The sequence below is a fragment of the Marinifilum breve genome (genome assembly GCF_003202155.1).
In the GTDB taxonomy this organism is placed as follows: Bacteria; Bacteroidota; Bacteroidia; order Bacteroidales; family Marinifilaceae; genus Marinifilum; species Marinifilum breve.
On sequence record NZ_QFLI01000006.1, the window covers coordinates 57672 to 288357 of the forward strand.

Below are 230686 nucleotides of genomic sequence, written 5' to 3' on the forward strand. Positions count from 1 at the left end.
ATGAAGTAAGTAAACAGTTATCAGTATTTGTAGGATTGATTATTACAAACTGTATTATCATGGGACGTTTAGAGGCCTTTGCTCTTGGTAACAGACCTTGGCCGGCATTTCTTGATGGAGTAGGAAATGCTGCAGGTTACGGCCTTATTCTTATTGTTGTAGCTTTTTTCCGTGAATTGTTTGGATCAGGAACTCTTGCTGGCTTTAAGGTAATTCCACAAGCAGTTTATGATATGGGATACGAAAACAACGGTTTAATGATCCTTCCTCCAATGGCATTGGTAGTTGTAGGTATCATTATCTGGGTACAAAGATCTAAGGATAAATCCTTAATTGAGTCGAACTAATCAAAGAAAAATCGAAACATGGAAAATCTGATTAATATATTTATCAAGTCGATCTTTATCGACAACATGGTATTCGCATATTTCTTTGGAATGTGTTCGTACCTTGCGGTATCAAAAACCGTAAAAACTTCTATGGGATTAGGTTTGGCAGTAATTTTTGTATTGGGAATTACGGTTCCTGTTAATTACTTGCTAGACAAATACATTTTGGCAGAAGGAGCCTTAGTTTGGTTAGACCCTTCTATGGCAGACGTTGATTTAAGCTTCTTAAGCTTTATCATGTTTATTGCTGTAATTGCTTCTATGGTACAGTTGGTGGAAATGATTGTTGAAAAATTTGCACCTACACTTTATTCTTCATTAGGTATTTTCTTGCCATTGATTGCTGTAAACTGTGCAATTTTAGGTGGATCCCTATTTATGCAGGAGAGAGGATACAACTCAATTGCTGAAGTAACATCTTTCGGTCTGGGATCGGGAATTGGATGGTTACTTGCGATTGTAGGTATTGCAGCAATTCGTGAAAAAATTCGTTACTCAAATGTACCAGCTCCACTTAGAGGATTGGGTATTACATTTATTGTAACTGGATTAATGGGAATTGCTTTTATGAGCTTCATGGGTATCAAACTCTAAGCTGATAACAGAATAAAGTAAATTGAATTTTCAAAAAATTTAATCGGAATAGAGATGATATTATTAACAACACAGGGAACAGTAATTGCCACAAGTATAGCAGTATTCTTGCTTGTGATACTGGTACTGGTTTCTATCCTATTGTACGCAAAGAAGAAACTTACTCCATCGGGAGAAGTTACAATTGATATTAACGAGGGAGACTTAAAATTGGTTGTTGAACCAGGAAATACCCTTTTGGGTACCTTAGGAGAAGAGAAAATCTTCTTACCATCAGCTTGTGGTGGAGGTGGTACTTGTGCAATGTGTAAGTGTCAGGTACACGATGGAGCTGGATCAATTTTACCAACCGAAACAGGATATTTTACCCGTAAAGAAGCGCAAAATGATTGGCGTTTGGCTTGTCAGGTAAAAGTAAAAGAGGACATGACAATGTCTATTCCTCAGGAAATTATGGGAATTAAGAAATGGGAGTGTGAAGTGGTTTCAAATCACAATGTTGCTACTTTCATTAAAGAGTTCGTTGTAAAACTTCCTGAAGGAGAAATTCTTGACTTTAAATCAGGTGGATACATTCAAATTGATGTACCTAAGATTAATGTTGATTTCAAGGATATGGATATTGAAGAGGAGTACAGAGGTGACTGGGATCAATTTAAGATGTTCGATCTTACAATGAAGAACCCAGAGCCAACTTATCGTGCTTACTCAATGGCTAACCACCCTGCAGAGGGTAACATCGTGATGTTGAACATCCGTATTGCTACTCCACCTTGGGATAGAGTGAACAACACTTGGATGAATGTAAATCCAGGTATTTGTTCTTCTTTCATCTTCTCGCGTAAGCCAGGTGATAAGGTAACTGTATCTGGTCCTTATGGTGAATTCTTCATCAAGGAAACCAACAACGAGATGATGTTTATTGGTGGTGGTGCTGGTATGGCTCCAATGCGTTCTCACATCTTCCACTTGTTCCACACAGTGAAAACTGGTCGTAAGGCTACTTTCTGGTATGGAGCTCGTTCATTGAAAGAGGTGTTCTACGCAGATCAATTTGATGCGATCGCTAAAGATTTCCCTAACTTCGAATGGCATTTGGCACTTTCTGAGCCACTACCAGAAGATAACTGGGAAGGACCAACTGGATTTATTCACCAGGTAATTTACGATAACTACCTAAGCAAACATGATGAGCCGGAAGATATCGAATACTACTTGTGTGGACCTCCAATGATGAACTCAGCTGTTACCAACATGCTGTATGAATTAGGAGTACCAGACGAAATGGTTGAATTTGACGATTTCGGATCGTAACAATATAAAGCAAGCCTCGATTTATCGGGGCTTGTTTGTTTTAAGGACTCTGTGTAATTTCGTGTTTTAGAATGGTAAATTCATATCATTCATCAATTATAATTTAATATCATGAACAAGTTAAAGTATATAAGTCTTTTCGCGCTACTTATTGTTTTTACAGCATGCAAACAGGATTCAAAATATCATTTTAATGAGGGAAAAGTGTTTGGGACCTTTTATCACATGGTATATCAATATCCTAATGAAGAAGGCTTAAAAACCGAAATTCTTCAAAAGTTAAAAGAGTTTGATTACTCCTTATCTACCTATAATCCTGAGTCGGTAATTTCGAAAGTGAACGAGAATGATTCAACGGTTGTTTTAGATGATTACTTTTTAACTTGTTTTAAAACCAGTGAGCAAATTGCACAGGTTACAGATGGAGCTTTTGATTGGACGGTTGCACCTTTGGTTAATGCTTGGGGATTTGGTTTTAAAAATAAGCTAGAACCAGAGGATATTCCAGTAGATAGTTTGTTACAAGTGGTAGGATATCAAAAAGTGAGATTAGAGGCAGGAAAAGTGATAAAAGAAGATCCTAGAATCATGTTTGATGCCAGTGCTATTGCTAAAGGTTACGGAGTTGATGTTGTGGCAGATTTTTTGGAATCAAAAGGAATTACCAATTATATGGTTGAAATTGGTGGAGAAATTAGAGTCAAAGGAAACAGCAACAAAAATAGACCTTGGCGTGTAGGAATTGATAAACCTATTGATGATCCTACAAGTTTATCGCGACAAATTCAGGATGTATTGGAGTTGAAGAATGGAGCAATGGCTACTTCTGGAAATTATCGTCAATTCTATGTGAAGGATGGCAAGAAATATGCGCATACAATTGATCCACGATTGGGCTACCCGGTACAACACAGTTTGCTTTCTGCATCGGTGATTGCGCCAACCTGTATGAAAGCCGATGCTTACGCAACTGCATTTATGGTATTGGGTTTGGAAAAGAGTGTTGAAATCGTTCAAAATGATCCTGAATTGGATGCCTATTTTATCTATACTGATGAGGAAGGTGATTTAACCACTTTTGCTACAGAAAACTTGAAGGCACAAATTCTGAAATAATGGTGCTGATACGTAGGATTTTCAATTGATCCAGATCTTATAATATAAGTTATCGGTTTTCTGATTAAAATGTTTGAAAGTAGTTGTTATGAAATAATACAAACAGAATAAAACGGAAAACCGATAACCAATTAATTAGTTTCACAGGTTTCTGCTTCGTCATCAGTGCAAGCACAAGAGCTGCATCCTCCACCCGTAAATTTAGCATTTTTATCAAACAGGAGTTTTATACCAAACCCAATAAATGCCAAAACAAGTAAAAAAACTGCGAGTAATAATATCTTTAGAAACATAGCCATTTTAATCTTTACGTTTTATTAAAGATACGTTTAATGGAATCGGCTTGTTCTGCTAAAATTAGAATTTTAGTTTTTTTTAACTTTTTGGAATGTAACTGAAAATTCAATTAAAGGCTTTCTAATTCTTTATCAAGAAGAGTTAATTTCTTATAAACTTTCGCATTTTTAGCCTTTTCCTGCTCCATTTTGTGTTGTGATGTCGCACAACTAATTCCTCTCTTCTTCAGCTCTTCATTCCTTCCGATATGCAATTCAGGGAATCTACCATTCTTTTTAATCAAGATTGAAATGGCAAACCCAACAAAACCAATTGCCAGAATAGCAGCAGTTATAAGTATAACTTTTATAATCATTTCGATAATTCTTAATAAATTAAAGGCAAAGATATCATTTCAGGATATCTCGACCAAATTAATCAAGATTAAAAGGTCTGAAATACTTGGAGTAATTCTTCTTATTTAGAATAATTCTTGCTAAATTTGATTTTAGAAAAATCAGAAAAATTCTGTTAAATAAACACACTAACATACTTTGGATTCTGAAATAAGGGGGAAATTATTTCGAATTCAGAAAATTGAAATAATATGTCAGAAACATTAAAAGAGAATATGGAAGCCAAAGATGATAATTTATCATACGAAGATTTTACTTCCGAAGTTCTTGAAGATTATCGCATAGCAAATATAAGCCGTCAGTTAAGTATTTTAGGTCGTAAGGAAGTTTTAACCGGTAAGGCCAAGTTTGGAATATTTGGCGATGGAAAAGAGATTGCCCAGATTGCAATGGCAAAATCATTTAAAAAAGGTGATTGGCGATCTGGATATTATCGAGATCAAACTTTTATGCTGGCATCAGGAATGCTTACTGCAGAGGAGTTTTTTGCCCAATTGTTTGGGGAAACTCAATTGGATAAAAATCCGGCCAACGGAGGGCGTCTAATGAATAATCATTATGCCTCGAGAAGTTTGAATGAAGATGGTTCCTGGAAGAATCTAACAGAGCAAAAAAATTCATCAGCAGATATTTCACCAACAGCAGGGCAAATGCCTAGATTACTTGGATTAGCTTATGCTTCAAAGTTATTTAGAGAGAATAAAGAGCTGCATCAGTTTACCAACTTTTCATTGAAAGGTAATGAAGTGGCTTTTGGAACAATTGGAGATTCCAGTACATCTGAGGGACATTTTTGGGAAACCATCAATGCTGCAGGTGTACTAAAAGTGCCAATGGCAATGAGTGTTTGGGATGATGGTTGGGGAATTTCAGTTCCCAATAAATATCAAACTACCAAGCAAAATATATCGGAAGTATTAAAGGGGTTTGAACAAGATGAGAACGGCGATGGATATTTGATATACAAAGCCAAAGGTTGGGATTACCCTGCTTTGTGTAAGATGTATGCTGAAGGCGTTGAGCTTTGTCGCCGCGATCATGTGCCTGTATTGTTTCATGTTACAGAGATGACGCAACCTCTGGGGCATTCTACATCTGGTTCACACGAAAGATATAAAACAAAGGAACGTTTGGAATGGGAAGCTAATTTTGATCCAATTAAAAAAATGCGTGAGTGGATTATCTCCATGGAATTGATCGAAATAGAAAAGTTGGATGAAATTGAGGCTGAAGCAGAAGAAATCGTAAAGAAAGCTCGTCAGGCAGCATGGAAATCGTTTACCGATCCGATAAAAAAGGAGCGCGATCAGTTAATTAAATTAGTAGAGGAAGCCGGTTGTAATTGTAAAAAGACTGATAGAATTAACAGTATCACATCAGGATTGAAAAAAGTGATTCATCCTGTTAGAAAAGATAACGTTAGTGCAGCAAAGAAAATTTTAAGACACATTTGCTCGAGATGCGAGAGTTTTAAACCACTAAAATCGCAGTTGCAGGTGTGGTTAAAAAATACCATAGAAGAAAATGAGGAAAGATATAGCAGCCATTTGTATAGCGAAACAGGATTGAAAATTAGCAATATTAAACCTGTAGCTCCTGTTTATGGCGAGAAGTCGAAAACGGTGAATGGGAGAGAAGTTCTGCGCGATAACTTTGAGAAACTATTTACAAAATATCCTTTACTACTAACATTTGGAGAAGATACCGGATTTATTGGCGGTGTGAACCAAAGTTTGGAAGGAATGCAAGAGAAGTTTGGGGAACTTCGTGTTACCGACACAGGAATTCGTGAAGCCACTATTCTTGGACAAGGAATTGGGCTTGCTTTACGTGGATTAAGACCAATTGCTGAAATTCAGTATTTCGATTATTTATTGTATGCATTGCAAACCATGAGCGATGATTTGGCAACCATGCAATACAGAACCAAAGGCGGACAGAAATCTCCAGTCATCATTCGTACTAGAGGTCATAGGCTGGAAGGAATTTGGCATTCAGGTTCTCCTTTGAGTATGGTGATTAACTCAATTCGCGGCGTTCATGTTTGCGTACCTAGAAATATGACTGTAGCTGCAGGATTGTATAATTCACTTCTAGAATCGGATGAACCTGCATTGGTGATTGAGCCTTTAAATGGATACCGATTAAAAGAAAAAATGCCTGAGAATTTGGGCGAATTTAAAACTGCATTAGGAGTTCCTGAGGTTTTAAATGAAGGTAGTGATATTACTTTGGTAACCTATGGTTCATGTGTTAGAATTGCAGAAGATGCAGTGAAGCAATTAAAAGATTTTGATATTTCTGTGGAGCTGATCGATGTACAAACACTATTGCCTTTTGATGTGAATCAAAGAATTTTAGAATCGGTAAAGAAAACCAATCGAATTGTATTTTTCGATGAGGATGTTCCAGGTGGAGCGACAGCATTTATGATGCAGAAAGTATTGGAAGATCAGAAAGCTTATTTCTATTTAGATTCAGAACCCAAAACAATTACTGCCAAAGATCATCGACCTGCATATGGAACCGATGGAGATTATTTCTCGAACCCCAATGCAGAAGATGTTTTTGAAGTAATTTATGATATCATGAGAGAATCAAATCCGAATAAATTTCCTTCGATTTACACAGAATAGTAATTTTATTATATTGATAATGAATCCACAAACAGAAAAGTTTGTGGATTTTTTTGCATTCTTTTTCACCCTATTCGAATATTTATTTGTCTTATTAGTGATTGAGAGATTTTCTTAGTGGGTTATTTCTCAATTAAGCTTTTAGTTAGTAATAGTTGGATGCAATGTGGTAATTCTTTCCAACCGTACAAACATTTAAGCAAAATATACTTGCATAAGCAATCACTTTCTTTCAGAGTGATTGCTTTTTTTTTAGGGTTAATCGTGAAAAATTGAATATTCCCGATTTTTAAATCAAATGTAATGAAGAGCATACAGTTGATTTTACTATACTCCTTGCTTCATCATTACTTAATGCAATCGGTCAAATCATTACTATTTAGAAATCAATAAAAAAGAAAAGTAGGTTATAGTATATATTTGTTTCATAATTTAAATACTTATGAATGACTAGTAATTCCTGATGAAAAACTTTAAAAACGGTTTTAAAATTAAATAGTGTAGTTTATTTATTTCTTCATATGTATTTGTTAATTAAAAATAATTCATAAATTTATTATGTGATCATAAATTGTAATCTGTGAGATAGACTTTGAAGCAGTTGGTATGATTACCGAAAGAAAGATATTTGAGGTGTTGGATTGATCGGCGTTTAAAATTGAGTTTTAGATTCACTCACCAAGGTGAACAGCAATGTATAATTAAAACCAATTAGTAATGGCTAGACAATTAAATGATTCAATGTCATCCGAAGTGCAAATGAATATGGCGCTTCGTCATGCTCGTAGTTGCCGACAAACAAAAGGTGCGGCAGAATTTGCAGATAAAATCGATCCTTTCATTGGTGTATTGGACGAAAAGCATCTTGAAACCAAAAAGATGAAGTTGTTGCAGGACAATGCCTACGACGATTTGGTGTTTAACGAAGGCGGTTTAGATGATCGTATCCGTACCATATCCGACTTAACAAAGCAACACGATAGAGAGAATCCCGCTAATGCAATCTCTAAACTTTTATTTCCAAATGGTGGATTTTCCACAATTCTTCGTTACTCTTTCTCCAAAAAGGCCGATGCTGCCCAGGAAATCAAAGAAAGAGTAAAATCATTGGGCGAAGAGCACAGCATGGCAGCTCAAATTCCTTTATTGGAAGCAGACATTGCCAAAGTACGAACATCAATAGGAAAATTGCAAGAAGCCAAAACCAATGTGCGAACTGCAGTTGCCAACGAAGAAGTTGCACAGGCAAACTTGCGAAAGCAATACCAACACAATTATTTAGATGCTACCAAAATGTTTGGCAAAACTTTCGCCAATCGCCTGTTCCCGCAAACTGCAACAAAGAAAAAAATTGAAGAGGTGGTAGAGGAAACAACTGATGCATAGTGTTAAAAAAGCGTAAAGTATGCTGTGCAAGCTTGCACAGCATACTTTACGAAAGAAAAATACCTTGTGTAAGCTTACACAGCACATTTTAAAACGGTAGAGTATGTCATGTAAGCTTACACAGCATACTTTTCAAATGTAAAATGGTAATTGCAAGTTTACACAGCATACTTTACCAAATAAAAATACCTCATGTAAGCTTACACAATACATTTTAAAACGGTAGAGTATGTCATGTAAGCTTACACAGCATACTTTTCAAACGTAAAATGGCACTTGCAAGCTTACACAGCATACTTTACCAAATAAAAATACCTCATGTAAGCTTACACAGTATATTTTAAAAAGGTAGAGCATAGCATGTAAGCTTGCACGGCTAGTAACACAAAAGTAAAATGCACTTTGTAAGCTTGTAGGGCATATTTTACGAAATACAAGCAACCAATGTGAGTATTGAACATCAGTTATTTAAAAGATTATTAAAAAACAATAAAAAATCATGAAAGCTTTAAAATTAAAACAGTTATTAATACCATTAATTGCATGTATATCCTTCGGATCAGGTTGTGATAAGAATAATAATTTAATTCTTGAGCTAGAAATAAACGACGATTCTACAGAAATTAGAGAAGTTGTTGATGGGATAGAGTTTAAATTTTGCCTTGTGAATGAGAATGGAGAATCTACTACTTTATTTCAGAAGGAAGAAGATTTAATATTTCATTTTTCATGCAAGAATTTAAGTGGTGAAAACTTATATTTTGATAATACTATACTTTCGAACGATTCATTCTGTGAGGTGCGTAATGCAAATCAATCTTTTGGTAAACCTTTTATCTATCTAGGTAAAGATAAAATAGGTGTAGGAGCGTTCCCATTTCCTATCGGAAAAGAATATGTGATTGAATTTCCATGGGTTAATGAAAAAGATGAATGGGAGTTATTAAGTAATTACTTCAAGAACTCTAAGAAGGAAAGACTATCGGCAGGGAAATATTATACAGAATTTAGTCAAGCATTTATATTCTCTAATGTTATTGATGAAAAGACATTAAAAATAGATTCAATATCATTTCGAATTAATTTTGAAATTAAATAATGGATATGATAAGAGCATATATATTATTAGCATGTGTAGTTGCTTTTGTAACTCTAAAAAGTCAAGCTCAAATACTAACTAGATATAATACTTTAACGGAGAGATTACAAGTTAATTCTACAGAGCGGTATAGTAATAATATCCCTATAATTATAATGCCGAATTTTGATATTGAAAAGTTAGTGGAAGAAGATGAACTAGTAAAAGGTGCGGATATTCCCTATAGATTTGGAAAAGCTTTTAATACTAATATTAATACTCAAGATGGGTATTGGGAGGAGAATAAAGATCAAAGATATTATAGAATCAAAGTGAAATCTCCAGAAGCATTTTCATTAAATTTTATTTTTAAAGAAATAAAGTTAATTACAGATGCTGAACTTTATATTTATAATAAGGACAGAACAGTTATGTATGGTCCTATAACTTCTCTTCAAAATACTAAAAATGGCAGTTTTTTATCAGATTTGATACCAGGAGAAGAAGTACTTATAGAATTAATAGAACCTAGTGCTTCCCAAAATCGGTCAACTTTTAAAATTGAAAAAGTTATTCATGGGTATAAAAATGTATTATCTAAAAATGGAGAGAAAAGTTTGGGGAGTGCAGGAAATTGTAATCTTGATGTGAATTGTTATCCTGATTGGGAAAATGAATCGAATGCAGTGGCATTGGTTTTACTTTCAAGTGGAATTGAATTGTGCACAGGTTCATTATTAAATAATACTGCAGAAGATTTAAAACCTTACTTTTTATCTGCTTTTCATTGTATTGATTTGGATAAAAATAAGTTTCTTTCAGAAACTGAAAAAGGAAATACTGAAAATTGGATGTTTAGATTTCACTTTAAAACATCTTCTTGTAATTCATCATCTTTAGCAACGACCATAACTTACAACAAGGCCGATTTCAAGGCTGCATGGGAAGAAAGTGATTTTGCGTTAGTGGAACTGAGAAATTCACTTGAAAATGAAATTGATTTTATCTGGTTAGGATGGGATAGAAGTGGAAATACCCCATCAGAAGGAGTTTGTATTCATCATCCATCCGGTGATTTGATGAAGATCGCATTTGATAATGATATTTTAAGGGAAACAGAATATTATGGGAATAGTGGTAATAGTCATTGGAAAGTAAATTGGAATGATGGTGTTACTGAAGGAGGATCATCAGGCTCACCATTATTTAATCAAAGTAAGCGAGTTGTTGGGCAATTACATGGCGGACAGGCTTCTTGTAGTAGCTCTGATTTAAGGGATTGGTATGGTTGCTTTCATGTTTCATGGAGTGGAGGAAATACAAATTCTACTCGACTTAGTAATTGGTTAGATCCAATAAATTCAGGAGTTATGGTTTTAGATTCAAGAGGTGTGTCAAAGGTTGAAGGAAGTAATCTAATTTGTGTCTCGGGAGGATTATTCTCATTAGATAATTTACCTACTAATACCTCAGTAACTTGGACATCAAGCTCCAACATCACCTTCCCATCAGGTAATACAGGAGCAAGTGTAACAGCAAAAGCAAGTTCTTCAACAGTTAGTGGTACTGGTTGGATAGAAGCTACTCTGAACAATAGTAGTGGAGATGTTACTTTACCACGTAAGGAGGTTTGGGTAGGTAGACCTTCCTTTTCTTTAACGGGAACAACCAATTTAGATGTTGGTGCGCCAGGAATTGTATTTGTAGGCTATTCAAGTGGAGATCATTTTTCACAAGGGATTCAAAATTCAAATTGGTCTTTTACTGGTCCACTGGATTATATAAATGGAGACGAAACAAAAGCACAGTTTAGGGCTAGTAGAAGAGAAGGTGGTATAGGTTTCATTTATTCCACACAAACTAATCAGTGTGGGTCAATAGAAAATAGGCTGTTTTATGAGGTTGAAGAGCCATTCTTCATGCTAGCTTCTCCTAATCCGGCTAATGAATACACCGAATTGAATTTTTATACTGGAGATGAAATTTCTGAATATCAAAAATCTTCGCCTGTAATGGTAAGCATACCTTCTAATAAAAAAAGCAATGAATTAGGTGAATATGAAATTCAAATCTGGCACGAACGAAAAGGTTTGGTAAAACAGATGAAATCGAAAAGCAAAAAGCTACAAATACCAACCAATAAATTAGATGAGGGAATTTATTTCTTGCACTTAATTGTAAACGGCAAAGTGCACAAACAACAGTTGAAAATTCAGAGATAGAAATAACTGTATTGATATAGGCTGTCGTATAATTGGCAGCCTATTTTCAAAGCTTCAAGTGAATTGTTATTTATCTTGAAAGATGAACAAAATTCTGGAATGTTGCACATTAAGAAAATGTAATTTGCATTGCATTCATTTCTTGTAAGAAATATTAATTTTTTCTAATCTTTTGTCACCCCTTTTTACATTTTGCCTGTTTTAGTAATGTTCATGACAAGAAATAGGGGTCTTGTTACGAATAACTTTTTAGTTCGTATGTGCCTTAAGTAAAGTAATGGTAATGATATGAATGGGCACAATTCTAAAGGGCTATATTATATAGCATTTAAACGATCATTCTTAGGGGGAATGATCGTTTTTTTTATTTGATATATAGATGAATAGGCCGAAAAATACAAAAAATCTTTCCGCAAACGTTAAAGTTTGTTAAAAAAGCAAAGAAACACTGTTGAAAAGTAACCCTTTTTGATGTTTTACTCGTCTATATAAATGAAAACTTTTAGTTAGTGTTGATTTGATTCATTGTGGTTAGTGGTTAATTGTCGATAAGATAATTTGCAAATCAACATAGGATTTTTGCCCGGCATTGTACCCCTTTATATGCCGGGTTTTCTTTTATCTCTTTCCTACTAATTTTACAATCAAGAAAAGGGTGATAAATCCTAAAGGAATTAGTATCCATGAACTGACTCCATATGCTGCAGGTAATAATCCTAAAATAATTGCTATTGATCCAACAGTTAAAGCATAAGGTAACTGAGTCCTAACGTGCTCGATATGATTACATGAACTTGCCAAAGAGCTTAAAATGGTAGTATCTGATATTGGAGAGCAGTGATCACCTAAGACCGAACCAGCCAAAATAGCGGAAACTGTAATGTAAAAAATATTCATACTTTCAGCATCAAGCATTCCAGCCGAATGGCAAAGAGCCCAGGAAGCAGGAAGAATCAAAGGATAAAGAATAGCCATTGTTCCCCATGATGAACCTGTTGAAAAAGCAATTAAGGCAGATAAAATAAAAGTAAATGTTGGCAAAAATTCAGGTGGAACTTCTGTTGCAATTAGGATTTTCGATATAAAATCTGCTGTGTGTAAATCTTTTGTAATATCCGCTAGTGCCCATGCCAATATCAGAATAAGAATTGCCGTTAGCATGGTTTTAAAACCTTTTACCAAGGCATCAACCGTTTTCTTTAGGCTTAGGATTTTTTGTCCCATACTTAGGGCTGCAGCTACCAAAACGGCCGAAATAGATGACCAAAGTAAAGCCAGGTAAGAATCAGAAGCTCCTATAATATGTGATAATTTTGTACCAAATGAGATGGAAGAATCCTCCCAAACATTCCCGTTCCAACCAGTATAAATTAAGCCTGCAAAAGTTCCAAATATTACTACCATTACAGGAATTCCTGCATTGTACCACCTTGTAGGTATTTCAGGTGATATTTCAATGTTTTCGATTTCATCATTATTTTGCTTATCGACCTCTGAAAGATTTCCTTCGGATTTGGCTCTTTGTTCAGCCTTATACATTGGTCCGAAATCTTTCTTCATGATCACAATCATTAAAATAAAAAATAGGGTGAAGAAAGGGTAAAAGCGTGTTGGCAATGAATTTAAAAATATACTGTATGGACTTTCATCAATGTTGATTTGTGCCGTTGCGGACTGAATGTAACTTAACTCTATCCCAATCCATGTTGTAATCATTGCAATTGATGCCACTGGAGCGGCTGTTGAATCTACAATATAGGCTAGTTTTTCTCTCGATACTTTTAATTTATCCGTTACCGGTCGCATGGTATTCCCAACCACCAAAGTGTTGGCATAATCATCGAAGAATATCAATACACCCAAAATCCATGTAACGAATTGTCCGGACCGAGAACTGTTTGCAAAACGAGAAAGTTTATTCACCACACCTTGCATGCCACCATTTTGAGTTATCAGGTTGACCATAGCTCCAATTAGCATAGAAAAAACAATAATGGAAATGTGACCTGTGTCAGCAAGCGATTGTATGATATAAGTATCTGAAATCGCAAAAATAGCTTTAAAAATAGCCGTGAAAAATGAGACATCCTGATATCCAAAAATGATAAGTGTACCGGTGAATAGACCTACAAAAAGAGCCGAAAATACTTCTTTAAACACTAAAGCCATCAATATGGCTATAAGTGGAGGCAGTATCGACATCCAAAGTGGAATGGCATTGTAATTTATCTTTTGTGTTTGTTGCGAAATTATAACTTGAACAGCATCATTTCCTTTAAATACAAAAGGAATTTTTATTTGATTTTGTTTTGGTTGAATCCAAACTTCGCTTTCATTTATTTGTACCAATATTGAATCATTTTTCAGATGACTTTCATTTTTAAAATGAAGAGTAATCTCTGAAGGAATATCGGCAATAATTATTTTTGGAAGCTCGATCGTAAAATCTTCATGAATAGTTTTCTTGTCAGTATCAGAAGCAAGAGCAGTTTGAAATGATAGCAATAGTAGAAGAAAAAGAATTGAGAGGGTAGAGTTTTTTATCATTGTTGGTAATTTGGTTAGGCAGTGTTAAATATAATTATTTTACCTGCTTTGAGCTAATGAAATGGAAGTAAGTATTAAGATTTTCATAAGTGCTTATTCTTTTTTTCTTTGGTAAAATTGGTTAATTTGTATTTGGAAACTTAAAATTAATAGTGTGGACGGGACTTCGGATTTATTTAGAATGGAAAACAATAATATTAATCCTGAAAAAGGGAAGGTGTTAATTGCCGAACCTTTTTTGGAGGGGAGATATTTTAAACGCTCAATTGTATTGTTGGCCGAATTTAATGAAGAAGGTGCAGTCGGATTTGTTTTGAATAAACCTATTAATTTATCGGTTGATGAGGTTTTGGTTAGCATTGCTCATTTTGACGGAGATGTTTTTGTTGGAGGACCTGTAGATACCAATAGAATCTATTACATACATACACTGCCTCACCTAATTCCAAACAGCATTCATATTTTTGATAATTTGTATTGGGGAGGAGATTTTAGTGTTTTAAAGGATCTAATTGAGCAGAAGAAAGTTCTTCCTCACCAGGTAAGGTTTTTTGCAGGCTATTCGGGTTGGAGTGCAGGTCAGCTGAATGAGGAAATTAAGGAAAATTCATGGTTGGTTAGCCAAATTGATGTTAGAAGCATAATGAGCCTGAATAATGATAATTTGTGGGAACAATCATTACGCAAGCTTGGTGGCAGATACCGTATGTGGTCTAATTTTCCAGAAAATCCTAGTATGAATTAATATTTGAAAGTATTTTTATTTAATTCCTCAAGTAAGAGTTTCGAGGTTTTATTAAAATATCTGCGATCTTTAAAAGCCACTACCCATCTAATACCACTGATTGCATTACTTAAGAAGATTTCATCAGCTTCAACTAAATCTTCAATGCTAATCATGCAATCATCGTAAACGGTCATGTTTAATTTTAGGGCAGTTTGGATTAATTGTTCTCTCATAATTCCACTAACAGCTCCACTTTCAATGGAAGGTGTCATTAGAATATCATTTTTTACAATGAATAAGTTCGAGCTGATACTTTCAATAGGATTACCTCTCTCGTTAAGAATTAGGCAGTCGTCCAAATGCATTCTGTTTTTATAGTTGCCAGCCATAATAAACAAAAGCGAGTTCCCGGTTTTGAATTGAGAAATAATATCGGATGATTTTTTACAATCCTTATAAATATCAATTTTAAGCCCTTTTTTATTGATTACATACTGATCCTCCTCAAGTCGTGAAGTTTCAATTAAATAAGATACCGTATTATCAGTTGGAGTGTATAATCCACCATCATTTCTAAATACGCTCAAGCGGATTCTTGTTCCTGCAAAAGACTTGTTTTTATTAATCAAATAGGTGATGTTGATTTTCAGTTTATCTCTGAAATTCTCAGGCACAATCATCCCAATGTTTTTCATTCCCATGATCAATCGATCCAAATGTTGATCGAAGAATTGAATTTCAGTTCCATTTGAATGGATGGTTTCAAAAAGAGAATCACCATATCGGAAAGCACGGTTTGCAGCTCCAAAAACAGGACTATCTTTTGGAAATAATTCGCCGTTTAAATTGATATATTCGCTATGACTCATATTATAATTCTCCTTTTAATATTTTATCGCAATAAGCTTCGATATTTTCATTTGCTTCTACCTTTATTCCTCTAACTCCAGCGGCTTCGGCTGACTGTTTATCTCGCAAGCTATCTCCAATCATATAGGATTGCTCTGGATCAATTTTATAATCCTGAATTGCTTTTTTGATAAAATAAGGACTAGGTTTCCTGCATTCACAAGTTGCTACACTTTCGTGATGAGGACAGAAGTAGATTTTCTCTATTGTAATGTTCTCTTTTTTTAGAATGCCAAGCAGATGATCATGAACTTTATTTACATCATTTTCGGTATAAATGCCTTTAGAAACTCCTCCTTGATTGGTAACAATGAACAATTTGTATCCAGCTTCAGTGAATTTTATCAGTGAGGGAATAATACCATCATTAATCACAAAATCTTCAACACGGTAAATGTAATAATGCCCAACATCGGAATTGATTACTCCATCGCGATCAAGAAAAATAGCTTTTTGCATGCTTTAAAAATTGAGAATCTGCTGCAAAAATAATGAGAATAATTTGGGTTTAATGATTAATGGAAACAGAAATCCAAACAAAGCTCCCGAGAAATGTGCACTATGACCAATATTATCGATATTTTTCTTTCCCATATAGTAGGAATAATAAAGGTATCCTGCTGCAAAAATAATTCCTGGAATCGGTATCACGAAGAACAAATAAATAGGCTGTAGTGGAGCAAAAAATATGGTTGCAAACACTACTGCAGATGTAGCCCCAGAAGCACCAACCGCATTATAATGGTAGTGTTCTTTGTGTTTCTTTAAATCATATAAAGTAGATAAAACAATTGCTCCTAGATATAAGGCAATGAAATAAATTACACCTGCAGCACCAAAGTTATAGCTAAAGTAATATTCAAGTGCATCGCCAAAAAAATACAGCACAATCATATTAACCAGCAAATGGTCCCAATTAGCGTGTAAAAATCCGTACGTAATGATTCTGTACCACTGATTTCTTTTTGTGATTTGATATGCATTAAACTGATATTTGTAAAGCAAATCGTTGTTCTGAAATGCAGCAAGTGAGATCAGTACTGTTATGGCAATTATTATAATGGTCATGTTGTGTTTTTCTAAAATGCTTCTAACAATTTAACTGTTAAAGCTGGTTTGCCAGGATCGTATCCTTCGGCTTTGTATTCAACTCTATTTTTTGTAATTCCCTTCGAAATTACATATTCTGCAGCTTGAGAAGCTCTTTCTAAGCTAACAATTTTATTATCTCTTTTGCCATTGTCAAAGTTTGTGTAACCTATAATTTGAATGGCAATATTTGGGTTTACAATCAATAAGTTTGCTAAATTATCCAGTTCAAGTATGGTGTTTTTACTTAGTTCTGCCGAGTTTTTTTCATATTCAACACCAAAGAGTTGCATGTTTTCATTTTTATTGAACTTTTGCAATTCTATTTGCTCAAATTGATCCGATTGATATCGATAATTTGTAATCACTTTTGTGAAATAACCATCTTTTCGGATGATAACATCATATGATTTTGAAGGATCGATATCTTGTGTAAATTCCCCGTAGTCATCTGTTTCGCATAAACTATTAATCTTATAACTACGATTAATCAGTTCTATGTTGGCTTGCTCCAATGCACGTCCAGAAAATTCATCAACAACACTTCCTTTAAACTTTACCCAGGGAGTTGTTTCCATGGATATATTTAGTTGTTTAGGAGTAGCCCCATTCTGAGCAAAATAAAGAATTCTCTTCGTTTTATAGCCTGGTTTACTAACTATTAAGCTGTAGTTTTTATGATCGAAAATATCTATTTTAAACATTCCATTTTCACTACTTTGTGTTGATTTTTCTCTGGATAAATTATCCATTAGAACAATATCAACATCAGGAATGGGTTTCTTGGAATATCTATCAACCATTCTTCCGTGTATGGCTGTTATGGTTTCTGGATTTTGGATAAATGAGAAGATATCATCGTTTCCTCTACGGTTCGATGAAAAATAACCACTTTCTTTCGATCCTTTAAAAATGAATCCAAAATCATCTTTTTCAGAATTGAAAGGAAGACCAATGTTTACAGGATAAGTCCAACTATTCTGTTCAAATGTTGTTTTAAAAATATCCAAACCTCCAAAACCAATGTGCCCATCAGAGGCAAAATACAAGAAATTATCATCGCCAATGAAAGGAAACATTTCGTTACCAGATGAATTAACAGTTGGTCCAAGATTAATTGGTTTACTCCATGCAAATCCAAGTTTTCGACAAACGTAAATGTCAGTTCCTCCATATCCACCTTTCATATTAGATATGAAATACAAGTACCTTCCATCAGAAGATATGCTAGGATGACCAATGGAATAGGCGCGACCTGAAAAAAGGAACAATTCAGGTTTATCCCATGATTTTCCATTAAAGCGTGAAGTATAAATATTTAACTCCGATTTGCCCTCAAGGTTTACATGACCTTTGTTGCGAGTAAAAAAAATGAATCGCTCGTTTGGTGTAAAGCAAGCTGGACCTTCGTGATATTTAGAATTAAAAGTTTCACTAAATGGAATTGGATCTACAAAACTATCTCCTATTTGTTCTGTGTAGTACAAATCAAGATAATGTTCCCCTGTTCTGCCATCAATTTCTTTTGAGGTTTTGTTATGACGCCCCGAAACAAAGATCAAACCATCCTTGTAAAGAGCAGATGCAAAATCGGACTGAGGAGAATTTATACCAATAGGTTTTACAATAAACTGTTGATTGTCCTCTAATTCGTTGATAAGGTTACAGGACAGAATTAAATTTTGAATGTTTTTATCTCGAGGATTAAGCTTGGCGTATTTTTCAAACCAAACTTTTGCTTCTGTATAATTTCTACTTCTTTTTAAAAGATGAGCATAGCTAAGAAAATCCTTTGAATTGGCTCTAGGGTCAACAACTAACTTTTCCAATAAATAAAGAGCCTCAGTATCTTTATTGATGTTTACATAGCATTCCGCTAATTTTCTTTTTACGTCAATATCATTTGAACTTTCCAGATATTTTTCAAAGTAATTGATTGCATGGGCAAACTCACTATTCTTAAAATATCGATTGCCTTTTTCAACCAATTGAGATTGTGCAAATGAAGAGATACTTCCTAAATTGATTAGAAAAAATACTAATATGATATTTATTCCAGCTTTACTGTTCATGATACTTAGAAATATCGTGGTGATGTAATTTTGCTCTTTTTTAAAGATAAATTGTAATTTAATATTATTTCGTGATTTGTAAAGCCTTTTGATCTATATTTTCCAAAATATTTTTCATAAGAATATGAAAATCTTAGTTTCTGGCTCAATTGATATCCAATAATACCAGCCCAGGAATCATCCGTTCTGTATCCCATACCAATAGAAACACCACTTTTGTGAACGATATCAAAATTTGCCATAGCAGTTGTTGCACCTGAATAGGAGCTAACGATTAAAACAGATGGTTTAAACTCAAACTCTGGACTTAAAGGAAAGGTAGCTCCTGCTCCCAAATAACACACTGTGTTTTTGAATTTAAATTTCATGTTCTCCGAAAATCCTTCTGTGTCAGGTTGATCGTTCGATAGTAATCTTGGTGCTGAAAAACCTAAATAATATTTAGGAGTGTAATAATAAAAACCAATTCCAAAATTAGGGACCCATGTTGAAATATCCTGATCAGGAAAAGCAGGATCATTGGGAGATGGAAAGTTAGGATCGTAAGTTCTTAATTCTGTCCAATTAATTTGCTTGTTGATAAATCCAGCCTGAATTCCCATAGATAAAGTTCCTTCGAGGCTAACTTGCAAGTGGTAGGCATAATTGAAAAATACGGCATTATCTTTTTGTATACCAAACCTGTTGTTGTATACAACTGCACCCAAACCAAAATTGGTATAATTTACAGGAGCTTGTATCGATAAAACAGCTGTTTCAGGCGATCCTTCTACATCTACCCATTGGTTACGATAGGCAAGTACCGCTTCCATAAAGCGACTACTACCAGCATAAGCAGGATTGTAGAATAATCGGTTATAAGAAAAATTTGAAAATCGGATGTCTTCTTGTGCCCACGATCTAAGAATGGGTAATAAAAGTAGTCCAATTGATATTGTAATTTTGTAAAGTTGATTCATTCTCAATATTTAACCACAATATAACCACTTTTTACATATTCCTTATCCTTAATAATTAGCTTAAAGAAATAAGTTCCTTTAGGCAATTTATCTCCAGGACCAAGTTTTACTCCTGCATTATTGTAACTACCATCCCAGGCTTCCTGGTTATTGTAGTTTTTCTTTTCGTAAACTTTGGTTCCCCAACGAGAGAATACGATAAACTCGTTTTCCGGATAATTTTCAATTCCTTTAATGTAAAATTTGTCGTTAATATTGTCGTTGTTCGGTGAGAATGCCGAAGGTATTAATAGTTCAACCTGATTGGGATCAAGAACACTAACCACAATAAGAGCCTTACTACAGCGTTTTCCCTGATCACATATTTCGTAATAAATCGTGTCAGTTCCGAAACTCATCTCGTATGGATAATATACCATTAAGGTATTGTCTTCTATTAAATAAGCTTTCCCGAACTGATCAGTTTGTCGTACTATAGATTTTTCGATCTCTTCCTTAGATGTAAAACTGTCATTTTTTAGGAAGTCGATTTCAATATAAACCACCTCGCTAGCCGAACTTTGGTTTGTAATGGAAACCGTATCGTTTTTGGCAACTGGTGGTTCACCTGTTTGTCCCATACACAATATACTTGTGCAGAGAGAAAGTCCTAGTAATAGTAGTCTAATGGGTAGATTTATTCTCATATTAGGGTGTTGCGTAAAATTAAGTTTTAACGCTGCTGCTAATGGAGAATTTTAAAAATTAACTCTTTTAAAAGATCTCCTTGTTTCGTTCCTGCATCACCAAATCCTTTCGATCTTAAATCATATTCTCGCAACATCTCGATAATCGAAACCAATTTTTTTGGATTGTAATTTCTCGATGCAAGTTTATAATCTTTTACGAAATACGGATTGATTCGCAAGCTCGAAGCAACAACTTTTTCGTTTGTTTTATTTTTTAAGAAATAATACTTTAAAACTTTGGAGAAATACGAGTGTAGTAGGGCAATGGTTACAACGAGTGGATGATTTTTTTCGTTGGTAGAAAAATAGTTTATGATTTGATTGGCCTTTAATACATCTTTTTTACCTAATGCATTTTGAAGTTCAAAGTTGTTGTAATCTTTTGATATTCCGATGTTTTTCTCAATATCAATCGGTGTGATTGTATTGCTGTTGGTAATATTTATGGTTAGCTTTTCTATGGCATTGGTAATTTTACCTAAATCGTTGCCTAGGAATTCAGCCAATAGGAATGCGGCCTTATTATCAACTTTATATTTTAAGTTTGCTGCATACTTTTTAATCCAATCGGGAATCTGATTATCGTATATTTTTTTTGATTCGAAAAGAATCCCATTTTGATCCACATCTTTGGTGAAAGCTTTTCTCTTATCCAGTGATTTGTACTTGTAATTAATCACCAAAATGGTTGATTGCAATGGATTTTTAACATACGAAGAAAGTTGATCTATATTCTTGATGTTTTGTGCTTCGCGCACAACTACAACTTGTTTTTCGGCCATCATAGGAAATCTTCTGGCAGTAGTAACAATGGTACCTATGTCAGTATCTTTCCCATAAAGAATGGTTTGATTAAAATCTCTTTCATGCTCAGGTAAAGCATTATCAATAATATAATCGGTAATCTTATCAATAAAGAAACTTTCTTCTCCCATTAAAAAGTAAACAGGAGCAAATTCTTTTTTCTTAAGGCCTTTAAATATCTCTTCGTATGTCATTGTTCAAACTTAAAATCTAAGGTGTTTTACAGATTGGCGATTGTGCATGATCTCCTTTAAAGCTTCAATTCCAACTTCTAAATGTTCATTCACGTAGCTATCGGTTACCAATGCATCACTTTTATCTGTTTTAACACCTTCCGAAATCATTGGTTGATCTGATACCAAAAGCAATGCGCCAACTGGAATTTCATTATAGAAACCAACCGTAAAAATGGTAGCTGTTTCCATATCTATTGCCATAGCGCGAGTTTTGGTTAAGTATTTTTTGAAACGTTCGTCGTATTCCCAAACACGTTTGTTGGTGGTAAAAACCGTTCCTGTATAATATTCTTTATTTCGATCAGATATTACCTGAGAAACTGCCATTTGTAATGAATATGCTGGTAAAGCAGGGACTTCTGGAGGAAGGTAGTCGTTTGATGTACCTTCACTTCGAATTGCAGCAATTGGTAGAATTAAATCGCCTAATTTGTTTTTTCTTTTCAATCCACCGCATTTTCCAAGGAAAAGAACGCCTTTAGGCTTAATTGCACTAAGCAAATCCAAAATTGTTGCCGCATTCGGACTTCCCATTCCAAAATTGATAATGGTAATACCATCGGCCGATGCATTCGGCATTGCTTTGTCTTCGCCTAAAATTTCACAATTGTGCCATTCGGCAAAAAGTTCCACATAATGGTTGAAGTTTGTAAGCAAAATATATGGAGTGAAATCTGAAAGTTCTCGACCTGTATATCTTGTAAGCCAGTTTTTTACAATTTCTTCTTTGGTCTTCATGAATGTGTAGCGGTTTTTATAAGGAATAATCTTGTAACTTTAGCCGATCAACAGCTTTTTTATGGAAAATTTAAATTTACCAACTTATTCTTTCAAAATAAAATCTGATCTGCAAAGAAAACTAATTTTCGACAGTATCCGAAAGAAGTATGTAGTATTAACTCCGGAAGAATGGGTGAGGCAAAATTTTATTCGATTTTTGGTTGAAGAAAAAGATTATCCAGCGTCATTAATAGCGGTTGAAAAAAAAGTTGATGTTAACCTGCTGCCACAGCGTAGCGATATTGTTTTATACAACAGCAATGCCAATCCGATTATGATTGTGGAATGTAAAGCGAGCAAAATAAAGATTACTCAGGATGTGTTCAATCAGATTGCTCGTTACAATATGAAACTAAGAGTTCCATTTTTGGTTGTAACCAATGGGCTAAGACATTTTTGTTGTTATATGGATTACGAAAAGAAAAGCTTTAAATTTTTGGGAGATATCCCCAATTATCAAACAATTAAAGACTTGTAGTATTTATTTTTTGAAGTAAATACTCATCCAACCATCCATTTTGAGTTTTTATCCAATCCTTTTTTAAGCCTACTATTTCGAACCCTTGGTTTTGGAAAAGTTTTAAACTGGCCTCGTTTTTAGATGTGATGTTACAGTATAGCTGATGAATTTGCAGAACGGAAAAGGCATAATCGCATAAAGTTTCTAAAGCTTCGGTTGCATAACCTTTTTTCTGGTGTTCCCTGTTGTTAATAGAGATTCCAATTCCGGCATGTTGATGAAACGGATCAAAATCAAAAAGATCTATTAATCCAATAGGTTCATGATCTGCTTTTCTTTCAATGACCAAACGTAGTTGCTTACTTTCAAAAATATCCAGGTGGCTTGTTTCCAGGTATTGCTTTAAAACAAATAAAGAGAATGGTTTAAGAGTATGACTAACTTCCCAAATTGAGGAATCATTTTCCCAACTGTAAAGCAATTTTAAATCGGTTGGTTCAAGAGCTCTTAAACGAATGTTATTATTCTCTAAAATTTGCATTTTATAGTACTTTATGGACTTATTTATACGAGTTGTAGATTAATGCTTGTTATACCATTTAATCTCTCTGGTAAAGGCATCAAGGTATCCTTTTTTAACTACAGTAGAAAGACGACTTTTTGCTTTTGCCTGCGACGAGAATTTTTGAAAAGTATACCTGGACAATCCATCTTTACCATTAAACAATTGCACGTTGCCTGTTCCTAAATTATCGAAATAGTTTAAAGGACGAGCATTCTTTAAGGCCATTACCTGAATGGTATAATAGTTCTCAGTTTCTAGTGAATTATTGGCTGGTAAACGTTCTCCTCGCAATGATTTTCTTACAAAGGCATCCCAATAGCCATTTTTTAACACTGTACCCAAATCAAGAATTGCATCTCGTTTTGAATTGTATGAGCCATAAGTGTATCGATACAACCCGCTCTTATCAACAAACACACTCACATTTCCTAAATCTTTAAAATAGCTTAAAGGCTTAGGATAACGCAATGCCATAACTTGAATGGTATAAGTTGAAGATCCAGTATATTGTACGCCAGAGTAAAGTAATTCATCGTTTATGACAGTTCTAATAAAGGCATCCCAATAACCCATTCTTATTAGTCGATTCATAACCTTAACCGCTTTGTCGTATGATTTGAATTTGCGGTAAGTGAATCGAGTTAAACCATCTTCACCAACATATACTTTTACATTATCCAGATTCTCAAAAAACTCAGCTTCGATAGGAATCTTAAGTGCCATAATCTGAATGGTGTAATAAATTTCACCACCTTTTTCTTCTTTGGCTAATTTATCGTTGGTTAAAATTTTAATAGTAGGTGATTTGAATCCTTTTTTGGCAATTACTTTTTGTACTTTACTAGCCTCTTTGTAATCTTTAAACTTGCCATAGGTGTAATGATATTTATTATCAGGGCCTTTGGTTTCAATCACTCCATCCAATTTCTCGAATAATTCAGGACGTGGAGAGTTAAAGTTTCCTAAATCCAAAGTAAATGCAAGAGCACCCGAGTCAATAGCTTTGATATCGGACTGCTTAGAATCAATTGTAGATTCTTTTTGTATTGACTTTTCTTTCTTGATTATCGGTTTATCCTTTATTTCTTTTTGAATTGCTTCATCAACTTTTGCCAGTTCTGTTACTTTATCAGGTACGCTAACTTTAGTTGGTGTACTTACTTTATCAGGAGTACTAACATTTGGCAATACTTTAGGTGTTACAACACCATTAGAAGGTATCGAAATATTCGAATCCGTTTTGGATTTGGTAACAGGTGTCTCTTTTCGAACCGTATTACTTTCCTTTAGCTTTTCAGTATTCTTACTTTGATCTATTCCACTAGTATCTATTGATTTTTGACTGTTGATGATGCTATCCTTCTTAATTTCTTTTCTTGCTTCAACAACAGGTTCAACTTTAGCAACACTATCTTGTTTTACTTCAGGAGTAGCGAATTGTTTATTCTCAGGAATTGAATCTTTGCTGCTTTCCAAAGCACCAACCTGATTTAGTTTACTCTCTTCAAAATCGATTAATTGAATCGTCTGAGGATAATCCGCTTCATCTTTAGTACGCAGAGTTAATGGCAAAAGAGTAATAACACTATGGTTTTCTTTGTTGGCATATTCGAGAGGAATATTCAGAACTGTTCTTAAAGTTCTGTAACCTTCCGCAACAATTTCGATTTCATATCTTTTTCCAGCATCAATGATGAACAAAAATTTACCAGTAGCAGTGTTTGGTGTATAAATACCAATTGTTTTTCCATTTTTGCTTACTGTAACTTTAGCTCCTCCAACAGCTTTGCCATTGGTGTTTACGATCTTTCCTTTCAGCACAAAAAGACCAGCTTGATCAGCATCAGGAGTTTTGATTAAGAAGATGTCAGTTCTACCTAAACTACCAGTACGATATGAAGCAAAGTAAGCTCTTTTTCCGTCCGGAGTAGGAGTGTAGTAGATGTCATCATCAGTTGAGTTGATTGGATATCCAACATTTACAGGCGTAGTCCAACGTCCTTTAATGTTGACACTCTTAAAAATATCGAGGCCGCCCATTGTTTTATGTCCAGCTGAACTGAAGTATAAAGTTTTTCCATCAGGATGGATAAAAGGAGCATCGTCGTTGTATTCTGTATTGATGGCAGGTCCCAAATTTTTTGCTTTACCCCACTTGCCATTTGGAAGCTTGGTTACTGTGTAAATATCCATTCCTCCATATCCTCCGGGTCTATCACTAGAGAAAAATATGGTTCGGCCATCTGCGGAAATAGAGATATGACTTTCCTTGCTCTTGGAATTAATGTTTGGTCCTAATTTTTTGGCTTCCGACCATTCATTTCCTTTTAACCTACTCACATAGATATCTCCACCTTCTGATTCTTTTCGACTCAAGTATCCTGCTTTATAAATATAAAGCTCTTGGCCATCAGCCGAAATTGAAATTGACGCATCGTGGTCTATGGTGTTAAGTTTTGGAATTCCCATTGGTTCACTCCATATTCCATTTTCTTTATGCGCGATGTATATATCCTCAAAGTACTGACCATCGATATCAAGTTTACTACCTGTACCATTTCTACGAGAGGTGAAAATCATTGTACTTTCATCAGCTGTAACACCAGGACTGTGCTCAGCAAATTCGGTATTGATTTTATTCCCTAAGTTGACAATGGAGATATTTACTGGATTTTTCACCAATTCTAAACCATTTTTACACATCTTAATTTCGCGTTGTATTTCGTTGCGAAACTCTGTGTTTTGTGGTGAAATAATTTGTTGTAAGTCTTTGTAGACTTTTAGTGCTTCCCTGAATTGATAATTGGTGTGATAGGCTTTTGCCAGATTATAATACACATCAATAGCAACATTGTTTTTTGAGCTGGTGTATTGAATAGATTTTTCAATTAAATCGACTGATTTAGATTTTTCGGAAACAATATTTAGATAGCACAATCCAAGTTTAAAATTCAAATCAGCATTGCGCGAAGCTTGATCTAACAACTCTTTGTAAATGCTGGCAGCCTTAGAATAATTTCCATTTGCCAGAAATTTTTCGGCAATTTGGTACTTTCTACGATCTTTTATTTTTTGCTTTTTAGGGCTAGCATTTAGAGAGTACGGACTACAAATCCCTATATAAATAGAGAAAATGACCATTAAAATTGTCTTTGTGGAAGAAGACAATTGCAGTTTTAGCTTAGGGCCTGTAATGGGTTTTATATGTTTTAAACTAATTAACAATAACTAAATATAACTTTTATAAGTTAATAACGCCAGAGAATCTGATAAAAAAGATGTAATTGTTAATAAAAACTTCCTTTATATCAGGTTTATTTACCTTTTTATAAATGTAATTATATAATTCTGCAATAAATAGACAAAATAAATAAAAATGTAACATTATTTAGGCATACCTATTTATAAAACACAAAAAAAAGCCGAAGAATAAGATTCAACGGCTTAATTTTATACTAAAAATACAATTATATATTTCTATCAGTGTCAAAATTCTCAAGGTATTCAGCAACTCGTTTTAGGAACATTCCACCAAGTGCACCATCAACAACTCTGTGGTCGTAAGATAGGGAAAGAACCATAATGTTTCTGATTCCAATGGTGTCTCCTTGAGGAGTTTCAATAACCGCTGGCTTCTTTTTAATTGCACCAACTGCAAGAATAGCAACTTCAGGCTGGTTGATAATTGGCGTACCTGTAGTACTACCAAATGCTCCCAAGTTGGTAATGGTGAAAGTGCTTCCCTGAATTTCATCTGGTTGCAATTTGTTCGCTCTGGCGCGATCAGCCAAATCGTTTACCTGCTTGGTAATTCCTACAAGGTTTTTCTCATCAGCCGATTTGATTACAGGCACAATTAAATTTCCACTAGGCAAAGCTGTTGCCATACCAATGTTTATGAATTTCTTGCGAATAATCTTGTCTCCATCAACAGAAACATTAACCATTGGGTAATCTTTCAAAGCTTTTGTAACGGCTTCCACAAAAATAGGAGTGAAGGTTAATTTCTGCCCTTGTTTTTGAAGGAATTCGTTCTTTACTTTGTTTCTCCATTGCACAAGGCCAGTAACGTCAACATCAATAAACGAGGTTACGTGAGGCGAAACCTGTTTCGATTGAACCATGTATTGTGCGATAAGTTTTCGCATGCGATCCATTTCAATGATTTCAACATTTTCGCCATTGTAGGATTGATGTGAAACCGGAGAAGGCGCAGAACTTACTGGAGCAACGATTGGTTCCGAAACTACAGTTTGTGATTCTTTATTTTCAATGAATTGAAGAATGTCTTTTTTGGTGATGCGTTTGTTTTCACCCGAACCTTCAATTTGATTTAATTCTTGTAAACTTACATTTTCTTCCTGGGCAATTTTGCGAACCAAAGGAGAGATGAATGAACCATTTTCAGTTTTACTTGCTAGTTTTGGTTCAGCTTCAACAGTAGCTTCTTCTTTCGGCAATTCAAAAACGATTTCTTCTTCCACCGTTGCAGGTTCAGAGCTCTTAATTTCTTCATTACCTAATTCTTCGCCATCAGGAACTATTATGGCTACCACATCACCTACTTGGGCAACATCACCTTCTGCGAATAAGAATTTTGCAATTTTCCCCGATTGAGGAGCTGGAATTTCCGAGTCAACTTTATCGGTAGCGATTTCGATAATCGATTCTTCTTCTTCAACCAGGTCTCCTTCTTTTTTTAGAAATTGTGTAATGGTTGCTTCTGTGATTCCTTCCCCCATTGCTGGAATCAATATTTCAATTTTAGCCATGTGTGATTGTTTTTTTGATACCCATTAAGTTAGGCAATCCCGATGAATATTTACATAGAAATCGGGCATAGTGTTTAATTGATTGTGTTTATTTAGTCTAAATACTATGCGAATTTAATAAAATTGAAGAAAAAGACAAACGTATCCGAAGATACAATTTATCGATAAGGAGATAGATAGAATTTAAAGCTTCAAGTATAAAGTATAAAGTATAAAGTATAAAGTATAAAGTATAAAGTGGGCCAGATGTTTGTGTGCATTGCATCTTCTCCTGAACTTTGCACTAACTGCTAACTGCTAACTGCTAACTGCTAACTGCTAACTGCTAACTGCTAACTGCTAACTGCTACAAGTTCTGATTGAAAGGAGTACGGTGTAGAATCGATCTTCCTAGCGTAATTTCATCGGTGTATTCCAATTCATCACCAATGGATACACCACGTGCAATGGTTGTTATTTTTACATCAAACTTATTCAGTTTTTTATACAGATAGAAGTTTGTTGTATCGCCTTCCATGGTGGTACTTAAGGCAAGAATAACCTCTTTCATTAATCCTTCATCGGCTTTTGCAATTAAAGGAGCAATTTGCAAATCGCTTGGGCCAATTCCATCCATGGGAGAGATGATTCCGCCCAACACATGATAGATTCCATTGTATTGCTGCGTGCGTTCTATCGACATTACATCACGAATACTTTCAACCACACAAATGGTTTCATGGTCGCGCTTTGGGTTTGCACAGATATCACATACATCGGTATCGGAAATATTATAGCAAGATTTGCAGTGCTTTATTTCATCGCGAAGTTGAGTAATTGAGGAGCCAAAACGGTGCACATCTTCCTTTGGCTGATTTAGCAAATGCAAAACCAGGCGCAATGCAGTTTTCCTTCCAATGCCAGGAAGTTTAGAAAATTCGGCAACTGCATTTTCCAATAATTTAGATGGGAAGTTGGTGTAGCTCATCTTGTCTTCAATTCTAAGTTTAGCTCAAAAGTAATAAAAAACCTTTCAGGTTTCTGAAAGCTGATCGCTTTGATTATTTTTGATCTTCATTCTTAAAAAGATTAACTGTGACTCCAATTACCATACTATCTGTTGTTGTTGGGTATTTTGCCCTTCTTTTATTGATATCCTATTTTACAGGTCGCAAGGCCGATAACAAAGGCTTTTTTGTAGGAAACAAGCAATCGCCATGGTATGTTGTTGCCTTTGGTATGGTCGGAGCATCCTTATCGGGCGTTACTTTTATATCGGTGCCAGGTTGGGTAAAATCCATAGACTTTACCTACATGCAAATGGTGTTGGGCTATATGTTGGGCTACATTGTTGTGGCCAATATTCTTTTGCCACTGTATTACAAATTAAATCTGACCTCGATTTACACCTATTTGGATGGCCGATTTGGCAAGGCTTCCTATAAAACGGGAGCATCATTTTTCCTGTTATCGAGAACCATTGGCGCATCATTCCGATTGTTTTTAATGGCCAATGTTTTACAGATAACCGTGTTCGATGCTTGGGGCGTTCCTTTTGCAGTTACAGTATTAATTACCATTCTGTTGATTTGGCTATATACCTTTAAAGGAGGAATTAAAACCATTGTATGGACCGATACCTTACAAACCTTATTCATGCTGCTCGCTGTTGGAGTTAGTATCTTCCTGATCATGGACAAATTGAATCTGAACATTTCGGGATTAACAAACATGATCAGCGAAAGCGAATATTCACAGGTATTTGTATTTGATGATTGGCAGAGCAAACAAAATTTCTTCAAACAATTTTTTACCGGAGCATTTATTACCATTGTAATGACTGGCTTGGATCAGGATATGATGCAAAAGAACTTGAGTTGTAAAAACCTGGCGGAAGCCAAGAAAAACATTTACTGGTATGGATTTGCTTTTATTCCTGCCAATTTGTTGTTCCTTGTTTTAGGTGCTTTGTTATTGATTTTCGCTCAACACGAAGGAATTGCAATTCCCGAACGCGGTGATGACTTGTTCCCATTGTTGGCAACACAGTATTTGGGTCCGGTGGTGAGTCTTTTCTTTTTGGTGGGATTAATGGCTGCAGCCTACTCAAGTGCCGACTCAGCATTAACCTCGCTTACCACATCGTTTACCGTTGATATTTTAGATGCCGATGAGAGCGACGAGGCAAGAACCAGAAAATTACGCCGCCAGTCGCACCTGCTGTTTTCTGCATTATTGCTGGTTGTAATCATGATATTCAGGGCAATAAACGATGATTCGGTAATTGCTGCCATTTTTACTGTGGCAGGTTATACTTACGGTCCACTTTTGGGACTTTATGCCTTCGGATTATTCACCAAACTGCAAGTAAAAGACAAATTGGTGCCGGTAATAGCCATTCTTTCTCCAATCATTTGCTACATCCTTAAATACAATTCTATGGATTGGTTCGGAATTACCATTGGATTTGAATTGTTGATGATTAATGGAGCGTTAACCTATATTGGATTGTTTTTTATTAAGAAATAATTTTAACCACAAAGGAAAGTAAAGGATATCACGAAGTAACACAAAGGCTTTTTCATGTTTATTGTCTGATTTTCAATCTGAATTGTCCTGAGTTTTAACTCTGGTAACTCAATGAAGTTTTCTTATCTTAGATAGTAATTCAAAAATCACACTCATGAAAAAACTCATTTTTCTAGCCTTTATTCTAATGGCCTTTAGCAATGGAAATCCAACCTACCGATTATTCAAAGAGAATGGCAAGCCAATAAAATATCAGAAAATGGTGAAACAAATAGCCGATGCCGATATCGTTCTGTTTGGCGAGTTGCACAATAATCCCATTTCGCATTGGCTGGAATTGCAGGTAACCAAAGATATGTATACACTTCATGGTAATAACTTGGTTTTGGGAGCCGAAATGTTCGAAGCCGATAACCAGAAATTTGTTAGCATGTATGTAAAAGGGGAGATGGATGAGGAGAGCTTTATGGATACCACGCGCTTGTGGGAGAATTACAAAACCGATTACAAGCCATTGCTTGATTTTGCCAAAAACAACAATCTACATTTTGTAGCCAGTAACATTCCGCGCCGTTATGCATCGAAGGTTTTTAAAGGAGGTTTTGAGGCATTGGAAGAATTAAATGATCAGGAAAAAAGCTGGGTTGCGCCTCTACCTGTACAGTACGATGCCGAATTGCCAGGCTACAAAGCCATGAAAAAAATGGGCATGCACATGAGTGCCGATAAGTTGGATAATTTCCCAAAGGCACAAGCCATAAAAGACGCTACCATGGCATACTTTATATTGGAAAACTGGAGCAGAGGACAACAGTTTATCCACTACAATGGGGCTTATCATTCGAACAATTACGAAGGAATAATCTGGTATTTAAAACAAGCCAATCCTGATTTAAAGATTGTAAGCATTTATACCGCAACAGCCGATGATATTCGCAACATGGATCCAAAATTGAAAGGGAAGAATACTTATTGTATAGTTGTTCGTGAGGATATGACCAAAACCTATTAAGTAGGTAAAAAAATATGAATTGTTAGTAAGTTCCATGTAATCAGTTGTGGTGTGTGGGGTAGTATATCCCTTTTGTTGAATCTGTTCAGAACCGAAAAACCAGTTGTTTTACATTTTATTTGTAGATATATATCTGTAAATATGAATATTATGCCTAAAAGATGCCTTAAAAACTAATTTTTATTATTATATTAATAATACGATAAAGATTAGCTACCGATCTATACCCTTCTATTTATAGTGATTCAACACGTTTGTGTTGATAATCTTTTTGGAAACAAAATTTATAGTAACTGGCACTATACTTAAGGATATGTTTGCAAAAGCAGATAAAAAGCAAGTAAGAATACAAGACCCTGAATTAATAGATGCATATAAAAGATTAGAGGAGAGTGAAGAAAGATTTCAACTCGCTATGAAAGCCTCTAATGATGGGTTGTTTGACTGGAATCTTAAAACAAATTCGATTTATTACTCTCCGGGGTGGAAAAAAATGTTGGGATATGAAGACTGTGAGCTCCCAAATGACTTCTCCGTTTGGGAAAAATTAACGGATACTGAGGATGCAGAGAGAGCCTGGGAGTTGCAAAAGAAATTGATTGCAAAAGAAATTGATCGTTTTGTTATCGAGTTTAAAATGAAACACAAGGATGGACATTGGATCGATATTCTTTCGCGAGCCGAAGCAGTTTTTGATAAGCATGGAGAGGCGCTTAGAATTGTAGGTACACATGTTGACGTAACAGAGCGAAATAAAGCCAAAGCGAAATTAAAAGACAGTAAGAATTATTTGTCTGCAGTATTTAATAATACTCAGGATATTCAAATTTTATCGGAGTATGTAAGTCACAGAAAATTTAAAGTTGTTGCGGTAAACAAATCATTCCTCACAAAATTGAATCAATTTGAAATTCATTTATCAGAAGAAGATATTCTAGGTAAGGATTTAAAAGATCTGGTGATTGATATGCTTGCTCTTGATGAAAGAATTTGCAATTACACATTGAACAACTATCAGAAAGTAATTGAAACAGACAAAAAAATATCCCATACCGAAAAGGTTGTTCTTAATAGCGCTCCATATTATTCGGAAACAACATACATTCCTATTCATAGTTCGGAAGATGGAACAAAGTTGGTTTTGTACAATTCCAGTGATATTACAAAAGAAAAAGTATCATTAAAAAAACTGAAATATAGTGAGGAGCGTTTTGCCCTTGCGGTAAAAGGATCTAATGATGCCATTTGGGATTGGAGTGATTTGGATAGCGATTTATATTGGTGGTCTGATAGAATGTATGAAATTCTAGGATACAAACCAGGTGAAGTTGAGGCTAGAATTTCGAACTGGATAAAGTGGATGCATCCCAAGGATTCTGGGAAGGTATTGAAAGTACTTACCAATCACCTTGAAAAGAATGATGCTTACCAAGTGGAGTTTAGAATGAAGAAAAAGAATGGGGAGTATGTATGGTTGTTTGCCCGTGGTGAATCGGTGCGAGATGAAAAAGGTAAACCAGTGCGTATGGCAGGATCGGTTTCTGATATCACCGATAGGAAAAGAACGGAAGCTGAATTAATAAAAGCCAAAAATAAGGCGGAAGAGAGTGACCGATTGAAATCAGCTTTTTTGGCCAATATGAGTCATGAAATACGAACACCCATGAACGGGATTTTAGGATTTGCAGAATTACTTAAAACCCCTAAAATAAGGAGTGTGAAGAAGGAGAAATACATCGATATTATCGGAAAAAGTGGCACACGAATGCTAAATATCATTAATGATATTATCGATATTTCTAAAATAGAATCGGGTTCGATGGAATTGGAATTGAGCGATTCGAATGTGAATGAACAAGTAGAATATATCTATGCTTTTTTTAAACGCGAAGTGGAAGAGAAGGGATTGATGCTGCAGTATCATAATGGATTGCCTAGCGAAGAAGCTTTGATTACAACCGACCGAGAAAAGCTATTTGCCATTTTAACCAACCTGGTTAAAAATGCAATTAAATGTACTAAAAAGGGCATTATTGAATTTGGGTATTTGAAAAAGAATAAGGATCTGGAATTTTTTGTAAGAGACACTGGGCATGGTGTGCCAAAACATCGAATTGGGGTAATTTTCGATCGTTTTGTTCAAGCAGAAAATATTGAAGAAATCGATAGGCAAGGAGTTGGATTGGGCTTATCTATTACCAAATCGTATATTGATATGCTTGGCGGTAAAATCTGGCTTGAAAGCGAAGAGGGTTTTGGTTCTACCTTTTATTTTACCATACCATATCAAATTCTATCGGAAGAAGAAAAGCTGGTTAAAAATGGTAAGGATGGTGAAGATTATAACGAACTGTTGAAATTGGAATTGAATGTTCTGATAGCCGAAGATGATGCTGTATCGAGTGCTTTGCTTGCAAATTTTATGGAAAAATACAGTAATAAAGTCCAGCAAGTAAGCTCAGGAATAAAAGTTGTTGAAGCCTGCAGAAATTCTTCAGATTTTGATTTGATATTAATGGATATGAGAATGCCTGAACTTAACGGTTACGAGGCTACCCGAAATATCAGAAAGTTCAATAAAGATGTGGTGATTATTGCTCAAACTGCCTATGGCTTGTCAGGCGATAGAGAAAAAGCCATTGATTCAGGATGCAACGATTACCTTTCCAAACCAATTCGTAAAAAAGCATTGGTTTCATTGCTAGATAAGTATTTTGGTAACGGACGAGCTAAGAAAAGCTAATTCCTGTATAGAAAAGAGAGAGCAAACCCGAAGGTTTGCTCGTGCATTAATTGTTAATTAACTACTACTAATGGGGTATTGTAGTTTCTTTATAATCTTAAATAGGCTTGCCTACATAAGACCCTATATTTTTTATTTTTCTTTAAATTTAATTATGGCGCTAAGTTATGAAATAAAAACTGAACAATAACAAAAAAATAACGAAGAAATTTATGATTCGTATAAAAATATAAGTTGGCAAATTTGACAAGCCTTTGTATGAAAAATATTACTTACCTTACTAGATTCTATATTATTTGTAATGCTAAATGAATTTAATATCATTAGCAAAGTCAATAATAATGAGAAATCCTTTTTCTTGAGCCAATTTGCCTGCAAAGCTGCAATTAATATACTTTAATGCTACTATTTATTGAAAAATAGGTATCGCAAATGATGAAGCCACTGTATTGCTACAAAAATGACCATTGAAACTCTGGAAAAAGGCATATTCGTACAAATATGGCCTTTGCAAGGCTTGAAAAGGCCACATTGATGACAAAAACAAGTAATTCAATAGAATAAATGTTAGTATTTGTGCAAAAACGGCCATTTATTTACTTTCAAAGCTTCTATTTGTACAAAAACGAGCATTGCCAAAGAAGAAAAGCTCATTTTTGCGCAAAAACGACAATTTCTTTAAGTTTTTCGTTCGTATTTGTACAATTATGACGATTACAGGACTTGCAAAGCCAAATGTGTTGGCAATATCTTCATTGCAACACTTTCAATGCAGGATTTAACGCTAATATCACAGATTGTGTATTTATATGTTAATAATAGTACTTGAATAAATGTTTTGAATCAAAATATTTATAATAGGAACAAAAAACAACGGAATAATTGATTATAATTTTGTAGGTTTAGTGTGGTGTATTAAAAAATATTCAACTTATGAAATTACAATTTATATTAAAACAATTACTTGCCATTTTATTTGTAGCATCTAGCTTAAGCTCTTTTGCACAGGATAAAGTTTATCGAGATGTTGATGGAAATTGGATCACTCAGGAAGAGTTCGATTCCTATATTTATTGGGGTGAATGCCTTAGTCCGATACCGGATTATCATGATAATAAAAAGGCATTTAAAAAGTTTTTTCGAAACTATAAGAAAAACAAATCAGAGGGCATACAACTCCTAAAAGCTGATAAAGATGTGCTTCAGCGTAAGATGGAAGTAACGTTAAAGCGCATAAAAGTAGAAAATAACCTGGGTAAAGAACTGCCAAATTTTGTTGCTACCGATCTCGAAGGAAATGTATATAATATTTCAGAATTGAAAGGAAAGGTTCTGGTGTTTAATTATTGGTATACTGGTTGTATACCTTGTCTTACTGAGGTGCAAGCTTTAAACAGACTGGTCAAAAAATATCAGGATAATAAGGATGTTGTGTTCATTTCATTTGCCCCTGATGCTTTGGAAGAGCTTAAGGAACATTTAAAAGAGTATTCATTTTTGTATCCTACAGTGCAATTTTCTAAAGAATTGCGTTCGCTAATGAAATTAAATTCTTACCCTACAAATGTTGTTATAGGTAGAGATGGTAAATATCTATTTCAGAGTAATGGAGTAGGTTTTGGTTGTGTTCGTTTTATCGACAAAGCGATTCAAAAAGCCCTGTAGATTATTCTAGGATATTATAATAATAGCTCTTTGTAATTAGATCCGGATAGTCTTGATTTTCAATTCATTTGAAATACTCTCAATGTCGCATAATTTCTTTCGCGTGGTAGCGAGATTATAATTGTTGAATTAATGGAATATAAGAATACACCAAAAAAGCTTTCATTCATTTCTGGAGTTGTAATATTGATTTGGTTGTTGATATTAACCTATGATGAAATTCAAAGGTTTTTATTTCTGTATAAATGGACTCGTATCAACCCACTATTGCCAGATAAATTAGAAGGGTATTATTTAATACATACAATAATGTTGTTGGCAATATTAATTGTTGTTGGCATTTTTAATCTTAAGAACTTCAAATGGATGAACTGGTATGTACCAATTGGCTCAATTATCCTTTTGTTTATGGTGCCATATATTTCTGATTTTACGAGAGAATTACTTTACAGATTATACTTTTAAAAGTAATAATGCTTCTGCTAGCCCTGATTTGCAATTAGGGCTCATGGAGCCATAGGATTTAAAATCCATTTAGTAGAATACGATTTGAGGTGTAAAAATTAAAAATATCGACCTGTCAGGTTTTCAAAACCCGACAGGTCTTTTTTTACCTTCAGAATTGTATCATATCGCAAAGCCGACCTTCCTTTTCTTGACTTGCTTCGCCATATTCCTTAATTTTATTCTTACTCAAAAAATAACCTCTCTTTGGCTTTATCGAAGCATTAAATTTCCGATGAAGTTTATACCGCAATAAGAATTTTAAAGCTTTAAAAAAGAAAAAATGAAACGGAAAAATTTGCTGGTAGCCATGTTTTTTAGCGCATTGCTTGTGCTGGCTTGTTATCAGCCATTATCGGCAGGATGGATTATTAAATCGAAAACTACCAGCGAGTATGAGAGCAGTTGGAGCGAAATGTATTTGCAGAACAATGTATTTAAAATGGTTGATAAGGATCACATTTTCATTCTGAATGGGAATACACGCGATCTTACTTTTGTAAATGTGCAAGAGAATACTTACTGGAAAGGAAATCTTGATGATTTCAAGAACCGTATGAAAGAGTTTTTTGGCAAAGCAATGGATCAGTATTCTGCTCAAATGGAGGAGGCAATGAAAAACCTTACACCCGAACAGCGTGAAATGATGAAGCAAATGGGGGCGAATAATCCGATGCTTAATAAAATGCAAGGCACAAAAACAAAACCACCAGTGGTAGAAGTTGTGCGAACTGGTGAAGTAATGACTATTGTAAAAAGATCTGCCAGAAAGTACATCGTAAAATCGGATGGCAAGAAGATGGAAGAGGTTTGGTTGGCTGAAAATATGATTTCGAAGAAGGATTGGGATCCTAAAATATTCAGGGAGTTGGCCGAAAGCATGCGTATGGGAATTGCCTCGACCGAATATGAAGATAGCGAGCAATATTGGAAGCTTGGGGATAAGGGAATTCCTCTAAAAACGGTTTATTTTCAGGATGACTATAAATCTGTTGATGAGGTGGTGGAATTGACAGAGAAAAACCTTCCTGCATCTACTTTTGTGCCACCTTCGAATTGTAAGGAGGTGAGCTTGGATCATATTTTCCAGAATATGGAAGAGTAGGGTATTGGCAAGGAGTTAATTTTACAGCTGAATAGTTCTTCGTTTTTTTAATGGCTCAAAAGAGCTTTTTTCTAATTTGTAAGTGCTGTATTTCATTATATTTGTTGTCCTAACACAAAATCAACAAAAATGAAGTACAACTTACTGGCCTTGGTATTGGCATTTGTGGCAAGTTCATGTTCAAGTTCGAGCGATGGAAACAAAGACTACCGAGAAGAAAATGAAGCAGAGATTGCTGCTTATGTAGCAGAAAACAATCTTCTTGCAACAAAATCGACATCGGGTTTATATTACGTAATTGAGGATGAGGGTGAAGGTAAAAATATCAGCTTGATATCGGATGTGACATTAACTTACAAAGGTTACACGACTAATGGAGAAGTATTTGACACCACTCGAGATGATTTGGTTTCATTCAACCTACAAGGTGTAATTGCTGGGTTTGCAGAAGGTTTGTCTTATCTTAACGAAGGAGGTAAGGCTACTTTAATAATTCCTGCACATTTGGGCTATGGCAGTAAGGATCATGGTAACATATTGGCAGGATCGGTTCTTATTTTCGAAGTAGAGGTATATTCACCTTCAATGATTGCTGAGAAAAATGATGCGGATATTCAGGCCTATATCGAAAAGGAAGGATTGGATGCCACAAAAACAGCATCGGGTTTATACTACACCATGGATGAAGCAGGAACAGGAGCTCAACCAACGTCTGAATCGAAAGTGAAAATTGCTTATGAAGGCAGCTTTTTAAATGGAAAGAAGTTTGATGAGAGTGGTACACTGGGAGTTGAACTTGAGCTAAGCAAAGTAATTGATGGTTGGAAGGAAGGTATTCCGTTATTTAAAGAAGGAGGAAGCGGAAAGTTGATTATTCCGGCACATCTGGCATATGGCAGCTACAATTACAGTGCAATACCTGGTGGTTCGGTATTGGTTTTCGATATTGATTTGTTATCGGTAATTGAATAAGATTTATAACCTTAGTTCGGTTTAAAATATTGTCACAGTTTACACTGGTTTTGAGTAGAAATATTCTCAAATTTCCGAAGGAATATCGGGATATTTCGAGGTGATTTGAGGATATTTATGCCAAAAGCAGGTAAATTCTTTGAAAAAATCATCTTCATCCAATCTTTACTTTAAAAGCTCTTCAAAATATCCCGATATTCTTTCAGATTTTTAAAACAAATCTTGAATAAATCTGATTTTCTGTGTCGGATATTTTAAATCGAACTCAGGTTTATAGAATAAAGGCAGTATTAATGCTGGGCTTTATGGCGAAATAAAAGAAAATCCAAGGTTCTGCCTTGGATTTTTTTGTGCCTTGTGGTTTATTGATTCAGGGGAATAATCAAACTAAAGCAACTTCCAACCCCAACTTCACTGTTTACCTCTATTTTTGCTCCAATTCGTTCAGTCAATACTTTAACAATGTAAAGCCCCAAGCCGGTCGACGATTCATCGTTGGTTGGTCTGGTACTTAGTTTGGTAAACTTCCTAAATAGTTTCGACATATCTTTAGCAGGGATGCCTTTTCCTTCATCAACAAAGTGTAAGGCTATTTCTCTATCCCTTTTCTCGATTTGTATATTTACACCTTTATCGAAAGGGGAGTATTTTATTGCATTCGATAACAGATTGTCTACAATTCTATTCAACTCGTTCAATCCGGTAGTTAACCAAATGGATTCCTCCTTGCAAATGCAATCCAGTTTTATGTTTTTTTTGTTTGCCTGTGGTTCAAAGTTTTCTCTTTTCTTCTCAATAAATTGTACCAAATCGAAAGCTTCCTTCTGAAAGTCGCTAGTATCATTTTCAAGCTTGTTCATTTCCAAAACATCATCAATCAGGTTTCGCGCCGATTTTACCTGCTGATCGAGCAAAGAAAAATACTCTTCTTGTTCTTCGTTCAATTCTCCTGCTTTTTCAACCAAATCAACTACACTTTCCATTCCGCCAAGCGGATTTTTCAAATCGTGAGCCATTATACCAAGCAATCCATCTTTTTCGTTGGCCAGCTCTTCCAATTGTTCGTTCTTCTTTCTCAATACATTGTTTTTCTCTTTTATCTCGATATTGATTTGTGTAAGTGCAAGGTTTTGATCGTAAATTTTTAATTGATAGGTTTTAACCTGTTTGTTGATGATGTAATAGGCCATTATAGATAATACCAAAGCAAAACCTAAACCTACCCAAAATAGTGGCATCGATTTGTCTTTGGCCTGCTGTTTAATCATGTTGGCATTCTGATGAACCAGTAATTTATACCCGGTGTATTGATGTTTCATTCCAACAATGATATCCGAATAGTCCAGCTCTTCGTACTCGTAGTATCCGTTAAACGGATCTCTCTCGTAAAACTCATCGAAATCTAATTTGGTACTTCTGTCCGATGGGCTAAATGATGCAGCGGTAAGGCTAATCTCTTTTTTGCCATTAAATCCTGGAGCTGCTAATAGGTTGCCAGTAGAATCAACCAGGCAAATGTAGCCTTCGTTAGGCAACTTCATTACATCGCTGGTTTCTTGTACCGTTCTGATAAAGATTTGTGGTTCGGTAGTGCTTACACCGGCTTTTTCAAGCATACCAAATACCGATTCACCAATGGTAAGGTTATCCTCAAGAGCTTGTTTCTTTAGGTTATTGTATACGATTTTTTCCACCCACACCGAGTAGGAAAAAAATCCGATTAATAGTAATGATAGAACACTGAAGGATACTAGTAGTTGGAAACGATTTTTCATGTATGGATGAATTAATGGTCATTCTAAAATAAGCATAATCACGTAAAAGATTAAAAATGTTGACCATTATTTTCAGAGGTGCTAATGTATGAGAATAAAAAAGAGACACCTGAACGGTGTCTCTTTCTCTATTGATGATGTTGTTTTTAATTGTATTCAGTCTTGTAAACAGATCTGTATCTCTTATAATTGAAGTAAGTGAATAAGCTTAGTGCCAATAAAAGAAGTATCGAATAGATCGCCCAAGTTGGAAACGGAACCGGATCCCCCTTAGCATATGAGTGTAATCCAGAAAGGTAATAGTTCACACCAAAGTATGTCATAAGAATGGCGCCATATGACCAAACTGATACAATATTAAAAGCATAAATTGATTTTAAACCTGGAATAAAACGCATGTGCAATACAAAGCTGTATATCAAGATACTAAACAATGCCCAGGTTTCTTTCGGATCCCAGCCCCAGTATCGTCCCCACGATTCGTTGGCCCAAATTCCACCAAGGAAAGTACCAATGGTAAGAAAATACAAACCTATGGTCATAGTCATTTCACTAATACGACTAAGGTCTAATATAATTGTTGTAATTCTATCTTTATTATCATTGTTTTGAAAATTGAATAATATTAGGTTTAGTATACCAAGTATTGCTGCCAAAGCCAAAAATGCATAGCTCGAAGTAATAATAGCAACATGAATGGTTAACCAATACGATTTTAGCACTGGAACCAGGTTGGTTACTTCCGGATTCATCCAACTTAAGTGAGCTACAAATAAGAACAAACCTGCTAATACTGCTGTTGCAGCCAAAGCCAACTTCGATTTTTTGGCAAAGATAAAACCGGCAAGCAAACATCCCCATGCAATAAAAGTCATGGTTTCGAATCCATTACTCCAAGGAGCACGTCCGGCAATGTACCAACGAGCAGCCAGACCTCCTGTGTGCAATAAGAATCCAACTCCTAAAATTACCATAGCAATTCCCACCACCCATTTAATTGGGAAATTAGGACGCAGAATATGTGTAACCAGGAATATAATCAAGAAGAATCCAATGATTAAATAATATGGGAACAAGCGCTTAAATATATTCACGTTGTTGTAAAGGATTTCTACTTTTTGTTTCGATTCAGATGGCAACACTTCACTTCCGAACTTCTTCTGAAATTTTTTGATGCCATCAATATATGTATCGGCTGTTTTGGTATTACCCGAAATTAAAGCCTGACTCATAAGAACCACTGATTTTTTAATGAACAGTGAATCTTCAGTGGCTGCAGTAACAGTTGAGGTTGGATTGTACCATGCACCCATTTTATCTTTAGGGTTAGGGAAAATCTTCAAAAATTCCCCTGTGAACACCATATAGGTAATGTTGATGCGCTCGTCAACTGCCATAATCTCTTTGTCATACGAAGAACGATGAGCTGGTTTTTTAGAGTAGGCATCCTGAACTTTTTTGCTAAGTTTGTATTGGCCCATTTCATTTACGAAATCTTTAAAAGCACCATATTTACCATTAATACCAAGCTCTCTAGCCAAATCTGAATTACCAACCTTAATCATGTTAACTGTTTGCCACTCTTGTGGATTAACAACCATACTTAAGAAGATCTGTTCGGCAGGATAGCCTTTAAATTTTCCTTTTTTGGTTACCTTTCGAATCACTTCGCTGGCAAGAGTGTTAACAGGTTCAAATCTTCCGCCATTATCCTGAATCATGACTTCACCAAAGCTCTTTGCCTGTTCCAATGGAACAACATTTAGGTCTTGTGCATTTGCACTTAGGCTACTTCCACCTATAACAAAAGCTAAAATGGCCATAGTTTTGACCTTTCGTGATTGGCGACCTAAAATTTTGAATCTACTGTATGGGTTAATCAATGACCAAGCCATTCCCAGCATAAGCAGGAAGTAACCAAAGTAAGTAATTGACATTCCCCAGCGGTCGTGATTTACCGAAAGAACAGTTCCTAGCTCATCGGTGTCATAAGAAGCCTGAAAGAATCTGTATCCTTCGTGATTGAGTATGTTATTCATATAAATTCGGTAATCTTTTTTAATACCTTTTGCTTCGTCGATAAGAGTAACTTCACTGGCAAAAGAAGAAGGACTGTTAGAGCCAGGATATCTTTCCAATTGGAAATCGTTAAGTTTTAAGGAGAATGGCAATTCTATTATTTTTGAACCGTAGGCTATGGAAATATTCACATCTCCAACCGAGGTTAGTTCTGGTTTGCCGATATAATCTTTTTGACCTTTTACAATAAGTTCTTTCTGAGAATTTCCATTTTTAATATCGAATACCAATAGAGTAGGGGCATTCTTATCTTGTCCTTGAACGTACTTGAATTTGGCTGCAGGATAGAAGTTCTTAATTACAAGTTTGGTTCCACCAATATCATATAATTTGCGAGGCGAAACAACATGCCATTGTTTGGCTGCCATTGGTATGGCATCACCACCCATCATACTCAACTCTTTTAGTGGCATCGGACTCATCATTCGTAAACTATCTGTGAAATCAAACACAATTGCATTAGGATGAGGATTGCTACCAAAAGCCAATAGATTGTTCTCAACCATCTTATGTGAGTTGTACTCCAAGGTAAAGTTTTGCATACCATTCATGCCCGCACTACCCACAGCAACCATTTCCATAACTGGAGCACCACTCATATCTTGAACCAAAGTAGTTTGAGCGTTAGGGATAAATGTTTTCAGTTGAATATCAATTTCATTGCCATCAATCGAAATACGCTCTTTAAAATCATCCGATTTAACTGAAGACAGGGTAAACTTTTCGCTTAGTTCAGATATTTTTCCATTCTTTTCCAATTTCACATCAATGTATGAATCCATTGTGGTAATTTGGTTGGTGGCTTGTCCTTCCCGAATGTGCATGTTTCCTTCATATCCTACATAGCGAGTAAATGCAGAACCTATAATTATAACAATGAAAGAAGCATGGAAAATGAAAATGGACCATTTTTCACGCTTGTATAACTTGTATCTAAAAATATTAGCGATCAAATTAAACGTAAGCAACAACAGTAAAAGTTCGAACCAGCGAGCGTCATAAACCATTGCTCGAGCTGCCGGAGTTCCAAAATCATTTTCTATGAATGTTGCTGTTCCAATCGAAAATGCAAACAAGATGATGAGCACACCCATCATCTGCATAGAGAATAGAAAATTCAAAAGTTTCTTCATCTGATTCAATATATTTTAAAGAAGTACACTAGTACTACCAGTTAGTTTAGAATGTTAGTGTATGTAAATTGGATTTCAAGATACGCTTTTCTTTATAAATTAAAAATCACTCAGGTGCTTCTGAATTCAGAATGATTCTATCTTGTTATGTCAAAAGATTAGCGTAACTTATTGCTTGTTAGATATAATTGAATTGTTTGTTAAAGTATAAGTATATTTTAGTTTCGGAATGAGTTATCCCAATTGTATTCTTATTCAGATTAAAAATAAATTAAGATGCGAAAGTGTTTTGTTTTTCGTGTCAAAATCATCTGGAAACCAAGAGTAGAAAAGGATAAAAAGGTATTAAAATTTAAATATAATAAATTTAAATAATCCATTAATCTTGAAATGAATTAATAATTCGCTTAGTATTGTAGCAATATCACTAAATTATTGAATTGAATAAGAGATTTTTAATTTAAAATCTAACCAAACTATGAAAAAACTATTTCGCCTATTACTAGTCCTTTTTCTAGGACTGGTGCCATCTTTAGTAATGGCTCAGCTTACTTTTACCGGAGAAATCAGACCACGTACAGAGTATCGTCACGGTTTAAAGTCTCTTTTTAACTCTTCCGATGATGCTGCATTTGCAACATCGCAGCGTACACGTTTAAATTTAGGATACGCAGAAGAAACATTTCGAGTAGGTTTGTCGGTACAAGACGTTCGTACTTGGGGTGATGTTAAGCAATTAAACCTTTCAGATAAGAATCAACTTATGCTTCATGAAGCATGGGGTGAAATCATTTTCAATGAAAATTTCTCCTTAAAGGTTGGTCGTCAGGAATTGGTATATGATGACTCACGAATTTTGGGTAATGTAGGTTGGGCGCAACAAGCCAGAAGTCATGACTTGGCATTGTTAAAGTTTAAAACCGACGAGAAAGGCAAATTTCATGTGGGGTTTGCAGTGAATAACGATGCAGAATTCTTATCGAGACAATTGTACACAACCAATTACAAGAGCATGCAATTTGCTTGGTACAACAGAAAATCAGACCAGTTCGATTTTAGCTTGTTGTTCATGAATGTGGGGCAGGAAAGAGATGCTGATTCTTCAGAAGCTATTGATAGAGATACTCGTTATAGTCAAACTTTTGGTGCTCACATGAACTATCGTCCTGGTAAGATTTCATTTACAGGTTCATTGTACGCGCAAACAGGAAAAGATCCATCAAATACTGATTTGAGCGCTTACATGTTCAATTTAGGAATGAAATTCCCTGTTGCTGATAACTGGAAAGGTAATGTAGGTATCGAAATGTTATCAGGTTCTGATTATGATTCAAGTGTTGGAAGCAGATTGGATTCAGATAATAAATCATTTACTCCTTTATTTGGTACAAACCATAAATTCAATGGTCATATGGACTACTTCTATGTAGGTAACCATACTGGCAATGTTGGTCTGACTGATATTTATGGCGGGCTGAATCATTCAAAGGGACAGTGGTCTTTTGCTACTGCAATTCACATATTCTCAACGGCTGCTGATCTTTATTTAGGTCCTGAAAAGCAAGATAAATACTTAGGAACTGAAGTTGATTTATCAGTAGGGTACAAGTATTCAAAGAGTGTTTTGATTAAAGCTGGTTACTCACACATGTTCGCATCTGATTCGATGGAAGCATTGAAAGGTGGAGACAAAGATGAAACTCAAAATTGGGGATGGGTAATGCTTGTATTCAAACCAAATTTCTTGAAAAAATAAGGCAAACTCCATACATCTAAACTTTTGCTAATGGTAAGATTATTAAAATTTTTAACACCACCTCCAAAATGGAAACTTCCGGTTTATGTCTTGCTTGGGATATTTTTTGGGCTAGGGTGCTATGTGCTTTATCTTTCTAAAGCAGCATCTTATTTGTCCGACTCGCCTGAGACTTGCGTAAACTGCCATGTTATGGCTCCACAGTATGCTACTTGGAACCATAGTTCGCATCGTGAAGTTGCCACGTGTAATGATTGCCACGTTCCACACAACAATGTTTTTAATAAGTACTTTTTTAAAGCCAAAGACGGCTTGCGTCATGCAAGTATGTTCGCGTTGAGAATGGAACCAGAGGTAATTTTTATACTCGATGAGGGTAAGGAAGTAGTTCATAACAACTGCGTCCGTTGTCACAGTCAACAACTGACTGATCCGAAACTGGCAGCTAAAGTGCCGAACCATGCCCACAATACTCAGGATAGAGTTTGTTGGGAATGTCACAGAGAAGTACCACATGGAAGAGTGAATAGTTTATCTAGTGTTCCAAACGCCAGAGTTCCACTTCCTGAAAGTCCGGTACCTGACTGGTTAAAAGAATACATGAAAGAAACTGAATTAGAAAACGAATAAAACTTAAACTAAATATACTATGAAACCAATACAAGAATCTGTAGGCAAAAAACCAATGTTGGGATGGTTGATCTTCCTGGTTACTTTGGTTGTTGTATTCCTACTTGGATTGTTAGCTTCATCTATCATGGAAAGAAGGGCAGAATCTGTTTATGCCTATACTCCTCAAGTTGAGCACGGTCAGTGGGAACCAAGAAATGAAGTTTGGGGTGAAAATTTCCCAAGAGAATTTGAATCATATTACAACACGGCTGATACTACTTTCCGTAGTAAGTACAATGGTGGTGCTATGATTGATATGTTAGAGGTTGATCCTCGTTTAGTTGTACTTTGGGCTGGTTACGGTTTTGCGAAAGACTATAACCAAGGTCGTGGTCACTACTATGCAGTAGAAGATTTAAGAAATACATTAAGAACAGGGGGTCCTGTTGATGATAAAACTGGTCCTATGCCTTCTACTTGTTGGACATGTAAATCTCCGGATGTACCTCGTTTGATGAATGAAATAGGAGTTGCTGAATACTACGCAGGAAAATGGTCTTCGAAAGGACATGAAGTAGTTAACCCTATCGGTTGTGCAGACTGTCATGATTCAGAGACTATGAATTTAAGAATTTCTCGTCCTTATTTGATCGAAGCATTCGAGCGTATGGGTAAGGATATTAATGATGCTACTCACCAGGAAATGCGTTCTTTGGTATGTGCTCAGTGTCACGTTGAGTATTACTTTAATAAGAAACGTGTTAAAGGATCTGCATTTGTTCAATTACCATGGGATAAAGGTATGGGCGTTGAAGAAATGGAAGAGTATTACGACGAAATGGAATTTAAAGATTGGACTCATGCATTGAGTAAGGCTCCAATGTTGAAAGCTCAGCATCCAGGATACGAAGTTTACTTGAAAGGTATTCATGCCGATCGTGGTGTTTCTTGTGCTGACTGTCATATGCCATACAAATCAGAAGGTGGACAGAAATTTACTGATCACCATATCCAATCTCCATTGAACAATGTAGCTAACTCATGTCAGGTTTGTCACCGTGAAGAAACTGATAAGTTGATTCAGAATGTTTACACACGTCAAGATCAGATTATTCACAATAGAGACAAACTGGAAGAATTGTTGGTACGTGCTCATGTAGAAGCTAAGAAAGCTTGGGATTTAGGTGCAACTGAAGAAGAAATGAAGCCTATTTTAATGGGTATTCGTCATGCACAATGGCGTTGGGATTATGCAGCTGCTTCTCATGGTGGTTCATTCCATGCTCCAACTGAAACAGGTCGTATTATTACAACTGGTGTAGAGCGTGTACAAGAAGCTCGTATCGCCTTGGTTAGAGTTTTCCATAAGTATGGTTTCACAGGTGAAGTGCCTTATCCAGATATTACTACTAAAGCGAAAGCCCAGGAGTTTATTGGTTTACCAATGGATAAATTGAATAAAGAGAAAGAAACATTCAAGAAGAACTTGGTTCCTGAGTGGGATAAGAAAGCGAAAGAACGCGAAGCCACTTATCAGGTAAAAATGTAATAATTTACAGTTCCAATAATAGGTTCTATGCCGTCCTTAATGGGCGGCATATTTTTTAGAATAATATTTTCCCAATTGGGAAATGTAGATTCTATATAAGCACTTAAGAGCTTATTTGTTGTGAAAATTGATATGAATTTCTAAAAATGTTACGATCTTAACGAATCTTGTTTAAATATTGAGATATGAGTAAGACTACTAAACCACTATGGCAAAAACCTTGGGGGTATGCTGAAAGTTTTCTGATTGCATTTGGATTGTTATTTATTGGATTCCTTCTGGAGTTATCCATTCAAACTTCTTCAGGTGCTTCAATACGCTATCCGATGAATTTAATTTTAGGAGCTGTTTTTCTAGTTCTGATTTTGGTTTTTTATCGTTTGATACGCAAATCGAATTTATATCTTTTTTTATCAGGGATACCAGCATCTATTGGTGCAATAAGTGTTTTAACGCTGCTTGTGATTATAATGGGAATTACACCACAAGTTCCCATGCAAGAAGATAATTTCATTACTACATTAAGCTTAAACCAGCTTACTACATCCTGGCCATTTTTGTTTATCAACTTTTACTTGCTGGTTATATTGGCATTGGTAATTATTCGAAAAGGTTTACCATTTAAATGGAAGAACTGGGGCTTTGTTTGCAGTCATTTGGGATTGTGGATTACCATATTTGCAGCAGGATTGGGTTCTGGCGATCTGATGCGCTTAAAGATGGATTTGCATGAGAATAAAACAGAATGGAAAGCTTACGATGATAAAGGGAATTATTACGAATTGCCACTTGCCATTAAACTAAACGATTTTATTATCGACGAATTTAATCCGAAGTTGGCAGTTGTTGAAAACGAAACGGGAAAACTTTATGAACCCACCAAACCATCTATGATCATGATTGAAAAAGATTTGACTGCTCAACTGCACGATTGGTCGGTTACAATAGATGAGTTTTTGCCATTATCGGGAAGGGCAGGAGATAGGTATCATCCATTACATGATTTTGGTGCTGCTCCTGCAGCTAAAGTAAGCATTAGTACAAACTCCTCAGAAAATCTCACAGGCTGGATTTCTTGTGGTAGTTTTAATCGACCACATGAATCGCTTAAGCTGAATGATAACTACTCATTATTAATGACTGTACCTGAACCAAAGAAGTTTTCATCTGAGGTTACCATATATACTCCTGATGGCAAAAAGGAAGATAAAGTTCTTGAAGTAAACAAACCTCAAACTGTAAATGGATGGAAAATCTACCAGCTAAGTTACGATGAGAAAATGGGTAAATACTCAACTTTAAGCGTGGTGGAAGTAGTAAAAGATCCTTGGCAAATTTACGTGTATATCGGCATTTTTATGATGATGATAGGAGCCGTTTATATGTTTTGGAGAGGAAATAAAGTAACAATTAACAGTGAGCAGTAATATTACTGATAACTGTTTACTGATAACTGTAAATTGAATAAGATGATTTGGAACTATTTTTTAATGGCAGCGGGTGTAAGTTCTGCAAGTTGGATATTATCGGCATTCATTCCTAAAAAAGATGTGATCAGGAATTTACTGGTGCTGATAGGAATTCTTAGCATGGCTGTTTATATTGGATTTTTATGGACCAGTTTGGAACGTCCTCCATTAAGAACTTTAGGAGAAACACGATTGTGGTATTCTTTGTTTATTTCGATAATTGGATTGATTACCTACTTCCGTTGGAGATATCTTTGGATGCTTTACTATTGCCTGTTTATGTCGCTTCTGTTTTTGTTTATTAATTACCTGCATCCCGAGAATTTCTCGAAGACATTAATGCCAGCTTTGCAAAGTCCGTGGTTTGTGCCACATGTGGTAGTTTATATTATTTCCTATGCATTTTTAGCGGCATCTACATTGGTTGCAGTTTATGGATTGTATCAAGTGAAAAGAGAAAAGTTCGAGGCTAAATACATGCAGGTGGCCGATAATTTAGTGTACCTTGGGTTTGCATTCCTAACCTTTGGGCTTTTGTTTGGAGCCTTGTGGGCCAAAGAAGCTTGGGGGCATTATTGGACCTGGGACCCAAAAGAAACCTGGGCATTCATTACTTGGATGGGATATTTGGTTTACATCCATCGTCGATATCAGAAACTAGCCAAGTATGTTTCAGCCTTATGGATTTTGGCCTTGGCATTTGTAATTCTTCTGGTATGTTGGTTCGGCGTCAACTATTTGCCTTCGGCTCAATTTAGCGTACATACCTATAGCATGCAACCGTAGATTTATAACGCGCATATAATGGTATTAATTATTAGTTGTCATTGGTGGGGGACCACCATAGCTACCAGTGGGACATCGCCACAAGCACTAGTGGGAGATCACCACAAGTATTAATGGGAGGGTGCCACGAAAAAGATACTGAAAGTGAAATGATATAAGAGAGGGTAAAGATATAAAAACGCCAGTTCGAAAGAGCTGGCGTTCTGTATTATAAATAGTTTGATTCTTCTTGCTTAAGACCTGCTGGACCTTGGTAAGTTGCGTCACCTAAGCCTAGAATTGGATAGAAAATAAAGGGTAAGAAAATCAAACCAAAGGTAAAGCCTGTACCTTTTCCAAAACTTTTAGATAAAAGATGGATCATTCTAATGGCAATTATAATGTTTACAATTGGAATAAAAAATAATAGCAATAACCACCACCATGGTTTTCCAATGATTCTTAGCCACACAATTGTACTGTAAATTGGAATAATGCAAGCCCAACCAGGTTGGTTTGCCTTTTCATAGGTTTTCCATGCAGATACAATCATTAATACAATCAACCCCAAATAAAAAAGTAATCCTATTGTCATTCTTTTAATCCTATAATTCTCCTACTCGTTTGGCTTTTCGGATTCGCCCCGTTTATGGTTTCTGGACTCCATTAAAAAATTAGCAGGCGCGAAAGTAACAAATTAAATTATTATGCTTGTTTACTTATTACTTGTTTTTAGAGGAAGTATTGTACTTATTGATTTCTAATTGTAAACAAAAACGCCGATTCAAATGAACCGACGTTTCTTATGCTGATAGCTGCAAGCTAATTGTTGACAGCTTATTATCCTTCAATTTTATGAAGTACCATTTTCTTGGCAACTTCAATGGCTTGTTCCAAACCTTTAGGATCTTTACCTCCAGCCGATGCAAAGAATGGTTGTCCACCACCACCACCTTTGATTTCTTTGGCAGCCTCACGAACAATATTTCCTGCATGCAGATCGTATTCTTTCACAAGGTTATCAGAGAACATGATGGTTAGGTTCGCTTTTCCACCCAAATCGGCACCTGTGATGAATACCAAATTATCAATTTCACCTTTTAATTGGAAAGCGATGTCTTTTAAATCAGCAGCACTTCCAACAGTTAATGGCTCAGTAATGAAATTTACATCTTTGGTTACAAAAATATTTCCTTTAAGATCATTCTTCATCACCTTTAAGCGATCCTTCATAAAGCCATCCAAATCCTTTTTCAAACCTGAATTTTCAGACATCAGGTCTTCAATGTTCTTAAGTAGGTTTTGGCTCGATTTAAATATTTTTTCAATATTTCGTAGAGTATTCAATTTGTCATTGATATATTGTTCCGCTTTATCAGCAGTGATGGCTTCAATTCTTCGAACACCAGCAGAAATAGCACCTTCAGAGATGATTTTGAACAAACCAATCTGACCTGTTGCTTCAACGTGAGTACCTCCACACAACTCTACAGAGTCATTGAATTTTACAACACGAACTAAATCGCCATATTTCTCACCAAACAATGCCATTGCACCCATGTTGGTAGCCTCATTCATTGGAATATTGTTCTTGATTTCAACATCAATATTCTCTCTGATTTTCTTGTTTACAATTGCTTCAACTTTAGCAATTTCTTCTTCACTTACTTTTTGGAAGTGTGAGAAGTCGAAACGCAAGTGATCAGGATTTACCAAAGAGCCTTTCTGTTCAACGTGATCGCCTAAAACTTCGCGTAATGCATGATGCATCAAGTGAGTTGCGGTGTGGTTGTTTGCAGTAAGATTTCTTTTGCTTCCACTTACAACTGCTTTAAAAGTTGCAGTTGGATCAGTTGGCAATTCCTTAGCAAAATGAACAATCAAACCATGTTCTTTCTTGGTATCGATAATGGAAATTTTCTGACCATTTGCTTCAATGTAACCAGTATCTCCAACCTGTCCACCACTTTCACCATAGAAAGGAGTGATGTTGAATACCATTTGGAAAGAATCTTTTCCTTTGCTAGTGATTTTTCTGTAGCGAGTAATTCTTACATCTGTGCTTAGGTAATCGTAACCAACGAATTCCTCAACATCATCTTTTAAAAGCTCAACCCAGTCGCCAGTATCAACCGAAGTTGCCGAACGAGATCTGTTTTTCTGAGCTTCCATTTCAATATTAAACTCCTTGCGATTTACAACCAAATCTTGCTCTTTCAGAATCAATTCGGTCAAATCCAATGGGAATCCGTAAGTATCATATAATTCAAAAGCTAACTTACCAGGAACAACCTTAAAATCGTCAGCTTTGGTTTTTTCAATAATTTGATCTAGCAATTTAATACCATTCTCAAGAGTTCTTAAGAATGAGTTTTCTTCTTCCTTAACTACTTTTTCAATCAAAGTTTGTTGTTTTATCAACTCAGGGAAGTGTTGTCCCATTACTTCAATCAAAACAGGAATCAATCGATACATGAATGGATCCTTGAATCCAAGGAAGGTATATCCGTAACGAACTGCTCTACGAAGAATACGACGAATTACATATCCAGCCTTGTTGTTTGATGGTAATTGTCCATCAGTAATCGCAAATGCGATTGTTCTGATATGGTCGGCAATCACGCGAAGAGCAATGTCAATTTCTTCATCTTTTCCATATTCTTTACCACCCATTTTAGCAATGGTCTGAATAATTGGTTGGAAAACATCGGTATCGTAATTCGAAGTTTTTCCCTGCATTGCCATACACAAACGCTCAAACCCCATTCCTGTATCAACATGCTGATGAGGAAGAGACTCTAGAGAACCATCCGCCTTACGGTTGAATTGCATAAATACAAGGTTCCAAATCTCAATTACTTGTGGGTGATCCATATTTACAAGATCTCTACCTGAAGTAATTTTTCTTTCTTCATCACTTCTTAAGTCGATGTGAATTTCAGAACAAGGGCCACAAGGACCTTGATCACCCATTTCCCAGAAGTTATCTTTTTTATTACCGTTAATAATATGATCTTCCGGAAGATATTTCATCCAATATCCAGCAGCTTCATCATCACGATCCAATTTATCGTCGGCGCTACCTTCAAATACAGACGCGTATAAACGATCTGTTGGCAATTTATAAACTTCAGTTAAAAGTTCCCAAGCCCAGTCAATGGCTTCTTTTTTAAAGTAATCACCAAACGACCAGTTTCCTAACATCTCAAACATAGTGTGATGATAGGTGTCGTGTCCTACTTCTTCAAGATCGTTGTGTTTTCCTGAAACACGAAGACATTTCTGAGAGTTGGCAATTCTGTTATATTTTACTGGTGAGTTACCAAGAAAGATATCCTTAAATTGGTTCATACCTGCATTGGTAAACATCAATGTAGGATCATCTTTAATTACCATCGGTGCCGATGAAACGATTTTATGTTGCTTTGAATTAAAAAAATCCAAAAATGCTTGTCTGATTTCGCTTGAATTCATGAGTCTATTATGTTTTAAATAGATGAGATTTCGTTACTTAGCTTGCAAAGTTAGATTAATTCCTTAATTTTGTTGACTTAAATGAGCAAAAATTTAGACTTTTTCTGCAAAAATTAACCTAAAAGTATTAGATGGCGAAAACAAAGTATCAGTTTAACCCTGAGTCTGTTAGCTACGAAAAGGTAGAAATTAATTTTAAGACACGCTTAGTCAATGTTCTTAAGCATATGGCTTCCAGTTCAGTACTCGCTATTTTTATGGTTGTGGTATTGTTCTATTTCTTCGGTTCACCCAAGGAAAGATCATTGGAAAGAGAAAATCAGAGATTAATAAATCAATACAGTTTATTAAATACGAAACTTCAACAGGTTCAAACCGTTCTGAGTGATTTAGAGCAAAGAGATGATAATATCTACCGTGTTATTTTCGAAGCAGAACCGATTCATTCAAATATCCGTAGAGCAGGTTTTGGTGGGGTAAATCGTTACAAGCATCTAGAGAGTATGGATAATGCTGAGCTTGTAATTTCAACCACAAAAAAACTAGATCAGGTTGCAAAATCATTGTATGTTCAAACCAAATCATATGATGATGTTGAGGAAATGGTAAAGAATAAGTTTAAAATGCTTTCGGCAATTCCTGCAATAATGCCACTAGCAATAAAGGATTTTGGACGTATCTCAGCAGGTTATGGTTGGAGAATTCATCCAATTTATAAAACCCGTAAATTTCATGATGGTATGGACTTTACAGGAAAGATTGGAACTCCGATTTATGCAACTGGCGATGGAGTTGTTAAAACTGTGAGAAAAGAGAGGGGATATGGTAAGAAAATTGTGATTGATCATGGTTATGGATATACAACCATTTATGCTCACTTGGATAGTTACAGGGTAAGAAGAGGACAAAAGGTAAAACGTGGAGAAATTATAGGAGAACTTGGAAATACAGGTATTTCAACGGGACCTCACCTACATTATGAAGTACGAAAGGGAAGAAAAACATTAAATCCAATTAACTACTATTTTAATGACATTACAGCAGAGGAGTACGACCAAATGGTTGCATATGCTGAAAACACTGGTCAAACAATGGATTAATTCTACCGACAAAAATAATGAGAACATAAAAAGTGGCACGGAAAAATTTATTCCGTGCCATTTTATTTATTACTTTAGTTAATAATTTATTCCCATTTACTTAGCTTTCCCTAATTAAATGAAAGCGTAAGATTTAAAATTAATCGACGTGCCTTACAAAGAGAAGAAAATAGAAAAGCTTTATTATTCAATTGGTGAAGTTGCTGATATGTTTAAGGTAAATACTTCCTTAATCAGATATTGGGAAAAGGAATTTGATATCATTAAGCCAAAGAAAAATAAGAAGGGAAATCGATTTTTCACTCAGGGCGATATTGAAAATTTTCATTTGATTTTCCATTTGGTAAAAGAACGGGGAATGACTCTAAAGGGAGCCAAGCAAAAACTCAAAGAGAACAAAGAGGATACGGAAAATAATTTTACTGTTGTATCCCGTTTGCAAGAGATCAAAGATCTGTTGTTGGAAATCAAAGATGCATTATAATCATTAAAACTTATTAGAATTGAAAGTACGGGATATTATTTCGTCTATAGAAGAGGTTGCGCCATTATCGTACCAGGAATCGTATGATAATGCCGGACTTATAGTGGGAGAATACAATCAAGAGGTTAGTGGCATTTTAATCTGTCTTGATGTAATTGAAACTGTTATTGAAGAAGCAATTCAAAAAGGAGCGAATCTTATTATTGCCCATCATCCGATTGTATTTAAAGGCTTAAAAAGATTTAATGGAACGAACTATGTTGAGCGAACTGTAATGATGGCCATTAAGAATAACATTGCCATTTATTCAGCACATACCAATATAGATTCCGTTCGTGGTGGAGTTAGTGAGAGAATTTGCGATTTAATTGGCTTGCAAAATAAGAAGGTTTTATCTCCAGTTGGAGAGGATCTTAAGAAATTAGTAACATTTGTTCCTAATGATCATGCACAAAAGGTGAGAGAAGCTCTTTTTAATGCGGGAGCTGGCAGTATTGGTAATTACGATTCGTGTAGCTTTAATGTAGAAGGAGAGGGAACTTTTCGAGGTGGAGAAGAAACAAATCCTTATGTGGGAGAAAAAGGAAAGCTAAATTTCGAGAAAGAAGTAAGGATAGAAACTATTTTTCCGAAGCATTTAAAAGGAAAAGTTGTGGGAGCCATGCTAAATGCTCATCCATATGAAGAGGTTGCCTATGATATTTATTCTCTCGACAATAATAATCCTCAAGTGGGATTAGGAATGATAGGAGAATTGGAAGGTGAAGAAAATACGATCGAATTTTTGAAAAGAATTAAAGAAATATTCGGTTGTGGTTGTATCAGATATACCAATATTAATAAGGAAAAGATTAAAAAAGTAGCTGTTTGTGGCGGAAGCGGAAGTTTTTTATTGAGAAATGCCATATCAGCCAAAGCCGATATATTTGTTACGGGAGACTTTAAATATCACGAGTTTTTTGATGCTGAAGACAAATTAATAATTGCCGATATTGGACATTATGAAAGTGAACAGTTTACTCGAGATATTTTTTATGAGATAGTTACAAAAAAATTACCTAACTTTGCGGTTCATATTTCTGAGATAAATTCGAATCCAATAAATTATTTGTAAACATATGACAACACAAGATCCAAAAGCTTCAGATTTTAAGGATATTTCAGTTGAAGAAAAATTACGTACGTTGTACGAAATGCAATCTGTTGATTCTGAGGTAGACCAAATTAGAACGCTAAGAGGGGAGCTTCCTTTGGAAGTGCAGGACTTGGAAGATGAGATTGCCGGACTTGATACCAGAATCGAAAATCTAAATAACGAGGTAAAAGAACTTGTCGACACGATTGCTAAGAAAAAGCAAGAGATTAAAGAAGCTGGTTTGTTAATTAAAAAGTACGAAGCTCAGCAGATGAATGTTCGCAATAACCGTGAGTTTGATTCTATTTCTAAGGAAATTGAATTCCAAAACCTTGAAATTGAACTATGCGAAAAGCGTATCAAGGAGTTTACTGCGGAAATGGGTAACAAAAAAGCTTTAATCGAAAATTCAGAAGCTATTTTTGCTGATAAAAAAGCTGATTTGGAATCTAAAAAAGGCGAGTTGGATGAGATCGTTTCTGAGACACAAAAAGAGGAAGAAAAGTTGATGGATAAGTCTGAGTCTTTCAAAAATAAAATTGAAGAGAGACTTTTAACAGCATATTCAAGAATTCGCTCGAACGCAAGAAACGGATTAGCAGTGGTTACTGTTGAGCGTGATGCATGTGGAGGTTGTTTTAATAAGATTCCACCACAGCGTCAAATGGACATCCGTTCTCGTAAAAAGATTATCGTTTGTGAGTATTGCGGACGTATTTTAGTTGACCGTTACATTTGCGATTACGATCACAGTCTTGAGGAAGCAGATAAAGCTGCAGCTGCTGCTAAGCCAAAAAGAAGAACTCGTAAAAAAGAATAGTACGATTTTGAAAAATATAGAAACGGTTATCTTTATGAAGGTAACCGTTTTTTATTATAGCATATTGTAATATGAATATTTCAGATTATAAAGAACTGCAGAGCTTGAAGGATAAGCGAGAATCGTTTTATATTTATTTTTCAGCTCCCAATTGCGGCGTTTGCGAGGTGTTACAACCTAAATTGGAGGAATTGTTCCAGAATAATTTTGACAAATTAAAAGCATATCATATAAATACTGCCATGCAGCCAGATATTGCTGCTCAGGAAGGTTTGTACACGAACCCTTCGTTACTGGTTTTTATTGGCGGACAAGAAGTTTTAAGAAGAAGTAGGGCGATTGGCTTGGATGAGGTTTATGAAGCCTTAAATCGATATTATAACATGTTTTTTAAAGAATAAAAAATGCCAGTAATTCAATTACTGGCATTTCTTTTAAGGTCTTGTTCTAATATACTCCTGTATTCAACATCACCAATGGACATGCTTCTTCGGTTTCAATACCGTGAGCATTTGCTTTTTTATAAAATTCCGGATTTTCAGTTCCAGGAGGGAAAATAATTCTTTCTGGTTTTAATCCAATAATATAATCATGAAATGACTCCAGGTTTTTAGGAGAAAGATAAATTGCTATGGTTTGCACTTTAGCTTCACACGGTTTTCCTGTTTGGATTTGTACATCAGAGATTACTCCTTCCTTGATTCCTACTGCTACAGTTTCAATATTGTGCTTTCGAAGAAGTTTTACACATTTATTTGAGTATCGATCATCATTTGTGCTCGCACCAAGTACGAGTGTTTTTCCTGTATTTTGCATCATAAAATATTTATATATCTCTATGTAATAAATATAGTGAAATAGCTTATATATTTTGAAAAGTTATAAATAGTTATTAGCTATGTGTTGGTAATTATTGACATTAATAATCATCCTTAGCATTGCCAAAAAGCTTAAAATTATAGGTTATTGTAAAAATTGGTCTGGCAAAAATAGACATTTTGTAACCGTTAACTTTTTCGCCTTCAGTCCTAAAGAATATGTTATACGTATTTTGGCGTCCTAGAACATTGTAAACCGCTATTGTCCAGGAACTGTGATTTAATTTTTTAGCTACCAGGTTACCATTTAGTGTTGCTGCAACATCCAACCTTAAATAATCAGGCATTCTCATTGAATTACGATTTGAGTAGTAAACTCTATCTGTATTAGCAAAATTATAATACGCTAAAGGGGCGGTAAATGGTCGTCCGGTACTATAGGCAAAGTTTGTTGAAACATTTATTCTCCTGTTTAATTTGTAATTGGCAACAAATTTAAAATCGTGCGGTTTATCGTAGTTTGCAGGAAAATACTCGCCATTGTTAACACGTTCCTCGTCAAATTGACTATTTATTTTATGATGTATTCTAGAATATGTATAATTAATCCAACCAGTTAACTTTCCGGTTTTCTTTTGAAACATCAATTCAATTCCATATGCTTTACCTTCGCCATTTAATACATCGGTCTCTAAATGTTCGTTCATCACTAATCGTGCACCTCCTTTATAATCTAGAATATTATTCAGTCTTTTGTAGTAGGTTTCAATTGATGCTTCCAAGCTTTTTTGTCGCATTGTTTTATAAAGGCCAAGGGAATATTGTTTGCTCTTTTGTGGTTTTAAATACTTGTCACTAAGTTTCCAAATATCGGTAGGAGTCATCGATGCTGTATTTGAAATTTTCTGAATGTATTGACTCATTTCGTTATAGCTTGCTTTCAAAGAGCTGTTTAATCCTAGTCTTATGTTGGTTGAAATTCTTATCTCCGGGGATGAATACGTAGTTATAAAACCAGATTTGTGATTGGTAACTCCTTCTAAAGATTGCAAATTTCTAGCTTGTCCGCTTCTATAATTGTATTCTGTTTTTGGTCCTAAATTTCCATAAAATGAATATCTAAGACCTAAGGATAAAGACATGAAATGTGAAATTTCAAATTCATCGCTAATATACGCAGCAAGTTCTAAAGCTTGTTCGTCTTCCAGTTTTCTTGGGCTTACTAATGATTGTTGATTACTTGGTTTCTGATGGCCAGGTGAAAGATCATAGTATATAGAGTTGATTCCAAAATCAAATTTATGATTTTTACCAGATAAATAAGAAAAATCAGAATTGAATAAGTATTGATTGAAATTATAGTCTATTGAATAGGATAAGCTAGGTTCTTTTCGATATTCGGTTGTATATGCATATTTACTATACGCAGCAGAGTAGGTGGAAAATAACTTAGGACTAAAAATATGTTTCCATTTTAAAGTTGACGCTACGGAGTTGTAATCGAATTTATCTTCAAGATGATAATCGAATTTATCGTAACTATAGTATCCAGATAAGTATATACTATTTTTATCGTTTAAGTCCCATGAAAAGTTTCCTTGTAAATCGTGAAAATTGGCACTGCTTTTCTTAAGTTTTGAATCGTTTAAAAGTTTTAAAACCCAATCGGAATAGGTTGTTCGACCAGCTATTATAAATGAACTTTTATTTTTTTTAAGTGGTCCTTCTATTGTGATTCGGCCAAATACGGGACTAATACCGCCATTTACCTTTAAGTTTTTTCTGTTACCATCTTTTAAACTCAAATCCATAACCGAAGAAGATCTGCCTCCATATTTTGCAGGAATTCCACTTTTATATAGGGTAATGTCTTTTATTATATCAGAATTAAAACCAGAGAAAAAACCAAAGAAATGTGAGGTGTTATTGATAGGAGCTTGGTTAAGTAAAACCAAATTTTGATCTGTGTTTCCACCTCTTACATTAAAACCACTTGAAGCTTCACCTACACTTTGGACTCCAGGTAAAAGTAAAGTACTTTTAATAATATCTGCTTCACCCATTCCAAGAGGTAATTGTTTTAGTGTTTTAACTGATATTTTATCCATTCCCATTCTTAAATTACGGATTGGATCTTCTGTTTTAGCAGTCACAATCACCTCCTTTAAGGAGGTTGGTTTACTTTTCATCTCAACATTAAGCTTTCCATCTGAATGTATAATGATGTTACGAAAAGTAGTTTTCATTCCAACGGATCGATATTCAACACGGTATTTACCAACAGGAATGTTTATTGAATATTGACCGTATTGATTAGTAACTGTACCTTTTTTTAAACTACTAAAATAAACCACAGTTCCAATAAGAGGCTCTCCACTTTCAAAGTCGGTTATCTTGCCACCAAAAGTTGAATTGATTTTTTTAGGATTGTGTGCTCTGTCACCAATTGTGAAAAATTGATACTCAATGCTTATTTTATTAGTAGTTGTTTTTTTAACGATTGGTGAAGTGTAAATCGAAGAATCTATAATAATTGTATTGTTTTTTGAAAGGAAACTTTTGTAATCTTTAGCATAGTTAGTTTTTATCTGGTAATCTTTTGTGAAAATTACATTTTTACCATTAATAATTTTATAATTTAAATTACTTTGTGTTCCCAGCCATTTTATAACTTCCGTGATATCTTCCCTATTGAAATTTGGATTCAAATGAATTTTTGGAATCCATTCAGGTTTATAATAAAATTGAAAATTAGATTTATTTTCTAATTCATTTACAACGTCATCGAATGAAATTGAATCTTTTTGAAGTGTAATTGATTGTCCTGCTGCATTAATGTGGAACAATACAAGTAGTGTGAAGGTTATGAATCTACGCATTTGTTTTGAGTTTATAAGGTTTCTGCGTATTTGATTAAATTGATAAGCTTGCTATGGCTGGGCTTTTTAAAATTAATTTCCAATAGTTTAAGTTTTTTCCTTAGTGGTTTACTGTTTTCAGGAAAGAGAGATAAGAATTTCTTAGGTGAGCTTATGTCATGAAACTTTTTATTTCGTTTTAAATATATAGTTTGCTTGTATTTGTATGTGGTTAAACTTTTGATCTTTAGTTTTTTTGCAGAATGTCTTATCAGTAATTTTAACTTTTGATTGTAGATTGTTTCGTAGAATCCACTTGCAATATTCTTTGGTTGCTTTAAGTAGGTAAAATTGTAATCTCGTATACCGAAATTAATAGAGAAGGAATCGATTTGTGTTTTGTTTATTTGTATTAGATTACTATTAGCGGTTTTGTTATTTATATTGATTATTACTTCGTCAGTAAATAGATCGTAGTAAATTATTTTTGTGCGATAAGATCTGCCATTATAATAAATATATCCAGATCCTAAACCTGAATTTAAGTAAGGGTTATCTTGTTTGTAATAATGATATGGTTTATATTCTTTTCCTATGACATAATCATATTGGTTGTGTATGCTACTTTCATATAGATGCAATATCTTATCATTTTTAATATTATATATTTGGCTATGATTTTGCGATACTGAAATAAATGAAAAGAGTAATGATAATATTAATGTAATTGGTAATGATTTCATTTTAGGATAGATATATATGGTTAGTGTATATACAAAAATATAAAAAAGATTAACAATTATTGTTTCGAAAAATTATTTTTTAATAAAAATTATTGTTTATTTTAAAGAAGAATAATTTTTTAAATAATATGATATTTTAATATTTACCATATGTTATCTAATAAAGTAAAAATAATATTCTTTTACTTGTTACTGTCTATTTTGCCGTTTTGGTCATGCATGGATCCATATAAAGTTGACATAAGTAACTCTGAAAATTTATTGGTTGTTGAAGCATTAATTACTGATGAAAATAAATCGCATGTTGTCAAAATTTCACGGTCAATATCAGATTTTGGAGATGTGTATAGTTCAGAGGAAAATGCTACAGTAATTATAGTATGTAATGATGGCACAGAAGAGGTTTTGACCGAAAAATCTCCTGGATTTTATGTGACAGATAGTTTGAATTTTAAAGCTATTGTTGGTAATTGCTATAAATTAAGAATAAAAACAAAAGATGGAGATGCTTATGAATCGAGCGATTGTAAAATGTTGCCTCCTACCGCAATAGATCGCATATATTATGAGATAAATGAAATAACGAATGTGAATGATGAGCAAATTGGAGGTATTCAGTTTTATGTGGATGGAAAAGCTGAGCCCGGTTCTTATATTAGGTGGCTGTATGAGGAAGTGTGGAAATTTGCAATTCCTTACCCACAGTATGCCACATTTGTGGATAATGAGGAAGGTGATGGTAAGGAGTTGGTGTCTATTACACCTAAAAATGTTTATTGTTGGAAAAAATCAGAATCTCATGAAATAGCAGTTCAATCCCTGGAGAATCAAAGTTCTACGTTAATAAAGGATAAAAAAGTATGTTTTGTTCCAACAGGAATAAATGACAAGTTTAATATTAAATACAGTATTAATATTAAGCAGTTATCTATATCTAGAGAAGAATATAACTATTTACACAAATTAAAAGAATCAACTGAAGAAATAGATGATTTATTTGGGTCTCAACCATATTCAGTTAAGGGCAATATTAAAAATATTACAAATGCCAATGAACCAGTATTAGGATATTTTCAAATGGGATCGGTTACATCCAAAAGAGTTTTTATTAGTTGGCAGGATGCTATAGATTTAGGTATACAGAATGTAATAGTATTGGAAAGTTGTCCTACGGATACAATATATACAAATGAAGGAAGTTTTAAGGATTTGTATAGCATCTACGAGCATTATGTAATTAATGGAGATCTAGTGTTACATGATCGTGAAATGTTACCAACGGGATTAATTTTAACTGAGCCTCAATGTGCAGACTGCAGATTGACAGGTTCACCTAATAGACCTGAATTTTGGGAGGATTAATATTGAAAGCTATGAATATTAGAATAACATTATCAATTGGCATTGTGTTTTTATTGATTTTTAATATTCCACAAGTAAAAGCACAGGAGAAAGTTTCATTAACAACCGATAGGGATATATACATTGCTGGAGAAGAAATATGGTTCTCCTTAGGAGTTCTAGAATTGAGTTCTAATGAGAATTCAAAATTAAGTAATATTCTATATGTAGAATTATTGAATGGAGATCATACACCAATAATAAAATTGAAATATCGGGTAGAAAAAGATATTGTGCAGTCGAAAGTTCAATTACCTGATAGTTTATCTACAGGTAAGTACTATATCCGTGCCTATACTAGATGGATGAGGAATAGAGATGTGAGTTTATATGCTTGCAAAATATTTTCTGTAATTAATCCATTTGTCCCCAAGAGAATGCCCCAAGGAGATAAATATTTTTCCAGAGATACTGTTTTCTGTTATCCTGAAGGAGAGAAATTATTGAGCAATGTTAAGAATAAGTTATTGTTTTATGTATGTGGTAAAAATGGGAATCCAATTACCAAAAAGGTGAAGATCAAAGATCAAAATGATAATATTAGCCAAGAATTTGTATCTGAAGCAACGGGTTTTGTAAGTGTAAATTTTATACCTCAGGAATCCGTAAATTATTATCTAGATTATGATGATCATAAAGTGGACCTAAAAAAGATATCTCAAAATGGATGTTTGTTGCAATTGGCAGAAGATAGAGATGACTTTTTATTTAAAGTTATTGGCTACTGTAGCAATGAAATGAGAATTGATATTTTAAGTAATGATGGTAAGTATCTAAAAAGCTATAAATTATCTTCTCAAAATATTATAAGAATTAAAAAGAGTGAATTGCCTAGCATTAGCATGTACGCCTTGCTGATTGATGATGCGAAAATAATTCATGCATATCGTGGGTTTACGAACTCAAATAATGATAAGTTGATAAAGATTTTTACAGATAGAGAATTGTATGGAGTTAGGGATATAGTGAATGTTGATATTAAGAATATAGATTCGTTAAGACATTTGTCTGTTTCTGTTGTGAAATCTTCTTTGTTAAATAGTACAGCAAAAGAGGATTATGTGTTAACTGCTAATGATAAGATGATATTGAAAAAACAACCACTTTTTTTTCTAAATGATACTATTCTATTGCCAGAAATAGAGGGGGAATTATTATCAGGAGAAATTAGGTGTGTCGAAACTAATAATCCGATTAAAAATGAACAGTTTATATTGAGTTTCATATCAGATTCTCCAATTATAGATTTCGTTGAAACTGATTCAGCTGGGAGATTTGTTTTTGTTGTTAATAGGTATGGTGAAGAGGAAATGGTAATCCAACCCAAGTCGATGGATACAAAAAAAATAAATTATAGAGTAATATTAGATGATAGTTTTTCAACAAAGTATCCAAAAAATAAACTTGGGGAGTTAATAATAGATACTCTAAAAATGCGAAATCTTAACGAGGCCATTGTAAATATGCAGATCAATTCAATATATAAGCCTAATAAATCTACTTATATAAATTCAGTTTTTAATAATGCTCCTTTTTATAAAGAAGCCATTAACGTGATTGATATAGAAAAGTATATTGAATTGCCTACAATGGAGGAAATAATAAGAGAAGTAGTTCCTCACACAAGTCTAAAGAAAAATAAGAAAGGATATGACCTTAGGGTAGTTGAATCTCGTTCGTTTTATCCTAAAAATGGTAATACTCTAATTTTCGTAGATGGAGTTCCTATTAAAGATACCCAGAAAATTTTTGAGATTAAACCGCAAGATTTAGATAGAATAGAAGTTGTCAATCTTCAGTTTTTTATCAAGGGTGAGAATCTTGGATATTTGTTATGTCTTTATACAAAAAATAATAACATGGCAGATATGGAGTTTGATAGCAGAATTTTTAGGCAAGTTCATAAAGGGTATGAATACGAATACAAGTTTAATAGTTTGGATTATTCTAATTTGAAAACAAAGAATTCCCGTTTGGCTGACTTTAGAAATACATTGTACTTTAATACATTTGAAAGTAAAGAATTAAAAAGTCCATTAAATTTTAAGTTTTATACTTCTGATGAAGAAACTGAATATATTATAACTGTAAGAGGTATTAATAAATATGGGAAGGTGATTGAGTCGAAGAAGAATTTAAAAGTGTGTGAAAAGAATTAAAGTTTGATATATAATAAAAGCCTCTTGCTAAAATTGTTTAACAAAAGGCTTTTTAAATCATTTCTCAATTAAAGCAGTTGCATAGGCAGATATGCCTTCCTGTTTTCCAACAAAACCTAGTTTCTCGGTTGTTGTTGCTTTAATCGCCAAATCATCCAAATCAATTCCCATTACTTTGGCTAAAGTTTCTTGCATTTCAGGAATAAATGGTTTGATTTTTGGTTTTTGTAATGCTATTGTTGAGTCGATATTTCCTATCGAATAACCTTTCTCAGTAATGATTTCAACAGTTTTTTTAAGTAATATCTTACTATCAATTCCCTTAAAATCATTAGATGTGTCAGGGAAATGATAACCAATATCTCTCATGTTAGCGGCTCCTAAAAGAGCGTCGCATATTGCGTGAATCAAAACATCACCATCAGAATGAGCTACACAACCTTTGTTGTGCTCAATTTTAATTCCTCCCAACCAAAACTCTTCTCCTTCGGCTAATTGGTGCACATCGTAGCCAAATCCTACTCTAATCTTCATTATTTAATAATTTTATCAAGATTAGCAGTTAAGGAAAATCTTAAAGTATTTTTAAGAGGGTTGTTTTGAGTTGTTGGAATTAGGTATGAAAAATCAAGATCGAACATGTTTAATTTTACTCCTAAACCAGCAGTAAAATACTTACGATTTCCTTTATCTTCATGTTCGTAGTAATATCCCCCTCTTAGTGCAAATTGTTCTTGATACCAATATTCAAGCCCAAGTGACCATGCAATTTCCTTAAACTCTTCACTCATTCCACCAGGTGCATCAGAAAAAGAGCTAAAAATACCGCTAACAACTGATTTGTCTGAGGTTTCACTTCCAACAATAACCCCACCATTATCATCATTTAATGATCCGCTATTTGGTGTTGGAACCAAAAGTTTGTTCATGTCAGCGGCAATGGTAAGTGAATTGTATCTGTCCAATTCCATTTTTAATGCAGTACCCAACTTCAAATTGGTAGGAATAAATTCCTTTTCATCATCGTTGGTATAGCTTATTTTTGAACCAATATTAGAGATATTTAGCCCCCAAGACCAAACCATATCTCTTCTATTTCTTCTGAATTCATGCTGATAATAAATAGAAACATCAGCTGCAAAAGCGTTCCCTGCTTGAGTTTCTACACCAGCTACATATTGTGATTGGGTTAAATCTGATCTTATATATCTGAAGGCAATACCTCCTGAAAATTCGTCGCTTAGTCTTCTTGAGTATGCAATGTCAAATGCCCATTCGTTTGGATTTTGTGCAACAGGAATGTCCTCAGCTCTTTCCAAAAAAGCAATTTCACCTAATGAGAAGTAACGAAGAGATGCTCCAATAACTTGATTTTTATCCAATCGGTAATATCCGGTAAGGTATGATATGCTCATATCATCTACCAAATCTCTCAGCCAAGGAGTGTATGATGCAGATACACCATAATTTCCATCAATCATGGAAAATTTTGCGGGGTTCCAATGCATTGAATTAACATCAGGAGATGTTGCAACACCTGCATCACCCATTGCACCTGCTCTTGAGTTAGGTGTAATAGTTAAAAAAGAAACAGCAGTAGAAATGTAGTTTGCGCCAGAAGTAGAAGTCTGGGCTGAAGTTTTGTTAATGCCTGTAAAAAGCAGTAGGCACAGTAAACTTGTGATTAGAGTTAGTTTTTTAGTCATAATATTAATGTGTAGTAAAATACAAATATACTTCAAATAACTAATAAAGTGGATTTTTATTATTTGAGGATCAATAATTTTTGAAATTTATTTACAGTTTTTCCATTATCAGCTCGAACTTTTACGCGATAGAAGTAAACTCCACGGCCAATGGAATTTCCAAAATCATCTTTTCCATCCCATTGAATAGGCCCAACTCTATTGCCAGATGAACTAATTGTAGTTTCGATGGTTTTTATTAATTTGCCCGATACTGTTAGGATTTGAATGAGAACATCCAACTCGCTCGAAGCTTGATTGTGTTCAAAATAAAAACCTGTATTTGTAGTAAATGGATTAGGATAGTTTAGTACATGTTTAATGACCAAATCAGCTGTTTCAGCAACAACAAAATCTAAACTGGCAACCGATGAATTATTCACATTATCCCATACTTTTAACTGTATTTCGTGTTCTCCGGTTTCCAATTCACTAAGCTGGTAGCTTACCTTTCCCTTTTTGTAATTGTCCAGATCAGCTTCGTAGAAATCATTTAGCTCGATGGGGTTTTCTAATTTTTGATCCAATATTGCTATTAAATCATGGCCAATTGAGTTGCCAACAGTATTAATACCACTCGCATCTTGAACAATAGCCAACAAGAGAGGATTTTCGTTGGTCATTCCACCAGGGGTAAATTGTTCATCATTCATGTACAATTCTATTTCCGGGCCAATTTTATCGTCACTGGCACTAGGATTTGTTCCTCCAACTATAATAGAGTTGGTAAAACCAGCAGCATCCGTATTGTTACTCGATGCATAGTAAGAGATTTTACCTTTGCCATATTGATAGTTGATATCTTTGGGAACAAAGAATGAAAAATCGAATTTTCCATTTTTAATACTTGCCTTTCCCTTATATAATATGCTGGTTTGACTAGTGTATTCAAATGGATTTCCATCATTTCCTCTGGTTGATTTATTAATGGCTTTATCGTAAATCGTTGGGTAAACAATGCCATTAAAATTATTTAGGTCAGCTCCTGATCCAGAAGTAATTTTACCTGAAACTTTAATCTCGCTAAGAGCTTTTAATGTATCCACTGGTTGTGATATTACCACATCATTAAGGTGTGTACTTAGGGCATTGTGTTCCGGATAGTTTAAACGCAATGCAGGATCACCCAATAGGGTAAAATTTCGTTTGTTGATTCCTGAGGAAGTTGCATTCTTGGTCATTCTCATGATATCACCTAAACGATAAAACTTTCCATTTGAATCTCGTTCAAATGCATAATCGTAGAAATTCTGATTCAAGGTAAAATTTGGAGATGAAAACACAAGTCGGGTAGTTGTGAAAAGTCCTATACCACCGCCATTATCTCGAAGAAGTATGATTTCACCTGCTGATAATTTTTTGTAGTTGTCGAATCGGCTAAACTCACAAGTCGCAGTCATGAACAATGGAAGCTTAACGGGATTTTGCCAGGAGTAAATATCATCAGTCATTAAAATATGCTCATGCGCCAGACCATTTTCATTACCATGGCCCGTGTAATTCATGATTAAGGTTCCTTTGTTAATACTTTCGTTGATTTCTGTATTTACATTAGGGTACCGCTGACCAGCCGAACTTGTTATTTGTTCAAAATCATCTAAAAATATTCTTTGGGCTCTGTATTGAGGATAGTTGTTTTCAATTTGGGCAGCCAATCTGTTGGCATCTCGCATGTGAGTATTGTTGTCTTCATCATCGCCGATAAAACAAACCATGGTTTGCCAATCTCCTTTTTCTGCAGAATCGTAATTCAAAATTTTCTTGACTACAATTTGCGCCTCTTCTTTATTATTTACTGGCAATCTTCCTATTCCAATATCTACAAGACCAGTAGCTTCACCTTCACTATCATCTAAAAGACCAAAGTAATCATCGGTTACGAAAGATTGAGTTGGGCTTAAAGAGTTTTCAGATTGGTAAGTCAATATTTTATTCGTGTTACTTTCTCGATCTGATTTATTATCGAATGAACCATCTCCAAATAGCAGTAGATATTTGATCATATCCGATTCTCCAGATGAACGGTCGTAGAACATTTTAACAAAGTTGCGAATGGCGGAAACATCAGGTGTACCAGAAGAAAACTCATTGAAAATTGCATTTTGATCTACAACAGTAACATGTAATTCATCATTATTTCGGTGGTAAGTGGCAATCTGTTCAGCATGCGATAAAAATTGATTTGCACTAACAATCAGCATATCGGTTTGTGGCAAGGCATGCAAATTTTGGTTTTGTATGTTGCCAACCACTTTGGGTTCAGGAAAACTTCCATCAATATTAAAAACAACAAACTCTTTTAAACTGCTGGTTGTTGCGTTAAAACTTCCTGTAGTTCCACTTATACTTAGAGGGATCTGTCTTACTGCATTTTGATTACTAACATCCCAAACACTAGTAGATGCTGAACAGTTCTGAATTTGAAAACGTGAAATGTTACCTGTTGCAACAGATTCAATATCTCTAAATGCCGTTTGTGAGCCATTTAATGATAGGTTGCAACGTGCATTTACTCTTAAATAATCTAACCAACCAATGGATGATGCAGAACTTTTTTCGTATTCCACTTTTATATCAACCTTATTATTAGTTGGTGTGAAGCTGGTAAAACTTTTTTCTTCCAGCCTTGCATAAGTAGCGGTATAGCTTCCAGTGTTGACTGATGAAAAATTTATAGTGCCAATATTGTTTGATCCAGAACTCAGTTCTAAACTGGTTTCGGAGGATGACCTTGCAGCAAAACGTGTAGTTATTATTGCATTGGAAGTATTTAATATGTTTGAGAAATTAAAACTGTAATCGAACTCAGTTGTTACATCGAATTCCTGTCCTAGCCATAATCTGCCACTTTCTAATAAATTGGTTTCATCAATGTCGATTACTCTATAATCATTAAAAGAATTGACTGTATTCGTGAAATTTGATTCTGAGTTTTGCTGTTGTATGATTTGTGCACTTCCCTGATCCGAGCTCAAAAAGTAATATGCATGATCGGAGTACAAATGGTTTTCATGAATAAACTCAGATTTATCTTTGTCGTATTTCCAACTTCTTGGTCCTTTGGCATAAAATAATAGGAAATCACCATCATTAAAAGTTCCATCGCTGCCGGTGTTAAAATATACAGGAACTACAGGAAGATCATCTTTTACCAATTCCGAATTCATTTTTGGAAGCATTCCACCACCATAACCATAAATACGAACATTTGCTGGATTCGAAATTCCCATATCGATTAATTGCTGATAGGTAATTTTGTGAATGGCAGTTGTATCTACTGAAATTTTCACCCATTTGCCACTACTTAAAACAGAATTGCTAGCATAGTTTTTTACTGACTTTACACTTCTTTGTTGACTGATTTTTTTGAATCGAAGTTTAAAACTGATTAGTTTTTCGATTATACCAGTTGTTGGATTTTTTCTAATCGGAACAAATTGTACTTTCTGATATTGATTCTTTCTGATTGAAACAGGTTCAGTTTCAGGCGTTATTTCTGAAGAAAAAGTTTTATTTCGTAAAATTTGCTGTTCGGTGGAACTTAACTGTTCAAAATGCGTATCCACTAACTCAACAGAGAAAAATTCTCCGTTTGAACCTGTTCTTTGTAAGTGATAAAATTCAGGTAACCAGTTGTTCGTCAGGTTAAGTGATGCGCCATTAAAGCTTATGGTTCTAATACTTTCTCCATCAGGAGATGAAATATAAGTATCAGACCAATCTAGTTTGAAAGTATCGGAAGTTTGGGAAAAACTCACTTTTCCGATCAATAAAATTAGAACAATTATGAGATAGCGCATTTTTAGGTTTTAAGTTTCGTTATTGAAAACAGAATTAACGCAAAATAAATAAAACTTTACACATTGACGAGTAAACGGCTTATGATATCTGAAACTTGATATTTTTACTTGTAGCTAGAAATATTTTATTAAAAATGATCAAGCCTAAGGGATAAAGAGGAAATATCGACTTAAATTTAGGTACAGAGAATCAGGTAGATGAGTAAAGATTAGATTTTTCAATGAAAAATGTTAAATATTTAATAGAAAAACTAAAATCATATACAATAAAATTATATCACTTTTAGTTATATTTGTTGAGTTAAGTATTTTTGAAGATAAACTACATTCAATCTATTATGAAACTAAATTATAGCATAGTTATTGCTGTTTTTGCTGCTGGATTAATGATCTTCCCATCTTGTTCGAAGGTTAAGAATCTGGTAGGTAAAGGAGAGAAATCAAAAGCTACCGGATGGGCATACAATGATCCTGACAATGGGGGTTTTGAATATCATAGCGGTTACGAACAAGCAACTGGACCAGGTCTTAAGTTTATACAAGGTGGTACTTTTACCATGGGTAGAACTCAGCAAGATGTAATGTACGATTGGAATAATGTTCCAAGAAGAGTAACGGTTCCATCATTCTATATCGATGAAACCGAGGTTAGTAATGTTATGTATCTTGAATACTTACACTGGACGAAGAGAGTTTACGTTTCTTATCCAGAGGTTTATAAGAAAGCTTTGCCTGACACTTTGGTATGGCGCGATGAGTTGGCTTATAACGAACCATACGTAAACAATTACCTACGTCACCCTGCTTATGCTGAATATCCTGTTGTTGGTGTATCGTGGGAACAAGCGGTTGACTACTGTGAGTGGCGTACCGATCGTGTAAATGAACAAATTCTAATTGATAAAGGCATTTTAAATCAGGATCCTGCACAGAGAGATGAAAATAACTTTAATACAGAAGCATATTTGGCAGGACAGTACGAAGGTTCGGTAAATAAGAATTTACCAGATTTAGATCCGGATAACGAAGAAAGACAAGTTCGTTGGACTGATGGTATTCTACTTCCTAAATACCGTTTACCATCGGAAGCGGAGTGGGAATATGCTGCAACAGCTTTGATTGGAAACTCGGAAGAAGAAAGAATTACAGATAAAAGAATTTTCCCATGGAACGGGCACTGGGTAAGAAACGAGAACAAGAAAGTTCGTGGTCAGATGATGGCTAACTTTGCTCGTGGACGAGGTGACTATATGGGTACCGCTGGTGCTTTGAATGATGCTGGTGATATTACAGCTCCAGTAAATTCATTCTGGCCAAACGACTTCGGGTTGTATTGTATGGCTGGTAATGTTAGCGAATGGGTTGCTGATGTTTACCGTCCAATGTCGCCAGAAGATATCGCAGAATTTAATCCATATCGAGGAAACGTATTTAAAACAAAAGTACGCGATGAAGAAGGAAATATTGCTGAAAAGGATAGTTTAGGACGTATTCGTTACAGATTACAAAAAGATGAGGAATTGGTAGGACGTGAAAACTATAAGACTGCTGATAACCGTAACTATCGTGATGGTGACGTATCTTCAAGTATTGTTTCAGATTACGAATGGAACAATCCAGAACATCAGACGCAAGGTTCAAACCGTATGTATGTTCAAGGTAGAGGACAAGATGGTAGTGACTTTAGCTCTATGGTAACTGATAACTCAAGAGTATACAAAGGTGGTTCTTGGAAAGACAGAGCTTTCTGGTTGGCTCCAAGTGCTCGCAGATTCTTGGATCAGAAAGAAGCAAGAGATGATATTGGTTTCCGTTGTGCGATGACTCGCGTTGGAAGACCAACTCAGAAATAGAGAAGTAGTTTTCGAAATAAAACAAAACCCCATTCTATAAAAGGATGGGGTTTTTTATTAATTTCGTCATTCAAATAATACGAGACAATTCCAATGGAAAATTCTAAACTATACAGCTTATTTAAACAGTATCCTATTGTTGTTACAGATACAAGAAAGATTGTTCCCAACTCGATATTCTTTGCATTGAAAGGGGCAAATTTTAACGGAAACAAGTTTGCCGAATCAGCAATTGAAAAAGGATGTAAATATGCTGTAGTTGATGAAAAAGAATTTGCAGTAAATGACTCATGTATTTTGGTTGATGATGTTTTGACTGCATTGCAGGAGTTGGCCAGAGAGCATCGCAGGAGTTTAGGAATTCCGATTTTGGCCATTACTGGTACCAATGGAAAGACTACAACCAAAGAGTTGGTAAATGCTGTTTTGTGCAAGAAATACAAAACATTTGCTACGCAAGGCAATTTTAACAACCATATTGGGGTGCCTTTAACATTGCTATCGATGACTGAAGAAACAGAATTTGGAGTGGTTGAGATGGGAGCAAATCATCCTGAGGAGATAAAGTTCTTGTGTGAGATAGCAGAACCAAATTTTGGGATTATTACCAATGTTGGGAAAGCGCATTTGGAAGGTTTTGGTTCGTTCGAAGGGGTTAAGAAAACCAAGAAGGAACTGTACGATTACTTGCAGGGCAGAGGCAAGGTATTTGTGAATTGCGAGAATGATCATTTAATGGGAATGCTGAATGATCAGGAAATATATAGCTATGGCAATAGCGAAGAAGCCGATAGCAAAGCCAAGTTTCTGCAAGCTGCACCTTATTTGGTATTGGAATTAAGATCTCCGAAAATTGGCAAGCTTTACATCAAAACCAAATTGATTGGTGGCTACAATTTCGAGAATGCCTTGGCAGCCGTTACGGTTGGCCGATATTTCGATATTAAGGAATCGGATATTAAAGTGGCTTTGGAGAACTACGAACCGAGCAACAACCGTTCGCAGCTGAAGAAGACCGAAAAGAATGTTTTGTTTTTGGATGCATACAATGCCAATCCGACCAGTATGGGAGTTGCGGTGAACAATTTTGCCGATTTGCCAATGAAAAACAAGCTGGTGATTTTGGGAGACATGTTGGAACTGGGAGAAGATTCGGAAAAAGAACATCAGCAATTAATTGATTTGTTGCAGAAGAGAGCTTTGGAGAATGTGTACCTGGTTGGCGATATTTTCTCGAAGGTGAATAGCGAAAATCAGTATAAAACTTTCCTTAAAGCAGAAGAGGTAGCTGCTATTTTGGAGAAAGAAGATGTTAAGAATCATTACATCCTGATAAAGGGATCGAGAGGAATTCAGTTAGAGAAGTTGGTTGAAAAATTATAGAAATGGGAATAGCTTGGATTTATTTAATTGTAGCGGGATTATTTGAGGCCGTTTGGGCCATTGGATTAAAATATGCACAAGGATTCACGAAACTGTGGCCAAGTGTAATCACCATTGTTGCTATGGGCATTAGTCTGTACTTTTTAGCCTTAGCCATTAAAAATTTGCCAGTTGGTACGGCATATGCGGTTTGGACTGGGATAGGAGCTTTATCTACCGCAGTACTGGGAATCGTTTTGTTTGGGGAGCCTGTTCATTTCTCACGTATATTCTTTATGCTCCTTTTGCTGGTTGCCATTGTTGGATTGAAGTTTACGGCTACTACCTAGATGTTTTCTTTGTTGATAGCTTGAAATGCATTTCATGAATTAGGAATCATTATCCAAGCAGAATTGATTATTGTTGATTGCTATGATATTGCGGTGCTCTGCACCTTATTGATAATTACAATGTCAACCTATCTATAATTATTAAGCAGCGCTGCTGCTTATACCGATTTGTGCCTTTAATGCGTTTCTATTCTAATTCCGAAGCATCGGGGGTGAATATGTATCGGCATTATAACAGTGCATTTTTATATTTAGAATGGTATTAAAAGCAAAATAAAGTAAGAAACTCATATTGGATTGGTGTGGAACACCAGAATATTTATAGCTCAAGCTTCAATAGTAATGAACAGAGGTACAGCGTACCCTAATCTTTCCAATTATTTATCTCCCATACTTCGTTTTTAACGGCTTAGAATCTGTGAAAAGAACAGGCATCCTATTTATTTGTATTGAAATATGAATGAAAAATAGTTACTGATTTATTTTTCATTTATTGAATACAACTTTTCCTGTTGTTCTGTTATTCAGTTATCTCTTGTACCTGCCTGGTTGAGATACTTTTTCTTCTAAAAATAATTTATTGGTAATGTGTTGCAATACATGTTTATAGTATTGTTATTGTGACTTTATATATTATTATATACCCCATGTGGAAAGCTTCAACCGAGCGGCGGAATGTCTTTGGCTAAGGCCGGAATGTAATTGGCTAAAGGCGGATCGTCTTTGGCTAAGCTCGGAATGTGAAAGGCTTAGGACGGATTGTCTCTGGCTTAGCGCGGAAAGTATTTGGCTAAGTGCGGTATGTTATTGGCTAAAGGCGAATGGTCTTTGGCTAAGCTCGGAATGTGATTGGCTTGGGACGGATTGTCTCTAGCTAAGCTCAGAAAGTGTTTGGCTTAGTTCGGAATGTCTTTGACTATTGGCATTCATGCTTTAATCTCCTTCTTCTATTTGTCCCTTCCTAATATAGCTTGACACAAAAGCTCAAGAGCATTATAAAATATCAGAAAATTAAAGCAAACAGATTGAATTGCTAGGCATTAAGTTGATCTTCTATCTCAGAGTATCTTTTCTTCGATCGTAGATAGTAATCGAAAATGATGCTATTGCGGTAAATTTCTTTGTGATGCTTCTGCTTTACCAGAGGCAGCAATACTTTACGCTTTTTACGGAACTGGCCAATCATGCCATAAAAGGACATGTGCGCTTTAAATACGGCTGCAAAGTTGGCAAATTCGCCACCAAGCAAGAATTTAAAGGCCGCAACACCATCTAACACCATACGGTAAAAGAATGTGGATTTGAATTTATTGCTGGGCAGATTTTTGTACAACATCAACAGGTTGTTGCGGAAATTAAGGAACAGCTTTCGCGAACTGTGGTTGGGAAGGGTTGCCCCGCCTACATGGTATACCGTCGAGTTGGTATCGCAAATAATTCTGTGCCCCTGGTTTTTAATACGCCAGCACAAATCTATTTCTTCCATATGCGCAAAGAAATCTCCATCTAATCCACCTGTATTCTTGTAGATGTCAGCTCTGATAAACAAGGCAGCACCGCTGGCCCATAGCACATCAATGTTTTTATCGTATTGGGCGGTGTCTTCCTCAATGGCATCAAGAATTCTACCTCGGCAAAAAGGGTATCCCAAATAATCGATAAAACCTCCTGCAGCACCGGCATACTCAAAACCCGACTTGTTGTGGTAAGCTTTAATTTTTGGCTGAGCAGCAGCAATATCTTTATTGTTCTCGAACTGCTGGTAAATGGAATCTAACCAGTTTGCGCTTACTTCTACATCCGAGTTTAGCAGAACAAAGTATTCATGATCGAGTTGAGCCAAGGCCCTATTGTATCCTTCGGCAAAGCCATAGTTTTTATCCAACTCAATTAATCTGATATCAGGATGTTCTTGCTTAAGAAACGCAATGGAATCGTCGGTTGAGGCATTATCGGCCATAATTACTTCAGCCCATTCTCTTTTTGAGTGGCTTACAACCGAAGGAAGGAACTGTTTTAAAAGTTCTTTACCATTCCAGTTTAGTATTACAATTCCAATTCTATTCATTTCTTTTTTTAAAATATCTAAAAATCAGTAACTCTATTGTTTTATTGACTGATAACTATTTACTGATCACTGTTAACTATCTCTCTTGTGTTTCCAACGCTTGTGAGACCATAGCCAATAAGCAGGATTCTGAGTGATAATTTCATCTAAAACACGGGTATGCTTTTCGCTGATTTCATTGTCTTCGGTCTCTTTCGGATTATCGAACAATGGAATAAAATCAACCTCGTAATAACCACGCTTAACCTTTTGCATTTTGCAAAAAATTACAGCCTGATTCAACTTCTTGGCAATACGCTCGGTTCCTTGCAAAATAGGTGTATCCTGATTTAAAAACTTGGTCCAGTAATGGATGCTTTCTTTTCTGGGAGTTTGATCTCCAAGAAAAACTGTTACCGTAAATTCTTTTTCGCTTCTGTACCTTAGCATGGTTCTTAAAGTATCATCTTTCGGAAGCGTTTTGGCACCAAATCGTTCTCTTAATTGGATGTATAAATTATCGAAAACCTTATTGTGCAATGGTTTATAAATCGGCAACAGATTTACATCTTTCCATGCAGGAAAAGAAGTCATCCATTCCCAATTTCCATAGTGACCAAGAATAGCCATAACACTTTGACCAGATTCTTTGTACTGATCGAAAAAATCAGGTTTTAAAAACTTACATCTTTTTTTGATTTCCTTCTCGCTTATGGTCCATAGCTTAATGGTTTCGATAAAGCTATCGCAGAAATGTGAGAAGAATTCTCTTCCTATTCTCTTAATTTCCTTATCGGATTTATCGGGAAAGGCATTCTTTAAATTGGTATGAACAACCTTTTTGCGATAACCCGCAACATGGTAAACAATAAAGAAAATAATATCAGATAAGATATAAAGTACTCGCAAAGGCAAATAACTTAACAACTTTATAAAGCCATATGCGATATAAGAAAAAAACTTAGCCATGTTTATTAAATCAATAAAAACGAGAGTTATTTAAGCATGTATTTTTGCACCACCGATTTAAATTCCTCCTGAACCAATCCGTTTGATGCAATGATTTCTTTACCGAAGATATAATCATCGCCTCCTTTAAAGTCGCTAACTGCTCCGCCAGCTTGTTTCACCAAGAAGGAACCAGCTGCAACATCCCATGCCTGAAGGCTATATTCGTAAAAAGCTTCGAACCTACCGCAGGCAACATAGGCCAAATCGGTAGCTGCAGAACCAGGACGACGAACACCGTGAGAATTCAGGATGAAGTACTCTAGCGTTGCCATAAAGTTCTTTAGCAAATCGTAATCGTAGTAAGGAAATCCTGTAGCGATTAAGGACGCATCAACCGTTTTTGCCTTAGAAACCTGAATTGCATCGCCATTTAGGAAAGCTCCATTGGCACCTTTCCAGGAATAAAAGCATTCGTTAAGACTGATTTCGTAAACCACTCCCAAAACAATCTCATCATTTTCCTGCAAAGCAATACTTACAGCAAAAGGAGAGAAGCCATGAATGTAATTGGTTGTTCCGTCAAGCGGATCGATAATCCAATTGTAACGATCGGCACGATAGGTTTCCGTTCCTTCCTCGGCAATAAAACCGGCTTCAGGAAGAATCTTCTTCAATTCGGTAACAATTAACTCTTCGGCTGTTTTGTCAACGTAGGTAACAAAATCGTGCATGCCTTTGGTTTCAACAACATCGGCTTTAATTTTATTCTGTTGCTCTTTAATAAAAGCACCAGCTTTTTTAGCGATTTCGTTGGTTTTTAAACACAAATCTTCCAATTGGTTCATGATAAATGCGATTGGTAGTGATTTAAAATTGATAATTTACCTCAAAGCTAATATCAATTCTTGAAATATGATTAAATAATCGGTCTAAAACTGAACTCCGCTTCATTTACCAATTCAGCATCAACATGTCCTTTATCGTTAATGTTTGTAAGCTTAACCTTTGCCAACTGATTACTCAGGTTTTGATTGTAAGGAATTTCTACCTTGATGTAATTTTCGGTGAATCCGTACATTTTACCATTATCGTTGTAGCCTTCAAACAATACTTCAAGTTCCTCGTTCAGGTGTTCCTGATAAAAAGCTCTTAGTTTTTTATCCGATAAAATCTGGAACATTTTAGCACGTCTTTTTCTCTCTTCAAAAGGAACAGATTCTTTAATTTCAAGCGCCTTTGTACCTTGTCTTTCCGAATAAGGGAAAACATGAAGTTGGCTAATTGGCAATTCATTGATGAATTTATAAGCATCGTTGAAATCTTCTTCGCTTTCGCCACGACTACCAGCAATCACATCAACACCAATAAAAGCATCGGGAAGCAATGATTTGATTTTCTTGATACGCTGAGCGAACAATTCTCTGTCGTATCTTCTCTTCATCAATTTCAGAACCTTGTTCGATCCTGCTTGCAATGGAATATGGAAGTGATTTACAAATTTCTTCGAGTCGGCAACAAAGTCGATGATTTCATTGCTCAGCAAGTTTGGCTCTATGGATGAAATTCTGAAACGTTCAATGCCTTCTACTTTCTCAAGCTCTTTAATCAGATCAAGAAATGTCTCATTGGTACTTTTACCAAAATCACCAATGTTAACACCTGTAAGAATAATTTCTTTTGCACCTTCGGCAGCAACCTTTTCAGCCTGTTTTACCGTATCGGCAATGCTGTTGTTTCTGCTTCGTCCTCTTGCATAAGGAATGGTACAGTATGTACAGAAGTAGTTGCAACCATCCTGAATTTTAAGGAAACATCTGGTTCTGTCACCCATTGAATACGAGGTGTGAAAGTCTTTAACAGATTCCACTTCGCAAGGGTGCAATTCACCGGTTCCTTTTTTCTCAAGGTGATCGATATACTTATGGATATTAAATTTTTCGTTCGCTCCCAGAACCAAATCAACACCTGGAATCTCAAGAATTTCCTTTGGCTTTAATTGAGCGTAACAACCAATAACAGCAACAAATGCATTCGGATTGGTTTTAATTACTTTCTTAATGGCTTGTCGGCATTTCTTATCGGCCTGATCGGTTACCGAACAAGTATTGATTACGTAGATATCAGCTTTTTCCGTCATCTTCACCGTTTCAAATCCCATCTCTTTAAATGATCTTCCGATGGTTGAAGTTTCAGAAAAATTCAATTTGCATCCCAATGTGTAAAATGCAACTGTCTTACCTTGCAACATATTCTTTCCCTCTGCTGATTATTAAATTATTGCGATAAAAAAAGAACTGAAACAATTACAATTGAATCAGTTCTATATTATTACAAATAAAATAGTTTGCAAATTTATAAAAAGAATTAGGTTTTAAGGTAATTCTTAGCTAATAAGAAGCCTGTTCGATTTATATTCTTTATAAAGTTGATGAACAATACCATCGGATACCCCAATTTTAGGGACATGAATTCTTTCTGCTTTAGCCCATTCCATAACACTTAAGAAAATAGTTGCTGCAGGAATAATTACATCGGCCCTGTCGGGATTCATGTTGTAATTAATCATTAACTCTTCGTGTGAATATTGTTTTAAATCGTAGAAAATGTTCTTCAGTTCCTTGTAGCTGATATGTTTTTCTTTTCTTGGTGTAGCAAGTTTTACCAAGCGGTTGATATTACCTCCCGATCCAATAATCTCGATGTTTTCACAGTTCGGGCAAATGTCTAACAAGCATTCTTTAATTCGGATAAACTCACCTTTCGGTACGCAATCTTTAAGAATTTTAATGGTTCCAACATTAAAGGAAGCCGAGAAGGTGCAAATACCTTTCGAGAATAAGGTAATTTCGGTACTACCACCACCAACATCAACGTACAGATAGTCTTTGTCTGGCTCTAAAGTATCCGCAATTTTATTGTCGAAGATGATGCTGGCTTCTTCCTTTCCATCAATTATATCAATTTTAATATCCGATTCGTCTTCAATTCGTTTAATGATTTCAGGTCCGTTAGCAGCTTCGCGCATGGCCGATGTAGCACACGCACGATAATTAACAACCTCGTGAACTTCCATTAAATGTCGAAAGGCTTTCATCGATTTAACCAATTTCTCACCTTTTATCGGAGAAATAAATTTATCGATGAAAGTATCGGTTCCCAATCGAATTGGAACCCTGATTAATGATGACTTTTTAAAATGCGTATTCCCGCCCTCCTCAAACACATTCATAAACAATAATCGGATGGCATTTGACCCGATGTCTATGGCGGCAAATTTCATTATTTTCATACTGGTGGATTTGATTTTAATTTTGGTTACAAGCTTCAAATCATCTCATGCTTTCTCTAATCAATTTAAAAGATTTTTGGCAGTAATGCAACTGATATATTTACAGTAAGTTACTTGCTAGTTCAGCCAAGTGACTTCTTTCACCTTTCAATAAGTTTACATGAGCAAAAATATCCTGACCTTTCATCCTGTCTGATAAGTATGCCAAGCCATTTGATTTTTTATCCAGATATGGTGAATCAATCTGCTCGATATCACCCGTGAAAATCATTTTGGTTCCTTCTCCAGCTCTGGTAATTACCGTTTTTATTTCATGTGGAGTCAGATTTTGTGCTTCATCAACAATGAAATAAGTGTTTGACAAACTTCTACCTCGAATGTAGGCCAATGGTGTAATTTGTAGCTTTTCTTCTTTCAGGAGTTCATCAATTTTAAGATATTCCTTACTGTGAAGATTGAACTTATGCTTGATTACACTTAAGTTATCAAACAATGGCTGCATATAAGGACCAATCTTTTCTTTTGCATCGCCAGGAAGATATCCTAAATCTTTATTTGCCAGTGCAACAATTGGTCTTGCCAAAAATATCTGATCGTACATATCGTGTTGGGCAAGAGCCGAGGCCAAGGCTAAAAGGGTTTTACCAGTACCGGCTTTACCTGTTAAGGCAACCAAAGAAATCTTTGGATCCAGTAACGCATTCATCGAGAAGGTTTGTTCAGCATTTCTCGGGTAAATGCCATATGCATTAGGTTTTTCTACTCGGGTAATTAATTTTTCAACCGGATCGTAATGTGCCAATGCACTTGAGGAATTTCCTTTTAAAATGAAATACTCATGACCTGATTTAAGCAAATCAACTCCAAATTCTTCTTCAGGAATGCCTTCGTGACTTTTATATAGAGATGAAATTTTAACATCATCAAAATTTTCAAGAGTCGTAATACCCAGACTCATTACATCTTCCAAATCCTGAACCTGGTCGTTTTTGTAATCTTCAGCAAGAATTCCCAGCGATTTGGCTTTCATTCTAAGATTGATATCCTTGGTAACCAGAATTACTTTTTTACGCTTGTATTGTTTAAAAATGTGTTCAGCTATTGCAAGGATTCTATGATCTGGAATATTTTCATGAAACGAGGCTTTCATTGTAGGAGAGAATTCCTTTCCTGTTTCAATAAAAAGTGTACCTAAGCCTTTGCCAAGCTTAGCACCATCTTTAAAAAGGTTATCGCCCGAAATTCGATCAAGCTCTCTTGTGAATTCTCTGGCATGAAAATTTATCTGATCATTTCCTTTTTTAAATTTATCCAACTCTTCGAGAACAGTAATTGGAATAACAACATCGTTCTCTTCAAAATTATAAATTGAATTAAAGTCGTGCAGGATAACGTTTGTATCCAAAACGAAAATCTTTTTGAGTTTTGCCATATTGGGTGTTGTTAGAGGTTAATTTCGACCAATAGATGCAGTCGATTTACAATTGCGAATTAAAAACTGTTTCAACTTAAATTGGTTAGACTTCGGTTTCTGATTATAAATCAGTGTGTAAGGTTTTTCTCTTTTGAAATATTCAAATATTACAGTCTTTAATACTTTTAATTTAGCAAAAAATATAGGAAAATCATGCTATGAAATATTTTTTTAAGAATTTTTACTCTTCTTTGCAAAAGATTTAAAATCAGTAAAGATTTTTAAAATGACTTATCAGGAAACACTAGACTATATGTTCACTCAGCTACCTATGTACCAACGTACAGGGAAAGCTGCTTATAAAGCTAATCTGGATAATACATTGGCTTTAGATGCATACTTTAACCATCCTCATAAAAAATTTAAGACCGTTCATGTTGCAGGAACAAATGGAAAGGGCTCTGTATCTCATTCTGTTGCATCTGTATTGCAAAAATCAGGTTTAAAGGTTGGTTTGTATACGTCTCCACACTTGCGTGATTTTAGAGAGAGAATCAAGATTAATGGACAAATGATTTCAGAATCGGCAGTAGTTGATTTTATCGCAAATCACAAGGCTAAATTCGAAGAGTTAAAACCATCATTTTTTGAAATGACAGTTGCACTGGCCTTTGAATACTTTGCATTGGAAGAAGTGGATATTGCTGTTGTTGAAGTTGGTTTGGGAGGAAGATTAGACTCTACCAACATTATTTCTCCTTTAGTTTCGGTAATTACCAATATTAGTAAGGATCATACCAACCTATTAGGAAATGATATTTGTGATATTGCAAAAGAAAAGGCTGGAATTATAAAACCAGAGGTTCCTGTTGTGATTGGAGAGAGGCAAGTGTTAGTTGAAGATGTTTTTAAAGAAATTGCACTAGAGAGGGAATCTAATATTCTATTTGCTGAGGATGTTTATGAGTTTAGGAACGCTAAAATTACAACTGGTAAGCAGGAGTTAAGTTTCTTTTCGTTGAAACAGGAAGAAGAGGTTCGGATTGAATGTGATTTGTTGGGGAAATATCAGAAGAAAAATATAAGAACTGCCATTTGTGCATTGGAACAATTGAAAGCTCAAGGTATTCCTATTTCTTATGAGAACATCTATTCAGGACTTTCACAAATTGTTAAGGAAACAGGATTATTAGGACGTTGGCAAGTTTTGCAGGAAAATCCCAAGGTAATTTGTGATACAGGTCATAATGCAGCTGGAATTAGAGAAATAATTGAGCAAATCGGCATGATCGATTACAGAAAACTGAACATTGTTTTTGGCTTGGTAGATGATAAAAATACTGATGAAGTACTAAGCTTAATGCCTAAGGACGCACATTATTATTTTACTCGTGCGAGTATTCCAAGAGCATTGAATGAAAAGAGACTTCAGGAGCTTGCAAGTGCTTATGATTTAAGGGGGGAAACCTACTCAACGGTAGCTGAAGCATTGAATGCCGCAAAGTCAAATTCAGAAAAAGAAGATATGATTTTTGTGGGTGGTAGCACCTTTGTTGTAGCAGAGGTAGTGTAAACAAAAGCAAAAAAAATATTGCATCGTAAAAATTTCTGTTTATATTTGCACCCGCAGAGGGGCGATTAGCTCAGTTGGTTCAGAGCACTTGGTTTACACCCAAGGGGTCATAAGTTCGAATCTTATATCGCCCACTTTTTATTTGTTTAGTTGTAAAAACTAACAACTTATCCCCAGCGCCAAAAAATCATTTTTTTAGTAATACGTAAAAAAATCAATAAAGAAATTTTTCTTTAATAAAAACTTCTTTATTTTTGTCTTGATTTTGGTATAAGAAATTTTCTATGGTTCAATATTCTAAAAAAATTCAGGCGGTTCCAGAACCAACTATTAGACGTATGCCTTCATATTTAGCATTTGCTGAAGGTTTGTTGCGTAAAGGTCAGCAGTTTGTGTCATCAACTCAAATTGCAAATTATATGAACATAGACCCTACGCAGGTTACAAAAGATTTATCTTACACTACAATAGTTGGTAAAACCAGAGTTGGATACGAGGTAAAAGCGATTGTTGATGTTTTATCGGAATTTCTTGGTTTTTCGGTAATGGATAATGCATTCCTTGTAGGAGCAGGTTCGTTAGGATCGGCTTTGCTACATGATAGTGGATTAAATCATTTTGGATTAAAAATTGAGGCTGCTTTTGATATAAATCCAGCTACAATAGGTCGAAAAATTAATGATGTTGAGGTATTTCACATCGATCAATTTAGAGATTTAGCACAGGAATTGAATGTGATTATGGGGATTATAACTGTTCCTGCTGAAAATGCTCAAACCGTAGCTGACCTTATGGTAGCATGGGGAATTAAGGCAATTTGGAACTTTACTCCGGCAAGAATTAAGGTGCCTGATGATATCATTGTTCAGAATACTACTTTGTATTCGAACCTTGCAATTATTTTTAACAAGTTGCATCAGGACAAGAGAGAAGAATAAGTATTTGCGATATACTACTAAAAAAGGGTTTTGATGATATTCAAAACCCTTTTTTATTTATTTGATGTCAAATTTGCTTTTTAGGCATCCTCCAAAATACGGAAAGCATGATCTAAAATTGTAGTATCATCGAGTTCAACAATCCCTCCATTAGGGCCTTGCTCAACATGGATTCCAGTACTTTTACCTTCATCAAAATTTGTTCCACCAAAATAATTTCTAACTGTTTCTACGTTTAGTTGTAAATCTTTCGCAATCCTTTGCATGCTGCCATCTGGCAAACGATCCTTAATTTGTCTTAGCTCATTAAATGTGATTGTCTTAGTCATATGCTGTATATTTTATTAAGGGTTAGAAATATATTTGCCCTTTAAATTTAATGAAAGAATTTCTTAAATTAAAATTATTAGAATGTTAATTCTTACAGCATTAATTAAAAAGTTAAGGTAAAACTGGTTCGTTCATCAGGTACAGAATGGGCTGTAATCGTGCCTCCATGCAGGCGTAATATCTGTTTTGAAAGACTCAAACCAATGCCTGAACCTTTTGGTTTTGTTGTAAAAAACGGTATAAATACTTTGTCCAAAACTTCTTTAATAATTCCTTGTCCATTGTCATTAACCTGAATTGAGATTCTGCCGCGCGAATTCATATAGGCCTTTAATTCAATTTTAGGATTTTCGGTATGTTCTACTGCATGAATCGAGTTTTTGATCAAGTTGATTAATACTTGTTCAATCAGTTGTTCATCGGCCGAAAGTTCTATTGATTCCGGATTAATGCTTATTTCACATTCAATTCCATTTCGCTTGATCTCTTCCTCCATTAATCGATGAATGTTATCGAATAATTTTTGAACCTGGAAAATGCTGAAATTAGGCTTAGGAATTTTCGTAAGGTTACGATATGTATCCACAAAATGAAGAAGTCCTGAGCTTCTCTTATGAATGGTTTCTAAGGCCATTTTCACCTCGTTCAGAGTCTCTAAATCCTGCTCTTCGAAACGATTGGTATTGTTTTCACCAAAATCATCAAGGATGGTTGTTAAGGTTGTAGATAAAGATGAAATCGGAGTAATTGAATTCATGATCTCATGTGTTAATACTCTAATTAGTTTTTGCCAAGATTCTATCTCTTGTTCTTCCAATTCGTACTGAATATTCTTTATCGAAACCAAAATAACCTGACGATTGTTGATTTTAAACTCGGTGGCATAAACAGCCAACTGTAGAATATCGTCGTTATCGTTGACCTTTATCAAGGTATTCTCGCCATGTTTTAGGCTTAGTAAGGAATCAACCAAGTCAGGACTAAAAGATTTTAAATCCTGAATCATTTTAAGATTACTAATCTGAAACAATTTTTTGGAGGCATTGTTTATCATCTCCACCTTTCCATCTCGATGAAAAGCAATCAAGCTGATACCAATGTGTTGGATTACAGTTTGCAGATAGAAGTAATGTTCTTCTTTTTCAGCCCTGATTTTTTGAAAGTCAGTTATAACTGCATTAAATGATTCTTGTAATTTATCAAATGAACTGCCTAAACCTTGTACTTGAAAATTTCTGGTAAAATCCGAATATCGAATTGATTCCAGGAAATTTTTAAGCAAACGGTTAGTTTTCTCGACGTACCTAATTATCTCGTAAACTTGATAAATTATGGCAATAAAAGTCAAGCTCGCCGTAAAGTATAAACTTTTTTTGGCGACTAGGTAAAATAACAGGAATATCGTTGCTGATAGAACGATAATCCTGATAATAAAGTTAATTCGGAAGCTTTTATAAACCATATTTTTCTAATCTTCTGTATAAAGAGGTTCTTGTTAAGCCAAGTTCGCCTGCTGCTTTAGATATGTTTCCTTTATTTGTTTTTAATACCTTTTGAATGATATTTTTTTCTACCTCTTCGAGATTGTAGGAATCAAATTCAACATCATCTTGCTGACTTCTTTCCATACTAATTTGAAAATCGGATGGTTCAAGGTTTTTATCGTCAGCCATAATAACTGCTCTTTCCATTTGATGTTGAAGCTCACGAACATTACCAGGCCAACCGTAATCGTATAGTTTATTGATACAAGCTTTTGATAAAGGACTTATTCTCTTTTTGTACTTCTTTGAATAGATTTCAAGGAAATGATTAGCCAATAAAGGAATGTCTTCATAACGCTCACGAAGTGGAGGAAGATCTATTTCTACAGTATTTATTCTATAAAGTAAATCTTGTCGATATTTCTCTTCTGATGCCATTTGTTTTAGAGGCATGTTGGTGGCACAGATTAAGCGAATATCTATTGGAATTGGTTTGTTCGATCCAACTCTAATTACCTCTCTTCTCTCTAAAACTGTAAGAAGTTTAGCTTGCATTGGCAAACTTAAATTACCAATTTCATCAAGGAACAACGTTCCACCTGAAGCAATTTCAAATCTTCCTGGTCTATCAGCTCTGGCGTCAGTAAATGCACCTTTAACATGACCGAAAAGTTCGCTTTCAAATAAGTTTTCATTAATTGATCCTAGATCTACACTAACAAATACTTCATCTTTTCTACTTGAATTACGGTGAAGAGCTCTTGCGACCAATTCTTTTCCAGTTCCATTTTCACCTAAAATCAATACATTGGCATCTGTTTTAGAAACTTTTGTAATGGTTTGAAATACTTGTTGCATTTCTGGAGATGTACCAATGAAATCGTTAAATGGCTGGTCGAGAACCGCATTTAATTCTTTTTGTTTGGTTTTTAATTCGCTAACCTCTTCTTTGGATTTGCGCAATTTAATTGCAGAAGAAATTGTAGCTAATAATTTCTCATTTTGCCAAGGCTTAAGAATGAAATCAGTAGCTCCGGCCTTTATTGCTTTTACTGATTTTTCAATATCTCCATATGCAGTAATGAATAAAACTACTGCTCGAGGATCAATTTCAAGTATTTTGTTTAGCCAATGATATCCTTCCTGACCGCTAATAGCATCTTTTGTGAAGTTCATATCTAAAAGAATAACATCGTATTCTTCTTGCTTCATAAGTTTAGGGATCATTTCAGGATCGGATTCAGTATGTATGAGTTCTACATGTTGTTTCAATAGTAGTTTAAGTGAAAACAATATATCCTCATTGTCATCAATGGCCAATATTTTTCCGCTTTTTTGCACTGTCATAATATCTATTAATTTGTGAGTTCAATTTATTTTGTTTAAATCTGGACTCAAGTTATTACTAATATTTCAGAAATAAAAAAATGCTGTACGTAATCGAACAGTTCGTGTATTAATTTCGTTCAAACTTTGGACATGTTTCTGGTGGTAATTTATTTTAAGTTGTTGTGATTCAGTTTTAAGTTGTGTTTGGCATGAAAGTGGTTATTATTAGGGCGTGTTTGAAAAAGGTATATAACAAGTCAAAAAAATATGGATAGAATTATTGAGAAGAAGCCATGGTATCTTCAAAAGAAAAATTGGTATCTGGCTGTCGGCGTAATTGCCATAGTTATTCTCTACTCAGCGTTTTTAGGAACATCAGGATTAAGTTATAGAGTAGATGAAGAAACCCTTTCGATTGCGGATGTAAAAAACGATTATTTTCAGGAGTACATTGCTAGAACCGGTACGGTTAATCCAATAACAACGGTTTATCTGGATGCCATTGAAGGTGGTCGGGTAGAAGAGATTTTACTGGAAGAAGGAAGCATGGTGCAAAAAGGTGATATTATTCTTCGTCTGAGTAATTCGGAATTAAATTTGCAAATTCTGAATTCGGAAGCTGCATTTACAGAGCAGGTAAATAGGTTAAGAGATACTCGTCTGAGTATGGAACAAGATCGATTAAATATTAAGCGCAATTTATTAGATATTGATTTAAATTTAGCAAAGAGCAAAAGGCAATATACTCGTAACAAAACATTTTTCGAGAAAGATTTAATTGCACAAGAAGAATTTGAGGCATCAAGAGATGATTACTTTTATCACAAAAAGGTAAGAGATCTGCTATTGGAGCGTCAAAAAACAGATTCTCTTTCCAGAACAATTCAAATTGAAAGGTTGGAAGCGAACTTGCAAAAGATGGAGGATAATCTGGATTTGGTGCGAGAAAAGTTACAGAATTTGAACGTGAAAGCTCCTGTTAGTGGGCAGTTGGGAGCATTAAATGCAGAGCTTGGAGAATCAAAATCAAAAGGTCAGAGGCTTGGTCAGGTAAACGTTCTTGATAATTACAAGATTAACGCTATGGTTGATGAACTTTATATTGCCAGATTAAATAAAGGATTAAATGCTAGTTTTAAGTTTAATGGTAAAGAATATCAATTGATCGTATCGAAAGTATATCCTGAAGTTAGAAATGGACAATTTGAAATTGATTTAAAATTTGCAAGCGAATTGCCTAATGGAATTAGAACAGGTCAAACTTTCAGAACGAAAATAGAGTTGGGAGAGCCAAGAGAAGCACTTTTGATTCCTAGAGGTGGATTCTTCCAAAGTACTGGTGGGCAATGGATATTTGTTGTAGATTCATCGGGTGAATTTGCCGTGAGAAGAGAGATTAAGTTAGGGAATCAGAATCCTAAATATTATGAAGTTCTAGAAGGATTGAAACCAGGAGAAAAGGTAATAACAAATAGTTATGAACTTTACGGTGAATCTGAGAAGTTACTTTTAAAGTAAGCTAATGATTAAAATTTTACTCAATACTGTTATTCGTAATTTGTACAAGCAAAAAGTATATTCTATAGTTAATATATTAGGCTTAGCTACAGGAGTTACTTGTACACTTTTAATACTGATTTGGGTAAATTATGAGCTTAGTTTTGATACCTATCATAAGGATATTGAGAGGATTTATACGGTTTATGAAAATCAAAAATATGCCGATGGAGATATTTTTTCTGTGTATTCAACTCCAAGTCCACTTGCAGAATCATTAAAGGAAGAATATCCAGAGGTTGAGTATGCTTCGAGGTTGGTAAGTACATGGGGGCAATTGGTTTTATCGGCCAATGGAAAAACCTTTGTTGAAACTGGTGGGAAAATTGTTGATCCGGATTTCTTTAAAATATTCTCGATACCTGTTTTGTATGGTGATTACATTAGTCCTTTGTCAAATGAAAGTACAATTGTTTTAAGTCGAAGATTATCTGAAAAACTATTTGGAGACATTGATCCTATAGGATTAAGTATTGAGATCAATTCAAATTATCAATTTATAGTAGGCGCTGTAGTAGAAAATGCACCAGAGAACTCTTCAATACATTACGATTTCTTTCTTCCGTTCAAGTTTTTTAAAGAGTATTGGGAGTATGATTTAAGTGATTGGGAAGCAAACTCATTTCATTTATTCGTTAAGTTAAAGGATGGAGCCAATAGTGAATATTTGGCTGAAAATATAAGACATCATGTCCGTCAGCGAATCCCGTATTCTAATGTTGAATTGGATTTACAGGCATTTGAGAAGTATCACTTGTATTCAATTAGTAAAAATAAATCCGGCCCAATTTGGTATGTTCAGGTGTTTTTGTTGGTTGCAGTTCTAATCCTTTTGATAGCTTGTTTTAATTATATGAATTTGGCTACGGCCCGATCTGAACGAAGAGCCAGGGAAGTTGCAATTCGAAAAGTGGTTGGAGCTCAAAGACGAGGATTGGTAGGACTGTTTTTAACCGAGTCTATAGTTTTCACAACCATTGCGCTAGGATTGGGTATAGTGTTCGTGGAATTATTATTACCTGTTTTTAGTGATCTTACCAATAGAACGTTAACCTTAAATCCAGGTAACCTGAAGTTTTTAATTGCGGTGGTTCTAATTGTTCTAAGTACAGGAGTTTTATCGGGCAGTTATCCTGCGCTTTTCCTCTCATCATTTTTACCAATTCAGGTTATAAGGGGGGTGTTTAGGCAAGATTCCGCCATGCTGCGAAAGGTGTTGGTAATTATACAATTTACCATGTCAATTGCTCTTTTTATTTGTACTTGCGTGATATATAAACAACTCAATTTTTTAAAAGATTCAGATGTTGGTTATAACAAAGACAACATAGTGTATGTTGAAATGCTTGATGATTTTTATGAAGAATATTCAGAGTTGAAAGGAGAGTTATTAAAAATCCCAGGAGTTCATTGGGTGACAGCAGCCAACCAAATGCCGGTTAATTTTTTAAACTCAACATGGGATGTGAATTGGCCTAATAAATCAGTGGATTCAGAGGATGTGTTGTTTCAGTTATCCTTTGTCGACTTTGATTTCATAGAAACATTTGAAATGGATGTAATCCAAGGAAGAGGCTTTTCCAATCAGTTTGGAGAAGATACTTTAAAATTCATAATAAATGAATCTGCGGCTGAAAAGATGGGTATGGTTTATACTATTGGAGAAAAAATTAGTCTTTGGAATTATACAGGAGAGGTAATTGGGATAGTAAAGGATTTTAATTTTAATAGTTTACAGGTTGGAGTTGATCCTTTGATAATGATGAGGAAGCCAAGTTCTTTTAAATATATAGGAATTAGAGTGGGTGAAGATAAGGATCCAATAATCAATAAAATAAGAAAAGTTTGGAATAGGAAGTTTTCTCATATTCCATTTAATTATAGGTTATTAGAAGAGGATTTTAATTATTTCTACCAGGCAGAATCAAGAATGGGGAAATTGTTTGCCTCATTCACGGCAATTGCATTTATTATTTCTTGCCTTGGATTATTTGGTTTGGTTTCATTTATCACTGAAAATAAAGCCAGAGAGGTAGCATTACGAAAAGTATTTGGAGCTAATGTTGATAATGTTTTCCAGTTGTTGTTTAAAGAAATTTTAAAATGGATTGTCTTATCAATTGCCATTGCTTGGATCATATCATTTTTTGCAATGGAATGGTGGCTGAATGGTTTTGCTTATAGAATTGAAATGGGGATTGGAATATTTATTATGGCAGCAGTTTTATCTCTTCTTGTTGCATGTTTAACCATTTATAGACAGATAGCACGTTTGGTTACAATTGCTCCTGCACATGTTTTGAAATACGAATAAATTATAAATAAAAAGGCTATGATTAAAACTAAAAATTTAATAAAAATTTTCCGTACTGATGAGGTGGAAACTACAGCTCTGAACAATGTGAATTTAGAGATTAATGAAGGTGAATTTGTTGCCATTATGGGACCTTCGGGATGTGGGAAATCTACATTATTAAACATTATTGGTTTACTTGATAATCCAAGCGAGGGAGAAATGCATTTTAATGGATATCAGGTTGAAAATTATACAGAACGTCAAAGAACAAATCTGCGAAAGGAAAATATTGGTTTTGTATTTCAAAGCTTTAACCTAATTGATGAGTTAACTGTATTTGAAAATGTTGAATTGCCTTTGCTTTATATGAAGGTGTCAGGGTCTGAAAGAAAAAGACGCGTAAATGAAGCTTTGGAAAGAATGAATATTGCTCATAGAGCTAAACATTTTCCTCAGCAGTTATCAGGAGGACAACAACAGAGAGTAGCGATCGCAAGAGCGGTAATTTCAAATCCTAAATTAATACTTGCCGATGAGCCTACAGGTAATTTGGATTCGGCAAACGGAGAAGAGGTTATGAACCTTTTAACTCAACTAAACGAAGAGGGGACGACCATTATCATGGTTACTCACTCTCCATCAGATGCGGATAGAAGTCATAGAATCATTCAGCTGTTCGACGGTCATGTAGTAACAGAAAATATGAGACAAAAATTATAAAACCCAAAGCCCTTAAAAACCCCACATCTACTTGTTTCATTAATAGAATTGCTATGTTCAAAAATTTCTTAATTACCATTATTCGAAATTTTAATCGAAATAAGTTTTATACAATCCTAAATGTGGTTGGATTGTCTGTGGGATTAATATGTGCAATTCTCATTGTACTATTTATACAGGAGGAATTGTCCTACGATAAGTACAATGTGAATCATAAGAGAATTGTAAGATTATCGTCTGATTTTACGCTTAATGGAAAGCGTGATAGGGTCGCAACATCACCCATGCCATTTGGTCCTACTTTTAAGCAGGAATTTCCCGAAGTTGAAGATTTTGTTAGAGTTCAAGGGTCAGGAAGGCAGCAATTTAGATATAAAGACAAGGAGTTTTATGAAGAAAGAATCTCGTATATTGATTCAAGTGTATTTAATGTTTTTAGCTATAATTTAATTCAGGGTGATCCTGATAAGGCACTTACCGAACCATATACAATTGTTCTAAATCAGACTTTAGCTAAAAAGTATTTTGGCGATGAGGATCCGATTGGGAAAGTTTTAATCGTTGGGGAGAATAGATCATTTACCGTAACTGGTGTGATGGAAGATATTCCCAGAAACAGCCATTTTAAGTTTCGTGGATTTTATTCCATGAAAACACTTGAAGCCATTCGTGGAGCTGAGGAGTTTAATAGTACTGAACCAATTACATTTTGGAGTTTTAGTAACTATACTTTCTTATTGTTGAAAGAGAATACAAATATAGATGCTTTAAAGTCTAAATTTCCTCTGTATTACAATAAGTATATGAAGGCTTTGGGCGATCAATTGGGGATAGAATATCATTTAGTTGTTCAAAAACTTGCAGATATTCACTTGAAGTCCGACCTACAATGGGATGCGCCAACAGGAAATATTAAATACATATTTATATTATCAGCTATAGCCTTTTTTATTTTATCGATTGCTGGGATCAATTATATGAATATGGCAACAGCTCGTTCATCAAAACGGGCAAGAGAGGTTGGTGTTAGAAAAGTTGTGGGCGCTCATCGTGATACTTTGATTCGACAATTTCTGATGGAGAGTTTATCGCTAACTCTTCTGGCATTGGCAATTGCCGTTATTGTTGTTGAATTAATATTGCCGGTTTTTAATTCTTTAGTAGATAAAGATTTATCGCTTTCTGTTAGTGAAACTCCTGAAATATTAGTGTTTAGTGTAGTTTTGGCATTAGTATTAGGAATAGTTTCTGGTAGCTATCCAGCTTTTTATCTGTCATCATTTCATCCGGCTACTATTTTAAAAGGTTCTACTATAAAAGGAAAAGCGGGAGCATTGCTTCGTAAGCTTTTGGTGATTTCTCAATTTACTGTTTCCGCGATAATGATAAGTGGAACTATAATAGTTGGGGTTCAGCTAAATTACATGAATAACAAGGATATGGGCTTTAGCAAAGAAGATGTCTTGGTTAGTATTGTAAGAGATTCACTAATGCGAACCAAGATTGAACCTTTAAAGGATGAACTGAAGAAAAATCCAAATATAAACTCTGTAGCAACGTCAAATACCCTAATAGGATTTGATGGTTCGAAAACGGTGCATTTATATGAGGGGGAAGAAGGAATGGAGCAATATGCACTGAATTTTAGTGTTATTGATTTCGATTACCTGGATATGATGCGAATGAAGGTCATGCAAGGTAGAAAATTTAACAGAAATATTGCTTCAGATACTAGTAGTGCATTCATTGTTAATCAAGCGGCGGCAAGAAAGTTTAATTGGAATGAGAAAGCTGTTGGTAAAAAATTACAATTGGGTGTTGAACTTGAAGGAGAAGAAGATAATGATGGTATCATGAAAGGTGAGGTGGTAGGTGTTGTTGCTGATTTCCACTATCGACCTTTGCGTGAAAATATAGAACCTATCAATTTTCTGGTAAGTGAAAATGCTCATCACAGAAGAGTATTATACGTAAAGCTTAATCAGGAAAATAGAGAGGAGAGTATAAAGTATATTGAAAATGTATGGAATAAATTTAGTCCAAAAATGGCTTTTAATTATTTCTTTTTGGATGAAAAGTTGAGGGAGAATTACGATTCTGAAGTAAGGTTGACCTGGATATTTTCCATCTTTTCTTTGTTGAGTATTTTAATTGCATCACTTGGATTGTTTGGTCTGTCTTCGTTTATGGCTGAGCAAAGAACCAAAGAACTAGGTATCCGAAAGGTATTGGGAGCATCGGTAAATCAATTGGTAAACCTTTTAACCAAAGAGTTTGTTCGATTAATTCTGATTGCAAATGTTATTGCAGTTCCAATTGCATATTGGGCAATGAATTCATGGCTAAATGACTTCTCATATCGAATTCAAATTAGTTGGTGGATATTTCTTCTTACGCTAATTGTTTCCTTGGTGATCGGAGTATTTACAGTTTCATGGCAATCGTTTAGAGCGGCTTCTGCCGATCCAGTAAATGCAATTAAATATGAATAACTACAATTAACCTAAAACCTAATAAACATGAGAGAAATTTGTGTGCCAATTCCGTTTACCGATGATGAACAGGTAGCTGAAGTTGAAGTAAAATTTGCTTATCGAAAAATAAGTGTTCAATATCGACTAGAATCTTTTGTTTGGGATGTAAGTGAAGATCCTGATTTTGATCCAGAAGATGGTATCACAGAAGATTTGATGAAAATCTATAAGCTAAAAAAACTAATAGCTGAATATGATCCTTCATGGGAGTTAATACAGATTTTTACGCCTGCCGAAAATTCAAAATATATTCAGGTTCTGTTCCGAAAAAAATAAATTTACTTTGCAGCTGTAACTAATGTGTCGGTTGTGCGTCTTACAATCGATTCAGAACAATAAAAGCTGTGAATATGGAATATCTAAGTAAGATTGTATTATTTTTTTCTTTGTTTTTTACAATTCTATTGAGTGCTTTAGGAATTAAGGCGCAAAATTATCCATGCTATTTATATGGCTCAATAACGACTGTTGATGGGGATGTTTATGAAGGGCCAATTAGGTGGAATGATGAAGAGGTGTTTTTAACAGATGTTTTCAATTCCGAGAAGATAGAAAACCCATATTTGAAATATATCAAGGAAGAGAAAAAGAGGGTAGTTGAGTACAAGCGTAGAAGAGGAACATCGTGGTATAGAGTGGAATATGGCAATGATCAATCTTATAGTGCATTTAATCGAAAATTTGAATGCAGATTTGGTGACATTAAATCGATCTCGGTAACAGGAAGAGAATCTGTTAACCTTGAGCTTAAAACAGGAAAATTTATAAACCTATCAGGTGGATCTAATGATGTTGGCAATCAAGTCTGGATAATGGATCATGAACTTGGTTTGCTAAAAATTGATTGGAACAGAATTGATGTTGTTAACTTTTTTTCTCCAGAGAAGCAACCTATTGAAAATTATGGAGAACCAATCTATGGTAAAATCACAACCACAATTGGCGAATTTACTGGATTTATTCAATGGGATCATGATGAAAGGTTATTGCAAGATAAGTTGGATGGAGTAAGTCGAGATGGTGATATGGATATTCCATTTACTAAAATCAGTAAAATACAAAAAGAGGAGAACGGTTCAAGAGTTACCTTATTGTCTGGACGTAGTTTACTATTGAAATCTTCTAATGACGTATCACGAAACAACAGAGGAATAATTGTTACTATACCAAATGTTGGACGTATAGATTTTACCTGGAAACATTTTTTATCTCTTGAATTATTGCCTCTTCCAGAAAGTGCAATGGCTTGTTTTTCTGAATTTAAAGATTCGGAAAGATTATATGGGAAAATAACAAATAAGGAAGGCGAAAATTTTGAAGGGGTAATTGTTTACGATTTAGATGAGGCAATGGATTCCGAAATATTAAATGGTTTCAATGATGAACTCGAATTTTCGGTACCGTTTAGGAATGTGCGAAAAATTATTCCTAAATCTTACAATTATTGTTTGGTAGAATTAAAAAGTGGACAAAATCTATTTTTAGGTGACCAAACTGATGTTTCTGGCAAGAATGCAGGGATATTGATTTTTATAGGTAATGATGAGTATAAGATTTTTGATTGGGAAGAAATTCAAGAAATAGAATTCATGTAAATTGTTAATGGAATAAATTGAATTAATAAAATATAATCGTCTGAAACTATTGAAAAACCTGATCATTTTAAAGTGTGATCAGGTTTTTTTTATAAACTTTTGATTTAAATCAAATTACACTTGTTTAATATTAATAAAACAAAAAACTATACCTACCTTGGAGAAATAAAGTGCAAATTGATCTGCAAATAATCCTTGGGTAATAATTAATATGTTGAAATTTTTCCCCAAATTTGAAACTTATTTGTTTTTCTCTCGTCAAAACAAGAAGTTCTTTTATAAAAAGAATAATTGATTTTATCTAACCTGTTGGTGAGTTTGACTGATTAGAAATCTGTTTGTTATGAAAAGGTATGGTATACGCTTATTACTGTTAATATTATTACATACTGTTTATATTACTGCGGAAGCTCGTGATTTTTACTGGATTGGAGGATCAGGGAACTTTAATGATATTCAGCATTGGAGTGATCAGCCAGGGGGAAAAGTAAATCCTGATGCTTTATTGCCGGACAAGGATGATAATGTTTATTTCGACGAATTTTCATTCCCCGATCCAGGTGCAGAGGTTGTTATTACAAGTGTTGCTCGATGTGCGAATATGCATTGGGGAAATGTGAAGAACATGCCAACATTTAAAACTGATGACAATCCAGCACACTATCTTGTAATATATGGAGGTGTTACTTTTAGCAATCAAATGGTAATCGATCTTGATCGACCATTATATTTTCGTGCAAATACATTAGGTAATACTATTGATTTTGGGGGGAACACTTTCGATGGAGATCTTATTTTTGAAAACAATGGTGGATGGAGAATCACCAATACTTTAAATATTTTGGATAATGATATCCAATTCAAACAGGGAACTTTAAGTATTGAAGCGGAAATAAATTGTGGTAGAATTATTTCCAATACGACTATTTCACGAGAATTATACTTGAATTCTGCTACCATAAACTTGAATAAGCCAGGGGAGTCAGTATTCATCTTTCAAACAGATAACCTAAACATTGATGCAGGCAATTCCACAATTAATGTTTTATCAGATAACTCGAATATTGAAACATCGGGTAGTAAAATGATAGATTTTTATAATGTGATATTTTCTGGGAATTCAGGGGAGATTCTTAATACGAGTTTACGTGCCAATTTTAACAAACTAACGTTTCATAAAGATGGTAGTTTAAGTGGAGAAAATGATTTTCAGGAACTTGTATTTACAGAAGGTCAATCTTATACTATTAATGATGCTCAGAAAGTTCATATTCAATTTACAGCAATTGGACAATGTCATGCATTTATAAATATAACCGGTGGTGCTGTGGGCGGATTTATTTCAGCCGATGGTGTAGCTTTAGATCACTTAAAAGTTAGAAATGTAACGGCAACAGGTGTAGCTTTTAATGCAAGTAACTCATATGACTTGGGAGCTAATCTGGGCTGGACCTTTGGCGCTCCATCATCTGATGATTATACTTGGAATGGAGATGGAGGAGATAACAATTGGGGAAATCATGAGAACTGGGATAAAGATTGTGTTCCTTCTAGAAATAATAATGCAATTATTCCTAACGGTTTTACGGTGAATGTGAATGTTCCTGCAGAATGTAAGGATTTGGAAATTCAAGGAACATCAACATTAGAGGGAAATCAAAATTTGGAGATATATGCATCCTTAAAGGCTGAGGATGCCACCTGGGATTTTGATGGTCAAACCACATTGAAAGGGGGAGGCACGATTTCTTTAAATGCGACAATGTCAGGAATCTTAATAGTTGATGCCAATACGAATACTTATACACTGGGCACAGCACTGGATCTTATAAATGAATTACATTTGATTTCAGGAACATTAGATGCGGCTACTTTTTCGATTGATGTAAATCGATTTGTTTCGAATTCATCGGTGCCAAGGACATTGAATATTGAGAATGCGAAATTTGATATCAATGAAGGAGTATTGAAAGCTTGGCATGTTGAGGGAACAGGTTTTAACTTTTTAGGAACAGGATCAGAAATAACACTTTATCAAAGTGGAGCTGAATTTTATAATAATAATACCGATGGAATAACTTATGAGAAAGTTCTATTTCATCCTCAGGATAAGCAGGTATTTCTAACCAATGAGAATGCAACGGATTATCCTACATTTAAAGAGTTGATTTTTAAAGGGAGTGCGAAGCTTTCTGGGAATCATCAGTTTGAGAGTTTCACTCTGGCTGCAGGAAAAGATTATTTATTTCAGGCAGGAAGTACTCAAAGATTACTTACTAAAGATGGATTTGTTGCAGCAGGAACATGTGCGGATAATATTTCTTTGAGAGGAGATGGAGGAATTGCATCTATCGAGAGTGATGTGAATACTTCAAATGTTGAATGGGTGCGGGTAGAAGATCTAACTATAGAAGGTAATGTAGTTCCAAATGAAGGTGGCTTGAACGCTAGTAAATCTATTGGAGTTTCTAACTATGACGGGTGGAATTTTATTGATGATCTGACAGGTGGAGATGTTTATTGGACTGGTAATGTTAATGACAGTTGGTTTGAAGCTGGTAACTGGGATAAAGGTTGTATACCAACAAGAAAAGACAATGTTATTTTTGAGGATATTAAAGTTACAGGTAGTTCTGCAGTTAATATTTCACTTAGAGGACAGGTTGCTGAGTGTAATAACATGACTTGGAAAGATGCAACCAATATGACTTTTTCAGGAGATCAACCAATCAATATATTTGGAAGTCTTGTTATGTCAGGAATGGCAGTTGGTAAGAATTCATTTTCTGGAGAGATGAATTTTAAAGCTGAAAAAGATCCTCAAACTATTGATATTGGAGTGGTAGAATTAATGAGCGATCTTAATTTTACTGGAAATGAACAAGAAGATGGTAGTTGGAAAGCTGGTTCTTGGAGTATAAATTCAAATCTGATAACAACAGGTAAGATTGATTTGAAATATGGTGATTTATCTACCAATGGAAATGAAATTGGAGCCAAGGAATTTTATTCTAATTATGGTATAGATAATATACGTTCATTGAATTTGGCTTCGTCAATTCTTAAAGTTGAGAAATTTGAAGTTTCAGCAGAAGCATTTGCTCTTTCTGCAGGTACATCTGAAGTTCAATTGACCAAGGCGGGAGAGTTTATTGTTTCGACAGGTGATGAGGATTTAGCATTTTATAATTTGACTTTTGAAGAACCTACAGGAAATGCATATGTAGATATTTTCGCAGATGATGTAAGTTTTAATGAAATGGTATTCAATGGAAATACTTATTTCAGAAAACCAACTCCTTCAAAAATGAGTTTTGCGGCCAAGAGCATTCAAATGGCTGTAGGGAAAACCTATGTCTTTGAAAGTAGACAAGAGTATGAATTCGAGAATATAATTGCCAATGGAGCCTGTGAAGGAACAATCGATATTTCAGGTTCAGATTCTGATGCAGCAATTTTCAAAGCAAAATCAGGAGTAAAAGAAATAGAAGTAAATTCGGTTAATTTATTAAATGTTCATGCGGATCCAGAAAATGTATTTGTTGCAAAAGCATCATTGGATTTGGGTAATACAACAGGTTGGAAGTTTAAAGATGAACCTAAAGGAAGAGATTTATTCTGGATTAATGGCGAAGGAGATTGGGATGATCCAAATCATTGGGCAACCTCTTCTGGTGCTGCCGCTTCTGGTGGTGTAGCAGATGGTTGTGTGCCAACTGCTAAGGATAATGTTTTTTTCGATGTAAATTCGTTTACAGGTTTTGATCAGAATGTTAGAACAGGTTCAGGAGATATCCGTTGTAGAACAATGGATTGGACAGGATCGGAAACAGCTCGACCTAATTTTATAATGGGAGATACTGATATCTCAGGTGTTTACATTTATGGTTCTTTCATACTTAATAATACATTGGAAATTGATCTGTCTCCAATGGTTAACTTCTATTTTAGGGCAACTGAAGCACAAAACATTAATGCATTTGGTTATGTATTCCCAAATGTTGTTGAATTCGACGGAAAAGATGGAGTTTGGACAATGAACTCTGATTTTCAAACAGAAGGAGATTTGTTTATACGTCATGGGAAATTAATAGCTAATGGAAATTTAGTTGAATGTAAAAGTTTAACTTCAATTGAAACTCCAGCAGGAATAAACTCGAGAGGATTAGATATTAAAAATTCAAACTTGATAATAAATGGTAGCGAAGATGTTTCGGGACGTTCGATTTATATAAATTTTGCAGAAGAGGCCTTTGAGCAAGGATTTGAATTTCTTACGGAAAATAGTACAGTTAGATTAAAAGATATTGCTGATGTTATTTTGTTAGGATCCACTTTAAATAGTGTATCATTTAATGAGATAATATTTGAAAAAGGAGGAGAATTAAATGGTGGATTCTCTGGATTAGAAGTATATGCATCACATTTGTTATTCGAAGGAGATGGTATTGTAAAGGGTAAGAAAAATTCCTTCGGAACTCTTGAATTGGCAAGAGGTTTTGAATACAAACTGGAAAAAGGCAGAACCATTACAATAGATAGATTACTTGTTGAAGGTAGCTGTTTTGCTCCAATATATTTGCATTCCACTAAAGAAGGCATTGGAAATGAGACGTTTATCGTTGCAAAAAATGATGTGAATGGTAATTTCTTAGAATTAAAAGATATTCATGCAGATGTTTCTGGTGGTATAAAATACATTGCAAGCAACTCTTTCGATTTGGGCAACACAAATGGTTGGACTGTGGATGGAGCAATTGCTCCTATAGCATTATACTGGACTGGGAATGGTGCAGATGATAATTGGAACAATCATGAAAACTGGAGTAGAGCAATTGATGGTAGCGAAGAGGGGTGTGTGCCAACAATTAATGATGATGTATTCTTTACATCTAACTCATTCTTTGGTAGTAAATTGGTAGAGTTAACTGCAGATGCCAAATGTCATAGCATGACATGGAATGATGATATTGATCCGGATGCAAGCTTTTCTGTTACTGCGAAATTGCAAATGGGAGGTTCTATGGATCTGGCCAATAGCATGACTTTGGATATGCAGGGGACGTTCGAATTTATTGGTGACGGATTAACTGATGTTAAAAATGTAGACTTCGCCAATAAAAATCTGGATGGTGATATTCGATTTGTTGGAAAGGATCAATCTTGGATTTGGCAGACAGGTTTTGTTACTTCTGGAAATTTAGAAATAGATGAAGGTTCCGTTTCTACTCGAGGTTTCGATTTTACCGTGAATCAATTCAAGTCATTGTCATTACACGATTCTGATGCAGTTCGTTCTTTCGATATGACAAATTCGATTGTTAAAGTAACTTCCAATAATATTACAAGTTGGAGTATGATAATGAATACTACAGGAGGTTTAACTTTCACAAGTACAGATTCATACATTACTTTTGAAAATGGAGGAGGTATCTATTGTAAAACTGATGGTGAAGTTCGTTTCGGATTTGTGGATTTTGTTGATAATGGGATTATTAATATTACAAGTGGAGCAGATACAGAAAAAGGATATTTTGGTTCTGTAAGATTTATGGAAGAAGGAAAGATTTTTGGAAATACTGAATTTCTAAATCTTGAATTCACATTGGGTTACGAGAACAATACCATTGAGTCAGGAAAAACAGTAACTGTTGTGAATGATTTAAAAATGGAAGGTGTTCGTTGTTCATACGTTTTTCTACGAGCAAGTACACCTGGAGTTCGCGCAACACTTCACAAACCTGTTGATACTTTTGATAAAATTTACAATTCGTCTTTTACTGATATTCAAGGAACTACAGGGTCCGGTGCTATTGATCACCAAGTAAAATACCATTATGATGGTGATAACTCTACTGGTTTTGTTTTATACAATGATCCTAGTGGCGAAGAAAATCCTCCTTCATTTGAAGAAAGTTTTGATAAACCAAGAGAAGAATGGTGTAGTGATGTTGCTGTGCTTGACCATGTTGAAGGATTTCCAATAAATAGTTCAACTACTTTTCAATGGTATTATAGTGTTGATGGAACAGTTGGTACTTATAATGAATTGGATGGAGAAACCAATGCAGTAATCAAAGTTGATAAAAATGGGTTCTATAAAGTTGAAGTTCGATATGGAAAAAACACTGTAGCCGCAGATGGAACAGATTGTAAAATTGAATCAACAATCGAAGTTGCATTGGGAGAAGTTTCTACAGTTTCATTGGAAATTACTGCCAACAATGTAAAATGTTTTGGTCAGAGTAATGGACAAGTAATCGCAACTGTTAAAAAGAATGCAACAGGAAATTATCCTGATTATACATTTTTCTGGAAATCAGAATCTGGTAAAGATGTAGATTCTGCTGACGATAGTGCAAATTGGACAAGTACAGCTTTTGGTCTTGAACCAGGAAAATATTACGTAACTGTTGCTGATGGTAAAAAATGTGAGTTCGATACGATTGTTAATGTTTTTGATGCTTATGAATTATTAATAGATAATATCGATACGAAGGATCTTTCTTGTTACACAGTTCATGATGGAGAAATTTTGATTGATGCTTCTGGAGGAACGGGAAGTTTATCCTATTATATGGATAACAATTTACAGGCAAGTGAAAATATTACCGGATTGGAATCTGGCGATTATAAAGTTTTCGTACAAGATGGAAATAATTGTAAAACTACAGAAGAAGATGTAGTGATAAATTCTAATCCGGAATTAATTGTTGATTTGAATGGTTTGGATCTCAAATGTTTTGGAGATAAGAATGGTGAATTTACTCCAGCTGTAACTGGTGGAGTTTCAGATTATTCGTATGCATGGTCTGGACCGGATGGATATGCATCTACAGATTCTAATATTTCTGGATTGGCTGGAGGACTGTATAAATTAACAGTCACAGATAAGGTTGGGTGTGTTGCATCTAAGGATCAGGAACTGAACGAGCCAACGGAACTTATTGCAGAAGAGTTAGTTGTAGATGATGCCAGCTGTCATGGAGAGAAGTCAGGTGAAATATTTGTAGTGGGAGGACAGGGTACTCCAGATTACCGCTATTTCCTTGATGGTGTGGAAGAAAGCACTGGTATATTCAAGAGTTTAGCCCCTGAGAATTACGTATTACGAATCCTTGATGCCCATGGGTGTATATTCGAGAAAGAAATTACTGTAAAGGAGCCAAACAAAATTGGATTTGTAATTGCGGATAAAGTTTTGCCTTCTTGTGAAAAATCTGAAGATGGAATTATTCATGTTACACCTTATGGTGGAAATGATGGTTATACCTATACATGGTCAGGTCCGAATGACTACAAATCATATGAGCAAAATATTGAAAATCTAGTTTCGGGTAAATATGCATTACAAATTTCGGATAAGAAAAATTGTTCAAAAACGGACACTGTAAAATTAGATTTCGGGCTTAGTCTTCAGCTTGGTGTTGTAGTGGAACAACATGTTGAAAAGGCCGGAACAGATCAGGGAATTTTGGCATTGGAATTATTTGAAGGAACAATGCCTTACACTTTTACAGTCACCGGACCAAGTGGAACATTTAGTAGTCCTGATAATTTTGATGAAAATTATTACTTGATTGAAAATTTGGCGGCTGGGGTTTACAAAGTTGTTGCCACTGATGCATTATCTTGTACTACTGTTGAAAAGTCGGTGATTATTGAAGGTCCGGGACAAGTGTTTGCTTATATTGATCAAGTGAAACCGATCGGTTGTATTGGTTCTTCGGATGGTGAATTGGAAGCTGTTGTTGGTGGAGGATCAGGAACTTATACTTATTCATGGTCTGGTCCATCGGGTTATTCTGGAAGTGGAAAGAATATATCTGGTTTAGAACCAGGAACTTATTCACTTACCGTAAGTGATGGTGGAAATTCGGCAAATGCTGCATATGAACTTTTACCTGCTGATCCTATTATTGTTAGTGTTAAAAATTTTAAAAATGTAAGTTGTTACCAGGCGGCTGATGGAGAAATTGAATTATTAGTAGATACTGGAGGAGCTGATTATACAGTTGAGTGGACTAATGATTTGGGTAAAGGATTTTTATCTTCGGCTAAGAAGATTATGAATCTGGAACCGGGTATGTATACCTATACAGTTACAACATCAAAAGGATGTAATGTTTCGGGTAATCAGCAGATTACAGAACCGTCTGATTTGAATATAATTGCTAGTAGTACCGATATTAGTATAGAAGGAGAGCGTGATGGAGTTGTTACTGCAAATTTTGGTGGAGGAACTGCACCATATACAGTTTTGATTTCTGGACCGAAAGGTTATTCTCATGCCGAGCTTGACAATACATCAGGAACAGTTTCAGTCAATGGACTGGAAATGGGAGTTTACGAAGTTGCAGTTATTGATGCCAATGGTTGTAGAATTGAGGATGTTACAAAGGTACATGAACCAACAAAATTGTTACTTTACACTACTTCGGTAACACACATTACTTGTCCAGGAGGTACTGAAGGAGCTATAAATCTGGAGGTTGAAGGAGCTAGTGATCCTGCAAATCTTACATTTTCTTGGTCTGGAGACAATCACTTTAGGAGTAATGACAAGGATATAAGTGATTTAAGTGCAGGCACTTATAAAGTTACAGTGCATGATTCAGGTGGTGATCCTGGATATGAAGAGCAAAGTTTGGTAATTGTTGTGAAAGAGCCTGATATACTGGAGGTTGAGATGAATGCTAGGGATGTCTCATGTCCTGGAATGAATGATGGGTATATTAATATTCAACCTAAAGGAGGAACACCTGGCTATAGTTATACTTGGTTAGGAACTGGAGTTGATGTGAATAAGGAGGATCAGGAAAATTTAGCTCCTGGTATATATACAGTAAATATTACAGATTTAAATGGTTGTAAATCAAAAGATATTGAAATAGAAATTACTGAACCAGAGCGACTCATGGTTACTGTTGGAGATAGTAAAGATCCTACTTGTTATGGTTTGGAGAATGGTTGGATTCAATTAGATATCAGTAATGGGACAGAACCGTACATTATTGACTGGGATAACTACGGTAGTGTAACCCAGCGTATTGAGGAATTAACTAGAGGTGTATATGACTATACGGTTATTGATAATAACGGCTGTAGTGAAAATGGTTCATTTACTTTAAATCAACCAGATACTTTAATAGCTGAGATTAATGATTTTACCGATGTTCTTTGTCACGGAGATGGAACGGGAAGAGCATTGGTTGAGATAACTGGTGGAACTCCAGATTATAAAATTCTTTGGTCTGATGGGCAGGATTCCGCAGAGGCTACTGATCTTAAGCTAGGAACATATGAAGTTTCAGTTGTTGATGCTCAGGGATGTACGGATATTTCGGAGGTAGATATATTCGAGCCTGAACCATTGATGGCGGATGTTGAGGTAATTAGATCAACGACCTATGATGCAATGGATGGAGCCATTGGCGTAAATATATCTGGTGGTGTTAAAGATTATTCCTATAGTTGGCTCAAGGATGATTTATCCTTAGGTTTTACATCCGAAACAATTGAGGATATTGACAGAGGAGTATACAAGTTGGAGTTGATAGACGCCAATAATTGTCCTTTGGATACGACAATAGTGGTTGAATATCTTTTCGAACGAAGAATTCGAATACCAAAGGCATTTACTCCAAATTCAGATGGTTACAATGATTATTGGGATATAGAGAGGATTGAATTTATCCAGAATCTGAAGATTGTTATTTATGACCGTTGGGGTAAAGCTGTTTATAAATTTGCAGGTACTGGTAACGAATATAAAGGTGAACCATGGAAGGGTAACGATGGTAGTGTAAAACTGCCAATTGGATCGTATTATTACGCGGTGGAGGTTGAGGATGAAAAGCCAATGATGGGTACCGTAACCATTCTGAGATAGTAAAATAGAACTTTAAAACCTGACCATTATAATCTAATGAGAAGAACATTAATTTTATTAGGTATTCTCTTGCTTGGAATTTTTCAAGTTAAAGCGCAACAATTGCCTCTTTACAGTCAGTATGTAGAGAATGGATTCTTGCTAAATCCTGCTATGGCAGGGAGTAGGATGTATTCGCCATTGCGATTAAGTTTAAGGCAACAATGGGCTGGTGTTGAAGGTGCTCCTGAAACACAGGCGTTAAGCTTTAATAAGAATTTAGGGGACAAATGCACTACATGTAATGTGATGGGGAATCCGCTTGCACGCAGAAACAAACAGCGTGGTGTTGGTGTTGGAGGTTACTTTTTTAATGACAAATATGGGGCTGTATCTCGCACAGGACTTGAGCTTTCTTATGCATACCATTTACAATTAAACCGACGTCGATATGGCAAGGCAGGAACGAAGCTTTCGTTCGGATTGGGAGGTGTGTTTTACCAGTATAAATTTGATGGACGTGACATCCCCGTAAATGACCCTCTTTATACGGGATCCGATATGGTTACTTACGTGCCAGACGCCAATTTTGGAGTTTATTTATACAATGATGATTATTTTATTGGTTTTTCTGCAGCTCACCTTTTCGAATCTTCGGTAAAGCTTGGTGATAACATTTACACCGATAATATCATGATGCGTCATTTTTACGGTACTGCTGGTTATACTTTCCATTTAATGGATTTAATAGATCTAGAGCCATCTGTAATTGTGAGAAAAACCATGAATTCAGATCTATATTACGATGCAACATTGAAGTTATACATCAATCATTTCTGGATGGCAGCATCATATCGATCAAACGATCAAATTGTTGGTATGGTTGGAGTAAGTTACAATCAGTATTATATCGGGTATTCTTACGATCATTACACCAATAATTTAATAGCCGATAGTAGTGATGGAACTCATGAAATTACCTTGGGAATTAACTTTGACATTCCGAACAAAATGAAGCGTGAAAGTAGAATGCGTGAAAGAAGGGCGGCTGATAGAAACTTTAGTAAGACCAAGACACAACGTCATAAGAGAAAAAGCAAAAACTATATTTTCTTTTAGGCTAAAAATAAATTTAGATCCGGTAGAATACATAACTACCGGATTTTTTTTATCTTCAAATTCCTAAACAATAACTCTATGCGCAATATTTTATCTCTACTATGCTGTTTAAGCTTTACTCTTGTAATTTTCTCTTGCGATAATGAAGATGGTTTAAATACTGACCCTAATTTTCGTGTTAGTTTTTCAGTAGATACACTAAAATTTGATACATTGCTTACTGGATTTGGATCAACAACCAAGCAGTTTAAGGTATATAACAAATCATCAAAAAAAGTAAATCTGCAAGAGATCTATTTGCAGGATGCGAATTCACCATATCGACTTAATGTAAATGGAACAGCTGAAGAACGATTTGCAAATGTAGAAATAGGAGCAAATGATAGTCTTTTCGTATTTGTGGAGGTCGATTTAGCGCCTAAAGATACCGATCAAGCCGTTTTATTGGAAGATATTTTGGTGTTTAATGTGAATAATAACCTTCAAGGGATAATTTTAAGCACCTGGAGCCAAGATGTAGTCTTAATTGAGGAAGATATAGTCAATTCACAAAATTGGACGGGAAAACGTCCCTATTTGATTAATAAGCAAGTTTCGATTTCGGAGAATACCGAGCTTGTTTTGGAAGAAGGAACAACTGTATATTTCGGAAAGAATGGAGGATTAGATGTACATGGAACTATAAAAGCAGAAGGAAGCTTTGAAAAACCTGTTTATTTTGGAAGTTCTCGATTAGAGGAATTGTATAAAAATGTGCCAGGTCAATGGAATGGAATTTATATTCATGAAAGCAGTAAGTCAAACCAATTGAGTCATTTTATTCTGGAAGATGGGATTAATGGGATTCTGTATGCTGGCAATAATGGGGAATTACAATTAGAATATGGCATCATCAGAAACTTTACCGAAAATGGAATTGCCATTACAAACGCTAGTCTTCATGCACACGATTTGTTAATGGTAAATTGCGGTGACGAATGTTTAAAAGTTGAGGATGGTGAGCTTAACTTATTTCACTCGACACTCTACAATGCCTGGAATTTTGATATAAGAACCGCCCCGACTATTCAGCTTGTAAACACTTCGGAGTACAATTCTAATATGGGCAATTGCATAGTATGGGGAGTACATAGCGACGAGTTTGTTACTGATAATACATCAGGACTAAAAATAGAAAATACCCTCTTAAAACTGAGCAATTCGCTTCAAGATGAATATGCCACTCTATTCTCAGACTGCATTTTTAATGAGAATCCTGGATTCGTCTCCATTGAAGAGAAAAATTACGCACTTAGTGAAACCTCTCCGTGTATAAATACAGGGAAACTTGAGATTGGAACGAAGTATCCTAATGACCTTCTGAATAACTCAAGAACTGATGATTCAACTCCAGATATGGGAGCTTTTGAGTTTAAGGATAATCAGGAATGAAAAGAATATACCTTGCCATTTTTCTGTTTCTAATGGGTTTTTATGCCTCTGCACAATCTATATTGGAAGGAAGGGAAGAGAACAAGCGTGGTGATTTTAGAGCAATGTTTTACAATGTGGAAAATTGCTTCGATTGTTTTGATGATAGCCTAAAACTGGATAATGAGTTTTTGCCAAATGGAGTAAGACATTGGAATTGGGAAAAGTATCAAAAGAAAGTCAATAGAATATCGAAAGTGATAATGGCTGCAGGTGGCTGGGAATTTCCTGATATTATAGGCTTGTGTGAAATCGAAAATCGTTTTGTACTTGAAGGCATCTTTAAATTCGGTCATTTGAATCAAATTGGTTACCGAATCATTCATAGAGAATCTCCAGATAGAAGAGGAATTGATCTTGCCTTGATGTATCAGCCTGAAGTTTTTCATCCATTGGATACTTCCTTTTTTCAATTGGTTTACAATGGAGAAAAAGAATCAACTACCCGCGAGATTTTATACGTAAAAGCAAAGTTGCATAGCAGCGATACATTGCATGTTTTTGTAAATCATTGGCCATCACGTTGGGGAGGACAGCTTGAATCGGAGCACAAGCGCATTTCGGCTGCAAAATTGCTAAGACAAAAAGTAGATTCAATTTATTTGCAATCGCCAAAGGCAAATGTGCTTATTATGGGAGATTTCAATGATTATCCAGAGAATGAATCCATAAAAAAGACTTTAGGAGCTGATGGAGTTGCTGGTGAATTTAAGAATCAGCAATTGTATAATTTAGCGAATGCTTTTGTGAAAAATGGAAGTATTGGTAGTCATAAATACCAAGGAAAGTGGGGAATGTTGGATCAGTTTATTGTTTCGGGATCATTGATGAATAAATCTGCCGTATTGTATTGCAACAAAGATGGAATGAGTGTATTTGCACCCGATTTTTTATTGGAAAAAGATGAAACTCATTTTGGGCTAAAACCTTACCGAACGTTTGTGGGCTACAAGTACCATGGAGGATTTAGCGATCATTTACCCATTATTCTTGACCTTTGGAGAAAATAATATTGATCAATAGCGGTAGAAGGCTGCACATTTTATAATGTGCTTAAATTCAACTATAAGTGCTTGTTTAAAAATCCTAATGCAGTAATGATTGGTTTCTAAGGCAGAAACCTTCTATTTCTGGTGCAGAAACCGTCCCTTTCTGGTGCAGAAACTATGAGTTTCTAGTGCAGAAATGAATAGTTTCCGCACTAGAAATATTTTTAACGATATTAATCCTCTAAACTTTCAATTAAAGCCGCAAGATTTTTTTCGTAAAGTCTGCTTCCTGTTTTAGGATCGAAGTTAGAACTTGGTCCGGCAATACAACCACCTTCGCAAGCCATTACTTCAACAAAGTTTCCACTGGTTTTACCAGTTTTTCCAAAAGCCTTCAGCATTTTAATCTTTTTCTTATCCAAACCATTTACAATTACTGGTTTGATATTAACGTAAGGCTTAACTTCTAAAACCGATTGTGCCACACCACCGCTGGCAGCATAAGCTCTACCATGATTCAAAATGCTTTTGTCCAAAAGTAGAGGTTCTTCCTTGCTAATTTCAATTTTCCAACCGTGGAATAGAGCCGAAAGTTCTTCGAATGTCATTACGTAATCAACATTAGGATCTTTCATTCCTTCACGACGCTTGGCAATACAAGGACCTATAAATACAATTTTTGCATTAGGATATTTTTCTCTTGCAATTTCAGCGGCATAGTACATCGGACTTTTGGTTTCCGAAACATATTTCTGAATTTCAGGAATGTGCTTTTCGGTTGCTGAAACATATGCAGGACAACAAGAAGTAGTCATAAATGGAGCTTTGTCTTCCAATCGTTCCAATAATTCATCAGCTTCTCTTTCCGTGGTTACATTTGCGCCTTTTGCAACTTCAATTACATCACAAAAACCTAATTGTTTGATAGCTCCTAAAACGGTATCGGTAGTCGATTTAAATTGGCCAATAACAGCAGGTGCAACAATGGCAATGGTTTCTGTTTCTTCATCTTTTATGGATTTCATTACATCCACAATTTGTGAATTCTCCATGATCGATCCGAATGGACAAGCGGTGATACATTTACCACAATCAATACATTTGTCTTCATCAATTTGCTCGATACCATACTGATCTTTTGAAATTGCACCAACAGGACAAGCATTTTCGCAAGGAACCGGCATGAATATAATTGAGTGATAAGGACACACATTCATACAAATACCACAGTTGATACAAGTTTTAGGATCGATTTGTGCCTGACCATTAGCATTCCAGCTAATTGCATCTTTTGGACAGTTCATCATACATGGATGAGCAACACAACCTTTACAAAGGTTGGTAACGATGTATGAGTTTTTTACACATGAAGTACAAGCTTCATCAACAACTGTAAGAATTTTGTTGATTGGATTTTTTCTCTCCAAAGCTTCTTCTGCATATTCAGCAAGGGTTTTTAATTCATCGCGATCATCTTCCAATTCAAATCCCAAAAGCGGAATTAATTTTTCTTTAACGATAACACGTTCTTTAAAAACACAACATCTATCAAGATCTTGTTTTCTTCGAGGTGCCATTTCTAAAGGAATTCGATCTAATCCTTCTTTAAATTTTCCTTCATTAAAAAGTTCTGCCATTTTCGATAACAGATCTCTTCTGATAATCATTGTATTATCAACGTAGGCCATTTGGTGTATAATTATAAATAGTGAGATTGCTTAATTGCCGCAAAAGTAGATATTATGTCGAGCCTATCAAGTGCTGTTTAACAAACTCTAATAGGTTTTATAACAGAAAAAAAAAGTCCGGAAATATTTCCGAACTAATTATTCTTTTTTTTGCCAACTGGTTCAAGCCCCAGTTCTTTGCCTTTTTTAATCATGTAGTCATAGGCTGCTTCTCTTTCGTTTGGAATAATTCCATCAAGAATGGCATCTTTTATGGCTACTTTTATATCGCCAATGGTTTTGCAAGGTGATAAATTAAATGTGTCTATGATCTCTTGCCCATCAATCGGAGGTTGGAAATTTCGAACAGCATCTTTTTCTTCAACTTCTTTCAGCTTTTTTCGAACCAATTGGAAGTTATCCAGGAATCGTTTTACCTTTTCTTCATTTTTAGATGTGATATCTGCCTCACACAATTTCATCAATTCATCAATATCATCACCAGCATCAAAAAGTAATCTTCGAACAGCAGAATCGGTTACTTCTTCCTGTGCCAACACAATTGGTCGCATGTGCAGCAATACCATCTTCTGAACAAATTTCATCTTCTCATTCAAAGGCAATTTCATATTCTTGAAAATGCGAGGAACCATTTTTTCACCAACAAAATTGTGAGCATGGAAAGTCCAGCCTATTCCTTTCACAAACTTCTTAGTATTAGGTTTGGCAATATCATGCAATAGTGCCGACCAACGAAGCCATAGGTTGTCGGAGTATGGTACCAACTGATCTAAAACCTCAAGAGTATGATAAAAATTGTCTTTATGGCTAATTCCGTTTCGGGTTTCTCTACCTTTTAGCCTTTGAAATTCAGGGAATATGATTTTCAATAAACCACATTCTTCAAGCAATTTAAAACCGATAGAAGGTTTTGCCGACATTACAATTTTATTCAATTCCTCAATAATACGCTCCTTGGAAATGATATGGATTCTCTCCTTATTTTCTTTGATCGCATTAAAAGTGACATCGGAAATTTTAAAATTTAACTGTGTTGCAAATCGAATTGCACGCATCATTCTTAAAGGATCATCAGAGAATGTAATCATCGGATCCATTGGTGTTTTAATGATTTTACTATTCAAATCATCAATGCCTCCAAAAGGATCCAAAAGTTCACCAAAATTGTCTTTGTGTAGACTTAAAGCAAGAGCATTAATGGTAAAATCTCTTCTTTTCTGGTCATCCTCTAAACTGCCATTTTCGACAATTGGTTTTCTGGAATCTCTATTGTATGATTCTTTCCTGGCACCTACGAATTCTATTTCAAGATCTTTGAATTTTAGCATTGCAGTACCAAAATTCTTAAAGATGGATACTTTAGGATTACCAGCTTTGGCGGCAACTTTTTGAGCCAAATCAATACCGCTGCCTATTACAACAACATCAATATCTTTCGAACCACGATTCAAGAATATATCTCTTACAAAGCCACCAATAACGTAACTTTCAAGATTTTCTTTTGTCACAATTTCAGATATGATTGAAAATATAGGATGTTTTAAATGTTCTTTCACTTCTTCGATTAATCAGATAACCTGTAATCAGGTTGTTACTATGCGAAGGGCTGTGTATGACAGACCGACTGTTTAATTTGCTGACAAAATTACAATTAATTAAGGGGATTATGAAAATTCATAGAAAAATTGCCTTTGGTATGCTAATTGTTTGATAAAAACATATAGATTTGTAGATATATAAAGTAATAAATTAATTTAGGAGTTAGTTATGGTAGAGCATTTAACGAAAGAGACATTCAAAGAGAAAGTGTTTGATTTCGAAAATAATAAAGATTGGAAATTTGAAGGGAATAAACCATGTTTGGTTGATTTTTATGCCGATTGGTGTGGACCTTGTAAAATGGTGGCTCCAATTCTAGAAGAATTAAAAGCCGAATATGGCGATGATCTGGATATTTATAAAATAGATACAGAAAAGGAGCAAGAACTTTCTGCCATGTTTGGAATTCAAAGTATTCCATCACTTTTATTCATTCCGAAAGATGGGCAACCGCAAATGGCACAAGGAGCTCTTTCAAAAGAAAATTTCAAGCAAGCTTTTGCCGAAGTTTTAAAAGTAGATGCTAAATAGTTGTTAATGGTTAGTGATCCGATACATTTAAAGGTAAATTGTTATTAGCTTTAAAGCGATTATGAAGTTGTAAAGAAGGTGGTGAACATCTTATAAAAAAGAGAAAATGAAGAAATTATTGATGATATTGTTGGTTGCCTTTATCGGTATCAACAGTTATGCACAATCAAATACTGCAAAAGTGATTCACTTGGATGATGACACATTTAAGAAAAAAGTGTTTGATTACACAAAAGGAGGAGATTGGATATTCGAAGGAGACAAACCCGTAATTGTTGATTTTTATGCCGATTGGTGTGGTCCATGCAAGCGCATTGCACCAATATTAAAAGAGTTGCAGAAGGAATATGGTGATGCCATTCAAATTTATAAAGTAGATACGGATATGTCGCCTGCAGTTTCGTCCGCTTTTGGCATTAAAAGTATTCCATCATTACTTTTTGTTCCGATGAAGGGCAAACCAACTATGGCTCAGGGAGCATTGCCTAAAGAGACATTTGTAAAAGCAATTGATGATGTTTTGGGTGTGAAAGCCCCAAAATAATTATAGGATAGAGTAGTTTTAATAGTTTAAGATTAAGAAGTCGGCTTTTTGCCGACTTTTTTGTTTTTGCTAGTTTTCGGATTATCTTTGCGGCAAATCACAGTGGGGTGCCTTATTGTAAACAGGCTGAGATCATACCCTTTATGGTATATTTAGAAAGTGCCATTGAACCTGATCCGGGTAATGCCGGCGTAGGAAAATTGCGAGCTAACTTTTCGCCAATCTGATCTTAACAATACCTCATTGCAATATTTTATTAACGTTTAATTATTACACAATGTTGAAGAAACAACTAAACTCTGTGTTGCGCAGAGCTACTCTGTTAATTGTATTGCAATTTGTTTGCTTTATCGGATTTTCTCAATTCAATTTGAATGGGAAGGTTACGGATAAAAGTGGAGATGCTCTACCAGGAGCGACAATTGCAGTGAAAGGAACTTATTTGGGAACTGTTACCAATTCATATGGTGAGTATCAGTTTACAAACTTAAAAGCGGGAGAATACAAATTTGTGATCTCTTTTTTAGGATATGAAACAAAAGAAAGTACTGTAAAGCTTACAGAATCAAAGAATTTAGATTTTAAATTAAATCCAACTGCCATAATGGCCGACGAGGTGATTGTTGCAGCAACAAGAGCAGGAAACAAAGCTCCTGTAGCAGTTACCAATTTGGGTGGAGAAGAGGTTCGAAAGCAAAATACAGGTCAGGATATTCCTTACCAGTTAAGCTTGACGCCTTCTTTGGTTGAATCATCAGAAGCTGGTAACGGTGTTGGTTATTCAGCTCTTCGTATTCGTGGAACGGATGCTTCTCGTATTAACGTGACTATAAATGGTGTGCCATTGAATGATTCAGAATCGCAAGGAGTATTTTGGGTAAATATGCCAGACTTTGCTTCATCGGTTGATAATATTCAAATTCAGCGTGGAGTTGGAACATCTACCAATGGTGCAGCGGCTTTTGGTGCTACCATTAACTTTCAAACCGAAACGGTAAATGCAGAACCTTATGCCGAAGTTCAAAGTGTAGGAGGTTCTTTCAATACTTTCCGTAATACTTTTAAAGCTGGAACGGGCTTAATTAATGGGAAATTTAGTTTTGATGCTCGTTATTCAAGATTAAAATCTGATGGATATGTTGACCGTGCATTTTCTGATCATGAGTCATTTTTTGCAAGTGGTACCTACTATACTGAAAGAAGCATGTTGAAATTCAACATCATTTCGGGAGATCAAAAAACAGGAATCAGCTGGTGGGGAAATCCAAATATCAACACCGATGATCCAGATGATTATGAAGACAGAAGATATAATCCAGCTGGAGAGTATACCGATGAAAATGGGGTGAAAAGATATTACGACAATCAGACGGATAACTACAAACAAACGCATTATCAGTTATTCTATTCACAGGAATTGACTTCGAACCTGAATTTGAATGCAGCATTGCACTACACAAAGGGGAAAGGATATTACGAGCAGTACAAAGAAGATGAGAAATATTCTGAATACGGATTGGATAACCTTGTAATTGGAGGTGAAACCATTGAAGAAACTGATCTTACTCGCCAAAAATGGTTGAAGAATGATTTTTACGGATTTACCTATTCGTTAAATTATAAAAAGAACAGAATCGATGCATCATTTGGTGGTGCCTGGAATCGCTATGATGGTGATCATTTCGGTAATATTCTTTGGGCTCAAAATGGTGGAGTTCCTAATGGACATCAATGGTATTTGAATACTGGAGAGAAGACCGATTACAATGCATTTGCCAAGATGAATGTTGAATTAAGCGATAAATTAAATGCTTACGGAGATATTCAGTATCGTCATATTTCTTACGATATGGATGGTAACGATGATGATCGTTTGCCATTGGTTCAGGAGCATAAATTCGACTTCTTCAATCCTAAAGTTGGATTGTATTATACCCTTAACGATAGAAACTCAGCTTATGCATCATTTGGTGTAGCTCACCGTGAGCCTACTCGTGCAAACTTTAAAGATGCCAAAGGCGATCCAAGTTCATATCCTGTTGATGAGTCATTATTTGACTATGAGTTGGGGTATAACTACAAATCGAAAAATGCTACTTTCGGAATTAATCTATACTACATGTACTATCGTGATCAGTTGGTACCAACAGGCGAAAAGAATAGTGTAGGTTACGATATCATGACAAATGTAGATAAGAGTTACCGTGCAGGTGTTGAGTTGATTTGGGGTGTACAAATTCTACCAAATTTAAAATGGGATGCTAACCTTACTTTAAGTCGCAATAGAATTAAAGACTTTGTAGAGTATGCAACTTACTACGATGAAAATTGGAACGAAGAGTACAAAGGGAAAGAGCTAGGAAATACCGACATTAGTTACTCTCCAGAAACAGTAGGTAGCAGTATTATAACATGGACTCCAACCAAAGGTTTCGATGTAAGTTTTGTAAGCAAATATGTAGGCGAACAGTATTTTGACAATACATCGAGTGTAGATCGAAAATTGGATGATTACAATGTTCACAACTTAAGATTGAACTACAGTATCAAACCAAACTGGATGAAAGAAATTGCTTTCCAATTGAGCATTAACAATGTGTTCGATACCAAATACGAAAACAATGGATATGGTGGAAACTGGTTTGAGCAAGGTGTTGAGAAAACTTGGAGATACTATTATCCACAAGCAGGAACAAATGTTCTGGCAGGTGTGACATTACGATTTTAATATGACATTTGTAGAGACGTACGGCCGTACGTCTCTACCTAAATTGAAAATATGAACTGGATAACCGACAATATTGTTGAAATCATAGGAACCTTATCAGGCTTGTTATTCCTGTATTTGGAAATTAAGCAGAACAAATGGTTGTGGCCCGTAGGTTTACTCACTTCGCTAATGTACATCTATGTGTTTTTTGTGGCCAAACTATATGCCGATATGTCGCTTCAGTTCTATTACGTTTTTATCAGTATTTATGGATGGATTTTATGGTCGAGAGGAAAAAAACAGCAAGAAAAAGACTTGCCAGTCATTCGCTTGAGCATGAATTTATTTGTAAAACTTATAGTGGCTAGCATTGCAATATATGCCTTAATTGCTTTCATTTTGGTAAAATTTACCGATGGTTCGGTACCATACTGGGATGCATTTACCACGGCATTGAGTATTGTAGCAACATGGATGTTGGCTCGCAAGATACTGGAGCAATGGTTGGTTTGGATCGTTGTAAATTCGGTATCATTGGGCTTATACATTTACAAAGATTTGAATTTTACAGCAATACTTTTCTTTTTCTATACCACCATGGCAGTGGTTGGATATCTGCAATGGAAAAAAGACATGCTTCGTTCACAGGCTATTTAAGCGAATTCATTAAATTTACTGGCTCAAATTTTATCATCACTGATCGAGCATGCAAAAGAAAGCTGTAATATTGGCAAACGGAGCCTTTCCTACTCACGAAATCCCTTTAAAGGAGCTAAAAGAATCGAAACATATCATTTGTTGCGATGGTGCAATTAACAAGCTGGAAAAAGCAGGTTTGGAACCTTTCGCCATTATTGGTGATTTGGATTCTTTAGATTCCGAATTGAAGTGGAAGTACAGAGATATCATTTATCACTTTTCAAATCAGGATACCAATGATTTAACCAAGGCAGTTGAATGGTGCATAGCCAATAAATTCAATGAAATTGCAATTGTGGGAGCAACAGGCAATCGCGATGATCATATGATTGGAAATGTGTTTCTGTTGCCGCAATATGCAAAGAAGGTAAGAGTTAAAATGCTTACCAGTTATGGTATGTTTACCCCAATTGTTCGCTCAAAAAATTTCGAAAGCTATACCAGGCAACAAGTATCTATTTTCTCTCCAAACAGAGATACCTTAATTACAACGGCCAACTTGCGTTATGCATTAACCAATCAGCAATTGGAAATGATGTGGCAAGGCACGCTAAACGAATCGATGGGAGATAGTTTCAGAATTGAATTTGAAGGAGGACCATTGATTATTTACCAGGAATACTAGAGAATTGTAGCGTTGAATTGTTTTTGTACCTGATTTTTTAGGCTTTCCTTGGCGGAAAATCAAAAATTTCGGAAAGTCCCCGCTACAGTTCGGAAAGTGCCCGCTATACTTCGGAAATAGTCCGCTACAGTTCGGAAAACATCCGCTTGAGTTCGGAAATAGGCCGCTACGCTTCGGCGAGTGCCCGCCCGACTTCGGCGAGTGCCCGCCCGATTTCGGCAAGTGTCCGCCCGAGTTCGCTGAATGCTCGCCCGATTTAGAAATTGCCCGCCGCAATTTGAGCAGGTGTATTTAGCTAAGTTCCATTTGAGAAATTGATCTTGATCATCAAGTAATACTGATGTTTAGCATCTTTAAAAATCCAAACAATTGCATTGTAAATTGCTGGCAAATGAATAAAAGCTGTTTATATTTGCAGCCGAATAAAAAACCTAACTAAAGTCGATGAAAAAATTAAAAACTCTGTTATTGCTTTTTGTTTCATTCATAAGCATTTCAGGTCTTAACGCACAAAAAAAGGAATTGCCAATTTCGGTAAAATTTGGTGGATATGTACACTCTTTGTTCACCTACGATACTCGTCAGATGGTAGCTGCGCGCGAAGGGCATATCCTTCTGTATCCTAAAAATGAGATTTTGGATGCTGCAGGCGAGGATATTAATGAAGGTGGAGTGTACAATATGGCAGTAATTCAATCGAGAATGAATGCCAAGATTACGGGGCCTGAAATTTTGGGTGCGAAAACCAACGGGATGATTGAGGCTGAATTTATTGGAAATGGAGAATCGGATACCAACGGTTTGCGTGTGCGTCATGCATTTGTAAATTTAGACTGGGGAAATACCTCTCTTTTAATCGGTCAGACCTGGTCTCCATTGTTTGTAGCCGAGGTTTTCCCATTTACGGTAGGTGCCAATGCAGGTTTGCCATTCAAGCCATTTGCTCGTAATCCTCAGGTGAGATTAACTCACAAAACAGGCAACTGGAAACTATTGGCAGCCATTGCAACCGAAAGAGATTATACAAGTACTGGTCCTGAAGGATCTTCAAATAAATATTTAAGAAATGCCGGTGTACCAATTATTCAGGGGCAGGCGCATTATTACTTGGGAAAGAAAAAACACTTGTTTGGTGTGAGTGGTGAGTTCAAGAATATTAAACCATCATTAATGAGTACTACAGGCTCGAAAGAGGCAGGTGATTACCAAGAATGGAAAAATGATGAGACTCTGTCTTCATGGGCAATTATGGGATATTTCAAGTTGAATTTCAACCCAGTTACTTTTAAGGCGCAAACTACTTATGGTACCAACCTTACTGATGTTTTGATGTTGGGCGGATATGCTGTAAAGAGTTTGAACCCTGTAAGCAACGAGGCATCATACACAGGCATTAAAGTAATGGGATCGTGGGCTGAGCTTTCTTACAAGAAGAACGATTGGGAATATGCTTTCCTTGCCGGATATTCTAAAAACTACGGTGCTGAGGACGATATCGTTTCACCAAATCTTGTTTATGCAAGAAGTAAAGATATAGGTGAATTGTATCGTTTGGCTCCACGTGTTTGTAAAAAATACAAGAACTTAAAGTTCGAATTTGAAGCAGAGTACACTGCAGCTGCATATGGTAAACTTGCTGAAAAGGCAAAAGTAGAAGATACCAAATGGGTAGGTGGTACCAGATATTCATTGGGAGTGTATTACTTCTTTTAATTATAAATGATGAATTATGAGTTATGGATGTAAATAAAATTCATAACTCATAATTTTATAGAGGAATTGTAAAGTAAAATGTTGTTCCTTCCTGTGGTTTCGATTTCATCCAAATTTTACCTCCCAGCATTTCAATTAAGCTTTTGCTAATTGCCAAGCCCAAGCCTGTACCTCCATATTGTCGAGTGTTGGCATCCAATTCGGCCTGTCGGAATCTGTCGAAAATAATGGCTTGTTTTTCTTTTGGAATCCCAATTCCAGTATCTCTTACAAAGAATTCAATAAACTTTCCTTTAACTGTATAACCAATTTCAATTTCACCTGCCTGGGTAAATTTGATAGAGTTCTCAATCAGGTTGGTGAAGACCTGTTGCAATCGAACAGAATCGGTTGTTATCTCTATTATCGGATTATCCTCAGGAGTATTTATAATGAAATTGAGCTTGTGATTTTCCTTATACTCTTTAAGTGTTTCGTAATCATCTTTAACCGAATCGAACAGCTTAGAAATATTACATCTGTCTAAAACAACCTTTAACTGGTTGGTTTCAATTTTTGAGATATCAAGAATATCACTAATCAATCGTAATAAACCATTGGTGTTTTTCTGGATAATTGAAATGAATTTTTTCCTTTTTGCTTCTGCTACATTTTCACCTGAAAGAAGTTCTGTAAATCCCAATATGGCATTCATAGGTGTGCGTATTTCATGCGACATATTGGCCAGGAAGGCAGATTTTAATCGGCTTGATTCCTCTGCAACCTCTATTGCTTTTTCAAGTTTTACATTGGTTGCAGTAATCTCCTGCATATGTACTTTTTCCTTCTGTTCTCTTAGTTTTCTTAGATGAATATTAATCATCATCACGATGATAATAATGGTTAAAAGAATCAGAATGGTTAAGGTAAGTACAAATATTTCCTTATTCTCCTTAATCAGGCTGTAAGGTTCATTAATAAGATGCGAGTTTTTGGGTAAATCTTTAATTTTGATATCAAAATTTACCAACTCGTTGTAATCGAACTCATACTCATACTCAGGTTGCATTGGAGGAATATCATCAATAGGTGTGCCTGATAGCACTTTTTTAGCGATTTGTGCGGCTTGCTTACCTTGTATTCTTCCTGTAATTAATGATCCACCTATAGCCCCACGATTAAGATAGAAATCCCAAACACAGTAAATAGGAACTTTGCAGTATGGTTTACATTCAGAAAAACCTTTTTCGTAAGTGTAATAATTGCCATCAATATCCCTATTGTATAATAAGTAAAGAACAACATCATTAGGTTTTAACTTTGATAGCTGAATTTTTAATTCTTGAATGTTTTTAGGCTTTATAATTAAGTGCCTTACTGGTTCACTCATTTTTTCAAATTCATCCTTTAGGGAGGATAATACAGTTTCACCAGTGGTACTATGATCTATTACAACAACAATTTTAGAATAGTTTGGATGATGATCTTCGATAAGTTTAATTGTTGAACATACACTAAACGTTTCAAACACTCCAGTGTATCCTTTTGGAGGATCAATAATAGAGTTTAAACCTGAGAAAACTACAGGAACTTCACCAAAAATTTCATTGCGATTTTTGAGTAAAAAGTCGTAAGCATTGTTGTCAGTAGAAATAATTAAATCAAATATTTGATTCCTGTACTTGTGCTTGTAGTAATCTTTTAAGTGGTCCAGATACTCTTCAGAGAAATATCTTTTAGAATCCATATACTCAATATGTAGAGTAGTATTTGGATCTGGAAGAAGCTCTCTCTTGATGCTGTTTAAGGTAGAATCCGTCCAACTAAGACCATTGTGGTATGAGTTTAAAATTAAAATGTGTTTGTGTACAGATGAATAGGCACCCAAACTGCATAGTATAAGCAGCGAAAGTATTATTGACTTAATACTAATTCTCATAGGAAAATTGAATTGATTTGTATCGTTAACCAATTCAATTTAATAATTATAAACCTGAATTAAAAGGTTTAGCAATTTATTATTGAGTTCCTTTGATGAGCAAGTATGATTATTAATTAAAATACATACAATGTAAGCTTTGCCTTCTGAGTTTTTTAAATAGCCACAATATGTTCGAACACCTGTCATCGATCCTGTTTTAGCTTTCCAATGGTTTGCAATTTTACTGCCTTTCCCAAAATACTTTAAAGTACCTGATTTTCCTGCAACAGGAAGTGATGCTAAAAAAGCATCGTAATTGTTGCTGTGATACATGGAAGTAAGGATTTGACTGAAAAAATCGGCAGAAATTGCATTAAAATGTGATAAGCCACTTCCATCAAGTAAGTTTTGGTATTTGGTTTCGATGCCTTTTTCTCTCCAAAACTCATTTATGGATTTTGTTCCTGTCTTCCAATTGGCTTTTTTGTTTCGCTTTTGTGCAATTTCAAAAAGCAATTGATCGGCAAATAGATTAACGCTTTTCTGGTTGGTCCAGTATACGATATCTTTCAGTTTGGGCGATAGAATTTCGAACAGCTCTTTACGATGGATTGTAGGCTTGTTTTTTTGATTCAGAACTCGAATGTTATTCTTGTTTAATTCAGCTTTAAGATCTTCAATTAAGGCCAATTCCGGATGAAGAAAAGCTCCCTTTACCTTGAATTCATTTCTATTCTGAGGTATGCTGCCTTCTATTCTTCGCAAATTGCTTGTGTTACCACCAAAAATATATGCCAAATCGCGATTGATTTCTGAACTTACAACCTGGTTGTCGAATTCCAGTCCTGTATTGTTTGGAACCGTTTTCCAAATTTTGGTTTTGTTACCTGCTTTACCCGATTTAAAATATAGGGTGTACATGTTATCACGGTAGTTGATTGCATTGGGAACAGCACCATAGTAATTGCCTATATCTTCCCATATCCAGGTTCTTGGAATGGATGGTTTGAAATATGAAATGTCTATTAAAATATTGCCATCGATGGTATGGATATTTAATTTTTTCAGCTTCGACACAATTCGATTGGCACTGTTTTGTTGAGATTCAAAATACTTCGATTCCAAAGTAGGATCGCCACCACCTTTAATAATCAGGTTTCCTTTTAGTATTCCATTTTCAATATTCCCATCTGTTTCTAAAAGGGTTTTAAACTGGTAATCTTCACCTAAAATTTCCAAGGCGCTGGCAGTGGTAACTAACTTTTGAGTCGAAGCCGGTGTTAAAGCCATTTTCGAGTTGTGTTGAGCCAATATTTTACCCTTTTCAACATCTTTTATAATAATGCCTAACCCAGCCGAATAAAAGCAGGAATCGGTTGTAAATTCATCTACAAATTGTTGAATTTTATTATCTGTAGTTTGTTGAGAAGTACATGAAAATCCCCAAACTATGAATGCGAAAAGGAGTAAGATTTTATTCATCGATCTCTTTTAAAATTTTTTCTACTTCTTTTTCTGTACTATTTAATTTTGCCTTACAAATTACCAGTAGTTCTGAAACTCGTTTTACTTTCGCTGATAAATCATCAACGTCTAGTTCTTCATTTTCAATCAACATGATTGTCTCTTCAATTTCGGCAATTGCTTCGCTGTAACTAATCTTTTTCTTAGCCATTTATTTGTGTTTTTTAGGATTTACTTTTTGAATCTCACTCTCAACCAGACCATCTTTAAATCTGGTTACAATTTTATCGCTTTTGGATAGTGACGAAATGTCTTTCACTATTTTTCCATCCTTTAAAGTTAGCGTATATCCTTTTTGCAGTATGTTTTCAGGATTTAGATATTTTATACTGTGATCGTGTAATGATAGTTTATGCTTTTGATTTTCGAGCAGTCGACCAACTCGTATGCCAATTTTACTTTGCAGGTGTTCTGAATGACTCTTTTCATTACTCAATCGGTGTTCGAGACCAAGTTTCAATTTGGTTTTAAAATTCTGCAGATTAAAAGAGTGAGATTTGGTCAATTGCTTTGCCGAATGAATCAATTTTTCATTTGCCAGTAAAAGCTGATTCGATTTTCGTTCCAAAATGGTTTTAACCAAGGGCGAAAATTTGTTTGATAGGAAATGCAAATTCTCAGAAGCTTCCAGAAGAATTTCATTTATGCCATTATAAAATTCCTCCTGCAAACTTTCATGATATGCTTGTTTTTCATCGAAACAATCAATCAGGTATTCGGCAGCTGCAGTTGGAGTTTTAACACGCACATTGGCTACAATATCAACAATGGTTTCGTCTCTTTCATGTCCGATCCCGGAAATTACAGGAAGCGGAAACTGAGCAATATTAAAAGCCAGCCAGTAGCTATCGAAACAATTCAAATCAGCAGTTGAGCCTCCTCCTCGAATAATAACAACAACATCAAATACTTCTTCATACTCATTAATTCGATCGAGTGCCGCAATAATTGATTTTTCAGCCTGATTCCCCTGCATAATAGCCGGAAACAATTTGTAATGGAATTTGTATCCGGAAGGGTTGTTTTCCAATTGATTTGTGAAATCTTCGTAACCAGCTGCCGTGGGAGAGGAGATAAGGGCAATACATTTCGGAATTTCCGGGAAATCAACTTCTTTGTTCATTTCCAGAACTCCCTCTTCCTCCAGTCTGTTGAGAATTTCTTTTCTTCTTCTGGCAATATCGCCCAGCGTATAACTAGGGTCGATATCTTTAATATTTAAAGTGTAACCATAAATTTCCTGAAATTCTATGCTAACATTAATCAATACCTTAATTCCAGCTGAGAACCTTTGACCGGTACTGGTTTCAAAATAAGGTTTTAGCATCCTAAAAGTATAGGCCCAAATGGTTGCCCTGGCTTTGGCTATAATTTGATCGGTACTTTCATCTTTTTCAACCAATTCCAAATAACAATGACCATTCTGATTGTAGCGGACTTCGCTAATTTCTGCAACAATCCACAAGTCAGAATCAAAAGAGTTCTTTAAAACTCCTTTAATCTGATTATTTAATTGAAATAAACTTATTCCTTTGTTTGCCATAGTTTCCTTTCTGGAGTTTATCGCCTCATTTGAGAGCGTAAGAATGAATCAGGATCGTTTACGTAATTTTCAGGATCACTATTGATTAATTTTTCTTTCTGAGCTTCCATTTGCTCCAATTTTTTTATTTGCTGTTGATCAAGTTCATCCTGATTCATAGCAACACCATTTTTGTATTCAATGGTAAAAAGCAAATCTCCTTTTTCAGAATAATGATCCCAATTACCTGTTTTTTTATTGTTGAGATAATCACCTCCGAACTCAATAATGCCATTAGGGTAAAAAGCCTGAAATCCACCATTTAGTTTGCCTTCCTGATATTTTGCTTCAATATAGGGCTTACCATCTTCAAAAAAGCGTTTCCAAATGCCATGCTTTTTTCCATTAACGAAAGGAATAGATTCTGAAACTTTGCCATTTTTAAAATGGTACTCGCTAAGACCATTCTTAATTCCATTTTGGTAAGTTTCACTTGCTCGAACACTTCCTCTTTTATCGAAATAATTCCAAATGCTATCCTTTTGTGATTTTATGAAGTTCCCCTTTGCAACAAGTTGAGTAGATTCATTGTAAAGTTCAGCTTTTGCTTTTGTTCCATTTTCTGAAAAAACTAATACCGCTTTTAAATTGCCATTGGTATGGAAGCGTTCCATTCTTCCACTGGGTTTGTTATCTACAAAACTGCCTTTGTATTTAATTTTTCCATTGGGGTATTTCTTAATCCAAACTCCTTGTTTTAAACCATTTTTATCGGTTTTATTAATTTTTTGAGCACCTGAAAATATTGGTGTTATCAGTAAGAGTAAGATGATTAAGTTTTTTATCATTTTGTTTAGTATTTATCTTCTTTGTAATGTTGTTTGTACCGCAAAATCGAGTTTACACAAAACTAATAAAACTATAACAGTCATAAAAAAAACTGGAGCTTTTCCCATAAAAACCAATAGGTTCGAATCATTAATAATAGGAATATGTTGTATATCATTTCTAATATTTTTTGGATGGTATTGATATTTTGTATTTTATGAATCGAATTAAATGTATTTATCTCTAATTATGTATTGTTGTGTGTGGTGATAAAACAATTGAATTGAAGAGAGAAAATACATTTTTCGATGTTGATTTCATAAAGTTCGAATGAACAATGGAATCAAAAATGGTGGAAATAATAACAAAAGCATAACTAACAAAATTGGTGGTATGGAGACAATGGATTTTCCTTTTAATTTCGATGAAATGCCAATAGCGGCAAAATTCATCTCCGACAGTTTCTCAAGAGATATTGAGGACTTTCAAAGAGTTTATCCTGTATTTGATGAGGTGTTTAAAGCACGTTTTGCTGAGCAAATCAGAAAAGCAAAAGATATCGTTTGTTGTGGACCTGAGGGGGTGAAAATTCAAAATATCAGGATTGGAGTATTCAGAAAAATAGAGAGTTTAAATACTTTAATATTAGAAGCTCAAGATTATTTTCCAATCTCAAGAATAAAGCAGTACGATTATATTGTTGAGATTGTGGAAAAAAAGAATTTAAGCTCAATACTGTCGATTGTACCTAACCTTTTACAGCAACTTGAGGCAAATATACCAACACAAAACGAAGATGTTGCTCAATCCATTATCGATGGAATACAATCAATCTATCAGGTATTAAAGTTGGATCGAATAGAACTCAATCGTTTGCTTAATTCTCGCGGACTGCTGAAGGAAGAAGTTTTCCGTTGTTTGAATCACCTTTGGGCAACCATGCAGGATGTAATGGAGATTGGACAAAGCCTATATAGAAAGGATGATCCAATGAAGTGTGTTGAGTATGAATTGAACTACCTCAAGATGAAAGTGAAGACTTTCTGGATGCATTCAGTACCAGATTCAGTAGCTTAGTAAAATTACCAAACCTAAACTTTAATATTACCGACATAAAAAATGGCGATCGAGTTTCGATCGCCATTTTTTATATATCTGAAGTCAAATTATTTTACTTCCTCAAAGTCAACGTCAGTCACTTCATCATCTGATTTAGCCTGACCACCTGCTTGACCTCCTTGTGCACCAGCATCAGGACCTGGTTGGCCACCTTGCTGTTGTTGTGCATTGTACATTTCTTGAGATGCAGCCTGGAATACATTGTTCAACTCATCGATAGCAGCATTACAAGCATCAACATCCTGAGCTTTGTGTGCTTCTTTCAATTTGTTCAAAGCATCTTCGATTGGCTGTTTCTTATCAGCTGGCAATTTATCTCCGATTTCTTTCAACTGCTTTTCAGTCTGGAAAATCATACCGTCAGCTTTGTTCAAAGTATCGATTCTTTCTTTTGCTTTGTTGTCAGCTTCTTCGTTTGCCTTAGCTTCTTCTCTCATTCTGTTGATTTCGTCATCAGATAATCCTGAAGATGCTTCGATACGAATATTTTGCTCTTTACCAGTTCCTTTATCTTTAGCAGATACATTCAAGATACCATTAGCATCGATATCGAAAGTTACTTCGATTTGTGGAATACCACGTGGTGCTGGTGGAATGCTATCTAGGTGGAAACGACCGATTGTCTTGTTACCTTGAGCCATTGGTCTCTCACCTTGAAGAATGTGAATTTCTACAGAAGGCTGGTTGTCAGCAGCTGTTGTAAATGTTTCAGTCTTCTTAGTTGGGATTGTAGTGTTGGCTTCAATCAATTTGGTCATTACACCACCCATAGTTTCAATACCTAATGAAAGAGGAGTAACATCCAAAAGAAGAACGTCTTTTACTTCACCAGTTAAAACACCACCTTGAATTGCAGCACCTACAGCTACTACTTCATCAGGATTAACACCTTTCGATGGAGCTTTACCGAAGAATTCCTGTACTTTATTTTGAATAGCTGGGATACGAGTAGAACCACCTACCAAGATTACTTCGTCAATTTCAGAAGCAGTTACACCAGCATCGTTCAATGCAGCTCTACATGGCTCGATTACTGCTTGAATTAGGCTATCAGCCAATTGCTCGAATTGTGCACGAGAAAGAGTTTTAACCAAGTGCTTTGGAATACCGTTAACTGGCATAATGTATGGCAAGTTGATTTCAGTGCTAGTAGAACTAGACAATTCAACTTTAGCTTTCTCAGCAGCTTCTTTCAAACGCTGAAGAGCCATAGGATCCTGACGCAAGTCAATACCTTCTTCTTTGTTGAATTCATCAGCCAACCAATCGATAATTACCTGGTCGAAGTCATCACCACCAAGGTGAGTATCACCATTTGTTGATTTTACTTCGAATACACCATCACCCAATTCAAGAACTGAAATATCGAAAGTACCACCACCAAGGTCGAATACTGCAATTTTCATATCCTGATCTTTCTTATCAAGACCATATGCCAAAGAAGCAGCTGTTGGCTCATTGATGATACGCTTAACAGCCAAACCAGCAATTTCACCAGCTTCTTTAGTTGCCTGACGCTGTGCATCGTTAAAGTAAGCAGGAACTGTAATTACAGCTTCAGTTACTTCTTGTCCAAGATAATCTTCAGCAGTTTTCTTCATTTTCTGAAGAGTCATTGCTGAAATTTCTTGTGGAGAATATTTTCTATCGTCGATTTCAACACGTGGAGTGTTGTTGTCACCTTTTAAAATTTTATAAGGAACACGTCCTATTTCTTTACCTACCTTGTCGTAAGTTTCACCCATAAATCTCTTGATAGAGAAAATTGTTTTAGTTGGGTTTGTGATAGCCTGACGTTTTGCAGGATCACCTACTTTTCTTTCACCACCTTCAACAAAAGCTACAATAGATGGAGTTGTTCTTTTTCCTTCACTGTTAGGAATTACTACAGGCTCGTTACCTTCCATTACGGATACACAAGAGTTGGTAGTTCCTAAGTCGATTCCAATAATTTTACCCATTTTAAGTATTTATTTAATGTTCTTATTTTTTTCTAATACACTCGTGGATTATTTTTAAATCCGACAGGGAATGATCAAAGCCTGTGCCATTCCAGAAATTATAGTTTCGAATGTAAAACTGACACAGATTGCAAAATTATCAACTAAAATCATGACAGTTTTACTGACAGAAAGACAGAAGTACGCAATTATTAATTATAAATGATGAATAATTAGTCGGATATTCATTCACCTACTGTCGAATGAAAGCAACTCTTCATTAACTTTTTCCTTTTAGCTTGATACTTTAAGCTTTTTTATAACTTTGCAGTCTTGTACCATTGAAAAAATGTTGATGGTATGAATTAAAACAGAATTGGGATAATTGCACCTTACTTATCTATTGTCCAAAAATTTAAGATCATGTCAATTCATAAAGAATCGGTAAAGAGAGTGACAACACATGTACTCTCAGAAATGAAATTGAAGGGAGAAAAAATCTCCATGCTAACTTCTTACGACTACTCTATGGCTGCTATTGTTGATAGAGCGGGTATAGATGTAATATTGGTTGGCGATTCGGCATCTAATGTTATGGCAGGACATGAAACTACACTGCCTATTACTTTAGATCAGATGATTTATCATGGAGCGTCGGTTGTTCGTGCTGTACAAAGAGCTTTGGTTGTAGTTGATTTGCCTTTTGGTACTTACCAGGGAAATTCGAAAGAAGCGTTGAATTCTTCTATTCGCATTATGAAAGAGGCAAGTGCTGATGCTGTGAAATTGGAAGGTGGTAGTGAAGTATTGGAATCAGTTAACCGAATTTTATCCGCAGGTATTCCTGTAATGGGACATTTGGGATTAACTCCACAATCCATTCACAAGTTTGGAACCTATGCAGTTCGTGCCAAAGAGGAGGAAGAAGCAAATAAATTGCTTGAAGATGCCAAGCTGTTGGAAGAAGCAGGATGTTTTGCTATTGTATTGGAAAAAGTTCCTGCAACATTAGCAAAGAAAGTTGCCGAAAGTGTAAGTATTCCTATTATTGGAATTGGAGCAGGGAATGGTGTAGATGGACAGGTTTTGGTAATTCATGATATGTTGGGAATTACTCAAGAGTTTTCTCCACGTTTCTTAAGAAGATATCACAACTTGTTTGCTGAAATTAAAGGGGCAGTTGAAACCTATATTGGAGATGTGAAATCGAAAGATTTCCCTAATGAAAGAGAGCAATACTAGATTTAGTGATTGAGGATTCGTAAATCCTAATGATTAATTCGTAATTGAATATTGATGGCAAGAGAAAGACTAGAAGTATTATATGAGGACAATCACATTATTGCGATTAACAAGCGATGTGGTGATATTGTGCAAGGAGATCAGACTGGTGATGAACCTTTGAGCGAAAAGGTAAAGAAATACATCAAAAGAAAATATGACAAGCCAGGGGATGTTTACCTTGGCGTACCTCATAGAATTGACAGACCGGTTAGTGGAGTTGTTATTTTTGCTAAAACCAGCAAAGCCTTAACGCGTTTGAATAAAATGTTTCAGCAAAAGGCTGATCAGATTGATAAGATTTACTGGGCAGTAGTTCAAAATTGTCCGAGAGTAGAAGAGGAAACATTGAAGCATTACTTGCTAAGAAATCAGGAAAAGAACCGTACCAATGCTTTCGATAAAGAGAAGAAAGGTGCGAAAGAGGCCATTCTTGATTACAAATTATTGACTCGTTCGCAGAAGTATTTCTTGTTGGAGGTAAAACTTCATACAGGTCGCCATCATCAAATTAGAGCACAACTTTCGAAAGTTGGTATGCCTATTCGTGGCGATTTAAAGTATGGTGCTCCTCGTTCCAAGAATGGTGGAGGAATTGGACTTCATGCCCGAGAAATTGGATTTATGCATCCAGTAAAGCAAGAGCCAATCAGAATTAAAGCACCAGTTCCACAAGATGATAATTTGTGGAGAGAACTTGAAAAATTAGCAGATTAGATATAACAAAAACGGAAGCCATTGGCTTCCGTTTTTTTATTCGTTTAGCATTTCTTTATCAAAGAAAAGCGGCAACAATTGCTTAATACTTTCCACAATTCGAATTTTATTTTCTCCGCAAAGAATCACTTTTATTGGTTGATTGTATCGATCTTCAGTTTCCAGCAGAACTTGTCGGCAAGAACCACAAGGAGGTACGGGAGTTTCCAGGAAGCTGCCATTTGTTCTTGAAGTAATGGCGATTGCTTTAACGGGCACATCTGGGTATTTGGCATTAGCATAAAAAACCGCTACACGTTCTGCACATAAGCCCGATGGATAAGCAGAGTTTTCCTGATTATTACCTTGAACCATCTCACCATTCTCCAGTAACAAAGCTGCACCAACATTAAATTTAGAATATGGAGCATAAGAGCGATGAGCCGCATCTTTGGCCTGATTAACCAATGCTTGATCTTCTTTCGAAAGTTCGTCTATCGAATCGTATTCGTAAACTGTTGTTATAATTTGTGTTTTCTTCATTTTATAGCCATTAGTAAGCAGTATTAAGTAATTGGTTATATACTAACTACTCGTACTCATAAATATACAATAGTTTCGATAATATTTACTAAAACATCATCGTTAGCTTATCAACGGAATATCTTGTGAATAAAAATTGATACAGAAATATCAATGAATAACAGGATTGTTATATTTTTATGGTTGTTTTTGAAATCGGAACGAAGATATACATAAATTTTGATTTCTCATTTATTATCGCTTTTACTTTAGATTTTTATGAAGAAAATTATCTTATACACACTACTTGTAATTGCAACATGCTCAAGTGTGTTTGCAAAAAATTATACCAGAAAAGAATACATTCAAAAATATAAAGATTTAGCGATTCGAGAAATGGAACGTACTGGTATTCCAGCCAGTATCACAATGGCTCAGGGAGTATTAGAGTCACAAAATGGTAATTCTCTTTTGGCGCGCAAGGCCAATAACCATTTTGGAATCAAATGTCACGATTGGGTTGGGCCGAGTATGAAATTCGATGATGACAAAAAAAATGAGTGCTTCAGAAAATATACTAACCCATATGAGTCGTATAAGGATCATTCAAAATTCCTGACAACACGTTCGCGATATGCTTTTTTATTCAAGTACCGATCGGATGATTACAAACGTTGGGCGCATGGATTAAAAAAAGCAGGTTATGCTACAGACCCAAAATATGCCCACAAGTTGATTAGTATTATTGAAGCTGAACATTTGTATAAATTAGATAGAAAAGGAGCAGGTAAAGATTTTGTTGTAAGCAAACCTGATGATACTGAATTGGCAGATATAGATGGTGATTTAAGTATTGATCCGTTTGGAGCCCGATTGGAAGAGGCCAATGGCATTCATTACATCGTAACCAAAAAAGGTGATACTTTCTATAGTATTGAGAAGAACTTGGGAGTAGAACGTAAAAAGTTACTTCGTTACAACGACCTTCCTAAAAACTACATTTTACAGATTGATCAGAGATTATATTTGCATAACAAGCGAAATAAAGCTGCCCGCGGCTATAATTTCCACCGTGTAAAAGAAGGTGAATCATTGTATGGTATTTCGCAGCAGTACGGTGTGAAATTGAAGAGACTTTGCAAGTACAATGGAGTGAAGAAAAACTACAAAGTTCAGACAGGTGAGCGTATTTGGTTACGCAAAAAGAAAAGATAACAACATTTTGGTATTCCGACTTTAAGTCGGGATACCAGAAGAATCCGGTTCCTGAGAACCGGATTTTTTAGTACATTTATTTTTTCGAATAGATCAAACTACCACCAATAGTTAGTGCAGCCGATATAATCATGATGTTTTTGATGACATATTGGCCTTCGAGAGTTGGAAGTAAAATGTTTCCTCCTTGAAAAGTAACTTCAGGAAGTATAAACAAGGGCATAAACGTTCCTGTCATTTGAAGGAATAATAAGCCAATAGCGATGCGTGTGCTTTTTTTAAACAAGAAGAAAACCCCAATTAACACTTCCCACCATCCAATAATATCAACCCAGGTTTCAGCAGCGAATAATGGCATCCAGCTAACGGTTGATTTTACCAATGGTATCGCAGCTGATAGACCAATTGGCTTTAGTATACCAAACCAAATAAAAATCACAGCAAATGATATTCGAATGGCAGGAATCGATAATCTTTGCATGTACTTGGCAATTTTACGATCCAGTTCTTTAAATTTTATATTCATGATCATCTTAATTTAGTTAATACAATAGTCCAATATTACTGTCATTAGAAATAAAAGACTTATAAGTCTTAAATGTATATTTTTTTCTATTTCTAATATATGTTGGAGAGCAGATGTGGGGAAGGGTATCCTTATCTCAAAGTAAAGAGGTAATTGGAGAATTAGATTAATGAGTTTTGGTTAGGAAATGATCTGAGAATCATATAAATTCAACAGTTATAATAAAACACACAAGTTGTAGTGTCTACCTTCAACCAAAAATGCACTTCAACTCATCCTAAAACCAATCATATGAATACTTTTACAAGCGGCCTAAGACGGATGTTTGTAGTTTTGGCATTAACAGGCCTTATTCTACCTGCGCATTCTGTTTTGGCAAAGAAAAAGACAAAAGAACCTGCAAAAGATTCCTTAATCAATTCAAGTTTAGTTAGCGGATTAAAATTTAGAGGGATAGGTCCTGCCACCACTTCAGGGCGAATTTCTGATTTTGCAGTAAATCCGAAAAACCATAGTGAGTACTATGTGGCAGTTTCGAGTGGTAATATTTTTAAAACCATTAATAATGGTACCACATGGAAACCAGTTTTCGATAAGTATGGATCTTACTCGATTGGAGTGGTCACAATAGATCCGAACAACAGCAATGTGGTTTGGGCTGGTACTGGAGAGAACAATCATCAGCGAGCATTGGGTTATGGTGATGGCGTTTACAAAACCATGGATGGCGGTAAGAGCTGGAAAAACATGGGTTTAAAAGAATCTCGCCATATTGGTGGCATCGTAATCGATCCTCGCAATTCTGATATTGTATTTGTAGCTGCGGAAGGTTCGGCTTGGGGACCGGGAGGTGACCGAGGCTTGTACAAAACAACCGATGGTGGTAAGAACTGGAAAAAAGTTCTTAACATCAGTGAAAACACAGGTGTGAACAATGTAATTATCGATCCGGTTGATCCTGATATCATGTATGCAACTTCGGAACAGCGACGTCGACATGTACATGCAAAAATTAATGGCGGACCAGAATCAGCCATCTATAAATCAACAGATGGTGGAGAAAATTGGCGCAAACTAAAGTCTGGATTGCCTTCAGGACATATTGGAGGAATGGGCATTGCCGTGTCTCCGGTAAATCACAATTATGTTTTTGCCATTATTGAGGCAGCAAATGGAAGTGGTTTCTATCGTTCTACCGATAGAGGAGAATCATGGTCTAAAATGAGTGATCATGTGAGTAGTGGGCAATATTACAACGAGATTTTCTGTGATCCTGTTGATGTTGACAAAGTATATTCAGTTGAAACCTTTAGCCATTTTACTGAAGATGGAGGGAAAACCTGGAAACGCTTGGGATTAAAAAATCGCCATGTTGATGATCATGCACTTTGGATTGATCCATGCGATACCAAACATTTCATGATTGGAGGCGATGGAGGTATCTACGAAAGTTTTGATGCTGGTGTAACCTATGTGTTTAAATCGAATCTATCGGTAACACAGTTTTACAGAGTTCAAGTAGATAATGCAAAACCATTCTACAATGTTTATGGTGGTACACAGGATAACAATACATTGGGTGGTCCATCTCAAAACATTAGCCGCAGAGGTGTAACCAATGATGAGTGGGAACCAATTCTAGGTGGTGATGGTTTTTGGGCGCAGATTGATCCAAAAGATCCAAATATTGTGTATTGCGAATATCAGTATGGGAATTCATATCGATACGATAAACAAAGCGGAGAAAAAATCAATATCAAACCTCGTGAAAGAAAAGGCGAATTGGCCTACAAGTGGAACTGGAATGCTCCAATGATTTTATCGGCTCACAAACACACTCGTTTGTATGTGGCAGCCAATAAGGTTTTCCGCAGCGATGATCGAGGAAATTCTTGGGAAGTGATTAGTGAAGATTTAACTACAGGAAAAGACCGCGATTCGTTTAAGGTGATGGGCAAATATTGGAGTGCTGATGCAGTGAAGAAGCATGTTTCTACTTCGCAGTTTGGTACCATTGTTTCTATGGCAGAATCTCCAAAAAATGAGAATTTATTGTACGTAGGAACCGACGATGGATTAATTCAGGTGAGTGAGCAAGGTGGAAATACATGGATGAAACATGCTACCTTCCCGGGAATTCCTCAATACACCTATGTGAGTGATATCATGCCTTCGAAACATGATGAGAATGTTGTTTATGCTTCTTTCGATAACAGAAAGAGAGATGATTTTAAGCCATACATTTTAAAGAGTACTGATAAGGGAAAAACCTGGACCAATATTGCTGGTAATTTGCCAAAGAATGGTACGGTTCATACCATCGAGCAAGATTTTAAAGATCCAAGTTTACTATTTGTAGGAACGGAGTTTGGCATCTTCTTTACAAAGAATAATGGAATGAATTGGGTGCAACTGAAGTCTGGTATTCCTACCATTGCTGTGCGCGATTTAACCATTCAGGAGCGTGAGTGCGATTTGGTTGCCGCAAGTTTTGGACGTGGTTTCTTTATTCTGGATGATTACTCACCATTGCGATCTGTAAATCCAGAAATGGTAGAGAAAAAGGCTGAATTGTTCCCGGTAAAAGATGCTTTAATGTACATTCAGAAAGGTGGAAAAGGAAGTATGGGACATACTTATTTTACAGCTCCTAACCCTGCCTTTGGTGCTACATTTACTTACTATTTAAAGGAAGTTCCAAAAACAGCAAAGCAAGCCCGTCATAAGATAGAAAAAGACTTGTTTAAGAATGGTGAATTCATCCCTCAGCCAAGCTGGAAAGAGCTGGAAGATGAGAAGAAAGAAATTGCACCTTATCTTTTGTTTACCATTAAGGATATGGATGGCGAAGAAATCCGTAAAATAAGCACAAGTGCTAAAAAAGGAATTAATCGTGTGAATTGGGATTTAAAATTCCCTTCAGTTTCACCTGTGAAGAATAAGGAATTTAAGCCTACTAAAAAAGGCAGATCGGGAATGTTCGTGATGCCTGGTGAGTACCAGCTTGAAATGGGAATGGTAGTAAATGGCAAATACGAAATGTTGGACGAAGGTGTGAAATTTAAAGCAGTTACTTTAAACAACAGAACATTACCTGCCGAAAACCGAGAAGAATTGGTGCAATTCCAACAAAAATTGGCGCGTATGTTAAAGGCGATTCAGGGAAGCATGCAGGTAGTAGAATCTTATAAAGCGAAAATAGCTGCCATAAAGACTGCACTTTTGCAAACCCCAAGAATTGCAACGAACGTATCGGAAAAAGTCGAGGAATTATCTGCTGAATTAAATGAGATTGAATTCTTGTTTGAGGGAGTGCCTGCTAGAGCAAGTTGGGAGGAAGTTCCTCCAGCTCAGATTCCAATTTCGAAAAGAATCAACAATATTGTTGGTACGCATTGGGCGAGTACCTCAGGTGTTACACAAACTCAGAAAGATCAATTCGAGATTTTGAAAGTAGAGTTCCCGGCAGCTTTAAAGAGATTGCAGCAATTGGCAAATGATATGAAGTTGGTGGAAACAGAAATGGAAAAACAAGGTGCTCCTTGGACTCCGGGACGAATTCCTACTTATACCGTAGAATAGATTTAACCACAAATTACACAGATTTCACAAATTGAAATAAAATAAAAAGGGATAAGTCAATTGCGACTTATCCCTTTTATATTTTTGGTTAGAGACAAGGTGCTGTCTTGTATCTTTTTAGGGTATTTTAATTTGTATGCAATCAATTAAAATATTATGAAATTTTGGCATTGTTTTGGTGGTAATATCAACTGTAATAAATCAATAGTAAACTAATCTATAATCAATACAATTGAATTATGAAAAAAGCAATCTTCTATTGTTTAGCGGCTTTATTATTGGCATCCTGTCAAATGACACAAACCATTGTTACTCCACCTGCCAATGTTAATGTTCCGAAAAATGCACTTTTTATCTCTCAATCGGGAACCGAAAGTACCTTAATGCAAACCGTTATCGATTTGGAAAATAATGAAATGGTAGTGCTTACTTACAGTTATGCCAATATCGAAAATGTAACTCGAACCGGAGTGTATTTAAATCCTGATGATTATCGAAATATGAAAATTGTAGGAACGGACGCACCATACTCAAAGAAGGAGGAAGATAAGAAACCAATTCACCAGGGTGATTCAAAAGAGAAATAAAAATTAATGAAATACAAAAGGGATAGGTCACTTGCGACTTATCCCTTTTGTATTTTGGGTAAAGACAAGGCACTGCCTTGTCTCTACTTTTATTAATACTTGATATTAAATCATTCCCCCAACTGATCCTTAGTCCTGCTCAGCAGGAAAGAATCGGCCAATTGTATGGCGGTAACAATAAACAATACAAAGGCAATTGGATATTTAAACTGAATGGCAAAATCAAGAAGAATGTTTGCCTCTTTCAGTTCAAAATAGAACAAGAAAGCAACCGTAAAAGCCATAATTACAAATAAGCCTAAGGACATCATTAGGTGGCGCAATAAGGCCTCTTTGATCGATTTTCGCTTCTCCACTTTTTCCACCACATTATCGGCAAAATCAACTGGAATATTAAGCTCGAAATCATCCTCTAAAATTTCTTTCAGCAATTGATCCACATTTTGGAACTCGTCCTCGGTATGTTTTCCTCTGTAGCTATGCATATCAATCAATGTTTAATATTTACCAACTCACTTTTCTCTATCAACTCTTTCAACATTTTCCTTGCCCTGAAAATGTAATTTTTTACCGTTCCAACAGGCAAGCCCGTAATTTCAACGATCTCTTTGTATCCCATCTCTTCCAGATGATACAAACTTAAAACAGTTTTGTACTGTTCAGGCAATTCATCAATCATTTTTCTAACATATGATTTCAACTCTTTGGTTTCTGCAATTTTTTGCGGATGATCCTCCGTAATCATATCCGCATGCAAAAATTCACGTTCATTGTCATCGATATCAGTATCCGGCTTTCGCTTTTTCAAATGATTAATCGTAACCCTATAGGCAATGGTTGCAATCCATGTTGAAAGCTTCGAATCACCTCTAAATTCAGGCAACTTCTGATGCACCTTAATAAATACCTCCTGGCAGATATCCTCCAAATCTTCCTGTTGATTAAGCAAACGTGCCGCCACGTGAAATACAAGGCGCTCGTATTGCTTTACCAAAAACCGAAAGGCCTGTGGATTGCCGTTATTTATTTGATTTATCAGCTCTGTTTCCTTCATCTTCTGTTGCAGTAGACAAACAAGGTAAGAAATAGGTTGCAGAAAATTTAAATATTTTTTTGAGAGTTCTTTTTCATACTGTTTTTATAGTATTTCGTAAAGGCGGCATTAATGCCGCCTCTGCTAATTCTGTAACTATCTTATCCTATCCTTCTCCTGAAGGAGCAACTCTTTATAGATATTTATTTTCCAGAATATAACCCGAAGGAGAATTAAATATACAATCGTTTAATTCTAAATTCTCCCCTTCTAGGGGAGATGGCGACAGCCAGAAGGGTGTTTTTTTGATTATATTATTCTTCTTTCACCCTTTAGTCTGTCGACAGTTTGTTCACACTTAATGTGTTCACGAGCTACACTTCGTTTCGGTTTCCTAAAAGGGAAACACTTAACTTGCAAATACTATAGATGATTTAGCATGGCCATATCAAAATAATTATTTCAGATTTGTGTATAAAGAGTAGTTCAAGGAGAAGGATAGGGTGAGGTGAATTTCGTGCTCCGATTCTCAGTACGGGTTACGAATTGTTGATTGTAGAATATTGGGAATCCGAACTCAAGTCGGAGTCCCAAAGAAAACTTGCAAAAAAAATCCATCAAGCTGCAACCTTTTTAAAACCACCATGGTCTACTAGGCAAAATAGATTGAAAAACTTAAAATTTTGAAATATGAATATTGGTGAATTATTAATGGCTGCAGTGGTGTTTTTCTCAATCATCACATTTGTGAAAATATTGTCTTCACACTTTCTAAAAAGAAAAATTATTAAAACCGGTCATTTCGATCGAGCAGAAATTTTAGATCAAAACGCTGAGATAGAAGTAAAAAAACAAGTACAGTACGATCAGTATCCTGCATTAAAGTGGGGATTGGTAGCATTTTTTGGCGGACTTGGTTTTATCGTATTGGAATTGTTGGGAACTGAATACCCTCAGTTTACCGAGTATCGCAGTGCAATGCCTTATGGAATCTTCTTTGTATTCACTTCACTTGGTTTCTTGTTGTACTACGTAATCATGAGTAAAAAGGCAAAAGAATAGAATATAAATATCCCAATAAAGCGAGGCTGTTCAATTCATTTTGAGCAGCCTTGTTTTTTTTGAAAGTCTTGAAAAGTATGAATAGTGAAAAAGTAGAAAAGTTGTGAAAACTCAATGCTAATTTAAGCACTAGTGAGTAATTCTCTTTCCACATTCATACTGTTTTTTAGAAGTTTTATTACCTACCCTTACTTTGCTCCAGTGCCCACTATGGGCATTGGAAGGTCAAGCTGCTTAGAGGTAGAAAAATTTTTTAGTAAGACGGGGAAGCTAAGAACTTGTTCGAAGATCACCCCGCCGCACTTAAATTTTTTAAGTATAAGAAGTTTGAGCTTACGCGCCCTAGATTCTTTGTTTACTTTCTCATCAATGGAGAAAGTAAAAGCCATGCGGCTTGAGCAAATCAAAACTTAAGATAATAAGGCATAATTTCATTTGGAATTGATTTGATTACTTTCGGCATTTCATATAGAACCATATTTATTAGCTCATGGATGTTTCATTTTACCATCAAAGTATTCCCTATAATATTTAGTAAAATAAAAACCGCTGTAGCCCAGTATTTACCGATCCGAGTTAATAAAGTTACCGTCTTGTTACCAAAATACCCGTCTGAGTTACCAGAATACCCATCCGAGTCAACTCAACACCCGTCTGAGTTACAGATATTGGCGTCCGAGTTAAGGAAATACCCATGCGAGTTACCAATATTGGCATCTGAGTAAGCCAAATACCCTTCTGAGTTGAACAAGAAGGGATAAATACTAACTCAGATAGGAAAGTTAATAACTCAGATGGCATAAATACTTACTTGCAAGGGTAGAATAACAACTCGCATTACAATTTTATTGACTATGTTGATGAATTTGCCTACTCAAACAAATGGTACATAAGCAAAGAGTTGAAAATGCTGCAAGTTTATAGAAGGAAGCAAGGCCAAAAGAGAGCAGTTGAAAACTGTTGCCAAAATATCTTAGCATAAGATATTTCTTTTTGGGATTATTGTTTAAATTCACATGCCTAAGCATCTAATCTTATCTGTTTACACAAACATATTGGGCATGTAAGCTGATTAGATTAGGGAATAAAAGAAAAGTAAGCACAAGTTTTTTAAGCATATAAACAAGTTAGCGTTAATACATGAGTGCGCTATTAAATTTTTATAACTATTTAAGATGAGTCGAAAAAACAACATTGTTGATGAACTTATAATTGAAGGGAATGATTTTAGTTTCGAAAACAATAAAAAATTATACCATGGTAAATTCTATAGTGAGGTAACTAATGAGTTTTTGTCTTGGGTTTCAAAAGTGGATAACTATATAAGAATTAATTATGAAGAAAATAGCGGTCCACTTAGAATGTTGGAAACTGTAGATAGTTTTAAATTTAGTGGTTTTGATAAAGATGAATTTGAAACTGAATTGACAAAACTGAAAGGGGCAATTAAATCTTGCCAAAGCATTAAACCCAACAAGAAAACTAAAGATAATTACATTTTATCATTAATTAAAAACCCATTATTCTGGACGACAATTGTTGTTTTAGTAGGAGGAGCTTATAAACTTGGCTACGACAATGGTAAAGCGAAGTTTGATAAGGAAAAAATTTCACTAAAAGATGAAGCTAACCTTTCTAAAAAAGAAATAACTAAACTAAAAAAAGAGATTTCACAAAAAGACTCTTTAATTGTCAAATTAAAAAGAGAGAAAGAAAGTACTAACGCTAATAGTGGGTCATAGCGCATGCCGCGATTCGGCTCGACTGGATGTTGAAGTGAGAATTTTAACGATAGAACTATAAACAACAAACCTGCGGACACGGCGTCAAGACGCCATACCCTCGGAACGTTGAATTTTCTTAAAGAATTGCATAAAAAAAACGCCTCCCACAACAGGAGACGTTTTGTATACTAACCCATATACTAACTAAAAACAATATTTATTCTCCTCGATTAATTTCTTGGCAATCATTCTACGTTCCTCTTTGCTGTTTAGGCCGCTATGCTTGGTAAAGCGTTTCAAGCCTAAAAGCATCATGCGTAATTCGTCGCCCGATGAAATGCTGTTGGCAGCATCTTTGGCGTTTTTGTGAATGCGGTCGGCAGCATCGTAAAAGAAGACCTTACACATGGCAATTTGTTCCTGGCAGGCATCTTCTCCTTTGGTTTCTACCAACTTTTTAACGCGCAGCAATAATGATTCTGCCTGATAACAATCCATAATGATATCTGAGATATTCATTAGGATTTCCTGCTCCTTGCTTAGCTTTTGCATGAACTTTTGAGCAGCTGCACCAGCTATTAGTAAAGCACACTTTTTAAATCCCTCTACCAATTTGCTTTCCGCTGCCAATAGGCTGGTATCTTCTTCCCCAAAATCAGGAATCGACATTAACTCTTTGGCAACAGCTTGTGAGGCTCCCAATAAAGGCAATTCATTTTTGAAAGCTTTGCGCAAAAGGTAATCTACTACCAACATGCGATTGATTTCGTTGGTTCCCTCAAAAATACGATTGATACGAGCATCGCGATAAGCACGCTCCATAGGAGCTTCGGCTGAGTATCCCATTCCACCATAAATCTGTACGCCTTCGTCCACCACATAATCCAAAACTTCGGATGCCGCAACTTTCAGAATGGCAGCTTCTGCAGCAAATTCTTTCTGTGCTTGCACTGATGCTTCCTCCTTACTCATTCCTTCCTCAATTAAATGATGCTTGGTGTTCTGAATATCGTTACTGCAACGATAAATGGCCGATTCAACTGCATAGGTTCGAATGGTTTGTTCAGCCATTTTGTACTGAATCGCTCCAAAATTAGCAATCTCGGTACCAAACTGAATGCGTTCATTCGCATAGTTAATGGAATTAGAAATTACCTTTTTGCCAGCTCCTAAAACGGCAGCAGCCAATTTAATCCTTCCGTTATTCAGGATGTTCAAGGCAATCTTAAAGCCATCACCTCTTTCTCCCAGAAGATTTTCAATTGGAATTTCACAATTTTCGAAGAACATCATGCAGGTTGAAGAACCTTTAATACCCATTTTCTTTTCTTCCTGTCCTAAACTGATTCCTGGAAAGCTCTTTTCTACAATAAAAGCACTCAGGTTCTTATCATCATCAATCTTGGCGAACACTGTGTAAATGTCAGCAAAACCACCATTGGTAATCCACATTTTTTGTCCGTTGAGAATGTATTTCGAACCATCATCAGAAAGTTTTACTTTACTCTTTCCCGAATTGGCATCCGATCCGGATCCTGGCTCCGTCAAACAATAAGCTCCTTTGTATTCGCCACTGGCAAGCATAGGCAAATACTTCTCTTTTTGCGCTTGCGTTCCGTAGTAGAGGATAGGAAGCGTTCCAATTCCAACGTGAGCCGCATAGGCTACCGCAAATGAGCTGTATGTACCCATTACCTCGGTGCTTAGCATGGATGTGTTCATGTCCTGACCAAATCCACCATACTCTTCGGGGATTGCAATTCCAAGTAGACCCAATTCACCCGCTTTATCCAGCAAATCGGTCATTATACCTTCTTCCTGTTCATCAATTCTATCCTGCATCAGAAATATTTCTTTCTCTTGAAAATCTCTGCAGGTATCCATTATCATTTTCTGTTCTTCCGATATCTCTTCCGGAATAAAAATATCTTGTGGCATCGTTTCCTTCACCAAAAACTGACCGCCTTTTACTGTTTTAATCTTTTCCATGTTTGTAGTGTTTATGTAGTTAGAATGATTTACCCCTAAAGGGGACTTTTTTAGCCCCCTTTAGGGGGATGGGGGTGTTAGAGAATTTCAAAAATACCAGCAGCACCCTGTCCCGATCCAACACACATGGTAACCATGCCGTATTTCTGTTTTCTTTTCTTCATTTCGTGCAAGAGTTGAACCGAAAGCTTTGTTCCTGTACATCCCAATGGGTGTCCTAAAGCAATGGCTCCACCATTTACGTTGGTGATATCAGGATTCATGTCCAGTTCTCTCATTACTGATAAGGCCTGAACTGCAAAAGCTTCATTCAATTCGATTTGGTCTATTTGATTCATGTTCATTCCCGATCGTTTTAAAACTTTAGGAATGGCTTCAACAGGTCCAATTCCCATGTGTTTTGGCTCAACACCAGCTACAGCATAAGAAACAAAGCGAGCAATAGGCTGCACGTTTAATTGTTTCAACATCTTTTCGGATACCACCAAAACAAATGCTGCTCCATCGGATGTTTGCGAAGAATTACCAGCGGTAACAGTACCATGTTGATCGAACACTGGTCTTAATTTCGATAATCCTTCTATGCTGGTATCAGCTCTTGGCCCTTCATCAATGGCAACAATGTGTTCTTTGGTTTCAGCTTTCTCTTGGCTGTTCACAAAAGTCTGGGATACTGTAATAGGAACAATTTCATCTACAAAACGGTTCGCAGCTAATGCCTCTAAGGCTTTCCTGTGCGAGTGAAATGCAAATTCATCCTGATCTTCTCTTGATATTTTGTACTTTTTCTGCAAGGCTTCTGCTGTTATTCCCATGTTCCAGTAATAATCCGGATTTGATTTGGCTATTCCCAGGTTGGGAACCAATCGCCAGCCACCCATTGGCATGAGCGACATCATCTCCACACCACCTGCAAGAATACAATCTGCCAATCCAGCTTCAATTTTCGATGCGGCAATGGCTATGGTTTCCAGGCCAGATGAGCAGTAACGATTCACGGTCATTCCCGGAACCTGAATATTATCCAAACCCATTAATGAGATCATTCTTCCGATATTCAATCCTTGTTCAGCTTCGGGTGTTGCATTTCCTACAATCACATCGTCAACTAGTAAAGGATCAAGATTTGGGGTTTTCTCCATAATGTGTTTTACCACCCTTGCGGCCATATCATCAGGCCTGATGAGGCGAAGCTTTCCTTTTTTTGCTTTGCCTACGGCGGTTCTATATGCGGCTACTATATATGCGTTCATATTTCAGTTATCAGTTAACGGTTATCAATTATCAGTTTCTCAGAATCTTGCCTTTTTGCAGTAGGCTTTGCATGCGTTCCAGCGTTTTCTTTTGCTGACATAGTCGAACAAAAGCAATTCGCTCCAAATCGAGTAAGTATTTTTCCGATACTTGTGCAGGTTCACTCAATTCACCTCCACTTAGTACTATTCCAAGCTCTACGGACAAGTGCTTGTCGTATTCCGAGATGAAATTTCCTACTTCCATTCCATCTGCACCCGAATAAACCAAAGCCAAACCTTCGCTTCCCAGTACAGTAATGTCTTTGGTTGGAAGAGGAGGAGTGTAGCCTTTTTCAAGCATCAATAAGGCAGCTTTTTTTGCATAGGTCAACTGGTGTTTTTTACTAATGATTACTTCATCCACTTCCTTTCGGAGATATCCTAGGTCGAATGCTTCGTATGCCGACATCGATACCTTTGCTTGACCGATACTTAAGAATTTATCGCGGAAACGGTTGGTTCGGATATCATCCTGTGCAATTTCCTTGGACAAGCGATATGCAAATTCTTTGGTTCCTCCACCAGCAGGAATTACGCCAACGCCTAATTCAACCAATCCCATATAGGTTTCGGCGTGAGCAATTACTTTATCGGTATGCATGCACAGTTCGCAACCACCTCCCAGAGTCATTCCATGTGGAGCTGCAATTACCGGAACAGATGCATACTTTAATTTCAGCATGGTGTTTTGGAAGGTTCGAACAACCATGTCTAATTCTTCAAACTCCTGCTCAATGGCAAGCATAAATACCAATCCAATATTGGCTCCAGCCGAGAAGTTTTCTCCTTCGTTGGAGATGACCAAAGCTTTATAATCGCTTTCGGCCAACTCAATGGCTTTGTTAATTCCTTGTATGATTTCACTGCCAATGGTGTTCATCTTGGTATGGAACTCAAGGTTGATAATACCATCTCCAAGGTCGATGATACTTGCTCCTTCGTTATTCCAAATGGTTTTAGAAGAGCGAATATTATTTAGAAGAACCAGATTTTCAGTTCCAGGAATGGTTTGGTAAGCATTTGTATTTACATCATAGTACTGTTTCAAACCATCTTTTAACTGGTAGAAACTTAGATCTTCTTGAACCATATTGTACACCCAATTGGCAGCTTTATATCCCATAGCTTCCATCATGCCCAAAGTCTTTTTTACACCTAAGCTTTCCCAAATCTCGAATGGACCCATTTCCCAGGCAAAACCCGAACAGATGGCTTCATCAATTTTGTAGAGATCATCAGTAATCTCAGGCATTCGGTTCGAAACGTAGGCAAATAAACCGAAGAATAACTTTTGATAGAATTGATTTACTTTGCTGTTTCCTTTTAGGAGAACTTTAAAGCGATCATTGAGATGAGGTACAGCTTTGGCTGCCTCGAATTCACCAAACTTTACCCTTTGCTTTTCTTGATATTCGAAACTATCCAGGTTCAAGCTTAAAATCTCACTCTTGCCTTCCGTCTTTATTTTTTTATAAAATCCTTGACCAGTTTTTGATCCCAACCATTGGTTGCCCATCATGTGTTGAATAAACTCTGGAATCTGGAAAACATCTTTGGCTTCATCATCTTGCAGTGCTTTCTGAAGGTTTTGAGCAACAAATACCAAAGTATCCAATCCAACCACATCGCAAGTGCGGAAGGTTGCCGATTTGGGTCTTCCGATAATTGGTCCAGTAAGTTTATCAATTTCTTCTACAGTAAATCCAAACTCATCAATCAAATGAAAGACTGACATCATGGAATAAACACCAACTCGGTTGGCAATAAAAGCAGGAGTATCCTTACAACTTACCACCGATTTGCCTAAAAATCTTTCTCCAAAATCAGTCAAAAAATCCAATATTTCCTGATTTGTTTTAGGGGAAGGAATGATTTCTAACAATTTCAAATACCTCGGAGGATTAAAGAAATGAGTGCCGCAAAAATTAGCTACAAAATCTTCTGATCTTCCTTGAATTAACATCTGAATAGGAATACCTGATGTATTGGTAGTAATCAGGGAACCAGATTTCCGATGCTCTTCAATTTTGGTATAAAGCTCTTGTTTGATTTTTAGATTTTCGATAATGGCTTCTATTACCCAATCGCACTCTGCGATTTTATGCAGATCATCTTCGAAATTACCTGTTGTAATTCTATTAGTATAAGCTTTTAAATACAGTGGTGCGGGTTTTAGTTTTGTTGCCTTCAGAAAAAGATCAGTTACAATACGGTTTCGTACCAAAGGATGATCTGGAGACAAACCAGCCTTTTGTTCTTTGTCGTTAAGTTCCTTTGCAGGCATATCCAATAATAAAACCTCGATGCCTATATTGGCAAAATGACATGCAATTTGTGCGCCCATGACTCCTGCACCCAAAACTGCAATTTTTCTAATTTTTCGAGTCATATTTTTATTAATTATAGTGTGTGTGAATACTGTTTAAAGTTCTTCTTCGTAGGCGTATATATCTCGAATCAAATCATCGTATTTATCCTTTATAACTTTTCTTTTGAGCTTTAAGGTTGGTGATAATTCTCCAGAATCAGGAGTCCAAACATCTGAAACCAAACGACTGGTTTTAATCTTCTTTGGACGATCGAGATTTACATTGGTTTTCTCTATCTCTTTCCAGATTCTTATTTGAATACGCTCATTTTTAATAATCTCTTCAGGACTGATAAAATCCAATTTCTTTCTTTTGCAGTATTCTTTTAGGAATTCAAAATCCGGAGAAATTAATACAGAAGGAAAGCGCCTGAATTCACCAATTACAATTGCCTGATCGATAAAAGGAGATTCTTTTAATTTGTTTTCAATCACCTGTGGAGCGATATAAATGCCCCCAGAAGTTTTAAAGATTTCCTTCTTACGATCGGTAATCTTAAGGAATCGATCTTCAACCATGCAACCAATATCACCAGTATGAAACCAACCATCTTTGTCGATAACCTCATTGGTTAGTTCTTGATTTTTGTAATATCCCAGCATGATATTCGGTCCTCTAGCCAGAATTTCTCCATCTTCTGCTATCTTAACCTCTACGCCATCTAAAACAGGACCTACGGTTCCAAATTTTACATCTGGGTAGGAATTCTGATTGGCTGCAATAATAGGAGAGGTTTCTGTTAATCCATAGCCTTCCTGAACAGGAATACCCGCAGCCCAAAATAAACGTTCTAGTCTAACCTGAAGAGCAGCTCCGCCTGAACACATGAACATGATGTTACCACCAAGAGCTTCCTGCCATTTGCTAAAAATTAGCTTTCTGGCGATTTTCAATTTAAATTCGTACCACCAGCCATTAGCTCTGTTCAGTTCATATTTTTGCCCCAAATTAACAGCCCATAAGAACAAGGACTTCTTTAAGGTTGGCAAACTTTTTCCTTTGGCCATGATTTTGTCATATACTTTTTCCAACAATCGGGGAACGGTGGCAAACCCATGAGGTTTAATTTCTCGCAAATTATCGCCAATGGTTTCCATACTTTCAGCATAATAAATTCCAATACCCTTGTATTGATACTGATAGTTAACCATTCGCTCATATACATGGTTGATTGGTAAAAAGCTCAGGCATTTATGGCTCGAGTTTAGAATTAAACGTGCTGCCGAAGCCAACACATTACTAATAAAATTGTGATGCGAAAGCATTACTCCTTTTGGGTTACCTGTTGTTCCCGATGTATATATAATGGTAACCACATCTTGTGGTTTTATGGTTTCTTTGATGGATTTTAATTCATCCACATATTTGTCATCAAGAGCCTTACCCATATCAAGTAAACGCACCCAATGAGTCACAGCTTTTATTTTATCGAAAGAATAAACCTCTTTTACCGAAGGATGATCACTTAAAAGTGGTTCAACCTTGAAATACAATTCTTCACTGGATACAAAAATGATACTAGGTTCGCAATGACGAATAATGAAGTCATAGCTTTTTGCACTAATAGTAGGATAGAGGGGGACATGAATCACACCTATTTGTGCCAAGGCCATATCAATAAAATTCCATTCGGGCCTGTTGTTCGAAATGGTAATAACCCGGTCTCCTTTTTTAAGACCACTATCCAATAATGCGTAACTAATTAAATCTGAGTATTTCAGATATTGTTCTGTGGAGTATGTAACCCACTTGCCATCTTCTTTCTTCGCGAAAGCATCTGATTTATCAGGATAATTTTCCCGATAATTGTCGAGTAAATCAAAAATGCGCGTAACCATAATTAAAGATTTAGATATGTAAGGCATTACAGCATTTCAAAATGATTCTTAATCATTCTGATGCGCAGAAACTTAATCTCTAATAATTAGAGGTGAGAGATTTAGTGTTGATTTAAGTTTGGTGTAAGAAGTTGTATTGGGAATTAATTTCGGAGATTTTCCGAAATCTTTTTACACTTACATAAAATTTACAAAAAGGAATTTGAAAATAAAAGAATTATTGGTAAGAATTCTTTTTTATTTGGTAAGCGAAAAAAAAGGAAGCTTCTGGGCTTCCTTTGAAATTTTATAAGTGATAGTTGGATATTTGTTGAAATCCTCGGAGAAAGTCTTCTACTTTCATTCGTTTCTTGCCGGCTTGTTGTAGCATTGTAATGGCTAGAAAACCACCTTCTACAGCCACTTTTAAATAAGTTTTGCCATCGGTATGTAAACTTCCAATTTCTTTGTCGTGGTTTTCAATTGTCTTTTCAGTTGCATATACCTTAAGTCCGATATTTTTACCTTCTTCATTCGGAATCAATTCCGTCCACGATGCAGGGTACGGACTTAATCCTCGAATTAAATTGTGAATTGAATTGATATTCTTTGTCCAATCAATCTTACAGTCCTCTTTAAAGATTTTTGGTGCAGATTTTAATTCGTGTGCAGCAATGCTTTCCTGTGGGATTTGTGGATAGTCATTGGCTTCGATTGCTTTTACGGTTTTAACAACCAAATCAGCACCAATATTCATCAATTTGTCGTGAATGATCTCGGCATTGTCGTTTTCTCCAATCTCAGTTTTCTCCTGGAAAATGATGTTACCCGTATCAATTTCATGCTTTAAAAGAAATGTAGATACACCAGTTTCTTTATCACCATTAATGATTGCCCAGTTAATAGGCGCAGCACCACGATATTGAGGAAGTAGGGAAGCATGAAGATTCAGAGTGCCATATTTTGGCATGTTCCAAACTACTTCTGGTAACATTTTAAAAGCAACCACAACTTGCAAGTCAGCTTCAAGCGATTTAAGTTCTGCAAGAAATTCTTCATTTCTGAATTTTTCAGGTTGTAATATTTTCAAACCTTTTTCGGCAGCATATTTTTTAACTGCTGCTTCCTGAATTTTCTGACCTCTTCCTGCAGGTTTATCCGGATTGGTAATTACACCAACCACTTTAACGCCTGCATTTAAAAGAGCTTCCAGAGGAGCCACCGCAAAATCGGGTGTTCCCATATATACTACACGTAAACTCATACTATTCCTTTAAGTTCCTGTTTCCTTTGTTGTGTTTTGGAAAATAAGGGCAATGTTTACATCCATTGCCACAACAATATCCTCTTTCGGTAAGATATTTTTTTGTCATGATTCTATATCCATCAGGATGCATATAGTAATCGATATCTGGTTTTAAATCGTCAAACATATTAGTCTTGATTTATTTTTAAAAACTCTTTTATGCTTTCATTTTTAATGGTAACCGAAAGGTGATAGTGTGATATTTTATATTCATTGTCTTCCATTACCAATACGCCAGAAGCTCTGCAAACCCCCATCCATGTATTTAATAGTTCATCAAACCAAATGATTTTCTTGTCTTCCGAAGTATAAATTTTTCTATCAAAAGCTTTAAAATCCCAGGTTGTTCCTTTTTCAAAATATGGCTCGCAAAAGTTGTGGAACTCTTGTCTGGTCCATCTTTCCGATGGATCTGTTCCAATGTAGGTTGCATTTTTGGTCATCAAGCCAAAATATTTTTCTAAATCAGCATCAGCAGCAGCTTTGTGCCAATCATCAAGAAGCTGATTGACTTCTTTTTCAGAATATTTTACTTGCTTTGTACAAGCAGAAAATGATCCCAAAACTGCAATTAGAATTATGAATATAGATTTATGCATTTTTCTTTTTGAAAAATTTAGCCGGGTTAATCTTTTTAAAGAAATCAATATAATTCTCAATGTTGAAAACAGCAGAATCAGTAGTCGCTTTGTAGGTTAATACAATTCCCAACGGAAGAATTATCAGAGATGAAATCCACATTCCAACAGCGGGAGGAAGAACCAATTCTTTGGCAAATCTTTCACCGGTCATGGAAATGATGTAATAAAAGATAAAGAATAAGACTGATATAATTACCGGCATTCCCAAGCCTCCTTTACGGATGATTGCACCAAGGGGAGCTCCAATAAAGAAGAATATGAAACAAGCAAAAGGGAGTGTGAATTTTCTGTGCCACTCATTCGAGAATTTTTTAATCCATTTTTCTCGCACCAATAGATCTCCTTCTTTACGAGATACAGTTTCTCTGGCTTTTCTCGCGAAGCTAAGGGCTGAACTTACCGAGGTTAACTGTTTGGTAATGGTAGCGGATTTAAATAGAGAATCAACATTTAGTGTTTTTGCTGAAAGATCTTTTGATTTCACAGAATCTTTTCGCATCGACTTGGATTCTTTCTTAAAGTAATGTCTTGAAAGCAATCCGGTAACAAGTCTCTTTTTTTCATTTTGTAATTTGCCTTGTAACGAATCTTCAGAATGTACCAATTGCTTTAGATTTAGCATTTTGTAGTTCTTGCTATATCTATCCTCGTTGCCTCTTTTTAATTCAGTGCTTCTAAGAGGAACGTTTGTTTTATATTCCTGAAATTTAATTCTTCTGGAAGGATGTTTTTTATCTCTTCTCGATTTGGTTTTTACCTCCTGGTACATGTTACCACTGTACAGGGTAAGAGCCATATTTTTTTTATCAGGAGAAGTAACCATGGTGCCAGAATCAGCCACTGTTACATTGGTATTTCCTCTTCCATCGCGATGATCGTAAATCAAGATTTTATACATCATGCCAGTTTCCTTATCAATTTTATCAACTTTAATACTAAAATTGGGAAGGTCATTTGTAAAAATACCTTCTTTCAGGATTAGTTCTGGCTTTTGATTTTTAATATCAATTAATAAGGATGTAGTTTTTAAGGATGCAACCGGCATTACATAGTTGGCAAAGAAAAAAGCAATAATACTTATAATCACCACAAGAGTGGTAAGTGGTTTCATAATTCGCTGCAAGGAAATTCCAGCAGCTTTCATGGCTGTTAATTCGTAATTCTCTCCCATATTTCCAAAGGTCATAATGGAAGCCAAAAGAATAGCCAAAGGCAGCGCCATTGGTACTAATGTAGCAGAAACGTAAAACAAAAATTCAGCAATAACTGTCCACTCTAACCCTTTCCCGACAAGTTCATCGATATATCGCCAAAGGAATTGCATGAGTAGAACAAACATGCAGATAAAGAAAGTAAAGGCCAATGGGCCAAGAAAACTTTTAAGAATAAATGAATGTAAACGTTTCATTCTAAAATATTTTAATTGAAGCGAGATCTAAAATTTATTATATGGATATCGCATTGCTACCTAAAAAATAAGACCAATAACTTGCAGAAACTGGTCTTACATAGCTTACAAAAATAAGCTAATTATTTAGGATTTGGTGTTATGATTTGTTAAAAAATCATATTCCCAATACATGTTTTAATTCGGCGATTTGAGTATCCCAAAGCTCAATGCTTTCATCTATTTCATCTTCATCTGCAAAATCGGTAATGATAAGAGATAGATCATTGGTAAGGGCGTCAATTTCGATTTTAAATTCGAAATAGCTTTCTTCATCTTCACTATCAAGCCAGTGGAAGCGAATTAAGCGATTATCTTTTTTGGTAATTAATTCTGCTTGCTGTTCTGATCCATCCCAAATGAAAGTATAAACTTTACCTTTTTGATTTACATCATCAGCAAACCATTCTGATAATCCACTTGGATTACTAAGTCGATCGAAAATCACTTTTTGCGAAGCTTGTAGTACATATTCCAGTTCAAATTGTTTCATCTGTTGGGGCATAAATGTTTTGATAATAAAATAAGGGGATTAAGTTTGTCTTGATAAATTTTTCCCCCAGTATTAAAATACTGCACTAAAAAGGTGAAATGTAAGTCAATACTTAAATTTCGCGCAAGATACTTAAGAATTTTCTAATAATAAAAACTGATTCTTAAATCTTTAGCTTTTCTCATATTGTTAATTCTTAGATACGCTTATTTTACATGCACCATATAAGTTAAGAAAATTTTACAAATCGATAAATTAAATCATTTACAATTCAAGAATTGAAAAAAAATGTAAAATGATTTTTTTTTAATAAAAAAGGATTCTATATTTGCACCGCATTAGAAAAAACGGCGAGGTAGCTCAGTTGGTTAGAGCGCATGATTCATAATCATGAGGTCGGCGGTTCAAACCCGCCTCTCGCTACTCTAAAGGGAAACAATGAAAATTGTTTCCCTTTTTTCTTGCCTTAAATTTTCTTTACTCATCACTGTGTCGAAAAAAATATACGGGAAGATTAATAATTTATACTTTTTCGAATATTAAAATAGAGTGGATGTAAATCTGCTGAACTAAAATCATCTTGTTTAAGTTTACTCGGTGAAAGTTCCAATAATTATTGGGATAATCAGACTCATATTTGCAGTAAAAACTATAAAAGAATAGTCTCCTTTTCGTAAAAAACTACTCCAAGAATAAACCAAATGAAATGTTGTAAAAAAAAATCAATATTTTTTCAAACTGTAACATTTCTGTAAAACAGATAGTTTAAGGAAACGCTTCATTTCTTTGTGAAGATTTTTAGAAAAAAGATTTTTTTTAGAAATAAAATGCCTTTATATTTGCACCGCAATCAAGCAAAACGGCGAGGTAGCTCAGTTGGTTAGAGCGCATGATTCATAATCATGAGGTCGGCGGTTCAAACCCGCCTCTCGCTACAAAAAGGGAAACAATTCATATTGTCTCCCTTTTTTTGTACCTTGATTTCTCTTCTAAAATAATGGCTGTATGAGTTATTTCGTTTACATTTTAAGGAGTAAAAGAACTGAAAGGTATTATATAGGCTATACTGCAGATATAACTTGTCGTCTTGAAAAGCATAATGCAGGTTCAACCACTTCTACGAGATCTGGTCGTCCATGGGAATTGGTATATTATGAAGAGTTTCATGAAAAGAAGCAGGCCATTTTAAGAGAAAAGGAAATTAAAAAGAAAAAGAGTAGAGTTTATATTGAAGCGTTAATTAATTCTTGTAGTAGTTCTGTTGGTTAGAGCGTCCCGATATAAATCGGGAAGGTCGGCGGTTCTCCGATTGAATTCGGGACCTCTCGCTACAAGGAGGATGACTTATGGTCATCCTTTTTTGTTTTAATATATCTCCATTTTTTAGAAGAGTTGATTTTAATAGGGATCAATTCTTTTATCTTTGTTATCCGTTAAAATAAAATATCAATGTTAAAAGTAACTCGGAACTGTGTTACTTTTAGAACTAAATAATGTAATCGTATGAACAATTGGTTTGAGTGTAAAGTGAAGTATGTTAAAGTCGATGAAGTATCAGGAAAAGAGAAAAAAGTATCGGAGCCATATTTGGTGGATGCAATGTCTTTTACCGAGGCTGAGGCTAGAATTCACAAAGAATTGGAGCAAATGATTAGTGGGGAGTTTAATGTAACCAATATCAGTAAGTCAAACATTACGGAATTGTATCCTAATGACAATGGTGACCGTTGGTTTAAGGCTAAAGTTGCATTTATTGATGTAGATGAGGCATCTGGTAAAGAAAAGAAAAGTAATAACTACATGCTTGCGCAGGCAAATAATGTGAAACAGGCATATGAGTTTTTAGAAGAGTGTTTAAGTGACATGTTAGTACCTTATGAGATTCCAGCAGTTTCAGAAAGTCCTATTATGGATATCTTTCCATTTTTTAGTGATGAGGTGAATGAAGAAATTCCAGAGAACTTAAAACCAGTTTCGGAAATTGAGCCGAATGATAACGAATTTGAATAGATCAGAAATTTCTGATCTGTTTTTTTTCGAAAACGATTGTTTTCTGTTGAAAAACATACGCTAAGCTTGTTGTTACTGTAAAATTTATGTGGTTTAACTATCAGTAAATCAGATTTAAGGTGGAGTTGTGAATTGGTGATTTGATTTTTTGTGTTTTTCGTGGTGAAATTTCTTTTCTCTACTACATTTGTCAGCATAAACAAACAACAAAAACAGACTTGAATAAGTTTTGACTTTTAAGATGAGGGGATCTTTTATAAAGTTAGATTTATTGATTTAAACGTATAATCACACCATGAAAACAAGAACTGAACACGACTTAATTGGCTACAAAGAGGTGCCAGCTGATGCATATTATGGCATTCAAACTTTAAGAGCAGTTGAAAACTTTGACATTTGCGGTGTTAAATTAAGTGCATATCCAAACTTTATTAAGGGTTTGGCTATGGTAAAATGGGCAGCAGCTAAGGCGAACAACGATCTTAACCTACTAACTGACGATGTAACTGAAGCGATTACTAAGGCTTGCGAAGAGCTTATTGATGGAAAACACCATGATCATTTTCCTGTTGATATGATTCAGGGTGGTGCTGGAACATCTACCAATATGAATGCCAACGAGGTGATAGCCAACAGGGCATTGGAAATTCTTGGATATCAAAAAGGTGAATACGAACACTGTCATCCAAACAATCACATTAACCTATCTCAGTCAACAAATGATGCATATCCAACTGCAATTAAAATTGCATTAATGTATATGAATGAGAATTTGGTGGCAGGCTTAAAATCATTGATTACTGCATTTAGAGCTAAAGGGGAAGAGTTCAAAGATGTATTGAAAATGGGTAGAACTCAGCTGCAAGATGCTGTGCCTATGACATTGGGACAAGAGTTTGAAGCTTGGGCTGTAAACCTTGAAGAGGAAATCCAAAGATTGAACGAAAATGCAAAATTGTTCCTTGAAGTAAACATGGGAGCAACTGCTATTGGTACTGGAATTAACTCAGAGCCTGGTTACTCAGATAAATGTGTAGCACATCTAAATGAAATTACAAAACTTCCAATTGTGTTGGCTGGTAACTTAATTGAAGCTACTCCTGATACAGGTTCGTATGTAATGTATTCATCAGCAGTGAAGCGTTTGGCTGTTAAACTTTCTAAAATCTGTAACGATTTAAGATTGTTGTCTTCAGGACCACGTTGTGGATTGAACGAAATCAACTTGCCAAAAATGCAACCAGGATCTTCTATCATGCCAGGTAAAGTAAACCCGGTAATTCCAGAGGTTGTAAACCAAATTGCTTATAAAGTAATTGGTAATGATTTAACTGTAACTTTTGCAGCAGAAGCAGGTCAGTTGGAATTGAATGTAATGGAGCCAGTTTTGGTTCGTGCTATTTTCGAATCAATGGAAATGTTGGAGAACGGAATGACGACATTAAAAGAAAGATGTATTGAAGGAATTACAGCAAATGTTGAGCACTGTAAAGAAATGGTTCTAAACAGTATCGGTATTGTAACTGCTGTAAATCCAACATTAGGATATGAAGCTTCTTCGCGAATTGCTAAAAGAGCATTGGCAGAAAACAGAAGTGTTTACGATTTAATTCTTGAAGAAGGATTATTGACTAAGGAGAAGCTAGATGAAATTCTTTCTCCGGAAAGAATGATTAAGCCTCAGAAGTTTGTTGAAGCTTAATTATTAGAAGTGAAACCAATTTTTGGTTGAACTTTGTTTCTTAAACAACACTCCAATTTAAATTGGAAAATACTCTATCATTGAGTTCTTGGCGCATTAAAGAGGTTGATTCGATTTTCGATTCAACCTCTTTTATTTAAATGAAAATCTGGAACAGCCAAACAGTCGCATAGTTCAAGAGTGAGAATATAAATAAAGAATTCTTACATTTATCTGATCACAAAAAAGTAAATACATGAGCGAAATAACCTTCCAATCAATCGGAACAATTCATACACCTCACAAAACCAGGGAAAATATGCCCATTCAACCTCTAAGTGCAAGAGGAGTAAAAGCAAGGGTAGAGTTAAATTCAGAATTTACTGATGGTTTACGAGATTTAGAGTCTTTTTCTCATGTGATATTGATTTACCATCTGCATAAATCAGAAGGCTACGAATTGGATGTAAAGCCTTTTATGGATGATAAAACCCACGGATTATTTGCAACCAGAGCACCACGCAGACCCAATGCTATTGGAATGTCAACTGTTAAGCTTCATTCCATAGAAGAAAATATTTTGCATGTTGAAGATGTAGATATTCTCGATGGAACACCTTTGTTAGATATCAAGCCATTCTTCTCGAAATTTGACAATCGTCCTGATGCAGTTTCAGGCTGGTTAGATGAAAAGTGGAAAGAAGAGAATAGGGGCATAAAATCAGATAAAAGATTTAATTTGAAGTAGTATACGAATGGTAAGTGAACTATTTTTACTCAAACTGTTTGAGCACTACCATCCAAGTTGTTTGAGCAGTGGGTTACAAGTTACTTGAGCAAGCTACTCAAGTTGTTTGGGTAGTGCTTCCCAAATTGCTTGAGCAGTCTACTCAAGTTGCTCGAGTGGTCTTGGATTAATGAATGACTAAATCTTTTAGTGCTGCAATCCATTTTGGATGATCATTCAAACTCTCTACCAGCACCAATTCTTTCCCGCCATTTTCTTCAAACAGTTCGCCGTATTCTAAACCAATTTCTATGGTTGTTTCAAGGCAATCGGCTACAAAGGCAGGGCTAAATACCATAAGTTTTTTAGCTCCTTTCTGTGCTTGCTCTATTACTACCTTATCGGAAAAAGGTTCCAGCCAGTTTTTGTCTAGTCGAGACTGAAAGGCAACGGTATATTTCTCTTTGGGGATATTTAATTTTTTTGCCAGTAGCTTGCTGGTTTCGTAGCAAGTGGCACGGTAACAAAAGTAATCGGTATCAGGTCGGAATCGCTTGTCACAATCGCAATCCTTACAGTTTTTGTTAGGATGAACCTTATTTACCTGTCGTAACGGCAAGCCATGATAAGAGAAGATGAAGTGATCAAAATCATTTAGGTCATGCTGATTTGCGTTATCTACAATTGTATTCAGATATCCTTCATGGTCGAAAAACTGATTCACCAATTTTATTTCTGGGATCACCTCCCAGCCTCTGATAATCTCCATCGCCTTTTCGAAAGTAGAACCTGTAGTTGAAGAGGCATATTGTGGATACATGGGCAGAATAATCAATTTGTCGGGCATATCCAATCGGATCTTCTCCAAAACTCTTTTCATCGAAGGTTCCTGGTAACGCATGGCCAATTCTACCTTAAAATTCTCGTCTAATTCTTCTTGAAGTAGATCTTTTACCTTTTCGCCATAAATCATCAAAGGAGAACCATCTTTGGTCCACAATTGCTTGTATATTTTCGATGATCCTTTGGCTCTAAACGGAACTATAATCAGGTTAACCAATATTTTTCGTAGCAACCAAGGGATATCAATTACCCTTCTGTCGTTCAGAAATTCGAATAAGTAGGTACGAACATCAGATACATTGGGACTTTTAGGAGTTCCTAAATTAAGAAGCAGGACAGTAGTTTTCTTAGGCATAGTGTTTTATTAGCAACAATTAAAAAAGGAAATGCATTATACATTTCCTCTCTGAAATTAATATTTTTTTTTGATTAAGCTAAAAACAACTTAAACCGAAATTGGTTCAAGCCAATTGATATCTTTTTTTAAAAGTTGTAAGGTTTCTGCCTCTTTCGATCCTTCTTTCACTTCGTACTGATAGGTCCATCTTACTTCTGGCGGCATACTTACCAAAATCGATTCGGTTCTGCCATTGGTATCCAGTCCGAATTTGGTTCCCTTATCCAATACCAGGTTGAACTCAACATATCGTCCGCGGCGATGCAATTGCCAGTCTTTCTCCTGCTCGCTATACAATTTGGATGCATTGCTGCGCATAATTTCGCAATAGGTAGGAGCAAATAGCTCACCAACATCCATTACGAAGGCGAATAGCTGTTCTTTTGTCATTCCCGAGGAATCATTCAAATGATCGAAGAAAAGGCCTCCAACACCACGTGTTTCATTTCTGAATGGCAAATAGAAATATTCATCGGCCCAAGGCTTAAATTTGCTGTAGAATTCAGGATTGTGCTTGTCGCATACCTTTTTCATTTCCAAGTGAAAGGCTTTGGCCTGATTTTTATCCACATAAATTGGAGTGAGATCGATTCCTCCACCAAACCAATAAGTACCATCATTCAATTCAAAATAGCGAACATTCATATGAATAATGGGCACATGAGGGTTTTCGGGATGCATGATTAAGGAAACACCAGTTGCAAAAAAATCATCAGCTTCAAGCTTTAATTTGTTCTTTATTTTTTCAGGCAACTCACCATGAACAGCCGAAAATTGAACGCCACCTTTCTCTATGATATTTCCATTTTTAATAACGCGGCTTCTTCCACCTCCACCAGCTTCACGTTCCCAAATATCTTCATGAAACTGAGCACCACCATCGCAATTTTCCAATGCTCGGGTGATTTTATCTTGTAATTGTCTAAATTCTTCGGCTATGTATTCTTTCTGCATTTTGAGTTCTGTTTGTTTAGATTGATTTTGTTGCAGTTTTGTTGTTTTTCCTCTGAAATCGACTCAACATTTTCTTCTCAAAATTCCAAAAGAAACGGAATTGTCCGAAAAGCGTTCCAACAATCAAAAGTAAGACCTGATAGGTTGGTGTGATGATAAGAATGCTCAATAAGATTCTCAGTAAAATATTTGTGTCAGCATCTATTGAGAAGTATTCAAATATGGGATTACGAACCAAAACAGATAAACTACCAGTAATCGAGAATACAATTAGAATGATCACCAGTTGTAGGTTTGAATTGATTTCCCAGCGCTTTTTAAGTTTGTCAAACATCCAGAAGTATTATTTAGATTAGTTTTATATAAAACAAATATAATATAAAATACCTTTAGGTCTGAAATAGCGTTTGAGAAATCTGTTTGATTTTATTGATTGCTCAATAGAGAGTAGCGTAAGCGGGTTAAGGCATAAAAAAAACCGCCTCAAATTGAGACGGTTTTCATGAATATATTTTCTATTTCTTATTTAGAAACTTTTTCTAGCCATTTAAGCATGAATAGCATTGTAAACATAGAGATGAAACATGCTACAACAAATACTGACCAAGTAGCCCAAATTGGAATGTTCTTATAGAAAATTGCACCGATAATTAGTAACTGGTTACCTAAACCTGTTGCTAATAACCATAGACCTTGCATTAAACCCTGAAGTTTTGGAGGCGCTACTTTCGATACGAATGAGATACCAAGAGGACTAATGAATAACTCAGCGATAGTTAAGATTAGGTAAGTTCCGATCAATAAGAAAGGAGTTACTTTTTGTGCTGCTGGAAGTTCACCCATCGCTCTAACTTCATCAAGGTTTGGAAGACCGAAAGAACCAAGTGTCATTACAACAAAACCTAATGCTGCAATACCCATACCAATAGCAATTTTAGCAGGAGTTGAAGGTTCTTTACCTTTAGCATCTAACCATCCGAAGAATCCCATAACAACAGGAGTTAAGAATACCACGAAGAATGGGTTAGCAGCCTGGAACATTTCAGCTGTAATATTCCAACTACCAAGTTTCAATAAAGTGTAGTCCTTAGCAAAGAAAGTAAGTGTTAAACCATTTTGGTGGAATGAGAACCAGAAGAAGATAACAACACCAAATACAGCCAATAAAGCGTAAATTCTCTGCTTAACTTCTGCCAATGGCATTTCAATCTCAGCCAACTCTTCAGTTGATTTTTGCTGTTTTGAAGCAGGATCTGGAAATCCTTTTTTATTCTTCATGTAAACCACCATAGAGATAAGCATAGCTAAAATTGCTACAGCAAATGAATAGTGGAATCCAGTGTTAAAAGTTTCAAGATACTTACCTGAAAATTCACCAAGGTTTGCAACAGATACAGATGAAGCTGCATTAGCTAGAGTTTCTAATTTAGCCATTGCATCAGCACCCATGTTAGCACCTTTCTCCATGTATTCGTGACATAGTGCAGGAAGGTTGGCATCGTAAGTAAAACCGGAACGACCTAACCACCAGTTACGAACTGCAGGAGCAATAAATGGAGCGAAAATAGCACCAATATTGATAAACATATAGAATAATGAGAATCCAGCATCACGTTTTGCAGCGTATTGAGGATTATCATACATTTGACCAACAAGAGCTTGTAGGTTACCTTTGAATAGACCATTACCAAAAGAAATGGTGAATAGTGCTAAACAAGTCATGATGATAAGGAACGTTTTATTGTCCTGAGTTACATTGGTTGGAATACTTAAGAATAAGTAACCAAAACTCATCATAATTAAACCAGTGAAAATGGTTCCTTTGTAGTTACGCAATTTATCAGCGATAAGACCACCAAAGAAAGCCATACCATAAATTGAGAAGTAAAAAGTTGAGTAGATCCAGCCTGATCCAGTTTCATCTAATCCAAATTTTGACATAAGGAAAAGACTCAAAATAGCCATCATTGTGTAGAAGCCGAAGCGCTCTCCCATGTTGGCTACTGCCGCAGGAATTAGTCCTTTAGGATGTCCTTTAAACATAAATGTTAGTTTTAATTTATAATAGTTTCGTTTCAGTTATGAAAGTGACAAATATATAGAAAAAATCAGAAGTCCATAATGATTTGTAAGCGTTTCGATCGAATTTAAATCGTTTTCGTAAGAAGTGGCGAATTTCAAAAGTTTAGTATCTTTGATAGGAAAGCCCAATTTGCTGTATGTTTGGCCATTTTGTGACAGTTTTTTGATAGGTTTTACTTGTTGGTAAGATGTTATTAAAAAGCAATCCGAATAAGAGTGATCAAATACAATATCAAGAACTTTTTTACGTCTAAATACAAACCGATAGAAAAATGAAAATATTTCCCGCCTCTAAAATTGCAGAGATTGATTCCTATACCATCGAGAATGAACCAATTGAATCGATAGATTTAATGGAGAGAGCTTCGAGCAAGTTATTCAAGAAAATTTTGAAGAAATTCCCTGCACCTAGGAACTGTAAAATTTTTGTAGGGCCAGGAAATAATGGAGGCGATGGAATGGCTATAGCCAGAATGTTGGCTGAGAAAAACTATGCAGTTGAGGTTTTTATCATCAAAGTTACAAATCAGCTTTCAAATGATGCGGAAGTAAACTTGCAGCGTTTGAAATTGATTAAAAGCGTTGATATTTATGAATTGGCTTCCATTGATGCAATGCCTTGGCTTTTCCCTGAGGATATTGTAATTGATGCTATTTTTGGTTCAGGACTTTCAAGACCCATTGAGGGGGTAGTGCTGGAGGTAATAAAAGCCATAAATGCCAGCGAGGCGAGTGTTGTGGCTGTGGACATTCCTTCGGGCTTAATGGGCGAAGACAATTCAAAGAACAATTATCAGGGAATTGTAAAGGCTGATCTTACTTTAAGTTTTCAATTTCCGAAATTGGCTTTTCTGTTTCCAGAAAATGCTGAGTATGTGGGAGAGTGGGAAGTTTTACCTATTGGCTTACATCCTGAAATTATTAAGCAAGAGCAAACTCCATATAAAATGTTGAATCGGGAGTTTGTAAAATCTTTATTAATGCCTCGAAAAAAGTTCGATCACAAAGGAACTTACGGGCATGGCTTATTAATCAGCGGAAGCTATGGTAAAATGGGAGCGGCCATTTTGGCATCACGGGCTTGCTTGCGATCTGGCATTGGCTTATTAACTTCGCACATACCAAGGTTGGGGTATGAAATTATGCAGACTGCGGTTCCAGAAGCAATGGTGAGTATCGATCGCTCAGATATTATTTTTACAGAATTTCCGGATTTAAGCCAATTTAAAGCAGTAGCCATTGGTCCAGGTATCGATAAAAAGCAAAATTCGTATTGTGCCATGATCAATTTATTAAAAGAAATAAAAACACCTATGGTGATTGATGCTGACGGCATTAATATTTTAGGAGAGCACCCTGAATTGAAGGCAGATTTACCATTGGGCTCTGTATTTACGCCACATCCAAAGGAGTTTGAGCGATTGGTTGGAAAATCAGATGATAGTTTTACACGTAATAATATGCAACGCAAGTTTGCCAGAGAATATGGTGTAACTCTTGTATTAAAAGGAGCTTATACGGCTATTGCTTGTCCTGAGGGAAGTGTTTATTTCAATCCAACAGGAAATCCAGGTATGGCAACAGCGGGAAGTGGAGATGTGCTTACAGGAATAATATTATCTTTGCTTTCGCAAGGATATTCTTCGAAAGTGGCGACAATTATTGGAGTATATCTTCATGGTTTGGCAGGTGATTTAGCATCAGAGAAAGTAGGATATGAAGCTTTAACAGCTAGCGATATTATCGACTTTCTGCCAAAGGCATGGTTAAAGTTGAAAAAATAGGGAATTGTAGAGACCTTACATGTTACGTCTCTACGCAAAACGAAAATAAAATGAACAGAAACATTTTTAAATTACTGGTAGCAATTTTGATTGTTGGTGGAACAATTGGAAATGTAAACGCACAAAAGCGCAGAACTTTAGAAACTCCAAACACGGTTATTTATGCTTTACCACAAACAGTATTAAAAGTTGATGTGGTGGCTGAAAAGACGATCATGAAAAAAGGACCTTTTGCTGACTATGCAAAAAAATATCTTGGAATTTCTGATGTTGTGACAAGCGATGGTGTAGAGTGGAAATTAAAATCGATAGAGTTGAATGGAGTAGGAGAGGTTGATCCAGATCAGTACTATAAAATAACTACTTCGGTTGATTATGAACCAAGTTTAATTTCTTTAACTCCTGAAGGATTGATTCGCGGATTTAACGTGAAGAATTCTTCCTTTGAAAATGTAGAAAAAGAGATTATTTCTCTTACTTCTGATGAAGTTAAGGTGGAGTACGGAAAATTCTCGATTGACCCGATCGTAAAGTATAGAGAAGATACTACATACCAGGTTGTGGAAACTGATACAGCATTTATTAAAGTGCCAGTATTGGAAAAGCAAGCTTTAACCAAGTCCTTGGAAGAAAAGGCAGAAGAAGCTGCTCATCAGATCTTTAAATTGAGAAAAAGAAGATTTAAGATTTTGACAGCAAATTTTGAAGTTTTACCACCTGATGGAAAAGCTTATGAAGTTTTGGTGAAAGAATTGGCAAAATTGGAAGAAGATTACATTTCGATGTTTGTGGGTAAAAAAGTGAGCATTCAGAAAGCTTATCAATTTTCATATGCGCCTAAGCAAGGCGAAAATGGTGGCGTTATTTTCCGTATGTCGCCACAAATGGGACCTGTTGGCGTAAATGATCTAGGCGGTCGCCCAGTTCGAGTGGATTTTAGAAATTTAAATGTTACTAATCAGTTGGCAATACTGCCTTCGGCGGGAGTGAATCCTCAAACCCAAATTGCATATAGAATACCAGGCATGGCTGATGTGTCGATTTCAAATGGCAAAAGTGTTTTACTAAAGAAACGCATGCCGATTGCCCAGTTTGGTAAAATTGCAAAAATGCCAGCTGAAGTTCTATTAAATGAGAATTTCAGTATCGAATTCTATCCAGAACTAGGTTCGATAAAGGATGTAACAAAGTAATAACAGTTGGGATTCCGACTTTTGTTCGGATTTTCAATATCAATAAAATGTAAGAACCCAAATTCCAAAATCCAATTATGGAGTTTGAGATTTGGGTTTTGAAGTTTAAATAGTTTCTTAAAAATCCTTAATTCCGATTCTCTTTTGCAATAAGTCTTTCCGCCTTTCTCAAAAAATATTACCTTTAGTGCTCTTAAATAATAAACACAAAATTTAACGGAGGAAATATATAATGAGCAAAGAAATTTTAAGCCTCGAGCCTAAAGCAATCTGGGAAAATTTTTATTCTCTAACTCAGATTCCACGTCCATCGAAGCACGAAGATGCAATTCAGGATTTTATGATGAAGTTTGGTCAGGACCTAGGTCTTGAAACCATTAAGGATGCAGTTGGTAATATCATTATCAAGAAGCCAGCTACTCCAGGTTACGAAGATCGTCAAGGTGTTGTATTGCAAGGTCACTTGGATATGGTTCCACAGAAAAATGCTGATACAGTTCACGATTTTGAAAAAGATCCGATTACTGCAATTATCGATGGTGAGTGGGTAACTGCTGATGGTACTACTTTAGGTGCTGATAACGGTATGGGTGTTGCAGCTGCAATGGCTGTTCTACAGGCTACAGATATTGAGCACGGTCCGGTTGAGGCTTTATTTACTGCTGACGAAGAAACAGGTATGACTGGTGCTTTCGGTCTTCAGAATGATGTTTTAGATGGTGATATCCTTTTAAACATGGACTCGGAAGATGAAGGTGAACTTTATGTGGGTTGTGCTGGTGGTATTGATGCTAATGTTAGCATGAAGTACAAAGAAGAAAAGCTTGAAAAAGGACATGTAGCTTACAAGCTTTATATGAAAGGTTTGAAAGGTGGTCACTCAGGAATGGAAATTATTCTTGGTCGTGGTAACTCTAACAAGTTATTGTTCCGCTTCATGAAATACGCTACTAAAAACTTTAAGCTAAAATTGGCTTCTGTTGATGGTGGTTCTCTTCGTAATGCAATTCCACGTGAGTCTTTCGCAGTAGTTGCTGTACCTGAAAAGCACAATGAGAAATTCTTAGCTGCAATTTCAGAATTTGAAGCTACTTACAAGGCAGAATTATCAGCTGTTGAACCAGATTTGGCATTCTTTGCTGAAGCAACTGATGTACCTAAGAAAGTATTCAAGAAAAAATCTCAGAAGAATTTAATTAACGCTATTTATGCTTGTCCAAACGGTGTTATTCGCATGAGTGATGATATGCCAGGATTGGTTGAAACTTCATTGAACCTTGCTCGTGTTTATAGCGAAAATGGTGTAATTACCATTCAAGCTTTAATTCGTTCATCGGTAAATTCAGCTAAGGAAGATTTAGCTCAAATGGTTGCTTCTACTTTCGAAATGGTAGGTGGAAAAGTGAAATTGGAAGGTGAATATCCAGGATGGAAGCCAAATATGGATTCTCCTATCTTGAAAACCATGCAAACGGTTTACAACGATAAGTATGGTAAGATTCCTGAAATTAAAGCAATTCACGCTGGTTTAGAGTGTGGTTTGTTAGGAGCTGTTTATCCAAAATGGGATATGATTTCATTCGGACCAACTATCCGTTTCCCTCACTCTCCAGATGAGAAAGTGAAGATTGATACTGTAGCTAAATTCTATGATTTCTTAATTGAAACTTTGAAGAGTGTACCAGTAAAAGAAGCTGTTGAAGCATAATTAAATGCGATCAAATATAGGAAAGGACGTACATTGTACGTCCTTTTTTTACATCTAGATTTTATTGTATTTCTTGTACAGAAGTAGCACTGCTATGTCTTTACCTAAATTTCTTTAAAAGAAGAAATATCACCGCGTAAAAAAGACTACCCACGATACTGGCAACTATTAAAGATCCAAGAGCAAACTGCAAATAGTTTTCACCCAGTGTTTTCAAATTCATTAAATCGGGAACCTCTGTTTGGAATTGTCCTGTTAGTACAAAAGCTCCGGTCTGATAACCAGCAATAAGAATTAAAGGAATTAACGGTGGAATACTACTAATGTTCACCGTTACCAAAACCAGAACTTTGTTTAGGCGTAGCAAAACAGCCAGCGATAATGCCAATGCAGTTTGGAATCCCCAGGTTGGAGAAAAAGCAATAAAGGCTCCCAATGCTAACGAAAAAGCAATTACTGAATTAGAATTATTGGCTGCTGTAATTTCTGCGACAATAGCTTTTTTAATTCTCGACGGTCTAAATTTTTCTATATATGCTTGATAATTCATATCTGTCCAACTTTTCTTATCTAAGTAACAAATCGGAAATAAAAATGTTCGGTAAATCTATTACGATATAAGCCAAATTAGAAAAGCTGATTTTTAATAAATCATTAAAAGTGTATTTCGTATTGATAACTGTTCACTGATTACTGCTTACTGTTCATTGTTGTAATCCAATTACCTTCAGTTGTCAGATAATCTTTCATTAAATTGACTGTCATACATGAGTGAACAGGTAATATTCCAATAAGATCTCCGATTGTAAACTGATCAAACAAATCATCACTACAGCGAATGATTCCATGCTCTTGAGAAATGCTTGCCAGGAATCCACCACCAAGAATTTCACTCCAGCCATTCTCAGTTATTCGAACCAAACTACCGAATAGCTTTGTTCCTTCATCATCGGCCTCGATAAATTCTTTGGAGAAGTGAACGCCACCACCATGAATCACCAGTTCATTTCTGTCGATATTACGTGCAATTACAGGACAAGCCATTGCAACGGCAATTTCGTTTTCTTCGCAAGATCCCAATACATATTGCATGATGTCGTAGAAAACAAAATTACCAGGTCGAAGTTCATCTATACCATAAAACTCTTCACTGATACTACATGCAGGAGTATCGCCAAGAGAAACTTCAATGTTTGGAATCTCTTTGCGAAATACATCCTTTAACTCGTTTAAATCCAGTAGCGTTTTGCTGTGATTTTTGTGGATGTCGTTTTGATCTTTTGCATTGTAATTATGTCCGGAATGAGCCAGAAAACCTCTGCAATTCATCATCTCAGTTTCCTTCATCAAATCAATTAGAATTCTGAATGATCCTATTGCTTCAGAAGGCAAACCACATCTATGATAACCGGTATCAACCTTTATAAAAATGCCAACAGGATGTTTCAATTCCGATTCCAAAAAGAGAATGGCTTCTCTTGATTCAACTACTAAATTCAATTGAATTTTGGAAGCCAAATCATTAATTAAATCAATTTCACGAACATTAACAGGAATGGCTACGGTAATATCTTTCCAGCCATGATTCGCAAAATATTCAGCCATGTCCATAGACGAAACGGCAATGTTTTCAACGCCTTTTTCTTTGAACCAATTTCCTACTTCAGCAGATTGATGCGTTTTAAAATGTGGACGCAAACGTGCATTTGCTCTCTGTGCCCTAGCCATCATAGCTTCAATATTGGTCATGCATTTTTGCTTGTCAAGAAGTAAAGTAGGGCGAATTATTTTCGAATCTAATTTATTCATCAGGCTTTTGTCTATTGAAAGTGATACTGGATTTAAAATCTATTTTATTCTTTCTCTGATATTTTTAAGCATGCTGTCTCTCAGGTCAAGCAGATTTTCAGATACTCCAACCTTGTAAATATGCGGACTGATAAAGCGTTTGTGCTCGTCAGGTAATTGGTTAAATCTTTGTTTCAGGTATGCATTGATTTCTCCTGGCGTTTTCTCTTCGATAAGAATTTCACCATTTTCCATCACTTTTTGAGTTAACTCTTCCGCTCTAAAGTTGGTGACTTCAGTATTTTTGTCTCTATGGAATGGATGATAAATTTTGTTTGCACTTTCTTCGTTTGCAAGTAAAATTCCATCTCTGAAAAACTTATTATCCTGATCGAAATATCTCATCAATTTCTTTTTTCCAGGGATGGTAATTTTTTCGATATTCTCGGATATTTTTAATCGAGGATTTCCATTGTTTTCAACCAATTTGTACACGCCATCCAAAGCACCAGTATCCTTTCCTGTTACCAATTCGGTTCCAATGCCATAGCCATCGATTCTTGCACCCTGTTCGTTCAAACTTTTAATTACGTATTCGTTTAATTGGTTTGAAGCAAATATTTGAACATAGTCTAGGCCTTCATCGTCAAGCATTTTTCTGGCCTTTTTGCTCAAATATGCCAAGTCACCGCTATCTAATCGAATGCCAATTAATTTATTGCCTTTTTCTTCTAATTCTTTAGCAATAATTATTGCATTTGGAACGCCCGATTTTAGCGTATTGTAGGTGTCAACAAGAAGAACTGTACTTGTTGGATTTATTTCTGCATATTTTCTGAAAGCTTCCAATTCATCATCGAAACTTTGTACCCATGCATGAGCTTGAGTTCCTGATACAGGAATATCATAGTTGAACCCACTGTATACATTGGATGTGGAATCTGCACCTCCGATTACGGCTGCGCGTGAGGCATGAACTCCTCCTAAACCTTGAGCCCTTCTTAATCCAAAATCAGCGAAAGCTTTTTTCCCAATTACATTTCTAATGCGACATGCCTTGGTTGCAATAAGCGATTGAAAGTTCAAGTAATTTAGTAGAAGGGTCTCTATTAACTGGGCTTCAATAATATTTCCTTCCACACGAACGATAGGTTCATTGGGAAATACGATTTCACCTTCTCGAACACTATAAATTGTTGCATTGAATTTAAAATCCTTCAAATAGTTTAAAAACTCTTCTCGTAAACCAGATTTTCTTAAAAACGCTATGTTTTTATCATCATATCTGAAGTTCTTTAATATTTTTAAAAGATCGTAAAGGCCAGCAAAAACAAGGTAACCACCTTTATATGGATTCGTTCGGTAGTAGTAATCGAAAACAGTTTGTTCTTGTTCCTTACCGCTTAGGTAATAGCCTTGTGCCATTGTTAGCTCATAATAATCAGTATATAAGCCTGCATTTTCTGTTAATGTGTTCATCAGATTTAATTATATAAAAATCACCTCAAATATAGGGATTATCTGCCTTATAAGCCTGAAATGTGGAATCAATATGGATAAGTTAAATATGTTTATAACCATTTGTTACTATCTGTAATAATCCTAAATTAGCGGCCTTTTAAAAAATTAAACAACAAAAACTTATAAAAATGGTAATGACTGCGCAATTAAAGGAATCTATTAGAGATTCTAAATCGGCCAGATGGTTTGTTTTGATTACAGTATCGTTTTTGATGCTTACAGGATATTTCTTTACAGATATCATGTCACCTTTACAGGGAATGTTGAGAGATCAAATGGGTTGGTCAAACTCATCTTACGGAACATTTGCCGGATCATATTCAGTTTTGAATGTATTCTGTTTGATGTTGATCTTTGGAGGTATTATTCTTGATAAGGCTGGTATCCGCTTTACTGGAACTTTCTTTGTTGGTGTAATGATTTTTGGAGCTTTCTTGAATTATTATGCCATGACCGATACATTTAATAATGGAGGTATTGGATATGAATTCTTGAACTCTTTCTTAACTGATTATAAGCCTTCATTAAAGATGGCCATGATTGGATATGCATTATTTGGTGTGGGTGTTGAAATTGCTGGGATTACTGTTTCTCGTATCATTGTAAAGTGGTTTAAAGGTAAAGAAATGGCATTGGCAATGGGATTGGAAATGGCATGTGCACGTGGAGGTATGTTAATTGCTTTTGCAGCTTCTCCAATGATGACAGGTGCTGATAAAGTTATATCTCGTCCATTGGCATTTGGTGTAATCTTATTAATTATTGGGTTATTAGCATTTTTTGTTCACAATATGATGGATAAAAAATTAGATGCTGAGGTAGCAGCTGATGAAACTGTAGAATCTTCTGAAGATGAATTTAAGATTTCTGATGTATTATTGTTGTTCAAGAACCCAGGCTTCTTATTAATTGCACTTTTATGTGTGTTATTCTATTCTGCAATTTTCCCATTTACAAAGTTTGCTCCTGACTTGATGGTTCAGAAGTATGGTTTTGCTGAGAAATTCTCTGGAATGATTGTAGGTTTATTACCTATTGGAACAATGGTGTTGACACCTATCTTCGGTGCTTATATGGATAAGAAAGGAAAATCAGCAAGTATTATGATGTTAGGATCATTATTGTTGATCTTCTCACACATGATTTTTGCTTATTTACCAGGAAACACTGCTTTTGCATTTGTTGCAATGGTTGTATTGGGATTTGCTTTCTCATTTGTTCCTGCAGCAATGTGGCCATCAGTACCAAAGATTATTCCTGAATCACGTTTAGGTTCTGCTTATGCAATGATTTTCATGATTCAGAATGTTGGATTAATGTTATTCCCAATGTTATTAGGATATGTATTGGATCAGTCAAATCAAGGATTAGAAGAAGGTGCAGCTCTAAACTATACAAGTTCGATGACCTTGATGGTAGGGTGTGGTATTGCAGCTCTTATCGTAGCTTTCTTCCTTCGTTCAATCGACAGTAAGAAAGGATATGGTCTGGATCTTCCAAATATTCAGAAATAATTTATACCATTTCTGATTAAATACTAAAGAATTGAAATAGCTCCGATAAAAATTTAAGTTTTAGCAACAAATGCGTTGCATTTGCTGGGGATTTAAACACTTTTCGGAACTAATCAAACATATTATGAAAGTCGCCCATTGGGCGACTTTTTTTTATGCCTCATGTTCTATCATGAATTCAGTCATTTGTTTTTTAAGTCATTAATCTTAATTTAGTGGGCTCCTAATATGATTAATAAAAGTTTAACCCTAAAAATTTAATAATGACAGACGCTATTAAAAAGACGTTGAGAGATAACGCAGGTGCCCGTTGGTTTGTGTTAATTCTCGTTTCGGTAACTATGCTTATTGCATATACCTTTATGGAGGTACTTTCTCCTCTTCAAACACTAATTCAAAGTACTTACGGATGGAGTGGTACTGATTGGGGATTGGTTACAGGTGCACAGGGATATCTGAATGTATTTGCATTTATGCTGATATTTGCTGGTATTGTACTTGATAAAATGGGTATTAAATTTACCGCAGTAGGATCTGGTTTGGTAATGATTATAGGTGCTGCAATTAAGTACTATGCATTTGCTCATAATTTCGAAATGGGTGCTACAATCATTGGAATTGATGCCAGAGTATTTACATCAGCTGCTGGTTTTGCTGTATTCTGTGTAGGTGCCGAAGGTGCTGGTATTACAGTGTCAAGAATCATTGTAAAATGGTTTAAAGGAAAAGAGATGGCTTTGGCTATGGGTACCGAAATGGCATTGGCTCGTTTAGGTTCATTCCTTGCTTTATTTGGATCTCCACGTTTGGCAGATGCTTTTAGTATTCCTACAGCTGTTTTGGTTGGTACTTTGGCTCTTTGTATTGCATTAATTCTTTTCATTGTTTACTGCGTAATGGATACCAAATTGGATAAGCAAGTAGAAGATGAAGCGGAAGAGGAAGAACCATTTAAAATTTCTGATCTTGGTTTGATCATAAAGAGTAAAGGTTTCTGGTATATTGCTATTCTTTGTTTGTTATTCTACTCAGCAGTATTCCCATTCTATAAATTTTCGTCAGGTTTGATGGTAAATAAGTTTGGTATTGATCCTTCAACTGCAGGAGATATTCCATCTATCTTGCCATTTGGTACAATCCTATTGACGCCTCTTTTTGGATATATATACGATAAATTAGGTAAGGGTGCTTCTATCATGATTTTGGGAGCGGTATTACTTGTAATTGTTCATACCATATTCTATTTACCAGCACTTACTGCAACTTGGGTTGCTATTGCTGCTGTAATTCTTTTAGGTATTGCATTCTCTTTGGTTCCTTCGGCAATGTGGCCATCGGTTCCAAAAATTATCCCGGAGAAACAATTGGGATCGGCTTATGCTTTGATTTTCTATGTACAGAACATTGGTCTAATGTTGGTACCAATTCTTTTAGGAGTTGTTTTGGATAAGACCAACCCTGGTGTAAACGAGAAAATTGAAACTGCAATTGCAAACTTCAGAGCAGAAGGTGTACCTGCTAACGAAATTTCTGCTAAAGTTCAGGGATTAAGAGAAATTGGTGAGATTCCAATGTTCGATTACTCATCAACTTGGTTAATTTTTGTGGGATTAACGATTCTTGCTACCATTTTTGGTTTCCTATTGAAAGCTGAAGACAAGAAGCAAGGTTACGGTCTTGAATTGCCAAATATTCAAAAATAATTGAATTAAGATATTAATTGTAAGCCGCCTTAAACATTGCGTTTGAGGCGGCTTTCTTTTTATTCATTATTGTGATTTTGAGAATAGAAACTGCATTATCCTAAGGATGCACACTGCATTAGCTTAATACCTCGGACGAGGGTATTATAATACCTCAATCTAAGGTAGACTATTTATTATGCCATCTGAAAAAGCTTTTGTATTTTCGGTGCTTCTTATAACTAACACTAAACTAATGAATACAGAAGCTTTAAAAACCTCCTTGCGAGATAATCCTTTTACTCGTTGGGCAATGTTGCTTACAGTCGGATTTGTTCTGGCAGCAAATTATTATTTCTATGATGCTTTATCGCCATTAAAATCAACCCTAACCAAAGAATTCGGCTTTACCAGTACCGATTTTGGTTTGTTTGTATCGGTATATTCTATTCCTAATGTGTTCTTCCTAATGGCCGTTATGGGGGGAATCATTCTTGATAAATTGGGCATTCGAAGAACCGGTTTCATGTTTATTGCCTTTATGACATTAGGTGCCTTGGTAACAGCCTATGGAGCCAGTGATATGTATCGAAATAATGGTTTAGGTTATGCTTTTATGTCTTCTTTCATGCCTGGATATTCACCAGAATTGAAGATGATGCTTTTGGGTAGATTCTTATTTGGCTTAGGAGCGGAAACCAGTATTGTTGTAATTAGTAAAATCATTGTAAAATGGTTTAAAGGAAAAGAGTTAGCATTGGCTTTTGGTGTAAAACTTGGATTAGCTAGAACAGGCTCGTTCCTTGCATTTAACCTTTCTCCAATTTTAATTGAGGCTGAAGCAGGGTGGACAGTGGCAACATGGTTTGCTGCATTCTTTGTTACTTCTGCGTTGCTGGTATTCTTGATCTATATGATGTTCGATTTAAAATTAGATAGACAAGTGGAGCACGGTGGTTTACTATCGAAAAGTGAAGAGTTTCAATTTTCTGATCTTACCAAACTATTAATGAATCGCTCATTTATCTATGTTACATTATTGTGTTTAACCTTCTATTCTGCAGTGTTTCCATTTCTCTCTTTTTCAGCTGATTTCTTCCTGAATAAGTTTGGTATGAGTATAAAGGAAAGTGGTTTTATTTCCTCGTTACTTCCGGTGGGAACAATGATATTTACACCACTGTTTGGTTTTTTTGTAGATAAATACGGGAAGGCCGCATCCTTAATGATTTACGGATCTTTAATCTTAGTAACCGTTCATTTGATATTTGCATTTACAGGATTAACACCATATGTAATGATGGTGATTTTGGGGGTTGCATTCTCTTTAGTTCCTGCAGCTATGTGGCCTTCGGTAGCTAAAATGGTTGATGAAACACGTATTGGCTCAGCATATGGCTTCATGTTCTCAGTGCAGAATTTAGGTCTTTGGGCCTTCCCAATTCTGGCAGGTGTGGTTTTGGATGGAACTAATCCTGAAGGAACATCACAGTTGGATTATACCTATACGATGTTGATGTTTGCCTGCTTGGGTGTTTTTGGATTATTGTTTGCTTTATTGTTGAAGCGAGAGGATAAAGTATCGGGTTATGGTTTAGAATTACCTTCAAATAGTAAATAGAGATATTTCAATATAGAATAACAGAGCTGTCAATGATTTGGCAGCTTTTTTTGTGTCTGAAAATTAGTGTATTGAATAAAATATTATCGAAAAACCTGGATTTTAAGTAGGGTGATCTTCTATTTCGTCGTTTTATTAGTAGACAAAACTTAAAACTACTCGCAACCTTTTTATTAACGATGCATCTGTAAAATAAAAAATTGCCTTATGAATTTACGACTATTTTATGCTGGAATAACACTATTATTTTGGGTTTCATGTTCTACTGTATCGAATACAGCAAGAATGAGTAATAATCAAGGGATTCACCAAAACTCCAATAATCAAATAAGTATGCAGTTTTCAGGAAATGACGATTGTTGTGTTGAAATGAAGAACTGCGAGGGAATATGGAATCGAGATGATAACACAATCTACCTGACAGGATTAATTGCAGACAGTGATTGTATGGATACGGCCGAAGAAATTAGTATTGGAGTGCAAGGAGTAGACCTGAATAGTATTAAGTTTCCGCATGTAGTTTGTGGTGAATTTGATGAGTCGGGGTATATATCTTGGTATAATGAAGAGGAAGTGCAAAGAGAAAGAAATTTTTGTAACAAGACTGGTGTTTGTGAATACCAGGGTGATGTGAAAAAAGACAAAATTAAGCTCACATTAACTGGGTTTGAAAACAATGTATTATACGGAAATTTTGAGGGGCGAATTTTTCTAAAGGGGACTGGTAAGTTGAAATTTGTGAAGACAAGTGAATATAAGGATATCAGTAATGGGACTTTTAGTGTTAACCTAACTAAAGAGCAGTTTAAAAAGCGAAACAATTATTTGGTCGATAAACGATAACAAATGGTTTAAATCACCCGGGAATAATTATTGAATTGATTTTATCGAGCAGTCTACAAAAGGAAGGATTATGAAGAATTTGATAAAGATATTGGCTGTTGTATTCCTTTTATCGGGTGGTATGCTGATTCCTGATAAGGTACAGGCTAAGCAAGTTTATAAAAAAGTAGTAGTAAAGCATAAGAGATACAAACGATATCCTGCAAAAGGAACACATGTTTTGTATGTGAATTCTGCCAAAAGAATCAAGCATAACAAAGGTGTATTTTATCATGCAAATGGAATCTATTATAAAAAATCAACCCGCGGATACAAGATTGTTGCTGCACCAGTTGGAAATAGGGTTAAGGTGCTACCTGCAAAGCACGTTCGAATTGTATTAAATGGTCGTAATTATTTCTACCATTACGGCACCTATTACATTGCGATAGGGAAAAGGTATGAAATTGTTACGCCTCCTGTTGGCATCCAAGTAGACGATTTGCCCAATGGATACAAATTGATTTCGAAAAATGGTAGAACATTTTATGTGGTCGATGGAGTGTTTTACAAACGTGTTATTTTAAAAAATGGCGCAAGGGTATTCCAGGTTGTACGTGTAGTATAAAAAAATCCCGCTTTTAAGCGGGATTTTCTATGTAATATATGTTGATCTTAGTCAATCATTCTGTCGATTGTTTGTGCTCTGTTAGGACCTACCGAAACAACTTTTACAGGAACACCTGTTTCTTTCTCAATGAAATCAATATACGCATTAAATTCTTCTGGGAATTCATTTTCATGAGTCATAGCAGTCATGTCAGTTTTCCATCCTTTAAATTCAGTGTAAACTGGCTCAATATCTTCAGTCATTTCGTAAGGAACGTGTGCTACTTCCTGACCATTTACTTTGTATGAAGTACAGATTTTAACGGATTCAAAGTCATCCATAACATCTGATTTCATCATGGTTAATTCAGTAACTCCATTAATCATGATAGAATACTTCAGCGATACTAAATCTAACCAACCACAACGTCTTGGACGACCAGTTGTAGAACCGTACTCGTTACCATTGTCTCTTAATTTTTGTCCATCTTCGTCGAACAATTCAGTTGGGAATGGTCCCATACCTACACGAGTACAATATGCTTTAAAAATACCGATAACATTACCAATTCTGTTAGGAGCAACACCTAAACCAGTACAAGCACCAGCACATACCGTGTTCGAAGATGTTACAAATGGGTATGAACCAAAATCAATATCCAATAAAGTACCTTGAGCACCTTCCGCAAGGATTGATTTGTCCTCTTTTAATGCATCGTTTAGAAATTGTTCGCTATCGATGTGTTGGAATTCGCTAAGAACTTTAATTCCTTCGAACCATTCAGCTTCGTACTCAGCAATATCATAGTCGAACTCGTAGAATTTATCAAGCATCTGACGGTGCTTAGCAACCAAAAGTTCGTATTTTTCTTTAAAATTACTGTTAATATCACCAACTCTTAAACCGTTTCTGCCAGTTTTGTCCATATAAGTTGGGCCAATACCTTTAAGAGTAGAACCAATTTTTGATTTTCCTTTGGCAGCTTCCGAAGCAGCATCAAGAATACGATGAGATGGTAAAATTAAATGTGCTTTCTTAGAAATGAATAGTGATTTAGACAAATCAATACCCAATCCTTTAATTCCTTCAATCTCTTTTTTAAAGATTACAGGATCAATAACAACACCATTACCAATTACATTGATTTTATCATCACGGAAAATACCAGAAGGAATAGTGTGTAAAACGTGTTTTATCTCATTAAATTCTAAGGTATGTCCTGCATTTGGTCCACCCTGAAAACGGGTAATTAAATCGTACTTTGGGGTCAGTACATCCACAACTTTTCCTTTACCTTCATCTCCCCACTGGAGGCCTAAAAGCACATCAACTTTCATTTTGTCTAATAATTTGATTTAAATCTTATAATCTAATTTACCGGACCGAATTGTTATTTTTTCGGATTTATAAAAACGGTTCGGATTTGATGTTAAATCTTGAAGGATGGTTACAAGTTTTAACAGTCAAAGGTAGTAATTATTTTGATATAACTTTGAAGAAAATTCAGCTTGTTGATAAAATGTGCAGATACAAAAAAACCTCTTATTTAAAGAGGTTTTTAGGGAAATATGATTGTTGATAATTCTAGTTGTTTTCTAGTTTTCTACATTCCTGACAAGTTCCGTATATGTATAAAGAGTGGTGTGAAACCTTGAAGTCCATATCGTCAGATACGTTTCTCCTTACATCATCAAGTCTTGTATCGCAGAATTCTAATACTTTTCCACAACGAGTACAAATTAAGTGATCGTGCTTATTGCTATCGTAAGCTTTTTCGAATTGAGCAATATTTTTACCAAATTGATGTTTGATTACCAACTTGCAATCTAGAAGCAAATCTATAGTATTATAAAGAGTTGCTCTACTTACACGATAATTTTTGTTTTTCATAAATATGTAAAGAGACTCAATGTCGAAATGCCCTTCACGTGAGTAGATTTCATCTAAAATAGCATATCTTTCAGGTGTTTTTCGATGTCCCTTTTTCTGAAGATATTCGGTAAACATCTTCTTCACAATTTCTTTGGTGTCCTCGTTGCTCATATCTTAAAAATAACCTAGGTGTTATCTAATCTAATTTAAAATAATGGTCTAAAATAGTAATTTTTTTTAGAATTAAAACCTTATTTAGAATAAATTTTATCTAGGAATATTCTTCGATGTTTTCTATACGTTTCACGTTATCAAGGCCTTTGATCTTAATCAATTTCACGATAAGGTTGTTAAGGTCTTCTGTATTGTGTACGTATAGGTGAATCAGTCCTTCGAAAACTCCATCGTGACTTTCGAAGTGAAGTGATCTCATGTTTACATCATGATCTTTAGATATAATATTGGTTACCTCGTTCACAATTCCAATCTTATCAATACCTGAAAGTTCGATAACAGCAAGGAACGACATTAACCTGTGACTAGTCCAGTCCGCAGCTAAGATTCGATCTCCCTGACTTGACATCAGTTTCAAGGCATTCGGGCATTTGCGCTTGTGAATGGTTACATTATTGGCCATATCTAAATAACCGAGAACCTCGTCACCGGGAATAGGTTTACAGCAAGTCGCAATTTTGTAAGACTCATTGGCAGCCATTTCGCTAAGCATGAAAGTTTTCTTCTTATCAATGGTTGGCTTCTCGTCTTCAACTACTTCTTCTACAGTTTCTTCTTCCTCTTTGGTTTCTTTCTTGTCGCGGTCTCCAAAAAAGTTAAGTCTCCAGTATTTAATGAACTTACTTCGTGATTTTCTGCGAACAATAGCTTCTATTTCGTTGATATCGATTTTGCCCACACCAACTTTATAGAATAATTCTTCCTTACCAGATAGCTTATAATGTTCAAGCATTTTACGCAAGGCTTTCGCGTTTAGCTGAAGTCCAACCTCTAAAAGTTGATCTTCCACCATTCTTGCACCCTTGCTTGTATATTCTTTCCGTTCTTTTTTAAAGGCTGCCTTTATTTTTGACTTGGCTTTTGCGGTAACCACAAATTCGGTCCACTCATGTTTTGGAGATTGCTTTTCAGAGGTAAGGATTTCTACTTGGTCACCACTTTTTAATACATGGCTAAGTGGAACCAATCGATGATTTACCTTTGCACCGATGCATTGGTTGCCAATATCGGTATGGATTTCGTATGCAAAGTCCAGTGTGGTAGCATTTTTAGGTAAAGTTTTAATATGACCTTTAGGTGTAAAAACTTGAATTTCCTGTGAGAACAAATTCAGTTTGAATTCATCCAAAAATGCCATTGCATCTGCTTCCGGATTATCGAGAATTTCCCTTACATCCTTAAGCCATTTATCAAGTTCCGAATCGCCGGAGCCGTTGGTATTGTATTTTGAATGAACTGCAAAACCTTTTTCTGCAATATCGTCCATTCGTTCTGTTCTAATCTGAAATTCAACCCAATTTCCTTGAGGTCCCATTGCAGTAACATGCAATGCTTCGTAACCATTTGCTTTAGGAGTACTAACCCAGTCTCTAATGCGTTCGGGTTTTGGTTTATAGATATCAGTAATTAGAGAGTAAATATTCCAACATTGGTTTTTTTCAGGAATGCCTTCTTCAGGTTTAAAAACTACACGAACCGAAACCAAATCATAAATTTCCTCTACGCTAACATTCTGAGTTTGCATTTTGGTCCAAATGGAATAAATGGAGCGGGGGCGATTTTTTATGGAACAGCGGATGTTATTGTCTTGGAGTTTTACCTCGATAGGCGCAATAATTCGCTCAATAAGTTTAGCTTGTCTGGCTTCCTGTTCTTTTATCTTCTCATCAATTAAGTTGTAATCATCAGGATGTTCATACTTTAAACTTAGGTTCTCAAGTTCTGTTTTTATTGAGTACAAGCCCATACGATGAGCCAATGGAGCAAAAAGAAAAAGAGTTTCACCTGCAATTTTCATTTGCTTGCGCAATGGCATGGAATTTAAGGTTCGCATGTTGTGCAGGCGATCTGCCATTTTTATCAGAATTACACGTAAATCATCTGATAAGGTGAGAAGCATTTTTCTAAAGTTTTCCGCTTGCATCGATGTCTTTTGATCGAAAACACCCTTAATTTTGGTTAGTCCATCTACTATTTGAGAGACTTTTTCGCCAAACAGATTTTCAATGTCTTCAACGGTATAATCTGTATCTTCTACCACATCGTGAAGTAAAGCGGCAACAATAGATTTTGTACCAAGTCCCATTTCTTTGGCAGCAATATGAGCAACTTCAATAGGATGTAATATATATGGTTCTCCTGATTTTCTTCGCACACCTCTGTGAGCTTTCCAGGCAAATTGGAAAGCCTTCTCAATCATCTTACGACTCTCTTCAGCATGACTTCTTTTACAGTCTTTTAAAAGAGCTTCATAAGCATCAAGCACTAATTGTTTATCTTTTTCGGTTTCAACGTTCATAAATAAACTTGAATTCTATTTTAGTTGTAATCTTTAAATGTAGCGAAATCTAACTATTTTTTAATGCTTTGCTAAGCTTAAAATTGTACTATTTTCTATACAAATCTTCTTTAAAATGTCTTTTAAGCAAGATTGCTGATAATTTATCCTATGATTTAATCGGTTTGTTAAAAAATATATGTTTTTATATTGAACTCCTACAATTATCTGGACCACAAACAACTAATTTAAGATCTTCTTCTTGGAAATAAGTATTTGCAAGAGTTTTGATTTTTTCAGCGTCAACCGTTTTTAATTCTTGTATAAAGTTTTGATAGTAAGAGTTGTCTAATCCAAAAGGCAAATTGCCTTTTAAACTTTCAGAAAGAGCAAAAGGGCTATCAAGATTACGCAACATTTCACCAGAAATGTAATTTTTAACCAAATTCAACTCTTCATCAGATACCAATTCCTCTCTTAATCTTTTAATTTCTTTATAAATTTCATCAATTGCCGCTTTGCAAACATCACTTCCTACCTCCGTTACAATTACAAAGTGTCCGCCTTTTAAATGAGAGATGATAATGGAATTAATTCCATAAGTATATCCTTTATCTTCACGGATATTTTGCATTAGACGTGAACCAAAATATCCACCAAGAATTAGGTTGAACAAATGCAGTGTAGTGTAATCTTTATGCGTTTTGTTAAAAATAGGTCTACCTATACGGATACAAGCTTGAACAGCATCATCTTTGCATACAAAGCTTTTTGTCTCTTCCGATAATTGGATTTCGTGCTTTGCATCCATCAAATTATCTTTCTTAGGCCAAGCATTCTTTCCAAATAGCTTTTCCAGCTTATCAATAACAGATTGATCAACTTTGCCTGCAATGATAATTTTACAGTTATCCGGGATATAATGTGTTTTGTAGAATTCTTTAACCGTATTGATATCTAATTCATCGAACTCCGATTCATCGAAAATATTCGAATAAGGATGATTTTTTCCATAGATCAAACTACTGAACTCATCTTTTGCCAGAACATTTGTTTTTTGATGCTCAATCTGAAATCGCTGTTTCTTATTTAAAAGGATAGTTTCAAATTCCTTTTGTGGAAAAATGGAATCTTTAATTAGGTTTTCGGTTATCTTCAGAGTTTCCGTAAGGTATTTGTTCAAGGTGTACAAACAAACACTTGAATCGTGTTTGGCAGCTGAAAAACCAATGTAAGCTCCATAAAAATCGAACTTTTCTGCAATTTCAGCAGCATTGTACTTGCTGGTTCCCTCGTTAAGCATACTATTGGCCATACTTGCTACGAGCGGAGAGTTTTGATACCATATTCCAGCATCAAAAATGAATTCTATTTTTAATACTTCCTGACTTCCTCCATTTATTACATGTACCGGAATATCATTGCTCAGTGTATATTTTTTATCTCCAAGAATCTCTATACTATCAACAGTTTTATACTCAGGAGCAGTATTTCTATATAATTTTTCCATTCCTATTTTTTTGCGTGATAATATAAAATCGAACAATTCTCTTTTCTAAAAAGCTTTGCTGATGTGTTTAATATATCATCAATGCTTACTTTACGATATTTCTCTACCTCGGTGTTGATCTCATTCGCATCGCCAAGTAGTTCATGTGTAGCAAGGTTCATTGCTTTATTCAAATAGCTGATTTCTGAAAATACCAAACTTGATTCAATCTTGTTTTTAACCTTTTTCAATTCGTAATCAGTAACTTTTTCAGTAGCAATCTTGTTTAGCTCCTCCCAAATGGCAGCTTCGGCTTCTTCAAAGGAAACTCCTTCGCTTAATTTACCAGTTACCAAAAATAGGCCAGGTTCAAAATCGCCAGTAAGATATGCATCAATAGAAGAGAATAAGTTACGTTCTTTGATCAGCTTCTGAAAAATTCTTGATGATTGCCCATTTGATAAAACATCAGAAACCAAATCGGTAGAATAGAATTCATCATCGGTTCTTTTGCCCATGTGGAAAGCCATATAAATTGCATCGAATGGAACTTTGCGTTCTAAATGTAAAGTTCTCAATTCGGTTTGTACAGGCTCATCAGGTAGATTTCGTTCAGCAATTTCCCGACGCTCAATTGGTCCGAACCATTTTTCTGCCAAGCGCTTTACATTCTCTGTTTCTACATTACCCGACACCACAAGTATTGCATTGTTTGGTGCATAGTGCTTGAAGAAGAACTCTTTGACTTCATCCAATTGCACTGTTTCAATCTGCTCAATTGATTTTCCAATTGTTGACCATTGGTATGGATGTTTTTTATATGCCAATGGGCGTAAATGCAACCATACATCACCGTAAGGTTGGTTGAAATATCTTTGTTTAAATTCTTCGATTACAACATTTCGTTGAACCTCCAAGCTTTTCTCACTGAAAGCCAAACTCAGCATTCTGTCTGATTCTAACCAAAAGGCAGTTTCCAGGTTGTCTTTAGGAACAGTAAGGTAATAATTGGTTACATCGTTGCTTGTCCATGCATTGTTGTCTCCACCAACCAATTGTAAAGGCTCGTCGTAATTGGGGATATTTACAGATCCACCGAACATCAAATGCTCAAATAAATGAGCAAAACCTGTTCGTTCAGGATCTTCATCTTTTGAACCAATATTGTATAAAAGGTTAACAGCAGCCATCGGTGTTGTTTCATCCCGATGAACAATTACTCTTAATCCATTTTCAAGTGTAAATTTATCGAATTCTATCATTTAGATATTGAATTTGGCTAAGCCAGTTAATGCTTCCTTGTATTCGGATTTTATCTCACTCACAATTTCTTCTACCGATTGGATTTTTGAAATCAAGGCTGAAACTTGTCCAATTTCCAATTCTCCTTCCTCCAGGTTTCCTTCGAACATGCCTTTCTTAGCACGTCCTTTACCTAGAAGTTCTCTCATTTCTTCTGGGGATGCACCTCTGCATTCAGCATCATTAACTTGCTCAAAGAATTGATTTTTAACCAAGCGGGTTGGAGCCAATTTTTTCAAGGCCAGTTTTGTTCCACCTTCGCCTAATTCAATTACTGATTTTTTAAAATCAATATGAGCTGAAGATTCTTCAGCAACAGCAAAACGAGTTCCCATTTGTACACCATCGGCACCTAGAACCATTGCCGCCACCATACTTTGTCCCGATCCAATTCCGCCGGCTGCTATTACTGGAAGAGTTGTAGCTTTTCTTACCGAAGGGATAAGTGCCATTGTAGTTGTTTCCTCTCTACCATTGTGACCTCCAGCTTCAAAACCTTCAGCAACAATAGCATCAACTCCAGCGTCTTCGCATTTTTTTGCAAAGAATGCGCTTGATACCACATGAACAACAGTTATTCCATGCTCTTTTAAAAATGGCGTCCATTTTTTAGGACTTCCTGCCGATGTGAAAACAATTTTCACTTCTTCTTCTACAATAATGTTCATGATTTTATCCATTTCAGGATATAGCAATGGAACATTTACACCAAACGGTTTAGAAGTGGCAGCTTTTGCTTTTTGAATGTGCTCTTTGAAAGTTTCAGGATGCATCGAACCTGCACCAATTAAACCCAGTCCCCCAGCATTACTTACCGCAGAAGCCAATTTCCAACCCGAACACCAAACCATTCCTCCTTGCACAAGAGGGAACTCTATTCCAAAAAGAGATGTGATTCTATTTGTCATTATATTTTATTCTATTAGTATACAAGCAAAAAAGACACAAGAGCATTGTATTTTTCTTGTGCCTTATTAGATGAATTGTTCGATTGCAAATTTAGAAAAATTCTTGATAAGAATAAGATCTTGAAGTATGATTTTAAGCATATCAGTATTGGTAATGAAGCTTTTTATGAACTTATTCTTTAGACTAATTATAGATATTGATTTCTGATTAAATATTAGTTCGAATTGTGCAAAGGTTCTTGTTTCTTACAATCAATATTACTTTTTTTATGCTCGAAAACATTTAGGGGGATTAGCCATTATCAATCAGGTAGTTTTACTTGGTTTTATAAATTTATAGAGTGAAGAAAAAATCATTATTAGGACGCTTTTTAGTTTGGCGCTTAAAGCATGTAAGCGATCGTCAATTTATCTCATTTATGGCGGTACTTATCGGCATAACATCTGGTATTGCAGCAGTAATTATTAAAAACGCCGTACACTTTATCAGTGAGTTGCTCCAAAATAATTCGTCAGATCAGTATCAGAATATCCTCTATGTGATTTATCCTACTATTGGTATTACGGTTGCCGTTTTATTCATCAAATTTGTGATTCGACGTCCTGTTCGACACGGAATTCCAAATGTTTTGTACAGTATTTCCAAGACCAATGGACAAATTAATCGTCATAACATGTTTTCTTCCATAGTTACCTCCGCATTTACTGTAGGATTTGGTGGATCGGTTGGACTGGAAGGACCAACTGTTGCAACAGGTGCAGCTTTGGGTTCGAATATTGGTAGATTGTTTCACCTAAACTATAAGCAAATTACTTTGCTATTGGGCTGTGCTTGTGCTGGAGCAATGGCCTCTATTTTTAAAGCTCCAATTGCTGCAATTGTATTTGCAATGGAAGTAATTATGCTTGACCTAACCATGTGGTCTTTGGTGCCACTCTTGCTTTCATCGGCATCAGCTGTTCTAACTTCTTATTTCTTCTTGGGTATGGATGTTTTATATCCTTTCGAAGTGGAGGAAGGTTTCGTAATGAAAGATTTACCATACTATATTGCACTTGGCATTTTTACAGGATTGATAGCGACCTACTTCACAAAGTCGTACATGTTCATTCATTCAATATTTGATAAAATAGAACATGTATACAAGAAGTTGATTTTTGGTGCATTGGCATTAGGGGTTATTATTTTCTTTTTGCCATCATTATATGGTGAAGGGTACCATGCAATAAATGCATGTCTTTCGGGTGATTATTCATATCTCTACAATAACTCATTTTTCTATGCATTGCAGGATAATTTTTGGGTGTTTGTTGCTTTAATGGCAATGGTCATATTTTTTAAAGTTATTGCAGCATCAATCACATTTGGAGCTGGTGGGGTAGGTGGTATTTTTGCACCAACGTTGTTTATGGGCGTAAACTCGGGAGTTCTTTTTGCAAAAGTTGTTGGTTATTTTGGATTAAGAGATTTACCGGTAAATAACTTTGCCCTGATAGGAATGGCAGGAATGATTGCTGGAGTTTTACATGCACCTTTAACAGGACTTTTCTTGATTGCAGATATTTCTGGAGGTTATCAACTCTTTGTTCCCTTAATGATTACAGCAACCATTTCTTATGCAACGGTTAAAACTTTTGAGCCTCATTCGGTTTATACCATTCAGCTAGCAAAGCGAAAAGAATTAATGACTCACGATAAGGATAAGAATGTACTTTCCCTTATGCGAGTTACCAAGTTGATTGAAAAGAATTTTAGTACCGTTAATTCTGAGGCTACTCTTGGAGATTTGGTTAAAATTATTGCAAAAGCACAACGTAACATCTTTATTGTAATTGATGATGAAAACAATTTTGAGGGAATTGTAAAAATGGACGACATACGAGAGATCATGTTCCAACCCGAAAAATATGATAGTGTTTTTGTTCGCGATTTAATGGTAGTGCCGCAGGTAGTAATTCAGCATGATGAATCGATGGCTGATGTTGCCAGGAAATATCAATATTCCGATAAATTTAATTTGGTTGTGCTAAAAGATGGGAAGTATTGTGGATGCGTTTCGCGTGCTCAAATTTTCTCAACTTATCGTCGAATGCTAAAACATTTCTCAGAGGATTAATATTCCCTTAATCAGAATATCCAATTTAGATTGGTTTTAATAACAAACGTTTTCCTAATTACGCCTATTATTCAGAGCTTTAATTAAGCTTGAAAAATCTTTTGAAAAAATCTGGTAAAAAGAGTTTATCGTTTCCAATTATCTATTACATTTGCACTCGATTTTTGAGGGATGTTTAATGATAGTAGTTCATAAGCATTCCAAAATCAGCAAAGTACATAAACGCCGACTAACCGCCTGGTAGTTTTATGTAACTTACCCTAAGGCCGCCTGACTTCTGCAGCCATCCGACCTTTTTAATTTATGTATGTGGAATAGATAATCTTGATTCGGAGCAATGAAGAATAAGAGTTTGCTTTCTCGATTTTTAATTTGGAGAGTGAAAAACATTAAGGAACGACAGTTCGTTTTAATTTTGAGTTTTTTGGTTGGAGTAGTGAGTGGTTTGGCTGCACTTGTACTTAAAAATACAATCCATTTTACACACCATTTTCTAACTCATCGTTTGCATGTAGAGTCTGCCAACTTGTTGTATTTGGCATATCCTGCTGTGGGTATATTATTAACTGTACTGTTCGTAAAATTCTTTGTGAAGGATAACATTGGTCATGGGGTATCAAGAATATTATATGCCATTTCGAAAAAGAATTCACTCATAAAATCACATAACAACTATTCTTCGGTACTTGCAAGTACTTTAACCATTGGTTTTGGTGGATCGGTGGGAGCAGAGGCCCCAGTAGTATTAACAGGTGCATCAATCGGGTCGAATCTTGGAAGAATGTTCCATATGAACCAAAAAATCATTACGCTAATGGTTGGTTGTGGAGCAGCAGGAGCAATTGGAGGAATCTTTAAAGCACCAATGGCTGGAATGGTATTTACTTTGGAAGTATTGATGTTGGATCTAACCATGGCATCTTTAATTCCGCTTTTGATTTCATCAATTACAGGAGCTAGTATTGCTTATTTCTTTATGGGAAAAGGTGTTTTGCTTTCCTATGATGTAACAGAGCCATTCGTAATTGGTAACTTCCCATATTACATTCTTTTGGGTGTATTTGCGGGCTTGGTTTCGCTTTATTTTACTCGATTTTCAATGTATTTGGAAGGGCAGTTTGATAGAATTACCAATTGCTATCGAAAAATGATGGTTGGAGGAATCCTATTGGGGATTCTGATCTTTTTATTTCCTCCTTTGTATGGTGAAGGTTATACCACAATTCAAGCTTTGTTAGATGGAAACCATACCGACTTGGTAAACAATAGTATCTTCTATTTTTTAAAGGATAACTATTGGTTGTTGTTGGGATATGTTGTATTGATTTTAGGATTTAAAGTAATCGCATCAACGGTTACCACAGGCAGTGGTGGTGTTGGAGGTATATTTGCCCCTTCCTTATTTCTTGGTGGAGTTTCAGGTTTTTTTGTAGCCCGATTCATTAACGGCTTTAATTTTGTGAAACTTTCCGAAAGTAATTTCACCTTAATAGGTATGGCAGGAATGATGGCTGGGGTTATGCATGCGCCATTAACTGCAATATTCCTGATTGTGGAAATTACCGGTGGATACGAATTGTTTATCCCAATCATGGTTACAGCAACCATTGCTTACTTAACCATTATGTATTTCGAACCACATTCAATTTACACCAAACGTTTGGCCAAACGTGGTGAATTGATTACTCACAATAAGGATAAAGCTGTTCTTACCTTAATGAAGTTGGGTAAGGTAATCGAGACAGACTTGAAAAAAGTAAGCCCTGATGCCACATTAGGTGAGTTGGTGAAAATTATTTCTCACTCACAAAGAAATATTTTTCCTGTGGTAGATGAAGATGATAAGTTGTTGGGAATTGTTCTTTTGGACGATATTCGACATATCATGTTTAATCCAGAGATGTATGAAGAAACGTATGTAAGAAATTTAATGATAATGCCACCTGCGATACTGGATGCCAATGCTCCGATGGAGAAAGTAATGCGAAGGTTTGAAGAAACAGGAGCTTGGAATCTTCCGGTTACGCAGGACGAAAAATATTTGGGATTTGTATCCAAAGCCAAAATCTTCAATGTTTATCGAAGGGTTTTGGTACATTTTTCAGATGAATAATAGTTTTATTTTAGGTTAGGTAAAAAGCTCGCTCGTAATTGGGTGAGCTTTTTTATTTTAGCTAATAGCTTACAGCAGTCAGCTATCAGCAAGTTTACGACTTACAACAAATAGGGAGTTAGTTTGAGAGTTTATGGAGTTTATTGAAAAGTTTGGGTATGTATAGTGTTAGTATTTAAGATTGTAGAGCGATGTGAGTCTATGAACTCTTTTGAACTTTACATTTTTGTAAATAGGCGTGAAAATGGCTTGTATAAATTATTAATAATTTTTTGAAATAAAACTGAGAGCTGAAGGCTGGAAGCTTGCATATAATTGTACTTGCATAATGATTTTTATCTCAATCTAATGAAGTGTTTTAAAATGCTAATACAGTTTAATACTTACCTTTGCAGCAATAAACTATTAATCATGAACAACAAACATTATAAAACCATCGATCCGGATATTTGGAAGGGAAGGATAGATGATGAGGAGGATTACGATGCTTTTCGTTGGCATCAAATTGTAAATTCAATTGACTTACTTGATTCACAAGAGAGAACTTTAAACGGCTTTGGTTTATTGGGTTTTTGTTGCGACAAAGGAGTACAAAGAAACCTTGGAAGAAAAGGTACTTCAAAAGCCCCAAACAGTATCAGAAAAGAAATGGCAAACCTGCCTTGCTCATTTCCGCAAGGAACTAATATTTACGATTGCGGGAATATTGTAAGCAATGGAGTCGAATTGGAGGAGGTACAAAGTTTATTATCCGATGCAGTTTACAGAATGATAAAAATGGGACTGTTTCCTTTGATTTTAGGAGGAGGACACGAAATTGCCTATGGACATTATTTGGGGATAGAAAGATATTTGGCAGAGCAAGAAAATCAGGACTTAGGAATATTCAATTTGGATGCGCATTTTGATATGCGTCCGTATCAAAAGGGTGCAAGTTCGGGAACCATGTTTGCACAGATTGCTGACCGCTGTAAAGAGAATGGAAAAGATTTTCGTTACATGGTTGCTGGTATCCAACAATATGGCAACACAGTGAGTCTGTTTAAAAAAGCTGATGATTTGGGGGTAAAATACCTAATGGCAAAAGATATTTCCAATGACAGTATGTTTGCCGTAGGACAAGATATTGTTCGATTTACCAAGAAGCAAAGAAAGATCTACATGACTCTTTGTTCAGATGTAATATCATCGGCCTATGCACCAGGAGTAAGTGCGCCACAGCCATTTGGTTTGCATCCCGAAATTATTGTGAAACTGATTAAAACCGTAATTCAATCAGGCAAAGTAATTAGTTTCGATATTGCCGAAGTTTCGCCTCGTTTCGATGAAGACAATCGTACCTCGAAATTGGCTGCCATTATTGCTTTTGCAGTGATTAATGCGGTGGTTGAGTTTGGATCCGCTTCGGATTGTATTTGTTAGAGAAGATATTTTAATGTATGTGTTACTTGTTAGGCATTTAGAAAATGTATGACAAGTTTAAAACCTTCTGGAAGCCCCGCGCAGGCTAGGCTAAAATGCGCAGCGCGGCTAAAATAAGCGCAGCACAGTAAAAAATGGTACAGCGCAGGTTAAAAGTCCGCAGCGTGGCAACTTTTTGCGCAGCGCGGCTTAAAAGTGTGCAGATTTGACATGTTTTGCCGCAGCGGACCTCAAAAATACGCAGCGTACTATTTTTTTGCCGCAGCACTTCAAAAAAGTGCGAAGGCCGATATGATTTTTACGCAGCGAGATTTGATATTGAATAAACTTAAGAATTACTGGATAATCTAAGTGTTTTTCGCTTTTATATTCATCATCAAATGGTTAAATTAGGAGCTATAACCCAATTTAACCCTATGGCAAGAACAACCCGCTGGCGCCGATTCTTAATTTGGCGATTAAAACATATCAACAATCAAAACTTCATGTTAATATTAAGTGTATTTGTTGGAGTGGCATCCGGCATGACCGCATTGATATTGAAAACCGCTGTATACCGTGGAAGAGAGTTTTTATTGGAAGGGATTGATTGGGCTTACCAGAATTACTTGTTTTTCTTGTATCCCATGATAGGAGTGGGCTTGACATTGTTGTTTAAGAAATTTATTATTCGTGATTTTGTCAAGCACAATATTACAGCCATTTTGCAAGCCATATCAAAGCGAAATAGCATTGTGAAGTTTCATAAAACCTACTCGTCGGTAATAGGTTCTATTATTACTGCTGGTTTTGGGGGGAGTATTGGATTGGAGTCACCAATTATTTCCTCTGGTGCAGCAATTGGTTCCAATATGGCGAGAAATTTTCATCTGAATTATAAAGAAATCACGGTGATGCTAGCTTGCGGAGCTTCGGGTGCCATTGCTGCGATTTTTAATACCCCCATTGCAGCCATTGTTTTTGCCTTGGAGGTGCTGTTGATTGATCTATCGCGCTTTTCGTTAATCCCACTTTTAATGGCCTCGGTAAGTGGTGCAATTACTACAAAGTTGTTTTTAGATGAGGAGATCCTGATCGAATTTGCCATTAATACACCATTTGCAGCAAGGGATATTCCATTCTTTATTTTACTTGGGATTTTGTCTGGTTTTGTGTCGGTTTATTTTACACGGGTGTTTTTGTGGATCGAAAATAAGTTTGAAGCCATAAAGCTATTGCGGCACCGAATGTTAATTGGAGGATTGGCATTGGGAGTTTTGATATTCTATTTTCCTGCCTTGTATGGTGAGGGATACAATACGGTAAAAGCGCTTATTGGCGGCAGACTAGATGAAGTATTTCGATCGAGTTTATTCGAAAATTACACCGATGTTTGGTATATGGTGGTAATATTTATTGGAGCTATGGTGTTTCTAAAAGTAATTGCTACCTCAATAACATTGGGTGCTGGTGGTATTGGAGGAATATTTGCTCCATCGGTATTTACTGGTGCTATGTTGGGCTTTGTATTTGTTTATTTATACAATCACTTTCAGCTGGGCGAACCATTAGATGCCAACAACTTTACGCTTGTAGGAATGGCTAGTGTGCTAGGAGGTGTTTTACAAGCACCCTTAACAGGGATTTTCCTGATTGCCGAAATTACCAGTGGTTACGAATTAATCGTTCCTTTGATGTTGTCTACAACCATATCATTTATCACTGTAAAGAGTTTGCAGAAAGAGTCGATTGTAACAACTCAGTTGGCCCATAAGGGAGAATTGATTACCCATAATAAGGATAGAGCAGTGCTTACTTTTATGCAGTTATCAAAGGTAATTGAGAAGGATTTGAAGAGCATTAATGAAAATGCTACGCTCGAAGATTTGATTCATGTAATCTCGAAATCGAAGAGGAATATTTACCCTGTATTGACGGAAGAAGGATATTTAATAGGAGTGGTGTTGCTGGATGATGTTCGAGAAATCATGTTTAACAAAGAGATGTACAATACACCTATCAGCAATTTAATGATTATGCCGCCAGCATCTATTTCCTATAAAGATCCAATGGAGCTTGTCTTAAAAAAATTTACCGAAACTGGAGCATGGAATTTACCCGTGATTGATGAAGGAAAATACATAGGTTTTGTTTCCAAATCGAAGTTATTCTCGGCTTATCGTCAGCATTTGGTGAAGATTACGGCTGATTAAATTGGTTAAAAACGCTCTGATATTCCCACTTTAAGTGGGATTATCAGTAGGAATACAAACTGCTCAATATACATTGATAATCTCACTTGGAGTGAGAATATCAAATAAAAATGCCTGACAAAATGAATTGCCAGGCTGTGTTTGAAAGGTATTAATAAATATGGATAGCATTACAAATCTATTGTTTTGTTATGCATTCCATTGTGTTTGCGATATATTGAATCTCTTTTCTGAAAATATTCTCGTCTTTGTTCCAGGAAATCATTTCTTAAAGAATCCAGTTCTCTTTGCATTTTGCTATTGTGTTCCTGTCTATACTGTCTTCTGTTTTTTCTCATTTGCTCAAGTTCTTTAAAAAAGTGATTTCGACTTGAGTCAGCTTGATGAAAGTTTCTGCGAAACATCTTTGAGTCGAAGAAATCATTACCAAAGAAATCATCCTTAAAAAAATCGTCAGAAAAGAATGGATGTTTGTTATTTTTTTGTCTCAAACTATCCGGACCAAAGAAGCGTCTCAACTGTTCTTGCATTCTTTTGTGCATCCTGCTCATATCCATTTGTTTGAAAAATGCCGAATCGTTTAGAAACTGATGAGTGCTATCTGATGACCAGGAATAAACATAGGTTGAATCATAACGAATAAGGTTTCCATCTTCGTCATACTCTTTGTTTACTTTAATGTCTTTTTTAGGTAAGTTTTTGCTTTTGGCATTTTGTCCAAAGGCGGTAAAAGTAAGTAGCAAAATACCAATTGAAAATAAAATTTTGTTTATGCTCTTCATGATAAAAGGACTAATGGTTTCGCCCCATAAAATTACAAAACATCTGTGTTTGCTGAGAGTTAAAATATTTTAAAAAGTATTAAAAAAGCTGCCTCAAATGAGACAGCTTCTGAAAATTATTTGAATTTAAAAGAACTATTTCATGTGTTTTAAATTCACTGCATACATGATAACAAATACAATGGTAAAGAAACCTAAAACTGCTGTATTCATCATTGTAGCTTCAAAATCAATTAAGGCAAGAGGAACGAGCAGCCAGAATAAATTTGCAAAAGTATACAAGTAAAAACCATTTTTGCTCATTTTGAACATCAAAAATACACCTAGTAAACTTAGTAAAGCAAATAAAATATTGGCACCCGAAATTAAACCAAGATTTTGTGACGTTTTTTCAAGAGTTACAATTCCATTTTGAATACTATTGTACGCAAATCCAGATTCAATACCAGCATCCGATAATGCCTCCTGTTGCGTTTCCAACATCTCCATTTGTTTGGCATATGTTGAATCGAACATGAAATATTGATAGATATTGCTTCCTAGAAGAAATCCACTACCAATAAACGATAGAATACACAATACAGTTAAAAATGTTGGTCTTTTTTTAGGCATTTCAATAGTTGTTACATTTTCGTCCATAATTAAAAGGTTTTTGTAGGATGAGTAATATTATTAGTTCATTTTTTTCAGGTTTATTGCATAAAGAGCGATAAAAAGAATGGTAAAAACACTCGAGAATAGAATACCGATGTTTATGAATAAGTTAAAGCCAATAAAAATTGCAGGAACAAACAAAAGCAATACTTGAGCAATGGTATAAATATAGAAACCTGCTTTTTTTAATTGAAACATTAGGATTGCTCCTATTAAGCTTGCTGCGTATAATAAGAACTGAGCCAAAGAGATTTCGAAAATGTGTTCAATTGCTCTCTGTCCTATTTCTATAGCTTGCTCTAAAAATTGTCGGGCTGGTTCCTCATGCACTTCCTCTAGTGCCATTTCGAAAAAATCTGGTCCCAAGAAGTTTTTTATTGGCGACATTATCATACCCATAAGGTTATTGATAACACCAAATCCACTACCAATAAAAGTAAGGATACATAAAACAGTTAATAGTCCGGGTCTTTGTTTGGGGTTGGTTTCAACAATTTCCATATCAGTTGTATTTATGGGGTTAGGGTATAAAATTTCACAATGATAAATTTACAATAAAGCTGATAAGTACAAAAAATATTATACTGTTATTAGATTTTGTAGGTTTCTTTCCCGTTGAGTATATGCTTTTACATGATATCTGAGAACAAAACCGTGATTGATACAATTTTATCATTGTTTTCGTTGTATGTTCTAGAAATGTTTATTTACAATTTAAATAAGCACAAAATAATTTTTTTAATATCCCGATTTGTCTAATTTTGAACCTGCACTTTAAGGAGAGGATAAATGATATGAATCTTGCGGTGCATCATCTTTTCAAGGGGGAATAAAATTCAGTAAACATGGGATTTTTGACCCTTTAAAACACTAACAAAACATTAAATTAATCCGATTAAAATCGGGGAAAAGAAAAACAACAATGGAAAGAGATAGACAAATTTTCGACCTAATTGATCAGGAATACCTACGTCAGAAAAATGGTATTGAGTTGATTGCTTCTGAAAACTTTGTGAGCCAGCAAGTAATGGACGCAATGGGATCGTGCCTTACTAACAAATACGCTGAAGGTTATCCAGGAAAGCGTTACTATGGTGGTTGTCAGGTTGTAGATCAAACTGAACAATTAGCAATCGACAGAGCATGTGAGCTTTTCGGTGCTGAGTATGCTAACGTGCAGCCTCACTCAGGAGCGCAAGCAAATGCTGCTGTATTTTATGCATGTATGAAACCAGGTGATACATTTCTAGGTTTAGATTTGGCTCACGGTGGTCACTTATCTCACGGTTCTCCTGTAAACTTATCAGGTAACCTATACAATCCAATTGCTTACCACGTAAAAGAAGATACCGGAATGGTTGATTACGATGAGGTAGAAAAATTGGCTTTAGAGCACAATCCTAAAATGATTGTAGCTGGTGCTTCTGCTTATTCTCGCGATTGGGATTTCCCACGTTTACGTGAAATCGCTGATAAAGTAGGTGCTATTTTAATGGCTGATATTGCTCACCCTGCAGGTTTAATTGCTAAGGGATTATTGAGCAATCCAGTTCCTCACTGTCACGTTTGTACTACTACTACTCACAAGACTCTTCGTGGACCTCGTGGTGGTTTGATCATCGTTGGAAAAGATTTCCCAAATCCATTCGGAGCTAAAACTCCAAAAGGAGAGACCAAGATGATGTCGGCAGTATTGGATTTCGCAGTATTCCCAGGACAGCAAGGTGGTCCATTGGAGCACGTAATTGCTGCTAAAGCTGTTGCTTTCGGTGAAGCTTTAACTGATTCTTACAAAGAGTACGCTATCCAAATGCAGAAGAATGCTAAGGTAATGGCTGAGGAGTTTGTGAAATTAGGATACAAAGTAATCTCTGGTGGTACTGATAATCACTCAATGTTGATCGACCTTCGTTCTAAGTTCCCTGAAATTACAGGTAAGAAAGTTGAAAACATTTTGGTTCAGGCTGATATCACAATCAACAAGAACATGGTTCCTTTTGATTCACGTTCTCCATTCTCAACTTCAGGTTTACGTGTTGGTACTCCAGCAATCACAACTCGTGGTTTGAAAGAAGAACACATGCCAGTAATCGTTCAGATGATTGATGAGGTAATCTCTAACATCGATAACGAAGAGGTAATTGCTTCAGTACGTACTCGCGTTAATGAAATGATGTGTGAGCGTCCAATGTTTGCTTGGTAGTAAAATTATACCATAAGATATATGAAAGGGGAGAGCTTTGGTTCTTCCCTTTTTTGTATTCTACACTGCTGTAGAATTATACCGTTAGAAACGTATTTTGTTTTAGAGCATATCCTATCTCGATAATTAACTGTAGTTTAGTGCAAAATTTATTGTTATGGAATGGTATTATTATTTATTGGTTGTTCTTGTAGGAGTTTTTGCTGGTTTTTTAAATACTTTGGCAGGTAGTGGTTCAATTATTAGTTTGGCCATGTTGATGTTTATGGGATTACCGGCAAATGTGGCAAATGGTACCAATAGAATTGCCATTTTGATGCAGAATATTGTTGGTGTAAGTAGTTTCAAGAAACAGAAGGTATTTACTTTCAAAGAAGGCATTTGGTTAGCTGTTCCTGCAATTGTTGGTTCGGTAATAGGTGCAAGTTTGGCGGTTGAAATCAACGAAGAAATGATGGAGAAAACCATTGGAGGTTTGTTGGTATTTCTCTTTTTTATTGTGCTTTATAAGCCTGATGCATGGGTGAAAGGTCAGGCAGGATTGGTTCGTTCTAAACCAAGTGTTTGGCAAATTATAATCTTCTTTTTTATTGGATTGTATGGTGGATTTATTCAAGCAGGAGTAGGATTTTTTCTATTGGCAGGTTTGGTGTTGGGAGCCGGATTCGATCTGGTAAAGGCTAATGCAATTAAAGTATTTATTGTTCTTCTTTATACTCCTTTTGCCATAGGTGTGTTTATTATGAATGGACAAATCGATTATAAGATTGGCTTTATCTTAGCTGCTGGTAATATGATTGGAGCATATATAGCGGCTAATTTTGCTGTAAGTTGGGGAGCTAAATTTGTTCGATATATTTTATTAGCTGTCATTATCTTCGCTTCCCTTAAGTTTTTAGGTGTGTACGAGATGATTGGACTGATTTAACAGTTATTAGTTGTGGAAAGTAATAAAGCGTACACTTAATTCAACTGGAAATGATAAGTTATGGTTCCCTTCTGGTATGCAGGAGCACCGCTATCGGAATTGAATTTGGCTTTTAGAGCAGCTTTTTTCGCAGCTTCGAATAAGGTAGAATTACTAGTCGTAGAACCAGGCCTTCCTGGAAGTGCACTAACAACTTTCCCATTCTTGTCTACTGTTATCTCTACAACAACTTTTCCGCCTTCCTGAAGGTTATAATGAGGTTTAGGTATGGATAGTGAGTTACGTCCCTGCAAATCGTAAGAAACGCCTTTACTTCCCAGTCCCGTTCCACTGTAATTGTCAGAATTTGGTGAACCGGTTGGTTTACCCTGATTTCCACTTTTAGAGGTTACACCTTGAGATGAGTTGGGTGAAGTTCCTTGCCCGAAAACATTTTTAGCCCGATTGTTAATGGCATCAATTTTTGCCTGTCGTTCTGCAGCTTCACGTTTTTTTCTTTCAATTTCTTCCAGGCGTTTTCTTTCCGCCTCGGCTTCTTGCTGTTTACGGATTTCCTCCTGCCTTTTTTTCTCAGCTTCTAGTTTTGCTAACCTATCTTTTTCTGCTTTTGCCTTTCTTGCTTTTTCGTCAGCAGCTTTTTTCTTAGCAATTTCTTCAGCCGATGGCAATTCAGGAGCATCCTCGGTATCCTGAGTTAATACTTTTTCTTGTGTAGAGCTTGGCTCTGGTTGGGATTTAGCAGGCGCTGATTTTGGAACTGATACAGGTTCAGCTGCAGCAACTTTCTTCTGAGTTTTAGAAGGTGCAGGAGCTCTTCTGCCTACACCTTGATTTGAGTTTCCAAAGTTCACGAGAATCCCTTCTTCTTCAGGAAGAGGAAGGGGAGTTCGAAAGCCCAGAAAATACAATAGCACAATTAATCCAATGTGGAAAAACAGTGTACCAGCAAATCCTATTCTCTTGTTTTTGGAATCTTCCATATCTACTTCGCTCGTGTTGCCAATATCAATTTGTACTTGTTATCCTTCGCAATATTCATCACTTTAACTACCTGTTCCATTGGAACCGATTTATCTACGTGAAGCGATATTGTTGGATCTTCTTCTCTCGCCAGTTTTCTTTGCAATTTGTGTTCCAATTGTGAAAAAGGAACAGGTGTTGTTTCCAAATAAAAATTGAAATTCTTATCGATCGAAACTGTAGTTATTGGCTTGGCAGCGGTTTGGTTACTGCTTTTTGGTAACAGCAATTTCAGTGCATTCGGACTAATTAGTGTTGATGTTACCATGAAGAAAATCAGCAACAAAAACACGATATCAGTCATGGATGACATACTGAAAGCTGCACTTACTTTATTTCTTGTTTTTAGAGCCATACTTTATTACTTGATTGGTTCATTCAACAAATCCATAAACTCGGTAGTTGTAGCTTCCATATTGAAAACCACTTTTTCAACTTTGGCCACCAAAATATTGTAGGCGAAGTAGGCAATAATACCAACGGTAAGACCTGCTACAGTAGTTACCATTGCCTGATAAATACCACTTGATAATAAACCAACATCAATATTGTTTCCTGCATTTGACATGTCGTAAAATGCCTGAATCATACCCATTACAGTTCCAAGGAATCCAATCATAGGCGCAGCACCGGCTACTGTAGCCAAAGTAGGTAAGTTTTTCTCTAGTTTTGAAACTTCAAGATTACCGATATTTTCAATGGCAGCGTTTACATCGTTTAATGGACGACCAATGCGTTTTATTCCTTTCGAAATCATTCTGGATACAGGAGTATCTTTTGATTGACACAAAGCTAAAGCTGAATCAATTTTACCTTCATGAATGTAATCGCGAATTCGGTTCATAAAGTTGGAATCTTCTTTTGTTGCCTTGCGGATAGCAAAATATCTCTCACCAAAAATATATATTGCAATAACTGAGAGTGCAAAAATAGGAACCATGATCCAACCTCCCTTAAATGCCATTTCAACAAAATTTAGTGTTAGTTCTGTTGTTACGGCCCCTTGTTCCTCTAGAGGTAATTCATTCTGAGCCATTTCTTGTAAACCAGCTATAAGCGATAGATAATTCATATACAATTTTTTCTAGTTTGATCTAATACATAAAAAAACGAGATATAATACGGAATATTATATCTCGCTAAATTAATATTATTGATTTTATTCCCCTATAGAAATTAAGGGAAATTGAATCTTTATTCTAATGCAATAACATTGCTTGTAAATAGTACACTCCAGCACCAGCTAAATATCCAACAAATGCTAAAAGAGTAATTTTCTTTAGATACCAAATAAAATCGATTTTTTCCATACCCATTGCAGCAACACCGGCAGCAGAACCAATGATCAACATAGATCCACCTGTACCAGCACAATATGCAAGGAATTCCCAGAATAAACCATCTTGAACAAAGTTTGCAGCATAACCAACAGCTTCTGCACCTTCGATAGGATACATACCCATTGCAGCAGCAACCAATGGCACATTATCAACGATAGATGAAAGAACACCAATAATCAAGTTGATAACATAAATGTCGTGAACGTTTTTATCCAACCATGATGCCAAAATATCAAGGTGACCTGCAGATTGCATACTTGCTACAGCTGAAAGGATACCTAAGAAAAATAGTACTGTAGGAACGTCAACTTTTTTCAATACACCAGTTACATTCAAACGACTCTTGAATTCGTGATCTTTGTTACGGTGCATGATTTCAGTAACAACCCACATTACACCAAGTCCAAATAACATACCTAAGTATGGAGGTAAGTGGGTTGTAGTTTTAAATACAGGAACAAATAGTAGAGATGCTACACCCAAACAAAGTATGAATACTCTTTCCTTGTGGGTTGTATATTCCTTGTCCTCACCTTCAGCTAGTTCAGGACGAGTAATGTGCCCTTTTAGGTAAGTGCTTACGATGATCAATGGAACAATCATTGTAAATAAACTTGGAACAATAACTCGAGTGATGATATTGATTGTTGTAACCTGACCACCAATCCAAAGCATAATGGTAGTTACGTCACCAATTGGAGACCAAGCTCCACCGGCATTTGCAGCCAATACAACCATAGATGCAAAGAACCAACGATCTTTTTGGTCGTCAATTAATTTACGGATCAATGCTACAATAACAATTGTAGTAGTTAAGTTATCAAGAGCAGCAGACATGAAGAAAGTTAAAACACTTAATACCCAAAGTAATTTTACTTTGTTAGTAGTTTTAATCTTGTCAGTAATGATTTTAAACCCTTGGTGTTGGTCTACAATTTCAACAATAGTCATTGCTCCCAAAAGGAAGAATAGAATTGTAGAAATTTCAGATAGGTGATGAAGTACTTCATGATGGGTAATGAAGTCTAGCATACCATGGGCATTATCCATTCCAGGATTATGCGCTACGTATTCATTCCAGGCTCTACTTACTCCCGATGAAAGGATATCAACTCCGCCAAATACGTAAATAGTCCAAGTCAACACACCGATTAAAAGTGCGGATGCTGCTTTGTCAATTTTTAGTGGATGTTCAAGGGCTATTGCTGTATAACCAAGAACAAATACCACAACCATTAATGCAAACATAATAATTGATTATTTTAGGTGATTTAAATTTTTCAAAATCTTGATTTGCTAATATACTAATATTTGCTTTGTAAAATCAGCTAGCAATAAAAGAAAAAAATCCATTATTAAGTCTGTTGCAAAACATTGATGTTGTGAATTTAAAGCAGTTCTATTCTGCTTTATCCTTTTTATTGACCTTGTTTTTATTGCCTCGTAAAAAGCTCATGTATTTTTTGAATAGGCCGGAGAATGTATTAAAATCTTCTTTGTAAAAAATACCAATGCCTTGCGTGTTCCTTGATTCTTCGTAGACCAAATACTCATTTGATCGCGTGAATGCTTTTAACTGTAATTTTCCCTTTTTATCCAGCTTAATATTCACATCCACATCACCAACAATATCATTGGCTCTTTCCTGGCTATTGCTGGTTCCAACATTACCATTAATGGTTACTTTATCATCAAATACTTGTGTTGATAGGGCCACCTGAATTTCATCGCTGGTAAGATTATCGCCTGGACGGTAACTTACACCAATATCAAAATCGTTACTAATTTGGCTCAACCAATTGGATAGTTGGTTAGATAATAATTCACTTGTAGTTACACCAACTGCATAACTCGAATTTTTGTTTTCGAAATCCGGATCTGTTGATCGAAGATACTCAGGAGTATAAAACCTATTTAAAACCAAAAGAGATAGAATTTGTTTATTGGTCTCATCTTCTGTAGAAAATAAACCTTCCAGAATACTCTGTGTTTGCTGATCTAATGTAGGAAATGCAATATTAAATTTGATAATTGGGTTCTCTAGGTTCTGGCTTAAGTTCATATTGCACTGAACCGGAATCTTCCTGTTAATATCAATGTATGGTGTATTCAGCAACAAATCGTATAAGGTTGTTTTAACGTTGTAAACTGCATCAATATTTACTGTTGCATTATAAGGATCACCGGCCCATTTTATATTTCCACCATTTGCAAGGTCGAATTTTTTATTAATTACATTTTGCAAAGTGAAAAGGTAACTACCTTTTTGAATGGTGTAATCACCAAATATTTTAAATTCTCCTTTTGTATCAATTTCCAGTTTTAGATTCCCACTTCCTTTTGCTTTAAGAACATCACCAACTTGCGAGTCAAAGATAATTTGAATATCAGTTTCGGGAGTAATTTCAAGGTCGCAATTCATACGAATTCCTGATAAATCAATTTTATAGTCCTCCTGCTCTTCTTCGCTTTGATTCGCTCTATTAGTATTAACGAATGTAATGAAATTACTTTCTTGAATGTCGCCACTATTATTAATGGGAACATAGATTCTTGTATTTTTATCTGTTTTTGCTCTAATTTCTATTTCCAGATCGTTAACAGGGCCAAATAGGTGAGTGATTCCAGTTACGTAGGCTTCACCATAGAACATTTCATTATCGGCTTCTTTAGTGTCAAGAACATTAAAATTTAATGTGTTTACTGAAAGATCTAATTGCAAATTGTTGAATTGCTCATGTGTAATTGCACCGAATAACATTGCAGACTGGTCATTTTGATCCTTTATGGTGAAATTGTCAAATCGGAGTTCGCCTGGCATGATGCTAATGCTATCATTACAATAATATGTAGTTTTTAGCGTATTTACAGTGAATTCAGCTTGCTCAAATTTTAATTTACCAACTGATTTTAAATTGTCAGTATGACCTTCAATATGGACACTTCCAGATGTATTACCTTTGATATCAGATATGTTTTCTTGAAGATAAGGATTCAGTAATTCCATTCTCATTTTATCGATATTAATATCCATATTTAAAGAATCAGAGTCTGGGAAATAATCTCCGGTGATTTCTAACTCTTTTCTCGATGAGAAATCAGTAAATGATGAAAAACTTAATTTCTTTTGATATTTATCCCAATCACTAATAAGGAATAAATTACCTAGAGTATCCTGATTCAGGATTAAATCCTCAATCATCACATTTGACTTGGATAATCTATCGCCATAGAAATCAGAAACCTGAACATATCCTTTTACAGTACCATTGATTCCGATATTTTGTTCACGCGTTAAATCATTTAAATTCTTCAGACTAATGTTTTGAATCCTGAAGTTTACACTGTCATTAGGATTACTTGAAATTTTACCATCTAAACCAAAGAATTGATTTTCGCGAGCAATTTTAAAGTTATCTATTTCATAGCTGGTACTATCGATAACAATTCGAGATTCAGGAATCGACCAAATACTGTCGGCCATAATAATTGTACTTGGAAGTAAACTAATGTCCCATTTTACATTTTCTGATTTTTTTGATTTCTCCACTTCGCCTTCTGCCGATAAAAATCCGCTATATGTAACTTTATCCCAATTGTTCCAAAGCACATCGAGTTTGATTTTGTTTTTTTCAGCAATTAGTTTTTGTGAAAGGTTATATAAACCAAAATTATCCGAGAATTTGAACTTGTTGGTTCTTCCTTTTAAGGTAAGTTTATCGCTATCGGTGTTTAAGTCAACCTTTAATTCATCTAAAGATTTTCCATCTACTACTAGCTTTGGTGTTTCGAAATGTAAGTTCAATTTACGATCGACAGCTACAATTTCTCCTTTTAAATTGGTTTCTGGTGCGATACTAAAATCAGGGAACAAGACTGAAGTTACTGGTTTAGTATCCTTAAGTTTTAATTGAAATTTAAAATTATTGGTGCTATCTATTTTTTCATATTCTTTATCTGGAGCATATGCAGGTAAATAGTAATAAGCAAGATTGGCGATAGAGGATATCAATTTACCAACTTCATAATTTCCTTCAACCTTCATATCCGATACATCTGAATTTAAGGTGATTCTTTTAAATTCTGGAGATGTAAAAGAGTTAATGATAAATTTATTTAAAAGAAATTCACCTAAGCTATTTTTATAATTGGTGTTGTTAATTTCTATGACACCATTGGCATTATCGAAACTACTACCCGTAAAGTTTGCATTAACCGATAAGCTAAGTTCTGCCTTCTGATCGGTCGTATTCAAATGCAAAGGAAAAAGTTTTGCATGATATAAGTGTGAACTAAAGTTCATTGTCGGAATTTCTTGCGAGAAATCTACTTTGCCCGCAAAATCAAAACCTACGTTAGGATCTTCAATGGAAACTTTACCATCAAATTGTGATTCAGAGAAGAATCCGTTAAGTGTTAAGTTCTTGTATTCGTAATCATAAAAGTCCACTTCACTAATGTTTCCTTTCATGACCCCTTGGGTCGTTTCTGGTGAAGTATACCCACTAATAGAAACGTTCAGAGAGATGTTACCAACTTTTTCCTGTTCGATTAATCCGCCTAAATTAAAATTCTCAGTTCTTAAATCACCAGTAAAATCTAGCTTATTATTTCCTTGATTCGGCTTAAACAGGATATCGGTTTTCAAATCTCCCAATTCAGTTTTGAAGTTACCATAGAAAACAAAATCATTAATAAAACCATTAAACTTTCCTTTGTATTGTATCAATCCAAGATTGTTGAAATACTCGGGCAGTTTAAAGTGTTCTTTCGAATATCCTGGAATATAAACTTTTTCGATATCTGAAATACTAGTGGTTAATTCCTTAAAATCGGCTTCTAGGTATGTGTCACTCAGATATGGCAAGCCGTTCATATAAAATCTTCCTTTTAAAGCAGTATTGTCACCATATACAATATCAATGTCTCGTCCTCTTAAGTCGTAGATTGTACCATAGAGTTTACCTGATAAATAACCTGTTTCTCTGAAACCTAACAATTCTTCGTTGAAATAAGCCAAATCCAAAAAGCTAAGTCTTGAAGATTTCAGCAAGAAATCAAGTTGCATTTTTTTAGTGAACTTAGCCCAATAACCTTGGTTGGGTTCATAATTGAAATAAAGATGTTCAGCTACAACTTTACTGTGTTCTGATATAATGTTTACATCAGACAACCCCCATTGCTTGCTGGTAAACCAATTGTTGGCTTTAAAATCTTTAAGCACAAAACCTGATTTCTCTTTACAGCTAAGATGTTGTAGAAAAAATCCAACAGAATCGCCTACAACTTTAATGTTTCGGGCTTGAATATTTAGGTCAGTTACAAAAATATCATCATAGTTCATTCCAAATTCTTGTGGAACGTACGCAACTGTTTTGTATCCAAAACTTGAATGCTCCATATCGACATTCGATACAGTTATATCCCATGATTTTGTAGTAGTATCCACAGGGTTTGGTGAACTTCCACTTGATAAGGAATCCAGAAATACCTCGATGTTTAAAATTCGTTCTTCATCTTCGTAAAGGTTGAAGAAAGTTTTTGAAAGGGTAAGTTTATTAACGTAAATCTCTTTTTTACTGATATTAAAAGAATCAATTTTAGCTTTTAAATTATCAATGTAAATTAATGTGTCTTGTCGGTAATCCTCAACATACAATCCTTTTAAAATAATGCTTTTAAAGGGCGAAATATTTACTCCCTCAATGCTAATTGGAGTATTGGTTTGTTCCGACAAATAATTGGCAATTTTTCTGCTTACGTGAGTTTGAACTGTACTACTTAGGAAAAGTAAATACATGATGCAGGGAATCATAATGATAACTGCTGCAGTCCAAATTGATATTTTGAAAAATTTTTTAATAATTTTGCCGTTTTGTGAGTTGCACAAAATTAGGTAAAAAGAAGAAGAAAGTAACAACAATAAAGGGTGATTGGGAGCTTTTTTGATTTTTTTAACGATTGAAAGGATAAATCAATTTAATTGCCCGACATAATAAAATAAAAAGATGAGTATAACTATTCTTGGAATTGAATCATCATGCGATGATACTTCCGCATCGATATTAAAAGATGGAATCATTTATTCCAATATTATTGCCAACCAAACTGTGCATATGGATTATGGTGGGGTAGTGCCAGAATTGGCTTCTCGTGCTCATCAGCAAAACATTATTCCTGTTGTGCATCAAGCTATGGAGAAAGCAGGTGTTACTGCCGAAGAAATTGACGCGGTTGCCTTTACAAGAGGTCCTGGCTTGTTAGGATCTTTAATGGTGGGTACGTCATTTGCAAAAGGATTTGCAATGGCAAAGAACATTCCTTTGATTGAGGTGAATCACTTGCAGGCTCATATTTTGGCTCACTTTATTGATGATTTGAAAAATACTTACGATCATCCCGAGTTCCCATTTTTGGCACTATTGGTTTCTGGTGGTAATTCACAAATAATTGTTGTAAAAGATCACTTGGAAATGGAAGTAATTGGTGAAACCATTGATGACGCAGCAGGAGAGGCTTTCGATAAATGTGCTAAGGTTATGGGATTACCATACCCAGGAGGTCCAATTATAGATAGAAATGCCAAACAAGGAAATCCTCATGCGTTTGAATTTAGTAGACCAAAAATTCAGGGCTTGGATTATAGTTTTAGTGGTTTAAAAACTTCTTTCCTGTACTTCATTCGCGATAAAGTGAAAGAAAATCCAAACTTTGTACAAGAAAATATGAATGATTTGTGTGCTTCTTTGCAATATACAATTGTGGACATTCTTATGAATAAGGTTAAAAGAGCAGCTCGTGAAACTGGAATTAAGCAGGTTGCCATTGCAGGTGGGGTTTCGGCAAATTCAGGTTTACAAAATGCCCTACATGAAGCAGCTAAGAAATTTAATTGGAAGGTTTATGTACCTCAGTTGGGTTACTCTTTGGATAATGCAGCTATGATTGCAATAACAGGCTACTTTAAATATTTAAAGAAAGAGTTTGTTGGTCAGGATACGGCTCCATTTGCAAGAATGACAATCAAATAATCGAAAGATTATAAACGATATAATGAGAAACGGAAGCTTTTAGCTTCCGTTTTTTTATTCGGTAATGTTTAAATAATTTTTCAGAACTGATATTGAATGATCGTTAAAATGAGTTAAATCAAGAATTAATACCTCCTTGTTTTTAAGCTTTAAGCTCATTTTGTGATTTTCTATTTTAATTTCATTGATATCTTTCAGGTACACCTTTATTTCTTTCGAGTTCCAACCAGTTTTGTACTTTAGCTTTCTGGAATTGATGGTAAGATATTCTTTGGGGTACAAAAATTTACATCCCAAAAGCAAACCAATGAAATAAACAGCCACAGTGCCTAGAACAAAGATCAGATAATTGCCATGAGGTAGAAAATTAAAATACCTGTTAAAAACATATAGTAAGACTGCCGAAACAAGAAAAGCAATTGCTAAGGCCAACTGCTTGCCTCTGGCTTCGTTGTTATTAATTTTGTGATCTCTGATGTCGAATTCGAACTGGAGCATTTTGAGTTTCTTTAGAGTCTTCCCTAAAGTTACTAAATAACCAAGTTTTAGTAAATAAAAAATTTACTCCTCAATTAAAATCTGGTTGAATAAGCTGTTCTGTTCCAATAAATCGCTATACGACTGAGAAATTAAATCCTTAGCATTTATTTCCAGTAATTTGATATAGAAATTGCACTGTTCCTGCAGTTTTTCTTTCGGTATACTTCTATCCATATCAATGGCTTCAATTTCAACAAACTTACCAAGTCCCTTTACATCATCAACATGAAACTTTACATTGTCGATAAAATAAATTTCTCTTTTTTTATCGACAACACATCTGCTTCCCATCGCTTTTTCAAGTATTTCTTTTAAAGTAGAATCTGCTTTGGTTTGGTACAAGTTCACCTTACTTTCTCTTGAAGTCTTTGTGTCTTCACGGAAATAGTGAATCAGGTTGTTTTCAATTTTTCCTTCTCGCAATTTTAATCGTCCCGATTTGGCATGGAAATAAGTGTCGATTTGATGATCCACTCCTTTAAAATCGGCATTATTCGATTTTAAAATTTCACGAACTCTATCTTGATTTTTGCAATATGCTTTAATTTCTATGGTTACAGGCATCTTTTCGTAGTTTTAATACTGATTATTAATTTGTATAAGCCATTAGTACGCTTCAGTTCTAATGCCTAACAACTTATATATCGTCATTATACCTAGGCTATTCGATAGCTTAAAATGGCTCTATATTTAAAAAAAATGGTATAATATGCCCGAAATATCGTAAAAAATGATCTTAATCGAAGAATTTACCTTGGTAAAAATGAATGCAATGAGTTCTGAAATGCCATTGTTTTTTCAGAGACAATTTCAATGATGATTTTACATCTTTCTGCTCTGGTAGAAAGGTATAGAATGTTTTATTTGGGCCAATTGTATTTTTTAAGAAAGGTGTTTTAAGAACGTTTTATACCAATCTACTCTGGTAGAAAGGTTAAAATATTTTATTTGGGTCAATTGTATTTTTTTAGAAAGATGTTTTAAGAATGTTTTATACCAATCTACTCTGGAAGAAAAGTGTAAAATGTTTTATTTGGGTCAATTGTATTTTTTAGAAAGGTCTTTTAAGAATGTTTTACACCAATCTACTTTGGTAGAAAGGTTAAAATATTTTATTTGGGTCAATTGTATTTTTTTAGAAAGATGTTTTAAGAATGTTTTATACCAATCTACTCTGGTAGAAAAGTGTAAAATGTTTTATTTGGGTCAATTGTATTTTTTAGAAAGGTCTTTTAAGAATGTTTTACACCAATCTACTTTGGTAGAAAAGGGTAAAATGTTTCGGTAGGGCTTATCTTATTAGATAGAATGACCTTTCATAAAGTATCTGGATTCATTTACTCTGGTGGAAAGCAGTATGAGTTTTCAGGTTATTCGTCTTGTACTGATAACTCAATAAGCTTGCTGCTTATTTCATCTAGCTCAAGAACAAAATCCACATCTGATTCAGTCAGTGCAGCTTTGGGCATGATGGATGCAACCGCATTTTCAGGATTTTCAACCAGAGTGGTTCCTCCGTAATCTTTAATGGTTTTAAGGCCATAGGCCCCATCCTGATTCAATCCGGTTAATACCACACCAATCAACTTATTTTTATAAGCCCAGGCTGCAGATTCAAAAAGTACATCAATAGAAGGGCGAGAGTGATGAACTTTTGGGTCGTCCGAAAATGATATCGTTTCATCATCCTCAACCATCATGTGGTAATTGGGAGGGGCAAAATAGACATGGCCTTTTGTGATTTCATCCTTTTCCTCGGCTTCTTTAATGTTTAGCTCACTAATACCATTTAAATATCGAATGAATGAATCATTATTGTTGTCACCAATATGCAGCACAACAAGAATAGGGATATTAAAATCTGCAGGTAAGGCCGGAATAATTGTTTTCAATGCTTCCAAACCTCCAAAGGATGTTCCAATGACCAATGCTTTATTCATTAACCAATTTTCTTTTTAAAGATTTTTTGCTTGGCATCAATATCTGCAAAACTATGCTCATGTTGTGTAAAGCGAAGCGATTCTTTCGATCCTAAGCAAAGGTGACCGCTATGAGCCAAACTTTCGTGAAAAAGGTTAATTACTTTGTTTTGTAGTTCCCGGTTGAAGTAAATCAGTACATTACGACATAAAATCAAATTTACTTCCGCAAAAACATGATCGGTTACCAGGTTGTGATCGGCAAAAACCACATGTTTAGAAAGTGCCTGGTCAAACTTAATGGAACCGTATTTAATGGTGTAGTAATCCGATAATTTTTCTTTGCCACCAGAATTAATGTAATTGCGCTGAAATTTATCCAATTCCTGGGTTTTATAAATACCATGTTTGGCGATTTCAAGCACCTTACGATTAAAATCGGTAGCATAAACCTGGCATCGGTCCAATAAGCCTTCTTCCTTTAGCAGGATGGCTAGCGAGTATACCTCTTCACCAGTTGAGCAGCCAGCATGCCATATTTTAATAAAAGGATAGGTTTTAAGTGTAGGCACTACATTTTCGCGAAAGGACTTGTAAAAATCCGGATCGCGAAACATTTCAGTTACATTAATCGACAAGTCTTCCAACAAATCAATAAAAAACGCCTTATCCCGAAGTACTTTTTCTTGCATGTGCGAGATGGATGTAAAGCGACCAACAGACATTCTGTGCAATAATCTGCGCTTTACATGAGCTTTAGAATAATCCCTGAAGTCGTAACTGTATTTTTGATATACAGCTTCCAGAAACAAGGGAATTTCTATATCGATATTATCAATAACTGAAGACTTGTTTTGCTCCATTCTTTAGGCTATGCTTTTGGTAATTTGGCTTAGAATTTTTCTTAATGCTTCCTCTTTGAATGGTTTGCTGATAAAATCATTCATACCAGCATCCATACATGTTTGTTTGTCTTCCACAAAAGCATTTGCCGTTAATGCAATAATAAAAGCTTTATCTACTTCAGGATGATCAGCTTCATAGCTTCGTATTTTTTGAGTAGCATTTAGACCGTCTAAAACAGGCATTTGCATGTCCATTAAAATTACCTGATAGTTATTTTCCTTCTGCATTTCGAATGCTTCCAAACCATTTTTTGCAACATCGCACTGTAGGCCCATATGGCGCAAAGTAAGAACTGCTACTTTTTGGTTAATAGGGTTGTCTTCTGCTACAAGAATTGATAATTGTCTTGGAATTTCTACGTTTTCATTATTAAACATATCTGTCTCCTTGTCTTTGTATCCAAATTTTAGTTCAAACATAAACTCCGACCCAACACCTGGTTCACTTTCCAAATTGATTTTACCACCCATTAGGTTGGTTAAATTCTTCGAAATGGCTAAACCTAGTCCAGTGCCTCCATATTGTCGGGTTGTTGAACTATCAGATTGTGTAAATTCTTTAAAAAGTTTTTTTTGCGCGTCTTTCGAAATTCCTATTCCGGTATCTTTTATCGTAAAAAACAAAGATACATATTGATTGTTTTTCTCAAGACATTTTACTGATAATAATACAGAACCTTTATGAGTAAATTTTACTGCATTATTAGCTAGGTTCATTAATATTTGATTAAGTCTGAATGAATCTCCTAATAAGTTCTCTGGTATGTCCTTATCGATTTCAATATTAAATTCTATTCCTTTTTCAACCGCCTTAAAATTAAGTAAATGGTAGATTGTGTCAGTTAATTGCTTTATATTGAATTCAATATTCTCAATTTCGATTTGTCCGGCTTCAATTTTAGAGTAATCCAGAATGTCATTAATAATCTGCAAAAGGTTTTCGCCTGATGTAGTCATTACTTTCAACATGTCTTTTTGTTCTTCGTTCAATTCAGAATCCAATAGTAGTCTGGATAAACCCAGCATACCATTCATTGGTGAGCGAATTTCATGCGACATATTGGCTAAAAACAACGATTTAGCATTTGTTGCCTCTTCAGCTTTTTGCTTCTCAATAATTAATTCTTCATTCTTTCTTTCCAAGTATTCCAATAATGTGTCAAGTTCTTTTCTTTGTCTATACAAATCAAGAAATACCTTAACCTTTCCTTGTAATATTTCAGGAATAATAGGCTTTGGAATAAAATCAACAGCACCGGTTTCAATTCCTTTGATAATGTGCAAATCGCTTTGATGTATGGCTGAAACGAAAATAACAGGAAGATACTTTGTTTTCTTGCGCTGACGCATAAATTCAAGAGTCTCGTATCCATCCATACCTGGCATTTGAACATCGAGAATGGCCATTGCGAATTCTTCTTTGAGAGTTTGTTTCAATGCTGCTTCTCCAGATTCAGCTCTCACAAACTCAACGTCAAAATCGCTTAAAACCCTTTCTAAACTGACCAGGTTTTCAATTTTATCATCTACGATTAATATTTTGTCTTTTTTCATTTGTTTTTAAATTCTTTCTAGTTGTAAAGCCAAATTTTCAACATCGAGAACAGTTTGTTTTCGTCAATAGGTTTTGATAAGTAATCATTTGCTCCTGAAGTAATCGCTTTCTGATAATCATCTTTCATAGCCTTGGCCGTTAGGCAAATGATTGGAATGTCTTTTATTTCAGGAGTTTTTCTAATGACACTCATAGCCTCATAACCATCCATTTCCGGCATCATGATATCCATTAATACCAAATCAATATTATTGTTTTCTTTTAATACATCGATGGCTATTTTTCCATTTTCAGCTTCAAGAACGTCCATTTCCTTCTCTTCAAGAATCTTACCTAAAGCAAAAATATTTCTGATTTCATCGTCGACAACCAGTACTTTTTTACCTTTAAAAATGGAATCATCAATTTCGGTAACCTTTACTTTCGGATTTTCAGGAGCAGTTGTTGCAACCTGGTGCAAGAATAGACTAACTTCATCCATTAAGCGTTCGTCCGATTTTAATCCTTTTAAGATTATCGAATTGGTGTATTTGCTTAGTTCACGGTGCTCATCACGACTCAATTCTTTGCCGGTATAAATAATCGTATTTGGGATTTTTACTTTATTATCTGTCAATTTTGCCAAAAGTTCATTTCCAGTAATATCTGGTAATCCCAAATCCAGTACAATACAATCGTAATTATTAGTTGAAATTAGTTTTAGAGCTTCTTTTCCTGTGTTGGTTTCATCAATTTCAACATTGGTTGGTGTAAGAATACTCTTGATCAATTGTCTGGTAACATCATCATCCTCAATCACCAAAATCTTTTGTGATTCGGTAAAAAGCTGAGTTTTCATTTTATCGATTGCCTGGGTAATATTTGTTGCATTAACCGTAGGCAAATCGTTAATATTTCTTTCAATAATTCCTTCAACAGGATTAATAATGTGCATTGGAAGTTTAGATGCATAAGCGTGCAATCTTAGCGGATCAAGTACAGCTTCTCCTTTTTCCATTAGCAGATCCAAACCTACAATAACCGCAGATGGCTGATGCGATTCGATAAGCTGTATCGCATCTTGAACATTTGCAGCTACCAAAGCATGGAAACTGTTGTTGTGAATCTGATAATACAAACTGGTTGCTTCTTCCTTATTAGGATGGATAAGTACCACGCTTGAACCATTTTGAGGTACATCTCTGTCATCGTCTATAAATTTAGGAAGTACAACTGCTTCGTTGGCATTATCAATTTTTAATTCCTCTTCCTTTTTCGTTGGTTTGGCTTTTCCTGGTGCTTTGGTAGATTGCTTCACAGGTACAAAAAGAGTAAAGCTTGATCCTTTGTCTACTTCACTTTCCAAATGTATTTCACCTCCTAGCATTCTTGCCAATTCTTTCGAGATAGAAAGTCCTAAACCTGTTCCGCCATATTTTCTGGAAGTACTGCCATCAGCTTGTTGGAATGCTTCAAAGATGGCTTCTTTTTTTTCTGGTGGAATTCCTACACCTGTATCTGTAACGCTAATTGAGCAGCTTTCTGTGGATTTAAGATCATCTCTCCATAATTTAGAATCACCATTTACGCGTTGCATCGATACACGAATAGAACCTTTAGAGGTGAATTTAAAGGCGTTGGATAGTAGGTTTTTGATGATCTGACTCAAACGAAGTTGATCTGTTTCAATTGTATTTGGGAAATCATCTGCAACATCAACATGAAAATCGAGTCCTTTCTTTTCTGCTTGATGTTTAAAATCCATTAAAATTTCACTCTTTACATCTAAAGGACTTACCTGTTCCATTTCAATGGTCATTTTTCCAGCCTCTATTTTTGATAAGTCTAGAATTTCATTGATTAATTGAAGTAAATCTTTTCCACTCTTGTTGATAATTTTTGCAGACTCAATATCTTCTGGAGTAAGGTTTCCATTTTTGTTTTTAACCATTATTCCCGATAAAATCAGCAAACTATTAAGGGGTGTGCGCAATTCATGTGACATATTTGCCAGAAAATCTGACTTGTATTGACTTGCCTGCTCAAGTTCTCGAGCTTTTGTTTCTAGTTTTTCGTGAGCAAGTGAAAGCCCCGAGTTTTTTTGTTCAATTTCTTCTTTTTGAATCTCAAGTTGATTGGTTCTTTCTTCAAGTTCCTCGTTGGCAACTCTTAATTCTTCTTGCTGAACTTGCAGTTTCTTCTCGTTCTCTGTTAAGATACTTGTTTGTTCAGCAAGCTCTTCATTTGCAACACGAAGTTCTTCTTGCTGAACTTGAAGTTCGCTGGCTTGTTCTTGCGTTGTTTTTAATAATGTCTCAAGTTTAACACGAGCAAGGGTAGAAGCAATTTTAACTGTAATAGTATCTTTTACGGCTTTAATAAAATCAATTTCCGGATCGGTTATAGTTTTACTTGCTGCCAGTTCCATAACGCCCCAAAGCGCATTATTATAAACCAAAGGAACTAGAACAATATTGGTTGGCATCATTTCTCCGGTTCCTGAGAAAATTGAAAAATAATCAGCAGGAACATCTTTTATATGACCAAACTTATGTGTTGTGGCAGTTTGTCCAACTAAACCATGTCCAAGCCTAATGTTTTTGTATTGATTTTTATCGGGAATACCAACAGAGGCAGCTAGGTTTAAGATTTCTTGTTCTTCTTGAAATACATAAATTGCCCCTAATTCAGCTCTTAAGAAAGCTGTCATATAATTTAATGCCTTATTAGCTACATCATTTAAATCATGATCGCCTTGTAACTCATCATTTAAGTTATTCACACCTGATCTGAACCATAAGGTTTCATCATTTTGTGCTTTAGAATGTTTCAATGTTTTCACCATCTGGTTCAATGAAACAGATAATTCATCCTCTTTTGATTTTGGAATTAAGCTGATACCTAGGTCTCCATTAGCGACTTTTCTAGTGTAAGAAACAACATTTTGAAAGTCGGTTTGAATGCTTCTAAAAGATCTGGCGAGTGCACCAATTTCATCTTGAGTTACAATATTTAATGGTTGACGGTAGTTTCCTTTTGCGATTTGTTGGAAATTGTCTACCATTTCCCTTACAGGAATGGTAATTGATCTGGAGATGTAACGCGACAAAATCAGAAATAATACACTGATTGAAATAGAGATAATAAGCATTGCCCAAATCAGAGCAGAATTAAATTTATGAGATAAAGAATTTACTTCAAGGCTAATATTTGAATAATGATTTTGAATAAACTCTATATTTGCTTGTAAGCTATTTATATCAATTTCAACATCACTCTGTAAGAGTTGGTTTTTAATCTGCTCAGTCAATTCCATAGCTTTTTTAGAATGATTTCTGGAATTGTCCATTTCCTGGCTTTTTAAGGAGTTCAGTAGTCTGAATCTTGAAACAAGTAGCTCTGCATTTGCATATTCATAATTGTAAACCTCAGGAAACCCTTCAAACAAATAGCTTGCGATTTCATGATTTTTCTTGGTTTTATAATCTTCTCGTAACTTAAGTAAATCGGCAACCAATTGGTTAGAGCGATCGATATAAAAAGCGGATTGTTCACGGTATTTAGGCTCTTTGGTAATTTGATAATTGTAGAAATTATCAATACCAGACTGCAAAATGCTTTCATGCACTCTTAAGCCGTTAATCATGATACTTAGAGTTCTGCTAGTACTAAAGAAAAAGCTAGAGGTTAAGCTCAGCACCAAAATACTTAATAAAGTTAAAATCGTTAAAAGCAGAAGTTTGGATTTTATACTCCAATCTTTAAACTTTTTGATGATAAAATGCATAATATCGTGTGTATTTGAATTTCAAGTGTTAATTAAAAGAGATTCTATTTTCTAAATCTCGGTGATATTACGGTTTTTCTAGTGAATGGTTACTTTTTTAGTGTGAATAAATGATATTTTTCCGTGAATTTTAGTGCAAGTTAAAAAAATGCCATCTCCTTTAGTTTAGAGTTGTAAAAAATAATTGAGAAATGATTGGTATTTTGTTAATAAAATGTTATCAGGTTTGGATAATGCACAGATAAGCAATAGGTTTGTTATAAATAAACAAAATCAAACAACTAATTAATTCTAAATCCGAAAAAGATGAAATACCTAAGTTTATTGGCAATGTGTATTATGATGTTGTCATGTAATTCAGTTCAGAAAGAAAAGACTGAAAATAAAGAAGTTGCTCAAATCAAACAAGCAGCCTTATCAATTGAGCAAGTGATGCAAACTGCTGCTGATAATGTTGGCAAAGAAGTTTACTTTCAAGGTACGGTGAATCACGTTTGTGCTCATTCGGGTAAACGTTGTATTCTAAAAACTGCTGACGGCAAGTTATCTATTAGAGTTGAAGCTACTGGAAAACTGGAAGGCTTTACAAAAGAGCTTGCAGGAAACGATCTTATTGTAACAGGAACCCTAAGGGAAAAAAGATTAGAACCTTCATACATTGATAAGCTGGAGGCTGATATTAAGGCAAAGCAATTTGATGAAGAAGAGGGTGAACACTGCAGTTCTGAAATGGCTAACATTAAAGAAATGCGTGACTGGATGAAAGAAAATAACAAAGATTATTATGCAATCTACTATGTAGACGGAACAGCTTATGAAATTGTGGAGTAAGAAATTTTGGAGAAAATGGCTTAGACTGATTCATCGTGATCTGGGCTATTTTTTTGTGGGGATAACAATTATTTATGCGGTTTCGGGAATCATTTTAAATCATAAAAAGCATGATGAAGATCCAGCTTACCGTACCGTTAAACAGAATTATAAACTGGAAGCCAATTTAAGTCCAGATCAATTGAAAACTTATTGGGGGAATAATTTTTCAGACTACCATTTGAATAGAATTATTCCGAATGCCGAAAGGTATGATGTTTATTTAAAAGGTGGTTTAGGTAAATATGATCCAATGAGTGGACAACTGGAATTTGAAGTATATGAGAAAAAACAATGGGTTTATTTTATGAATAAGCTACATTATAATAGCAAAAAGGGTTGGACACTTATGGCTGATATTTTTGCTGTTGCCATGCTTTTATTTGCACTCTCAGGTATGTTTATGGTTCCCGGTAAAAAAGGTATTACAGGAAGAGGAAAGTGGTTAATTGCCATTGGCATTATCCTCCCCTTCTTATTTTTCCTATAAAAATGTGAGGTGCTGATTTTTCAGCACCTTTTTTTATGCAATATCATAAAATGTCAGGAAGTTTCATTTGGAACGATAATTGATCAAAGAAGGCGAAAGCAATAAATGGCTATTTTATCAATCAAAATAATCCGTTAAATTGTCAAGCCTAAAAATAATAGTACTATGAATAAAATTCTACTTGCCCTAATTTTAGTTCTGATGCAGTTTAGTACAATGAGTCAGAATAAAGAATTGAAAAAACTGTATTCAAAAGGAAAATACGATCAGTTAATTGAGAAAGCTCAAACTCTATTGATAGAAAACGATTCTGATCCTGATTTAAATTCCATTTTAGGAAGAGCCTATACCAATTCAAAACAGTTTGTCAAAGCCATTCCATATCTGGAGAAATCCATGTTAAGCGATTCTGCCAGCGAAGAAATTAAGGCTCTTAGTAAGGCTTATTTGGCCAAATGCTATTTTATAACTGGCGAAAAACAAAAAGCCATTACTTATTTAAAAGAGTGTCAGAATGGCAGAATTTCAAAAGAGGCAAGTAAATATGCATACCGATACCTAAATTTATTTCAAACAGGCGTATACTACCAAGCGTGGGAAGTTGTTGAATCAGAAAAAATCAGGTTCCATTTTCAGGATAAGCAAAAATTACAAGATGCCAATGCTTACATGGAACGCCTAAAAGTAAATTACAATAGAATGGCATCTTTTTATGGAATTGATTCTCCGAAAAAGGTAGATGTTTTTGTTTGGCACGATAGGAATGAGGCTTTTCGAAAGTTCAATCGACCATTAGGATTTTATAATTCTGATTTATGCATTGTGAACGTTTGGGATCAGCAGGAAGATGATTACGAATTGTGCCATATGCTAACACAAATGGTTTTAAAACCAAAATCTAAAAGTATGCTTTTGGATAAAGGTTTGGCTGTATATTTCGACACCATGGATAAAAATCTTTTTGCCATTGCAAGAAAGCGAGTGCCTAAAGAGAAATTTTCGCTTCTTGAATTGTGGGAGCAACCTACCAGGTATGAACGCAATTTAAGTTATCCGGTTGGGGCTGCTTTTGTTGAGTTTTTATTGAATAAAAGAGGAAAAAACAAGCTGAAAGAACTTTTGAAAAATCAAACCATAAAGAATGGGAAAGAGGTTTACTCGGATTTTGATCAGTTGGTAAAAACTTTTGAAGCGATGTTACTTAGAAGATAAGCTTACAGATCTTTTTTTCACCACGAATAACCATTAAGGAGGCTTATAGTAGCAAGAAGTAATGTGAAAGTAGGAAGAAGTACTCTGAAAGTAACAAGAAGTAATGCGTAAGTAAGAAGAAGTACTCTGAAAGTAGAAAGAAGTAATGTGAAAGTAAGAAGAAGTATTCTGTAAGTAGAAAGAAGTAATGCGAAAGTAAGAGGAAGTAATGTGAAAGTAGAAAGAAGTACTAAAGAAAAACCACCTTGGAATCGATATTCAAGGTGGTTTTTGTGTTTGTATATAGGTATTGGGTTAATTTACTCGTATTTTAAACTTACAACAGGATTCTTTGTTGCAGATTTCCAGGACTGATAGGCTACTGTTATAGTTGATATAATTAGTAGCATTAGAAACACAGCAATAAACAACCAGAACGGGAAATCAATTCTAAAAGGATAATCCTGGAACCATACTTCCATAGCAAAATAAGTTATTGGCCAAGAAATTAGTGAGGCAATTAGAATCCATTTGCTGAAATCTTTACTAAAAATAAGAATCAGTTGATTCATTGATGCACCAAGCACCTTACGAACACCAATTTCCTTAGTGCGTTCTTCAGCATTAAATGAAGCCAAACCAAATAATCCAAGACAGGAAACAATGATTGCCAGTATTGAAGCGTACAATAATGTGCTAATTGTAGCTCTTTGACCTTCATACAAATTGTCGTAATGATCATCAAGGAAATTATAAATCAATGGAAATTCTGGATTGTATTTACCACAGATTTTCTGGATCTCGTGAACTGTTTTCGTTGCATTTCCTTCAACGTAGCGCACAAATAAGAACCTTGGATCGTCGCATAAACGAAGTAAAAAAGGTTGTAATTTGCGAGTGTTTGGTGTGCAATGGTAATCTTTAACAACACCAATAATTCTTAAATCTTCGTTATTTCCAGTATGAATGGTTTTATCAATTACTGATTCATCAGAAATCATTTTTGCAAATGTCTCGTTGATAATTACACAACTTGAATCTGCAGCAGGATTATTGGCATTAAAAGGTCTTCCTGAGTGAAATTTTACTTTAAAAACATCAAAGAATTCTGGGTCTACATAAGGATAAGTTACCAAAGGTTTGAATTCAGGATCTTTACCTTCCCAATTTTCGCCCCAACCGTTACTAAATACATAATAAGGTCTGTGTGAACCATAGGATACATTTTCAACAAATGAACTTCTCATTAATTCACCTTTTATGGTCTCTATCTTTTCTCGCATTTGTTGATTAATATTAATCGAGATTACATTATCCTTATTTAAGCCAATATCCATATTGGTAAGATAATTGGTTTGTAATACAATCGTTAATGTGCAAATAAGTAAGGAAGAGGCCAATATAAATTGCATTACAACCAAAATTCTTCTAAAGCGATTGCTTCCTTTTCCTCCCGAGAAAGTACCTTTTAATACCATAATAGGATTAAATGAGGATAGGTAAAAGGCAGGATATGCTCCGGCAACTAGTCCCGTTACCAAGGTAACCCCCACAATAATCAACCAAAATTCCAGAGATGAATAATCCAAAATAAGGTGTCGGTTCATTAAAGAATTGAATTGTGGTAAGAAAAGGTGTGCCAGAATGATTGCGAAGTTCGCCGAGATGATTGTGATTAGCAATGATTCACCAATAAACTGCTTAATCAATTGTGGATAAGTAGCTCCAATTGCTTTCTTGAGACCAATTTCTTTGGCTCTTTTAGCTGCACGTGCAGTAGAAAGATTCATAAAATTGAAACAAGCAATAATTAGAATGAAAATGGCAATCATGAAAAACATCTTAACCTGGGTGATTTTGGAAGGTGTATTATCAAGATAGTACAAGTGCCTTTTAAGCAATGGATATAAAAAGGCGTATTTTTCACTATCCTTATGAACATGATCGATATAAAATTGATCTAATTTTTCGTTTAACACGTCAATATTCGTTCCTTCGCCAATTTTTACATATCCAAAATAATTATGCGAACCCCAATTTTCAGACCATGGATTTGCCTTTCTCATTAATTCGAATGGCATTAACAATTCAAACTTTATGGATGAATTAGTAGGGATATTTTTAACAACTGCAGTAACAGTGAGCGGTTGTCTATTATCAATGTTTACTGTTTTGCCTATAGGGTTTTCATTGCCAAATATACGTTTCGCTGATTTTTCTGTTAAAACCAAAGAATTAATATCATTCAAACAGGTTTCCATATTTCCTTGTAGCAAAGGAAAATTGAATATTTTGAAAAAATCAGGGTCAGCACTTTTAATGTTTTCATATTGCTTTTTACCATTGTATTCAAGAAGCAAATTTTCCCCCCAGGCATTAAAATGTGTCGCATATTTAATTTCTGGGTATTTTTCTTTTAAGGCATCAATTAGTGGGGTTGGTAAATTTGGCATAGCATTTCGTTTGCCATTCCATGTCTGATAGTTTCCAACCTGATACACTCGTTCAGCATCATTATGGAATGTATCGTAATTCATTTCATGATTTACCCAAAGTAGCAGCAATATGGTACATGCCATACCAATTGCCAACCCTACGATGTTGATAAAGCTGTATCCTTTATTTCGGATCAGATTTCGATATGCAATTTTAAGATTGTTAATAATCATGATTGATTGGTTTAAAGGATTTCAGATTGAACTGCTTTATTAACTTGTTTTTTGTGATTTTCGCTCACAATGTGGCCATCGAATAGCTGAATGGTTCTGCTTGCTCTTTCGGCATCGCTGCTAGAGTGAGTTACCATAACGATTGTAGTGCCTTCCTGATTTAATTCAGATAGCAGATCCATTACTTCTCTACCATTTGCAGAATCAAGATTTCCGGTTGGCTCATCGGCTAAAATTAAATTAGGATTAGATATAACTGCTCTTGCAATTGCTACTCTTTGCTGTTGTCCACCCGATAATTGTTGTGGAAAATGCTTACTTCTATGATCAAGTTGTACTCTTTTTAGTACTTCCGCAACTTTTCTTTTGCGTTCCGAAGCAGGTACTTTTTGATATACCAAAGGCAATTCAACATTTTCGTAAACACTAAGTTCATCAATTAGATTAAAGCTTTGAAAAACAAAACCAATATTTGATTTTCTCAATTTAGTTCTCTGTTTTTCTGTATAATGTGCAACTTCATTTTCTAGAAATCTAAAATTACCATTTGAAGGATTATCCAGCAAACCAATAATGTTTAATAAGGTGGATTTTCCACAACCAGAAGGTCCCATTATGGCAACAAATTCGCCTTTCTTTATATGTAAGTTAATATTTGATAAAGCTAAAGTTTCTACTTCTTCAGTTCTAAAAACTTTACTTAAATTGGATGTCTGTATCATGATTGTCTGTTTTTATTAGGTTCGATTTGCCTAATGCGATACTTGTGCCAAAATGTATAATTGATAGAAAATGAGATAGTAATGGGTTTTGTTATGTTTGGAGCAAAGACAAACTGTTTCAAAATCATCCATTTGTTGTACCAAAATGGAACAATGCCTTATCTGAATATAATGTTTTGTATTATTTTTATCCGTGAAGAGTGATACGCATATTATAATTATTCCTAATGAAGAAAAATGGTAAGCTGCTAATAGTTGATGATAATAAAAGTGTTTTAAGCTCCTTAAAACTCTTTTTAAAGCATCACTTTGAATTGTTGGATACTTGTTCTAATCCCAATCAGATACCAGGTTTGGTTACAAAAGACAAGTATGACGTAGTATTGTTAGATATGAATTTTTCTGCTGGAGTGAATTCTGGGAATGAAGGATTGTATTGGTTGCGAGAAATCTTAAAGCTGGATACTTCATTGGTAGTAATTCTATTTACCGCATATGGTGATGTGAATTTGGCAGTTAATGCCATGAAAGAAGGAGCCACAGATTTTATCTTAAAACCATGGGACAATAAAAAATTGTTGGCGACGCTTCAAAGTGGCGTTGAATTGCACAGAACCAGAGTGCAAGTAGAAAAACTGGAACAGCAAAAGAACTATCTACAAAAAGATTTGAATCAAAAGTTTGTAAATATTATTGGAGAATCGAAAGCCATAAAAGAGGTTTTAAATACAGTTAAAAAAGTTGCTGCAACAGAAGCAAATATCTTAATACTCGGTGAAAATGGAACAGGAAAAGAGTTAATCGCCAGAGAAATTTATCAATTGTCAAGCAGAAAAAAGAATATTTTTCTAGGAGTTGACCTAGGGGCTTTAAGCGATAATTTATTTGAAAGTGAATTGTTTGGACATGTTAAAGGCTCTTTTACCGATGCAAAAGAGGATCGAATAGGTAGGTTTCAGGCAGCCAATAAAGGAACAATTTTCTTAGATGAGATTGGAAATTTATCTATGCCAATGCAAGCTAAGCTTTTATCGGTATTGCAAAATAGAGTTGTTACACCCATTGGCTCAAATAACCAAGATGAAATTGATGTAAGACTAATTTGTGCTACAAATGCGAATATTCAGAAATTGATATCGACGGATAGTTTTAGAGAAGATTTATTGTATAGAATCAATACCATCACAATTGAGTTACCGCCTTTGCGAGAAAGGGGGAGTGATGTATTGATAATAGGAGAACATTTTTTGAAACAATTTGCGCAAAAGTATGGGAAGAAGTTACCTGTAATTCATTCAGAAGCAAAAGAGAAGCTTGTTGCTTACTCATGGCCTGGTAACATTCGAGAATTGCGTCATTGTATGGAACGAGCCATTATTTTAGCAGATTCTGATGTTTTACAAGCTAATGATTTTCATCTGGAGCAAAAGGATTCTCAAGTTAGTTTTGGTTCAAAACCAATTAGTTTGGAAGAAGGAGAAAGAGTTATTATTGAGAATTCTTTAAAAAGAAATCGTGGTAACATTAGTCAAGTAGCTAAGGAATTAAATATTGGTCGCCAAACCCTTTATCGCAAAATTGAAAAGTATAATATTTTACATTGATTAAAATGATCTATCGTCGACTTTATATTGTTGTAATTGTAAGAGTACTAGGAATATTACTTAATAGTTTAGTGTTAGCATTTGTTTGGTATGAATATCGAGATATTATACTAATTATTAATTTGTTGGTATTGCTGATTGTACAGGTTGCATTACTTATTCGAAGGTTGAACAAAGTTAATCGCGATTTAGAACATTTTTTTAGTACGGTTAGAAATAGCGATACAAGTGTAAAGTTTAGCTCGAATCGAACAAAAGAATATCAGAACTTATACAAACAATTTGACCTTATCAATAAGGATATACTTGGAATTAAAATTAAGAATCAAAACCAAGATCAGTATTTTAAGGCTTTGGTAGAGCATGTTGCTATTGGACTTATTTCTATTGATTCGAAAGGAAAAGTATTGCTTTTTAATAAGGCAGCGCAAGATATTTTCAATAGAATTCATTTGTACAGGTTGGAAGATTTGGATAGAATTCAAGAAGGACTCAGTGCTGCAATTCATGAAATTGAACCTTCACAAAAAAGGCTTATTTCTCTTCATAGAAATAATGAATTGGTACAACTTGCTATAAAAGCAACCAAATTAAAATTGAGTGGACAAGAAATAAAATTGGTTTCCTTTCAGAATATTCAGCAGGAACTTGATGAAAAAGAATTGGATGCATGGCACAAGCTAATAAGAGTACTTACACATGAAATTATGAATTCGCTAAGTCCAATAAATTCATCTATTGGAACAATATCAGAGATCTTTAAAAATCGAAAACTAGAAGGGGGGCAAATTAATCAGGAAGAAAGTGAAGATGTTGTAACAGGTCTGGAAATAATAGAGGAGAGAACGATTGGTATGGTTGATTTTGTAAGTCGTTTTAGAGATCTAACTCTTCTTCCATCACCTAAATTTAAACTAGTCAATTTAGTTGATCGTGTAAATCAAATACTCACATTATTGAAAGAAAATTTACAATTGGAGAATGTAGAAGTAAATTTGGTCCACCCTAAAGAAGGTGTGGAAGTTAATGCAGACCCTGCGATGCTAGATCAAATATTATTAAATCTAATCAACAATTCAATTCATGCATTAAGAGATTGTGATAACAAGCGAATCGAGATTCGAATAAGCGAGTCAAAAGAAGCAAGTATTGATATAGAAGATAATGGATGTGGAATATCAGAAGAAAATAGGGAAGAAATTTTCACACCATTTTTTACGACTAAGGAGAATGGATCTGGTGTTGGTTTGAGTTTATCACGTCAATTAATGAAATTACATAGAGGATCATTAACTTTTACTTCTCAGCAAGGAGGACCTACCACATTTAAACTTCAATTTAACTCATAAATAGTGTTAAAAAAACAAAAAAATAATTTGTAATTCAAAATAACATCTATATTTGTACTCGAAATACTAAAAGAGTTCAATAGTGGCAAAAACGGATAAGGTAGAGATTAAAGAGAGAGTAACAAATGTTGCCATGGAGATGATAATGAGATTTGGGCTTCGTGGTTTAAATATGGTCGAATTGGCTAAAGAGTGTGGTTTGGCCAAAGCTACACTATATAAAATCATCGGGACTAAAGAGGATTTGATTAGGCAAATTGCCTTTCGAATTTTCGAGGTAAATTTTATTAAAATGCTAGAGCCTTTTAGATTAATAGATGATCCGGTAAAAGCGACGCAGGAGTTTCTTGATAATTATTTCAATTATGCTATTCAGGCTCAGAAAATTTTAGTTCAACAAATTTATAAAGAGTATCCGTTGATTGAAAAAGAGGTGGATCAGGAATTTAAAGTTGAGACGGAGTATGTGACCAAACGTTATAAACAGTGGCAGAGCGAAGGATTAATAAGGCAAGATATTAATGTAGATTATTGTATTGACGCATTGCAACATCTAAATGAGTTTTATGTGGTAGAACATTATTCGGAAGAAGAAACAATTGCAAGATTGCGAGCGTCATTTACATGTATCCTAAGAGGAATGGGTATAGAAATTTAGATAAAATTAATTTATAGTTTAAGGAGTATTGTTTTATGCTTCTTATTTTTGTGACATAAATGAACTAAATGAACTTTTAAAGTTCAAAAAAGTAATTGAATGATGTTGGAGTAGATAACTCCATATATTTTTTGTATAAAAATGAACTCTGTGAACACAATGAGTTCAAAAGGTGGTAAAAATGAAAGTAATAAAGATTTCTAATGTCTTAATTCTGCTGTTTATTATTTCGGCAGGTCTTTTTTCGTGTAAAGACAAAAAAGAGAGTAAGAAAGAGCTTATTCAACCTGTTAAGCTTTACAAGGTGAATGCAGATGGAGCTGAGCAGAATAAGAAAGTGTTTACGGGCTTTGTGAAGGAATCCCGAGAAGTGCGTTTGGCTTTTCAAGTGCCAGGCCCATTGGTTAAACTAAATGTAGATCAGGGGCAGTTTGTTAAAAAAGGAGAAGTTATTGCCGAACTTGATAAGAGAGATTTTAAAGTAAATCTGGAATCTGCCAATGCAAATTATGAAAATGCTAAACTACAGGCAGAACGATATGCTGCTCTGTATGAAAAAAAGAGCACTTCGAAAAGTATTTATGACCAGATGCAAGCGGCTTATAAGTTAGCTAAAGCACAAAAAGAGGCGGCGGAAAATGCCTTAAGAGATACTAAGATTTATGCCCCTTTTACAGGTTACATCCAGGGAATGTTTGTAGAAAACTTCGAGAAAATTGGAGCTGGACAGCCTATCGTTTCAATCTTAGATTTGAATAATCTGGAAGTTACAGTTGCTTTAAGTGAGAATGATTTCTTGATACGAAACTCATTTGATTCTTTCACATGTAAGTTTGAAAACTTTAAGGATGCTGATTTTGATCTGAGTTTAATTGACATAGAAAGAAAGCCTAATGGTGACAATTTCTTTAAAATGAGATTAAAACTTGATGCCAATAAAAAGCAAGTTGTTCCGGGAATGGTGGCTAGTGTTACTGTTTCTATCAAAGCTAGCGACGAAGAAAATTATAAGGTGCCAGTAGAAGCAGTGTTTAGCAAAAAAGGCAAATCTTACGTTTGGATTTTCGATACCACAAAAAAATGTGTACAACAAAGAGAAGTCAATATGTTAGGTTTTGATTCTAATGGTATGGTGAATTTGAGCAAAGGAATTTCCAATGGAGAAATGATTGTTGCTGCAGGAGTTCATTCTTTACGTGAAGGTCAAAAAGTGAAAATGTTGGTAAAGAAGTCTAATACCAATGTAGGAGGTCAATTATGAATTTTACAGAAGCAGTATTAAAACAGCGAAAAGTATTGCTGTTTGTACTAATTGCTTTGGCTATAGGTGGTGTTTTTTCATTTTTTAAGATGGGAAAACTTGAAGATGCAGAAATTAGTGTAAAATCTGCATTGGTAATCACTCAATATCCTGGAGCCTCACCACATGAAGTAGAGCTTCGTGTTACCGATATTTTAGAAACAGCCATTCAAGCAATGGACAATATAAAAGATATTGAGTCCAGATCTATGGCTGGTTATTCTGAAATAACAGTAAATATTAATGAAAATGTTAAGAATGATGAATTGCCGCAATTGTGGGATATTCTTAGAAGAAAGGTTAATGATATCACCCCAGCTTTACCACAAGGAGCATCAAAACCAATGGTTGTGGATGATTTTGGTGATGTTTATGGGATATTTCTTGCATTAAGTGGTGATGGTTATTCGGGAGAAGAACTTCAGGATTATGCCAGATACATGAAAAGAGAATTGCTTTTAGTTGATGGTGTAAAAAGAATTAATCTATTTGGGGAACAGGAAACCTGTATTAATATTGAGCTTTCGCAAGAGAAAATGGCATATTTGGGAATACATCCAGCAAATGTCATTCAGATCTTGAATCAGCAGAATAGTATGGTGAATCCTGGTAGTTTAAAAGTTGGTGGAGATAGAATTCGAATTGCTTCAGATGGAAGTTTCCATGAATTGGATGACTTAAAGAATATCTTGATTTCTGCAAATGATCAAAATCCAATTTTCTTAAAAGATATAGCCCAGATAAAGGAGGATTATGTACGACCATTTACAAGTAAAATGAAGTACAATCAAGTTCCTGCCATTGGACTTACTATTGCAATGGAAAAAGGTGGCAATGTCATTGAATTAGGAGAAAGAGTTCAGAATAGAATTGATGAACTAAAGACTAATGTTCCAGTTGGTATCAACATTAACCGTATTTTTTATCAGCCAGAGCGAGTTAGTATAGCCATTGAGCAATTCATGATAAATTTGATTGAATCAGTTTTGATTGTAGTATTTGTTTTGTTATTGGCAATGGGTTTCCGAACTGGACTTTTAATCGGAAGTGGCTTAATATTTACCATTTTGGGAACATTCATTGTCATGTTAAGTGTAGATATTACTTTACAACGTGTAAGTCTTGCAGCTATTATCATTGCAATGGGTATGCTGGTAGATAATGCAATTGTAATTGCCGATGGAATTTTGGTGGATCTGAAAAAAGGATTGAAACGCGAAGAGGCCATGAGCCGAACGTCAAAACAGACAGCAATGCCTCTATTGGGAGCTACTGTTGTTGCAATTCTTGCATTCCTGCCTATTTATCTTTCGCCAGATAGCACAGGAGAGTTTTGTGCAAGTTTGTTTCAAGTAGTTGGTATCTCACTATTTCTAAGTTGGATCTTAGCACTGACGCAAACCCCATATTTTTGTGATCTGTTTTTGCGAGGTAAAAAATATGAGAAGCAAGAAGGTGAAGAACAACAAACGGATCCTTATGCAGGGAAATTTTATCAGAAGTTTCGTCACTTTGTAAAATATTCGCTTCGACACAAAACTATGATTTTAGCTGTTACAGTATTGATGTTCTTTTCGGCTGTATTTGTATTTAAGTATGTGAAGCAATTGTTTATGCCTAATCTTGAATACAATCAATTTATCGTAGAATATTGGTTGCCTGAAGGTTCAGATATTGAAACAGTAGAGGATGATTTGAATGACTTAGAAGCTTATCTGCTTAAACAGGAAGATGTGCTTAATGTTACTACCAGTTTGGGGTCAACACCTGCTAGGTATACTTTGGTAAGACCTTTTAACAATAGTCATGCAAATTATGGGGAATTGGTAATTGACACCAAAGATTATGAAACTACAGTTCGATTTGGTGCTGAGTTACAAGAGTTTTTAGATGAGAATTATTCATGGGCAAGAGCTAGAGTAAGATACTATTCTCCTATTTCAACAGAGTCGATGATTGAGGCTAAATTCTCAGGTCCTGATCCAAAAGTTCTACGAGAATTGTCCGAAAAAGCAGAAAGAATCATGGAAGCTGAACCAATTGCGGTGAAGGTTACCAACAATTGGAAGAATCAGGTAAAGGTTTGGAATCCTCGTTTTTCACAAGCACAATCAAGAGTTACAGGAATCAACCGTTCCGATGTTTCTAATGCGTTGGCTTGTGCTACCGATGGATTGGCAATTGGAGTATTCAGAAAAGCAGATGATATTTTACCTATTTATTTAAAAACAACAGTTGAAAAAGATAAGTATGTTGAATCTCTTGAAAATACGCCAGTTTGGGGAGCAAAGCCTCAAAGTATTCCATTGCGCCAGGTAGTTTCTGATATTGAAATTGAATTTGAAGATCCAGTTATCAAAAGATATGATCGACGAAGAGCTATAAAAGCGCAGTGTGATCCTGCGCCAGGATATAATGCTCCTGATGTTTTTAATAAAGTTCACAAAAAAATAGAGGCGATACCATTGCCTGAAGGTTATGATTTAGAATGGTTGGGAGAGCATAAAAACAGTGCTGATGCAAATGAGAATATAGCGAAATTTTTACCATTAGCATTTTTATTAATGGTCATCATTATCATGATGCTGTTTAATAATTTCCGTCAACCAATTATCATTTTAACCATTTTACCTCTAGCTTTTATTGGAGTTAGTTATGGCCTGTGGTTAACAGGAAAGCCATTTGGGTTCATGGCTGTGCTGGGAACACTTGGACTGATGGGTATGATGATTAAGAATGCAGTGGTTCTGCTTGATCAGATTAATCTGGATATAAGTGAAGGGAAAGATGTTCTGGTAGCAATTATTGACTCTGCAGTATCCAGAATGCGTCCGGTAATTATGGCATCGTTCACAACAATTTTAGGTATGATTCCTTTAATTCCTGATGAACTGTTTGGAGGAATGGCTGTTGCGATTATGTTCGGATTATTAATAGGATCAATTATTACATTAATTGTTGTTCCGGTATTGTATGCGGTATTCTATCGTGTAAATACTAAAGAAGTTATGGATTTATAATACAATTTGTCATGAAATTATTAAAATTCAAAATATATACTATTCTTGCTGTTTCCCTGATATCATTTCAGGGAATAGGGCAGGAAACATTATCTCTTCAGGAAAGTAGAAAGTTGGCTTTGGAATATAACCAGAGGATTAAGATTGCTGATGAGTTAATTTCGGAAAGTCAATCGAATGTAAAATTTGCATTTACTCATTTCTTGCCTAACCTAAGCGCAGAAGGTAGCTATAATTACATGCATGATATTGATGATATTTCCTTACCTGGATTTTTTCTTCAAACCGCTAATAGTTTGGATGAGGCAAAGTTGGGAAACTTTACAGGTACAAGTGATGTTTATTTTCCAGGCTTAAATCTTGAAATGGGAAATATTGATTACTATTCTGCAAACTTAAACTTAAGTCAGCCAATTTATACAGGAGGTAAAATCAGAAGCAACTATAACATGGCTAAGTTGGGTTCCGATTTATCGGTATTCAATCGCCAATTAGAAGCTTCTGAAGTAATTCTTGAAACCGATGAGGCTTACTGGAATTTGGTGTCGGTAAGAGAACGAGTTAAAGTGGCTGGGAAATATGTAGAAATGTTGAATCAATTGGTTACTGATTTGAAGAATGCATTTGACCTGGAGTTGACTACTAAAAACGAACTGTTAAAGGCTCAAGTACAGTTAAATCAGGCAAAATTGGATTTGTTCAGAATTAAAAATGCTCATGTGCTTTCTCGAATGGCATTGTGTCAGGTAATTGGTAGAGATTTAAAAAGCGAAATAACAGCTTCTGATACAATTATTATGGTTGAAAACAAACATGTTGAAACCAATTTTATTCAGAAAGCAATGCAACAAAGACCAGAAATCCTGATGCTTGGTAAGCAGGTGGAAATAGATAAGCAAGAGGAAAAAAGTACACTTGCTGATTATTTACCACAATTGGGTGTTGGAGCTTCTTATGGATATACCAGTAAAATTGAAAGCTTGATGGATTCGCGCCAAAACTTGTCTGTTCAAGCAAGTTTAAAGGTTCCTATTTTTCATTGGAATGAAAGAAAGCATAGAGTTGCGGCCAAGAAATATCAGACAAAGCAACGTAAACTTCAATTGGACAGAACTAAGGATCTGATTAGCCTTGAGGTACAACAAGCTTATTTCAATTTACAGGAAGCTTACGAACAAAAGAAATTGGCTGAAATATCCATGAGTCAGGCTGAGGAGAATGTTTCAATAACCAAAAATAGTTTTTATGAAGGCTTGGCCAATGCCACAGAAATGTTGGATGCACAAGCGTTTTGGCAGCAGGCACATACCGAACTGATTGATTCAAAAATCAATTTTAAACTAAAAGAATCTAGTTTCCTAAAAGCAATAGGAGAATTAGCAGATTAATATAGTGGGAAGAGAGAGGTATGAATTACATGTAGGATGTTGTTGATTGGTGGTTCTTTCAACTTTGTAATTCATCCTCTCTTGTTTTAATCTCACTAAAATAAGAATATAAATTCTAACAGATGGAAGATAGAGATTTACTTTATAAGGAGGCGATAAAAAGTTTAGAGAATCCCTCAAAATCGAATAGGCAAATTATAGAAACCCACTTGTTTCGTTTAAAAGTAAATAACGATTATGTGATCAATACCAAAGAGCAAATAAATGATTTGGTAACTTTCATCAATTACAATCATGGAAAATAGCTTGTCACGAAATATTTATAAGACTACAACTTATTTTGGGACCATTATTCTTACTTGGATTGTGGCATTTTTCTTTTTAACCACATTTCAGGTTGATGAAAACAATGCCATGAGAGTATCAAGGATAGCTGATTTAAATAATTCATTTTGGTCTGGTTTGTTCGCAGGTGTCATTTGGGGAGTTATTTTTAAGATATCGCACTACATCAGAAAATTTCTTTCACGTTACTCATTTACAATTTTACTTTCTGTTTCTGTAAATGTTTTAAGTGCCTATTTATTGATCTATTCTATATATCACTTAAGTGATATTTTCATGTTTGAAGAATTTCCAAATAGTTTTCAGCAGCTATTGGATCTTTATAATTCTCAAATGTTTTATTCCATTTTAGCCTATTTCTTTATTGTTGGATCTTTAATAGAGATCTTTTTCGAAATTGATAAGAGATTGGGCAAGGGAGTGCTTTTGAAGTTCTTGCTTGGAAGATATTATAAGCCTAAGGAAGAGGAAAGAGTGTTTTTGTTTATGGATTTAAAATCATCCACTTTTTATGCTGAGCAATTGGGTCACTTTAAATATAGTAGGTTAATTCAGGATTGTTTTAAAGATATTTCCTCTGCTATTGAAAAAAATAAGGCTCAAATTTATCAATTTGTAGGCGATGAAGTAGTATTAACGTGGAAACTAAAAGACGGGCTGAAGAACAATCGATGCCTGCAAGTATTCTTTGATTTTATGGAAGAACTGCATAAAAAAAGAGACTATTATCAAAAGGAATATGGAGTTATTCCAATCTTTAAAGCAGGTGTTCATTCTGGGAAGGTTATGGTTGCCGAAGTAGGGGAACTAAAGTCAGAGATAGCCTATCATGGAGATGCTATTAACACAGCATCACGTATTCAAGGCTTATGCAATTCCTATCAATCAAAACTTTTGGTATCGGGTAATCTGATTAAAGAGTTGAAAGAAACCCAATATTTTGATACTGATTACGAGCCTTTGGGAACAGTACTATTAAATGGGAAACAGCTCACTACCGCACTCTATAAAATATGCTAGATAATGAGCTGTAATTATTGAGTTTTATGATTCTGTTTCTAAGATCTTTTTATGACCACTAACCACCCCTTGAACAAGAGAGGAACTAAATCCTTCATGCTCCATTTTATTTAGCGATTTAATGGTTACACCAAGTGGAGTAGTCACTTTGTCGATTTCTGGTTCAGGGTGAGTTCCATTCTCAATGATTAATTTTGAAGCACCTTTCATGATTTGTGCTGCAACTTCTAATGATTGCTTAGAAGAAAGACCAATCTCGATTCCTCCTTGCGATGCAGCTCTCATAAATCTTAAGGCAAAGGCAATACCACAAGAAGCCAAAACGGTTGCAGCTGGCATTTGCGATTCAGGAATAATCATGGTAGTTCCCAATTGATCGAAAATTTCAACAACTTCATCTTTGTGCTCCAATCCTTTTTCGTTAAAAGACAAGGCAGTCATTGATTCTTGTATGGCGATTGCAGTGTTCGGCATTGCTCTAATTACAGGAACATCTTCTAAGATATCTTCCAGATCTTGAATTTTAATTCCAGAGATAACTGAAATTAAGACTTGTTTGCCTTTTTGTAAAGGTACTTTAATATCGTTCAAAAGTGTTCTTGCAACAGTTGGTTTTACTGCAACAATAACAATTTGCGAATTATTAATTGCCTCAAGGTTATTGGTTGTAATATTCACACCTATTTCATCTTTTAG

At 35.4% G+C, this 230686-nt stretch carries 172 protein-coding genes and 3 tRNA genes (2 of these 175 only partly in view); 91 read left to right on the forward strand and 84 right to left on the reverse strand.

Annotated elements, in window-relative coordinates; genetic code table 11:
• From DF185_RS14015 to DF185_RS14030, 4 genes are all read left to right on the forward strand, one after another.
• Positions 1-347, forward strand: the 3' portion of a protein-coding gene (locus DF185_RS14015; RefSeq protein ID WP_110361389.1) for an NADH:ubiquinone reductase (Na(+)-transporting) subunit D. It extends 298 nt beyond the left edge of the window; the window shows 347 of its 645 coding nt (coding positions 299-645); its start codon lies beyond the left edge, outside the window; the stop codon is at positions 345-347.
• Between the two features lie 18 nt (positions 348-365).
• A complete protein-coding gene (gene nqrE / locus DF185_RS14020; RefSeq protein WP_110361390.1) occupies positions 366-983 on the forward strand; it encodes an NADH:ubiquinone reductase (Na(+)-transporting) subunit E in 618 nt (205 codons plus the stop codon).
• 54 nt (positions 984-1037) lie between these two features.
• Positions 1038-2297, forward strand: coding sequence for an NADH:ubiquinone reductase (Na(+)-transporting) subunit F (nqrF, locus tag DF185_RS14025; protein WP_110361391.1), 1260 nt, complete (start codon positions 1038-1040; stop codon positions 2295-2297).
• A gap of 111 nt (positions 2298-2408) precedes the next feature.
• Positions 2409-3413, forward strand: a complete 1005-nt coding sequence (locus tag DF185_RS14030; RefSeq protein ID WP_110361392.1) for an FAD:protein FMN transferase — start codon at positions 2409-2411, stop codon at positions 3411-3413.
• Between the two features lie 406 nt (positions 3414-3819).
• Here DF185_RS14030 and DF185_RS14035 read toward each other — a convergent pair whose 3' ends face one another.
• Positions 3820-4065, reverse strand: a complete 246-nt coding sequence (locus DF185_RS14035) for a hypothetical protein (RefSeq protein ID WP_110361393.1) — start codon at positions 4063-4065, stop codon at positions 3820-3822.
• Positions 4066-4296: 231 nt separating this feature from the next.
• On the opposite strand from DF185_RS14035, the gene DF185_RS14040 reads away from it, so the two are divergent.
• The 4 genes from DF185_RS14040 to DF185_RS14055 all read left to right on the forward strand — a co-directional run bounded on the left by DF185_RS14040 (position 4297) and on the right by DF185_RS14055 (position 11427).
• Positions 4297-6741, forward strand: a complete 2445-nt coding sequence (locus DF185_RS14040) for an alpha-ketoacid dehydrogenase subunit alpha/beta (protein ID WP_207784654.1) — start codon at positions 4297-4299, stop codon at positions 6739-6741.
• 717 nt (positions 6742-7458) lie between these two features.
• On the forward strand, positions 7459-8127 hold the full coding sequence (locus DF185_RS14045) for a hypothetical protein (protein WP_110361394.1): 669 nt from the start codon (positions 7459-7461) through the stop codon (positions 8125-8127).
• A gap of 499 nt (positions 8128-8626) precedes the next feature.
• A complete protein-coding gene (locus tag DF185_RS14050) occupies positions 8627-9226 on the forward strand; it encodes a hypothetical protein (protein ID WP_110361395.1) in 600 nt (199 codons plus the stop codon).
• Between the two features lie 5 nt (positions 9227-9231).
• The gene (locus tag DF185_RS14055) at positions 9232-11427 is read left to right on the forward strand and encodes a trypsin-like serine peptidase (RefSeq protein WP_165836036.1); all 2196 of its coding nucleotides are present in this window, start codon (positions 9232-9234) and stop codon (positions 11425-11427) included.
• Positions 11428-12045: 618 nt separating this feature from the next.
• Here the strand turns inward: DF185_RS14055 and DF185_RS14060 are convergent.
• The gene (locus DF185_RS14060) at positions 12046-13974 is read right to left on the reverse strand and encodes a Na+/H+ antiporter NhaC family protein (protein WP_110361397.1); all 1929 of its coding nucleotides are present in this window, start codon (positions 13972-13974) and stop codon (positions 12046-12048) included.
• Positions 13975-14128: 154 nt separating this feature from the next.
• Between DF185_RS14060 and DF185_RS14065 the strand changes: the two genes are divergently transcribed.
• Positions 14129-14719 (forward strand): YqgE/AlgH family protein, encoded by a 591-nt coding sequence (locus DF185_RS14065; RefSeq protein ID WP_243421774.1) that lies wholly within the window; start codon positions 14129-14131, stop codon positions 14717-14719.
• Here DF185_RS14065 and DF185_RS14070 read toward each other — a convergent pair.
• The 8 genes from DF185_RS14070 to DF185_RS14105 form a co-directional block, all read right to left on the reverse strand.
• A complete protein-coding gene (locus DF185_RS14070; RefSeq protein WP_110361399.1) occupies positions 14716-15570 on the reverse strand; it encodes an aminotransferase class IV in 855 nt (284 codons plus the stop codon). The genes DF185_RS14065 and DF185_RS14070 overlap by 4 nt on opposite strands.
• Before the next feature lies 1 nt (position 15571).
• The gene (locus tag DF185_RS14075) at positions 15572-16069 is read right to left on the reverse strand and encodes a D-glycero-alpha-D-manno-heptose-1,7-bisphosphate 7-phosphatase (RefSeq protein ID WP_110361400.1); all 498 of its coding nucleotides are present in this window, start codon (positions 16067-16069) and stop codon (positions 15572-15574) included.
• Positions 16070-16072: 3 nt separating this feature from the next.
• On the reverse strand, positions 16073-16678 hold the full coding sequence (locus DF185_RS14080) for a rhomboid family intramembrane serine protease (RefSeq protein ID WP_110361401.1): 606 nt from the start codon (positions 16676-16678) through the stop codon (positions 16073-16075).
• An 11-nt stretch (positions 16679-16689) separates the two neighbouring features.
• A complete protein-coding gene (locus tag DF185_RS14085; protein WP_110361402.1) occupies positions 16690-18771 on the reverse strand; it encodes a carboxypeptidase regulatory-like domain-containing protein in 2082 nt (693 codons plus the stop codon).
• A 5-nt stretch (positions 18772-18776) separates the two neighbouring features.
• The gene (locus DF185_RS14090) at positions 18777-19730 is read right to left on the reverse strand and encodes a PorP/SprF family type IX secretion system membrane protein (RefSeq protein WP_110361403.1); all 954 of its coding nucleotides are present in this window, start codon (positions 19728-19730) and stop codon (positions 18777-18779) included.
• A 2-nt stretch (positions 19731-19732) separates the two neighbouring features.
• Positions 19733-20350 (reverse strand): T9SS type B sorting domain-containing protein, encoded by a 618-nt coding sequence (locus tag DF185_RS14095; RefSeq protein ID WP_165836037.1) that lies wholly within the window; start codon positions 20348-20350, stop codon positions 19733-19735.
• 104 nt (positions 20351-20454) lie between these two features.
• Positions 20455-21456, reverse strand: a complete 1002-nt coding sequence (gene holA / locus DF185_RS14100; RefSeq protein WP_110361405.1) for a DNA polymerase III subunit delta — start codon at positions 21454-21456, stop codon at positions 20455-20457.
• Between the two features lie 9 nt (positions 21457-21465).
• Positions 21466-22236 carry an AMP nucleosidase gene (locus tag DF185_RS14105; RefSeq protein WP_110361406.1) on the reverse strand — a complete coding sequence of 257 codons (771 nt, stop codon included), beginning with the start codon at positions 22234-22236 and terminating at the stop codon, positions 21466-21468.
• A 61-nt stretch (positions 22237-22297) separates the two neighbouring features.
• Between DF185_RS14105 and DF185_RS14110 the strand changes: the two genes are divergently transcribed.
• Positions 22298-22756 carry a type I restriction enzyme HsdR N-terminal domain-containing protein gene (locus DF185_RS14110; protein ID WP_110361407.1) on the forward strand — a complete coding sequence of 153 codons (459 nt, stop codon included), beginning with the start codon at positions 22298-22300 and terminating at the stop codon, positions 22754-22756.
• On the opposite strand, the gene DF185_RS14115 is transcribed toward DF185_RS14110, so the two are convergent.
• The 4 genes from DF185_RS14115 to recR form a co-directional block, all read right to left on the reverse strand.
• A complete protein-coding gene (locus tag DF185_RS14115) occupies positions 22743-23279 on the reverse strand; it encodes a GNAT family N-acetyltransferase (RefSeq protein ID WP_110361408.1) in 537 nt (178 codons plus the stop codon). The two genes, DF185_RS14110 and DF185_RS14115, sit on opposite strands and share 14 nt — an antisense overlap.
• A gap of 39 nt (positions 23280-23318) precedes the next feature.
• Positions 23319-26444, reverse strand: coding sequence for a PD40 domain-containing protein (locus tag DF185_RS14120; protein WP_110361409.1), 3126 nt, complete (start codon positions 26442-26444; stop codon positions 23319-23321).
• A 326-nt stretch (positions 26445-26770) separates the two neighbouring features.
• On the reverse strand, positions 26771-28075 hold the full coding sequence (locus DF185_RS14125; RefSeq protein ID WP_110361410.1) for a dihydrolipoamide acetyltransferase family protein: 1305 nt from the start codon (positions 28073-28075) through the stop codon (positions 26771-26773).
• Positions 28076-28421: 346 nt separating this feature from the next.
• Complete coding sequence (recR, locus tag DF185_RS14130) at positions 28422-29042, reverse strand: recombination mediator RecR (RefSeq protein ID WP_110361411.1); 621 nt, start codon at positions 29040-29042, stop codon at positions 28422-28424.
• 107 nt (positions 29043-29149) lie between these two features.
• Between recR and DF185_RS14135 the strand changes: the two genes are divergently transcribed.
• From DF185_RS14135 to DF185_RS14165, 7 genes are all read left to right on the forward strand, one after another.
• Positions 29150-30583 carry a sodium:solute symporter gene (locus DF185_RS14135; protein WP_110361412.1) on the forward strand — a complete coding sequence of 478 codons (1434 nt, stop codon included), beginning with the start codon at positions 29150-29152 and terminating at the stop codon, positions 30581-30583.
• A gap of 154 nt (positions 30584-30737) precedes the next feature.
• Positions 30738-31595 carry a ChaN family lipoprotein gene (locus DF185_RS14140; protein ID WP_110361413.1) on the forward strand — a complete coding sequence of 286 codons (858 nt, stop codon included), beginning with the start codon at positions 30738-30740 and terminating at the stop codon, positions 31593-31595.
• A 313-nt stretch (positions 31596-31908) separates the two neighbouring features.
• Positions 31909-34338, forward strand: a complete 2430-nt coding sequence (locus tag DF185_RS14145) for a PAS domain-containing protein (protein WP_110361414.1) — start codon at positions 31909-31911, stop codon at positions 34336-34338.
• Between the two features lie 933 nt (positions 34339-35271).
• Positions 35272-36003, forward strand: coding sequence for a TlpA family protein disulfide reductase (locus DF185_RS14150; RefSeq protein ID WP_110361415.1), 732 nt, complete (start codon positions 35272-35274; stop codon positions 36001-36003).
• 132 nt (positions 36004-36135) lie between these two features.
• Positions 36136-36468 (forward strand): hypothetical protein, encoded by a 333-nt coding sequence (locus tag DF185_RS14155; RefSeq protein WP_110361416.1) that lies wholly within the window; start codon positions 36136-36138, stop codon positions 36466-36468.
• 322 nt (positions 36469-36790) lie between these two features.
• The gene (locus tag DF185_RS14160; RefSeq protein ID WP_110361417.1) at positions 36791-37612 is read left to right on the forward strand and encodes a DUF4412 domain-containing protein; all 822 of its coding nucleotides are present in this window, start codon (positions 36791-36793) and stop codon (positions 37610-37612) included.
• 129 nt (positions 37613-37741) lie between these two features.
• A complete protein-coding gene (locus tag DF185_RS14165; protein WP_110361418.1) occupies positions 37742-38584 on the forward strand; it encodes an FKBP-type peptidyl-prolyl cis-trans isomerase in 843 nt (280 codons plus the stop codon).
• Between the two features lie 362 nt (positions 38585-38946).
• On the opposite strand, the gene DF185_RS14170 is transcribed toward DF185_RS14165, so the two are convergent.
• Together DF185_RS14170 and DF185_RS14175 are read right to left on the reverse strand one after the other, a co-directional pair.
• Positions 38947-40359 carry a sensor histidine kinase gene (locus DF185_RS14170; RefSeq protein ID WP_110361419.1) on the reverse strand — a complete coding sequence of 471 codons (1413 nt, stop codon included), beginning with the start codon at positions 40357-40359 and terminating at the stop codon, positions 38947-38949.
• Positions 40360-40505: 146 nt separating this feature from the next.
• Positions 40506-43571, reverse strand: coding sequence for a cytochrome c biogenesis protein (locus tag DF185_RS14175; RefSeq protein WP_110361420.1), 3066 nt, complete (start codon positions 43569-43571; stop codon positions 40506-40508).
• A gap of 478 nt (positions 43572-44049) precedes the next feature.
• Here DF185_RS14175 and DF185_RS14180 point away from each other — a divergent pair, with 478 nt between their 5' ends.
• The 5 genes from DF185_RS14180 (at position 44050) to ccsA (ending at position 49743) form a co-directional block, all read left to right on the forward strand.
• Positions 44050-45327 (forward strand): alginate export family protein, encoded by a 1278-nt coding sequence (locus DF185_RS14180; RefSeq protein WP_110361421.1) that lies wholly within the window; start codon positions 44050-44052, stop codon positions 45325-45327.
• Between the two features lie 30 nt (positions 45328-45357).
• Positions 45358-45957, forward strand: a complete 600-nt coding sequence (nrfH, locus tag DF185_RS14185; RefSeq protein ID WP_110361422.1) for a cytochrome c nitrite reductase small subunit — start codon at positions 45358-45360, stop codon at positions 45955-45957.
• A 19-nt stretch (positions 45958-45976) separates the two neighbouring features.
• Positions 45977-47488, forward strand: a complete 1512-nt coding sequence (nrfA, locus tag DF185_RS14190) for an ammonia-forming cytochrome c nitrite reductase (RefSeq protein WP_110361423.1) — start codon at positions 45977-45979, stop codon at positions 47486-47488.
• Positions 47489-47673: 185 nt separating this feature from the next.
• Positions 47674-48915 carry a cytochrome c biogenesis ResB family protein gene (locus tag DF185_RS14195; RefSeq protein ID WP_110361424.1) on the forward strand — a complete coding sequence of 414 codons (1242 nt, stop codon included), beginning with the start codon at positions 47674-47676 and terminating at the stop codon, positions 48913-48915.
• A 42-nt stretch (positions 48916-48957) separates the two neighbouring features.
• Positions 48958-49743: a cytochrome c biogenesis protein CcsA gene (ccsA, locus tag DF185_RS14200; RefSeq protein ID WP_207784656.1), complete on the forward strand. Its 786-nt coding sequence runs from the start codon at positions 48958-48960 to the stop codon at positions 49741-49743.
• Between the two features lie 208 nt (positions 49744-49951).
• Here ccsA and DF185_RS14205 read toward each other — a convergent pair whose 3' ends face one another.
• Both DF185_RS14205 and alaS read right to left on the reverse strand, forming a co-directional pair.
• Entirely contained in the window at positions 49952-50317 is a 366-nt protein-coding gene (locus tag DF185_RS14205) for a DUF5684 domain-containing protein (protein WP_110361425.1), read from the reverse strand.
• A 245-nt stretch (positions 50318-50562) separates the two neighbouring features.
• Positions 50563-53196 carry an alanine--tRNA ligase gene (gene alaS, locus DF185_RS14210; RefSeq protein WP_110361426.1) on the reverse strand — a complete coding sequence of 878 codons (2634 nt, stop codon included), beginning with the start codon at positions 53194-53196 and terminating at the stop codon, positions 50563-50565.
• A gap of 131 nt (positions 53197-53327) precedes the next feature.
• Between alaS and DF185_RS14215 the strand changes: the two genes are divergently transcribed.
• From DF185_RS14215 to DF185_RS14235, 5 genes are all read left to right on the forward strand, one after another.
• Positions 53328-54296, forward strand: coding sequence for a M23 family metallopeptidase (locus tag DF185_RS14215; RefSeq protein WP_110361427.1), 969 nt, complete (start codon positions 53328-53330; stop codon positions 54294-54296).
• A gap of 148 nt (positions 54297-54444) precedes the next feature.
• A complete protein-coding gene (locus tag DF185_RS14220; protein WP_110361428.1) occupies positions 54445-54780 on the forward strand; it encodes a MerR family transcriptional regulator in 336 nt (111 codons plus the stop codon).
• Between the two features lie 19 nt (positions 54781-54799).
• Positions 54800-55894: a Nif3-like dinuclear metal center hexameric protein gene (locus DF185_RS14225; protein WP_110361429.1), complete on the forward strand. Its 1095-nt coding sequence runs from the start codon at positions 54800-54802 to the stop codon at positions 55892-55894.
• Between the two features lie 4 nt (positions 55895-55898).
• Complete coding sequence (locus DF185_RS14230) at positions 55899-56735, forward strand: zinc ribbon domain-containing protein (protein ID WP_110361430.1); 837 nt, start codon at positions 55899-55901, stop codon at positions 56733-56735.
• Positions 56736-56806: 71 nt separating this feature from the next.
• Entirely contained in the window at positions 56807-57136 is a 330-nt protein-coding gene (locus DF185_RS14235; RefSeq protein WP_110361431.1) for a thioredoxin family protein, read from the forward strand.
• Positions 57137-57182: 46 nt separating this feature from the next.
• On the opposite strand, the gene DF185_RS14240 is transcribed toward DF185_RS14235, so the two are convergent.
• From DF185_RS14240 to DF185_RS14250, 3 genes are all read right to left on the reverse strand, one after another.
• A complete protein-coding gene (locus DF185_RS14240) occupies positions 57183-57554 on the reverse strand; it encodes a CoA-binding protein (protein ID WP_207784657.1) in 372 nt (123 codons plus the stop codon).
• Between the two features lie 100 nt (positions 57555-57654).
• Positions 57655-60432, reverse strand: a complete 2778-nt coding sequence (locus tag DF185_RS14245; protein WP_110361432.1) for a carboxypeptidase-like regulatory domain-containing protein — start codon at positions 60430-60432, stop codon at positions 57655-57657.
• Positions 60433-60443: 11 nt separating this feature from the next.
• Positions 60444-61154 (reverse strand): hypothetical protein, encoded by a 711-nt coding sequence (locus DF185_RS14250; protein ID WP_110361433.1) that lies wholly within the window; start codon positions 61152-61154, stop codon positions 60444-60446.
• Positions 61155-61304: 150 nt separating this feature from the next.
• Between DF185_RS14250 and DF185_RS14255 the strand changes: the two genes are divergently transcribed.
• Together DF185_RS14255 and DF185_RS14260 are read left to right on the forward strand one after the other, a co-directional pair.
• Positions 61305-62516, forward strand: a complete 1212-nt coding sequence (locus tag DF185_RS14255; RefSeq protein ID WP_110361434.1) for a DUF4249 domain-containing protein — start codon at positions 61305-61307, stop codon at positions 62514-62516.
• Positions 62517-62527: 11 nt separating this feature from the next.
• Positions 62528-64714, forward strand: a complete 2187-nt coding sequence (locus DF185_RS14260) for a hypothetical protein (protein ID WP_110361435.1) — start codon at positions 62528-62530, stop codon at positions 64712-64714.
• Between the two features lie 57 nt (positions 64715-64771).
• Here DF185_RS14260 and ispF read toward each other — a convergent pair whose 3' ends face one another.
• Genes ispF through porU form a run of 3 tightly spaced genes read right to left on the reverse strand, consistent with a single transcriptional unit; the run spans position 64772 to position 70259 of the window.
• Positions 64772-65248 (reverse strand): 2-C-methyl-D-erythritol 2,4-cyclodiphosphate synthase, encoded by a 477-nt coding sequence (gene ispF, locus DF185_RS14265; protein ID WP_110361436.1) that lies wholly within the window; start codon positions 65246-65248, stop codon positions 64772-64774.
• On the reverse strand, positions 65248-66420 hold the full coding sequence (gene porV / locus DF185_RS14270) for a type IX secretion system outer membrane channel protein PorV (RefSeq protein ID WP_110361437.1): 1173 nt from the start codon (positions 66418-66420) through the stop codon (positions 65248-65250). The genes ispF and porV overlap by 1 nt, the downstream gene beginning before the upstream one ends.
• A gap of 59 nt (positions 66421-66479) precedes the next feature.
• Positions 66480-70259, reverse strand: coding sequence for a type IX secretion system sortase PorU (porU, locus tag DF185_RS14275; protein ID WP_110361438.1), 3780 nt, complete (start codon positions 70257-70259; stop codon positions 66480-66482).
• A gap of 338 nt (positions 70260-70597) precedes the next feature.
• Here porU and gldJ point away from each other — a divergent pair, with 338 nt between their 5' ends.
• The 3 genes from gldJ (at position 70598) to sugE (ending at position 73824) form a co-directional block, all read left to right on the forward strand.
• The gene (gene gldJ / locus DF185_RS14280) at positions 70598-72112 is read left to right on the forward strand and encodes a gliding motility lipoprotein GldJ (RefSeq protein ID WP_110361439.1); all 1515 of its coding nucleotides are present in this window, start codon (positions 70598-70600) and stop codon (positions 72110-72112) included.
• Between the two features lie 93 nt (positions 72113-72205).
• Positions 72206-73495: a UDP-N-acetylmuramoyl-tripeptide--D-alanyl-D-alanine ligase gene (locus tag DF185_RS14285; RefSeq protein WP_110361440.1), complete on the forward strand. Its 1290-nt coding sequence runs from the start codon at positions 72206-72208 to the stop codon at positions 73493-73495.
• Positions 73496-73497: 2 nt separating this feature from the next.
• Entirely contained in the window at positions 73498-73824 is a 327-nt protein-coding gene (gene sugE, locus DF185_RS14290) for a quaternary ammonium compound efflux SMR transporter SugE (RefSeq protein WP_317046847.1), read from the forward strand.
• Positions 73825-74857: 1033 nt separating this feature from the next.
• On the opposite strand, the gene DF185_RS14295 is transcribed toward sugE, so the two are convergent.
• The 6 genes from DF185_RS14295 to DF185_RS14320 form a co-directional block, all read right to left on the reverse strand.
• On the reverse strand, positions 74858-75892 hold the full coding sequence (locus tag DF185_RS14295) for a glycosyltransferase family 2 protein (protein ID WP_110361441.1): 1035 nt from the start codon (positions 75890-75892) through the stop codon (positions 74858-74860).
• A gap of 72 nt (positions 75893-75964) precedes the next feature.
• On the reverse strand, positions 75965-76840 hold the full coding sequence (locus DF185_RS14300) for a lysophospholipid acyltransferase family protein (protein ID WP_110361442.1): 876 nt from the start codon (positions 76838-76840) through the stop codon (positions 75965-75967).
• Positions 76841-76866: 26 nt separating this feature from the next.
• Positions 76867-77667, reverse strand: a complete 801-nt coding sequence (locus DF185_RS14305) for an inositol monophosphatase family protein (RefSeq protein ID WP_110361443.1) — start codon at positions 77665-77667, stop codon at positions 76867-76869.
• 71 nt (positions 77668-77738) lie between these two features.
• Positions 77739-79070 (reverse strand): tRNA (N(6)-L-threonylcarbamoyladenosine(37)-C(2))-methylthiotransferase MtaB, encoded by a 1332-nt coding sequence (gene mtaB / locus DF185_RS14310; protein WP_110361444.1) that lies wholly within the window; start codon positions 79068-79070, stop codon positions 77739-77741.
• 135 nt (positions 79071-79205) lie between these two features.
• Entirely contained in the window at positions 79206-80111 is a 906-nt protein-coding gene (locus DF185_RS14315; protein ID WP_110361445.1) for a Ppx/GppA phosphatase family protein, read from the reverse strand.
• Between the two features lie 100 nt (positions 80112-80211).
• Positions 80212-81543: a PhoH family protein gene (locus DF185_RS14320; RefSeq protein WP_110361446.1), complete on the reverse strand. Its 1332-nt coding sequence runs from the start codon at positions 81541-81543 to the stop codon at positions 80212-80214.
• A gap of 268 nt (positions 81544-81811) precedes the next feature.
• On the opposite strand from DF185_RS14320, the gene DF185_RS14325 reads away from it, so the two are divergent.
• The 3 genes from DF185_RS14325 to DF185_RS14335 all read left to right on the forward strand — a co-directional run bounded on the left by DF185_RS14325 (position 81812) and on the right by DF185_RS14335 (position 84036).
• On the forward strand, positions 81812-83098 hold the full coding sequence (locus DF185_RS14325; protein WP_110361447.1) for a bifunctional folylpolyglutamate synthase/dihydrofolate synthase: 1287 nt from the start codon (positions 81812-81814) through the stop codon (positions 83096-83098).
• Between the two features lie 59 nt (positions 83099-83157).
• Positions 83158-83232, forward strand: a tRNA-Val gene (locus DF185_RS14330).
• Positions 83233-83382: 150 nt separating this feature from the next.
• A complete protein-coding gene (locus tag DF185_RS14335) occupies positions 83383-84036 on the forward strand; it encodes a redox-sensing transcriptional repressor Rex (RefSeq protein WP_110361448.1) in 654 nt (217 codons plus the stop codon).
• An 80-nt stretch (positions 84037-84116) separates the two neighbouring features.
• On the opposite strand, the gene DF185_RS14340 is transcribed toward DF185_RS14335, so the two are convergent.
• The 3 genes from DF185_RS14340 to DF185_RS14350 form a co-directional block, all read right to left on the reverse strand.
• Complete coding sequence (locus tag DF185_RS14340; protein ID WP_110361449.1) at positions 84117-84365, reverse strand: DNA-binding protein; 249 nt, start codon at positions 84363-84365, stop codon at positions 84117-84119.
• Positions 84366-84469: 104 nt separating this feature from the next.
• Complete coding sequence (locus tag DF185_RS14345) at positions 84470-85648, reverse strand: sensor histidine kinase (RefSeq protein ID WP_243421776.1); 1179 nt, start codon at positions 85646-85648, stop codon at positions 84470-84472.
• Positions 85649-85817: 169 nt separating this feature from the next.
• A complete protein-coding gene (locus tag DF185_RS14350; protein WP_110361451.1) occupies positions 85818-87197 on the reverse strand; it encodes a sigma-54-dependent transcriptional regulator in 1380 nt (459 codons plus the stop codon).
• Between the two features lie 249 nt (positions 87198-87446).
• Between DF185_RS14350 and DF185_RS14355 the strand changes: the two genes are divergently transcribed.
• The 10 genes from DF185_RS14355 to DF185_RS14400 all read left to right on the forward strand — a co-directional run bounded on the left by DF185_RS14355 (position 87447) and on the right by DF185_RS14400 (position 109351).
• A complete protein-coding gene (locus tag DF185_RS14355; protein WP_110361452.1) occupies positions 87447-88697 on the forward strand; it encodes an efflux RND transporter periplasmic adaptor subunit in 1251 nt (416 codons plus the stop codon).
• Positions 88698-88701: 4 nt separating this feature from the next.
• The gene (locus DF185_RS14360; protein ID WP_110361453.1) at positions 88702-91050 is read left to right on the forward strand and encodes an ABC transporter permease; all 2349 of its coding nucleotides are present in this window, start codon (positions 88702-88704) and stop codon (positions 91048-91050) included.
• Between the two features lie 18 nt (positions 91051-91068).
• Entirely contained in the window at positions 91069-91752 is a 684-nt protein-coding gene (locus DF185_RS14365; protein ID WP_110361454.1) for an ABC transporter ATP-binding protein, read from the forward strand.
• Between the two features lie 53 nt (positions 91753-91805).
• Positions 91806-94244: an ABC transporter permease gene (locus DF185_RS14370; protein WP_110361455.1), complete on the forward strand. Its 2439-nt coding sequence runs from the start codon at positions 91806-91808 to the stop codon at positions 94242-94244.
• A 27-nt stretch (positions 94245-94271) separates the two neighbouring features.
• On the forward strand, positions 94272-94562 hold the full coding sequence (locus DF185_RS14375) for a hypothetical protein (RefSeq protein WP_110361456.1): 291 nt from the start codon (positions 94272-94274) through the stop codon (positions 94560-94562).
• A 74-nt stretch (positions 94563-94636) separates the two neighbouring features.
• Positions 94637-95881, forward strand: coding sequence for a hypothetical protein (locus DF185_RS14380; protein WP_110361457.1), 1245 nt, complete (start codon positions 94637-94639; stop codon positions 95879-95881).
• Between the two features lie 343 nt (positions 95882-96224).
• Positions 96225-105773, forward strand: coding sequence for a T9SS type B sorting domain-containing protein (locus tag DF185_RS14385; RefSeq protein ID WP_110361458.1), 9549 nt, complete (start codon positions 96225-96227; stop codon positions 105771-105773).
• Positions 105774-105809: 36 nt separating this feature from the next.
• Positions 105810-106871 (forward strand): PorP/SprF family type IX secretion system membrane protein, encoded by a 1062-nt coding sequence (locus DF185_RS14390; RefSeq protein WP_110361459.1) that lies wholly within the window; start codon positions 105810-105812, stop codon positions 106869-106871.
• Between the two features lie 78 nt (positions 106872-106949).
• Entirely contained in the window at positions 106950-108302 is a 1353-nt protein-coding gene (locus tag DF185_RS14395) for a choice-of-anchor Q domain-containing protein (protein WP_110361460.1), read from the forward strand.
• Positions 108299-109351, forward strand: coding sequence for an endonuclease/exonuclease/phosphatase family protein (locus tag DF185_RS14400; protein ID WP_110361461.1), 1053 nt, complete (start codon positions 108299-108301; stop codon positions 109349-109351). The genes DF185_RS14395 and DF185_RS14400 overlap by 4 nt, the downstream gene beginning before the upstream one ends.
• 212 nt (positions 109352-109563) lie before the next feature.
• Here DF185_RS14400 and DF185_RS14405 read toward each other — a convergent pair whose 3' ends face one another.
• Together DF185_RS14405 and DF185_RS14410 are read right to left on the reverse strand one after the other, a co-directional pair.
• Entirely contained in the window at positions 109564-111018 is a 1455-nt protein-coding gene (locus DF185_RS14405; protein WP_110361462.1) for a monomeric [FeFe] hydrogenase, read from the reverse strand.
• A gap of 134 nt (positions 111019-111152) precedes the next feature.
• Positions 111153-112574 (reverse strand): CCA tRNA nucleotidyltransferase, encoded by a 1422-nt coding sequence (locus DF185_RS14410; protein WP_110361463.1) that lies wholly within the window; start codon positions 112572-112574, stop codon positions 111153-111155.
• 211 nt (positions 112575-112785) lie between these two features.
• Here DF185_RS14410 and trxA (DF185_RS14415) point away from each other — a divergent pair, with 211 nt between their 5' ends.
• From trxA (DF185_RS14415) to DF185_RS14440, 6 genes are all read left to right on the forward strand, one after another.
• On the forward strand, positions 112786-113148 hold the full coding sequence (gene trxA, locus DF185_RS14415; RefSeq protein ID WP_110361464.1) for a thioredoxin: 363 nt from the start codon (positions 112786-112788) through the stop codon (positions 113146-113148).
• Between the two features lie 106 nt (positions 113149-113254).
• Positions 113255-113692, forward strand: coding sequence for a thioredoxin (gene trxA / locus DF185_RS14420; protein WP_110361465.1), 438 nt, complete (start codon positions 113255-113257; stop codon positions 113690-113692).
• Between the two features lie 277 nt (positions 113693-113969).
• Entirely contained in the window at positions 113970-116420 is a 2451-nt protein-coding gene (locus DF185_RS14425) for a TonB-dependent receptor (protein WP_110361466.1), read from the forward strand.
• Between the two features lie 51 nt (positions 116421-116471).
• Entirely contained in the window at positions 116472-117059 is a 588-nt protein-coding gene (pnuC, locus tag DF185_RS14430) for a nicotinamide riboside transporter PnuC (protein ID WP_110361467.1), read from the forward strand.
• Between the two features lie 49 nt (positions 117060-117108).
• A complete protein-coding gene (locus tag DF185_RS14435) occupies positions 117109-117726 on the forward strand; it encodes a thiamine diphosphokinase (protein WP_110361468.1) in 618 nt (205 codons plus the stop codon).
• Positions 117727-118170: 444 nt separating this feature from the next.
• Positions 118171-119439 (forward strand): DcaP family trimeric outer membrane transporter, encoded by a 1269-nt coding sequence (locus DF185_RS14440; RefSeq protein ID WP_110361469.1) that lies wholly within the window; start codon positions 118171-118173, stop codon positions 119437-119439.
• 55 nt (positions 119440-119494) lie between these two features.
• Here the strand turns inward: DF185_RS14440 and DF185_RS14445 are convergent, their stop codons facing one another.
• The 5 genes from DF185_RS14445 to DF185_RS14465 are packed head-to-tail and all read right to left on the reverse strand — an operon-like array spanning position 119495 to position 125233.
• On the reverse strand, positions 119495-121357 hold the full coding sequence (locus tag DF185_RS14445; protein WP_110361470.1) for a sensor histidine kinase: 1863 nt from the start codon (positions 121355-121357) through the stop codon (positions 119495-119497).
• Between the two features lie 39 nt (positions 121358-121396).
• Positions 121397-122821 carry a D-alanyl-D-alanine carboxypeptidase/D-alanyl-D-alanine endopeptidase gene (gene dacB, locus DF185_RS14450; RefSeq protein WP_110361471.1) on the reverse strand — a complete coding sequence of 475 codons (1425 nt, stop codon included), beginning with the start codon at positions 122819-122821 and terminating at the stop codon, positions 121397-121399.
• The gene (gene xseB, locus DF185_RS14455) at positions 122814-123014 is read right to left on the reverse strand and encodes an exodeoxyribonuclease VII small subunit (protein ID WP_110361472.1); all 201 of its coding nucleotides are present in this window, start codon (positions 123012-123014) and stop codon (positions 122814-122816) included. The genes dacB and xseB overlap by 8 nt, the downstream gene beginning before the upstream one ends.
• Positions 123015-124406 (reverse strand): exodeoxyribonuclease VII large subunit, encoded by a 1392-nt coding sequence (xseA, locus tag DF185_RS14460; protein ID WP_110361473.1) that lies wholly within the window; start codon positions 124404-124406, stop codon positions 123015-123017.
• 17 nt (positions 124407-124423) lie between these two features.
• Entirely contained in the window at positions 124424-125233 is an 810-nt protein-coding gene (locus DF185_RS14465; protein WP_110361474.1) for a toxin-antitoxin system YwqK family antitoxin, read from the reverse strand.
• A gap of 310 nt (positions 125234-125543) precedes the next feature.
• On the opposite strand from DF185_RS14465, the gene DF185_RS14470 reads away from it, so the two are divergent.
• Complete coding sequence (locus DF185_RS14470) at positions 125544-126290, forward strand: hypothetical protein (protein WP_110361475.1); 747 nt, start codon at positions 125544-125546, stop codon at positions 126288-126290.
• 89 nt (positions 126291-126379) lie between these two features.
• Here DF185_RS14470 and dnaK read toward each other — a convergent pair whose 3' ends face one another.
• Positions 126380-128293 (reverse strand): molecular chaperone DnaK, encoded by a 1914-nt coding sequence (gene dnaK / locus DF185_RS14475; protein WP_110361476.1) that lies wholly within the window; start codon positions 128291-128293, stop codon positions 126380-126382.
• Positions 128294-128695: 402 nt separating this feature from the next.
• On the opposite strand from dnaK, the gene panB reads away from it, so the two are divergent.
• A complete protein-coding gene (gene panB / locus DF185_RS14480; RefSeq protein WP_110361477.1) occupies positions 128696-129514 on the forward strand; it encodes a 3-methyl-2-oxobutanoate hydroxymethyltransferase in 819 nt (272 codons plus the stop codon).
• A gap of 54 nt (positions 129515-129568) precedes the next feature.
• Positions 129569-130270, forward strand: coding sequence for an RluA family pseudouridine synthase (locus DF185_RS14485; RefSeq protein ID WP_110361478.1), 702 nt, complete (start codon positions 129569-129571; stop codon positions 130268-130270).
• Between the two features lie 36 nt (positions 130271-130306).
• Here DF185_RS14485 and DF185_RS14490 read toward each other — a convergent pair whose 3' ends face one another.
• Positions 130307-130792: a cytidine deaminase gene (locus tag DF185_RS14490; RefSeq protein WP_110361479.1), complete on the reverse strand. Its 486-nt coding sequence runs from the start codon at positions 130790-130792 to the stop codon at positions 130307-130309.
• 258 nt (positions 130793-131050) lie between these two features.
• Here DF185_RS14490 and DF185_RS14495 point away from each other — a divergent pair, with 258 nt between their 5' ends.
• Positions 131051-131986, forward strand: a complete 936-nt coding sequence (locus DF185_RS14495; RefSeq protein WP_110361480.1) for a glucosaminidase domain-containing protein — start codon at positions 131051-131053, stop codon at positions 131984-131986.
• A gap of 76 nt (positions 131987-132062) precedes the next feature.
• Here DF185_RS14495 and DF185_RS14500 read toward each other — a convergent pair whose 3' ends face one another.
• A complete protein-coding gene (locus tag DF185_RS14500) occupies positions 132063-132512 on the reverse strand; it encodes a hypothetical protein (RefSeq protein ID WP_207784658.1) in 450 nt (149 codons plus the stop codon).
• A 291-nt stretch (positions 132513-132803) separates the two neighbouring features.
• Here DF185_RS14500 and DF185_RS14505 point away from each other — a divergent pair, with 291 nt between their 5' ends.
• Positions 132804-136094 carry a WD40/YVTN/BNR-like repeat-containing protein gene (locus DF185_RS14505; protein ID WP_110361481.1) on the forward strand — a complete coding sequence of 1097 codons (3291 nt, stop codon included), beginning with the start codon at positions 132804-132806 and terminating at the stop codon, positions 136092-136094.
• A gap of 239 nt (positions 136095-136333) precedes the next feature.
• Entirely contained in the window at positions 136334-136681 is a 348-nt protein-coding gene (locus DF185_RS14510; protein ID WP_110361482.1) for a hypothetical protein, read from the forward strand.
• Between the two features lie 110 nt (positions 136682-136791).
• Here the strand turns inward: DF185_RS14510 and DF185_RS14515 are convergent, their stop codons facing one another.
• Together DF185_RS14515 and DF185_RS14520 are read right to left on the reverse strand one after the other, a co-directional pair.
• Positions 136792-137166, reverse strand: coding sequence for a hypothetical protein (locus DF185_RS14515; protein WP_110361483.1), 375 nt, complete (start codon positions 137164-137166; stop codon positions 136792-136794).
• Positions 137167-137171: 5 nt separating this feature from the next.
• The gene (locus DF185_RS14520; protein WP_110361484.1) at positions 137172-137735 is read right to left on the reverse strand and encodes an RNA polymerase sigma factor; all 564 of its coding nucleotides are present in this window, start codon (positions 137733-137735) and stop codon (positions 137172-137174) included.
• A 669-nt stretch (positions 137736-138404) separates the two neighbouring features.
• Between DF185_RS14520 and DF185_RS14525 the strand changes: the two genes are divergently transcribed.
• Positions 138405-138776 carry a DUF6249 domain-containing protein gene (locus DF185_RS14525; protein WP_110361485.1) on the forward strand — a complete coding sequence of 124 codons (372 nt, stop codon included), beginning with the start codon at positions 138405-138407 and terminating at the stop codon, positions 138774-138776.
• 1175 nt (positions 138777-139951) lie between these two features.
• Positions 139952-140518, forward strand: a complete 567-nt coding sequence (locus tag DF185_RS14535; protein WP_110361487.1) for a hypothetical protein — start codon at positions 139952-139954, stop codon at positions 140516-140518.
• Positions 140519-140704: 186 nt separating this feature from the next.
• Here the strand turns inward: DF185_RS14535 and DF185_RS14540 are convergent, their stop codons facing one another.
• The 9 genes from DF185_RS14540 to DF185_RS14575 all read right to left on the reverse strand — a co-directional run bounded on the left by DF185_RS14540 (position 140705) and on the right by DF185_RS14575 (position 151857).
• Positions 140705-142489, reverse strand: coding sequence for an acyl-CoA dehydrogenase FadE (locus tag DF185_RS14540; protein ID WP_110361488.1), 1785 nt, complete (start codon positions 142487-142489; stop codon positions 140705-140707).
• A gap of 77 nt (positions 142490-142566) precedes the next feature.
• Positions 142567-143742, reverse strand: a complete 1176-nt coding sequence (locus DF185_RS14545) for an acetyl-CoA C-acyltransferase (RefSeq protein ID WP_110361489.1) — start codon at positions 143740-143742, stop codon at positions 142567-142569.
• Positions 143743-143773: 31 nt separating this feature from the next.
• Positions 143774-146173 (reverse strand): 3-hydroxyacyl-CoA dehydrogenase/enoyl-CoA hydratase family protein, encoded by a 2400-nt coding sequence (locus DF185_RS14550; protein WP_110361490.1) that lies wholly within the window; start codon positions 146171-146173, stop codon positions 143774-143776.
• Between the two features lie 33 nt (positions 146174-146206).
• On the reverse strand, positions 146207-147991 hold the full coding sequence (locus DF185_RS14555; protein WP_243421777.1) for an AMP-dependent synthetase/ligase: 1785 nt from the start codon (positions 147989-147991) through the stop codon (positions 146207-146209).
• 286 nt (positions 147992-148277) lie between these two features.
• The gene (gene fmt / locus DF185_RS14560; protein ID WP_243421778.1) at positions 148278-149234 is read right to left on the reverse strand and encodes a methionyl-tRNA formyltransferase; all 957 of its coding nucleotides are present in this window, start codon (positions 149232-149234) and stop codon (positions 148278-148280) included.
• A 1-nt stretch (position 149235) separates the two neighbouring features.
• A complete protein-coding gene (locus tag DF185_RS23620; RefSeq protein ID WP_165836038.1) occupies positions 149236-149403 on the reverse strand; it encodes a DUF5522 domain-containing protein in 168 nt (55 codons plus the stop codon).
• A 1-nt stretch (position 149404) separates the two neighbouring features.
• Positions 149405-149875, reverse strand: coding sequence for a nuclear transport factor 2 family protein (locus tag DF185_RS14565; RefSeq protein WP_110361493.1), 471 nt, complete (start codon positions 149873-149875; stop codon positions 149405-149407).
• Complete coding sequence (locus DF185_RS14570) at positions 149868-151325, reverse strand: LptF/LptG family permease (protein ID WP_110361494.1); 1458 nt, start codon at positions 151323-151325, stop codon at positions 149868-149870. Before DF185_RS14570 ends, DF185_RS14565 begins: the two co-directional genes overlap by 8 nt.
• Positions 151326-151482: 157 nt before the next feature.
• Complete coding sequence (locus tag DF185_RS14575) at positions 151483-151857, reverse strand: START-like domain-containing protein (RefSeq protein WP_243421779.1); 375 nt, start codon at positions 151855-151857, stop codon at positions 151483-151485.
• A gap of 349 nt (positions 151858-152206) precedes the next feature.
• Here DF185_RS14575 and DF185_RS14580 point away from each other — a divergent pair.
• The 6 genes from DF185_RS14580 to tsaA all read left to right on the forward strand — a co-directional run bounded on the left by DF185_RS14580 (position 152207) and on the right by tsaA (position 156296).
• Positions 152207-152280: transfer RNA gene (locus DF185_RS14580), tRNA-Met, on the forward strand.
• A gap of 438 nt (positions 152281-152718) precedes the next feature.
• Positions 152719-152792: transfer RNA gene (locus DF185_RS14585), tRNA-Met, on the forward strand.
• A 70-nt stretch (positions 152793-152862) separates the two neighbouring features.
• Positions 152863-153126 (forward strand): GIY-YIG nuclease family protein, encoded by a 264-nt coding sequence (locus DF185_RS14590; RefSeq protein ID WP_110361496.1) that lies wholly within the window; start codon positions 152863-152865, stop codon positions 153124-153126.
• A 234-nt stretch (positions 153127-153360) separates the two neighbouring features.
• Positions 153361-153867: a DUF4494 domain-containing protein gene (locus DF185_RS14595; protein ID WP_110361497.1), complete on the forward strand. Its 507-nt coding sequence runs from the start codon at positions 153361-153363 to the stop codon at positions 153865-153867.
• A gap of 295 nt (positions 153868-154162) precedes the next feature.
• A complete protein-coding gene (gene aspA / locus DF185_RS14600; protein WP_110361498.1) occupies positions 154163-155569 on the forward strand; it encodes an aspartate ammonia-lyase in 1407 nt (468 codons plus the stop codon).
• A gap of 235 nt (positions 155570-155804) precedes the next feature.
• A complete protein-coding gene (gene tsaA / locus DF185_RS14605) occupies positions 155805-156296 on the forward strand; it encodes a tRNA (N6-threonylcarbamoyladenosine(37)-N6)-methyltransferase TrmO (RefSeq protein ID WP_110361499.1) in 492 nt (163 codons plus the stop codon).
• A gap of 166 nt (positions 156297-156462) precedes the next feature.
• On the opposite strand, the gene hemH is transcribed toward tsaA, so the two are convergent.
• The 4 genes from hemH to DF185_RS14625 all read right to left on the reverse strand — a co-directional run bounded on the left by hemH (position 156463) and on the right by DF185_RS14625 (position 160512).
• Positions 156463-157473: a ferrochelatase gene (gene hemH / locus DF185_RS14610; protein WP_110361500.1), complete on the reverse strand. Its 1011-nt coding sequence runs from the start codon at positions 157471-157473 to the stop codon at positions 156463-156465.
• Between the two features lie 90 nt (positions 157474-157563).
• Positions 157564-158469 carry an oxygen-dependent coproporphyrinogen oxidase gene (gene hemF, locus DF185_RS14615; protein WP_110361501.1) on the reverse strand — a complete coding sequence of 302 codons (906 nt, stop codon included), beginning with the start codon at positions 158467-158469 and terminating at the stop codon, positions 157564-157566.
• 16 nt (positions 158470-158485) lie between these two features.
• Positions 158486-158803 carry a DUF6787 family protein gene (locus tag DF185_RS14620; protein WP_110361502.1) on the reverse strand — a complete coding sequence of 106 codons (318 nt, stop codon included), beginning with the start codon at positions 158801-158803 and terminating at the stop codon, positions 158486-158488.
• Between the two features lie 188 nt (positions 158804-158991).
• The gene (locus tag DF185_RS14625) at positions 158992-160512 is read right to left on the reverse strand and encodes a peptide MFS transporter (RefSeq protein ID WP_110361503.1); all 1521 of its coding nucleotides are present in this window, start codon (positions 160510-160512) and stop codon (positions 158992-158994) included.
• A 311-nt stretch (positions 160513-160823) separates the two neighbouring features.
• On the opposite strand from DF185_RS14625, the gene DF185_RS14630 reads away from it, so the two are divergent.
• The 3 genes from DF185_RS14630 (at position 160824) to DF185_RS14640 (ending at position 165236) form a co-directional block, all read left to right on the forward strand.
• Positions 160824-162335 carry an NAD(P)H-hydrate dehydratase gene (locus DF185_RS14630; RefSeq protein WP_110361504.1) on the forward strand — a complete coding sequence of 504 codons (1512 nt, stop codon included), beginning with the start codon at positions 160824-160826 and terminating at the stop codon, positions 162333-162335.
• A 50-nt stretch (positions 162336-162385) separates the two neighbouring features.
• Complete coding sequence (locus DF185_RS14635) at positions 162386-163528, forward strand: DUF4831 family protein (RefSeq protein WP_165836039.1); 1143 nt, start codon at positions 162386-162388, stop codon at positions 163526-163528.
• 232 nt (positions 163529-163760) lie between these two features.
• Positions 163761-165236 (forward strand): aminoacyl-histidine dipeptidase, encoded by a 1476-nt coding sequence (locus DF185_RS14640; protein ID WP_110361506.1) that lies wholly within the window; start codon positions 163761-163763, stop codon positions 165234-165236.
• Between the two features lie 100 nt (positions 165237-165336).
• Here the strand turns inward: DF185_RS14640 and DF185_RS14645 are convergent, their stop codons facing one another.
• The 3 genes from DF185_RS14645 to DF185_RS14655 all read right to left on the reverse strand — a co-directional run bounded on the left by DF185_RS14645 (position 165337) and on the right by DF185_RS14655 (position 168503).
• Complete coding sequence (locus DF185_RS14645) at positions 165337-165786, reverse strand: DUF2062 domain-containing protein (RefSeq protein ID WP_110361507.1); 450 nt, start codon at positions 165784-165786, stop codon at positions 165337-165339.
• A gap of 140 nt (positions 165787-165926) precedes the next feature.
• Positions 165927-167045: an alanine racemase gene (locus tag DF185_RS14650; RefSeq protein WP_110361508.1), complete on the reverse strand. Its 1119-nt coding sequence runs from the start codon at positions 167043-167045 to the stop codon at positions 165927-165929.
• Positions 167046-167084: 39 nt separating this feature from the next.
• Positions 167085-168503, reverse strand: coding sequence for a nicotinate phosphoribosyltransferase (locus DF185_RS14655; RefSeq protein WP_110361509.1), 1419 nt, complete (start codon positions 168501-168503; stop codon positions 167085-167087).
• 176 nt (positions 168504-168679) lie between these two features.
• Between DF185_RS14655 and DF185_RS14660 the strand changes: the two genes are divergently transcribed.
• From DF185_RS14660 to DF185_RS14680, 5 genes are all read left to right on the forward strand, one after another.
• Entirely contained in the window at positions 168680-170059 is a 1380-nt protein-coding gene (locus DF185_RS14660; protein WP_110361614.1) for an MFS transporter, read from the forward strand.
• A 263-nt stretch (positions 170060-170322) separates the two neighbouring features.
• Positions 170323-171762: an MFS transporter gene (locus DF185_RS14665; RefSeq protein WP_110361510.1), complete on the forward strand. Its 1440-nt coding sequence runs from the start codon at positions 170323-170325 to the stop codon at positions 171760-171762.
• A 235-nt stretch (positions 171763-171997) separates the two neighbouring features.
• Positions 171998-173362 carry an MFS transporter gene (locus tag DF185_RS14670; protein WP_165836040.1) on the forward strand — a complete coding sequence of 455 codons (1365 nt, stop codon included), beginning with the start codon at positions 171998-172000 and terminating at the stop codon, positions 173360-173362.
• 207 nt (positions 173363-173569) lie between these two features.
• Positions 173570-174205, forward strand: a complete 636-nt coding sequence (locus DF185_RS14675) for a hypothetical protein (RefSeq protein ID WP_133250046.1) — start codon at positions 173570-173572, stop codon at positions 174203-174205.
• 70 nt (positions 174206-174275) lie between these two features.
• Positions 174276-174812 carry a DUF6515 family protein gene (locus DF185_RS14680; protein ID WP_110361513.1) on the forward strand — a complete coding sequence of 179 codons (537 nt, stop codon included), beginning with the start codon at positions 174276-174278 and terminating at the stop codon, positions 174810-174812.
• A gap of 47 nt (positions 174813-174859) precedes the next feature.
• Here DF185_RS14680 and DF185_RS14685 read toward each other — a convergent pair whose 3' ends face one another.
• The 6 genes from DF185_RS14685 to DF185_RS14710 form a co-directional block, all read right to left on the reverse strand.
• Positions 174860-176131, reverse strand: coding sequence for an adenylosuccinate synthase (locus DF185_RS14685; protein ID WP_110361514.1), 1272 nt, complete (start codon positions 176129-176131; stop codon positions 174860-174862).
• Positions 176132-176378: 247 nt separating this feature from the next.
• Complete coding sequence (locus DF185_RS14690; protein ID WP_054714678.1) at positions 176379-176837, reverse strand: Fur family transcriptional regulator; 459 nt, start codon at positions 176835-176837, stop codon at positions 176379-176381.
• 100 nt (positions 176838-176937) lie between these two features.
• Complete coding sequence (locus tag DF185_RS14695) at positions 176938-179199, reverse strand: RelA/SpoT family protein (protein ID WP_110361515.1); 2262 nt, start codon at positions 179197-179199, stop codon at positions 176938-176940.
• Positions 179200-179383: 184 nt separating this feature from the next.
• On the reverse strand, positions 179384-180688 hold the full coding sequence (locus DF185_RS14700; RefSeq protein WP_110361516.1) for a M16 family metallopeptidase: 1305 nt from the start codon (positions 180686-180688) through the stop codon (positions 179384-179386).
• A 2-nt stretch (positions 180689-180690) separates the two neighbouring features.
• Positions 180691-181929 (reverse strand): M16 family metallopeptidase, encoded by a 1239-nt coding sequence (locus tag DF185_RS14705; protein ID WP_110361517.1) that lies wholly within the window; start codon positions 181927-181929, stop codon positions 180691-180693.
• Positions 181930-182877, reverse strand: a complete 948-nt coding sequence (locus DF185_RS14710; protein ID WP_110361518.1) for an NAD(P)H-dependent flavin oxidoreductase — start codon at positions 182875-182877, stop codon at positions 181930-181932.
• A gap of 341 nt (positions 182878-183218) precedes the next feature.
• Here DF185_RS14710 and DF185_RS14715 point away from each other — a divergent pair, with 341 nt between their 5' ends.
• The 4 genes from DF185_RS14715 to DF185_RS14730 all read left to right on the forward strand — a co-directional run bounded on the left by DF185_RS14715 (position 183219) and on the right by DF185_RS14730 (position 190721).
• On the forward strand, positions 183219-184994 hold the full coding sequence (locus tag DF185_RS14715; protein WP_243421780.1) for a chloride channel protein: 1776 nt from the start codon (positions 183219-183221) through the stop codon (positions 184992-184994).
• A gap of 337 nt (positions 184995-185331) precedes the next feature.
• Positions 185332-187107, forward strand: coding sequence for a chloride channel protein (locus DF185_RS14720; RefSeq protein WP_110361520.1), 1776 nt, complete (start codon positions 185332-185334; stop codon positions 187105-187107).
• Between the two features lie 411 nt (positions 187108-187518).
• Positions 187519-188529: a formimidoylglutamase gene (gene hutG, locus DF185_RS14725; protein WP_110361521.1), complete on the forward strand. Its 1011-nt coding sequence runs from the start codon at positions 187519-187521 to the stop codon at positions 188527-188529.
• Positions 188530-188945: 416 nt separating this feature from the next.
• On the forward strand, positions 188946-190721 hold the full coding sequence (locus tag DF185_RS14730; RefSeq protein ID WP_165836041.1) for a chloride channel protein: 1776 nt from the start codon (positions 188946-188948) through the stop codon (positions 190719-190721).
• 170 nt (positions 190722-190891) lie between these two features.
• Here the strand turns inward: DF185_RS14730 and DF185_RS14735 are convergent, their stop codons facing one another.
• The 3 genes from DF185_RS14735 to DF185_RS14745 all read right to left on the reverse strand — a co-directional run bounded on the left by DF185_RS14735 (position 190892) and on the right by DF185_RS14745 (position 192658).
• Complete coding sequence (locus DF185_RS14735; protein ID WP_110361523.1) at positions 190892-191503, reverse strand: hypothetical protein; 612 nt, start codon at positions 191501-191503, stop codon at positions 190892-190894.
• Between the two features lie 135 nt (positions 191504-191638).
• A complete protein-coding gene (locus tag DF185_RS14740) occupies positions 191639-192142 on the reverse strand; it encodes a hypothetical protein (protein WP_110361524.1) in 504 nt (167 codons plus the stop codon).
• Positions 192143-192175: 33 nt separating this feature from the next.
• Complete coding sequence (locus DF185_RS14745) at positions 192176-192658, reverse strand: hypothetical protein (protein WP_110361525.1); 483 nt, start codon at positions 192656-192658, stop codon at positions 192176-192178.
• Between the two features lie 421 nt (positions 192659-193079).
• Between DF185_RS14745 and glyA the strand changes: the two genes are divergently transcribed.
• Complete coding sequence (gene glyA / locus DF185_RS14750) at positions 193080-194360, forward strand: serine hydroxymethyltransferase (RefSeq protein WP_110361526.1); 1281 nt, start codon at positions 193080-193082, stop codon at positions 194358-194360.
• A 157-nt stretch (positions 194361-194517) separates the two neighbouring features.
• Positions 194518-195288, forward strand: coding sequence for a sulfite exporter TauE/SafE family protein (locus DF185_RS14755; RefSeq protein WP_110361527.1), 771 nt, complete (start codon positions 194518-194520; stop codon positions 195286-195288).
• 35 nt (positions 195289-195323) lie between these two features.
• Here DF185_RS14755 and DF185_RS14760 read toward each other — a convergent pair whose 3' ends face one another.
• From DF185_RS14760 to DF185_RS14780, 5 genes are all read right to left on the reverse strand, one after another.
• Complete coding sequence (locus tag DF185_RS14760) at positions 195324-196268, reverse strand: cell envelope integrity TolA family protein (RefSeq protein ID WP_110361528.1); 945 nt, start codon at positions 196266-196268, stop codon at positions 195324-195326.
• Between the two features lie 2 nt (positions 196269-196270).
• Positions 196271-196663 carry an ExbD/TolR family protein gene (locus DF185_RS14765; RefSeq protein ID WP_110361529.1) on the reverse strand — a complete coding sequence of 131 codons (393 nt, stop codon included), beginning with the start codon at positions 196661-196663 and terminating at the stop codon, positions 196271-196273.
• A 6-nt stretch (positions 196664-196669) separates the two neighbouring features.
• A complete protein-coding gene (locus DF185_RS14770; protein WP_110361530.1) occupies positions 196670-197380 on the reverse strand; it encodes a MotA/TolQ/ExbB proton channel family protein in 711 nt (236 codons plus the stop codon).
• Between the two features lie 127 nt (positions 197381-197507).
• Entirely contained in the window at positions 197508-198896 is a 1389-nt protein-coding gene (gene nhaD / locus DF185_RS14775) for a sodium:proton antiporter NhaD (RefSeq protein WP_110361531.1), read from the reverse strand.
• Positions 198897-199047: 151 nt separating this feature from the next.
• On the reverse strand, positions 199048-203448 hold the full coding sequence (locus tag DF185_RS14780) for a translocation/assembly module TamB domain-containing protein (RefSeq protein WP_165836042.1): 4401 nt from the start codon (positions 203446-203448) through the stop codon (positions 199048-199050).
• A gap of 208 nt (positions 203449-203656) precedes the next feature.
• Between DF185_RS14780 and tsaD the strand changes: the two genes are divergently transcribed.
• A complete protein-coding gene (tsaD, locus tag DF185_RS14785) occupies positions 203657-204679 on the forward strand; it encodes a tRNA (adenosine(37)-N6)-threonylcarbamoyltransferase complex transferase subunit TsaD (RefSeq protein ID WP_110361533.1) in 1023 nt (340 codons plus the stop codon).
• A gap of 54 nt (positions 204680-204733) precedes the next feature.
• Here tsaD and DF185_RS14790 read toward each other — a convergent pair whose 3' ends face one another.
• The 6 genes from DF185_RS14790 to DF185_RS14815 form a co-directional block, all read right to left on the reverse strand.
• Positions 204734-205177: a hypothetical protein gene (locus tag DF185_RS14790; RefSeq protein ID WP_110361534.1), complete on the reverse strand. Its 444-nt coding sequence runs from the start codon at positions 205175-205177 to the stop codon at positions 204734-204736.
• A gap of 63 nt (positions 205178-205240) precedes the next feature.
• A complete protein-coding gene (locus DF185_RS14795; protein ID WP_110361535.1) occupies positions 205241-205783 on the reverse strand; it encodes a class IV adenylate cyclase in 543 nt (180 codons plus the stop codon).
• Between the two features lie 806 nt (positions 205784-206589).
• Positions 206590-207159, reverse strand: a complete 570-nt coding sequence (locus tag DF185_RS14800) for a chemotaxis protein CheB (protein WP_110361536.1) — start codon at positions 207157-207159, stop codon at positions 206590-206592.
• Positions 207159-208001, reverse strand: a complete 843-nt coding sequence (locus tag DF185_RS14805; protein WP_110361537.1) for a CheR family methyltransferase — start codon at positions 207999-208001, stop codon at positions 207159-207161. Before DF185_RS14805 ends, DF185_RS14800 begins: the two co-directional genes overlap by 1 nt.
• Before the next feature lie 3 nt (positions 208002-208004).
• Positions 208005-209597 (reverse strand): hybrid sensor histidine kinase/response regulator, encoded by a 1593-nt coding sequence (locus tag DF185_RS14810; RefSeq protein WP_110361538.1) that lies wholly within the window; start codon positions 209595-209597, stop codon positions 208005-208007.
• 17 nt (positions 209598-209614) lie between these two features.
• Positions 209615-213223, reverse strand: coding sequence for a GAF domain-containing hybrid sensor histidine kinase/response regulator (locus DF185_RS14815; RefSeq protein WP_165836043.1), 3609 nt, complete (start codon positions 213221-213223; stop codon positions 209615-209617).
• Between the two features lie 447 nt (positions 213224-213670).
• Between DF185_RS14815 and DF185_RS14820 the strand changes: the two genes are divergently transcribed.
• From DF185_RS14820 to DF185_RS14830, 3 genes are all read left to right on the forward strand, one after another.
• Positions 213671-214195, forward strand: coding sequence for a hypothetical protein (locus DF185_RS14820; RefSeq protein ID WP_110361540.1), 525 nt, complete (start codon positions 213671-213673; stop codon positions 214193-214195).
• Positions 214179-214724, forward strand: a complete 546-nt coding sequence (locus DF185_RS14825) for a PepSY-associated TM helix domain-containing protein (RefSeq protein WP_110361541.1) — start codon at positions 214179-214181, stop codon at positions 214722-214724. The genes DF185_RS14820 and DF185_RS14825 overlap by 17 nt, the downstream gene beginning before the upstream one ends.
• Positions 214725-214889: 165 nt before the next feature.
• On the forward strand, positions 214890-215936 hold the full coding sequence (locus DF185_RS14830; RefSeq protein WP_110361542.1) for a hypothetical protein: 1047 nt from the start codon (positions 214890-214892) through the stop codon (positions 215934-215936).
• Between the two features lie 299 nt (positions 215937-216235).
• On the opposite strand, the gene DF185_RS14835 is transcribed toward DF185_RS14830, so the two are convergent.
• Both DF185_RS14835 and DF185_RS14840 read right to left on the reverse strand, forming a co-directional pair.
• Positions 216236-218584, reverse strand: a complete 2349-nt coding sequence (locus tag DF185_RS14835) for an ABC transporter permease (RefSeq protein WP_110361543.1) — start codon at positions 218582-218584, stop codon at positions 216236-216238.
• Positions 218585-218595: 11 nt separating this feature from the next.
• Positions 218596-219306, reverse strand: a complete 711-nt coding sequence (locus DF185_RS14840) for an ABC transporter ATP-binding protein (protein WP_110361544.1) — start codon at positions 219304-219306, stop codon at positions 218596-218598.
• 227 nt (positions 219307-219533) lie between these two features.
• Here DF185_RS14840 and DF185_RS14845 point away from each other — a divergent pair, with 227 nt between their 5' ends.
• From DF185_RS14845 to DF185_RS14880, 8 genes are all read left to right on the forward strand, one after another.
• Entirely contained in the window at positions 219534-220910 is a 1377-nt protein-coding gene (locus DF185_RS14845) for a sigma-54-dependent transcriptional regulator (protein ID WP_110361545.1), read from the forward strand.
• Between the two features lie 5 nt (positions 220911-220915).
• Positions 220916-222259: a sensor histidine kinase gene (locus DF185_RS14850; RefSeq protein ID WP_110361546.1), complete on the forward strand. Its 1344-nt coding sequence runs from the start codon at positions 220916-220918 to the stop codon at positions 222257-222259.
• An 82-nt stretch (positions 222260-222341) separates the two neighbouring features.
• A complete protein-coding gene (locus tag DF185_RS14855; protein ID WP_110361547.1) occupies positions 222342-222917 on the forward strand; it encodes a TetR/AcrR family transcriptional regulator in 576 nt (191 codons plus the stop codon).
• Positions 222918-223098: 181 nt separating this feature from the next.
• Positions 223099-224178, forward strand: a complete 1080-nt coding sequence (locus tag DF185_RS14860; RefSeq protein WP_110361548.1) for an efflux RND transporter periplasmic adaptor subunit — start codon at positions 223099-223101, stop codon at positions 224176-224178.
• On the forward strand, positions 224175-227237 hold the full coding sequence (locus DF185_RS14865) for an efflux RND transporter permease subunit (RefSeq protein ID WP_110361549.1): 3063 nt from the start codon (positions 224175-224177) through the stop codon (positions 227235-227237). Before DF185_RS14860 ends, DF185_RS14865 begins: the two co-directional genes overlap by 4 nt.
• A gap of 11 nt (positions 227238-227248) precedes the next feature.
• Positions 227249-228625, forward strand: coding sequence for a TolC family protein (locus DF185_RS14870; protein WP_110361550.1), 1377 nt, complete (start codon positions 227249-227251; stop codon positions 228623-228625).
• Between the two features lie 122 nt (positions 228626-228747).
• A complete protein-coding gene (locus DF185_RS14875) occupies positions 228748-228930 on the forward strand; it encodes a hypothetical protein (RefSeq protein ID WP_110361551.1) in 183 nt (60 codons plus the stop codon).
• Positions 228920-229990, forward strand: a complete 1071-nt coding sequence (locus DF185_RS14880; protein ID WP_110361552.1) for an adenylate/guanylate cyclase domain-containing protein — start codon at positions 228920-228922, stop codon at positions 229988-229990. Before DF185_RS14875 ends, DF185_RS14880 begins: the two co-directional genes overlap by 11 nt.
• 24 nt (positions 229991-230014) lie before the next feature.
• On the opposite strand, the gene proC is transcribed toward DF185_RS14880, so the two are convergent.
• Positions 230015-230686, reverse strand: the 3' portion of a protein-coding gene (gene proC / locus DF185_RS14885) for a pyrroline-5-carboxylate reductase (RefSeq protein WP_110361553.1). Its footprint extends 135 nt past the window's final position; 672 of the gene's 807 nt are visible here — the last part of the coding sequence; its start codon lies beyond the right edge, outside the window — the gene reads right to left on this strand; its stop codon occupies positions 230015-230017.

Coding starts and splice junctions, on each gene's coding strand:
- DF185_RS14095 (WP_165836037.1), bottom strand. CDS start 20,350: ATGGGACAAACAGGTGAACCACCAGTTGCCAAAAACGATACGGTTTCC.
- DF185_RS14070 (WP_110361399.1), bottom strand. CDS start 15,570: ATGAGTCATAGCGAATATATCAATTTAAACGGCGAATTATTTCCAAAA.
- DF185_RS14565 (WP_110361493.1), bottom strand. CDS start 149,875: ATGCATAAATCTATATTCATAATTCTAATTGCAGTTTTGGGATCATTT.
- DF185_RS14800 (WP_110361536.1), bottom strand. CDS start 207,159: ATGAATAAAGCATTGGTCATTGGAACATCCTTTGGAGGTTTGGAAGCA.
- DF185_RS14650 (WP_110361508.1), bottom strand. CDS start 167,045: ATGAATAAATTAGATTCGAAAATAATTCGCCCTACTTTACTTCTTGAC.
- DF185_RS14485 (WP_110361478.1), top strand. CDS start 129,569: ATGGCAAGAGAAAGACTAGAAGTATTATATGAGGACAATCACATTATT.
- DF185_RS14835 (WP_110361543.1), bottom strand. CDS start 218,584: ATGATTATTAACAATCTTAAAATTGCATATCGAAATCTGATCCGAAAT.
- DF185_RS14315 (WP_110361445.1), bottom strand. CDS start 80,111: ATGAAAATAATGAAATTTGCCGCCATAGACATCGGGTCAAATGCCATC.
- DF185_RS14340 (WP_110361449.1), bottom strand. CDS start 84,365: ATGACTAAGACAATCACATTTAATGAGCTAAGACAAATTAAGGATCGT.
- DF185_RS14040 (WP_207784654.1), top strand. CDS start 4,297: ATGTCAGAAACATTAAAAGAGAATATGGAAGCCAAAGATGATAATTTA.
- DF185_RS14640 (WP_110361506.1), top strand. CDS start 163,761: ATGAGCAAAGAAATTTTAAGCCTCGAGCCTAAAGCAATCTGGGAAAAT.
- DF185_RS14730 (WP_165836041.1), top strand. CDS start 188,946: ATGGCAAGAACAACCCGCTGGCGCCGATTCTTAATTTGGCGATTAAAA.
- nrfH (WP_110361422.1), top strand. CDS start 45,358: ATGGTAAGATTATTAAAATTTTTAACACCACCTCCAAAATGGAAACTT.
- DF185_RS14435 (WP_110361468.1), top strand. CDS start 117,109: ATGCAAAAGAAAGCTGTAATATTGGCAAACGGAGCCTTTCCTACTCAC.
- nrfA (WP_110361423.1), top strand. CDS start 45,977: ATGAAACCAATACAAGAATCTGTAGGCAAAAAACCAATGTTGGGATGG.
- DF185_RS14870 (WP_110361550.1), top strand. CDS start 227,249: ATGAAATTATTAAAATTCAAAATATATACTATTCTTGCTGTTTCCCTG.
- DF185_RS14760 (WP_110361528.1), bottom strand. CDS start 196,268: ATGGAAGATTCCAAAAACAAGAGAATAGGATTTGCTGGTACACTGTTT.
- DF185_RS14550 (WP_110361490.1), bottom strand. CDS start 146,173: ATGACTCGAAAAATTAGAAAAATTGCAGTTTTGGGTGCAGGAGTCATG.
- dnaK (WP_110361476.1), bottom strand. CDS start 128,293: ATGGGTAAAATTATTGGAATCGACTTAGGAACTACCAACTCTTGTGTA.
- DF185_RS14865 (WP_110361549.1), top strand. CDS start 224,175: ATGAATTTTACAGAAGCAGTATTAAAACAGCGAAAAGTATTGCTGTTT.
- tsaD (WP_110361533.1), top strand. CDS start 203,657: ATGAGTATAACTATTCTTGGAATTGAATCATCATGCGATGATACTTCC.
- DF185_RS14245 (WP_110361432.1), bottom strand. CDS start 60,432: ATGCGTAGATTCATAACCTTCACACTACTTGTATTGTTCCACATTAAT.
- DF185_RS14790 (WP_110361534.1), bottom strand. CDS start 205,177: ATGCTCCAGTTCGAATTCGACATCAGAGATCACAAAATTAATAACAAC.
- DF185_RS14085 (WP_110361402.1), bottom strand. CDS start 18,771: ATGAACAGTAAAGCTGGAATAAATATCATATTAGTATTTTTTCTAATC.
- nqrF (WP_110361391.1), top strand. CDS start 1,038: ATGATATTATTAACAACACAGGGAACAGTAATTGCCACAAGTATAGCA.
- DF185_RS14510 (WP_110361482.1), top strand. CDS start 136,334: ATGAAAAAAGCAATCTTCTATTGTTTAGCGGCTTTATTATTGGCATCC.
- DF185_RS14240 (WP_207784657.1), bottom strand. CDS start 57,554: ATGATGCAAAATACAGGAAAAACACTCGTACTTGGTGCGAGCACAAAT.
- DF185_RS14710 (WP_110361518.1), bottom strand. CDS start 182,877: ATGACAAATAGAATCACATCTCTTTTTGGAATAGAGTTCCCTCTTGTG.
- DF185_RS14465 (WP_110361474.1), bottom strand. CDS start 125,233: ATGATAAAAAACTTAATCATCTTACTCTTACTGATAACACCAATATTT.
- DF185_RS14305 (WP_110361443.1), bottom strand. CDS start 77,667: ATGAACCAATTGGAAGATTTGTGTTTAAAAACCAACGAAATCGCTAAA.
- DF185_RS14540 (WP_110361488.1), bottom strand. CDS start 142,489: ATGGAAAAGATTAAAACAGTAAAAGGCGGTCAGTTTTTGGTGAAGGAA.
- DF185_RS14695 (WP_110361515.1), bottom strand. CDS start 179,199: ATGAACGTTGAAACCGAAAAAGATAAACAATTAGTGCTTGATGCTTAT.
- DF185_RS14590 (WP_110361496.1), top strand. CDS start 152,863: ATGAGTTATTTCGTTTACATTTTAAGGAGTAAAAGAACTGAAAGGTAT.
- ccsA (WP_207784656.1), top strand. CDS start 48,958: ATGATTTGGAACTATTTTTTAATGGCAGCGGGTGTAAGTTCTGCAAGT.
- DF185_RS14570 (WP_110361494.1), bottom strand. CDS start 151,325: ATGAAACGTTTACATTCATTTATTCTTAAAAGTTTTCTTGGCCCATTG.
- DF185_RS14545 (WP_110361489.1), bottom strand. CDS start 143,742: ATGAACGCATATATAGTAGCCGCATATAGAACCGCCGTAGGCAAAGCA.
- DF185_RS14045 (WP_110361394.1), top strand. CDS start 7,459: ATGGCTAGACAATTAAATGATTCAATGTCATCCGAAGTGCAAATGAAT.
- DF185_RS14350 (WP_110361451.1), bottom strand. CDS start 87,197: ATGACAGTGCAAAAAAGCGGAAAAATATTGGCCATTGATGACAATGAG.
- DF185_RS14175 (WP_110361420.1), bottom strand. CDS start 43,571: ATGAAGAAACTTTTGAATTTTCTATTCTCTATGCAGATGATGGGTGTG.
- porV (WP_110361437.1), bottom strand. CDS start 66,420: ATGACTAAAAAACTAACTCTAATCACAAGTTTACTGTGCCTACTGCTT.
- DF185_RS14160 (WP_110361417.1), top strand. CDS start 36,791: ATGAAACGGAAAAATTTGCTGGTAGCCATGTTTTTTAGCGCATTGCTT.
- DF185_RS14625 (WP_110361503.1), bottom strand. CDS start 160,512: ATGTTTAAAGGACATCCTAAAGGACTAATTCCTGCGGCAGTAGCCAAC.
- DF185_RS14155 (WP_110361416.1), top strand. CDS start 36,136: ATGGAATATAAGAATACACCAAAAAAGCTTTCATTCATTTCTGGAGTT.
- DF185_RS14655 (WP_110361509.1), bottom strand. CDS start 168,503: ATGAACACATTAACAGAAAATGCAGGCTTATATACTGATTATTATGAG.
- mtaB (WP_110361444.1), bottom strand. CDS start 79,070: ATGTTGCAAGGTAAGACAGTTGCATTTTACACATTGGGATGCAAATTG.
- DF185_RS14060 (WP_110361397.1), bottom strand. CDS start 13,974: ATGATAAAAAACTCTACCCTCTCAATTCTTTTTCTTCTACTATTGCTA.
- alaS (WP_110361426.1), bottom strand. CDS start 53,196: ATGAATTCAAGCGAAATCAGACAAGCATTTTTGGATTTTTTTAATTCA.
- DF185_RS14850 (WP_110361546.1), top strand. CDS start 220,916: ATGATCTATCGTCGACTTTATATTGTTGTAATTGTAAGAGTACTAGGA.
- DF185_RS14780 (WP_165836042.1), bottom strand. CDS start 203,448: ATGTATTTACTTTTCCTAAGTAGTACAGTTCAAACTCACGTAAGCAGA.
- DF185_RS14235 (WP_110361431.1), top strand. CDS start 56,807: ATGAATATTTCAGATTATAAAGAACTGCAGAGCTTGAAGGATAAGCGA.
- DF185_RS14555 (WP_243421777.1), bottom strand. CDS start 147,991: ATGGTTACGCGCATTTTTGATTTACTCGACAATTATCGGGAAAATTAT.
- DF185_RS14395 (WP_110361460.1), top strand. CDS start 106,950: ATGCGCAATATTTTATCTCTACTATGCTGTTTAAGCTTTACTCTTGTA.
- hemH (WP_110361500.1), bottom strand. CDS start 157,473: ATGCCTAAGAAAACTACTGTCCTGCTTCTTAATTTAGGAACTCCTAAA.
- DF185_RS14380 (WP_110361457.1), top strand. CDS start 94,637: ATGGAATATCTAAGTAAGATTGTATTATTTTTTTCTTTGTTTTTTACA.
- DF185_RS14055 (WP_165836036.1), top strand. CDS start 9,232: ATGATAAGAGCATATATATTATTAGCATGTGTAGTTGCTTTTGTAACT.
- DF185_RS14735 (WP_110361523.1), bottom strand. CDS start 191,503: ATGAAGAGCATAAACAAAATTTTATTTTCAATTGGTATTTTGCTACTT.
- trxA (WP_110361465.1), top strand. CDS start 113,255: ATGAAGAAATTATTGATGATATTGTTGGTTGCCTTTATCGGTATCAAC.
- DF185_RS14690 (WP_054714678.1), bottom strand. CDS start 176,837: ATGAGCAACGAGGACACCAAAGAAATTGTGAAGAAGATGTTTACCGAA.
- DF185_RS14535 (WP_110361487.1), top strand. CDS start 139,952: ATGAGTCGAAAAAACAACATTGTTGATGAACTTATAATTGAAGGGAAT.
- aspA (WP_110361498.1), top strand. CDS start 154,163: ATGAAAACAAGAACTGAACACGACTTAATTGGCTACAAAGAGGTGCCA.
- hemF (WP_110361501.1), bottom strand. CDS start 158,469: ATGCAGAAAGAATACATAGCCGAAGAATTTAGACAATTACAAGATAAA.
- DF185_RS14500 (WP_207784658.1), bottom strand. CDS start 132,512: ATGAATATAAAATTTAAAGAACTGGATCGTAAAATTGCCAAGTACATG.
- DF185_RS14815 (WP_165836043.1), bottom strand. CDS start 213,223: ATGATTAACGGCTTAAGAGTGCATGAAAGCATTTTGCAGTCTGGTATT.
- DF185_RS14145 (WP_110361414.1), top strand. CDS start 31,909: ATGTTTGCAAAAGCAGATAAAAAGCAAGTAAGAATACAAGACCCTGAA.
- porU (WP_110361438.1), bottom strand. CDS start 70,259: ATGCGCTATCTCATAATTGTTCTAATTTTATTGATCGGAAAAGTGAGT.
- DF185_RS14355 (WP_110361452.1), top strand. CDS start 87,447: ATGGATAGAATTATTGAGAAGAAGCCATGGTATCTTCAAAAGAAAAAT.
- pnuC (WP_110361467.1), top strand. CDS start 116,472: ATGAACTGGATAACCGACAATATTGTTGAAATCATAGGAACCTTATCA.
- DF185_RS14035 (WP_110361393.1), bottom strand. CDS start 4,065: ATGATTATAAAAGTTATACTTATAACTGCTGCTATTCTGGCAATTGGT.
- DF185_RS14125 (WP_110361410.1), bottom strand. CDS start 28,075: ATGGCTAAAATTGAAATATTGATTCCAGCAATGGGGGAAGGAATCACA.
- DF185_RS14180 (WP_110361421.1), top strand. CDS start 44,050: ATGAAAAAACTATTTCGCCTATTACTAGTCCTTTTTCTAGGACTGGTG.
- DF185_RS14300 (WP_110361442.1), bottom strand. CDS start 76,840: ATGGCTAAGTTTTTTTCTTATATCGCATATGGCTTTATAAAGTTGTTA.
- DF185_RS14250 (WP_110361433.1), bottom strand. CDS start 61,154: ATGAAATCATTACCAATTACATTAATATTATCATTACTCTTTTCATTT.
- DF185_RS14440 (WP_110361469.1), top strand. CDS start 118,171: ATGAAAAAATTAAAAACTCTGTTATTGCTTTTTGTTTCATTCATAAGC.
- DF185_RS14390 (WP_110361459.1), top strand. CDS start 105,810: ATGAGAAGAACATTAATTTTATTAGGTATTCTCTTGCTTGGAATTTTT.
- DF185_RS14705 (WP_110361517.1), bottom strand. CDS start 181,929: ATGATAGAATTCGATAAATTTACACTTGAAAATGGATTAAGAGTAATT.
- DF185_RS14810 (WP_110361538.1), bottom strand. CDS start 209,597: ATGAAAAAAGACAAAATATTAATCGTAGATGATAAAATTGAAAACCTG.
- fmt (WP_243421778.1), bottom strand. CDS start 149,234: ATGAGTTTACGTGTAGTATATATGGGAACACCCGATTTTGCGGTGGCT.
- DF185_RS14515 (WP_110361483.1), bottom strand. CDS start 137,166: ATGCATAGCTACAGAGGAAAACATACCGAGGACGAGTTCCAAAATGTG.
- DF185_RS14215 (WP_110361427.1), top strand. CDS start 53,328: ATGGCGAAAACAAAGTATCAGTTTAACCCTGAGTCTGTTAGCTACGAA.
- DF185_RS14860 (WP_110361548.1), top strand. CDS start 223,099: ATGAAAGTAATAAAGATTTCTAATGTCTTAATTCTGCTGTTTATTATT.
- DF185_RS14875 (WP_110361551.1), top strand. CDS start 228,748: ATGGAAGATAGAGATTTACTTTATAAGGAGGCGATAAAAAGTTTAGAG.
- DF185_RS14325 (WP_110361447.1), top strand. CDS start 81,812: ATGACTTATCAGGAAACACTAGACTATATGTTCACTCAGCTACCTATG.
- DF185_RS14795 (WP_110361535.1), bottom strand. CDS start 205,783: ATGCCTGTAACCATAGAAATTAAAGCATATTGCAAAAATCAAGATAGA.
- DF185_RS14335 (WP_110361448.1), top strand. CDS start 83,383: ATGGTTCAATATTCTAAAAAAATTCAGGCGGTTCCAGAACCAACTATT.
- DF185_RS14205 (WP_110361425.1), bottom strand. CDS start 50,317: ATGACAATAGGATTACTTTTTTATTTGGGGTTGATTGTATTAATGATT.
- recR (WP_110361411.1), bottom strand. CDS start 29,042: ATGAGCTACACCAACTTCCCATCTAAATTATTGGAAAATGCAGTTGCC.
- DF185_RS14505 (WP_110361481.1), top strand. CDS start 132,804: ATGAATACTTTTACAAGCGGCCTAAGACGGATGTTTGTAGTTTTGGCA.
- DF185_RS14680 (WP_110361513.1), top strand. CDS start 174,276: ATGAAGAATTTGATAAAGATATTGGCTGTTGTATTCCTTTTATCGGGT.
- DF185_RS14405 (WP_110361462.1), bottom strand. CDS start 111,018: ATGGCCTACGTTGATAATACAATGATTATCAGAAGAGATCTGTTATCG.
- DF185_RS14840 (WP_110361544.1), bottom strand. CDS start 219,306: ATGATACAGACATCCAATTTAAGTAAAGTTTTTAGAACTGAAGAAGTA.
- DF185_RS14030 (WP_110361392.1), top strand. CDS start 2,409: ATGAACAAGTTAAAGTATATAAGTCTTTTCGCGCTACTTATTGTTTTT.
- DF185_RS14165 (WP_110361418.1), top strand. CDS start 37,742: ATGAAGTACAACTTACTGGCCTTGGTATTGGCATTTGTGGCAAGTTCA.
- DF185_RS14830 (WP_110361542.1), top strand. CDS start 214,890: ATGAATAAAATTCTACTTGCCCTAATTTTAGTTCTGATGCAGTTTAGT.
- DF185_RS14630 (WP_110361504.1), top strand. CDS start 160,824: ATGAAAATATTTCCCGCCTCTAAAATTGCAGAGATTGATTCCTATACC.
- DF185_RS14595 (WP_110361497.1), top strand. CDS start 153,361: ATGAACAATTGGTTTGAGTGTAAAGTGAAGTATGTTAAAGTCGATGAA.
- DF185_RS14255 (WP_110361434.1), top strand. CDS start 61,305: ATGTTATCTAATAAAGTAAAAATAATATTCTTTTACTTGTTACTGTCT.
- DF185_RS14845 (WP_110361545.1), top strand. CDS start 219,534: ATGAAGAAAAATGGTAAGCTGCTAATAGTTGATGATAATAAAAGTGTT.
- DF185_RS14620 (WP_110361502.1), bottom strand. CDS start 158,803: ATGTTTGACAAACTTAAAAAGCGCTGGGAAATCAATTCAAACCTACAA.
- DF185_RS14770 (WP_110361530.1), bottom strand. CDS start 197,380: ATGAATTATCTATCGCTTATAGCTGGTTTACAAGAAATGGCTCAGAAT.
- DF185_RS14150 (WP_110361415.1), top strand. CDS start 35,272: ATGAAATTACAATTTATATTAAAACAATTACTTGCCATTTTATTTGTA.
- DF185_RS14425 (WP_110361466.1), top strand. CDS start 113,970: ATGTTGAAGAAACAACTAAACTCTGTGTTGCGCAGAGCTACTCTGTTA.
- DF185_RS14520 (WP_110361484.1), bottom strand. CDS start 137,735: ATGAAGGAAACAGAGCTGATAAATCAAATAAATAACGGCAATCCACAG.
- DF185_RS14470 (WP_110361475.1), top strand. CDS start 125,544: ATGAACAATGGAATCAAAAATGGTGGAAATAATAACAAAAGCATAACT.
- DF185_RS14375 (WP_110361456.1), top strand. CDS start 94,272: ATGAGAGAAATTTGTGTGCCAATTCCGTTTACCGATGATGAACAGGTA.
- DF185_RS14285 (WP_110361440.1), top strand. CDS start 72,206: ATGGAAAATTCTAAACTATACAGCTTATTTAAACAGTATCCTATTGTT.
- DF185_RS14495 (WP_110361480.1), top strand. CDS start 131,051: ATGAAGAAAATTATCTTATACACACTACTTGTAATTGCAACATGCTCA.
- DF185_RS14820 (WP_110361540.1), top strand. CDS start 213,671: ATGAAATACCTAAGTTTATTGGCAATGTGTATTATGATGTTGTCATGT.
- DF185_RS14880 (WP_110361552.1), top strand. CDS start 228,920: ATGGAAAATAGCTTGTCACGAAATATTTATAAGACTACAACTTATTTT.
- sugE (WP_317046847.1), top strand. CDS start 73,498: ATGGGAATAGCTTGGATTTATTTAATTGTAGCGGGATTATTTGAGGCC.
- hutG (WP_110361521.1), top strand. CDS start 187,519: ATGAACAACAAACATTATAAAACCATCGATCCGGATATTTGGAAGGGA.
- DF185_RS14490 (WP_110361479.1), bottom strand. CDS start 130,792: ATGAAGAAAACACAAATTATAACAACAGTTTACGAATACGATTCGATA.
- DF185_RS14295 (WP_110361441.1), bottom strand. CDS start 75,892: ATGAATAGAATTGGAATTGTAATACTAAACTGGAATGGTAAAGAACTT.
- DF185_RS14385 (WP_110361458.1), top strand. CDS start 96,225: ATGAAAAGGTATGGTATACGCTTATTACTGTTAATATTATTACATACT.
- DF185_RS14360 (WP_110361453.1), top strand. CDS start 88,702: ATGATTAAAATTTTACTCAATACTGTTATTCGTAATTTGTACAAGCAA.
- DF185_RS14660 (WP_110361614.1), top strand. CDS start 168,680: ATGACTGCGCAATTAAAGGAATCTATTAGAGATTCTAAATCGGCCAGA.
- DF185_RS14525 (WP_110361485.1), top strand. CDS start 138,405: ATGAATATTGGTGAATTATTAATGGCTGCAGTGGTGTTTTTCTCAATC.
- xseB (WP_110361472.1), bottom strand. CDS start 123,014: ATGGCTAAGAAAAAGATTAGTTACAGCGAAGCAATTGCCGAAATTGAA.
- ispF (WP_110361436.1), bottom strand. CDS start 65,248: ATGAAGATTAGAGTAGGATTTGGCTACGATGTGCACCAATTAGCCGAA.
- DF185_RS14685 (WP_110361514.1), bottom strand. CDS start 176,131: ATGAAAGTTGATGTGCTTTTAGGCCTCCAGTGGGGAGATGAAGGTAAA.
- DF185_RS14050 (WP_110361395.1), top strand. CDS start 8,627: ATGAAAGCTTTAAAATTAAAACAGTTATTAATACCATTAATTGCATGT.
- DF185_RS14075 (WP_110361400.1), bottom strand. CDS start 16,069: ATGCAAAAAGCTATTTTTCTTGATCGCGATGGAGTAATCAATTCCGAT.
- DF185_RS14805 (WP_110361537.1), bottom strand. CDS start 208,001: ATGGAGCAAAACAAGTCTTCAGTTATTGATAATATCGATATAGAAATT.
- tsaA (WP_110361499.1), top strand. CDS start 155,805: ATGAGCGAAATAACCTTCCAATCAATCGGAACAATTCATACACCTCAC.
- DF185_RS14765 (WP_110361529.1), bottom strand. CDS start 196,663: ATGGCTCTAAAAACAAGAAATAAAGTAAGTGCAGCTTTCAGTATGTCA.
- nqrE (WP_110361390.1), top strand. CDS start 366: ATGGAAAATCTGATTAATATATTTATCAAGTCGATCTTTATCGACAAC.
- DF185_RS14700 (WP_110361516.1), bottom strand. CDS start 180,688: ATGGAAAAATTATATAGAAATACTGCTCCTGAGTATAAAACTGTTGAT.
- DF185_RS14080 (WP_110361401.1), bottom strand. CDS start 16,678: ATGACCATTATAATAATTGCCATAACAGTACTGATCTCACTTGCTGCA.
- DF185_RS14400 (WP_110361461.1), top strand. CDS start 108,299: ATGAAAAGAATATACCTTGCCATTTTTCTGTTTCTAATGGGTTTTTAT.
- DF185_RS14755 (WP_110361527.1), top strand. CDS start 194,518: ATGGAATGGTATTATTATTTATTGGTTGTTCTTGTAGGAGTTTTTGCT.
- DF185_RS14230 (WP_110361430.1), top strand. CDS start 55,899: ATGACAACACAAGATCCAAAAGCTTCAGATTTTAAGGATATTTCAGTT.
- DF185_RS14090 (WP_110361403.1), bottom strand. CDS start 19,730: ATGAATCAACTTTACAAAATTACAATATCAATTGGACTACTTTTATTA.
- DF185_RS14645 (WP_110361507.1), bottom strand. CDS start 165,786: ATGAATTATCAAGCATATATAGAAAAATTTAGACCGTCGAGAATTAAA.
- trxA (WP_110361464.1), top strand. CDS start 112,786: ATGGTAGAGCATTTAACGAAAGAGACATTCAAAGAGAAAGTGTTTGAT.
- DF185_RS14825 (WP_110361541.1), top strand. CDS start 214,179: ATGAAATTGTGGAGTAAGAAATTTTGGAGAAAATGGCTTAGACTGATT.
- DF185_RS14105 (WP_110361406.1), bottom strand. CDS start 22,236: ATGAAGACCAAAGAAGAAATTGTAAAAAACTGGCTTACAAGATATACA.
- DF185_RS14445 (WP_110361470.1), bottom strand. CDS start 121,357: ATGAGAATTAGTATTAAGTCAATAATACTTTCGCTGCTTATACTATGC.
- DF185_RS14370 (WP_110361455.1), top strand. CDS start 91,806: ATGTTCAAAAATTTCTTAATTACCATTATTCGAAATTTTAATCGAAAT.
- DF185_RS14110 (WP_110361407.1), top strand. CDS start 22,298: ATGGAAAATTTAAATTTACCAACTTATTCTTTCAAAATAAAATCTGAT.
- DF185_RS14195 (WP_110361424.1), top strand. CDS start 47,674: ATGAGTAAGACTACTAAACCACTATGGCAAAAACCTTGGGGGTATGCT.
- DF185_RS14675 (WP_133250046.1), top strand. CDS start 173,570: ATGAATTTACGACTATTTTATGCTGGAATAACACTATTATTTTGGGTT.
- holA (WP_110361405.1), bottom strand. CDS start 21,456: ATGACATACGAAGAGATATTTAAAGGCCTTAAGAAAAAAGAATTTGCT.
- gldJ (WP_110361439.1), top strand. CDS start 70,598: ATGAAACTAAATTATAGCATAGTTATTGCTGTTTTTGCTGCTGGATTA.
- DF185_RS14320 (WP_110361446.1), bottom strand. CDS start 81,543: ATGGCAAAACTCAAAAAGATTTTCGTTTTGGATACAAACGTTATCCTG.
- DF185_RS14365 (WP_110361454.1), top strand. CDS start 91,069: ATGATTAAAACTAAAAATTTAATAAAAATTTTCCGTACTGATGAGGTG.
- DF185_RS14140 (WP_110361413.1), top strand. CDS start 30,738: ATGAAAAAACTCATTTTTCTAGCCTTTATTCTAATGGCCTTTAGCAAT.
- glyA (WP_110361526.1), top strand. CDS start 193,080: ATGGAAAGAGATAGACAAATTTTCGACCTAATTGATCAGGAATACCTA.
- DF185_RS14115 (WP_110361408.1), bottom strand. CDS start 23,279: ATGCAAATTTTAGAGAATAATAACATTCGTTTAAGAGCTCTTGAACCA.
- DF185_RS14720 (WP_110361520.1), top strand. CDS start 185,332: ATGAAGAATAAGAGTTTGCTTTCTCGATTTTTAATTTGGAGAGTGAAA.
- DF185_RS14120 (WP_110361409.1), bottom strand. CDS start 26,444: ATGGTCATTTTCTCTATTTATATAGGGATTTGTAGTCCGTACTCTCTA.
- DF185_RS14745 (WP_110361525.1), bottom strand. CDS start 192,658: ATGGAAATTGTTGAAACCAACCCCAAACAAAGACCCGGACTATTAACT.
- DF185_RS14260 (WP_110361435.1), top strand. CDS start 62,528: ATGAATATTAGAATAACATTATCAATTGGCATTGTGTTTTTATTGATT.
- DF185_RS14170 (WP_110361419.1), bottom strand. CDS start 40,359: ATGAAAAATCGTTTCCAACTACTAGTATCCTTCAGTGTTCTATCATTA.
- DF185_RS23620 (WP_165836038.1), bottom strand. CDS start 149,403: ATGTTTGACGATTTAAAACCAGATATCGATTACTATATGCATCCTGAT.
- DF185_RS14575 (WP_243421779.1), bottom strand. CDS start 151,857: ATGAAACAATTTGAACTGGAATATGTACTACAAGCTTCGCAAAAAGTG.
- panB (WP_110361477.1), top strand. CDS start 128,696: ATGTCAATTCATAAAGAATCGGTAAAGAGAGTGACAACACATGTACTC.
- DF185_RS14740 (WP_110361524.1), bottom strand. CDS start 192,142: ATGGACGAAAATGTAACAACTATTGAAATGCCTAAAAAAAGACCAACA.
- nhaD (WP_110361531.1), bottom strand. CDS start 198,896: ATGTTTGCATTAATGGTTGTGGTATTTGTTCTTGGTTATACAGCAATA.
- DF185_RS14670 (WP_165836040.1), top strand. CDS start 171,998: ATGAATACAGAAGCTTTAAAAACCTCCTTGCGAGATAATCCTTTTACT.
- DF185_RS14665 (WP_110361510.1), top strand. CDS start 170,323: ATGACAGACGCTATTAAAAAGACGTTGAGAGATAACGCAGGTGCCCGT.
- DF185_RS14635 (WP_165836039.1), top strand. CDS start 162,386: ATGAACAGAAACATTTTTAAATTACTGGTAGCAATTTTGATTGTTGGT.
- xseA (WP_110361473.1), bottom strand. CDS start 124,406: ATGGCAAACAAAGGAATAAGTTTATTTCAATTAAATAATCAGATTAAA.
- dacB (WP_110361471.1), bottom strand. CDS start 122,821: ATGAATAAAATCTTACTCCTTTTCGCATTCATAGTTTGGGGATTTTCA.